The sequence below is a fragment of the Aquibacillus saliphilus genome, assembly GCF_020404745.1.
Lineage (GTDB): Bacteria > Bacillota > Bacilli > Bacillales > Amphibacillaceae > Aquibacillus > Aquibacillus saliphilus.
The window spans coordinates 115,343-346,028 of record NZ_JAIZAP010000001.1 but is presented as its reverse complement, the minus strand read 5'-3'; the positions used below and the strand labels follow the sequence as shown (position 1 = coordinate 346,028).

Genomic DNA, 230,686 nt, shown 5'->3' with positions numbered 1-230,686 from the left:
GAAAATGATGTTGTCATTAATTCAATTGCTTCCCACCACGGTGATGAAGAACCTACTTCGATAATAGCTGTTCTTGTTGCTGCTGCTGATGCATTGTCTGCAGCGCGACCTGGAGCTAGAAGTGAAACATTGGAAAATTATATTAAGCGTCTTGAGAAGTTAGAGGAAATCTCTGAATCTTATGAAGGCGTCGAGAAATCTTTTGCAATTCAAGCGGGTCGTGAAGTTCGAATCATGGTAAAACCTGATGAAATTGATGATCTTGAATCATTACGAATTGCTAGAGAAATCAGAAAAAGAATTGAAGATGAATTGGACTATCCAGGCCATATTAAAGTAACAGTTATTCGTGAAACGCGAGCAGTAGAATATGCGAAATAAAGCGACCATTTGGTCGCTTTATTTTTTTGCGAGGATACTATTTAGGTACTGCACCATTTTGACTTTTAAGATTATATATGTAAAACTGAACGTAATTTAACAGATGGGACTGTAAACAATGAAAATATTATTTATTGGAGATATCGTTGGATCTCCTGGACGAGATATGGTACAAAACTATTTACCGAAATTGAAACAAAAATATCAACCACATGTAACAATTGTAAACGGCGAAAACGCTGCCTCTGGTAAAGGAATAACTGAGAAAATTTATAAACAGTTGTTAGAATGGGGTGCACAAGCTATTACAATGGGAAATCACACATGGGACAAAAAAGAACTTTTTGAATTTATAGATAATGCACCATATATGGTGCGTCCCGCAAACTTCCCAGAAGGTACACCAGGAAAGGGTCTAGTATTCATTAAATCTAACGGACTTGAGCTTGCGGTGATTAATTTGCAAGGGAGAACATTTTTACCACCTCTAGATGATCCATTTCGTGTAGTAGATGAATTAATAGATGAGGCCAAAAAACGTACTAATCTTATTTTTGTAGATTTTCATGCAGAAGCTACTAGTGAGAAACAAGCAATGGGCTGGTATTTGGATGGCAGAGTCACTGCGGTCGTAGGAACACACACACATACACAAACAGCGGATGAAAGAATTTTACCAATGGGAACTGGATACATAACTGATGTCGGAATGACAGGTCCATATGATGGAATACTCGGTACCGATAGAGAAGCAGTTATAAAGAGATTCTTAACTAATCTTCCTGTTCGATTTGAAGTTAAGAAAGAAGGAAGAACTCAACTAAATGCTTTTTTAGTTGATGTTGATAATCAATCGGGAAGGACGAAAAAAGTCGAAAGAGTTCTAATTAATGATGATCATCCATTTTTTGGCTGAATAATTGAATTTTTCGAAAAATTAGTTCATAATAAAAGGGAATATCTATCAACTCCAAGAATATAGTAAAAGTGGAATAACTTTCATTTTAGTAAACTAAGGAGGTACTAGTAATGGATATATTAAAAGTTTCAGCCAAATCGAATCCTAACTCAGTAGCAGGAGCACTTGCAAACGTACTTAGAGAACGAGGCTCAGCGGAAATTCAGGCGATCGGTGCTGGTGCAATAAACCAGTCCGTAAAGGCAGTAGCTATCGCACGAGGATTTGTTGCCCCAAGTGGAGTTGACTTAATTTGTATTCCAGCTTTTACAGATATTATGATTGATAATGAAGAACGAACTGCAATTAAATTTATTATTGAACCAAGGTAATCAAAATATTCACTGTTTGCTCTAAGCAAACAGTTTTTTTTTTTGAAAAAATCTTAAGGGGGTATATTATAATGATAATTGATGGACATTGTGACGCGCTTTTAAAACTATGGTCAAAAAATATATTATTTCATTCTAGCGATGAATTACAAGTTAATTACATGAAATGGAAAAAAAGTTCTGTAAAAATACAATGTTTTGCCATTTTTGTACCGGACGATGTTCCTGATGAACTTCAGTTTCAAGTTGCACTTGAAATGGTTGATATTTTTTTCAAACAAATAATAGAGCCCTATGATGAAGTCAAATTTATTTCTTCAAAAAATGATATGTTGTCTTTAAAGGAAAACGAAAAAGGTGCGATGTTAACACTGGAGGGTTGTCATCCCATCGGTAAAGACCTAAACAAACTAAGAACGTTAATTCGTTTAGGAGTTAGGATAGTTGGTTTAACCTGGAATCAAGCCAATGCAGTGAGCGATGGTATTGGAGAAAAAAGGGGAGCAGGATTAAGTGAATTTGGCAAGGAAGTAGTGCTATTGCTTAATCAAGAACGTATATGGACAGATCTATCACATATTTCTTACCGAGGTTTTTTTGATGTAATCAAACTAGCAACCTATCCGATGGCTTCACATTCTAATGCCTATTCTATCAACGCACACCGAAGAAACCTTGATGATAAGCAAATTCGAGCATTGATTGAAAATGATGGCTGGATTGGAGTGACATTCGTGCCAAGTTTTCTAAATGACCAAAAAACCGCAAAGGTAAAAGATGTAATTCAACATCTTAATTACTTCTTGAAAAGTGGTGCTGAAAACTGTCTAGGTCTCGGTTCAGATTTCGATGGTACAGTAAGATTTGTTGACGGTCTTTATGACTATTTAGATTATGATATGTTTATAACTGAATGTCATAACAATTTTCCAACCGATACGATTGTAAAAATTAGTTATCAGAATTTTTTAAATAAATTTCCGCGCAACTAGTTAGTTTAGATATGACAATAGCAAATTTAGCATTTCTTTGTATTTGTTAGAAATCTGCCATATAATAAACAAGTAATGTCTTTATTTTACTATTAGTCTTTTGATATAATGTAAAATTGGAGAAGAGTTTCAATTAAAGTGCTGGTTAACTCTTTGATATAGTAACGTATCTCAGTTAGAATAGCTAGATTAGACCGAAAGGAGATTCCGTGTACATGAACGAAGAACAACGGAAACAAGCCAATCAAATCAAACAGGTAGATCCAACAGACATAAAATCTGATGCGGATTCAAACCTAGAACGAATTCAACATATAGACTCTGATGAACTGATAGGTAAGTATTTTCAAGCAACATATGAACCACCAAACTTAAAAAAAGCAAAAAAACGTAAACGAGAAGATGTTAAAGTACATTATGATTTTAGTATTCCTGAGGAAATGAAATCAATTGGAAAAGATAAAAAGTTCCTTATCCGTACTTATGGTTGCCAAATGAATGCTCACGATACCGAAGTTATGGCAGGGCTCTTGACTGACATGGGGTACGAATCAACAGATGATACGAACGAAGCTGATGTTATTCTATTAAATACATGTGCGATTCGTGAAAATGCTGAAAACAAAGTATTTGGTGAAATTGGACATTTGAAACCATTAAAATTAGAAAAGCCTGATTTAATTGTAGGCGTATGTGGATGTATGTCTCAAGAGGAATCAGTTGTTAACAAGATTCTAAAGAAACATCCATTTATCGATATGATTTTTGGTACACATAACATTCACCGTTTACCAAGTCTGTTAAAAGAGGCTATGTTTAGTAAAGCAATGGTAATGGAAGTTTGGTCAAAAGAAGGCGACATCATTGAAAACCTACCTAAAGTACGTAAAGGAAAGATAAAAGGTTGGGTTAACATTATGTACGGTTGCGATAAATTCTGTACGTATTGTATTGTACCGTACACTCGTGGAAAAGAGCGAAGCCGTATGCCTGAAGATATTATACAAGAAGTTCGTCAGTTAGCAGCAGCGGGATATAAAGAAATTACTTTGCTTGGCCAAAACGTTAATGCCTATGGAAAAGACTTAGACATGAAGTACGGTTTAGGTGATTTAATGGAAGAAATCAGTAAAATTGATATTCCAAGAGTTCGTTTTACAACATCACACCCTAGAGATTTTGATGATCGTTTAATTGAAGTGCTTTCTAAAGGTGGAAATTTACTAGATCATATCCATTTGCCAGTTCAATCTGGAAGTTCAGAAGTACTTAGAGTTATGGCCCGTAGATATACACGAGAAGAATATTTAAAGCTTGTTGATAAAATTAGAAAAGCAATGCCAAATACTACTCTAACTACTGATATTATCGTCGGTTTCCCTAACGAGTCTGATGAGCAATTCGAGGAAACGATGACATTAATGGAAGAGGTTGGATTCGAAAGTGCTTATACTTATATTTATTCCCCAAGAGAGGGCACTCCTTCTGCAAAATGGGAAGATAACATCCCGATGGAAGTAAAGAAAGAACGGCTCCAACGCTTAAATGCACTGGTTAATAAACAGTCTGCTGAAGCAATGCAAAAATATGAAGGACAAACGGTGAAAGTTCTTGTTGAAGGTGAAAGCAAGAAAAATCCTGATGTTCTGTCTGGTTATACTGAAAGAAATAAGATGGTTAATTTTAAAGCACCAAAGTCAGTGATTGGTAAAATTATAGATGTTAAAATAACAAAAGCGAAAACCTGGTCTCTTGATGGAGAATTGGTTAAAGAAGCTGTTGAGGTGAATTAATATGGCAGAATATACGCGTAAACAAGTTGTAGAGGAAGCAAATAAGTTAGCAAAAATGATGGCTAGTACCGATGAGATCGATCGATTCAAGCAAATAGAAGCCAAGTTAAATGAGAATCAAAAGATTCAAGCGTTGATTAAAAAGATGAAAGCTTTGCAAAAACAAGCAGTTAACTTTCAAGCGTATGGAAAACAAGAGGCATTGAAAAAAGTTGAAGCTGAAATTGATCGCATTCAAGATGAAATCGATGAAATCCCAATCGTACAAGAATTTAAAGACTCACAGGTTGTTATCAATGACATCCTTCAATTAGTATCAAATACAATCGCTAGAGAAGTAACAAACGAAGTAATTCGTTCGACTAACGGAGACATTCTAGCAGGAGAAACTGGATCTAAAGTAGGTCGCAGTTCTTGTGGACATTAAAGCGTTAATTTGAACCAAAGACTGACTTAAGGTGAATTTCAAACCAATAAGTCAGTCTTTTTTGTGGGAAAATCCAGTGTTCACTTGACAACAATAAAAGTCACTCATTTTTAAAAAACGAACTTGGTGTTTTGTAAAAAGCTGATTATTAGAAGTTTTTCCATAATATTCGTACATTTTTTTAGGCTTTCGCATAGGATGAACTAGAACCTTTGCTGGTCTACCCAAAAGAGAATTACAAAAAGTAGTATGCACTTTAGGTAGATGCCATGCATAAAATGACTATGAAAAAAGAGGAGGTTTTAGTTCTTATGTCTTTTCTTGATCAAGACTATCGAGAAATAATTACAAAAGCTGTCATTGGTAAAGGGCGTAAATTCACTCAGGATACAAATACAATCACACCATCACATAGACCTTCCAGCATTCTTGGTTGCTGGGTCATCAATCACCTATACAATGCCAAGAAAAAGGGAGACGACATTGTAGAAGTGAATGGTAGTTATGACGTGAATATTTGGTATTCTTACAACGACAATACTAAAACGGAGGTTGTTACTGAGCGAGTCAATTACACGGATCACATCAAGCTTTCTGTTAGAGATGAACAGACACTTGGTGATGAAGTAGAAGTTTACGCAAAAGTTATTCAACAACCGAATTGCTTAGAATGTAAGATTGCCAATCAAGATCATAAGATTGTTGTGGAAGTAGAAAGAGAGTTTCTTGTTGAGGTAATCGGTGAGACAAAAGTTACAGTTAGAGTTGATCCTAACGGAGTTGTAAGTGATGATGACGATTGGGATTTTGAGTTATCTGACGATGAGTTTGAAGATGTTGATCCTGATTTCTTAGCTAATGTAGAAGAAGAATAATGACAAAAGATATTATATGAGGTTTCGGGTGCAAATTAGCAATTCTGATTTGCGCTCTTTTTTATTATTTAGAGTACAATGTCAAATACTTTTTTTAAAGGAAATTATAAAATGGCCTGCTGTGGATAATTAATTTCTATGTTACCCACGTCCGGCTCCGGCGACCACCTCGTCTTTAGGTCTTAATACAATCCTCTATGTTGAAAAGAATGCATGCTGAAGCTTGTCTTATTGCCCTAAGGTGATTACAAAGGGAGGTAACTTAGAATAGTCTTCTAAATAATAAGCGCCCTTATTATTTCAATGGTAACCTCCTTCTTTATCTAAAATTTCTTGAATTTACATAATCGTATCAATCAAAATTGATAGCATTCGTATGCTATAATGATAGAAATAAATCTCGTACGTGCTGGAGGATATATTATGGCTACATATACACCAATGATACAACAATACTTAAAAGTCAAAGCCGATTACAAAGATTGTTTTCTTTTTTTTCGCTTAGGTGATTTTTATGAAATGTTTTTTGACGATGCTGTCTCTGCATCAAGAGAACTCGAAATAACACTTACAAGTAGAGATGGTGGAAGTGAGGACCGGATTCCTATGTGCGGAATTCCATACCATTCTGCTGCGAATTACATAAAAAATTTAGTTGAAAAGGGTTATAAAGTTGCAATATGTGAACAAGTTGAAGATCCTAAGACTGCAAAAGGTGTTGTCAAACGAGAGGTTGTTCAGCTAATAACACCTGGTACTGTAATGGAAGGTAACATGTTAGATGAGAAAGAAAATAATTACCTTGCAAGTATTACTAGTTTCAAAGATGAAACATATGTTATTTCTTATAACGATTTATCGACAGGAGAAAATAGCATAGCTACAATATCAAATGGATGGACTGCTGTTCTTAGCGAGTTATTTAATCGCCCAGTCAAGGAGATTGTTGTTTCGGTTGATCTCGCGAAGGAACTTCAAACTGAATTACGAGAGCGACTGCAGGTAACTCTTTCGTATCATGAGCAAACTGAAATTGATGATAATTTCAAACATTTGCTTTCTAATTTAGAGGATGAAAAAGAAATCAAAGCATTTGGGAGATTGTTTAACTATATTCAAAAAACACAAAAAAGAACACTTGACCATCTTAAGCCAGCTCAGTTGATCGAGCTAAAGCAATACATGTCACTAGATATGTATTCAAAACGTAATTTAGAGCTTACAGAAACAATTATGCGTAAAGGGAAACAAGGAAGCTTATTATGGGTAATTGACCAAACAGTAACAGCTATGGGATCTAGAATGTTAAAAAAATGGGTAGAGCGTCCATTATTAAACAAAACACTACTTGAAAAGCGGTTTAATATTGTCGATGGATTTTTGGAACAGTTTTTTGAACGAGAAACTATTCGTGAGTCATTAAAGTCGATATATGATTTAGAGCGACTTTCTGGACGAGTAGCATTTGGAAATGTAAATGCAAGAGATTTAAATCAATTGAAACTTTCTATAAGTAAAATACCTGATCTTAAAGAGCAATTAATTAATTTTACGAGCAAAAATGTACAAGAACTTAGTAAGAATATCAACCCCCTAGATGATTTATTCATCCTTCTTGACAATAGCCTGATAGAAGATCCACCGATAACTATTAAAGAGGGTGGAATTATCAAAGACGGCTATAACAGCAGATTAGATGATTACAGACATGCTTCTAGAAACGGCAAAAAGTGGATAGCAGAGTTAGAGCAAAAAGAAAAGAAAGAAACAAACATTAGGTCATTAAAAATTGGTTATAATCGTGTTTTTGGCTATTATATAGAAGTTACCAGAGCAAACCTTCATCTCTTGCCAGAAGGGAAATATGAACGTAAACAAACGCTTACCAATGCTGAAAGATACATTACACCTGAATTAAAAGAAAAAGAATCATTAATCCTTGAAGCGGAAGAAAAAAGTGTCGATTTGGAGCATCAGTTATTTATTGATTTACGTGAGCAAGTCAAAGCATATATTCCTAAATTACAGGAATTAGCTGACATTATTAGTGAAATAGATGTATTACAAGGTTTTGCAACTGTAAGTGAATTAAATAGGTATAATCGACCAGAATTTAATGATAAAAGAGATGTATCTATTAGACAGGGAAGACATCCCGTGATAGAAAAGGTAATGAAAAATGACTCTTTTGTTCCAAATGATGTTCAATTGCCTGAAGATACAAATATTTTGCTAATAACAGGGCCGAATATGTCTGGTAAAAGCACCTATATGAGACAATTAGCGCTTACGGGCATTATGGCTCAAATCGGTTGTTTTGTACCATGTGAATCTGCTGAATTACCGATTTTTGATCAAATTTTCACTAGGATTGGCGCTGCAGATGATTTAGTTTCTGGTCAAAGTACTTTTATGGTAGAAATGTTGGAAGCAAATCACGCTATAAGTCATGCAACACAGAATAGCTTAATCTTATTTGATGAAATAGGTCGTGGAACTAGTACATATGATGGGATGGCCTTAGCTCAAGCGATTATTGAATATTTACATGAAAATGTTCAGGCGAAAACGTTATTTTCAACCCATTATCATGAGTTAACTAGTATGGAGGAAACTCTAAATAAATTAAAAAATATTCATGTTCGTGCCGAGGAACACGAAGGAAATGTTGTTTTTCTACATCAGATTCAAGAAGGCGCAGCCGATCAAAGCTATGGTATCCATGTTGCTAAATTAGCTGAACTTCCATTACCACTAATCGATCGTGCTACGAAAATATTGAATCAATTTGAAAGTCAACCAACTAAAAAACAGGTTAGCATAGCAAAAGATGATGATGCACAGCTCTCTTTTTTTGCAACTCAAGATAAAGTATCCAAAAGTGGAATAACAAAATCAGAAAATAAACTTGTTCAAGAATTAAAGAATTTAAATATTATGGAAATGACACCAATGCAGGCGATGAATGAATTGTACGAGTTACAGAAGAAAGTTAAAGATAAGCAGGGAGGGGTCAAATAAGTGAAGATTTTTCAAATGCCTGATTCGCTAGCAAACAAAATTGCAGCAGGTGAGGTGGTTGAGCGCCCCGCATCTGTAGTAAAAGAATTAGTCGAAAATAGTATTGATGCGAACAGTACATGGGTGAAGGTAGAAGTATTAGAAGCTGGCTTGCAACAAATCAAGATTATTGATGATGGAGATGGCATGTCTGAGGAAGATTGTGAACGTGCTTTCTTTCGCCATGCTACTAGTAAAATAAAAAATGAAAATGACTTATTCCACGTCAAAACTTTAGGTTTTAGAGGTGAGGCTTTAGCAAGTATTGCAGCTGTTAGTAGGCTGACAATAAAAACATCGACTGGTGAACATGCAGGTACCTTGCTTGAATTAGAAGGTGGTAAGGTTACCCGTAGATCAAAAAGTGATGCAAGACAGGGTAGCGAAATTACCGTGGATGATATATTTTTCAACACTCCTGCCCGGTTAAAGTATATGAAAACTATCCATACAGAGTTGGGTCATATTACTGATATATTAAATCGGATGGCACTCTCACATCCTAATATACGTTTTGAAGTCAGTCACAATGGCAAACAATTATTTAAGTCCTCAGGTCGAGGAGACTTACTTCAAATTATTGCTCAAGTATATGGCATGGGAATCGCCAAGAAAATGATACCAGTTGAGCATAAAACCCTTGATTTTTCTATTGCTGGTTATATTGCTAAACCTGAAATTACACGTGCATCTAGAAACTACATATCTACCATTATTAATGGCAGGTATATTAGAAGTATCCCATTAAACAAAGCAATTTTAAGCGGGTATCACACTTTATTGCCAATCGGAAGAAGTCCACTTGTTGCATTAACTATTGAAATGGATCCTATATTAGTGGATGTTAACGTTCATCCTGCAAAGTTAGAAGTTCGTTTTAGTAAAGAGAGAGAATTATTTGAGGCTGTAGAAACAACCATTAAACAAGCTTTCAGAAAAGAAACATTAATACCCTCGGTCAAACAGCCAAAAAAACAAAAGGAACAGAGTTCACAGCATTCTTTTGATTTTTACGAAACAAATAAGAGAAATCCTGTATATAATAGCTTCTCTTATCAAAATCAGGTATTAGAAACAAGTGACGATAAGCAAATTGAGCAAGATGCATTTAAAACTACTCAAAATGCAATAATAAGTAACGAATACTCTGAATTTGATATCGAATCATTTCGTGAACAAGAGTCCGTAAAAACTGACAATCAAGACGATGAGAATGATCATCAAAATTCTACAGAACGGATTCCCGTAATGTACCCAATAGGGCAACATCATGGAACATATATCTTAGCGCAAAATGAGAATGGCTTATTCATTATTGATCAACACGCAGCACAAGAACGTATTAAATATGAATTTTTCAGGGATAGAATTGGAGAAGTTGCCAATGAAATACAAGAGCTATTACTTCCTATTACTTTTGATTTTTCAAAACAAGAAGCACTATTAGTAGAACAATATCAAGAAGAACTTAAAAAGGTAGGATTGTTTTTTGAAGCTTTCGGACAACAAAGCTATGCGATAAGGTCACATCCTCAGTGGTTCCCAAAGGGGTTTGAACAAGAAGTCATACACGAGATTGTTGAACAAGTAATTGCCTTAGAAAAAGTAGACATCTACAAAATAAGAGAAGAAGCTGCCATTTTAATGTCCTGTAAACGATCAATTAAGGCGAATCATTATCTTAATAACAATGATATGTTTCGCTTACTTGAAGATTTAAGAAACTCGACAGACCCATTCACTTGTCCGCACGGGCGTCCTATCATTATTCATTACTCCACATACGAAATGGAAAAGATGTTTAAGCGAATTATGTAAATCGGGGTAACGAGCTTGGTAATAATTACAAGTGAAAATTAGATCATCAGTAAATGTGCCCTCAAAAAGGGTATAAAATAAAGCACCTAGCTAAAGAATAGTACAAATGAATTAAGGAAAGGTTAGGTGCTTTATGCCAGAAAATCAAAAATTAGTTAATTTTCTAAACCAAGAATTATCAAACTTTGCAGTCTTATACATCAAACTTCATCGTTATCATTGGTTCGTTCAAGGTAGACATTTCTTTAAGTTACATGAAGTGTTTGAGGATTTATATAATGAAGCTGCTCAAGATTTAGATGAAGTAGCGGAGCGAATCCTAGCGATTGATGGCAAACCTCTTGCCACCATGCATAAATTCATCAAAGAAACTACCCTACAAGAGGCGCAAGCTGATGATAAAGAAAATGAAATTATTAACCAACTATCTGAAGATTATAGAACGATGATTAATGAAATAAAAGAGACAGGAATACCATTAGCTGAAGAGATTAATGATCAACCTACATCAGATTTATTAAATGATATTCGCGGGAGATTCGAAAAACATGTATGGATGCTAAGAGCGTATATTGCATTTGAATAACCTGTACAAGGCTGATAATTAATTATCAGCCTTGTTTTTTGGTTTAGATTGAATTGCGAAATAATATTAATGGTGTATAATGGAAAAACAATCAAATGAAATTAGTAATGTTTTATTGGATAATAATAAAAAACAGAGGATATCGTATGAAACAAACAGTTGTAGGAGTTGTAGGACCAACTGGAGTTGGCAAAACAGCTTTAAGTATTGAAATAGCAAAATCGTTTAATGGTGAAATAATTAGTGGCGACTCTATGCAAATCTATAAAGGGATGGACATTGGTACGGCTAAGGTTACTGAAGAGGAGAAAGAAGGAGTTCCTCACCACCTGCTTAATATAAAAAATCCCGATGAGTCTTTTTCAGTAGCGGATTTTCAAAAAAACGTTCGTCAAAAAATACAGCTAATAAGTAAAAACAACCATTTACCTATCATTGCAGGTGGAACAGGACTATACGTGCAAGCAGCATTGTTTGGTTATAATTTTGCTGAGGAAAAAAGAGACGAATCCTACCAAAATAAAATTGAAAAACAAATTGATGTCGATGGAATTGACGTTGTCTATCAACGATTGAAAAAAATTGATCCAGCCCAAGCTGATAAAATACATCCTAATAATGTTCGAAGGGTTATTAGAGCCTTAGAGGTGTACGATAGAACCGGCATGACCATGACAGAGTATCACCTGAGGCAACGGGTTGATAATCCATATCGTCCAATACTAATCGGGCTTGAAATGGATAGAGAGCTACTGTATAAGAGGATTAATAATCGTGTTGACATAATGCTAGAGCAAGGCCTATTAGAAGAAGTGAAATATTTCTATGAATTAGGCCTAGAAGATGCTCAATCCATGAAGGCAATCGGTTATAAAGAATTTATTCCTTATTTTAAAGGGGAACAGTCGTTTGAAATATGCGTTGAACTATTAAAACGTAACTCAAGAAGGTATGCCAAAAGACAGTACACGTGGTTTAAAAATAAAATGGATGTCGACTGGTATTCGATTACATTAGACACTAAAAATGAAAAATTTGAAATTATTTTAAACGATCTTGCAGGAAAGCTTGAAAAAAAATAGAAATAATAACTACAGATAGAAAAGGGAGGAAAGTAACATGTCTCAATCCGTTAATATCCAAGATCAATATCTAAATCAGCTACGAAAAGATCGAATACAGGTGACTGTGTTTTTGACAAATGGTTTTCAGTTAAGGGGAACGGTGAAAGCCTTTGATAATTTTACAGTTCTTTTTGACACTGATGGTAAACAGCAATTAATTTTCAAACACGCTATTTCGACTTTTGCTCCGGCAAAGAACGTTACATTAGAGAAGGAATAGTAAAAAAAGGACGCAAATTTTTGCGTCCTTTTTTCTATTTTTAATATAAAAAAACAATTAATGGGCATATGTCACAAACTTACTTGTTGATACGTATAATGAGATGAGTAAGGGGTGGTGACGTGGATTCTCAAGTATCATTCAAAAAAAATGGTCAAATTAATATTGTATTGCATGAAAGAGAAAACATTATTATTGAAAATGATGCACATGTAAAGGATGAAGGTAAGGACCCATTCTATAGGATTGATCAGGAATTTTCTTCTTTTATTGGAATGAACCGCCTAAAAGAAACGATTAAAGAAATATATGCGAACATAGAAATTAATCAAAAACGAGAGCAAGTTGGTTTGAAAACACAAAATCAAGTGCTCCACATGCTTTTTAAGGGTAATCCAGGTACAGGAAAAACAACAATAGCTAGAAAACTTGCTAAAGCATTCTATGAAATGAACGTAATCTCTAAGGGACACTTTATTGAAGCAGAACGGGCAGATCTCGTCGGGGAGTATATCGGCCATACAGCTCAAAAAACTAGAGAATTGGTCGAGAAAGCAATGGGGGGTGTGCTGTTTATTGATGAAGCCTACTCATTAGCAAGAGGTGGAGAGAAAGACTTCGGAAAAGAAGCGATAGATACCTTAGTGAAGCATATGGAAGACCACCACAGTGAATTTATCTTAATTCTTGCCGGCTATCCAGCGGAAATGGATCACTTCTTATCACTCAATCCTGGTTTAGCCTCCCGATTTCCAATCGTATTGGATTTTGATGATTATTCGGTTGAACAGTTAATGGAGATTGCCAAACAAATGATGCATGAACGAGAATATCTATTAACAAAGGAAGCCGAATGGAAGTTACGTGATTATCTAATAAAGCAGAAACAGGATTATTATTTGAGAAACTTCTCGAATGCACGATTTGTTCGAAATACAATAGAGAAGTCGGTTAGAAAGCATGCTGTTCGTTTATTGAAGAAAAATAAGTACACAACTGAAGAATTAATGTTAATTACCAAAAGCGATCTAACTTTAGATTAGATAGATATAAATCAAGGCCCTTATACAAAAAGTATGAGGGTCTTGATTTATCAAATAATACATCAGAATTATCTGTATGCTCTTGCACTAAGTTTTCGCTTATGATCTAACATTACATCCACTGATAAGTATTAAAATTATGTCTACATGTAAATTTATCTTACCAGTTTTTTTCATGCGTCATACAATTATTTCCTTGTCTATCAGATGAAGTTAAGCAAAAGCTAACAAGAAAAGGAGGAGTTATATGAAAAAAAGAAAAGGACAAAAGCGTGCGGCAATAACTAATAATAATACACCAAAGGAAAGTCTTCCAGAAGGTGAAGAAATATTTAATCGGAGTAATCACAACCGTCCAAAAGAAGGACCGGGTTCAAAAGGATAGAAAGTGAGGGGTTTTAATGGATGAAGAGAAAAAATCATATTTTTCAAATAAAAAAAATAATGCTGACGGGGATATTAAGAGTATAGAACACCTAATAACTTATCCTGGTCAAGAAGAGTTCAACTTACGGAATGTTAGTTATGCACCTGGGGAGAATAGTTATTTAAGTCAGGAGAATGACAATGAGGAATAGAAATAATGAGAAAGAAGAAAAAAGGGTCCTACAGAAAAAAATCAAAAGGTCAGAACATGAATTTTCTGAAGAATTATCGGATGGTGGAGAAAGAGATAAAATCATCAAAAGTCAATCACCTAAAAATTGTGGGGGACTATAGACAGTAGTTTATGTATTGTGGATTACAAGCAGTTGGACTTTAATTTAGGTTCTAACTGCTTGCTAGTTCGTTTTATCACAATCATTGATTTTGTCACTAGTTGTTGCGGATATTAGATATAATTAAGGAGTATTGATATAATAAGATTTATTAGAAATCAATCGAAGTGTGGTATTGAATTACCAAAATTCGATTGATGATTTTTTTCTAATCAATAGTATCTTTGTTTTACACATTAAAAAGAATAGAAAAACATTTATAATTTAATTGACTCCAAGATAAGAACCATCTTTAGGGAAAGAGGGTAAAGTATGCAGGAAAAAGTTTTAATTGTGGCAGTACATCATCAAAAGCAAGATGAAGAACGATTGCAGTATTCACTTGATGAACTAAAATCATTAACGGAGACAGCCAAAGGAACTGTAATTAAAAATATTACGCAGAAACGCGAACGAATCCATCCTGCTTTATATTTAGGAGAGGGTAAAATTGAAGAGATTAAAGCAGCGGTTGAAGAATTAGAGATCGACTTAGTAATTTCTAATGACGAATTATCAGCAGGACAATTAAGAAACCTAACCGAACGAATAGGTGTTCGTGTAATTGACAGAAGTCAATTAATCCTAGATATATTTGCTCTAAGAGCTAACACGAAGGAAGGAAAACTACAAGTTGAGTTAGCACAATACCAATACATGCTCCCTCGCTTACATGGGCAGGGTGTCGCTTTATCCCGACTTGGAGGAGGGATAGGTACACGTGGTCCTGGTGAAACAAAACTAGAATCAGATAAAAGACACATTCGTAGAAGAATAGATGAGATTAAAAGAAGATTAACAACTGTAGTGAATCAACGTGAACAATATCGTAAACGTAGAAGGGAAAACAGAGCCTTTCAAATAGCGATAGTAGGCTACACAAATGCGGGGAAATCAACCCTATTTAACCGGTTGACCAAAAGTGATTCTCTTGAAGAAAACCAACTTTTCGCGACTTTAGACCCAATGACAAGGCAATTACAACTGCCCTGTGGTTTAGACGCGATTATTACAGATACAGTTGGTTTTATACAAGATCTTCCTACTGCATTGGTTGCTGCTTTTCGTTCAACCTTAGAAGAGGTAACAGAGGCAGATTTTATTTTACATATAGTTGATGCTTCTCATTCTGACCAGGAGCAACATCAGCACACAGTAAATCATTTGCTTACTAGTTTAGAAGCAAACCATATACCAACATTAACAGTCTTTAATAAAAAAGATTTACTTAATGAAGATTTTATTCCTAGTTCTCATCCATCTATTACAATAAGTGCTTATGATTTAAGTGACTTAAACAAAGTAATGTTGAAGATGCAAGAATTGATTAAAGATGAATGGGAAACGTACAATTCATTTATTCCGGCGTCAGACGGGAAGCTATTGCAACAGTTAAATAGCAGTACTATTATTAATGAGCGATATTTTGATGAACCTCTTGAAGGTTATGTGATTCAGGGACATATCGATCCGAAACATCCATTAAGATATTTAGTGAAGGAGCAATAACTTAAATAATGATTGAACAATTAGTCGAAAAAGTAGAACAGGAAATCAATGAACAATTTCTAATAGTTAAACGAGTAGCTGAAACAAACCAAAAAAGAGTATTGAATGCTTTTCAAAACCAAAAAGTAAGCGATAGCCACTTCAATCCAACAACAGGATACGGGTATGACGATTTCGGAAGAGATACCTTAGAATCAGTCTATGCAGAAATTTTTGGTGGGGAAGATGCGTTAGTTAGACCTCAAATTGTGTCTGGTACTCACGCGATAACAACTGCTCTATTTGGAATTCTCAGACCTTTTGACGAGCTCCTTTACATTACAGGAAAACCATATGACACATTAGAAGGCGTAATTGGAAGTGAAAAGCATTCAAACGAAGGCTCACTAAGAGACTTTAATATCAGTTATCAAGCAATCCCTTTAACAAACACTTTGGAAGTTGATTGGGAGAATATTAAAAAAAATATATCAACAAAAACAAAGGTTGTAGCAATTCAGAGGTCAAAAGGTTATGCAAATCGACCATCTTTTACAGTAACGCAAATTAAAAATATGGTTGAGTTTGTTAAAGATATTAACCCTAACATTATTGTTTTTGTTGACAACTGTTATGGTGAATTTGTCGAAACAATTGAACCTCCTCATGTTGGCGCTGACCTAATTGCAGGGTCGTTAATTAAAAATCCTGGAGGAGGAATTGCACGTGCGGGGGGCTATATAGTCGGTAAGAAAGAACTTGTGAAGTTAGCAGCAAATAGATTAACAGCCCCTGGACTAGGAAAGGAAATAGGTGCAAGTATTGGTATGCTTCAGGAAATGTATCAAGGACTTTTTCTTGCACCTCATGTGGTGGAAGAAGCATTAAAAGGATCGATATTCACTTCACGCTTTCTTTCTGTACTTGGATTTAGTACCTCACCAGCTTTTGATGATCAAAGAACAGACTTAATTCAATCGGTTAATTTTGAAACAGCGGAGCAAATGATAGCATTCTGTCAAGCTATTCAAAAGGGTTCTCCGGTTAATTCTCATGTTATACCATATCCAGCATCAATGCCTGGATATGAGGATCAAGTAATTATGGCTGCAGGAACGTTTATACAAGGTGCAAGTTTGGAATTAACTGCCGATGGTCCGATTCGCCCACCCTATACAGCCTTTGTTCAGGGTGGATTAATCTATGCGCATGTCAAAATTGCTGTTACAGATGCAGTTATTGACTTAAGTAAACAAAATTTTTTGGAACTTAACGTAAAATTGAATGAAATACTGAGTAAATAGGGCTAAAACAGTATCCAGTTATATATATAACTAGAATATTTAGAAAATTTTGATGTAAACTAAGCTAACACGTCTTGACAATTATGTTTCCGCATGTATAATTAAATTATGGAAAAGTTAAGTAGGAAAGAGGTGCAATAACATGAGCGATATGGATAGACGTTCGATGCCCTTATTTTCCATAGGTATAGTCAAATCTTTGACTAACTTGACAGCTAGACAAATCCGTTATTACGAAGAGCACAATTTGATTCATCCAGCTAGAACAAATGGTAACCAACGATTATTTTCCTTTAATGATGTTGATCGACTACTTGAAATAAAAGAGTTGATAGAAAAGGGAATAAATCTAGCAGGTATTAAGCAAGTGCTTTCTATCAAAGATTTACCAATTACAAAGCAAATGGATGAAAATGAGAAGGCTCCGGAATTAACGGATAAACAATTAAGAAAAATGTTGCACAAAGAATTATTTGATACAGGACGACTTGGCAAAGCTTCATTACGCCAAGGGGAATTATCGAGATTTTTTCACTAAAAAAGATTTAAGGGAGAGGATAACATGGGTTTGACGAAAAAAGAGATTCTAAAACAAATTGAAGAGGAAAATGTAAGATTTATACGGTTGCAGTTCACAGATTTGCTTGGAACAATTAAAAACGTAGAAATTCCTCTTAGTCAATTAGACAAGGCATTAGATAATGAAATGGCATTTGATGGTTCATCCATTGAGGGATTTGTGCGCATCGAAGAATCTGACATGAAATTATATCCGGATCTTAACACTTTCTTAGTATTCCCTTGGACTTCAGAAAAAGGGAAAGTTGCTCGATTTATTTGTGATATATACAATCCAGATGGTACACCGTTTGAAGGTTGCCCTCGTTACAACTTAAAGCGTAACCTTAAGAAAATGGAAGAGATGGGATTCTCTGCATTTAATATTGGAACAGAGCCAGAGTTTTTCCTTTTCAGACTTGATGAAAAAGGTGAACCTACACTTGAATTAAATGATAAAGGTGGTTATTTTGATCTCGCTCCAACTGATCTTGGGGAAAACTGCCGTCGCGATATCGTATTAGAACTTGAAGAAATGGGATTTGAAGTAGAAGCGTCTCACCATGAGGTTGCACCTGGTCAGCACGAAATCGACTTTAAATATGCTGATGCAGTTAGACATGCTGATGATATCCAAACTTTCAAGTTGGTAGTTAAAACAATTGCTAGAAAACATGGTTTACATGCTACATTTATGCCAAAACCATTGTTTGGAGTTAACGGTTCTGGTATGCACTTTAATATGTCATTATTTAAAGGCAAAACGAATACATTTCTTGATGAGAGTGGAGAGCTACAGTTAAGCGAAACTGCTTATCAGTTTATTGCTGGTATTATTAAGCACGCACTAAACTTTACTGCTGTCACAAATCCAACTGTTAACTCTTATAAACGACTTGTACCAGGATATGAAGCGCCTTGTTATGTTGCTTGGTCTGGTTCAAACCGAAGTCCATTAATCCGTGTACCTTCTTCTAGAGGACTTAGTACTAGAATCGAAGTTCGTAGTGTAGACCCTGCAGCTAATCCATATCTTGCAATGTCTGTATTACTTGCGTCTGGTTTAGATGGTATCGAAAATAAACTAGCAGCCCCAGAAGCTGTTGACCGCAACATCTACGTTATGGATAAAGAAGAAAGAGAAGCTAACGGCGTTCAAGATTTACCGGCAACGTTATATGATGCAGTTCAAAGATTGAAATCTGATGAAATTATTGTTAATTCATTAGGCGATCATCTATTCGAACACTTTGTTGAAGCAAAAGAAATTGAATGGGACATGTTCCGCACTCAAGTACACCCTTGGGAAAGAGAACAATACTTATCAACATATTAATAAGGTTTAAAGAAGCATATCATCATTCAATGATGATATGCTTTTTTCTTACTAAATTACAATTAGATGAATGAAATACATTTAATTTCAATTTTAGAATAAGATTGATGAGTTGGAAAAAACTATCCCAAGTTATAAAGTTAGCTTAAAGATTGTTTGCAATTTGAAGTGTTTTTTTAAACACAAATTCGGAGGAATAATGTTGGCTAAACCTGGATATTACTCAAATATTTATTGGCATTTCACTGGTGGGCCTGTGTCAAAAGATGGCGATATCATTTGGCATAATTACCGTGGCCTTAAGGAAGTAAGGGATCATACTAAGTTAAGGAATCCTGAACTCGCTATGGACAATCTGAAAAATATTATTGAGAAAAAGGTATTAAAAGCAACAACAACTGAGAAGGTAGCTGAAGAAGTAGAAACCGAAAAATTTTGCTGTGTTTGCGATATTCCATTAAATGACTTAACTTATCATCGTGGATACTATGGTGATTATGCAATTGGTTTTAATTCTAAGAAAGTTCATGAAAACTTTCACCCTGTACTATATTTAGATCCTTATCACGCAAAAATCAACCATCAAAATATAGTAATAGATCCAAATAGTGTAGTTCAAAGTGATAACGAAGATCCATTGCTTTGGGATTTAGTAGGAATAAAAAAAGAAAATCCATTGTTAAATTTCTTGAAATTAACAAATTTCGCATCTGATTATGATGGGACCTTTTATGGAGAACGAGAATGGAGATGTCTCGAGGATTTCTTTTTTAATCAAGAAGAGGTAGAAGCAATAATTGTACCAAAAGAAGAAATAAAGCAAATTAATCGGCATTTAAATAAACATGGGTATAACAACGTTAGCATTATGAGCTGGGAGCTAATAGAAAACGTATAACATCTCGTAGAGGTAAGTAACTACACAGGGCATATAATAAATGCTTCTACGACTAATTGAGTCCAATCTTTTATAGAATTTCTGCAGAAACTGAGTATTAACTTCCAGACATATTTAATAAAAAGGCATAAGTTTAGCTAAAACTTATGCTTTTTTATTAGTTTACTTTAATGAATATTTCGGTAGAGTCCAACAACTTTCCCTAGTATTGATACGTTTTGATAGAAAAGGGGTTCCATAGTTGCGTTTTCTGGTTGTAACCTTACATGGTCAACTTCCTTAAAGAACCGTTTAACAGTAGCCTCATGCTCATCTGTCATTGCAACAACTATTTCTCCGTTTTGAGCAGTTTGTTGCTGTTTAACTATCACCATATCTCCGTCTAGAATACCAGCCTCTATCATACTTTCACCTTCGATTACCAATACATATAAACTGTCGTTAGGATTAGCGATTGTGTTTGGAAGGGGGACATACTCCTCTATATTTTCAATTGCAGTAATTGGTATCCCTGCGGTTACCTTTCCAATTACTGGCGCAAAGGTAGCTTCACCCTTCGGTATCGCATTTTCATCTTCTAAATGAAGCACTTCAATTGCTCGCGGCTTTGTAGGATCACGTCTAATATATCCCTTTTTTTCAAGTCTAGATAGGTGACCATGTACAGTTGAACTAGAAGCAAGTCCTACCGCTTCACCGATTTCTCTTACGGACGGTGGATAGCCTTTATCTATTACTTCTTCTTTTATAAATTGTAAGATTGCTTCCTGCCTTTTTGATAGTTTGTTCATAAAATAAACACCTCGTACATATTATTTATTAACAAGATTATACCATGGTTTCCAATCATATACAAACATTCGTTCGAAAAATCAGTTGACAAGAACTTTTGTTCGTATATAATAGAGTTACAAACCGAACAAAGGTTCTTAAAAATAAATTTGGAGGCGTTTATATGTTTACTAATCTATCAAAAATAGATTTATTTTATTTAGTTGCTTTTGTGTTAACATTAGGATTTATGTATTTCTCAATTGTTACAATCTAATATCTAACCAGTTCTTCTGCTGAAAGGAAGTAAACAATGAAAGCAATTATCTACTGTAGAGTAAGTACAGAAAAAGAAGAGCAATCTTCATCTCTTAAAAGACAAAAACAAGAATTAATAGAATTAGCGAATCAAACAAATATAGAAATAGTTGATATAATTGAAGAAAAATATAGTGGATATGAATTTGATCGTGAAGGTATTTTAAAAATGTTAGATTACTTTTCCTCACAACAAGCAAATTGTTTATTAATTCAAGATGAAACTCGTTTAGGTAGAGGGAACACTAAAATAGCTTTACTACATCAACTTAACAAACTACAAATCTCAATTTTTACTTTGTCGCATAATGGAGAATTACAGCTATCTGAATCGGATTCAATGGTACTTCAAATCGTTAGTATAGTAGAAGAATATCAAAGAAAAATTCATAATGCTAAAATTAAAAGAGGCATGAAAAAGGCAATTGAAAATGGATATAATCCAAGCGATAATTTATCTAATAGAAGACAAGCTTCAGGTAGAGAGCGGATTGAATTTCCGATTAAAGAAGTTGTTCGTTTAAAAAAGAATAATTTAACCTTCGCTGAAATAGCTAATACATTGAACGGAATGGGATACACTATTTCAAAGGCGACTGTACATAGAAGATATAAAGAGCACCTATTACTTGAATATAATGAAAAAAATGATATAGAATGAATGACAAGGATTGTTTTAAATAATTCTTGTTTTTTTATTTTCTGAACTTAGAATTGACATGAACTACAGACAACATAATTCTTAGTAAAAATTGTTTCTATCATCTTCTGCAAAAATCACATTACAAATAAAAGGAGAAATTCCTATGTTATCTAAAGAAAAAATAGATCGTATTAATGACCTTGCAAAAAAAAAGAAGGCTGAAGGATTATCGAACGAAGAAAAAGTGGAACAACAAGAGTTGCGAAATGAATACTTACTTAATGTAAGAAAATCATTTAAAAACCAATTTAAGGGTATGAAAGTAGTTGATCCTAAAGGAAATGATGTAACACCTGAAAAAGTAAAAAAACTTAGAAATGATGATAGCAAAAATCTTCATTAGTTTCTCTTTTCTAGTCAAATCATGACAAATTTATTAAATATTGTGTTATAAATAGTAATATGGATATGATAATACTTGTTTCTTATCGTTTTTCATTATAGGATAAGAAAGGTACGTACATATTTTTTGAAGATAAGAAAGGGGATACAATTTAATGTCAAAACAAATTGAACAAAAGTCTATTAACACGATAAGAACATTAGCGATAGACGCAATCGAAAATGCGAATTCTGGACACCCTGGGTTACCGATGGGTGCAGCACCAATGGCTTACACGCTATGGACAGATTTTATGAATCACAACCCTAAAAACCCAAAGTGGTTTAATAGAGATCGCTTTGTTTTATCAGCCGGACATGGTTCTATGTTACTTTACGGACTCTTACATTTGTCAGGCTACAAAGTAACAATGGAAGATTTAAAAGGATTCCGTCAGTGGGATTCCAAAACTCCAGGACACCCAGAGGTTCATCATACTGACGGTGTTGAAGCAACGACTGGTCCATTAGGACAAGGTCTTGCAATGTCAGTAGGTATGGCAATGGCCGAAAAGCACCTTGGTGGAAAATATAACAAAGATCAGTATCCTGTTGTTGATCACCACACTTTTGCACTAGTTAGTGACGGTGACTTGATGGAAGGTATTTCTCATGAATCTGCTTCTTTAGCAGGCCACTTAGGTCTAGGTAAGTTAATCGCATTATACGACTCTAATGATATATCTTTAGATGGTGACCTTAATCAGTCATTTTCAGAAAATGTAGAAGACCGTTTTAAAGCTTATGGTTGGCAGGTTATACGTGTAGAAGATGGAAACGATACTACTGACCTTCGTAAGGCATTAGAAGAAGCAAAAGCAAACACAGACCAACCAACATTAATTGAAGTTAAAACAGTTATTGGTTTCGGTTCACCTAACAAATCAGCTTCCTCTGCATCGCATGGTGCACCACTAGGAGCAGATGAAATTAAATTAACAAAAGAATTTTATGAGTGGGAGCATGAAGAATTCCATGTTCCGGATGAAGTTTATAATGACTTCAATGAAAAAATAGTTGATCGTGGTAATAAAACAGAAGCAAAATGGAACGAATTATTTGAAAAGTACCAATCAGCACACCCAGAATTGGCTAAAGAATTATCATTAGCTATTAATGGAGATCTTCCTGAGGATTGGGAAAGTAATTTGCCTGTTTATGAAGCCGGAAAAGACACTTTAGCTACGCGTGCTTCTTCTGGTGAGGTTTTAAATGGTATTGCTGAAGCAGTTCCTTATTTGTTCGGTGGAAGTGCAGATTTAGCAGGATCTAACAAAACCACTATAAAAAATGGTGATGACTTCTCTAGAACGAATTCTTCTGGTAGAAATATTTGGTTTGGTGTACGCGAATTTGCTATGGCTGCTGCTGTAAACGGAATGGCTCTTCACGGTGGCTTAAAAGTATTTGGTTCAACATTCTTTGTGTTCAGTGATTATCTACGCCCTGCAGTTCGATTATCTGCAATAATGGATCTACCGGTAACGTACGTTCTTACACACGATTCTATTGCTGTAGGTGAAGATGGACCTACTCACGAACCAGTAGAACAGTTAGCAGCATTTAGAGCAATGCCTAACTTATCAGTAATAAGACCAGCAGATGGCAATGAAACAAATGCTGCTTGGCGCTTGTCATTAGAATCTAAAAAAACACCTACTGCGCTTATTCTAACTAGGCAAAACCTGCCAACATTAGAAGGAACAGATAAAAATGCGTATGAAGGTGTTAAAAAAGGTGCTTATGTTGTTAGCCCTTCTGATAAAGAGACACCTGACGCACTATTACTTGCATCAGGTTCAGAAGTACAACTAGCAGTAAAAGCTCAAAAAGAACTAAAAGCTAAAGGTCGTGATGTCAGCGTAGTTAGTCTGCCATCTTGGGATCGTTTCAAGAATCAAGATAAAGCTTATAGAGACAGCGTGTTACCACCTGCTGTTAAAAAGCGTCTTGCAATTGAAATGGCTTCACCATTTGGTTGGGAACGTTTTACTGGTGATGAAGGTAAGATCCTAGCTATTGATACATTCGGTGCTTCAGCTGATGGCGATAAAGTTATGGCTGAATATGGATTTACCGTTGATAATGTAATAAAACAAGTTGAATCACTTTTTAATTAACTTCTAGTTGAACCCCTTAGCAATGAAGCTAAGGGGTTACATTTTTCAAGATTTATATAGTAAGACAAAACTTGATGATTTTCTCAACAAGATATGACATGATAATGATAGAATTTTATGTATAATGTTTGTCAAGGTAGGAGGGACAAGCATATGCATGAGTATTCGACGTTTTGGATTAAGGAAGAGTTTCATTATAATTACTTTTTTAAACCTGATATACTTTGCAGATTTTTAATTAATTACATAAGTAACTATGATCATAATGGTGGTATGCAATCTCAATTTAATTACATAACCCATAACATTCCATATAATCAACTAGTTACACATATTAAAAATTACCATAAATATGAAGTTGAAATGGTTATTAATAGAAATAAAATAGACTTAATAAAAGACGGGAAAACCCTAACTTTGTACATTAATAACAGAAATTTAATTATTCTTTCTAACTCACAAGAGGAAGTAGATGACTTAATATTTCAACCTTTAAAAGCATTTAATTCAAGCTTTTTTGTAATTGAGTTAGGAACTGATAACTCAGGGTGGATCACTCCTATGAAAAAAGAAATGCTACTTTAACTATCAGCTATTGTAATATTTTCTGTGTTTTACTATACTGTATAAGAGACAACACGAAGGAGGAAGGCTTGACATGAGCACGATTTGGATTGTATTAATTGCTATTATAGCTTTAATTGCTGGTGTCGCACTTGGATTCTTTATCGCAAGAAGATATATGATGAATTATTTGAAAAAGAACCCACCAATTAACGAACAAATGCTTCGGACACTAATGATGCAGATGGGACAAAAACCGTCGCAGAAAAAAATCAATCAGATGATGCGTGCAATGAATAATCAAAATAAGTAAATTTCAAATATGGACAACCATGATTCGTAAATTTATTAATTAAGCATTGCACATAAATCCCTTAGGCCAAATGGTTTAAGGGATTTATATTTTTTAACTAAAAATTTTCATTATGTTGTCATCTTTTTTAGTGCAATTGTTCTTTGTTCTTTGGTAAAATTATAATCAGTGCGAATTTAAGGAGAGTGAATGTATGTCTGAGATAAATATTTTCATCGCATTTGGTGCTGGTTTTTTATCTTTTATTTCCCCATGTGTATTACCGTTGTATCCAGCATTTCTCTCTTATATTACAGGGATGAGTGTTAATGATATAAAAGATGAGGGTGCAATGTTCAACAAAAAGAGTATTATTCATACTGTTATGTTTCTATTAGGGTTTTCTAGCATTTTTGTAATGTTAGGTTTTTCAACCTCATATATCTCTGAGTTTCTATCTAGTTGGAATGATGTTATTAGGCAACTCGGTGGAATTTTAATTATATTTTTCGGATTAGTAATTATTGGAGTATTAAATTTTGAGTTTTTAATGAAAGATAGAAGGATAAATTTTAAAAACAAACCTACAGGTTTCTTAGGCTCATTTATTGTAGGTATGGCCTTTTCGATGGGGTGGATGCCGTGTACCGGTCCAATACTTGCAACTGTATTTTTATTAGCTACAGAAAACCCTGATGTAGGAATGATAATGATGATTGCTTATTCTTTAGGATTTTCACTTCCATTTTTGGTCTTATCTTTTTTTGTAGGGAAACTTAGTTGGATAAAAAGAAATGGTCCTCGGTTGGTAAAAATTGGTGGGTACATCATGATCTTTATGGGTATCGCTTTATTCTTTGATTGGATGTATAAACTGACTGCATTTCTTGCTGGATGGTTTGGCTTTACAGGTTTTTAGACTGTAGAAATATGATGATATTTGTATTATCATTAAATAAGTACATAAAAAGGAGTTTTACATATGACTACGATAAACGATCTTATTCTAAGAACAACTACGATTTTAATTGCGTTTATTTTATTTGGATTCTCTATCTATTTATTTCTTGCAGGTCATAGTGCACCTGGAGGTGGATTTATCGGCGGTTTAATGGCTTCTGCTGCTATTGTTTTAATGTATATGGCTTATGGATACGAAACCGTTAGAAAAATAATACCTGTAGACTTCAGGTTTTTAATTCCGATTGGATTAGGAATTGCAGTTTTATCAAGTATTGGTTCTTTTTTATTTGGACAGCCTTTTCTTAGCCAAACTTTTGCATATTTTCATTTACCTATATTAGGTGAAAAGGAACTCGCAACTGCTTTGTTATTTGATTTAGGTGTTTTCCTAACTGTTATTGGTGTTACTATGACTATTATTTTGTCAATTGCAGATGATCGCTAACTATAGGGGGAGTAATTGTGGCTAAAATATTAATTGTAGATGATGCGAAATTTATGAGGATAACATTATCAAATATATTACAAAGTGAAGGTCATGATGTAATAGGAGAAGCTGAAAACGGGAAGCGTGCTATTGAATTATATGAAAAGTTACAACCAGATTTAGTTACAATGGATATTACTATGCCAGAAATGAATGGTTTAGCAGCATTGGAGGAAATCATTTCTAGGGATAATAATGCAAAAATTATTATGTGTTCCGCTATGGGACAGCAAAAACTTGTAGTTAAAGCTATTGAGTTGGGAGCAAAAGATTTTTTAGCAAAGCCTTTTGAAGAAAATCGTGTACTAGAGTCAGTAAATCGAATTCTTAAATAAAGGTGATTGATAAAGAGAGAGTTGATTTGTATGATTTGGATTGTACCGAGTACAGTAATTGGGATGATAATGGCTGTTTTAATGGTATTTATTCGTTTGAAGGCATCACAAAAACCTACAGGTGTTTTAAGAATAATTCTACCGCCGCTGTTTATGAGTACAGGGGCGTTAATGTTTTTATTTCCTTTTTTTCAAGTTTCACTAGAACAGGCACTAGAAGCTATCATAGTAGGAGTAATCTTTTCAATATTTTTAATAAAAACTTCGAATTTTGAAAAACGTCAAGGTCAAGTATATTTGATTCCATCAAAGATTTTTATTGTTATTTTAATTGGACTACTAATTTTCAGGATTATAATAAAACTAATAGTTAGTCAGTCAATACCGGTTGGAGAGACAAGTGGAATGTTCTATTTACTAGCTTTCGGAATGATTATTTCATGGAGAATAGCAATGCTAATAAAATTTTATAAAGTAAAAAAATCCTTGATAGAAGAAGGATGATCTCTATCAAGGATTTTAAGTTAATTTAGAATACTGAATTTTTATTCGACAATCAACCGCAACATCTAAGAGTTCTGTTTTGAATCACTAAGTTGAAATAGCTCTGAATAAGGAGTAACATCAATGTTTTTTTCATCCAATTTTTTGAGCAAAAATTTGTGATCTCTCTTTGGTGTTGCAATAATATATCCTTCAATTAGTATATCGCGGGTAATTATTTTCCTTTTCTTATTCAAGGCAATTTCACCAATTTTACCAGCAATTTTTTGTCTTGCAACATCTCTAAAAATTTCTGGTACTGGTGATACTAACTCTTCTAACAGTTTTTTTTCACTGTCTTTCCACATAGATTTAGTTTCTTCAACATAATATTCTTCCCAATCAAGGGTTGATTTCCCGTCCTCTTTAGGTAACTTTTTCAAAAATTTTCGAAACATAAAAAAACCACCTATTGCTAACAAACCAACAAGAATAAATGTCCAAGTGATAATAAATATTGCAAATCCGGTTGTCATAATACCACCTATTTCTGTCTAAAATGTATTAATAATTATTATTTCTGCGATAAAAATGATACAAAAGTTTTATTTTTGTGGTATTTATAGTAACATAACTAATAATTACTAGATTTTCATACTTTCTCCACATTTTACTATAGTTTACACAAAAACAATTCTGAAAAAATAAAATTTATATTATTTTCTGTGCAGTTCATTAACATAAATATTATAAAAGGAAGAAAATTAAATTACAAGAAATTGATAAACATACTTGTCGGAAAAAGCATAGGGGGGGTTTAGATTGATTTCTCAATTTAATGATCCAGAGGATAGGGGAGAACAAATCAAGGATATAAACTCGTATGTCTCATTGGAACAACAGACGAATCATTTAACACTGTCAGCATTTCCGACGCATTTGTTAAATTGGATAGAAGAAAATGGATCTGATTTAATCGTAGTAACTAATCTCTCAGGAATAGTTATCTATATTTCAAAAACAGTTAAAAAAATATTGGGTTATTATCCTGCAGAAATTATCGGTAAACAAGCTACCGACTACATCCTTCGTAATGATAAGAATCATCTAGTTAATATTTTCCAAGGAAGTAATAAATCCAGAAAATTTACCTTAAGTGTTTGTGGTAAAGATGGAAAATATACATGGGTAGAGGCAATGATTGCAAAACTTAATGATGAACGTGGACAGCCACAGATTATTGCATTAGCAAGGGATGTTACGGACAAGAGAGAAGCGGAGGAGATGTTAATTCGCTCCGAAAAAATGTCTGTTGCTGGTCAATTAGCAGCTGGTGTTGCCCATGAAATTAGAAATCCATTAACTTCTTTAAAAGGATTTGTTCAATTGTTGCAAGCTGGTATTGAAAGAAAAGATGAGTATTACAAAATTATGATCGATGAAATCGATAAAATTAATTCCATTACTTCAGAATTACTTTTCATATCAAAACCTATGACCGATAATAGAAAGTTTGAATCAATTTCAGAATTAATAGGTGACGTAATTACTTTGTTAACTTCACAGGCGAATCTGCATAATGTGAAGATTACTTTAGAAATTAAAGAAAATATGTCAATTTCATGTGATAAAACACAAATAAAACAAGTACTAATAAATTTACTAAAAAATGCCATTGAAGAGATGACAGATGGTGGAGACATCGATGTCATTGTCGAATCCAATAGCGATGAATGTCTGATATCAATCATAGATGAAGGCCCGGGTATTCCAGATGATATATTACATAAACTAAAAGAACCTTTCTTTACTACAAAAAAAGAGGGTACTGGTTTAGGATTGATGATTTCCGAAAAAATTGTAGAGAATCATGATGGCAAAATTGAAATTTCTCAGAATGATAAAAAAGGAAGCACATTCCGTGTATGTTTACCTCTTGATAAATAGTCCTGTGAAAAGTACTTCCAAGTGATAGGAAGTACTTTTTTAAGTTATTACATATCGTGAGACGCACCCTTTTTCTGTCTACTATGGTTATGATTTTTAACCTTTTTAGAACCACTCATAGGTTCGTTTGGTTGTTTACTTTTCTTACTCTGCTTATTGTCTGACATCATTATCCCTCCTATAATTTTATTATTTGTTCAAGCTTCTCTTTTATACAGTATTGATCCCGACTAACAGTAAACTATTGTTAGGAAGGAATGAGCCTTTGTCCTCGTACAAAAATAAGCAGCAGGTATTTCAATCTTTAAAACAAGCTAATAACATAATTCTTTGTTGAATTCAATTAGTAAAGCCGATTATGGTATTGAACTATCCCACTTAACTAATGAAATAAATGAAACATATTAACAAGTCAAAAAAGAATTGGCAGTAGCAAGTGAATACCAGTCAAATCGACTAAATAATTATAAAGAAACTCTCGAAAAGATTAAGCACGAAATAATTGAAGTGAGATAATATGTATAAGCCCTTTTTAAATAAAGGGTTTTTTATGAAAATTATGTCTAATCATTTTACTTATAAACCGATTTCATTTAAAATATATAGGGTGAGAGTCCATATGTAAAGCTTTAAACTGGGAATGGAGATACAGGAAAAGCACTTCGAAATTTATAAGGGGGAACGTTTATATGACAACAAATGATGCATTCAATGCACACAAACAATTTGAATTGAATGGCAAAAAGTACAATTATTATCAATTAAAAGCATTAGAAGATGCAGGATTAGGAAAAATATCTCGTTTACCGTTTTCTATTCGAGTCTTACTTGAGTCTTTATTGCGCCAATATGATGGCCATGTTATAAAAGATGAACATGTAAAAGGCCTTGCAAAATGGGGCGAAGTAGTAGGAAAAGATGTTCCTTTTAAACCTTCTCGAGTTATCTTACAGGATTTTACTGGTGTACCGGCAGTTGTTGATCTTGCTTCACTTAGAAAAGCAATGGTTGACTTGGGTGGTTCACCTGACAAAATCAATCCAGAAGTACCAGTTGATTTAGTAATTGATCACTCCGTTCAGGTTGACCGGTATGGAAGTGCAGACGCACTTAACTTTAATATGGGATTGGAATTTGAACGAAATGCAGAACGTTATGAATTTTTACACTGGGCTCAAAAAGCATTTGACAACTACCGTGCGGTTCCGCCTGCAACAGGAATTGTCCACCAGGTAAACTTAGAATATCTTGCAAATGTTGTACATGGAATCGAAAATGATAATGGTGAATATGATGCCTTTCCAGATACATTAGTAGGTACAGATTCACATACAACAATGATTAATGGTCTAGGTGTTTTAGGCTGGGGTGTTGGTGGTATCGAGGCTGAAGCTGGAATGCTAGGTCAACCATCGTATCTTCCTGCTCCTGAAGTAATCGGTGTTAAATTTATTGGAAGTTATCCACAGGGAACTACCGCTACAGACTTAGCTTTAAAAGTTACACAGGTATTGCGCGAAAAGAAAGTCGTAGGTAAATTTGTTGAGTACTTTGGACCAGGACTACAGGATATGCCTTTAGCTGATCGTGGTACTATTTCTAACATGGCTCCTGAATATGGTGCGACATGTGGTTTCTTCCCTGTTGATCAAGAATCAATTAATTATTTACGTTTAACTGGTCGAAGTGAAGAGCAAATCTCTTTAGTTGAAAAGTACTGTAAAGAGAACAATCTTTGGTATTCACCTGACCAAGAAGATCCTGATTTTACAGAGTTGGTCGAAATTGATTTATCCGATTTAGAACCAAACTTATCAGGCCCTAAGCGTCCACAGGATTTAATTCCTCTTTCAATGATGAAAACGGAATTCAATAAAGCTATTACTGCACCCGCTGGTCATCAAGGATTTGGACTTGATAAAAAAGAATTTGAAAAAGAAGTGAAAATTGATCACCCAAGTGGTAAATCGTCTGTTATGAAAACAGGTTCACTTGCAATTGCAGCAATTACTTCATGTACGAATACATCTAATCCATATGTTATGCTAGGGGCTGGTCTACTAGCTAAAAAAGCAGTGGAAAAGGGATTAGAAGTTCCTGCCTTTGTAAAAACTTCTTTAGCTCCAGGTTCAAAAGTTGTTACAAGATATCTTGAAGACGCTGGATTAATGACACACTTAAATAAACTTGGATTTAACCTTGTTGGTTATGGTTGTACGACATGTATCGGTAACTCTGGCCCATTATCTGAAGAAATCGAAGAGGCAATCGCAAAGAATGACTTAACCGTTTCTTCTGTACTATCAGGTAACCGTAACTTTGAAGGTAGGATACATCCATTAGTTAAAGCAAATTATCTTGCATCACCACCACTAGTTGTAGCATATGCACTTGCTGGTACTGTAGATGTAGACCTACAAGGGGAACCAATTGGTGAAGACCACGATGGTAAACCTGTTTATTTCAAAGATATTTGGCCAACAATGGAAGAAATTAAAACTGAGGTTGCAAAAGTTGTTACACCTGAAATCTTCCGTAAAGAATACGAAGAAGTTTTCGATTCCAATGAAAAGTGGAATGCAATCGAAACTACAGATGAACCTTTATATGAATGGGATAACGAATCAACTTATATACAAAATCCTCCATTCTTTGAAGGCTTATCTAAAGAGGCAGGCAAAGTTGTAGCACTTCCTGGACTTCGGGCTGTAGGTAAATTTGGAGATTCAGTTACAACTGATCACATTTCACCAGCAGGTGCTATTGCGAAAGACATGCCTGCAGGGAAGTACTTACAAGAGAAAGAGGTATCACCGCGTAACTTTAATTCATATGGCTCTAGACGTGGTAACCATGAAGTTATGATGCGTGGAACATTCGCAAATATTCGTATTAAAAACTTGCTAGCACCTGGAACAGAAGGTGGATACACTACTTATTGGCCTACAGAAGAAATCATGCCAATATACGACGCTGCTATGAAGTACCAAGAAGACGGTACAGGCCTAATTGTTATTGCTGGTAAAGATTACGGTATGGGTAGTTCCCGTGACTGGGCTGCTAAGGGTACTAGTCTACTAGGTATTAAAACTGTCATTGCAGAGAGCTATGAAAGAATACACCGTTCTAACTTAGTTATGATGGGTGTTCTACCACTTCAATTTGATAGTGGGGATAGTGCTGAATCACTTGGATTAACAGGAAAAGAAACTTTTAACGTTGAAATTGATGAATCTGTTAAACCACATGATTTAGTTAATGTAACTGCTACAGATCAAGAAGGAAATAAAAAGACATTCAAAGCTTTAGCACGTTTTGATAGTGATGTAGAGGTTGATTATTACCGTCACGGTGGAATTTTACAAATGGTTTTACGCAACAAATTAAAAGCATAATTCATTTAGAAAAAAGGTAGCTTGTTTAAAACAAGCTACCCTTTTTTTGAGTTTTATATTCTTTACTTCAGTTTAAAAAAACAATATTATTACTTAGAAGGCAGTTTTTCTATCCATTTACATATAATAAATATGTTACTGTAGTTCAACACATATATAAAGGAAGTGCACATATGTTCAAAAAAATCTTAGCTACAATCTTGTTGATACTATTAATCGGTATATTTATATTTAATAGTACATCTCAGGAATCTAATAAGACTAATTCTACAAATGAAATTGATGTATCGGGAGATTCATCTGTGAAAGGTACAACCATTCTATCGCCTGAAACTGAAGAAGGTTTAAAAGTGGGGGATAAAGCACCTGATTTCACATTAGAAACTCTGGATGGAGAAAAAATAACATTATCTGACTACAAGGGGAAAAAAGTATTCTTGAATTTTTGGGCAACGTGGTGTGGCCCTTGTCGAATAGAAATGCCTGATATGCATGAATTTTATAAGAAGTTTGGGGATGAAGTTGAGATAATTGCCGTTAATGCGACAGAAACAGAGAATAACGTAACTGATGTTGAAAAATACACAGACCAAGGAAATTTTTCTTTTACTACTGTAATTGATCCCAACTTATCTGTTGTAGAGGACAAATACAGTGTATTGACTATCCCAACAACTTACTTCATTGGAACAGATGGCACCATTGCGGCTGGAAAATTAATGGGCCCAATGACATTTGAATATATGGTTGAAATGATGAATAAAATTAAATAGCCACTTATATTTTTCAGAATAATGGTAATCCTTAAACTATACTAAACTTAAGGAGAGGGTTATCATTTCATTAAGAAAAAAACCAAACTTTGAAGAACTAGTGCAACAAAATAAAACTCAAATTCTCAAAGATCGACATTTAATGAATGAAATTGATGAAAAAATCGAGAAAAGGTTAAATGATTCATTTAAAAGGAATGCTTAGTAAAAATAAATAAAGCTAGGGACACATAAAATTGCTTTTATAGTAGTCCAAAATATTTTTGTTAACTAACGCATAAATTTCAACGTATGTTTTATTGGAAGAAACAGTGAGTAACTTGTTTGTGAATAATACAAATTTCCCAGGATTATTTCCAAATCTATACAAATATACCAGGATTTCACTCTCTTATATTGACGTATAAGTAGATCTAAAAATGCAAATGATAACTTAGACTTCCATTTGAAAGGGATGTGTTAAGCATTGGGTAATCCTAAAAAAGACTCCAAGCATTTTAGGCCAAGTCACCTTGGAACACAACCACTTGAAGCAGGTGGTAATAAGGGCAAACAAATGCAAATGCAAGGGGACGAAAAACCTAAAGTTATTAAAACCAAAGGTAAATAGGAGGAAGGCATATGAACCAGGATAACACAAAGCCAAATCCAGATAATAGAGGAGATAATGTTGAAAAACTCCAAAATATTGTTCAAGATACGATTGAAAATATAGAAGCTGCTCACGAAGCAATTGGGTTTTCTTCAGAGCAAGAGAAACAAACTATTAAAGAAAAAAATAAACGAAGACAAGAATCTATAGATGGTCTTCGTGAAGAAATTAAAGATGAATATCATTATCAACAAACCAAACAATAATACTAAAAAGCCTACTTAGTGGAACTAAGAAGGCTTTTTAGTATGAGCCAATAGTTTAAACTTACACATCTCGGTATGATATAGTGAAACTTCATTCAAGTAAAATGTCTAATTCAACTTTTATGCTATTTTTTGATTTTACGGACCCGATAAACTGGGATGAAAATGTAAAAAGAAGAAAGGAGAGCGGCAAGTTATGGACGATTTCGACATAAATGAATTAGAAGCAATCATAAATCAATGGACTTCTACTAGTGATAAACCGCCTCTTTATGAAGTAGAGGTTTTACGTAGGTTGGATTGGTTCTCATTCCAACAAAAACAAGCTATTTCTAAAGAAAGTTTAGCTAACTTATATTGTATGCTTGCTTTTTTTAGGTTGAAAAGGAATTTTGATGACGATCAAATTACAGAATTACTATTAAAAGAAGCTGAAAGCATCAATAAAACCCAGCCTGTCCTTTTAGAGATTAAGAACCTGAAATTATATTTCAACTTTTATTCTGATTTAGAATCAAGTGATTTTGGCGATTGGTCAATAAGAGAAACTGATTTTGATCCAGCAAAACTGAAGAAGTCTAAAGAGTTATTGAATGAAGTAGATAGACTTATTGATCATATAAAAAATGCTAAAGCTACAATAACAGATAACAAGAATAAGCTTAACGAAATATTTTTAAGTATAGAGGGTGAATTGTTATCCTTAAGCGATACTCTAAACAGTGTGATAAATTCAATTGAAAGCAGAAAATCAGATGTTAAGGTACAAGAGCTCAATCAACATGTTAAGAAAATCATTCTATTGAAAACCGATTTTTATGAACAGTTTCCTGATATTTTTAAAAAATCACTAAGAAAAGACCCTTTAGATGAACTTGATGAAATGATCGGTTTAAAAGAGATAAAAAATTATATTCATCAGTATTATCATTATTTGAAATATCAACAAGAAAGAAAAAGCCTAGGCTTTCATATGGTAGACGAACCTGGTCTTCATATGATTATCACAGGGAACCCAGGAACCGGTAAAACAACGATCGCAAGGTTATTAGCCTCAATATACTATGAGTTGGGTTTATTAGAGACAAGTGAGGTAACTGAGGTGAATCGTTCTCATCTAGTTGGCTCCTATGTTGGTCAAAGTGAAGAAAACACTTTGAATTTTGTTAGGGATTCAATTGGAGGTATATTATTTATAGATGAAGCTTATAGCTTAAAAAGAGAAGGACAGAGTGGCAATGACTATGGGCAAGCAGTTATAGACACTCTTGTTTCTAATATGACTAATAAAGACTATGCAAATCGTTTTGCCTTAATATTAGCAGGCTACCCTGAAGAAATGAGACAGTTCCTCTGGTCTAATCCTGGTCTTAGAAGCCGATTTCCAGAGCAAAACCATATATCTTTACCTGACTTTAAAATAGCTGAACTATTACAAATAGCTGAGAATACTGCCTTAAGTAATGATTACTTCTTTACTGAAGCAGCCTTACTTAAATTTGAAACTTTAGTTGAAAAATCACGAGTGGACGATACATTTGGAAATGCACGAACTGTACGAGATTTAGTTCTAAAAGCTATCTTTAAAAAAGGCGCATCAAAAACTTTATCTTCAAATGAAAATTGGTTAGAGCATATGAGAATTGACAAAAATGATTTAGATTTCATGGATAATGACAATAATGATACACAACCACTAAAACGTTTAGATCAGCTGATAGGACTTAATAATGTTAAGCAAGAAGTAATGAAACTTTCATCATTTGTTCGTGTACAGCAAAAACGTAAACAAAAAGGATTACCAGTAGTTCCGATCCAACTTCATGCAGTATTTTCGGGCAACCCGGGAACAGGAAAGACAACAATTGCAAAAATATATTCGCAAATATTAAAAGAATGTGGATTGCTGAAAAGAGGACACTTTGTTTTAGCATCTCGGAGTGACCTTGTTGCAGGATACGTTGGTCAAACAGCTATTAAAACTAAACAAAAAGTTAGAGAGTCACTTGGTGGTGTGCTATTTATTGATGAAGCATACTCACTTTATCGAGGAGAGAAAGACTTCGGTAAGGAGGCAATTGATACACTTGTTGATGAGATGACTAAACATAATGAAAACTTAGTGGTAATACTAGCCGGTTACAACGATGAAATGCAGCGATTTATCTCCAGTAATCCTGGACTTGAATCTAGATTCAAAAAATACTTTGAATTCCAAGATTATAATGAACAAGAATTATTAGAAATTACTAAATTGCATATTGAAAATTATCAGTATGAATTAGAAGATAAAGCTGGTAGTTATTTAACAAAAGTGTATAAGGAAAACAGTATTGAAGGAAATGCACGATTTGTTGTTAATTTAATTGACGAGGCTATTCAATTTCAAGCCTTGAGAATGGAGGAAACTGAATCTGATAATTTAGACTCCTATCAATTACTTAAAAAAGAAGACTTTCAAAATGCTTTGGCGAATGTAAGGGGGAATAGTACTTGAAAAAAAATAAAACACAAATAAAAGTTAGATATCAAGAAACAGATCAAATGGGAGTCGTCTATCATGCCAACTACTTAATATGGTTTGAAATAGGGAGAACAGCTTTTATCGAGGACTTAGGTTTTCAATATCATGAAATGGAGAGTGCTGGAATTGTTTCTCCTGTAGTTGATGCACATGTTTATTTTAAACAACCGATTAGATATGGTCAGAACGCTTACGTTGAAACATGGATTGAAAATTATGATGGATTAAGAACGACTTATGGTTATGAAATAACTAACGACCTAGGAAACATAGCAGTCACCGGTACAACTAAACATGTGATTGTTAAAAAAGATAGTTTTCGACCTGTTTCGTTAAGACGTTCCTTTCCCGATTGGCATCAAGCATACACGAATGCGTTAGGAGAGGATTAACATGGCTTTTGGAATTAAGAGATATGAGCTCAATTCTTGGAAACAGAGTGTCAAAAATGGTGAAATAGCTTTTTTAACACACTACTGGTTGGATTCTAGATTTCCGGATTGTACAACCGTAACAAAAGTTGGTTGTGCGGATATTGATAAACTCATTAAATGGGGAGAACAATATGGATTAAGCACTAGTTGGATCCATCAAGATAAAAACTTTCCGCATTATGATTTATTTGGAGATAGACAGAAGCAAATATTATTCAGTGAAAACCAAATCAATCAAATAAGGCGGTTTAACTTATAATTCTGGAAAATTACCTTAATAAATAAAGTTGTATAAAACATTCAGTAAGGATTATTGGGTCTTGCTGAACGAAAATTCAAATCAGCCACCTTCAAGTATTAGTGGAGGTGGCTGATTAGTGTAAATCGTTTACCACTTCTAAACAGTTAAAAAAAATCTAACCACTAGTAAATAATTGTGATCAGATCTCATAACGTTTTATAATTTATTTCTTTTTTCAGGAACTGGATCAAATCCTCCAGGATGGAATGGATGACATTTCATTATCCTTTTTATCGTTAGATAGATACCTTTGAAAAATCCAAACCGTGTAAATGATTCTAACCCATATTGAGAACAGGTGGGGTAGAACCTACATGTTGGAGGTTTAATAGGACTTATTATCTTCTGATAAAATTTTATAAGACCAATAAAAATATGTTTCATTAGTTTCTCACCTAGTCTTTTTCATTTGTTTTATCATAGGAAAGCGTTGCAATTGCATCATGTAAATGAATGGACTCTTCGTTACGGCATGACACACTAAATTTTCGAACAAAAGATAACTCATATAAGTCTGCACCAACTAGACGAACGATATCTTCTACAAATCTAGGATTTTCAAAAGCTTGCTCTGTTACCATTTTTTCATCTGGCCGCTTTAGAATAGGATGAATTCTGGCACTAGCATTACTTTCGGCAGCTTCTAATAATACTTGTTTCCAATCTATTGTACTTTCGTCAAATTCATCATCTAATTTTACGGTCATAGAAACCTGTCCACGTTGATTATGCGCGCTATACTCACTGATTTCTTTTGAACAAGGACATAATGTAGTAATAGTTCCAGATAAAGTAACTTCTATATCATATCCATTGTTCTTATCATAAGCAACTTTGAGAGTAACATCTGCGTGATTCATTCCCGCAAGTTCAGATGATGGACCTTTCCTTTCAAAGAACCAAGGAAATGAGACCTCAATTTCAGCATCATCTTGTTTTAATCGCTTCGCAAGTTCATTGGTAAACTTTTTTAACGTTTTAATGTTGATTACGAAACCAGATTGATGATAATGATGTAATTGTTCAGTAAATCGACTCATATTTGTCCCTTTACTATCTTTGTCTATGCGCGATGACAATCGGAAAGTTCCAATTGTCGTTTGTATAGTAGGTTTCAGGCTACTTTCTACTACTATTGGGTGTTTTACATTTGATATTCCAACTGCGTCTATATCAAACATAAAATCTTTCTTTGTATTCTGTAAATCCGCCATACCAGTCTTATCGATAGGCTTTACTCTTGGACCAGGCTCAACGGATCCAAACAATTTATGTCGGTCAACTTTATTTGGCAATGATTTTTTATTAGATTTAAATGTATCCATAATCTCGACTCCTTTTAGCCCTTTTTAACTATTTCAAAGTATACTCAACAAGATACTATTATTCAATTTATTTACCTCTAAATTGACGAAATAATAAATAATTTAAATTACCAGGGACCTAACGTTAGGTTAGGTCCCTGGTAATTACATCCATTTAATTTTAGGTTCAGTTTTGTCGATAATTCGTTTAATATTTGCTCTATGACGATAAAAAACAAAAACTGTTAAGATTAATCCTACGATTACCAAGCCCATTTCTTGCTGAATATATGCGACAATAACAGTTACAATTCCAGTTATCATTGACGATAGAGAAACATACTTAGTTAAGTAAAGCATAATAAAAAATGTAGCAAGTATAATAATAAACAAGAGTGGATTAACACCTAGAATAATACCACCTGAGGTTGCAACTGCTTTTCCTCCTTTGAATCTAGCAAAAATTGGATACATATGACCAACTACCGCAATTATTCCAATAATAAGTGGATTGACATTTTCTATGCCAAAGAGTAGTGGTAACTGAGTTGCTAGAGTTCCTTTTAAAATATCTGCAACTGTAACTATAAAACCTGCTTTGACCCCTAATACTCTAAAAGAATTTGTGCCTCCAAGATTACCACTGCCATGTTCTCTAATATCAATTTTGAATCCGACTTTTCCAACGATAAGTCCAAAAGGAACAGAACCAATTAAGTAAGCTATAATTGCTAATAAAAAATAATCCATATGATAACTCCTTTTATCTAAAAAAACTTGTATTGCTATTTTACCATGAAGTTTCCTTGTATTGTATAGATAACTTAAATAACTAATGGTTATGTTATATTTAAAATTAATTAAGACAGGATTAATTTTTCGAGAAACGGGTATCTAATTAATAGCTAGTAATTAAGTTAATACAAAAATATTATATATTAAATAAGTTAGTCAATTTCATGATACTGATTTTTGCCATTGTCCTCCACATGACAATGGCTGCATAAGGTATTTATGAAATCTTGCGTCAAAACTATGTCACATTATTAAAAGGAGTAATAAAAATGGCTTACGAAAATCCATCAAATCAAGAAATAAAAAGAGTATTAGAAGATGCAAAAACCATAGTTATTGTGGGGTTATCTGATCGCCCTGAGAGAACATCCTATCAAATTGCTCTAGCCCTCCAACAAGAAGGTTATAAAATTATTCCTGTTAATCCAAAGATAAACGAAACACTTGGTGAAAAAGCATATAACTCTATTTTAGATGTAAAAGAACCATTTGAAATTATAAATGTTTTCCGAAGATCGGAACATTTACCTGTGCTTGCTAAACAAGCAACAAAAACAAATGCAAAAGTTTTTTGGGCACAACAAGGTATTTTTGATAGAGACGCCCATAAACACTTAACAGAACATGATTTTACTGTGGTAATGGATATGTGCATTAAAGTTGCACATTCACTGACTATAGGTAAAATGAGGTAGTACTCACAATCCCTTTTTCGAAAGGGATTTTTTCTTTTTTAATAATTACATTTAGCGATCCGATTAGTTATTTTAAAATAAGAGGTTGCGATTTACTTGAAACAAGCTAAAATAGTAAGTATTGCTTAAACTATGACTTTACATCAACAAACGTCTGTTCTAGTATATAATATACCTATAAAACAATGACTATCCGAAAAACTTGGTGAAATCCAAGTTTTTCAACTACTATAGATAGTAAGTAATTGAATGGAAGGGGTAAACGTCGATTTGGTTAAACAAACAACAACACAGTATACTGATGACTCAATTCAAGTATTAGAAGGACTTGAAGCAGTTAGAAAAAGACCGGGGATGTATATTGGTAGTACCGACACCCGCGGGTTACATCATTTAGTATTTGAAATTGTAGATAATGCCGTAGATGAAGCGCTAGCAGGATTCGGCAATCTAATTAAAGTAACTATACATAAAGACAATAGTATATCCGTTGATGATATGGGAAGAGGTATGCCAACAGGTACACACAAAACTGGGCGGCCAACTCCCGAAGTTATTATGACAGTATTACACGCAGGAGGAAAGTTTGGACAGGGTGGCTACAAAACTAGTGGAGGTCTTCATGGTGTAGGCGCCTCAGTTGTTAATGCGTTATCAGAGTGGTTAGAAGTAACCATTCATAGAGATGGTTATAGTTATTATCTTCGCTTTGAAGAAGGTGGAGTACCTGTTACTTCCTTAGAGAAAAAAGGTCCAACAAAAAAAACTGGAACTACGATTCATTTCAAACCAGATAGTACTATATTTTCAACTACACATTATCAATTTGAAACAATAGCTGAGCGATTACGTGAAGCAGCATTCTTATTGAAGGGTTTACAAATAGACTTAATTGATAAACGCGATGATAATAAAGAATCTTATCAATATCCCGATGGTTTAAAATCATTTGTAGCTTATTTAAATGAAGAGAAGGATACCCTTCATCCAGTCGTCTCTTTTGAAGGAGAACACCAAGAAATAGAAGTGGATTTTGCTTTTCAGTTTAATGATGGATATGCTGAGAGTATGCTTTCCTTCGTTAATAACGTAAGAACAAAGGACGGTGGTACACATGAATCCGGTGCCAGAACTGCGATTACTCGTGTATTTAATGAGTACGCCCGCTCAACCAATGTACTAAAAGAAAAGGATAAAAACTTAGAAGGCAATGATATTCGGGAGGGATTCACTGCGATAGTTTCTGTTCGCATACCTGAAGAATCACTTCAATTTGAAGGACAAACAAAAGGAAAACTTGGTACTTCAGAAGCACGTTCAGCAGTTGACTCGACTGTGTCTGAAAAATTATCTTATTTCTTACAAGAAAATCCAGATGTAGCTGGAATGCTCACTAAAAAAGCAATTAGAGCTAAAGAAGCTCGTGAAGCGGCTAGAAAGGCGAGAGAAGACGCAAGATCTGGTAAAAAGAAAAAGCGTAAAGACGCCTTATTAAGTGGAAAATTAACGCCTGCTCAATCACGTAATGCAGAGAAAAACGAATTGTATTTAGTTGAGGGTGATTCAGCCGGAGGTTCTGCTAAACAAGGTCGCGATCGGAAATTTCAAGCTATTCTTCCATTGCGTGGTAAGGTAATTAATACGGAGAAAGCAAAACTTGCTGATGTATTAAAAAACGAGGAAATATCCACAATCATCCACACAATAGGTGCTGGTGTTGGTGGAGATTTCAATCTTGATGATGTCCAATATGACAAAATAATTATCATGACTGATGCTGACACTGATGGTGCACATATTCAGGTATTACTGCTAACTTTCTTTTACCGATACATGAGAGCGTTAGTAGAATCCGGAAAAGTTTATATAGCTTTACCTCCGTTATACAAAGTTTCTAAGGGAAAAGGGAAAAAAGAGAAAATTAAATATGCTTGGAATGAAGATGATATGAAAGTAGCAGTTAAAGAATTAAAAGGCGGTCATATCTTACAGAGATATAAAGGTCTCGGTGAGATGAACGCAGATCAGTTATGGGAAACAACGATGGACCCAACGACACGAACATTAATTCGAGTCAAAATTGATGATCTTGCCAGAGCTGAGCGAAGGATTACAACATTAATGGGTGATAAAGTTGAACCTCGAAGGAAATGGATTGAATCACACGTGCAATTTGGTTTAGAAGAAGAGACGAACATTATTGATAATGAAAATATTCAGAACTAAGGGGGGGAGTCTTTTTGTCACAAACAGAAAAATACTTAGACTTGCCTTTAGAAGATGTAATCGGAGATCGCTTTGGAAGGTATAGTAAATATATAATACAGGATCGTGCACTACCAGATGTAAGGGACGGACTTAAACCCGTACAAAGAAGAATAATTTACGCAATGCATGAAGAGAGAAATACGTTTGACAAACCATTTAGAAAATCTGCGAAAACAGTTGGTACAGTTATTGGTAATTATCACCCTCATGGTGACTCTTCTGTGTATGAAGCAATGGTACGATTAAGTCAAGATTGGAAAGTGCGAAATGCTTTAGTAGAAATGCATGGTAATAATGGTAGTGTTGATGGGGATCCGCCGGCTGCAATGCGGTATACAGAAGCACGACTTTCGAGTATTTCATCGGAGCTAATACGTGACATTGAAAAAGAAACAGTAGATTTCATACCAAACTTTGATGATACAATTAATGAACCGGTGGTCCTTCCTGCAAAATTTCCTAGTTTACTTGTCAATGGATCAACAGGAATTTCAGCAGGTTATGCAACAGAAATTCCTCCTCATAATTTAGCAGAGGTAATCGATGCAGTTATCAAAAAAATTGATAACCCTTCTGTAACAATAGATGAGCTTATGAGTGTGATGAAAGGTCCTGACTTTCCAACTGGTGGAACAATACAAGGTGTTGACGGGATAAAACAAGCCTACGAGACTGGCAAAGGGAAAATTGTTGTCAGGGGAAGAGCTGTAGTAGAAAAACTTCGAAGCACTAGAGAACAAATTGTAATTGATGAGATTCCGTTTGAAGTAAATAAAGCTAATTTAGTTAAGCGAATGGATGAACTGAGAATTGATCGTAAAGTTGAAGGAATCGCGGAAGTACGTGATGAAACAGATAGAACGGGATTGCGAATTGTTATTGAATTAAAAAAGGATGCCGACAGTACTGGAATCCTCAACTTTCTCTATAAAAACACAGATCTGCAAATAACTTATAATTTTAATATGGTTGCCATAAAAGACAAAACCCCAAAACTATTAAGCTTGTCTGCTATGCTTGAAGCATATATTGGTCATCAAAAAGAAGTAATTACTAGGGCTACAACTTTTGATTTAAGAAAAGCAAAAGAACGGTCACATATTTTAGAAGGTTTAATTAAAGCCATTTCCATTTTGGATGAACTAATTGCAACAATTCGCGCGTCTAAGGATAAACAAAACGCGAAACAAAGAATTAAACAAGAGTACGGGTTTACCGAAGAACAGGCGGAAGCAATTGTTAACTTACAATTATATCGTTTAACTAACACCGATATTACCTCTCTTCAAAAAGAGGCTGCTGAGTTAGAACAAAAAATTGAAGAATTAGAGTCCATTCTTAACAATGAAAGTAAATTACTAACAGTAATTAAGAATGATTTGAAAAGTTTAAAAAAGAAGTATCAAGATAAACGACGAACTATAATCGAGCAAGAAATAGAAGAATTAAAGATTAATTTAGAAGTAATGATAGCTAGTGAGGATGTACTCGTATCTGTTACTAGAGATGGATACATTAAACGAACTAGCTTAAGGTCTTATTCTGCTTCCAACGGAGAAGATTTAGCAATAAAAGAAAATGATCATCTAATTGCTTTACAAGAAATTAACACAACAGATAAGCTGTTGGTTTTCACAAATAAAGGACGGTATATTTTTGTTAATGTCCATCAGTTACCTGATATTCGCTGGAAGGACTTAGGTCAGCATATAACGAACATGGTAGCAATAGATAAAGATGAGAAAATTATCAAAGCCATCCCAATAAGAGATTTTAATACTGAAAATTATTTAGTGTTCTTCACTAAGAATGGTATGGTTAAACGGAGTGAACTTAAATTATATGAAGCCCAAAGGTATTCAAAAGCATTAGTAGCAGTTAATCTGAAAAAAGATGACTATGTTCAAAATGTTCATGTTACAGATGGTCATTCAGATATATTTATAGCCACGAATAAGGGATATGGACTATGGTATCACGAATCAGAAGTTAGTCCTGTAGGTCAACGGGCAGCAGGAGTCAAAGCCATACAGTTAAAAGACGAAGAATTTGTTGTTAATGGTGTCGTTTTCGATGATTTAACAAATAACCCAAGTCTTGTACTACTAACACAACGTGGTGCATGTAAACGGATGAAACTTAACGAGTTCGAAAAGTCATCTAGAGCCAAACGTGGCTCCGTCATGTTACGTGAATTAAAACGAAAGCCACATAGAATAGTTGGCTTTTCACTTGTCAATGAACAAGACACCTTGCAATTTGTAACAACATTAGGATCAGCGCATACAATTTATCCACTTGAACTTACTAAAAGTGATCGTTATAGTAATGGTTCATACGTGATTGATTCAGACGAGCAAGGGGAAATAAAAGAAGTATGGGAACAAGCAGTCTATACTAAGGTTTTTGGTAACGAAGATAGCTAATTTATTCAATGAATTCTTAACTCAAGTTATTAAAAACCAACAAGATAGTAGCTACTTGAATAACCTAGTGCATTAAGCTAGACCAAGGACTACAGCTACGCTTCGTATCAATAAGCATTAGGACTTGCCTAAAAGGTATCCATAAGAAACGAATTAGATAAGTTTATAACAAAAAAGTCACTTCAAATAGCTGTTGAAGTGACTTTTTTTGTTATATTGTTGATTGATAATTTATGGTGAGTAATCTCTGGACGACTCCCTATTCGAAGATTGACACCTGTTTGCCCTAATCCCTCACTAATATAAAACGGTTTATCATCATAGTAGTGCAAACCTTTAACCATATTCATCTTCATCATTTCCCTACCTAATTTAGCTAAATGATATGGTTTTGGCCAATGAATTTGACCACCATGAAAATGGCCAGCTAGTAAATAATCAAAATGATAGTTTTTCATTTTCATGACAATGTTAGGGTCATGTGTAATTACTAAATTATAACCCGTTTTTACGTTCTCGAATGACTTTACTAAGTCACTTCGTTTAGTACTCGAGTCATCAACACCAATAATATTTAGTATATCGCCATTTATATCTAAACTATCATGCTCATTCTGTAATACCTTACAACCATGTTGCTCTAATGTATGTTTCATAACAGCAAGGTCTTTTTCTCGTAAAACATAATCGTGATTTCCAAATACAACATATATTCCATGTTTTGGCTTTAATTGATTAAAAACTTTGAGATATGAAATTAACTTCGGAAAACTTCTTTTTCGGTCAAGTAAATCACCAGTAATTGTGATTAAATCTATAGAATTATCCTTTAATTGATTATATAGTTTGTCTGGTGAGATGGAGATGTTTTCAAGATGCATGTCGGAGATCTGTAACAAATTTATATGTGGTTCATTAGGTTCTATCAATTTATATTGAATATTGTTAATTATCACATCTTTAGTATTCGCATATGCTTTATAAACGAAAAAAATTAGTATAAAAATAAATAGCGATAAAATAACTGTAGTGTTCATAATATCCTCTCCCGTCGTTTATTATAATAAGTGGAAGAGGATATTGTAAGAGGTAAATTGTGGAGTATAAACCATCTCCTTTGCGCTTCCCTCTTTGATAAACTATGAGGCAGTTTTATTCAAAACACCCATTAAAAGTGATATTCTTTAATAAAAGAATTATTTAAAGGGGATATTTAAATGGATAATCGTTTGTTTCGAGATGCTATGGGCAAATTTGCAACTGGTATTACAGTTGTTACTACTGAATATAAAGGTGAAATCTATGGAATGACTGTTAATGCGTTTATGTCAATTTCACTTGATCCAAAATTAATTGCTATATCAATTGACGAAAAAGCCACCATGTACGAAAAACTTCAAGATACAAAAAACTTCGGATTAAGTATTCTTTCCGATAAACAAAAAGAATTATCAATGATTTTTGCAAGACAAAAAGAAACGGACAGTGAAATTAATTATACATTTCAAGATGGAAAGCCAGTATTAAAAAACAGTCTAGCAACTCTCTCTTGTACTGTTAAAGAAACTACTAAAGCTGGTGATCATTTAATTTTTATAGCTGAAGTTTCTGATGTTGAGTTGAACAGTGGTCAACCCATCGTATATTTTGGTGGTGAGTACCAAGAGATAAATAAAAAACTAGATTAGTTTTAATTTGTTTGAGTCACTGAATTGGACATGTTTTTTTAACGATATTAATCTCACTAATTCTTTAAGTTTGGTCCCAGATTGACGATTGATCTTTATGATAACTAGTCATTCTTCTAAGAAAAACGTATAATAGATGCTAACAATATGAAAAAAGGGGTAACTTGGTTAATGAATACATCAGTCTCAGATGCTATTAAAACAGAAAATATCGCTTCCATTTTTCAGGAGATTAAAAATGAAGACAATGAAGTATTCAAAGAAAAAACTTTAGACCTTTTTAATAAATTAGAAAAAAATGAGTTTGTGATTTGTTTTTCAGGTCACTTTTCGGCTGGAAAATCTTCATTAATAAATCGCTTATTAGGGGAGGATATTCTTCCTCAAAGTCCAATTCCAACAAGTGCTAATGTAGTAAAGTTAACTGCTGGCGAGGGCTTTGTTAGAGTTTTTTTTAATTACGAAGATCCAATAGAATACAGAGAACCTTATGATTTAGAAACAATTAAAGATTACTGTAAAGATGGAGATTCAATAAAAAGAATAGAAATCAGTAAAAAAGATACTGTTATTCCTACTAACGTATCGATACTTGATACACCAGGTATTGATTCTTCTAACGATGCCGATCGTATTATGACGGAATCATCTTTACATTTGGTTGATGCGCTTTTTTATGTAATGGATTATAATCATGTCCAATCTGAAGTGAACCTGAGTTTCCTGAAAAAAATGCAAGCTCAAAACAAACCTATATACATAGTTATTAATCAAATTGATAAACACCAAGAAGAGGAGATTGCATTTTCAGATTTTAAAACTAGTGTAACTGAAACATTACAAAACTGGGAAATATATCCTCAATCTGTATACTATACAAGTCTGATAGCTCCTCACATTCCATTAAACCAGTATGAAACGCTTCAAAAAGACCTAAGTGATTTGATGAATAGTAATCTTGATACAGTGGAACAAACTGTAGAAAATTCGATGCAGACGCTAATCAACCAACATATTGATTGGTTACAGGTATTGAACGAAGAAAAAAAAGAAATACTAAAAGAGCAGTTAGTCGATTTTAATCATAAACTAGTTGATAGTGATTCAACTCAGCAAAAGAAAGAATTAGCACGGTTAACAACTTTAGTGGCTACAGCAAAAAAAGATTTTCTTAACAGTTTAAATTCCACATTAAAAAATGCTTATATTATGCCATTTGAATTAAGAGAATTAGCTGATTCCTTTTTACGAACGCAACAACCTGGGTTTAAGTTGGGAATGTTTTCGACGAAGAAAAAGATAGAATTGGAGAAAATTAATCGATTAGATAATTTCTATAATTCTCTGATGGAGTCTGTCAAAACTAATATTGAATGGAAGCTTCGAGACAAACTGTTAGAATTAACAAAAAAATACAGTTTAAATGACTCGGAATATTCGAATCGGATTCATTCGTTATCAATAACCTACTCAAAGTGGCGTTTGAAAGAAATTATTAAAACGGGCGCCATATTTACTGGTGAATACCTTCTAATTTACACAGAGGATGTATCTAAGGATATAAAAAGTGAATTTAAACACGAATGTTTGTTGATATGGGATTCTGTACAGAGTAGCCTGGAAAGGGAAACCAACGATAACATCTCAGCTATAAACATAGATTTAGCTAATAGAGAAAAAGTAGAAAAAATAAAAAGCGAACTTCATCAAGTGGATAATGATCTAGAAACCAAAAAGAGAAATTTGCAAAACCTACTCATTTATAAGCAAAGCTCAGACAAAGTAAATGTTACAGATGTAAAAAAAGAGATAGAACTTAGAAAAGAATTAGTAAAGATAAACCATAAAAAGATGGAATATGCAGATCAACGGATAGAAACACCTGAGATAGTAAAGGAAAACGATAATTCTAAGAATAAAAACAGGAATGCACCTATGATGAATACAATTAATAACATTACCGATACCATAGCTACAATAAAAAATATTCCAGGATTTAAGGTTATTGAACAAGACCTTGCTCAAAAGAGAGAGAAGTTAGTGAATAAGGATTATACAATAGCACTTTTTGGGGCATTTAGTGCTGGAAAATCATCCTTTGCAAATGCCTTGATTGGTGAGAAAGTGTTACCTGTCTCACCAAACCCTACAACAGCTGCAATTAATAAGATTAGTCCTATTGATGAAGATCATAAACACGGAACAGTAATTGTCAAAGTTAAAAGTCAAGAAAGATTATTATTAGATATCTCTGCAATTGCTGATGAGACAATTACTAGTAAAAAAACACTTAATGAATATTTAGAAGGCTTTAAACAAGAAAAAGATCAGCAGCAATTAGACCATAAATATCACTCTTTTTTAAGTGCACTAGCCGATGGATACCAAAAAATGTCGAGTGATTTAGGTGGACAAATATCGATTCGTTTAGAACAATTTTCAGACTTCGTTGCCAAAGAACATCTTGCTTGTTATGTAGAATGGCTGGAACTCTTCTATGACTGTCCATTGACTATAAAAGGTATTACTTTAGTTGATACACCTGGAGCCGACTCAATCAATGCTAGACATACTGATGTCTCGTTTAATTACATTAAGAATGCTGATGCTATTTTATTTGTAACCTATTACAACCATGCTTTCTCGAAAGCAGATAGAGAATTTTTGGTGCAATTAGGAAGAGTAAAAGATGCTTTTAGTCTTGATAAAATGTTTTTTGTTGTCAATGCAGCAGATTTAGCTAAAGACAAGACCGAATTACAGATGGTAACGAATTATGTTACAAATCAGTTAAGTGATTTTGGTATTCGTCACCCAAGGATGTATCCAATCTCGAGTAAGCAAGCACTTATAGAGAAAAGTAATTCCAAACAGGATGTTAATTCGGGCTTAAAGCCGTTTGAAGATGATTTCTATCATTTTATTCGTGATGAGCTTATGGCATTACTAATCGCCTCAGCAGAAAATGATATGATAAGAGCTAAGAAACTCTTAAAAAGTTACTTGAAAGCTGCTTATTTAGATAATGACGAAAAGGAATTAATGTATAAAGAATATGAGAAGCAACAACTACATGTAATTGAAAAAATCGATAACTTAAATGACAAACCATATCAAAAGGAAGTTGAACAAAAAATTGATAAACAAGTGTTTTATGTTAATCATCGTTTATCAATCCAATTTTCTGATTACTACAAACATTCATTTAATCCGTCCACTATTAAAAACAAAACGGATTTAGAACATTGTTTGCAACAGCTAATTAAAGACGTTGGATATGAACTCGCTCAGGAATTACGAGCAGTATCACTTAGAATTGAACTATTTATTAATCAAAAAGCAACTGAGTTTAATCAAACTCTATCAACAAAATCTAGCGAAACAGACAAAGAGTTAACTTTATCTGAATTTCAGCAATATACATTTGAAACACCTATATTTGAATCTGCTTTTTTAAATCTCGATACATCTGTCTTCTACAAAGCCTTAGCAATATTCAAAAACACAAAATCTTTTTTTGAAAAAAATGAAAAAGAAGCAATGAAAGATGAAATTTTCAATATACTTTCACCATATGTCCAGTCATATTTATCCAGTCAAAAAGAGAAAATTATTCTGACATATAAACAACAATGGGAAAGATTAACTGACGATATTAGAACGAGTGCTAGACTAAGTATTAATCAGTACTACGATGGATTGACACATTCATTATCAAATAAAGTTAATATGGAAGAATTACAGGCAGCTGTTTCAAAGCTAGAGGATTTAAGCAGTGATTTAAATACCTAGTCTTGATTAAAGAACAAAAACGCAGGCGCCTTCGAAATAAGAAAGCACTTGTTCTTTCGAAAATTATTCTGAGTTGCCTTCGTTAGTGCTCACCCTGGGCAATAAGACAAACCTCTGCGCCCTAGGTTCTTTACAGGGCATAGAGGATTGACTAAAGACCTAAAGGCGGGAAGGGCGTCGGAGCTGGACACGGCTGACTTAGTAATTAATTACCTACAGCAGTCCATTTTGTGAATTCCTAACTCCAAAAAGGCACAAGTAGTCAACCTAACAGGATTGACTACTTGTGCCTTTTTATTTGAATAAATCTACACTGTGACCTTTTATCGTAGATGCCTAGGCAAACTACTACTAGTCAGTAGAAGGTTAAATCCTCTTGCGATGTGATTTGAAGCATGGCTATCTGAACCGAACACAAGTGGAATGCTAAGTTGGTTTGCAAGCATCATTATCTCTTGACTAGGGTAACTAGAACCACAATATTCTTTAAATAAACCAGCTGTGTTAGCATCTAACTCAAATTTATTGTCTTTGATTATATTTAGAATAGCGCTAATTTCATTTTCATAGACGGCATCTGGTTTATACTCTTTTGAAAATTTTTCAATTAATGTAATGTGTCCAATACGAATTGGTTTGTATTTCCCTAAATCGGAAGATAGTGCTTTTTCCAAGGTGCGATAATAACAATTATAAACAGCATCAACGGAACCAAAAAGGTTTATTATTCGCTCAAACTCTTCAACACTAAAATCGATACACACATATTCTCCATTTGGATCTTTTAACATGTGTACTGATAATATGGCATCATCTAATTGATCACCATACTGATTTAATAACTCCTTGGTATCTTGCTCGAATCCTTCGATATAATCTACTTCAAACCCGACATTAATTATTAATTTATTTTTATAAAGACTTTTTAGTCGATTAGCCTCACTAAGGTAATTATCAATATCTTCCCACCGCATTGCGCTATCTTTCTCTGGGGTAGGGTCGATAAAGTTTTTTGGTAGGGGTGCATGTTCTGTAAATGTTAAATACTCTAACCCCTTGTCAATAGCTGCTAATACATAGGATTCCATTGAATCAGTCGTTCCGTGGGGACAAAAATTTGTATGTACATGGAAATCTCCGATTGACTTCATTAGATATTCTCCTTTCTATATAATATGATAGTCTTAATCTAATTAAATAGAAAGTAAGATGTTGACTTAAAAGATAATTTTGTGTTAAATTTACTACATACATAAACGCTTTACCTAAGTAAAGTGGTAGCGCGATAAAGAAACTAATAGTCGGGAAGTGAAGAAATGTTTTTACCTACAGGAAGTCAAGATGAGATAGGAAAACCAATTGATAATCGCTCCAGAGCATTTGAATTATTTCAAAGAGTCACTTTTACAAGAAATTACAAACAAATTTCTACTCCAGTAGTTGAATATGCAAATACTTTCACAAATAAACATGCAGGAATGGAACTTAGCAATATGTTGAAATGGTTCAATCGTGAAGGAGAAATTGAGGTTCTTCGCCCTGACTGGACAACAGCAGTTGCCCGTGCATTGGTTAATCAACACCCATCTCAATTAAAATGGGCTTACCAAGGCTCCGTATTTAGAAGTGATAAGGACGGAATTGAAAGTAGGCAAGCTGGAATCGAAATCGTTCATACTCCGTCGTTCCTAGGAGAAAGCGAATGTCTCCTTACAGCAGTAAATTATTTAAACGAACTACAAATAAATAATTATTTATTTGAGTTGGGTCATACTGGGATATTTGATGAGCTAACAGCGCCACTCAAGTTAAATGAAGATCAACTAGAAAATTTGAGAAAAGCTATGCACGATAAGCGAAGAGATGAAGTATATCAAATTGCTTCTGATAATAAAGTTATTGCTGAACAACTATCCGACTTAGTCGATGCTTATGGTTCATTCGATGTTATAGAAACTTATGAAAGGCACTGGGAAAACAATAATCGACTTTTAAAAATTTTGAAGCACATAAAGCAACTAGCTACTTTATTAAAAGAATCAGGTGTAGAGGAAGTACTTGTTGATTTAGGAAGAGTTAAAAATCTACCTTATTACTGTGGAACGATGTTTAGAGGATTTCTTAAGGAAACAGGAGAAACGTTCTTTTCAGGGGGGCGTTATGATAAACTCTACGAACAATTTAATGAAAGTATTTCTGCAGTTGGTTTAGCATTTGATGTAGATGTATTGTCGGAAAATTTAGAAACACATGATAGTTCAAAAAGGATATGTATTCTTGCTTCAGAGGATTCTCATGTATATGCGGAAAAAATACGACAAAACTACTCCAACTCAGTTGTCGATATACAATACCAACTTAACGGTAGTGAACAGTTTGATAAAGTGTTACAGGTAGTGAAAGATGAAAATAATAATTACAAGGTGGTTGAAAAATGAAACCGTGCATTGCGTTAACAAAAGGTAGACTTGAAACACAATTTATAGAATTTTTTCAATCACTGTCGTATGATGTTGAACCCTTAATTAATAAAGGGAGAAAACTACGGGTTGAAACAGATGAATTTCAGTTTGTATTTGCTAAAGGAGTCGACGTTACTACTTATGTCGAACATGGTATAGCTGATTTAGGCATTGTGGGTGAAGATATTCTTTCAGAATTTCAACCCGATGTATATAGTCTTCTTCCATTACCATTCGGCAACTGTCGAATGGCACTAGCAACAGAGAAGGGAAAAGATTGGCCAGCCAGGAAACGACGGATAGCTAGTAAATATCCAAACATAACAAAAGAGTTTTTCCGTAAAAAGGGAGAGTCTGTTGATATATTTAAGTTGGAAGGATCCGTTGAACTTGCACCAATTTTAGGATTAGCTGACGGCATTGTAGATATAGTTGAAACCGGAAACACCTTAAAAGAAAATGGTTTGATAGTCAAAGAAGAGTTTTTCGAATTTAGTGCCCGTTGCATCGCGAACCGTTCTTCTTTAAAAATTAAACGAGAATTATTAGCGCCAGTTATCCGGTCGTTTCAGAAAGGGGAAGTAGTCCGATGATTGACAAATATTCAGCTGGTTCGTTCACAGAAAACTTCCTACCTAAAAAGAAGGATAACCAAGTCAACAATGAAATTCTCGAAATAGCTAAGAATGTAATAGCAGACATCCGCGCTAATGGTGAGGACGCATTAAAAAAGTATGTTAAAAAATATGATGGCCTTGTTCCTGACAACTGGGAAGTAACAAACGAGGAACGTTTAGAAGCTTGGAATCAAGTGCCTCGTGAAACAATTGATTCTTTAAAAAAAGCTGCCGACAACATTCGGAAGTTTCATAGTAAACAGCTGCAGTCCTCACGTTTTATGGATGTTAATGAACAAGTTGTCTCTGGACAAATATATCGACCAATTGAACACGTCGGTATTTATGTACCTGGTGGCACTGCAAGCTATCCATCTTCTGTTTTGATGAATGCAATACCAGCGGTGTTAGCTGGGGTTGAGCAAGTTATTATGGTAACTCCTGCTCGTAATGGACAGAACATTGCACCAATTTTATCTGTTGCAGCAGATATTGCTGGGGTAACAAAAATTTATAAACTAGGTGGAATCCAAGCAATCGCCGCTATTGCGTATGGTACTGAAACAATACCATCTGTCGATAAAATAGTCGGACCTGGTAATGCCTATGTTGCAGCAGCAAAATCGTTAGTATTTGGTGATGTTGGTATTGATATGATTGCCGGTCCATCTGAAGTGGCAATTATTGCCGATGAATCTGCCAAACCAGAATTTGTAGCAGCGGATTTAATTGCACAAGCGGAACATGACGAGAATGCAAGGGCATTTTTGTTTACTACCTCCGAAAAACTTATTAACCAAACAAGTGAAGAACTTGAAAAACAGTGTGCTGATCTGCCTAGAAGAAAAATAGCTGAAACTTCATTAAAAACAAATGGTGCAGCTGTATTAGTAAATAATACAGATATCGCTTTTGACCTTGTTAATAAATTAGCACCAGAGCATTTAGAGATACAATTAGAGAACGCAATTAGTTACTTAGGAAAAGTTAAAAATGCCGGTTCTGTATTTCTAGGTAATTACACTCCGGAGGCATTGGGTGATTATTTTGCAGGTCCCAATCATGTATTGCCAACATCTGGTACCGCCAGATTTTCTTCAGGATTGTCCGTTGATGATTTTTTGAAAAAGACGACATTCCTATACTACTCAGAGAACGCTCTAAAAGACGCTTCGTCTCATGTTGTTAACATTGCTACTGCAGAGCAATTAGATGGGCATGCAAGGGCTGTTCAAAAAAGAGTCATAAATAATAATTAAACTATCCTTTAATAAATGGAGTGAAAATAATGAGAAGTGCCAATAAGGTTAGAAAAACAAATGAAACATCAATTGAAGTCTCATGTAATTTAGACAATGGAGAGGAAGTTACCATCGATACTGGCGTTGGTTTTTTTGATCATATGTTAGAATTACTTGCTAGACACGGTAGAATTGGCCTAACTGTTAAAGCAGATGGTGACTTACACATTGATAGCCACCATACCGTTGAGGATGTTGGTATTGTTTTAGGGCAAGTTCTAAAAGAAGCATTAGGTGACAAGAATCAGATTACTAGATATGGCTCTGCATATGTACCGATGGATGAGACTTTAGGCTTTGTCGCCCTTGATATTAGCGGACGTCCATTTTTAGCATTTGATGCCACATTCACAAATCAAAAATTAGGGAACTTTGATACAGAACTTGTGAGGGAGTTCCTTCAAGCTTTTGCTTTTCAGTCAGGTATTACGTTACACGCAAGAGTACTGTATGGTGAAAATACACATCACAAAATTGAATCCTTATTCAAAGCACTTGGTCGCTCGCTAGCCGAAGCAATAAAGGTTAACTCTGATATTAAAGGGGTAAACTCAACAAAGGGGTTAATTGAATGATAGCAATCGTTGATTATGGAATGGGGAATGTTGCTAGTGTTTCAACTGCTTTTAAACGGTTAGGTCATGATGTTCTGTTAACAGATAATGCTGATGAATTAGAACAAGCTTCACATATCATCTTACCAGGAGTGGGCTCTTTTCAGGCAGCTGTTGAAGAAATAGATAAAAGATCTCTTAGAAACCCGTTACAACACTTAGCAAAAGAAAAGCCGTTTTTAGGTATATGTTTAGGTATGCAGTTGCTATTTACTGAAGGTTATGAAGGTGGAGTTTCAAGCGGATTAGATATCATTCCAGGTACTGTAGAAAAAATAGAAACTGACTATTTATTGCCGCATATCGGCTGGAATGCACTTAATATAAAAACAGGGAATAAAGCGTTTAAACCATTTCAAGATCAACACGTCTATTTTGTCCACTCATTCGAGGCTAGAACTGATTCGAGTAATCTGGTTGCTTCAGCAGAGTATGGAACAGAAATACCTGCAATCGTAAAAAGAGATAATGTACTCGGAATACAATTTCATCCGGAAAAGAGTGGTGAAGTTGGTGTAGAAATATTAAAAGCTTTCCTTCAATCTAATTAAAAGTTAGCTTCCTATCACCTAACATACCTTACTAACGACTAAATATACTTCTAAGCAAAAGAATTACCAGCATTCATGATACCGATTTATTCTGGGAGGAAAATATAATGAAAATATTACCTGCAATTGACTTAATCGATGGGAAGTGTGTCCGACTCTATCAAGGAGACTTCAATAAAACAACGCAAGTAGGCAGCGACCCTGAGACACAATTATCTACCTTTATAAAAGATGGAGCCGAAATTGTCCATATCGTAGATTTAGATGGTGCTCGCAACGGAGAAGCGAGACAATATGATCTGATTAGAAAGTTGTGCTCACAATCATCAATACCCATTCAAGTCGGTGGTGGTATTCGAAATTTAGAGACAATTAAAAATCTAGTGGAAGCTGGTGCTAGTCGGCTTGTCTTAGGCACAGCAGCAATCGAAGACGAAGATTTTCTAAAAGAAGCCTTAGCAAAATACTCCAACCACATTGTGATTGGTATCGATGCAAAAGATGGAAAAGTAGCAACACGTGGATGGGAAACCGTTTCTGAAGTTGATTATATAGAATTCGCCAAAAAGATGGAATCACTAGGAGTAGAAACAATTGTATTTACGGATATTTCAAGAGATGGAACAATGACTGGTCCGAATCTAGTCGCATTAGAAAATCTATTAAAAGCTGTCAACTGTAAGATTGTTGCCTCTGGCGGCATTAAAGATAACTCAGACTTAATCGCTCTTCGGGAAATAGGGATAAAAGAAGCAATAGTTGGTAAAGCAATTTACGAAGGTACAGTAACACTAAAGGGGGGACCTCAGTGATTGTTAAGCGGATTATCCCTTGCCTTGATGTAAAAGAAGGTAAAGTAGTTAAAGGTACAAACTTTGTCTCTTTACGTGAACTTGGAGACCCTGTAGCGATGGCGTCGGCTTATTCAAAAGATGGTGCTGATGAAATTATCTTCTTGGACATTTCCGCTACAAATGAAGGCAGACAAACGATGATAGATATCGTTAGAGAAACAGCGGTAAACGTATTTGTCCCATTTACCGTTGGAGGCGGAGTGAAAACCATTGATGATGTTACTCGCTTGTTAAGAGCAGGTGCTGATAAAGTTGGCATGAATTCAGCAGCAGTTGCTAATCCAGAGCTTATTAGTGAATCAGCTGCCAGATTTGGAGCTCAATGTATCGTTGTTGCAGTAGATGCCAAACGATTTGAGGATGGATGGCATGTAATGACCCACGGCGGTAGTAAGGATACTGGTATTGACGCAATTGAGTGGGTCAGAACAGCTGAACAAAAAGGTGCTGGCGAAATCCTTCTAACAAGTGTTGATACGGATGGAGTAAAGGATGGTTTTGATCTTGAACTAACTCAAGCTGTGGTAGATGCTGTTCGAATTCCAGTCATAGCTTCTGGAGGATGTGGGAAACCAGACCACTTTTCAGAAGTGTTCAGGAAAACAGATGTTTCAGCAGGGTTAGCTGCCTCCATTTTTCATGAGAATACATTTTCTATTAAAGAGGTAAAAGAAGACTGTAATAAAAAGGGAGTGAATATTCGTGAAGCCGGACTTCTCTAAAGGGTTAATTCCAGCAATTATCGTAGATGATAAGACGAGAGAAACACTGATGTTAGCATACATGAATGAAGAATCATTTCAAAAATCAATCGAAACAAAACAAACATGGTTTTATTCTCGTTCTCGTCAGGAGCTTTGGAATAAAGGAGCCACTTCAGGTAACTTCCAAACAATCACATCAATGAAATTAGATTGTGATAATGACACATTATTGATCCATGTTAGACCGGAAGGACCAGCCTGCCATACAGGAGAACGGACTTGTTTTTATCAATCAATTGACTTGAATAATGATTCTACTCTTGAAAGTGACAACTATACTAATAGTAGATTGGATATTTTCGATGTAGTAATGGATGAAGTGGAAGAGCGGAAGAGAGTCAAAGCGGAAAATTCTTATACAAATTATTTATTTGATAAAGGAATAGACAAAATTGGTAAAAAGGTAATTGAAGAAGCCGGAGAAGTCGTTATTGCTGCTAAAAATCAGGATAAACAAGAAATTGTAAATGAAGTAAGTGATTTGCTTTATCATAGTTTTGTGTTAATGGCTGACCAAAATGTGTCTTTAAATGATGTTAAAGACGAACTTAGTAATCGTTTCTCTAAAAAAGGCAATAGTAAAGGTGATCGTCCCGAAATAAAAGAGTGGTAGTGAACTAACGTTTGCTTCTCACCTAATATTTTACTCAAAAAAAATGAGGCTGGGACATAACTAGCCAAAAATAACTTAAAAATGGTTCCAATCATCGGTTTTTGATGATTGGAACCATTTTTCGTTGGATTACTTTCATGATCTGTTGGTTGATTTATCTTCATGGCGGTGTACTTCCTCAAGTTTACCGCCATGAATGCAAATCCTAATTCATTTTCTACTTTCTCTTCGCCCCTCACAGACATACGAGTGAAGCACAAATTAGCCTTCAGAAACCCGAAGACTGGTTCCACATCAATTTTTCGTTTGCCGTAGATTTCACCAGTTTCCTCTTCCGAAAGCAGCTGCCTAATATATTCTTTTTGGTGTTCCCATTTTTCGTTATAATAAATTTTTCGATTATTTCCTTCCTTCGCTTTGGTGCATTGAGAGCGCAAGGGACAACCTGAACAATCCTCACACTCATAGACTTTAAACGTTCGTGTCAGTCCATATTTGTCTGTTCGATTGGACACGTAGCTGAACATCAATTGTTTTCCATTTGGACAGGTAAACGTATCGTCTCCCTCATTATATTCCCAATTGGCTGTATGGAAAGCGTTATTCTTGTGTTTCTTTTTCTTCTCTTTTCGATACTGGTTATATGTAATCAAGGGGGTGCGTTTTCGATTCTCCATGACATCTTCGTAGTTTTGTTCACTTCCGTACCCTGCGTCAGCGACAATATGCTTCGGCAACTTAAAGAAGTTATCCTCTATGTTATCCAGAAATGGAATGAAGGTGCGTGTATCTGTCGGGTTCGGAAATACATCATAAGCGAGCACATATTGTCCTTCCGTCGCAGCCTGCACATTATAGCCTGATTTTAGTTGACCGTTCTTCATGTAATCATCTTTCATTCGCATAAAAGTTGCGTCATGGTCGGTCTTTGAGTAACTGTTGCGTTCTCCAAAGATTTCCATGTCGTTTTGGTACTTTTGTTTACGCACCACAAAATCCTTAAATTTTTTGTGGTATTGTTTGGGTGCTTTGTGCTCCGATCGAACTTGTTTCCGCTCGCTACCAACCTTACTAGCTTCTATCTTTTTGTCGTAGATCTTTACCTCGTCGTCCAGCTGTTTCACTACTTTTGTGAGTTCATCCGTGGAAAGTTCGTCCGAACTTTCGCGTTCAATGCCTGGAATAATTTCTTTTTCCAATAATTCATCATACATTTGGTTAGATTTTTCCACCAAATTAACGCTGTGCCTTTCAATCGATTTACGCCATACAAATGTAAACTTATTGGCATTCGCTTCAATCTTGGTTCCATCAATAAAAATCGCTTCTTCATCAATCTGTTCTTCTTCCACCAGCTGACAACGAAATTGCACGAAACACTGGCGCAGTATTTCTTTAACCTTTTGATGGACACGGAAACGATTGATGGTTCGATAACTTGGTTCATATCCTTGCGCTAACCACATCATACGCACACTGTCTTTGAGTAACCCTTAGATTTTTCTTCCTGAGAAAATCGACTGCGTGTAGGCACACAAGATTATTTTCATCATCATTTTTGGGTGGTAGGCTGGACATCCGTTTTCACGGGAAAAGGAAGCGAATGCTTCATCCGGAACCTGTGTTACAACATCATTTACCGCATAAGCAATATCATTTTCATCCAATTTTATTTCTAAATCTAGCGGCAAAACAACTTGATTTATGTTATAATTTTTAAACATAAGAATCCCTCCGATAGTTATTGTGTAGTGACTTTAATTCTATCAAAAGGGGTTCTTTTTGTTTAGTAAAAATAAACGAATATATAAAAAAGCGTGGTACGTCACCTACACGGTGATTACCACGCTTTTTTTATTTACTGAGTTTTGTCCCAGCCTCTATTATTATGCTTCCCAATGTTTTTTTATAAATTGATCCCTACCAGATTTTTGTCGATCAGCAAGATACTCTTTTTCATTTTTCCTATGGAAATGCTGATGATAGTCTTCAGCAGGGTAGAATGTACTAGCAGGTAGTACTTTTGTTACAATATCCTGTTTGAACTTACCGCTTTCGATCAAATTCTGTTTAGAGTGTACTGCTTTATCTTTTTGCTCATCCGTATGATAAAAAATTGCTGTCCGATATTGAGATCCTCGATCATGAAATTGTCCACCTTCGTCGGTGGGATCTATTTGCGGCCAATATAAGTCTAGGATTTGTTGATAATTTATTAACCTGGGATTAAAGGTTATTTGAACAGCCTCATAATGACCAGTTGTACCAGACTTTACCTGATCATAAGTTGGTGAATCAACCTGTCCACCTATATATCCGGATACGACTTGTTCAACACCGTCCCACTTGTCAAAGGGTTTGACCATACACCAAAAACAACCACCTGCGAATGTTGCGGTTTCTATTTTATTTGTCACTTTTGTTCACTCCATATTTAAATCTATAACCTCTAATATACCAGTTTGATTATTCATCTGACAACTCTTAAAATCCCAAACACAGTGAGTTTTACAATGTGTTAGAATCCCATTCAAAGGAACCACAAGTTTAATATAAATATATATGTTAATATATAACAAGCTAAAAACCTGAATAACATTGGTTAAAACTATCAATTTATGAGATTATAATATGGTAATACGAAAATTACTCAAAAGAAAGGTTTTGTTATGGAAACTAAAAAAACTGTTTTACTTGTAGATGGAATGGCATTATTGTTCAGAGGTTTTTATGCAACTGGCTATACAGGTAACTTTATGATTAATAGTAAAGGTGTACCGACAAATGCTATCTTTGGATTTCTTAATTATTTTATAAATGCTATTGAGACATTTTCACCGAGTCATGTTGTTTGTTGTTGGGACATGGGTAGTAAAACATTTCGCTCAGACCTATATGAAGAGTACAAATCCAATCGAGGAGAGCCACCAGTTGAATTGGTACCACAGTTTGATCTAATCAAAGAGGTTGTCGATGCATTTGAAGTTCCAAATGTAGGAATTGTTGGTTTTGAAGCCGATGACTGTATTGGTACTTTAGCGAATGAATACGGTCAAGAGAATAATGTAGTAGTCGTTACTGGTGATCAAGATATATTACAATTAGTAAAACCAAATATCTCTGTAGCTATCATGAAAAAAGGGCAAGGAAACTACGATGTTTTAAGAGACGACACCTTTTATGAACAGAGAGGAATTTCACCAAAACAAATGATTGATTTGAAAGGATTAATGGGCGACCCATCAGATAACTATCCTGGTGTCAAAGGAATTGGTGAAAAAACTGCATTAAAACTATTACAAGAGTATGGTTCAATTGACGATATACTAACCAACCTAGACTTTTTATCTAAGGGTATAAAAAAGAAAATTGAAGACAATGTCGAGATGCTACATTTATCACGTAAATTAGCTAAAATTCATTGCGAGGTACCTGTGTCTTGTTCATTAGATGATGCTGTTTGGAGCATTAATAGTGAAAGAGTAAATCTCAAATTGCAGGACCTGGAACTAAAAAATATCTCAAGATGGTTGAATAAAGTTGTTTAGTCCTTAACAACAATTAGTATTATAGTAAGCATAATAAGTGACTTGCTTGAAAACACTAGATTTGGAGGTGTTTTAAGTGAGTGAAAAAAAGAATAACAGAAGCGCCAATCGGTCTGAAACTAGTGTAAATCCACAAGGACTAACCGAAGATACAGCTAACCAACGACCTAAGTCACAATTAGAACAACGCGCGAAAAAAACGAATACAAAAAGATGAGTTATTAACAAAAGAGGCCTGACACAGTGGAAAATGTACCACTGTGTCAGGCCTCTTAGTTTAGAAAGAAATTTACATGAACATAAAATCCGGCTTCACGAATCGGTTATCCATTGGCTTGTATATTTTATTGAAACTGTTGAAGCCTGGCAAAAAATTCTTTAACAAATTGATAAAATACTTTTTCTGACGGTGCAAGTTCTCTGTTTTTCGGTGTGATAATACCTACAGACCGTCTTATTTGTGGCAAATCAATTGGTATTTTTTTTGTGAAGCGTGGGGTAGCATCATAAAAAGTACTTTCCGGTAAAAGCGTGACACCAATACCAGCGGAAACCAAACCCTTGATTGCATCTAAATCTTCTCCTTCTGAAGAAACTTTAGGTGAAAATCCAGCCCTTTTGCACCCGTCAACAACTAATTTATGAAGAATATATTGTTTAGGAAATAGTATAAAAGCATCTGTTCTTAGATCACTAAGGTTAATACTCGATCGATCAGCTAATGAGTGTGACGCTGGTAGCAATGCATATAGACTTTCTGTAAATAATATATGGGTATTAATCTCAGGTACATCGGTTGGAACTGGGCCTAGAAAAGCAATATCTAGCTCACGGTTTTTTACTGATTCAATTAGGAATTTGTATGAACCTTGTCGCAGTTGGAATGCGATATTTGGATATAATCCTTTGAATTCTGAGATTACCGTTGGAAGTAGATGACTCGCTAAACTAGTCGGAAATCCAATTTTAATTGATCCTTGTTCTGGATCTAGGTGCTCGTCTATTTGCTTTTTAGCATGATCTATTGCTTTCATTGCTGTTTTTGTATGAGTAAGAAATATTTTGCCTATTTGTGTTAATTTAATATTTCTACCTTCTCTTTCAAATAGAGAAACGCCAAGTTCTGCTTCTAAGTTTGCTATTTGTCTGCTAATAGCAGACTGGGCAACATGAAGATTCACCGCTGCTTCTGAGACATGTTCTCTTGCAGCAACCTCCATAAAATAACGTAATTGTCTTAATTCCATATAACATTTCTCCCCGATCATCTCAAAGTGAGATGGTTTCTATCTTTATTATATATTGTTTGGATGAATAATCAAACCTATAATAGTAATAAGACACCTTAAATGGATTAGAGTAAACGGGGGCGCATAATATGAGTTACAATCAAATGCCTAAAGCACAGGGTCTATATCGTCCTGAATTTGAACATGATGCATGTGGAATTGGTTTATATGCTCATATCAAAGGATTGGCTACACACGACATTGTCAAAAAAGGTTTAGAAATGCTTTGCCAATTAGATCACCGCGGTGGTCAAGGTAGTGATCCGAATACAGGAGACGGTGCGGGCTTAATGGTACAAATACCGGATAGTTACTTCCGTAAAGTTAGTCCTGAATTAAATTTACCAGAAAAAGGGCGCTATGGAGTAGGAATGGTATTCTTTTCTCAAGATGAAGATGAAAGAAATGAAATAGAAAACCATTTAAATTCACTTATAAAACAAGAGGGACAGAAGCTCCTTGGTTGGAGAACTGTACCTGTAGATATCAGAAAACTCGGAAAAAAGGCACAAGACACTTGTCCAGTTGTGCGTCAAGTATTTATTGGTGCTAGCGACAAGTTACAAGATGATTTAGCTTTTGAACGCAAATTATACGTAATTCGGAAGCAAGCAGAAAACTGGGCTGAGAAGCGAGAAATGCGTTTTTATTTTCCTAGCCTATCAAATCGTACGATAGTGTATAAGGGTTTATTAACTCCTAACCAAGTAGATGAATTTTATTTGGAATTACAAGATGAAGATTTCGTATCGGCTTTTTCATTAGTACATTCTCGTTTTAGTACAAATACATTTCCAAGTTGGGAAAGGGCACACCCGAATCGTTACCTCATCCATAATGGTGAGATAAACACAATGAGAGGTAACATTAATTGGATGAGAGCCCGAGAACAACAATTTATATCGGAAGCTTTTGGTGATGATCTACCGAAAATTCTTCCGATACTAAATGCAGACGGAAGTGACTCATCAGTGTTAGATAATTCACTAGAATTCTTTACATTAGCTGGACGTAAACCAGCACATGCAGCAATGATGTTAATTCCAGAACCATGGAAGAAAAATCCACATATATCAAAAGAAAAAAAAGCTTTCTATGAATACCATAGTTGTTTGATGGAACAGTGGGATGGTCCTACATCAATAACATTCACTGATGGCAAACAAATTGGAGCAATTTTGGATCGAAATGGTCTTCGTCCAGCTCGGTATTATGTTACAAAAGATGATTACCTTATTTATTCTTCCGAGGTTGGTGTAATTGATGTAGAGGAAGAAAATATATTATATAAAGACCGTTTAAGTCCTGGTAAAATGCTTCTCTTAGACCTAGAAGAAGGTCGTATTATCTCGGATAAAGAGATCAAGGATGAAGTAGCAAACGCACATCCATATCAGAAGTGGTTGGATGAAAAGTTAATTAAACTGGATCAGCCAGTTGATAATATAGAGGAAGAGAAAATAAGTGATCTTTTCACTCGACAAAAAGCATTTGGTTATACGTATGAAGATATTCATAAATACTTATTACCAATAGTTACAGAAGGAAAGGATCCGATCGGTGCGATGGGAAGTGACGTGCCGTTAGCAGTTCTGTCCAACCGTCCACAGTCACTATATAATTATTTCAAACAATTGTTTGCCCAGGTGACAAATCCGCCAATTGATGCTTATCGTGAACAAATAGTTACATCAACGATGACCTTATTAGGGCCAGAAGGAAATATTTTACACCCTAATAATGAGAGTTGTCATCGCATACAATTGGAATCACCTGTACTATCAAATCAGCAATTTAAAACTATTAAAGAAGATAACTATTCCGGTTTTAAAAGTAAGACAATAGATTCATTATTCTCGACTGATTTACAAGCAGGGATAGAAGAAGTGTTTGCTAAGGCTGAACAAGCTATTAATGAAGGTGCTAACATCCTTATTCTTTCAGACCGCAATATGAGTGAAAAAAGAGTTGCGATTCCCGCCTTGTTAGCTGTAAGTGGCTTGCATCAGTATCTTATTCGCAAAGGTAATCGAACGAAGGTTAGTATTTTAATTGAAACTGGTGAAACGAGAGAGGTTCATCATTTTGCAGCTTTAATCGGTTACGGGGCTTGTGCGATAGTTCCATATCTTGCATTCGAAACTTATAAAGATGAAATTGATCAAGGAAACCTTTCAGTTACTTATGATGAAGCTATTAACAAATACATCGATGGGGTAACAGAAGGTGTCATTAAAGTAATGTCTAAGATGGGGATATCAACTGTTCAAAGTTATCGTGGGGCACAAATCTTTGAAGCAGTGGGAATCAGTAAAGAAGTAATCGATAAGTATTTTACTGGTACAGCTTCCCAAATTGACGGTATTGGTTTAGATACAATTGCCAAAGAAGCTACATTGCTTCACCAAGACGGTTATGCTGATGCTGTTGATCAAACGCTTGAACCAGGCAGTGATTTTCAGTGGAGAAAAACCGGAGAACACCATGCGTTCAACCCTAAAACTATTCACACCCTTCAATGGGCATGCCGACGTGGTGACTATCATTTATTTAAGGAATTCTCTAAATCAGCCGACGAAGAACGTTTAGGTTTTCTACGTAACTTATTTTCATTTGAATCAAATCAATCTATTCCGATTGATGAAGTAGAAACTGTCGATTCAATTGTAAAAAGATTTAAAACAGGTGCGATGTCATTCGGTTCATTAAGTCAAGAAGCGCACGAATCACTTGCAATCGCAATGAACCGTTTAGGCGGAAAGAGTAATAGTGGTGAAGGCGGAGAAGATTCTAAACGTTATATTAATGACGAAAATGGTGATAGCCGAAAAAGTGCAATTAAACAAGTTGCATCTGGTCGTTTTGGAGTGAAAAGTCATTACCTTGTAAATGCTGATGAACTTCAAATAAAAATGGCTCAAGGAGCTAAACCTGGTGAGGGAGGTCAATTACCTGGTAAAAAAGTATATCCATGGGTAGCTGGTGTTCGTGGTTCAACTCCTGGTGTGGACCTAATATCCCCACCACCGCATCATGATATCTATTCGATTGAAGACTTATCTCAGCTCATTCATGATTTGAAAAATGCTAATCGCGATGCTCGTATAAGCGTTAAGTTGGTTGCAAAGGCTGGCGTTGGTACAATCGCTTCGGGTGTTGCAAAGGGTAACGCAGACGTCATTTCAGTTGTTGGTTATGACGGCGGTACAGGTGCATCACCTAAAACTAGTATTAAGCATACAGGACTTCCTTGGGAGCTTGGTTTAGCTGAAGCGCACCAAACTTTAATGTTAAATGGATTACGCGAAAGAGTAGTTTTGGAAACAGATGGTAAACTGCTAACAGGAAAAGACGTTGCTATGGCTGCACTATTAGGTGCAGAGGAATTTGGTTTTGCTACTGCTCCATTAGTTGTATTAGGTTGCGTTATGATGCGTGTCTGTCATATGGATACTTGTCCTGTTGGTGTGGCTACGCAAAACCCTGAGTTACGTAAAAAATTCACTGGTGACCCAGATCATGTTGTGAATTACATGCGTTTTGTAGCAGAAGAGTTACGTGAAATTATGGCACAACTAGGCTTTAAGTCTCTAGAAGAGATGGTAGGCCGCACTGATGTACTAGGTATAAGTGATAGAGCAAAAGCACATTGGAAAGCTAAAGACCTAGATTTATCGACATTATTATATCAACCTAGTGGAAAGCGTACGTTTACCACCCCGCAAGATCATAAAATTAATGAATCATTGGATATCACTAAGATATTACCAGCAGTAAGTTCTGCAATAGAAACAAAAGAGAAAGTAGATGTATCTTATTCGATAAGAAATATTAATCGTGTAACAGGTACAATTGTTGGTAGTGAAATTTCTAAGCGATACGGAGAAGAAGGTTTACCTGAAGATACAATCACCTTACGTTTCACTGGCTCAGCTGGTCAAAGCTTTGGCGCATTCGTTCCAAAAGGAATGTCGATGCTGTTAACTGGAGATGCTAACGACTATATAGGCAAGGGATTGTCTGGTGGTAAGCTAGTTGTATCATCACCCAAAGAATCAACAATTCACCCGAGTCAAAATGTTATTGTTGGTAACGTAGCTTTTTATGGCGCTACTAGCGGTGAAGCATATATCAACGGCTGTGCTGGCGAACGTTTTGCTGTTAGAAACAGTGGTGCAACAGTTGTCGTAGAGGGTATTGGAGACCATGGTTGTGAGTACATGACTGGTGGACGTGTAGTGATTCTCGGCGAAGTTGGCAAAAACTTTGCTGCCGGAATGTCTGGTGGTACTGCTTATGTCCTTGCTGAAGATAAAGATAAGTTTAAGTATTTAACTAATAAAGAAATGATTGATTTCGAAACATTAACTGATCTAAAGGAAATCAATGAATTGAAAGAAATGATTCAAAAACAATACCAATACACTAACAGTAGTAAAGCTGCTAGCATTTTGGAAAATTGGGATGAGTCTATTCAGAAATTCGTTAAAGTAATTCCTCAGGACTATAAACTAATGTTAAATCAGATTCAAACATTCATAGATTATGGTCAATCAGATGAAGAAGCAAAAATGAGTGCTTTTCAGGCTAAAAAGGAAAACAAAATTGTTTCAAAAAAGAAGCTTGAAAAAGCAATGATAAAATAGAAAGGAGATAAGAATATGGGAAAAGCAACAGGTTTTATGGAAATTAAGCGCGAAGAAGCAACTCAACGTGATCCTATTGAACGCTTAAATGACTGGAAAGAATATTCTGCTCCTTTCTCGGATGACGTAATGAGTGAACAAGGCGCACGTTGTATGGACTGCGGTACTCCTTTTTGTCATATCGGTATGGAAATTAATGGTGCGGCGTCAGGCTGTCCTGTATATAATCTAATACCTGAGTGGAATGATTTAGTTTACCGCGGTATGTGGAAAGAAGCACTAGAACGATTAATGAAGACGAATAACTTCCCTGAATTCACAGGAAGGGTTTGTCCAGCTCCGTGCGAAGGGTCATGTACTGTAGCAATTTCTGACCCGGCTGTAACAATTAAAAATATTGAGCAATCCATTATTGATAAAGGTTTCGAAAATGGTTGGATTACACCGAAAATACCTGAGAAAAGAACTGGTAAAAAAGTTGCTATTGTTGGATCAGGACCTGCTGGCATGGCAAGTGCTGATCAATTGAATCAAGCGGGACATTCAGTAACTGTTTTTGAGCGTGATGATCGCGCAGGTGGATTATTAATGTATGGTATTCCTAATATGAAACTTGAAAAAGATGTCGTAGAACGCCGTATTAATCTTTTAAAGCAAGAGGGCGTTGATTTTATAACCAATACCGAAGTAGGTAAGGATATAACGGCCGCAGAGTTAAAAGAACGTTTCGATTCTGTGATTTTATGTACAGGAGCTCAAAAGCAAAGGAATCTCGTAATCGATGGCCGAAAATCTAAAGGTGTTCATTTTGCAATGGATTATCTAGCCACTTCAACTAAGAGTCTTTTAGATTCTAACTTTGAAGATAATAATTACATTGAAGCAGAAGGAAAAGATGTTATCGTAATAGGTGGGGGAGATACTGGTGCAGACTGTATTGCTACTGCATTACGTCAAAATGCTAATAGTATCGTCCAATTTGGTAAACATCCACAACTTCCGTTAGCGCGTACATCTGAAAACGCTTGGCCTGAGTATCCTCATGTATTCAGTCTTGACTATGCGCATAAAGAAGCTAAAGCAAAATTTGGAGAAGACATTCGTCAGTATTCCATTCAAACAAAAAAGTTTGTTGCAGATAACGATGGCAACCTAAAAGAATTGCATACGATAGAAATGAAGAAAACTAGAGATGAAAATGGTATGTTTGTTTATGAGGAAGTTCCTGGAACCGAAAAAATATGGCCCGCCCAACTTGTATTAATTGCAATTGGTTTTGAAGGTCCAGAACAGCCTGTACTAAAAGAGTTTGGTGTTAACATAGTTAACCGCAAAGCAGAGGCTGAATATGGTGATTTCTCTACTAATATAGAAGGTGTATTTGCTGCCGGTGATACAAGAAGAGGTCAAAGTTTAATTGTTTGGGCTATCAATGAAGGTCGTGAGGTAGCCCATGCTGTCGATGAGTATTTAATGGGAGCATCAACACTTCCGACTTATGAAGCGATGTAAGAATAATAGTAAAACCCGATTCCCTAGTAGAGGGAATCGGGTTTTTTAGAGTGTTAACATTAATTATCTAATACGACCACCTTTGGATTTTCTTTGGCATTAATCCCTTTTTCTAATATTTCCATCACTGTTAATAATTCTTTATCTTTAACTATCTTATCTTTTCATTGATGATTGCATCGTAAAGGTTATCATAACTTTGCCGTAATCACCTAATGGAGTAACAATTGTTTCCACCTTATCATTCCCGTTATTGTCGATGAAGCTAACTTTAGCATAAGCATCTTCACTATCTACTCCAACACCACTTTCATTAGGTTTCATTCCCGCTTTAAGACATTCTTCTTGTTTATCTATGCCAAACTTAAGATAGCTACGATTTTTACCATGGACAGTGAATTTTGGATAAGGCAATTTAACTAAATGGTTTGTTTTTACAATAGCTTTCTCAGGCCTTCCAAACAGAGAAATCACCTGATCGAGTAAATGAACACCTAAACCATAAAAGGCGCCATCATAATAGAGAGCATTATTGTTAACCCTTTATCTAGTAGCTAAATCTAGCAATTCCTTTGTAGTATATTAGAAGATAAGCAAATACAACTTATTTCTAGATCAGTCGTAAACTCAATATTTTCGTGATGATACTAATTTTCTAATTCTGGTTTTCTAGTTCGGTTATAAATCTTACTAACTTCCATTCTTTCGTTTAGTAATACATATGGTAAGTGATAACGATTAGTGCTTTTACCAAAACCAATAAATCCCATTTTAAGCATGAGATTCCTCCTAATTGTCTAGTTAAAAGTTTGTACTAATATGCAATCTATTTGTTTTGATATTTATTTTTTATTTAGCACCTTTTTGATAATAAGAATTGTTAATGCTAGTATCACATAGACCAAGAAGAATACGATGAAACCCCATAATCCTATTACAGCATCAGCAAATTCCATATTCCCTCTGTTTGTAATGGCTTGTTGAATCTCTATTGCAAAAACTAATACGATCATTACTGTAAACGTATAAATAAAAGAAAATACAGTAGTACTTATTTTTAATTTATCTAGAAGCTTAAAAAAGGTATAAACAAAGAAAAATGTCACAATTCCGATAATTCCTATTATCCAAAAATGTAGTTGCTTATCATTCAAGTTGAATCCCAGCAGTTGGAACAGAACGATTAGAACATCATGACCCTCGTTAACTATATCTGCCATTAATTGAATAGCTTCTCTCATCATCTTTTCAACCTCTCTAGCATTCTAAAAATAATCATTTAACTCTATTAGGTAGTTAAACATGGCTAGCAATAGAAATGGTCGTATGATCAATTTTAACTAGATCCCACGAGGTAACGATACCAATCGGTTTTTGCTTTATAGAACCTGTTTCAGTAATGATTATAGCTTCTAATTTTAAGTTCTCATCAAAACTAGCCTCAAAAGTCCCTTCCAAATCGTAGATTGTACTTTCTCTATGTAAAAACCTAACATTGTGTTTCTTTTCATTTTTAAGTACGTCCAAAGCGGAAACCTTTTCAAAAGAAATTGTATTATTAATTAAATTACAGGCAATCCAGTTGGCAATTCCACCCTCAGTCAAGAGGCCTTGAAACCCACTGTCATCATATATAGGAAACTGCGAAAAACCTTTTTCTTTTATCTTATTTAAAATTTCTTTCAAGGGTGTAATAGTTAAGTATGTAGTTACTGGTTGAGATGCAACTGAAAGCGCCATAGGAGGTTTATATAATAATTCGCAAATTGTTTCAATCTCTTCAACAATTTCTTTATGTGGCTCAGCTATATAAAAGTCATTTTTAATTTTGCGGTGAACTAATGCGTTTCGCAAGTGTCCAAACTGACGAAGAATATCATAATTATACTTTACGACATTATGAAGTTTTTTTGCTTGGTGTAATACCTCGCCATAAGGAACATGCCTTCTTGATGAGAATACTAAATCTATTAATTTATTATGAATTCTGTTATATGCTGCTTCAAATCTATGCACATTTTCTCCATGTATAACCGGCTCCATGTGTTCAACTCCTTAACATGATAGTAATATATTAACATAATTATCTAAATGTTTAACTAGTCAATAAGAATCAGAGGTGGAAATAAACCAGTTCATTGAAAGAAGTCATTTTTGGGGTTGCTTTTTTTAAAAAACAAGAAAAACTCAAAATGTTTGAATTTTTCAATTACAATTTCTTGTTTTCTTGGTCGTTTTAATAATAGAATGGTTACATAGATTAATTTTTTATAAAATACATGGAAAATTTCTAAAATAATTTTTCGACAAGGAGACATAAGAAATGGTAGATAAAACAATCAATGTAACACTAACAAAAGATAAAAAAGAAAAGCCCGCTGCTGAGAAACTAGAATTTGGTAAGGTTTTTACAGACCATATGTTCATTATGGATTACATAGAAGGCAAAGGATGGCACGATTCAAGGATTGTACCATATCAATCGATTACTTTAGATCCAGCAAGCATCGTATTTCATTATGGTCAAACAGTATTTGAGGGACTAAAAGCATATGTTACAGAAGATGGAGAAGCACGTCTATTTAGACCTGATAAAAATATGCAACGTCTAAATCGTTCAAATGAACGCATGTGTATTCCACATATTGATGAGGATCTAGCTCTAAATGCGATTAATGAACTAGTAAGTATCGAGAAAGAGTGGATTCCAACAGCACCTGGTACATCCCTTTATATTCGACCCTTTATTATTTCTACCGAGGCTTATTTAGGAGTAGCACCATCTAAAAGTTATCAATTTTTGGTGATATTATCACCTGTTGGTGCTTACTATAAAGAAGGAATTAACCCAGTCAAAATTGCAGTCGAAGATAACTTCGTCCGGACGGTAAAAGGTGGTACAGGTGAGGCTAAAACAGCAGGTAATTATGCATCTAGCTTAAAAGCACAAGAACTTGTTGCTGATAAAGGATATGCCCAAGTCTTATGGTTGGATGGTGTAGATAAAAAGTACATCGAAGAAGTAGGTAGTATGAATGTATTTTTTAAGATAAACGGTGAAGTCGTAACACCAGCCTTGAATGGCAGTATTTTAGAGGGTGTGACAAGAAACTCAGTGATCAGACTTTTAAATCATTGGGATATTCCTGTTGCAGAACGCAAAATATCAATGGAAGAAGTGCATCAAGCATACAAGAACGGACTATTAGAAGAAGCTTTTGGTGCTGGTACTGCTGCTGTCATCTCTCCAATAGGTGAATTATCTTGGCAAGGTGAGCAATTAATTATTAATGACCGGAAAACTGGTAATGTATCTAAAAGACTGTATGATACACTTACAGGTATTCAATATGGCACAGTCGAAGATTCATTCGGATGGATTGACGTAGTAAAATAAATTACTTGAGTCATGGAAGGGCATTCTAAAAGGGATGCTCTTTCTTTTAATTTAAATAAATGAGAGGACGAATGGAATGAAACTTAGCATATTAGACCAATCACCTATAATAACAGGAAAGACTTCCAGGGAAGCTCTTCTTGCCTCTGTTGAACTTGTCAAAAGTGCAGAACAATTAGGATATACACGGTACTGGATTGCAGAGCATCATGGCACTTCTACCTTAGCCAGTTCTGTACCTGAGGTTATGTTAGGTTATATAGGTGCAAATACAAAAAAAATTAAAATCGGCTGTGGTGCTGTGTTATTACCTCATTACAAGCCTTACAGAGTAGCAGAAACCTATAATATGCTACAAACTTTATTTCCAAATCGAATCGACCTTGGAATAGGGAGGGCGCCAGGTGGATCTGCTGAAGCTTCGATAGCATTATCTGGTAACTTTCTTGAGAATGTGAAAAAAATGCCAGAATCCATTTCCGATTTAACACATTTTATCAACAATGATTTCCCTGAAAATCATTTTTACTCAAGTACAATAGCTGCACCATTACCTGAATATCCGCCAGACATATGGATTTTAGGGACAAGTATTAAAAGTGCAAAACTAGCGGCAGAAACAGGGGCTGCCTATGCATTTGGGTATTTTATGAGCGATAATGACGGTGTAGAAATTGTTCAGACTTATCAGCAAAACTTTAAATCAAGAAACGGAGATAGTGAACCTTACACTATCGTCACGGTTGCAGCTATTTGCGCTGAAACTAATGAAAAAGCTATGAAAATACGAGAGAAAACAAAATCAACTATTCAGCAAAACTCTGATGAAAAAAAGTTAGTCGAAAGAAGGAATGAAAAGGTAATTGTGGGCAATCCTAATTCGGTCAAAGAGCAACTTAAAGAAATAAAAGAAATTTATCAAGCAGATGAAATTATGATTGTAACTATTACCGATGATTATCAAGAACGGTTAACATCGTATGAATTAATAGCTAATCATGTATTAACTTAAAGGCCTCTCTTTCATATTTTAAAGCTTTTTTATTTTTCAAATTCTTAAATTAAGTGCGTCGGTGTATTTTTTTTTGACAAAAAACCATTCTATTTAAGGAATGATTTTTTAAGTGTTGCTTATATTAAGAATACAGCTAAGGTGGAGATGGATACATGGCCAAGAAACCAAAAGAAGGATTAGTGATATTAGCAATAGGATCTATACCTTTAATTATGACTTTAGGAAACTCAATGCTAATACCTATTTTGCCTAAAATGGAGTCAGAACTGAACCTTAGCTCATTTCAAGTAAGTTTAACAATCACCATTTTCTCTATTACTGCAGCAATATTCATTCCGATATTCGGCTATTTTTCCGACCGATTCACACGGAAAATCATTATTGTTCCAGCCTTAATTATTTACGGATTAGGAGGTCTGTTAGCTGGAGTAGCATCTGCTTGGTTTAGTAGTGCTTATTTATGGATAATGGTTGGAAGAGCATTGCAAGGTATTGGAGCAGCTGGTACTGCACCGATAGCCATGGCTCTTACAGGTGACTTGTTTAAAGGCGGGGATCAAAGTAAGGTATTAGGATTACTTGAAGCCTCAAATGGTTTTGGAAAAGTTTTATCTCCAATTGTTGGATCTCTTTTAGCATTAGTGGTTTGGTATGGGCCGTTTTGGGGATTTCCATTGTTTTGCTTATTGTCGGTATTATTAACTATCTTTTTTATTAAAGAAAAGAAAAAGAAAAAAGCTCCTCCACCAATAGGTAAATACATTAAAGGATTATTTTCTGTTTTTAAACAGGAGGGAAGATGGTTGTTTACTGCCTATTTGGCTGGAGCAACATGTTTATTTACTCTTTTTGGCATACTATTTTATATATCAGATGTCTTGGAAAAAGAACATGATATTGATGGTGTATTAAAAGGTGCTATATTAGCTATACCACTTTTATTCTTAATGATTACATCATTTATAACTGGAAGTAAAATCGGGAAAAATTTAAAAGTAATGAAAGCATTAATTATTATTGGATTATTACTTATGACAACTTCATTTGGCACCCTAGTATTTTTTGAAAATTTAATACCCTTTTTTGCTGTTCTAGTTTTTAGCAGCATAGGCACAGGATTGGTATTACCTTGCTTAAACAGTTTAATAACAGGTTCTGTCGGGAAGTCGAGAAGAGGTTTTGTTACATCACTGTATGGTTCAGTTCGATTCCTAGGAGTAGCCGCAGGCCCTCCTATATACGGCTGGTTAATGGGGTGGTCAAAAACTGGGATGTTTCTATCTACTGGAGGCTTGACACTAGTTGTTGCATTTTTATGTTTAATCATGATTCACGTTAAAGATAAATCAAATGATGATTCTAATGGTTCATCTGAATCGTTATTTAAAAAGGTACAACTAACTACTGAATAATAGGGAGGACTTGTTTTGCAAATTTATTTTTCTCCAGAATTCTTAAAAGAAGATGCACAAGTGTTAAATATTGTCGATGATAAAAATAAGGCAGTAGGTTATATGGCTTTTTTGATTGAGGAAAAAAAGATGTATGTTTATGGTCAATTAGAAGAGGAGGGTGTATATCAAGACTTTAAGGATCTTGTAAATCCTTATCTACAAGGCTTAACTAAGTTAAAGCCAGATCTGGACGTATATACATACTTGTCTGTAGGTGGAAAAAAAGTAGAACTGGACGAACAAGAAAGTAATCAATAAACATTCAGCACTACGACAACTTTAACAACAACAATTATTTCTTTCTCCAAATCATTGATGGAACGGTATAGAGATTCCGTTTTAAGTTATAAACAAAATCGACTATCCTTGTTGAAATCCATTGTGATAGGAGTGCCTGAATAACAATTTCCCATGCAATGATAGATGCAGTAAGTAAAAATATAAACCCATTTAATAATAAAAGGGGCTTTCCAGGAGGTATGCTCCGGTAATTAGAAATAATAAGCGCGATTACGCCCATTCCACCATTAGACACCTTTTGTCTTAGTAATATTCCTACTCCTGTTCCTAATATAATGGAACCGATAATTAAATCAACCCAGACATTTTCACGGTGAGTAAAGACATCCATACTAAAAACATGTAAACTGATTGAAGTAATAGTAATCGTAAACATTGTTCCTATTGTACTCGCGTTACCTAACCATTTAATTGCTAATACTAATAATGAAAAATTTACAAGCCACAGGGCAAAGCTCAATGGAATACTAAACCAGTAATTAAGTAATACTGCAATACCACCGGCACCGCCAGAAGGAATAGCATGTGGAAAAAGAAATAAAGCCATAGCCATTCCTTGAATAAAACTACCACATGTAATAATAAGATATGATCTAAGTATCTTTCTCATGTTAAACCCAAAGGTTGCAATTAGTTGATATTAAGTTAGGTCGCATAGACAGATTCTCCTCTTTACCCAATGTATAACTTGTCCTCACTCCATTGTATTTATATAAAACTAAAGTTATGTTAACCATTTTCTCACAACATTCGAATTAATTTCATAATTACCTTATGCGGATGAGAATTGCAAGAATCAGTAATATAAGATTGACTTATTAAAATAATAATTGAAAAATTCTAGTATTTCATTGACTTTATCGCTCAACTAAAGCATAATAATTTTTAATATAGCTACTTGCTTTGATAAGGGCCAGTAAATAGACTAGATACGGAAGAGAGTGGAATTCACCGGCTGTAAAATTCCATCGTTTATCTATCTATTGAACCTATCCTTTGAGCTGTCGGCAGAATACACCGACCGTTTCCCACGTTAACGGGAATAGAGCGGACATTTACTGTTTTTTAGTTATGTCAATTAAGGTGGTACCGCGGAATATAAACTCTTTTTCCGTCCTTTTACAATTAACTGTAGAAGGATGGAAAAAGAGTTTTTTTATTATGTTAGTAAATAAGGACGTGATAGTGTTGGCTAAAAAAAGAGTAGTAGTTAAAATTGGAAGTAGTTCTTTAACAAATGGTAATGGTCAGCTGAGTAAGACAAAAGTGATGGAGCATGCTGCATCAATTGCGAAGTTGAGAAATCTAGATTATGAAGTGATTTTGGTATCTTCTGGAGCAGTTGCAGCTGGATTTAGTGATCTAGGTTATCCAACAAGACCTGTCACCTTAGCCGGTAAACAAGCGGCAGCAGCAGTGGGGCAGGGATTATTAGTTCAAGCATACACAGAAGAATTTAAAACACATCAAATAGCCACCGCTCAATTACTGCTAACAAGGGATGTTTTTGTAAATGAGCAGCAGTACAGCAATGCTTATTCAACATTAAAAGAACTATTAAAAAGGGCCGTGTTACCTATCATTAATGAGAACGACTCAGTTGCTATTGATGAACTTACATTTGGTGATAATGATATGTTATCTGCCTTAGTGAGCGGATTAGTCCGTGCGGATTTCCTTATCATCTTAACCGACATTAATGGTTTTTATGACGAAAACCCACATGTTAATCCTTTAGCAAATAAATATGATTACTTAAAAGTTATAACAGAGGACTTGATTCAACAAGCGAATGTAGAATCAACTTCAGGTGTTGGTACCGGTGGGATGAAATCAAAACTTTTAGCTGCAAAAACAGCGTTATCTCTTGGTGTGAATACTTTTGTTGGGTCTGGAACTGATCATGATAAATTAATTGAAATTATGAACGGGAATGGTGATGGTACATATATTGGTGGAAAACTCACACATAAGTTTCGCAAACAAAAACAATGGATTGCTTTTCATTCATCAGTATGTGGCCAACTAATTGTTGATAGTGGAGCTGAACATGCAATAGTATTCGAAGGTAAAAGTTTATTGCCAGCAGGCATCAAGTCTGTTTTAGGAGATTTTAATGTAGGAGATGTAGTCGAACTAGTTAACTTAGATAGGGAAGTAATTGCAAAAGGCCAGGTTAACTATACCTCTCTTGAATTACAACAGATAAAAGGGCTGTTAAGTAAAGATGCGATGAATAAAACAAATCAATCAAAGCCAGAAGCTGTTCATCGTGATCGACTGGTCTTATCACTGAAGGAGGTTATTTTATAGTGATTTGATGTTGAAGGTTGAAATTCTAATTTAAGATACCGACCTAACAAACACAAAATTTTAGGTTATAACTAGCTGGCACTTCTTCTATTTAATCATACATGGTAGAATAGAAACCGGGTTACTATTAGCTTATACATAAACAATTAGCTGTTAAAATCAATATATGTAAGGAGAATTAAAATGGAAAAAACTTTAATCTTTGGACACAAAAACCCAGATACGGATACAATTTGTTCTGCAATAGCATACGCTCAACTAAAAAAAGAGCTAGGAGCTGATGTTGAGGCAGTACGTTTAGGCTCAATTAGTGGCGAAACTCAATTTGTATTAGATCATTTTAACATGGATGCACCAAGACTTGTTGAAACGGTATCTAATGAAGTGAATAAAGTTATTTTGGTTGATCATAACGAAAAACAACAAAGTGTAGACGATATTGACCAGGTTCAGATTATGGAAGTAATTGATCACCACCGAATTGCAAACTTTCAAACAAGTGACCCCTTATATTATCGTGCTGAACCAGTTGGTTGTACCGCAACCATACTAAACAAACTTTATAAAGAAAATAATGTAACAATTAAAAAAGAGGTAGCGGGATTAATGTTATCCGCTATTATTTCTGATTCTCTATTGTTTAAATCTCCAACTTGTACAGAAGAAGATGTTGCTGCAGCGCGCGAACTAGCAGAAATAGCGGATGTTGATACTCAAGATTATGGTTTAAATATGCTTAAAGCAGGAGCAGATCTAAGTGATAAAACCGTATATGAACTAATTTCATTAGATGCAAAAGAATTTTCTATGAAAGATAGTAAAGTAGAGGTTGCTCAAATAAATACAGTCGATACAAAAGAAGTATTAGAAAAACAACAAGAAATTGAAGTGGCTATTAATAAGGTAATTGATGAAAAAAGATTAGATTTATTTGTCTTTGTTGTTACAAACATCTTAACAAACGATTCTGATGTCTTAGCACTTGGTAAAAGTAGCAAGGTTGTTGAAAAGGCGTTTAATGTTACATTAGAGAATAACATTGCTACACTAAATGGTGTAGTATCACGAAAAAAACAAATTGTTCCTTATCTTACGGACGCATTTTAATAAAAAACCAGTACATTACGTATAGAAATATTAAGAAGACAACTGCCTAAGATAGGCAGTTGTCTTCTTAATTGTATAATTCAACATAAGAGGAAAGGTGATTTTGCACTGATCAAATGGCAATCTTCAATAACCTTATCCCATTCCGTATCGGTGTGGTTTCTATATCATTTCTGATATTGGCTAATTTTTCTAAAATTTTTGAAAATAACTAGTTTTATAATTATTCTGAGTATGATAACATTAGTCTAACTATTTCAATTTTCATGGGAAGGATACAATTATGAGTACAAAATTAAATCCAATTCAAATTAAGGATATTATTATTGCTAATCAAGTTTTAAAAGACGTTGTTGTAAAGACACCATTGCAAAAAGACACAATTCTTTCTGATCGTTATGATTGTAATGTCTATTTAAAACGAGAAGATTTACAAGTAGTAAGGTCGTTTAAAATTAGAGGGGCTTACAATTTCATGCAAAGTTTAACTAAAGAAGAACTTGCTAATGGTGTAGTCTGTGCAAGTGCCGGAAACCACGCTCAAGGCGTCGCATACTCCTGCAAAGCATTGGGAGTTAAAGGGCGAATATTCATGCCTAGTACGACACCACGCCAGAAAGTTTCAAGAGTGGAGTTTTTTGGCGGGCCTTTTGTAGAAATCGTTTTAACAGGGGACACATTTGATGATTCCTTTTATACTGCTAAAGAGTATTGCGATACAAATAGCATGGCCTTTATTCATCCATTTGATGATTACAGAACAATAAACGGTCAAGGGACAATCGGACTCGAGATTATTGATAGTATGGAAGAACCTATTTCTCATGTTTTCATGGGCATTGGGGGAGGAGGGCTAATTTCTGGAGTTGGCTCTTATGTTAAAAGTATTAGTCCGGATACAAAAATTGTTGGTGTTGAACCAGCTGGTGCACCAGGAATGCAGAAATCATTAGAACAAGATAAAGTAGTAACACTTGATTATATTGATAAATTTGTTGATGGTGCAAGTGTTAAGCAAGTCGGTAACCTTACTTTTGAAATTGCTAAAGAAGTCATTGATGATATTGTTGTAGTTCCAGAAGGGAAGGTATGTACAACAATTCTAGACTTGTATAATGAGAATGCAATCGTCGCTGAACCAGCAGGAGCTCTTCCTGTAGCAGCCCTTGATTATTATAAAGATCAAATAAAGGGGAAAAATATTGTTTGTATCATTAGTGGGGGAAATAATGACATAGATCGAATGCAAGATTTTAAGGAGCGCTCACTCATTTATGAGGGCTACAAGCATTATTTTATTGTTAATTTTCCTCAACGTGCAGGAGCTTTAAGAGAATTTATGGATGATGTGCTAAGTGAAACAGATGATATTACTCGCTTTGAATATACAAAAAAGAATAATCGAGATAAAGGCCCTGTACTAGTTGGTATTGAGCTTCAAGAAAAAAATGACTACCATCAACTCATAAATCGTATGGAGAATAAAGGATTTTCGTATATTGAAATAAACAAAGATGCTAATTTATTTAATCTTTTAATTTAACAATTGTAATAATTATATTAAAAAAAGGATCAGCAAGTCGCTGATCCTTTTTGGTTATCTTTTTCTATTCAACTACTAACTTCGCTTCCATGGATTCGTGACCTTCACCACATGGAATAGTACATTTAATAGTGTATTCACCAGGCTCAAGACTTGCAGTAGCTGAACCTTCACCGTCGATTGAAACATCAGCACCTTCTACTTCTATACCATGATGTCCTTCTTCATTTTTAAGATTTATTGTTACGTCACCTGCAGGTACAGTGTATGTGTCTTGATCGAATTCCCAATTTGTAGCTACAAGATCGACTGTGCTTGCAGTTCCGCTTCCTTCAGAGTTACCTTCACTTGCATTATCATCGCCGCCACAAGCTGCCAAAACTAAAATCAAAAGTGTGAACGATGCTGTTACTATAACCTTTTTCATTGTAAATTCCTCCTAGAGTTTTTAATTTAATGTTCCTTACAAGTATTAATATACATACTTTTTAAACCTTTAGGTTTGATATAAATCACACTTTGTGCGACTGTCATAAAATTGACACATAGATACTTTCGTAAGTTATCCTAACTAATCTTTTTGAACTTCATCAAACTCTGATTGATCAATAAAAATTAATTGCAACAAATAGATAATTATACAAGCTGCAATAGCCAAAGATCCGAAGCCTACTGTTTTTTGTTCCACTAATAAATAGTTGTTACATACCTGACTTTCTGAACCAATGTATATCCATCCCATTATAAGAAACATTAAAATGAAATATACAAAGGTAATGTCCTTTCCAACAGACGCGAGTTTTTTCCAGCTATCACGGAGAGGAACCCCAGCCAAAAGAGGCAAACTAATAAATTTGAAAATCTCGACAGCCTGGATAGTGATTGCTTCATCCATAGCTCTAGGAATCATCCAATAACTCCAGACTATAATGAAAAGAATTATCCCAGGAACACCGTTGCTATTCCATTTTTCGAAAAATCTCGGGAACTTCAATTGGAAGAAACGCCCCATTAAAAATCCTGATGCAATCAACAATGGCATCTGCATGTGCATATGCACAATCATAATTGACTCTAATAAGTTCGCAACCGGAGGAAGAGCTAGAAAAAGATACAAAACTAATCCATATTTTGCTAGTTTCATGACTATTCCTCCACCTTATTGTCTAAATAGGATAAGACAGTATTTGAGGATTTTTCAATCTCAGTAAAATCCATCATTTCAATTAAATGACCTTGCTGTCCAATCAGATAGAAGGCCGTATTATGTTGGAAATTACCATAACCGTCAGGAATAACAATGACACCCAGACGTTCTAAAAGTGCATCAAGTTCTGCTTGATCGTTTATTCGAGCCATCCGCCAGGTTTCACCGTCACTTCCAAAGTAACTTCTATATTTTGTCAATGTTTCCGGATCATCACGGGTTGGATCAAAACTAATACTTAAAAAAACAATATCTTCACCTATATATTTGCTTGGTATTAGATCATAGACTTCAGCCATATTTAACTCTAATTGTGGACAAACAGTGCCACAATTTGTGTACATAAATGTAATAAATACGTATTTACCTTCAGCAAATTCGTCAAACGTATACGTTCTATTGCTACTATCTTGTAAAGTTACTGATGGAAAATTCGGCTTATTTTGAATTAGCTCATATGTTCTAGCACTTTCTGCAGTAAAGGCCCGATATCCATCCGTTCCTAGAAAGAATAACACTATTCCAAATGATATGACAAGAATAATACTTACAACGGTGGGCTGGATTTTAATCATAATCTTCACATCCTAAATGCAATTTCCAAGACTAATTTACCATGTTCTGATTGGTGGTGACCCAGGAGGTGCATTTAAAATCATATCAACGATTGGTACAACATACGCCATCGCAACTACTGCGAGTAACAGTACAATCCAAAGCCCCCAACGTTCCGTCCACATAGGTGCTGGAGTTGCGTCATCTTCCGGTTCAGCAACTGGATATTCTGTGAGACCTTTTGGAGCGAAAAACATCATGTTAAATACTGCGTAAACCTGAATAATAACGCCAATTAACAGGAGTGTTGCTCCAACTGCAAATAACATTTCAAATGGTATCCAGCCTGCAGCCGCTTCATGACCTCCATATGTTGTATCGGAAGTACGTCTTGGGTCACCTAGTAGTCCAACGATATGCATCGACCCAGACATGATTATCATACCAACAGTCCAAATAACTGTCTGAATAATACCTAATTTATTCATTTTTGGAGTTAATTTACGTTTTGCTAAATATGGAATTAACCAATAACAAATGCCGAAGAATGTTAGAACTACTGAAACACCAACAGTAATATGAAAATGTCCAACAACCCACATAGTATTATGAATTACTTGGTTTAGTTGATTACTAGTGTTAACAATCCCACCAGCTCCACCAAAAATGAAACTAATCATAGCGATCATCGGTGCTAGGAATCGTACATCTCCCCATGGCAACTTTTTCAGCCAGCCGAGTAGACCTTTTCCACCTAGTTTTCTTCCTGTTCTTTCAAATACTGCAAACATAGCGAATGCAGTCATGAGTGAAGGTACTGCTATTGATAGACTCATGAATACATGTAAGAATTTAATCGACTGCGAGATAGCTGGATCAATAATTTGATGGTGAAAACCACCAGGAATGTTTAAAACAACTACTAATATAACAACAAGTCGAATTAATTTATCACTAAAGTGTCGACCACCAATAATTTTTGGTACAAACACGTACCATGCAGATATTGCTACAAGGTACCAAATATTAACTAATGTGTGTCCGAACCACCAAAACAACGTACGACCGACCATAACATTAGTTGTTTCTACCAGACCCATTGACCAAGGAATTAGAGTGAAAACCTCAATAGTCACACCTATAGTTGCAAAAAACCATAATACAAATACAGCCATTGTGAAATATGCTAATAACGGTGTTACTTGACCGGGATGATTTTTTCTCCAATGACGATAATTTATAAACACACCAGCACAACAAGCCCATATTCCTAGTACAACAAACACTAATCCTATATAGAAGATTGGGTGTGCTGCAAGTGGTGGATAAAACGTATATAAGACAGATGCTTCATTTAATACAATCATGGTAACTGCCATTGCTACACCTATTATCATTAAGACAAAGCCTACCCATGCGAATTTACGAACTTTAGGAAGTAGTCCACCTAAGGCATGGGAAAGATTGGCATATAGATAGCCGATTGAAAATGTAGCAGTAAATACAAGTAGTAATAAAAGTCCGTGTGCTGTTAACACTTGGTAATAATTTAACCATGATGGTAAATCAATAAGTCCTGCACGTTCTAGTCCTTGTACTAATCCTAGTATCCCACCGATTAATAATGACACGAATGCGACAGTCAGATAAGACAGTGACACTTTTGCATCTAGTGGATTAACACCCAATATTTTCTTAGGATCTTGACGAATTGTTTCTTTTAATGATTGTTCCATTATATTTCACTCCTTTACTTGACAGTAATTGTAGTACTCATTGCTTGGTGCCCGATACCACAATATTCATTACAGATAACTAAATAATTACCAGGCTCATCAAACGTGTGTGAAATTTTTTGAATATGTCCTGGCATAACCATTGCATTGATGTTTGTACCTGGGACTTGGAAACCATGTGTCACATCTTTTGAAGTCATTACAAATTCAACTTCCGCTCCTACTGGTACTTCAATATTGCTTGGAGTAAATCCAAAAGATTGTAATATCATAACTACTTCATATTTATTTTCACCTGTTTCAAAAACACCAGGCTCATCAAAAGGAGCTGTTTCTTCCACTTTTTGTGGATCAATGGTTTCAGAGTGACTTGGCGGTCCCATCCCCATTGCAAATGTTTGATAACCAATAATTATCATAAATACAACTAAAATACCGACACTTACTATCATCCACATTTCCTCTAACCGATGTTGCATATCCTTACCCCCTTTATACTCTTTCCATGTAGATCCAAAATACTGCTACCCACATGACTACGATTACTGCTGCAACAAAACCTACGGAAACCAGTGTACCTCTTAGTGATTTTTCATCATCATTATTCAACTGTTTTTCAGACTTAATAGCTTCTGTTGTTTTCATCTGGAATCACCCCCGTTTGTTAATCTCCTATCTTAGTTTCATGTGATTTTTCACAACTTCACTAAGAATGTAAGTTAAGTTTATCGATTATATGAAAGCTTAGTAGTGAGGTAGGTCACTATAGTTCAGGACTTATATCACTGTTGCATGTTCTTATGAGGAAAAAGGAAGGTTATAACCATTTACACGTGGATAAAAAGGTTTTCGAGTTACTGTCACAAAATCGTAAAAGTCGGGAAATTTCAACTTTATTTATAAAAAATAATAAAAGACGTCATGAATTCATTTACATTCATGCCGTCTTAAAAGTCTCATAATATAGCAGTTGGGAATATGAGGTGATTTAAATTAGGAGAGAATTTTAGAAAGAGGGAGGAAAAAGGTGAGTTATCACTATGTATGAAGGAAGACGATTGTCCTCACTTCAAATGGCAAGCTGTTTAATAGGTTTTACTATCTGATCACCAAGTATCATTGTTTTTGATGAACAGTCAAAATGTTCTTTATAGGTTAATAACAGCTCATCATAAAAATCTTTAAGAAGTTTAACCCTATCTATGATTTCGGAAGAAAATAAACCGGAACGATTTACTAGAATGTTATCATATTTGTTAACTAGCTGTTTTGTCTTTCTAATCATTTTTTGCGCTTGCCTGATTTTATATATGTCATCTAATTCTCGAAGAAACAATTCAATATCTTTATCTAGATATTCACGTACCTTTATATTTATTTCTGATTTATTATCAGTAACTTCTCCAAATATGAACTGATTAAGCATAATAAAATCAGACTTTTGTGGCTGATTTAAGAAACTTAAATAGATTCGAAGCGTATTATAAGCATCAAACATAGGGTTATGTTTTTGACCTATAAATCTTAGATCATATAAATCTAGAGCATTTTCTACAGAAAGGTTACTTTTTGATACCCTTTTAGATAAAATTGCTTGAAAATCAACATAGCGTTCTTCGATTTTACTAATTGTAGTTGAAGAAACATTATGTTTGTCTGCATCTAACTTTAGCCGTGTTAAATCGCTTTTTGACCAAGAAAAAAAACGTGATCGCTTGACTCCTCCCACCCACGATAGAAAATCAAAAAACACTTCCTCGAAGTTTCGTGCTCCAATTAAGTCTATATCTTCAATTCCAGTTAATCTTTTACAAAACGCACTAAGTGGCTTTAACTGAGTAGGGCGGATGAATTGATCAAAATAAGTGATATTTTCAGTTTCAATTTCAAACTTTACAGCACCAAGTCGAATAGCTTCCATATCTTCAAAAGGCATACCACGATTAGAACAGAGCATTTCAAAATCAAAAAAGACAAAGTACTTCATTTCAGCCATATAAACACCTCCTTACTTAACAAGCTATTATAAAGGATACATTAACTACTGTGAAGGAGTAATTGTTTCCAATAACCATCATTAATTTAAATTTATTCCGCCATGTCGCAAGGATAGAAACGATTGGAATTGTGATAAGAGATAGAAAGAATAATAGAATAAATTGTCGTCACAACAGCTTTTTCTTCGTCATTAGCATATCTAGAAAATAGAATAGTAGCTAACATAAACGTTGGCATTGCAGGCTGTATAATAATATTCATCATTAAATCATCAAGATATGTAAAAGAAATTATAGTAATAATTAATAACCGGAAAGACAGTGACAACCACATACCAGAATTTTCTTATAAGTGGTCGAATTAACATGCCAACTTAGATCATAGTTAAAGGGAGCAACGATACCAGATAACATTCCCGTTAGTTTCTTGAAAAATTCAGGTGGTTTAAAGCCAGTGAACGTAACGAAGAATGGTTTGTTTGATAAGGATATCTAGACAATCTATAGGGGTAATTTAATCCTAATAAAAGTTAAACAAACGTTTGATCAATTTTTAAAATAGATATTATTCCATTATTTGGTCATAATAAAAACACCCTTTTAATGGAGATGTTTATTATGACAATTTATCGTCTTGGCTACGTTGCAATGAGTGTACATGTGAAAAACAGCTCACCCTCTAAAACTATGACATATACAAGCTTTAGTCAACATGCTGATCGTGAAGCAGCTATTAGGAAGTTGGAAAATATCGCGAATACAAATATTGAAAATTCGCTTCGTTTACTAAAACATAATAAAGCATTCGGAATATCTTTATTCAGACTGAGTTCAAGACTAATTCCACTTGCTACACATAAAGATTTAGAAGACTGGGATTTTATAAATCCTACAAAAGAAATGTTGCAAGAACTTGGAAATTACGCAATTAGGAATGACATGCGAATAGATTTTCACCCTGATCATTTTGTTGTTCTAAACTCACCAAAATCAGAAGTAGTTAAAAGTTCGGTAAAGAACTTGAAATATCATTTTGATTTATTAAATGCAATGGGATTGAACCCTAGACACCGATGCGTGTTACACACAGGTGGTAGTTATGGAAATAAGGAAAATGCTTTAGAACGTTTTATTGAAAATTGGGGCCGTATGTCTCAAAGATTACAACAAATGATTATTCTAGAAAATGATGATAAAACATTTAATACTGAAGATGTTCTATACCTATCAGAAAAACTAGCAGTACCTCATGTATTTGATATTCATCACCATCAAGCGAATAACAATAATTTAGATTGGACGATTTACTGGGATCGGATTATTAAAACTTGGAGTGATTCTAAGTTTCCTGTGAAAATTCATTTATCAAGTCCAAAAAGTGAAAAGCAGTTTCGTCATCATGCTGATTATGTTGATCCTAAAATGTTTCTTTCATTTATCCATGAAGTAAAAGGAAGTGTTGACACGGTTGATTGTATGATTGAAGCCAAGAAAAAAGATGATGCACTATTTCAATTAGTTAGAGAGTTAAAGGAAGATAAATCGATAAAATGGATAAACGAAAGTACGTTTGAATTAAACTAAGAATATAAAGGTGAGTTATTTATAAATAAGTTTTTGACTCTCGAATCAAATTGTTTGGAAGGTATGATTAGTTGTTGTTATTATAAAGAGTATATATGGGGTTTACTTGGTTACGAAATCGCCTGATGTTTATCTGATTTCAAAATGAGAGCCACCATGAATGAATAAAATCTTAGAAGATTATAAGGTGAAATTTTAACTATTGTTGTCTTTTCTGAAGTGAAGAACTAGCTACGGAGTTTAATTCATGCATAACCGAATTAGGAAAGTAAAAAGATAATATGGAGGCTTAATTTTGATGAAGGTTGTTAATAACATGACTGAATTAATTGGAAATACTCCAATTGTAAAATTAAATAAACTTGTACCTGAAGATGCTGCAGATGTATTTGTAAAGCTAGAGATGTTTAATCCATCAAAAAGTGTAAAAGACCGTGCAGCTAACAACATGATTAAGGTTGCAGAAGAACAAGGATTGATTAAACCTGGGGATACAATTATTGAACCTACTAGCGGAAATACAGGAATTGGTTTAGCTATGGTAGCAGCTGCAAAAGGTTATAATGCCATCTTAGTGATGCCGGATAACATGACGAAAGAAAGAATCAATATATTAAAAGCATTCGGAGCTAAGGTAGTCTTAACTGATAGCGCTAAAAAAATGCCTGGCGCTATCAAAAAGGCAACTGAATTGCAAAAAGAAATCCCTGGAAGCTTTATACCCCAACAGTTTGAAAATAGGGCAAATCCTGATATTCATCGTACTACAACAGCAAAAGAAATCTTTCAACAAATGGATGGCGAGTTAGATGCTTTTGTTGCTACAGCTGGCACAGGAGGAACTGTGACAGGTACGGGAGAGACATTAAAGGAATTGATTCCAGGGTTATACATTGCTGTAGTTGAACCAAAGGGTTCTCCGGTGTTGTCAGGTGGTAAACCTGGTAAACATAAATTAGTGGGTACTAGTCCCGGATTTATTCCGGAAATTTTAAATACGTCTGTCTATGATGAGATAATTCAAATAGAGGATGACCAAGCAGTTTCAATGTTCAAAAAACTTGCTGCTACAGAAGGCATTTTTGCTGGACCTTCTGCTGGTGCTGCTGTATATGCTGCTATCGAAGTAGCCAAACGATTAGGAAAAGGGAAAAAAGTTGTTTGTATAGCTCCAGACACAGGTGAACGTTACCTTAGTATGAATCTTTTTGAGTAAAACTAACGAAAGAATAGATTGTTATTTTTACATTCTAAAATATAGTAAAAATGGAAATAATAATTGGAACGACACACCTTGAATAAAACTCATTAATGAGATACATTGAAAAGCATATAGAAGATTTTTTATATAGTCTTAAATAATTTTTGTACCTGAACCTGGTAGATAGAGAGAAAAGGGAGGGTTAAGACTATGAATAATTTGTTCGCTTATGGTCTAATTGTTTTAGGTGCGTCATTCTGGGGATTAACGGGGCTATTTGTCCAATATTTGTATAGCTTTGGATTTTCACCTATGGAAGTTGTTACAATTCGCTTAACTGTATCAAGTATTATTCTTTTAACGGTTCTTTATGTATTTTCGCCTAGCTATTTAAAGATAAACTTAAAACATCTTCCATATTTTTTTGGGTTAGGTGTTATTAGTATCGCTTTTTTTAATTGGGCTTATTTTGCAGTAATTGAGAAAGCGTCATTATCAATCGCAGTAATTATGGTATATACATCTCCAGTATTCGCGTCAATTATTGCAAGACTGCTTTTTAAAGAACTCGTTACGTATCAAAAAGCTATAGCTATTTTATTAACAATAGTTGGCTGTAGCTTTGTATTAGAATTATTACCAAGTGGTGTTCCAAGCGTTTCAATAACTACAATATTGTTAGGTGTATTGTCAGGACTTTTCTGTTCACTATATAGTATTATAGGAAAACATGTTAGTCACATTTATCATCCAATCACTATTACAATATATTCAATGATATGCGGAAGTATCTTTATGGTTCCTACCAGTAAAATATGGATGAAAAAGGAACTATTTCTAAATTGGGAAGTATGGGGACACATTTTGGGTATTTCTGTCATTTCCACTATATTTGCGTATATTCTTTATACGATAGGCTTAACTTATGTTGAGTCTAGCAAAGCCTCAATTTTATCTTCTGTAGAGCTCATCGTGTCAGTTATGCTAGGAATTCTATTATTTAACGATCCAGTCAATGGATGGCAGTTGTTAGGTTTCGTATTAGTATTTTTGTCTTTAATCCTGACTGTTTTATCAGTAGGGAAACGAAAAATAATGAAAGAATACTAAAGCCGTTAAACCAAAAGAGAAGGGTAAGTACAGACAATTGTCTTAAATACTTATCCTTCTCCTTTTTAAAACTGTATTTTCAGAAGATTCTCTGTAATTTGATGCAATTGTAACAATACTATTTAGTAAGTTAAGATGATTTTTATAAATATAACAATTAGATTAATCTTATACAAAGCGCAGGATTACTTCCTGGAAATTCAGTTTATTTCTGATATTTAGAAAGGACCTGGTCCAAATCCGCCGCCAACTCCTGGTCCATGGTATCCGTATCCGCCAGGTGCTGGCCCACCGAATCCAGAATATCCGTATCCACCATAGCCGTGTCCTGGTCCATGGTATCCGTAACCATAGCCAGGACCAGGTCCGGGGTAACCAAAACCTTGAGCTGGATATCCACCAAAATTGGGACCATACGTACCACCTAGATAACCTAAGCCTAAGCCAACTAGGCCTGCACCCAGTGGACTGATACCAGAATATCTATAATCATTTTCAACGATGCCATAGGGATGCACGTCAGGATTAAAGTTTTGATACATCAAGAATTTCTCCTTCCTACCCTGAAAACAGGGTATATGACGAATGGGTTATGCCTAATTATCATATGAAGAACAGCTAAATCTGTTATGGACAGGAGCCTATTTATTTCATATTAATTAAACACTGATTTAAAAATTCTAGAAAGGAGAATTCTAATGTTAAAAGTAAAAATGTTGGTACAAACAAGTTACAACGGAGATATCCTTAGAGAAGGTAAAGAATATCTAATCCCCAAAAAAACTGCTGAGCGTTGGCATGCTAGTAGGCTTGCTAAAATCTTGAATGAAGAATGAAATATTTATTTTAGTAAGGAGCTTGAGTTAGGAAATCATTTGAATATCATTTACAAACGAACATTCGAGTAAGAAGAGTAGGTTTAATAGGAGAAGTGAAACAACTTTCAATAGATATCAATATTCCTAGTTTTCTTCATTGCATGAAGTAAACACTGTTTAACTGTCTAATTTGAATATTTAGCTAATTCAGCTTCCGAAATTGGTTTAACCCCCATAGTACCGTTAGAACCCATTACAAGATTAGGTTTTCATGATTTGTTTTACAGAGCATATAAATCTCCAGTTGTTAATTGAAACATGCATTTACTATCCGCACTATTGGAGTTGGTTTGTTATCTTAGAAAAATTTAGGAATGGTAAAGTAATTATTACTGTAATTCTGTTGCTTATCTATTTACTGATTTTAGCCTATTTATTATTTTTTTCAAATTATCGTAATAGTGTCCATGGAATTATTGATTATAATATTATTCCACTCAAGTCTATTATTTCTTACTTTGTTAATTTCAATGGAATTACGATTCAGTTAGCAACAGATAACCTGTTCGGAAATATTTTTGCTTTCATACCTCTTGGTTTATTACTTCCTATGATTTCTAATTTGTTTCTCTCTTATCGAAAAATTTTAACGGTTGCCTGTTTAACTTCACTATTAATCGAAATTACTCAATTCATTAACCGGGTTGGCACGTTTGATATTGACGACATATTACTTAATACAACAGGTGCAATCATAGGGTATAGTATCGCTTTAGTTATTATCCAACTAGTATATAACAAGAAGAGACAGTCGTTTTAGTTTGGAAAAATTTACTATTGTAAGTAATCAACTTCTAGTGTATTATACAAATACAGGCTGCGATGTACGTAATGATAACTAAGTTTTAACCTTTATACGTTAATAGGGAGTTTTACATTGAACTGAAATATCAAGCCGTCGTTTGAGCGGAAGATAGGAAAGTTTCTGCAAACACCCACTTTGTGAAGTGGTGGTTTAAAACTTTATTATGTGACTTACGGCAATTGTGGCTGTTAACTTTACTATAACTAAACCAGTTCCTTTTAGGAGCTGGTTTTTTAGATTGAAATAAATTAATTTAAAATCTCGGAAAAAAGTTTTCTGAACTTTTCTTTATCCTCATTTGTCATAGCTCTAGGACCTTTTGTCTTTTGACCACTTCTTCGTGCTTTTGCATGAGCATGACGTGTGTGAAGTAAATCGTCAATATTTTGATTTGTGTACAAAAATCCTTTATGATGTATTACTGTACAGTCTTTTGCTAAAGCAAGCGAAGCTAATCCATAATCTTGAGTTATAATGATGTCCTTACTTTTTGCTAAATACATAATTCGATAATCAACCGAATCTGCACCAGTATCGACATAAACCGATTGCGCTCCTGGGGGATCATCTTGAGGTGAGAAGTGTGAATAACTTTTAACTAGGATAACTGGTAAGTTAACTTTTAAAGCTTCTGCAATTATGATTTCTTTAACTGGACAAGCATCAGCGTCAACATATATTTTCATGAAATTCTCCTTTTCCATTACATATGAAAGTAATAATAATGGTAGACTTAAAATTATGTTTAGTCAATTTTAGTTTTACTACACTGAATCAATTTCATAATTACCTTATCCAGCACTTGTCAGTCACATATAGTTTGGGCTGATAAGTGCAAAAAATCAGTAATATGAAATTGACTAACACTATTAATTTATTATTTCATGCGAATAAGTTATAAGTAATAAGTCAAAAATTAAACAAGAATCTCTTTTAAGGAAAGAAGGCAATCTTATGACAAAATTAAAAACAGGTACAATTGAAACGTTATCAGTCCTAAGAAAAATAGATACTGGCTATGTTTTAACTAATGGAGAAGATGAGGTACTTTTACATATTAGTGAATCCAACGACGATTTAAAAGAAAAAGATGATATAACTGTGTTCCTTTATCAAGATAAAAAAGGACAGCTTATTTCCACTATGACTATCCCAACCGTTCAATTTGATGCATATGATTGGGCGGAAGTGGTGGAAGTTGTAGATAAACTTGGCGTATTTGTTAATATCGGCATCAAAAAAGAAATATTAGTCTCAAATGACGATTTACCCTTATTTGAATCGGTTTGGCCACAAGTTGGGGATATGCTATATGTAGCCTTAGATAATGACCAAAAAGAACGACTTATCGCTAAGCCTGTTACGGAGGATGACTTCGGAGGTCAATGGGACCAAGCACCCGAATCTTTGGATAAATCTCCTATTAATGGTCGAGTTTTTCATACAAATAAAGAAGGTTCAGTTATTATAACCGAGGAAGGCTATCGAGGTTTTATCCATAATTCTGAACGAAAACAAGAACCCCGCCTTGGTGAATGGGTTAATGGCCGAGTTATTGAAGTAAAAGCTGATGGAACATTAAACGTTTCACTTCTACCACTCAAACAAGATAGTCTTGTTCAAGATTCACAGACTATCGTCAACTATCTAGAGAAAAATGAAGGAATGATGCACTTCAGTGATAAAAGTGATCCAACCGACATTAAAAACACATTTAATATTAGTAAAGCCGCTTTTAAACGTGCTTTAGGTAGGCTCATGAAAGAAAATAAAGTAGAACAGCAAGAAGGAAAAACTTATCTAAAATCACCGAATAATAACTAAAATAGATTTGTGTGTAAAGTAACCAACCTTATCAAAATAAAAAGGAGGTTACTTTTTTTATCAGTAAAGAAAACTAGATATTTTTTAAAAATATCGGAATAATTAATAAATGGACTTTAGATAATTAACTATAGTATTATTTTGTTAGATGAAAGTGGACCTAAGAAAAAGAACAGGGGAAAAACAATGATTAAATTCATAGAAAACGAACAACTAGAAATGATTAATTTAATTAAAAAATTGGTTAATATAGATAGTGGATCACACCTGAAATCGGGCGTAGATAAGGTTGGAGAAATTATAGCATTAGAGTTTTTTGAGCTTGGATTTATTATTCAGGAAGTTAAAAATGACGAATACGGAAACCATTTAATTATAAAACATAAGCAAGCAATTAATCCCTCAATCATTGTACTTGCACATCTAGATACTGTTTTTCCTGAAGGCACAGCAGGCGAACGTCAATTTCGGATTAAGGGAGACAGGGCATATGGTCCAGGTGTCATTGATATGAAATCAAGCCTAGTTGTTGTTTTATATGCAGTAAAAGCGCTTATACATGAGGGTGATCAAGGAGTTAAAAATATTCAACTAGTACTTAATAGTGATGAAGAAATTGGGTCTCTAACTTCTAGACTGCTTATTGAGCGGGAAGCTAAAGGAAAAAAATATGCATTAGTAATGGAACCAGCTAGAAAAAATGGCTCACTTGTTTCGTCGAGGCGCGGTAAAGGAAATTATACAATAAGTGTTAAAGGAAAAGCAGCACACTCTGGGATAGAACCTGAAAAAGGGAGGAGTGCTATCGAAGAATTAGCTTACAAAATTATTCAGTTACACGAATTATCTGATCTCGATAACGGTATAAGCGTTAATGTAGGATTAATTGAAGGAGGGTCTTCAGTTAATACAGTGTCGGATCATGCTGTAGCTCATATTGATATCAGAATTGCTGAAATGGACCAAGCAGAACCCTTAGAGGAAAAAATCGAAAAAATTTGTTCAACAACTGACGTAGCTGGGACAGTGGTCTCCTTAGAAGGTGAGATAAACCGGCCTCCTATGGAAAAAAACAAAAAAACTGAAAAACTTCTAGGTATTATTAGGGAAATAGGGGATAAAATCGGTATTGAGATTGAAGATACCGCTACAGGAGGAGGTTCTGACGCTTCTTTCACTTCTGCACTAGGTATCGCCACTATTGACGGTTTAGGTCCAATTGGTGGGAATGCCCACAGTGATAAAGAATATCTAGAACTATCGTCACTTATTCCAAGAACTCTATTACTAGCAACAATTATCCAAAGATTAAGTAGAAGTTAGTAATAAGAAAAAAAGTAAGTATTTTTCCTAAAGTTAAAAGTCGAATAGTTCTATATGAATAAGAAAGTTAATATTATACATCCTAAAATTGGCACGATCTTTAATTTTAAAGTTGACCAATAAAGGAGTGAAATCAATCGATGGATCAAAACTTAGCATACTTACACGAAGTACTTTCAAACTATACAGAAGACAATGAAGCTGCTCAGGATATTGATCGAAAGATAAGTAATCTTAATTTTTCATCAGAAGAAGAGTTTGTAAAAGAACTAAATCAGGAACAAATTCAGTTACTCAGCCAAATACTCAGTAAAGAGATGCATCACGCAAACGAATCAGGAGATCATGAACGTGGATTTCAATTAAATGAAGTAAACGAATTGTTATTTTAACTAAGAAAATGAGTAGTTACCGAATCCTTTTCAACAGAATTTAGAACGGAATTGTCAATTCAATTGTAAAGTAAAAGCCCTTATTTTAAAACTAATAAGGGCTTTTTAATGACTAGATATAATTTAACCGACATCGTAACTTCTTAAAAAATGAAGCGACTGCTCTAGAGATTGTTTTTCTTCAAAATTTAAGGGAATTAAAGGTAGACGAACAGAGCCTACATCTAAACCAGTTAAAGCAAGGGCTTCTTTTACAGCAGTTGGATTTGGTGCCATAAACAATGTTCTTATTATCGGAAGAATATGTTGATGAATGTCGGCAGCTCTTTGTTGATTGCCTGTTGAATAACTACGAATCATTTCTTGCATATCATTTCCGATAATATGTGATGCTACAGAGACGACTCCATTTCCTCCAATCGATAATACAGGTAATGTAAGTCCATCGTCACCGCTGTACAATGTAAAGAATTTATCTGTTTCTCTTATTATTTTTGTCATAGCATCAAGATCAGCACTAGCTTCTTTTACTGAAACAATATTTTCTATTTCGGAAAGACGTATAATAGTTTCAGGTGTCATATTCACAACACTTCTACCAGGAATATTATAAAGCATAACAGGTAGGATTGTAGACTTAGCGATAGCCTTGAAGTGTTGATACATTCCTTCTTGTGAAGGTTTGTTATAGTAAGGTGTTACAAGCATAATCCCATCTACCCCAACGTTTTCTGCTTGTTTTGTTAGTTCGATGGAGGCATAGGTATTATTAGAACCTGTACCTGCAATTACTGGAACTCGTTTTTTTACTTTCTTGACGACAAACTGCAGTAATGAAAGTTTTTCTTCATTAGAAAGCGTTGGTGACTCTCCAGTGGTTCCTGCTACAACTAAAGCATCCGAACCGTTTGCAATTAAATGATTGATTAAAGTTTCCGTTTTTACGTAATCGATGTTCCCAATTTGGTCAAATGGCGTAACCATTGCTGTTAATACACGACCAAAATTCATTACAATCACCTCTATTCATAGTTTTAAACAACTTTCAAAATAAACGACAACATTCATATGAATAGAGGGTATCTCATCACAACGAAAAAGATTTGAAAAAGAAAAAATGCAACAACAATAGCTGAAGCTATCGTTGTTGCATCATTATTATCTCCATTATGATGCACGAGATAGCCCTCCATATAGCGAATCATCTAGCTATATGACAGCACTGCATTTAATTCAATACAGAACCAGTGCAGTAGAATTATGAGTTTCTACTCACTTCGGCAAATTCCCCTTTCAGCTACCTTCTAGCGGAGCTCATTCTCCTCTTGTAACTTACTAATGGTCATTGCACCTCTATCCTCACTTCAATAATTTATTGAAGTAAAGCATATAAAATTGTACTTAAACTATATCAAACATTTTATTATGTTGCAATGAAATGCACTAAAATTTTTCAAAAAGAATTAGTAGGATTGTTTGGAGTGCTATCTATATTTAAACAGCAAATATACCATCCAAATTAACGTATATTTATACAACAAATAATAAAAATAGTTTGAATAGTAAAAATATTTTTGCTAACTTATTTAAAATAAAAGTGTAGATTTTTAAAGTAGGAAGAAGTGTTAGAGCGAATAATATAATTTTAAATTTATAAACTTTTGTATTAATAATTTATACATTAAAGCATACACTTTATAAATATGTTCTTTCTGAAGACAGACTTATATGTCTTAGATTTTGATTTATAAAACTAGAAATCTATCTAAGGAGTAAATTGGCGGTATTCACAAGAACCTATTTATAAAAACCAAATTCTATCACCATTTATATTATGGGTTTAAAAAGATAGAAAGTAAGTGACAAGATAAGGGGGAACAAGATGATTCGTAAAGAAATGGTGGCAATGTTATTAGCAGGTGGAGAAGGAAGTAGGTTGGGAAACTTAACTAAGTGGATTGCTAAACCAGCCGTACCGTTTGGGGGTAAGTATCGAATTATTGATTTCACACTGAGTAACTGTAACAATTCTGGAATAGACACTGTAGGGGTATTAACACAGTACCAGCCACTAATACTTAATTCTTATCTCGGAGTTGGAACTGATTGGGATTTAAACAGAAAGCGCGGAGGTCTCAAAATATTACCACCGTTTGTACAAAAGTCAGGCGGACGTTGGTATAAAGGAACCGCAAATGCTATCTACGAAAATATCCCTTTTATTGAACAATACGACCCAGAATTTGTTTTGGTTATTTCCGGTGATCACATTTACAATATGGATTATACGAAAATGCTTGACGCACATAAGCACTCTAATGCAGATGCTACTATATCAGTTATAGAGGTTCCTTGGGGAGAAGCAAATCGATTCGGAATAATGAATACTAGCAAAAACTATCAAATATCAGAGTTTGAAGAAAAACCTGATAACCCAAAGAACAACCTCGCTTCAATGGGTGTTTACATCTTTAATTGGCAAACACTTAAACGATACCTTATTGATAACGAACATACATCATCAAGCTACGACTTCGGCAAGGATATAATTCCAGCAATGTTAGCCGATAACCGTTCACTAGTTGCCTATCCATTTGAAGGATATTGGAAGGATGTAGGCACGATTGAGAGTCTTTGGCAAGCCAACTTAGACTTACTAGATAACGATGTTGCGCTGGATTTAAACAATCGTCATTGGCGAATCCGTTCTGCGGACCCAAATATGCCGCCACAGTATATTGGCCCGAACGCAAAAGTGACACGATCAATGGTTAATGAAGGCTGTGTTGTCATGGGTGATATTAACCATTCTGTTTTATTCTATGACTCTCATGTAGATGAAGGAAGCTTCATAAAAGATTCTATCATTATGCCGCATGCAAAGATTGGTAAAAATGTCACAATTCACCGTGCAATTATCAGTGAAGGAGTAATAATTCCAGATGGAGTTACTATTGGTAACCCACAAGGGCCCATTGAATTAATTGATCAATCTTCTAATTACAAACAGTTTTATCGTTCATCGGTAAATTAAAGGAGTGAAACATAAATGAACAATATTCTTGGTATCATTCATGTAGCAAATGACAATAAAAGATTACAGCCACTAACAAATCATCGATGTAAAGCTTCTATCCCTTTTGGTAGCAGATATAGAATGATTGATTTTATATTATCTAGTATGGTTAATTCAGATATTCAAAATATTGGTGTTTTCACACCATTAAATAATCGGTCACTGCTTGATCATTTAGGTGATGGTAAAGATTGGGATCTAGATCGCAAACAAGATGGTTTATTCATTTTTCCCTCTGATCGCTTGAAGGAAACTGGTAATCTCACAGCATTTTATTCAGCGAAAGATTACTTGGAGAAAAGTAGTCAAGATTATGTTTTACTATGCTTCGATACTTTTATCACTAATATTGATTTTCAACCTCTTTATAAACAGCATGTGAAGTCAAGAGCAGATATTACCATCATGTATAAAGATAAGCAAAAAAGCGACAACCATTTTATACCTATTGAAATTGACGATTTTCAGAACATCATAGGCGAACCAAATCAGAGTGAGATTGGTTCTCTAGACATAATGATATTAAGAAAAGAAAAATATCTAGACCTATTAAATGAGCATGTTCACAAAAATGATGATTTTCAAGATGTAATCCTTTATCACATACAAAATAATTCTTTAAACATAAAAGGATTTAAATATAATGGTTACGTGAAAAAAATCAGTACCACACAACAATACTTTGACAGTAATATTGGGCTACTAAACCTAGAGGAAATGAAACAATTATTCAAGGAAAATAATGAAATTTATACTAAATTAAAGGATGAACCACCAACAAAATATTCTGCTTCATCTAAAGTGAATAATTCTTTAATTGCAAATGGGTGTATCATTGAAGGGAATGTTGAAAATAGCATATTATTTCGCGGGGTTCATGTTAAAAGAGGTGCATTGATTAAAAATAGTATTATTATGCCAAATTGTAGAGTTGGCGAATATGCTAAATTAGATCGCATGATCTTGGATAAGGAAGTTATTGTCCTTCCCTATGATAATCTTCAGAGTAGTGAACAGGAACCAAAAGTTATTCCGAAAAAAGAAACTGCCCGGACAAATGTATGATTTAAGCTTTTAGTTTAAACGGGCATGAAGAATTAGCATACTTGTAAGTATTAGTATAAACTTAAACTTCTTTACCAGTTAGAGAATAGAAGATATAGAAGCGCATGTTCAAAAAGGTGCCAAAGTAGAACAAGAAGGCCCGAGAAGGCTTAGCTCTTTAGCAAGGGAACGTATGGAATAAGCGAGTAGCAAAAAGTAAGACAAAAAAAGATTTGAACTTCGACAAATAATAAAAATGATGAAGATCCGATGATTGCTTTAAATCGGATCTTCATATTAATTTATAATAATCACTAATGTGATAGTGCTGGCCTCTTAAAAAATTCTACCATTTACTACGATTTGAAGACTCACTCTATTTTACCTTAAAAATTTAACTATGTTTGTTAAATATACAAGACATCCGAAACCTTATGTTTTACAATAGGGATACAGAATGTTGAAAGCGCTTTAAAAAATATTATTAGTGAAGGAAGTATTTATTCAAACAAAACTAGTAATTTAGAGTTTGGAAAGTATATTAAAGTACTAAGGGGGAATCCATTTATGGGAAAGACAGTCATTGTCAGTGGAGCAAGAACACCTGTTGGTAAAATGGGAGGAGGGCTTTCAGGGTTTACAGCATCACAGCTAGGTGGAAAAGCAATTAAAGCAGCACTTGATCGATCAGGACTAAAAGGAAAAGACATTGAACATGTAATTTTGGGAAGTGTTCTTCAAGGTGGACAAGGTCAACTTCCATCACGTCAAGCGATGCATGAAGCAGGTATTCCATGGGAAACAGAGACCGAAACCATTAACAAAGTTTGTGCTTCAGGAATGAGAAGCGTGACATTAGCTGACATTCTTATCCAGGCAAACGAGCAGGATACAATTGTTGCAGGCGGCATGGAGTCGATGAGCCAAGCTCCTTTTTTTGTTAAAGGCGCACGATTTGGTTTTAAAATGGGCGAACAAAAATTCTATGACATGATGATCCATGATGGACTTACATGCACTTTTACTGGAGTACATATGGGGAATTACGGTAATGACGTAGCTAAAAAGTATAACATAACACGCCAAGCACAAGATGAATGGTCTTATCGAAGTCATCAATTGGCCTGTGAGGCAATTGATTCGGGGAAATTCGCTGAAGAAATTGTCGCTGTTGAAGTCCCACAACGGAAAGGGAATTCAGACGTTGTCACACACGATGAATCACCAAGAAAGGACACCTCACTCGAGCGTTTGAGGAAACTGAAGCCGGTATTTGGTTCAGATGGAACAATTACCGCCGGGAACGCACCTGGAGTCAATGATGGGGCAGCAGCACTCATACTGATGTCTGAAGAAAAGGCGAAACAAAGAGGACTAGATCCTTTAGCTACCATTTTAGCTCATACACAGCTAGCTGTTGAACCAAAAAAATTTCCAACAACTCCTGGTCTTGTTATTAATAAATTATTAGAAAAAACAGGAAAATCTATCGACGATATCGATTTATTTGAAGTAAATGAAGCATTCGCGGCTGTCTCGTTAGTCAGTGGACAAATCTCTGGTTTAATTCCAGAGAAGCTGAATGTAAACGGAGGGGCTGTTGCACTTGGGCACCCAATCGGAGCCAGTGGAACGAGAATTATTCTTACGCTCATCTATGAACTTAAACGACGCGGAGGCGGAATAGGTATTGCTGCCATATGTAGCGGTGGCGGTCAAGGTGACGCGATTATGATTGAAGTATAAACAAGCTTTTGATCAGATTGAATAACGGGTTAGCCATAAAGGAGCGTAGTGTGATATGGATATTCAGCAAGTTATGGTTGTTGGCGCAGGTCAAATGGGTGCAGGTATTGCCCAAGTATGCGCTACGTACGGTTACAATGTGACGTTGCACGATATAGAAGAAGAGCATGTGGAAAAAGGATTAAAAAGCATACGAAAACAGTTAGAGCGACAAGTCAACAAAAAACAAATCTCCCAATCAGACATGGATAGATTTTTGCAACGTATCCACTTATCTACGAAAATACGCAACTCAGAAAGCCAAGACATTATTATCGAAGCCGCAGTAGAAAACATAGAAATAAAAAAAAGCATCTTTGCTGATTTAGATAAATTTGCTCCAGATCATGCCATTCTGGCAACGAACACGTCTTCACTGTCAATCACAGAAATCGCCGCAGAAACAAAACGCCCGGAAAAAGTCATTGGTATGCACTTTATGAACCCCGTTCGGGTCATGAAACTCGTCGAAATCATTCGTGGATTAGCCACATCTGACGAGACGTTCCGAGTTGTTAAAAAAATGGCTGAATCATTGAATAAGTCTACAGTTGAAGTCAACGATTTTCCAGGATTCGTTTCTAACAGAATCTTAATGCCCATGATTAACGAAGCAATCTACACCGTTTTTGAAGGTGTAGCAACAGTAGAAGATATAGATGAAGTGATGAAATTAGGGATGAACCATCCAATGGGACCACTGACATTAGCTGATTTTATCGGTCTCGATACGTGTCTGTATATTATGGAAACACTGCAAGAAGGTATCGGAGATGATAAATACAGACCTTGTCCCTTATTAAGAAAATACGTTAAGGCGGGGTGGCTCGGTAAAAAAACAGGACGTGGTTTTTACAACTACAGTAATTAAAGGGGGTGCCATTATGAATCTGAACTGGTCAGATGAGCAACAGACGATGAGGCAAATGGTACACAAATTTGCTGTGGAGAAAGTTGCAAAAGCGGTAGAACATATGGAAAAAACCGATGAATTCCCGGCGAAACTCGTCAAAGAGATGGGGGAACTAGGTCTAATGGGCATTCCTATTCCACAAAAGTATGGAGGATTGGGAATGGATTACACTTCCTATATTCTTGCAATCCAGGAAATTTCCAGAGTCAGTGCAGCCGTTGGTGTAATTTTATCGGTACATACGTCTGTTGGCACGAATCCAATTCTATATTTTGGCACAGAGGAACAAAAACAAAGATACATTCCAAAGTTAGCATCTGGAAAGTATGTTGGGGCATTTGCATTGTCCGAACCTAGTGCCGGCAGTGACTCTGCTAGCATCAGAACCACAGCGAAACACGATGGAAATGACTATATATTAAATGGTTCAAAAGCATGGATTACCAGTGGTGGTGAGGCTGACACGTACATTGTTTTTGCAAAGACAAACCCTACTGCAGGAAAAAAAGGAATAAGTGCATTTATCGTTGAAAAAGGTACACCAGGTTTTACTGTTCTGTCAAAAGAAAGAAAAATGGGCCTTCACGGCTCGAACACGACAGCCCTCTCGTTTGAAGATTGTCGAATAGCGAAACAAAACTTATTAGGAAAAGAAGGTGAAGGATTTAAGATAGCCATGTCCAACTTAAACACAGGACGAATAGGGATCGCTGCTCAATCTCTTGGTGTTTGTCAGGGTGCACTAGAAGCAGCAATCGCCTATGCCAAAAAAAAGAAACAATTTGGTACACCTATTGATGAAATGCAAGGAGTTGCTTCTAAACTTGCAGATATGGTAACTAAATACGAAGCAGCTAAACTACTAACCTATCAAGCAGCAGACTTTGTTTCCAGAAATCTTCCAGTCGGTAATCAGGCTGCGATGGCGAAAATGTTTGCATCAGACTCTGCGATGAATATCACTACTGAGGCGATTCAAGTATTTGGTGAACACGGATACACAAAAGACTATCCGGTGGAACGATTTTTCCGTGATGCGAAGGTAACGCAAATCTACGAAGGAACAAATGAAATCCAGCGATTAGTTATTAGCAACAAACTACTGCGAGACTAAATTTGATTTCGTATTGCCTTTAATTATAGAGGCGCATCCATCCTTGAGAAGTCGTCTGTTAATGAAAATAGTAATCTAGCATTCACACAATTAAATGAACAAGAACTCAAGAATTAAAGGAGGAAACGAATATGAATTTCCAATTATCTGATGAACAACAAATGATTCGAAAAATGGTGCGAGACTTTGCAAAAAATGAGGTTGAGCCAACAGCTGCAGAACGAGACGAAGAAGAACGATTTGATCGATCAATATTTAATCAAATGGGTGAACTAGGCTTGACTGGGATCCCCTGGCCAGAAGAATACGGTGGTATCGGAGCAGACTATTTAAGCTACGTCATCGCTATCGAAGAACTTTCTCGGGTATGTGGATCCACAGGTGTCATGCTTTCTGCACATATTTCACTAGCGGGATGGCCAATTTACAAATTTGGTACAGAAGATCAAAAACAACAATTTTTGCGTCCAATGGCTGAAGGCAAGAAGCTAGGCGCATATGGATTAACTGAACCAAGCGCTGGAAGTGATGCCGCTAATATGAAGTCCACAGCGAAGCGAGATGGAGATAACTACATATTGAATGGATCCAAAATTTTTATTACGAACGGAGGAGAGGCCGATACGTACGTAGTATTTGCCTTAACCGATAAAGACAAAAAGCACAAAGGTTGCACGGCGTTCATATTGGAAAAAGGTATGAAAGGATTTTCGATGGGGAAAAAGGAGAAAAAACTAGGGATACGTTCATCTCCAACACTGGAAATCATCTTTGATAACGTCCACGTTCCAGCGTCTAATCGTCTCGGTAAAGAGGGCGAAGGTTTTAAGATCGCAATGATGACATTGGATGGTGGTCGTAATGGTATTGCTGCTCAAGCAGTGGGTATTGCGCAAGGAGCACTTGATGCAGCTGTCGACTATGCCAAAGAACGAAAACAATTTGGTAAACCGATTGGTGAGATGCAGGGCATTGGGTTTAAGCTTGCTGACATGGCGACAAAAGTAGAAGCATCTCGTCTACTTACTCACCAAGCCGCTTGGAAAGAATCGGCAAACCTCCCTTACGGAAAAGAATCGGCTATGTCGAAGCTTTTTGCAGGGGACTCAGCCATGGAAGTAACAACAGAAGCGGTGCAAGTGTTTGGTGGCTACGGTTATACAAAGGATTATCCAGTAGAGCGTTACATGCGAGATGCAAAAATCACACAAATCTATGAAGGTACAAACGAAGTACAACGACTCGTTATTGCAAAAATGTTATTGCAAGATTAACGTTGATGAATCAAGTAGCTCAGATGATATTGAGCAACTAAAACAATGTACTTACAACGCCAATGAGAAACGAGGGGAATCGTATGACCGAGTATAAACCAACACATCAGATTCGATTTGTAACAGCATCAAGTTTGTTTGACGGGCACGATGCGTCAATTAACATTATGCGAAGAATGCTACAAGCGTCTGGAGCAGAAGTAATCCATTTAGGACACAATCGCTCAGTAGACGAAATCGTTCAAGCTGCGATACAAGAAGACGTTCAAGGGATAGCAATTTCCTCGTATCAGGGTGGACACGTGGATTACTTCAAGTACTTATATGATCAATTACAACAACAAAAGGCAAGTCAGATAAAAATTTATGGCGGTGGTGGCGGTACAATTATTCCATCAGAAATTAAAGAATTACATAAATATGGGATCAAACATATCTTTTCACCGGAAGATGGTAGGAAAAAAGGGTTACAAGGCATGATCGATGAAATGATCCAAGAATGTGATTTCTCCACAAGTGCTACTAAAGACTTATCAACTGTTGACCTTTCAAAAAAGCAAGACGGAGCTATTGCCCATTTTATTACTCTTGCTGAAAAAAAAGTGTTTGAAGAGAAAATGACTATATCAGAGCAAGAGATGTTTCAACAAACGATTCATAATGGCGAACTTCCTCACACGCCTGTTCTTGGTATTACAGGAACGGGTGGTGCTGGAAAAAGCTCTCTAACCGATGAATTAGTACGTCGCTTTATGACAGCGTTCACCGACAAGAGCGTAGCAATCTTATCAGTCGATCCGACAAAAAAGAAAACGGGCGGAGCACTTCTTGGAGATCGTATCCGCATGAACGCTATTCACTCACCAAATGTTTATATGCGTTCACTTGCCACAAGAGATAGCAGACAAGAATTATCAAAAGCAATTTCAGAAGCAATCTTAGTAGTTAAACGAGCAGGATTTGATTTAGTTATCATTGAAACTAGTGGTATTGGTCAAGGCGATGCTGCCATTACGGACGTAGCAGACGTTTCTATGTATGTAATGACGAGCGAATTCGGAGCTCCATCCCAACTAGAAAAAATCGATATGATTGATTTCGCTGATTTAATAGCAATAAATAAGTTTGATCGAAAAGGATCTGAAGACGCTCTACGGGAAGTTCGTAAAGCTTTCCAGCGTAGTCATTTACGATTTGGTGAGCGACCAGAACAGATGCCAGTATACGGATCGATGGCAAGCCAGTTCAATGATCCAGGTACCAATCGACTTTTTTATGAGATGATACAAGTTATTAACCAAAAATGTGGCTCCAAATGGCAGACAGACTTGGGACGGCAAGACGAAATTCAGATTCGTAACGCGGTGATTCCCAAAGAGCAAATTCATTATTTGCGAGAAATCGCTCAAACAATAAAAGAGTATCACGAAGAAACGCTGGCCGAAGTAAAAAAAGCGCGTAGGTGGTTCCAAATACAAGGTACATTGGATGCTCTCAATGACCACGATGAGGTAAGTGTTGATCAAACAGGATTGTTTGAACTAAGAGACCATTACAAAAATTCACTAGCTTCAGACCTAAAACAAGCCCTCGATTCATGGGAAAAAAAGAAACAAACCTATAAACAAGCGAAACTCACCACAAAGATTAGGAACAAAGAAATCATCACCGACTTGCAATCTCGTAGCTTGTCAGGAATTAATATTCCAAAGGTATCACTGCCAACCTTTACTGACTATGGTGAAATTGTCCGCTGGATTCGTTCAGAGAACGTTCCTGGGGAGTTCCCTTATACGGCAGGGGTGTTTCCTTTTAAACGGCAAGGCGAAGATCCTAAACGGCAATTTGCAGGTGAAGGAGGACCTATTAGGACAAATCGTCGCTTCCATTATTTATCACAAGGAGATGATGCTAAGCGTTTAAGTACAGCTTTTGATTCAGTTACTCTTTACGGAGAAGATCCTGATCATCGCCCTGATGTGTATGGGAAAGTCGGAGAAAGCGGCGTTAACATTTGTTCAATAGACGACATGCGAACATTGTATGATGGCTTCAATCTAATCGACCCGTCCACTTCTGTATCAATGACAATCAATGGACCAGCACCTATTATACTCGCCATGTTTATGAACACGGTGATCGACCAGCAATTAGACATTTTCCAGGAAAAAGAAGGACGAGTACCATCAGAAAATGAAACAGCAGATATTCGCGCCAATGCATTAGCCGTCGTTCGCGGCACGGTGCAAGCAGATATTCTAAAAGAAGATCAAGGACAGAATACCTGTATCTTTTCAACGGAATTCGCGTTACGGATGATGGGGGACATTCAACAGTATTTCATTGATCATCATGTGCGTAACTATTACTCTGTTTCTATTAGTGGCTACCACATTGCCGAGGCTGGTGCGAATCCAATCAGTCAATTAGCATTTACATTGGCTAATGGATTCACTTATGTGGAATATTACCTGAGCCGTGGTATGAGCATCGACGATTTCGCTCCAAACTTATCGTTCTTTTTTAGTAATGGATTAGATCCTGAATATACGGTCATCGGTCGTGTAGCTCGCCGTATTTGGGCTGTCGCAATGAAAAATAAATACGGTGCTAATCAACGAAGTCAAAAACTCAAATACCATATACAAACATCCGGCAGATCGTTACATGCACAAGAAGTAGATTTTAATGATATTCGCACGACACTGAGCGCATTAATGGCTATCTATGACAATTGCAATTCACTGCATACGAATGCGTATGATGAAGCGGTCACAACACCAACAGAAGAAAGTGTTCGGCGAGCGATGGCAATTCAATTGATTATCACAAAAGAAATGGGATTGGCGAAAAATGAGAATTCTCAGCAAGGTTCGTTTATCATAGAAGAACTAACGGACTTGGTTGAGGAGGCAGTTCTGTTTGAATTAGAGCAAATGAATGATCGTGGTGGTGTTCTTGGTGCGATGGAAACCCAGTATCAACGTGGAAAAATTCAAGAAGAATCTTTATTATATGAAAGAAAAAAACATAGTGGTGAATTACCAATTGTAGGTGTAAATACGTATTTGAATCCTAACCCTCCATCAGATGAAGATTTCGATATGGAGTTGGCCCGAGCTTCGACAAAAGAAAAAGAAAAACAAATTAGTAATTTGGAAATTTTCCAGAAAAAATTTAACAAAGATTCAAGTAAAGCATTGAATCAATTGAAACAAGTCGCTCTCTCAGGAGGCAACTTGTTTGAAGAGCTAATGAAAACCGTTCGAGTAGCAAGTCTAGGTCAGATAACCACCGCCTTATATGAAGTAGGAGGGAAGTATAGACGAAATTTATAGAATGATTAACAACACTAAACTGGCCTTGGGTCAGTTTTTTTGTTAGTAAAATTATAATTTAACTCTTAACTGGCGAAAATTACTAGAATAAAACTAGTAATTTAAACCCTATTGTTAATTATCGAGAAGTAAAATCTAGTATAATTAAAAATAAGAATTAAATCGAAATCTTTTAAAGAAAGAGGAGGTCAATTTCATATGAAATTTTTTCACACCGCCGACTGGCATTTAGGCAAACTTGTTCAAGGTGTTTATATGACAGAAGATCAACGACTAATCTTAGATCAATTTATCGATGAAATAAAGAAGGAAAAGCCCGATGCAGTTATCATTGCAGGTGATTTGTATGATCGCGGTGTCCCTCCAACTGAAGCTGTCAATCTATTAGACGATATATTAGAAACTATTGTTGTCGAATTAAATACGCCTGTTCTTGCTACTGCTGGCAACCACGATAGTCCAGGTCGGTTAAATTTTGGAAGTAGAATAATGAAAAATAATGGTTTGCATATCATTGGGCAGCTCTCTGATCAAACAAAACCTGTAATTCTTACCGATGATTTCGGGGAAGTTCACTTTCATCTAGTTCCTTATACAGATCCAAGTATAGTTCGATATGTATTCGAAGAAGAAAATATTCATTCACATAACGATGCTATGAAAATAATCATAGATAATATAAAAAAGCATGATCAATCAAACGCAAGACACGTTTTTGTAGGACATGCCTTCGTTACTCCTCATGGAGAAGCGGAAGAAAATACGAGTGATTCCGAACGGCCCCTTTCAATCGGTGGGGCTGAACATGTAGATGCTAATTTATTTACTGACTTTAATTACACGGCACTTGGTCATTTACATCAGGCACATTACGTATTAAATGAAACAATCCAGTATTCAGGATCACCTTTAAAGTATTCTGTTTCAGAAGAAAATCACAAAAAAGGATTCCACATCGTTGATCTAGATCAAAACGGTAACGTATCAATTGAAAAAAGGTTACTAAATCCAATACGAGATATCAGAACCGTCGAAGCAACAATAGATGATTTATTATTACACCCTAACAATAACGATTACGTGTTTGTAAAGCTATTAGACGATGTACCTGTTCTTTCACCTATGGAAAAGGTACGATCTGTTTATCCGAATGCTCTTCATGTAGAACGGGAAGTAATTGTTTCCACAACAAAAAGCGAGCAAAAAGAAAGTACTATAGACCGGAATAAAATGGATGACCTAACCTTATTTAAAGCATTTTATAAAGAAGTAAAAGGAACTGATGTAGCAGAAGATACAGAAACTATATTCAAACAAGTTCTCAATGATTTATTAATAGAAGATGAACTACCATCCTTAACAAACAAAAAGAAAACTATCTCATCTAAATAAATGAGCAGGAAGGAGGAGTAGGACTTGAAACCATTAAAACTTAAACTTACAGCATTTGGTCCTTATAAAAATACAGAAACAATTGATTTTACCGAATTACACAACAACCGATTGTTTGTGGTGTCTGGAAATACAGGCGCTGGCAAAACAACTATATTTGATGGTATTTGCTTTGCATTATATGGATCAGCAAGTGGGGAAGATCGCAATGATTCTAGACTTTTAAGAAGTGATTTTGCTGACGATAATGTTCATACAGCCATAGAATTAGAGTTTGAACTACATGGACGTATTTTTCGTGTGCTTAGACAATTAGGACATGTTAAACAAGGTAATAAAGGTGCTACTGGGGAACGATATGAATTTTATGAAAAAAACGGTGATAAAGAAATCCCTTGCGTAGACAGACAAATAGTTACCGAAATAAATCAGAAAATAGAGGCTCTAATTGGATTGTCTCAAGACCAATTCAGTCAAATAGTTATGCTTCCTCAAGGCGAATTCCGAAAACTATTAACCTCACAAACAGAAAATAAAGAAGAAATATTAAGACGTATTTTTAAAACAGAGCCTTACAAACAAATTAGCGAAAAATTAAAACTCAAGAAAAAAACAGCAGAAGAAACCTATAATCAAAAATCACAACAAAGAGAGAACTTTATAGGAAATATTTCTGCTACATTACCTTCACGTGAGCAGTCTGAGCTATTTAACGTAATTTCACAGGAAAATTATAATGTTAATCAAGTGACTGATGGTTTAGCTAAAGAAGTGGCTTTTTACGAAGGGAAAACACAAGAAGATGACAAAAAATATAATAACGCTTATCAATTACACGACCAAAAACAAACTGATTTCCATAAGGCTAAATCATTAAATGAACAATTTAACGATCTAGATACGAAAGAAGTTAAATTAAAAAGTGCTCTGGATCAAGTGCCACTATTTAATTCAAAAGAGAGACAGCTACATTTAGCTGAACGTGCAAGCACCGTCCAAATTTATGAAAAACAACTAAAAGAATGGCAGGAAACAATCAAATTAAAAAATGAAGTGTTAAATAACGCAACCATTTCTATGAATAAAAGTATTGAGGAATTGGAGCATGCTCAGAAATTCTATCAGCAAGAAGAAAATCAAAAACAGGAACGAGAACATACAAGTAAAAAATTAGACCGTCTGAACGATATCTTGCCTCTTGTTAAAGACAACGATCTCAAAAAACAGCAGCTTTTAAAATTAGAAACAAATGTAAATCAATTAGAGGAACAACTTAAGTCACTAGAAAATCAAATTAAGCTGGAAAAGGACTCTAAAGTAAAACGAAATCAAATCATTAAATCACTCGAATCATCTGTTAACCAACTACCAACAAGTCAACAAAGACTAACAGACATGAGAGAGAAATATAAACAGGTAGACGAATATATTAAACTTAGGGATACACATTCTGAGATTGAGAAAGAGTTAACTACTAAGAAGGGTACGTTTAATTCTGCCAGAGACAAGTACACCAAAATAGAAGCTGCTTGGATAAATGGACAAGCTAGCATTCTCGCAACCCACTTGCATAACGGTCAACCTTGTCCCGTTTGTGGTAGTAAAGAACATCCAAATAAAGTTTCTAAACACGAAGGAACGCCTACAAAGGAAGACCTTGAACTTGCTAAAACCAAAATGAATGAAGTTGAAAGTGATTATCGAACGGTTTTAGCACGTCACGAAACCTCACTTTCAACAATGAAATCCAAACAAAACGATATGAATGAGTATTCTTATCCGTTGAATGAAATTGATTTAATTCGAACAAAGCTAATGGAAGAAGGTTTACAACTAAAGGTTGAAGTAGATCAGCTTAAATCAGCTCAGGAAAAGCTAACAGCTGAAAGGGATTCTTTTGAAAAGATCGAGAAGAAGTTAGACGAATTGGATCTAATAAAAGAACAAGCTACAAAGAGCTATAATGAACAAAAAAATAATTATGATTCACAAAAAGCTGTTTATCAAGAGAGGCTTGAATCTATTCCAGAGGATGTAAGGGACTTAACTACCTTAGAGAGACAAATAAAAGAAACTGAAGCGTTCAAAGCTAAGTTAGAAAAAGCATGGGACCAAGCACAGAAGAGACTTCAACAAACGAAAGAAAGCCACACAAAGGCGCAAACAGATTTGACTCATGCTAAGAGTCAATTACAAGAAACCTCTGATAAAACAGACGCTTCAGAAAAAACATTTAATCAGGCTCTACAAAAAGCAGGATTCACATCCGCCTTAGATTATACGGAAGCGATAATGACTTTAGATACACAAAGTACACTAAAAACAGAAATTGAAGAATTTAATAAAACTCTATCTTTATTGAAAGAACAGGTAAAAGTACTAAAGGACGCTTTAAAAGACAAAAAGAGAGTTGATTTAAGTGAGCTTTCTGAAGAATTAAACCAGTTACGAAAAGCATATGAATCTGCTCTAAATGAGTTGAACCAATCAAAAGAATATCGCAAAGAGGCTTTAGAACTGAAATTAAACATAATTGAAGCAAATGAAAATGTCCGACAAGAAGAACAACAGTTAAATAGAATAACTGATTTGTTTGATGTGATTAGAGGACAAAACAGTTCAAAGATTTCATTTGAACGTTATTTACAAATTGAGTACCTAGAACAAATTATTCAAGCTGCAAATGAACGTTTAAAACGAATATCTAATGGACAATTTTATTTAATGAGAAGTGATCGAATGGAAAGTAGAGGTCGACAGAGTGGATTAGGACTTGATGTATATGATGCATATACCGGTCAAACACGTGATGTAAAAACTCTATCCGGTGGGGAAAAGTTTAATGCCTCTCTTTGTTTGGCACTTGGGATGGCAGACGTTATTCAAAGTTTTCAGGGTGGAGTATCAATAGAGACTATGTTTATTGATGAAGGTTTTGGTTCACTTGATGAGGAATCATTGAACAAGGCTATTGATACATTAATCGACTTACAAAAATCCGGAAGAATGATTGGGGTCATATCCCATGTCCATGAACTAAAGACTGCAATTCCCGCAATTCTTCAAGTGGAAAAGACTAAAGAAGGATTCAGCCGCACAAAATTTATTGTTAGTTAAATATCATCTTGAGTCCACCAATCAATAATTAGCTGGTGGACTTTTATTTGTACTTTAAGTAACACCTATCAACAAAAGTGATATTAACTTTACTGCTTTCGTTCTGCTTGTTTAATAAATTGTTGTTCATCTTCGATTAGACCACATGAGCCACACTGAATTTTTCTGGAAGGACCTTTATATGCTACATGAAAGGGGTCTAAGTTGTCATTGGTGTATTCATTAGTAAGTGCACCTGACTGTGGGTCTAATTTAACAGGTTTTGCAACTTGTTCAATAATGTTAAACCTCGAGCGATTTGTTTTACAATTCGGACATAGATACGGACTCATCACTATTACACCTCCCAAAATTATTATCCCCAAACAAATAATTATTATTACTGGCATAGTAGCTAGTGACACTAGGTTAAAAAAACCCCTCTATATAAGAAGGGCGTATTAACTATTTAATTAACATTCGAATTCTTGTTAACCTTTTTTGTGCGATTACATAATTCATATCTGTTTTTGAAATAAAATGTAAAGTGGGATTGTTAGAATAATTCACTTTTAAAAGGTAATAAGTATTTGGTTTTTTATGTTTTATAACTGCCATTATTTCTGAAAGCGGCAACTTGTAAAATACAGTTCTTACAGTTACGAAATTTTCCAAGAAATGTTTATAAGGATATACTGCGCAATAATTATCATGATATTCGATTAACAGATTATCGAAATTATTAAGCGCTTCTTTTAATTCTGGTTCTCTATAAATCATAATAAAAAACCCCTTTCATACATTAAATGCCTAATAAAACACCTAAATGTTAAGGAGGTTTTTATAGGCAACTGGCTGGCATAGATATACTTTAGCCCCTATAGTTTTGCGTCCTTGCTTTTCAACAAGTTTGCCCTTTCTATTTATTATTATATCATATTTAAAATCTATTATTACTACACTAGATTCAAGTAGGCAACAAAAATTCAAGCTAATTCCAGGTTTTATTCGTACAACCACAATAAAATTTTATGTACATTATTTTCCTGTTAAGCCTATGTTTTTTAAAAAGGAGAGATGTAATGTTAATCAAAGTGCGTAAGTATTACAAATATTTAAAAAATGCACCAATTTCTTTAAGTAATTTCATCCAACAAAAATTCATATGGAAAAAAATTAAGATACCTGATTCTCAGCTTGAAAGAGTATATCATAAACTGAAAGGAACTCTCAAAAAATCAAAAAAACCCCTTACTCTTACAAAAGAAGATCGTATCTTGGTTGATCAGATTAAAACTAGAACAAAAGAATACAATCAAAATAATATAACAAGGACTTCAGCATATTATGATTTTTATATAAAATATCCTGAAATACACTGGACGTTGTTAGCACATATGGTCTCAAGAAACGGTGGATGGAATATGACTGATTTGAAGGGGGATTTAGTTTCTGATTTTCTTAGTGACCAACAAATTAAAAACTTTTTTTTGCTGCTTGAAAAATCTAATGCTCATATTTTTCAAGATGCCTTTCCACAGCTATTACTTTATCAAGCATGTAAAGTAAGAAACAAAAACCTATTTTATCTTCTTCCTGCTTTTAAGGTTTCGGATTTTATGATACCAGTCTGGAATGAATTTTATGAGAAACACAATTCACAGTTACTAACGATTGGGTTAATAATAAATGAACAAAACAATATAGAGGGAAGGGTGATACAAAATAAACAATTCCAAAAGCAAGTATTTAACAGCATTCCCTTTAAAGCTCAGCAACTCTTTCAATTAACAAAAGTCGTCCTACCATATTACTCTAAGAAAGACAAAGTTAAACTTGCTGGTGTAACTGTTTCTGATTTTCACAATTTGAAAGAGCGCATTACGATTGGGAAGACTTTGTACGCTATTTCATTCGGAATAGAGAGCGTTCATAAGGGCGTTGTTAAATTCGCAAACAGACAACGTCACACGGGTTCTAGATCAGATTATTGGCCAAATGTTTTCATGAATAATCCTTGTAATAGTGACAGAGTGTCAAAATCTAAAAAAGTTTGCTCCATCAATACATCACCATTAATTTACAGTCCCTTCCTGCAAGATGCTTGGCCAAATCAACATCATCAATTCGCTATTGTCGATGATTGGTTTACTGAATTAACTGTTTTGGCTGAATTCTCAGCAATCAAAACACCCCATAAATATGATATTACAAGTGAGTATTGTGCATCTCTTTCTAACCTAATGCAACTAAGTATTCTAAAAGAGGGGGGTGATACTAATGAAAAGTAAACACATCTATAAATTTGCAAGTTTTATCAAAAAAAGAAAACTTTATCCTTTTTACCTAAGTGTACCGATATCTAAAAAAATGATTTTGTATCTCTTAAATAAAAACAAACCCAATCTAGTAAATAACATAAGAATAAGTGTTGATGACCATCACCTTAGAATAATGGGGAATTTGAAAAAATCGAGTGTAATAATTCCTTTTTCAGTTGTGCTTAAGCCAACAATATCCAAGGGAAGGGAGATTCATTTTAAAATTGTAGAATTAAAACCAATCAACAATATATGGATCAATAGAATCATTTTAAATAAATCCTCCGTTATTCGTTTTCACGAAGTATTAATTCTAGACTTGAATAAAATAAAAAAAGTAAACATGATTCCATTCGGAAAAATTTATAAAATAAAAATTAAAAAGAAACAAATATGGTGTCAAATCATCGTTTAGATAAACTGTTTTATTAGATTGTTTTTTTAAAAAAATGATATACTATTGTGATTGAAATATACATAGGCTTTTTCAAGAAATCAGTTAGACCTAGAAATGGAGTTATAACATGACAAATATTGGATTAGTATTAGAAGGTGGTGGAATGAAGGGTTTATACACAGCTGGTGTACTGGAGTACTTCATGGAAAATGACTTGTATTTCCCTTATGTCATTGGAGTATCTTCGGGTGCGTGTATGGCTGCTTCATACCTTTCCAGGCAAAGAGGCCGCAACAAAAAAGTAAACATTGACCATATAAATGACCCCCGTTTTATCTCTTTTCGCAACTACGTAAAAAAGAGAGAATTATTTGGAATGGATTTCATATTTGATGAAATTCCAAATCAAATCGTTCCCTTTGATTACCAAACGTTTTTAGGAGGAGCCGAACAATTTGTAGTCGGAACTACGGATTGTCACACTGGTCAAGCTGTTTATTATAGTAAACAAGAAGACGGAGAGCAGATGTTAAAGATTATCCGTGCATCTAGTTCTTTACCTTTTGTATCATCTAGTGTCGAATATAAAGAAAAGTTCTTACTTGATGGTGGAATTATTGATCCTATCCCAATTAAGAAATCACAACATGATGGTAATAAAAAGAATATAATCATTATGACTAAACCAAATAGTTATAGAAAATATCCGAGTAAGTTCTCCAAGATAATGAAAATGATGAATAAAAAATATCCAGCAATTACTGAACCATTGCAACAAAGACATCAGATCTATAATAATACATTATCATTTATAGAAGAAGAAAAGAAAAAAGGGAGTACCTATGTAATTCAACCGAGCAAACCGATTGATGTCAGCAGGATTGAACGAAACAGGGAAAAGTTATTAAATTTGCATGAACTAGGATATCAAGACGCAAAAGCACATGCTGAAGAAATGAACGCTTTCTTAGCTAGTGAGTAGAACAATCACAATATTTAATCATACCGTAAATAAGGTTGGTATTATTTATCCTATTTATAAATTTCAAGATAGACAACGCTTGTGTTCACAGGCGTTGTCTATTTGAATATCAATCGTTGCTAACTTTCACGCTGCTTTTTTACCATCATCTTTAAATTTTTCTGAATGATTTCTTTTAACATCCCAATAATACATCTGAGGAAGACCAAAGTGAGTCCAAAAATCATGAACTAAAGAAGTACCAACAAAAATTATCATATACCAATCAAGTTGTCTCAAGGTAGCAACCCACCTTTCATGATATAACATTGTATTACGAGACAGGTTGTCTAAGTAACAATAGTAGGAAATAATTTCAAAAAATGATAAAGGCAAAACCAACTCAGTGGTTAAATTCCATCTAATTGGTTAAACCAATAGTAATTGATTATCAAATTCAAAATTTAAGGAAAGTGATCATGCTATGGAAGAAATACACGAAGAGAAGTTTTGTAAGAATTGCAATCAAGAAACACTTCATTTAATAACTGAAACAACTATGGAAATAGAATATCGATGTGAAAAATGTAACCATAATGAAAAAGTAGTCAAAACATTTTTTTGAAATTTGAATGACAACGTCCTTATGTCTATCTTCATTGTTAAATTACAAAATTAAAAAAGACTTAACGTATTAGCCAATGCATCATCAACATGTGTATGGCTAATTTTTTTAGACGTCTCTAATATTGACAACAATTTTCACTATATGTTACATTTATCTCGAATTAAAGATATTTTCATATTAATAATTTGTAAGAACTTTGATACTTCGAGTTAACCTTTAACAATTTACCAAAAGTGGAGGAATAAAAATGAATCAAATAAAAGGGATGCACCACGTAACAGCTATTACTAGTAGCGCGGAAAAAAACTATGAATTTTTCACATATGTTTTAGGGATGCGTTTAGTCAAGAAAACTGTTAATCAAGATGATATTCAAACCTATCATCTATTTTTCGCTGATGATACAGGTAGTCCTGGTACTGATATGACCTTCTTCGATTTCCCAGGTATTCCAAAAGGTGCCCACGGGACAAATGAAATCTCAAAAACCTCCTTCCGTGTACCAAGTGATGATGCGTTAGATTATTGGTTAAAACGCTTTGATCGCTTAGAAGTAAAACATACTGGTATAAAAGAACAATTCGGTAAAAAGACGTTATCTTTCGTTGATTTCGATGAACAAAACTATCAACTGATTTCAGACGAATTAAATAAAGGTGTTGAGTCAGGCAAAGCTTGGCAAAATGGACCAGTCCCACTTGAATATGCTATTACTGGTTTAGGACCACTATTTGTACGTATTGCCGACTTTGATTACTTTAAAGAAATGATGGAAAAAGTTCTATTATTCAAAGAAATAGATCAAGAAGAGTCCTTACATTTATTTGAGGTTAGCGAAGGTGGAAATGGTGCACAGGTTATTGTAGAACATAACGTCATTCTTCCCCGAGCACAACAAGGATTTGGTACAGTTCACCATGCCGCGTTTTGTGTTGACGACCGTGCAGCATTAGATGAATGGGATAAACGTTATCAAAGTTTTGGTTTCCAGACTTCTGGTTATGTTGATCGTTTCTTCTTCAAATCATTATACTCAAGAGTTGCACCACAAATTTTGTTTGAACTCGCAACTGAGGGTCCAGGATTTATGGGGGATGAACCATACGAAACACTAGGAGAGAAATTATCATTACCTCCATTCCTAGAAGATAAGCGTGAACAAATCGAAAAATCAGTTCGACCGATTGATACGGTAAGAAGCACAAAAGATTTTACTAAAGAATAATAAATAAGCTGGATGTGCTACTTGAATTCCATATAGCGCCTCCAGCTTTTTTTACTATTGTCAGAATTTCAAATGTTTCCCCCTGAAGATCTTTTAAGAAGGTTGTTAAAGAAAAATTATCCATTACGTAAGATTTCTTGTGTTACTATTAAAAGATATTGTTTTTTCAAAATCAATTGTAAACATTTGAAAGGAAGTTTCATAGATGGATATAAAAAGTCTTGCTCCTAAAAATGATCCATGGGAAGCGTATAGAGATGTTGAAAAAAACGGTGAGATGACTTTATCAAGTGTCGAATTCACTACAACAACACTTTGCAACATGCGCTGCAATCACTGTGCAGTTGGTTATGCTTTGCAAAACCGAGATCCAGATTCATTGCCAATGGACCTCATTCTTAAACGATTAGACGAAATTCCGTATCTGCGGACAATAAGCATTACTGGTGGAGAGCCGATGATGTCAAAGAAATCAATTAGAAACCATGTCTTGCCCCTTTTAGAATACGCTCACGGTAGAGGTATCAAAACACAAATTAATTCCAATTTAACTCTACCTTATGATCGATACAAACCTATTGTTCCTTATTTAGATGTCCTACATATCTCTCATAATTGGGGGACGATGGAAGAGTTTGTTGAGACAGGTTTTGCTCGAATGGACCGGAAACCATCGGTAGAGGCTAGAAAAAAATATTTTAATGTGATGGTTGAAAATGCTAAGAAACTCGCTAGTGAAGGAGTAATGGTTTCAGCAGAAACGATGTTAAACAGGCGAACTTATCCTTATTTAGAAAAAATTCATGACCATATTATTGAAATGGGTTGTACTCGTCACGAAATCCACCCAATGTATCCAGTTGATTTTGCCAGTAATCTAGAAACACTAACACTCGATGAAATTCGTTTAGCGATAAGCCGTCTACTTAATCATCGTGATGACGATATTTGGATGCTCTTTGGAACGTTACCTTTTTATGGCTGTAGCTCTTCTAAGGAGGATTTGGATTTGCTTCAACGTCTATATAAGGATAGAAATGTTAGCGTAAGGAACGATCCGGATGGAAGATCTCGTCTAAATGTTAATATTTTCACAGGAGAAATCATCGTTACTGATTTTGCTGATGAACCTGCTTTAGGTAACATTCAAGACACGCCTTTACAGAAGTCCTATTCTCAGTGGATGGAGACAAAAACGGCTAAAGGATTAAATTGTCATTGTCCAGCTGTTAAATGTTTAGGTCCCAATATTTTAGTTAAGAACACATACTATAAAAATATTGATTTTAAACAAAGAGAAACCAATATCAGTTTCTAGGTATTTGATTTATAAACTATAGAAAAGCTTTAGTGAATAGTTAATACATCAACAAATTTAAATTTGAAAACACATTTAAATCGTGAATATTTTACTCGTTAGAACCTATACTACATGCTGAGGTGAAGGATATGTATAAACTATTGTCTCATAATGATTTAGATGGAGTTGGATGTGGTATTTTAGCAAAGCTTGCTTTTGATAAGCAGGTGAATGTCCGCTATAACTCTATTGGAAGTCTTAACCGAGAAGTGGAATGGTTTTTGGAAAATGATAACAAAGACACATTTTTATTTATTACTGATTTGTCTGTAAATGAAGACAATGAAAAACGACTTGATGAGTTTTATCAATCAGGAGGGAAGGTACAACTACTAGATCATCATAAAACAGCTTTATCTTTTAATGATTATGAGTGGGGACATGTTTTGGTAGAGGATAATGAAGGAAAACAAACGTCCGCAACTTCATTACTATATGAATATCTCGTTACTAATCAATTAATAAAACCCTCCAGTACAATTACAGAATTTGTAGAACTCGTTAGGCAATATGACACATGGGAATGGGAAAGAAATGATAACTTAAAAGCTAAAAGACTTAATACACTCTTTTTTTTGGTATCCATTGATGAGTTTGAAGAAAATATGATTGAGCGCCTCAATAAAAGTGAGGAGTTTAATTTTGATGATTTCGAACAAAAGATACTCGAAATGGAAGAAAAGAAAATCGAAAGGTACATTCGCCGAAAGAGACGTGAACTGGTTCAAACAGAAGTGGATGGCCAATTTGCAGGTATTGTTTATGCGGAATCATACCACTCAGAACTCGGGAATGAACTAGGCAAAGAATACCCACACCTTGACTACATTGTTATTCTAAATATTGGTGGAAAACGAATGGGTTTTCGCACGATCCATGATGATGTTGACGTATCTGAAGTAGCTGGTGTCTATGGAGGGGGCGGCCATGAGAAAGCATCCGGCTCAATCATGAACGATCAAGCATACAAAAGATTCGTGACAGAAACCTTTCGTCTTAACCCATTAAAGGAAGATGCGAAACGGAATCGCTTTAATTTAAAACGCTCAACATTTGGTTCCTTGTATAAAAATCGAACAGGCGATATTTTTCTTCTATATCAGGTCAATGATAAAGAATGGTCGATTGAGAAAAATAATAATAATATGGAGCACACCTACACAAGTTATGAAGAAGCAGAAAAATTCCTAAAAAGAAATTATCAGGCTTGGCTTGAAAGAGATGAAGCGTTTGTAAATTACTTAATGGATCAAGTCAAAAAATAAAAAGCAATAGTAGATTTATTACATTTGAAAGCAAAAGAATAACCATCAAATTTCGTTGTTAGACGACGAAACTTGATGGTTATTCTAATTCTTAATTAATACAATAGTCTGCTGTTACAATATAAAACAGTATTTGACATGTTACTATTTTAATGGGAATGTAAAAGATCATATTTCGTATCGGAATGAACCTTGGGCATTTTAAATGTTGATACCTGAAATATACTCACTAGCACTTTTTTCTTTTTCTTCTTCTAAGTCATGTAAGTATTGTTGAGTGGTACGTATATCAGAGTGTCCAGCCATCCGTCTTACTTCATCTATACCCGCACCATCATCTAAAGCAAATGTGATCGCACTATGTCGGAACCAGTGAGGACTAACATTCTTATTTATTCCCGCTCTTTTCGCTGCACGATTAATCATGTACCGGACAACTCGGTCGTTTAATGATTTTCCTTTTGAATTTACAATAAGTGGCTCATCTACTTGGCTACCTATGATTATTGATAGATTGTTAGCAGCTCTATATTGGAGTATTAAACCAAATATGTCTGGTTTTAGCTTCAATCGACGTGGCTTTTCGCCCTTACCAAAGACCCTAATCATAGTTTGACCAGAAGTTCCCTCATAAATATCGTTCCAAGTGGCATTACATAATTCCGATACACGAAGGCCCATCATAATTAATAAACTACCAATCACCCTGTTTAACTGCTTTTGCTTCATTTCATCTAATAAAAGTTGAACCTCTTTACGATTTAATTTACGTTCTTGTTTTGTATTTTGAATCTGCGGCAGTTGGATATAATGAGTCATATCTCTTTCATAGAATTCAACTTTAAACCCAAAGCGAAGAAGGGACCGGATCATTTTTAATTTTCTATGAGCGGTCGAAGATGAAAACTCCTTATTTATTTCTTTTTCGTATGCGTCCAATTGCACAATTCCTACATCAGAGAGTGAAGTAGGTGATTCCAAATTATATAAAAACTTATTGAAATGCTTTAAATCTCTCAGATAAAGTTTTTCAGTACCATCAGATAGTTTTTTCTTACGGTACTTGTTACCATACACAAAAAACGACAAAAACAGAAAATCATCTTTTTCTTTCTTAAATGAAAGGTACTTCCCATCTTCCAACACTCTTTGAGTAACTTCTTCAATTTCGGTCCATTTCCCATTCTCAACTGCTTCAATTATATTTTCTGATGTGCGTATTGATAATTGATTAATAGTATCACCTTATTCTTAAATGTAATTATAAAATCTCGCTGTTCTCAGAAATCAACTCATTCAGATTGATACAAGAGATTTCTGTAACATCAGCAAACCGGTTATCCGTTGTAATAAAAGCATTAGAACCTGAGATAATTGCAGTTGAAAGAAATAACGCGTCCCTCACGTTAATATTATGTGTTACTTTTAAATGCGCAGCTCTTTCAGAAATTTCATTGTTAACTGGCGAAATTGTTAAGTTAGGAAAGTGCTTAAAGTATAACTTAATTGTTTTTTCTATATCATGTTTCCCTTCCTGAATTGGATCTATTAATACTTCTGACAAGGCCAGAGTAGAGGTGCAGGCAGTCAATTCTCCTTGTTCAATGAGTTCAAACATTTTTTTAATAGTCTGACCGTGCTCAGGATGTTTATTAAAAGCATACATAAAAATATCTGTATCCAAAGCCACACGCTTGTATGTAGATAGTACATCGATTAATCCCATTTTTCACTCTCCTTTTTCTTCATATTTATTTTCCCACAAACCTTCACCCAATCCCCAAATTGCATCTGAGAAGCTTTTCGGTTTTGGCATAACAACTATTTCATTCCGAATGTCATCATACATCCACAATAACGTGTCACCTATTTCCAAATTCACTTTATCTCTAATCTCCTGTGGAATTGTCGTTTGAAATCTCTGACGAATGTCACTCTCCGATTTAATTACGCGATCCATAATATCACATCCTTAATAACGTTCAACATATAATCATTTTATCACACAACAATAGTAAATTGTTTATTAAATGCAAACATAAAATTTAAATCATACATGAAACCATTTATAATAATTAGTTTATTTTCGCAATATTTAATCAGAATTTAAATAAATCAAAAAAAGTACAAAAATTACTTATATCCGGATACATACGGTATTCGGATATAAGTAAAAAATAGTAATAATTTGGATAAAATTACTATTTTCATTAGAAATTAGGAATAGGGGGAATTTCATAATAAAAAAGAGACTTACTATTGTTTTATCGAACAAACGTTTGTATAATGAAGATAGAAGGGAGAGGAGTAGCATGAATACTAATGTAGGCAAAAGAAAACGAACAATGGAGTACTCTGATATGATACAGATGTACCAAGATGGATACAGTACAACAGATATTGGTATGTTAGCAAATGTATCTGCAAGATATGTAAGTAGTGTTCTAACTAAAAATAATATCCAAAAAAGACCACATGGAAGTTGGAAGCGTCAGTATCAATTAAATGAGGATTATTTTAAAAAATGGACAAATAATATGGCATACATATTGGGATTTTTTGTAGCAGACGGAAACATTCCAAGAGACGCTCAAACAATCAGCATTTCACAAAAAGAAAAATACATTCTTGAAAATATCAAAAGGGAGATTGAATCTAATCATCCCATATATAAGAATAAGAAGACTGGAGTTCATTTATTAAACCTTAACAGTAAGATTATGAAGAATGATTTAATGCAACTACACGGTATCATGCCCAATAAATCAACTAGCATTGAATTTCCGTATGTTCCAGAAGAGTATATGAGTCACTTTATACGAGGTTATTTTGATGGAGATGGATATATAAATTACGACAAATTTAACGTTACTTTTGTAGGTGGTTCAATCAAATTTATGGTAAGTTTAATCCGTGTATTAGAAAATCTAGGATTAGTAGTTAATTTCAACACTAACAGCAAACATCACCGAGTACATATAAACGGTAGAAAATCGATTAAAACTTTCTCGGACTGGATATATCATAACAAAGATATTTACCTTATTAGAAAATTTGATAAATTCAACATGGAAACGTTAGATATTAATTTATTAAAGGATAGAAAGCTTAAAAACACTTCAATCGCAGTAATTAAAAGGAAGCAAAATTTTCTTAGACATTACGAGCAATATAATTCTCTGCAAATGGCATGTGATTACGTACAAATAAAAATACCTGCTTTTCAGACATGGTTGAAAACAGATAGTGAATTTCATGATCAATTTATTATTATACAAGATCAGATAAAAGAGTAGTTGGATGAATAATTGTATTTTTTTTAATTAATTTTAGTTAACATAATGGATAGGAATTATTCAGTATGTACTCAATTATAATTAGAAAACAGCTCTAACCACCAATTAACGATGTCAAAAACTGTTTGAATTGTCCTCTTGTTATTAGGTCACTTTCATAATCGGTTAATGTATCAAGCGCTTCATCACTCATTGTGAAAGTGTCTTCTATTATCAAATCACGATATAATGAATATGTATTCAAACGGTCTAATACTCCTTGAAAGTCAAGGCCAATGGTGTATCCTTCTTTAAAAATTTTTTCTTCTTCTTTTATAATATCTGCTAAGCGTAAAAGAATTTCTGTTTTTTCCATTTCCTGTACTCCTTTTTTCGCTATAATCTATATGTTTTCTAACCTAGTAAGTAGCTGTAATCTTATTTTGCCCAACTTTCAATATGATAACCTGGTAAATAATTGTATTGCTCTTACCAACTTTTTTAAAAAGGTAATAAGCGAAAAGGAATATATTAATACTCGTAAAGATTTATTTTTCAGTTCCACCAAAGTTAATGAAGAAAATAAAAAACACATCGAGTTTTATCAACTCGAACCGGAGGACCAGTTATTACAGAGAGCAAAAGGATTGGAGCTTCAAAATAAGCAACAATCGAATAACTGATCGAATCAATAGTGAACAGGGGGACAAACATGTCACACAACACGGTTCTCGTGGCATAATTGCCTATGACTTAGATTAGAACTAGGACATAGCACTACAAAGGATAATGATGTTATATTTACGTCGTGATAATCGTAAAATCCGTGCGTTATGCACTGAATTAACCAAGATTGAGGGGAAAATTTGCTAAGAGTCAGCAAATAGTCAAGCACGAGTTACGGATCACCAAGAAGAAATGATTAACTCGACAGGATACAAAGAGTTAGTTTATCCAGACCGGCCAGACATTACCAGGAAGGTAAAGATAGAAAGGATCCAGCTATTCAGATAATATTTTATAGAAAGTAAAGTGAATAGTTATTGTTCTGTAAACTTTAAATCTAGTTAACATAATATTTATTATCAGAAGTTATAAAATTAAAGCAATCTCACATCTCAATAGACAAGTATTCTCGAGATAGTGAGATATTTTATTTTTTTAACTTATTTCAGCATTATTGATTTCTAGTAATTCTTGATATATTTCTACTAGTTGTTCAGATGGTTTTATCCAACTGAATTTCTCAGCTTCTATACGTGCATTTTTTTTAAGTTGATCAAACAATTGGTTATTTTCTAATTTTGTAACTGCTTGTACCATACTAACTGTACTATTATTTTCATATAAAAACCCGTTTGTTCCATCAGATATTTGCTCCATTGTTGGACCACTGCTAGCAGCAATTACTGGCAATCCTGACGCCATTGCTTCTAGAATAACTAAACCTAATGTTTCCGTTACAGATGGAAAAATAAATGCATCTGCTGAAGCAAATGCTTCTGCTAATTCTTCACCATGCATGAAACCAGTAAAAACTGTCCTTGTTCCTGTAAAAATTTCTTCTAGTTCCTGGCGTGCTGGCCCATCACCAACAATAGCTAAAGATACGTCACTTCTTGCATCGAGTAATGACTTTATTTTATATATTTCCTTCTCTATCGCTAACCGCCCTACAAACACCAGAAGTTTTTGGTTTATTTTTCCATTAGACAACTTCATTCTCATTCTGTTGCTGTAATTTCTAGGGTGATATTTATCGGTATCCACTCCACGTTTCCAAACGTCTACATTAGAAAAATTCTTTGCTACTAATTCTTTTCTAATCGATTCAGATGTACATAAATTAATCAAAGCTTTATTATGTAAACTTCTAATATAATTCCAAACAAATGGTTTTAACGGTCGGTACATCTTGTAGTAATCAAGGTATTTAGGGATATGTGTGTGATAAGAAGCAATTAGAGGAATATTTAATTTGTTTGCATAATAAACCCCAGAAGCCCCTACTGACACCGGATTAACCACATGCACAAGATCGGGGCTATAATGTTTTATAATAGATTTCACTTGTTTTTGCGGTAATGAAAACGGCCGATAACGATAAAAAGGCATAGTGATTGCCCTTACCCCTTCGACTACCGCACCTTCAAATTCATTAACACCTAGATCTGGCGCGATCACTATAACTTCATGGTTAAGTTGCCTTAGATATTTAATTGCCTCTGTTAAACGAGTAACTACTCCATCCGTAGAAGGTAAAAAGGTTTCTGTAACAATTACAATTTTCAAAACTAGAGTCTTCCTCTCTTACTTCCAAGAAATTGTTGGCAGTACATTTTCTCTTATAACGTTAGTTTTATTGTCCAATGTAGCTTTTAATATTTCGTGCAGTACTTCATCAGTCAATAAATTAGGCTCTAGTCCTAAATCTCTAAGTTTTGTATTTACAGCATGGTAATAATGATCTTCAGCTTCTACACGAGGATTTTCTAAATTCTTGATTTGAACCCCTAATCCAATTTCATTGCCTACTTTTTGAACCTTTTCAGCCAACTCCCCAACCGAAAAATACTCCGTAAACTGGTTAAAAACACGAAATTCACCTTTATCTGCAGGTTTGTTTGCTGCAATTTCAATGCATCTAACAGTATCCTTTATATTTAAGAATGCTCTTGTTTGTCCGCCTGTTCCGTAAACAGTTAAATCATGTCCTATTGTAGCTTGAACTAAAAAACGATTCAGTGCTGTACCATAAACTCCGTCATAATCTAAGCGATTAGCTAGAACTGGATCCATTACTGTCTCATCGGTATGTAAACCATATACTACACCTTGATTTAAGTCAGTCGCTCGTATCCCCCATATTTTGCATGCAAACATTATATTATGACTGTCATGCACTTTAGATAAGTGATAAAAAGATCCCGGCTGTTTAGGATATGGTAATTTATCTTTTCTGCCATTGTGTTCAATTTCGATATATCCCTCTTCAATATCAATGTTTGGCGTTCCGTATTCACCCATTGTCCCTAACTTTATTAAGTGACAATCAGGCGCAAATTCTTTAATAGCATATAAAACATTTAAATTGCCAATAACATTATTAGATTGGGTGTAAACTGCATGTTCACGGTCCATCATAGAATACGGAGCAGATCTTTGTTCGGCAAAATGTACAAATGCTTCCGGTTGTGTTTGTTTAAAGACCTCGGAAAGAAAATCATAATGATTTAAATCTCCGATAAAAGTATTGATTTTTTTACCAGTAAGTTCTTTCCACCTATTTACTCTTTCCTCTAAAGAAAATATTGGTGTCAAACTATTAGATTTTAATTCATTATCAATTTTTCTTCTTACTAAGTTATCTACAATTGTTACTTCATGGCCTTGTTTTGATAAATATAACGCAGTTGGCCATCCACAAAATCCGTCTCCCCCTGCAATTACTATTCTCATATTTCTCCTCCTATGCCATTTCTTCTAACAACATATAAATGATACCATAAAAAACTGAATAATCGAATTAATTTCTCTTCTATTTCAAAGAAGAGAAATTAATTACTATATAACTTTAGTATTAATGAATTCGGATATGATTTGATTGAAAGGCTGCCAATGTTTCGTTGGCAATTGATGATATGCTTTATCAATATAAACAACATGATGATTTGCGCAACGTTCATAATAAATCTTATGTCTATTTATCCAAAAAGCATTTGCGCCATATATTAGCAATAATGGCATATCCAATGAATCTAAATCTGTAACTCCATTGTAGTGCAATGTTTGATCATAAAATTTATACCAATGTGCAAAATCACTTTTCAACATATGAGAATATAAAACTTTACGGTATTCTTTATCCTTCGTATGACTAATAGAAAGGAACCTCGCTAAAGTTTCCGGTGATTTCTTAAAGAGCCGCATTCCTAACTTATACTCTATTTTTAATCCAATTGTAGCAACTTTTGGATATCCACCCGATAGAATAAGCGCCTGCGTTTTAGTTGGATAGGCTTTCGCAAATTCTTGCGCAATTACTCCACCCGCTGAATAGCCACAAATGATAGCTTGTTCGAATTTTTCGTTATCTATTATTAGTTTCAATTCCTCTACATAGTTGTCTATGATCGAATACTCAATACTAGAAGAGGAAAGTCCATGTCCGCTAAAATCCGGAGTAACTATTAAGTATTTATCTGAAAGTTGCTGTTGTTTGTCAAAGACTCTTCTTCCCATACCTGGAGGATGAATGAATATAATCGGAACTCCGTTTCCATTTGTTTCATAGTACACTGTCCCATTTTCATATTGAATACTTTTCATAAATACTCCTTCCTTCAAAAAAGTCAAAGAGCAGTATAAAATTCATGTCATATTTTCATTAACTTTTTTTATTGGTTTTTTGGCAGGCCCTTCGATTACTTCCCCGGCTATTGAAAATCTAGATCCATGACAAGGACAATCCCAAGTTCGATCACCTTCGTTCCAATTCACTTCACATCCCATATGTGTACACGTCGTATCTACCAGATGTACTTCTCCCTCTTTATCCCGATATACTCCTGTTCGCTTTCCATTAACTCGAATAATTTTTCCTTCATCTTCTTTTATATCCTCTATCTTTGTTTTTGTGTATTCTAATTTCCCTTTAATAAGGTGTTTAGATACATCTGCATTTATTTGCGTGAACTTTTTCATATCAGGATCCGCGTGAAATCTTGATGGTGAAAATAACTCCTTATATGGATTATCTTTACCCGAAATGATATCAGCGATAATTAATGCAGCAGAAGTACCATTAGTCATCCCCCATTTTCTATATCCGGTAGCAATTAATACCTCTGGTTGATCTTCAGTAACAGGTCCAATATATGGTAGTTTATCAAGTGTTGTGAGATCTTGCGCTGACCAACGATAAAGATACTCTTTCATCCCTAATTTATCTTGAGCAAACTGCTGTAAAGCTTGATAATGATCCATCGTTGATTTTCCTTGACCCGTCTTATGGCTTTCTCCACCTATCAACCATAATTCTTCTCCATTGATTGAGGTCGAACGAATCGACCTTGTTGGTTGTTCCGCATTGATATACATTCCGCCTGGATAATCCTTTTCAGATTTAATACCAATAAGATACGATCTGTCAGGATACATTCTCGCAAAATAAAAGCCTTGACCTCCATAAAATGGGAAATGGGAGGCTGCCACAACATACTTACTAATTACTCTATAACCATCACTAGTTAGTATGTGGGGATGGTCGCCGTTTTCAACATCCGTTGCTGTTGTATGTTCATAAATCTGCCCACCATTTTTCGTGATGTATTCTACCATATACTTTAAATATTGGATTGGGTGAAATTGAGCTTGATTTTTCATAATAAGTGCAGATTTTACAGGTATATCGAATGGGATTGAATCCGTGATTTCCCCATCAATACCTAATTTTTCGTAAGCTTTCATTTCACTATTTATTTTCGAAATATATTTATCGGAATTTGTGTACACATAAGCATCCTGTGTGGAGAAATCACAGGGTATGTTTCCTTCATTAATTGTATCTTTAATAAATTGCATGGAAGTATAACTTGATTGATAATATAACTTAGCTTTTTCTTCACCAAAATGCTGAATTAATTCGTCATAAATTAAACCATGCTGAGCTGTTATTTTCGCCGTGGTATGTCCAGTCGTACCATTTAAAAGTTCTCCCGCTTCTAATAAAGCAACCTTGAACCCTTGCTTTATTAACAAATAGGCAGTGGTTATTCCTGTTATTCCACCACCAACAATACCTACATCTACATGAATATTTTCAGACAATTGATCATAATTAGGTAAATTAACTGATTCCCTCCAATATGGTTCTGGAAATTGTGGAATCTCAATTGGGTCTTTTTTATTATTAACCATTACGTTCCTCCTGCAGTTTATATATTTATATTATTATTCACAGGATGGCCAAAATAATGTATTTTTATAAAAATAAACCATAGGGTATTGAACAAAATAAAAGAACCACGTCTATTATATAGACGGAGTTCTGTTTGTAATTGGAACTACTTATTTTTACGCATCATATCAAGATAGCTAACAGGTTGATCCACTTTGATTTGGGTAATCATCATTGGGTGTCTAGCCATATCAATTGAATTACCATTTTCATCCCACATTTCTTGAATTGTTTGCTTAAATTGATAGAAATTCGGGCCAAAGAATTCAATTTCATCTCCAACCTTATATGAATTTCGTTGTTGGACATGTGCTATCTTACTGTGTTTATCATAAGCTAACACTAGGCCAGCGAAGTCATATTTAGGTATTTTATCAGGCGGACCGAATAACTGATCGTTTTCTGATGGTTCTCGATAATAGAAACCAGTAGTCAAAGAACGTTGTGCCGCTTTCCATATTTCATCAATCCATTTTTGATCCATATAAAAATTATGTGGATTTTCTATATAGCTATCAATAACTTTCCGGTAAACATTTACAACAGTTGCTACATAATGAATACTCTTCATTCTACCTTCAATTTTCAGACTATCTACACCTAAATCAATTAAATTCGGAAGATACTCGACCATACTTAGGTCTTTTGAGCTCATTGTATAAGCTTCATCAGCCTGTTCTGAAATATTACTTGAATCATCTGTGCCATCTTCATATAAGTCATATTTCCACCTACATGATTGTGCACAACCACCACGATTAGCATCTCTTGATGTCATATGGTTTGAAAGTACACAACGTCCGGAATATGAAATGCACATCGCACCGTGTATAAAAGCTTCAATCTCGATATCCACCTTTTCTTTCATTACACGCACTTCGTCTACAGATACCTCTCTAGCTAATACAACACGAGGGATGCCTTCATTTTTCCAAAACTGTATGGTCCTCCAATTCGCAATAGATGCTTGAGTACTTATATGAATATCTAGATTAGGAGCTGCTTCTTTACATGCTGTGATTAAAGCCGGGTCTGCAATAATCACGGCAGCAATTCCAATCTCATATAGCTTTGCAAAATATTCTTTCGCTCCATCCAAATTCTCATTATGAGCAATAATATTAGCAGCTACATAAATCTTTGCATCATACTTTTCGGCAAATTTAACACCTTCTTTCATATCCTCGAAAGTGAAATTACCAGCTTTTGACCTAAGTCCAAATTGTTTACCACCAATATAAACTGCGTCGGCTCCATAATGAATGGCAAACTTTAGTTTTTCTAAATTTCCTGCCGGTGCTAATAATTCTGGTTTTTTTACTACTGTTAAATTACTCATTATCCCATCTCCAACTCTAGTAAATCTGTTCTTTATAATAGAAACCTGTATCTAGTATTCTATATGCTGGTTGAATTTTCTCTATTTCATGTTTAAAAATTCCTTTATTACGATGGTACCCATCGGTAGAGTCACAACAAAGATTAATTGCTTTTCTATACAATTCAACGATTTTACTGTTATATTCCCTAGAATTCAGTATTCCATTAATACGTAATGAATCTACTCCACCTTTAATTAACGGCTCTAAATGTTCAATCATGCAAATGTCTTCATTGCTCATCACGTGTGTACCATTACAATCCTCAAATATTGGATAATTACTATCAGATTCCTTGATCTGCTTGATATATAACTTCTTATCATTAAGCTCTTCTACACCTATTAGTTCAGTCGGATTAATATAGTTATAATAATTCGTTACTAATTTTCTTTTAGACTGAAAAATACAAGTCATGCCGTGGACCTGCACTTCTACTGGTAGGGTTAACCTATCTTTTATCTCTAGGACTGCATCCATCCCTAGTTCATTTGATAATAATGCTCTATTGATTCCTTTTGATTGCCAAAAAGCTAATGTATCGTAGTTGGTTGATAAAGTTTCTGGATTCCAATGAATCGGCAAATTGATATTAGTTTCTGTTAAAATAGGAAAAATGGATGGATCACCACAAATTATCCCATCTACCTCTATATCAACTAAACAATCTAAATAGTTTGGTAGTTTGTCAACATTTGCATTATGGAAGATTGCATTTGTCACAATATATACCTTTTTATTTCTATCATGTGAGTACTTAACCGTTTTTTTTATATCGTTTAATTCAAAATCGCCACTAACCCTTAATCCATATTGCTGATGACCAATTCTAATTGCATCCGCTCCTGCTTCAATAAGTTGTTTTGCCTCTTCGACATCTCTTGCAGTTGCTACCAATTCTGGATACTTGAAAACCATCGTCTCACCTCTAACTTAAGTCTATCTTCAATTATGGATATTTTTAAAATATCATCAGTGATTTTTGTCACAAATATATATAATTTACTCAAACTTTTTTAATTGTTTCGTTTATAAGTATAAAAAGCTAGAATTTTCAAGACAGTTCAGTCATAATTGAAATTATAAAATTAAGTCAAGGTTTATATAGTCAAATTAATGAGGAGATGAAATAATTGGGAATTCTAGATGGATTGATGGGTAATGCTTCGGAGATTGATATTAGTAAAGCTGAAAAGGATCTAGAACCTATTCTAACGAATCAAGAACATGTCCAGACAGCTTATAAACTTATTAGAGACTTGATTGTCTTTACAGAAAAGCGTTTAATCTTAATAGATAAGCAAGGAATGACAGGAAAGAAAGTTGAATATCATTCCATTCCTTATCGATCTATCACTCACTTCAGTGTCGAAACTGCTGGCACCTTTGACCTTGATTCAGAACTTAAAATCTGGATTTCAGGAACTTCTGATCCATATACGAAAGAATTTAGAAAAGATGACAATATTTACAAAGTACATAAAGCATTATCAAGTTATGTATTATGAAAACAAAAGCTCAGGCAAACTGTCTGAGCTTTTGTCCTTTATTCTTCACATCGACGCATAACCAATGACAGCATCAAGTGTTTGTGCTTTTTTCACTCCATTTATAACTGCTGTTTCAATCACACTAGCAGCTAACATACCTACTATGTTAAGATCAGCCTCTACGTCTCCACACGACATTGCAAATATAGTATCTCCATCTACCATTGTATGTGAAGGTCGCATTGTTCTAGCAAACCCATCGTGCGCCATTGAAGCGACCTTGTTCGCTTGTGATTTTGTTAATTTCGCATTAGTAATAATTGTGCCAATAGCAGTATTACCCTGAAAACGATTGGTATTTGATTCATTTTCTATCTGGTTTAGTAGTTGTTTTTCTGAGTTTAAATATTGCTCCAATTGATAATCATAAACTCCTGCTATAATTTCATTGGAAGTAGGGTCAATTACATCTCCAAAACAATTAACTGCTACAATTGCTCCAATTTTTAAATCTCCAACTTGCACAGCATAAATACCAAGTCCGCCCTTCATGGCATGATCTGGACCTAGACACTTACCGACAGTAGCGCCAGTACCCGCACCGATATTACCCTCTACGAATTGATTTACAAGTTGTGCGTGTTGAGCGGCTCGATAACCCATTAGATAGTCTGGTCTAATTTCTGAACTACCTATTGCTAAATCAAATAGTACTGCACCAGTCACAATGGGAACTTTTGCAACCTGGACATCAAAACCTATTTGACGTTCTTCAAGAAATTTCATGATACCAGACCCAACATCTAATCCATAGGCACTTCCTCCAGATAGAAATACTCCATGCACTGCATCAACAAGGTTTCCAGATTGAAGCAAGTCTGTTTCTCTTGTTCCAGGTGCACCGCCTCTAACATCTACACCTGCAGTAGCTCCAGATTCACAAAGTATAACAGTGCAACCTGTAGCGGCTTGTATGTTTTCATCATGTCCAATAGAAAAACCTGCTATTTCTTTCAATGAAATCTGTTTCATATCAATACCTCCATAATTTATTATTACGTAATTTGTTTTAAACTAACAATATATGGTTATATACTAATAAGAACTATTCGTGAGGTGATAACGTGTTACGTGCTCATTTAATTGTTAGTGGAATGGTACAAGGAGTTGGCTTTCGTGCGACTACCCAGCAGAAAGCGAATCAGATTGGTGTCAATGGATGGGTTAGAAACCTACCCGATGGTAACGTTGAAATTGAAGTAGAAGGTGAATCAAACAAAGTAGAGGAATTTATTGATATTACCAAAAATGGTCCGAGACGATTTATAAAGGTAGATCATGTTGAAGTTACTACTTTTAATAAAATAAAAGGCTACCATTCTTTTGATGTGAAATCATAAAAATAATCTTAATACGATAAGAGCCACTAACTTTTAGTTAGCGGCTCTTTTATTTACTAAACTAACAAGTATAATGAAATCACCCATTAGTGCTTTATTCTTCCTCAAAAAACTTACGGTTAAGAGCAATATATTCATGTTCTTTATCTGGGACTTCCTCTTCCATAAAGATTGCTTCGACTGGGCATACTGCTTCGCATGCACCACAATCAATACAAATATCGGGATCTATATAGAACATATCTTTTCCTTCTTCTATACAATCAACAGGACAAACTTCAACACATTCTCCTGCTTTTTCTTGTTCACATGGTGATGTAATTACAAAAGCCAAGTAAAACTCCTCCTTCAAATAATAAACCTAACTATAGATAGTGTATCATATAAAATTTAATCAACTTACATTATAGCCTATTTATTCCATTAGTTAAAAGTATTTTTAACCATTCTTTAGTAAATTCCCATAAAAATATATTTTAACTACTTTATATTTTTAATCATATGTTAAATGTAAATACCTTAAAGGAGGCTTTTCATGCAAATCAATGTACGTCAAGGAGATTCATTTTGGTATTACAGTCAGCTTTTCCAAATACCAATACAATTAATCATTGATTCAAACCGGCAAATAAACCCAAGTAAATTAGCCGTTGGGCAATCAGTTCAAATTCCTGGTTTTGTATCTACAAGGCATCAAATTTCTAGTAACGAAACCATTTGGAAAATCGCAACTCAGAGGAGTCTAAATCAAGATGCAATTTTTTTACTTAATCAAACAATCAATCCAAATCAATTACAAATAGGCCAATTGATTCAGATACCAGTAAGAGTCACATGGAGAATAATTAACGATAATGAAGCTTATGATTACCAACAATTAATTGAAGACGTTAGAGAGCTAGCCTCCCTGTATCCTTTTATCATAACCCAAGTAATAGGAAACTCCATAATGGGTAAAGATATTTATGAATTACGTATTGGTAATGGTAGAAAAAGTGTCCATGTCAATAGTTCATTTCACGCAAATGAATGGATTACAACACCTATTATCTTAAGGTTTTTAAATGATTATCTTTTAGGATTAACAAACAATGGCGCAATTAGTAATATTGCATTAAATCCTTTGTACCAGAGTACTTTATTATCTATGGTTCCTATGGTTAATCCAGATGGCGTCAACCTCGTTATTCAAGGCCCTCCACAAGAAGAACCGTATCAAAGCGATGTAATTAATATGAATAATGGGAGTTTGGATTTTTCGAATTGGAAAGCAAATATTCGTGGAGTAGACCTTAACAATCAATATCCTGCAAAATGGGAAATAGAAAAAGAACGGAAAACCGATACTCCCGGACCTAGAGATTATCCTGGGCCTAATCCATTATCTGAGCCAGAAGCACAAGCAATTGCAGATTTAACACGAGCTAGTGATTTCAGAAGAGTAAACGCATTTCATACACAGGGTCAAGTTATTTATTGGGGTTTTGAAAACCTTGAACCACCCGAATCAGAAGTGATTGTAAATGAATATGCAAATGTAAGTGGATACCAGCCTATTAAAACAGTAGATAGTTATGCTGGTTATAAAGACTGGTTTATTCAAGAATGGAACAGACCAGGTTATACAATTGAACTTGGTCTTGGAACGAATCCTTTACCTTTAACGCAGTTCGATCAAATATATCGATCTGCTCGCGGAATTTTATTAGCAAATTTATATATGTAAAAACAAAATGGGCGCATCCTTACGCCCATTTCTTCCTATTTCCATAATCGTTCCACAATATATTCTCCGGCGTTCTTCTGTACAAGATACAAGTCTGGATTTGTAAAACCTTTCCAATGTGTAAAACCTATATCTACTTGAAACTCTTTAAGCAGTATCGCTAATAAGTTACCATGTGTAACAATAATAACATTTTCAGATGATTCATTATTCATAATATCTTCAATTAAGTGCAGTGATCTTTCTCTTGCATCATTGGAGGATTCCCCTCCAGGTAGAGTGAAATCCAAATCCGTGAATGATTGCTCTAATACATCAATCCAATCATCAACAGGTTCTTCACTTAGCACTCTCTCTTGTAACCGAGGATCTATCTCAATAGGAATATTATTTTTGTCAGCATAGGGTTTTATGCTTTCGACTGCACGAAGATAAGGACTAGATATAATCCGGTCTATTTCGTAGCTAGATTGTTCAAAGAAGGTCGCTAAGCCTTGTGCCTGATTAACGCCGCTTTTAGTTAAAGGTGAATCCTTGTGTTGACCTTCTGCATTACAATGACGAATCATAAATAGTCTATTCATGCAAATCATCTCCTCCAAGGGGCTTATCTACATTATCATCGATAATTATCATAAATACAAGTTAAATTGAGTATAGTATTTATATAAATACTTAAGTAGTATTGCCAGTATATTTTTATTTATGCAAATTTCACTTTAATTTGTAAGATTATTAAGAATTTTACACAAAAACTTAAAGTCAGATTACTGGGTACGCACTGAAACATGATGTCAATTTTAATGGGAGGAATTACTCTTTGGGAATACGTCTTATAAAGATTTCTGTAGTTTACTTTCTAATCGGAGTAACTATCGGCTATTTTATGTCAATTGTTCATGATTACACGCTAACTGGTGTCCACGTTCATATTAATTTACTTGGATGGACAGCGTTGACACTAGCGGGTCTTATTTACTATCTTTTCCCTAAATTAGCCGCAACAAAATTAGGAATTATTCATTTCTGGTTGCATAATATAGGATTGCCAATAATGATGATATCCCTAGCTTCTATGTTACTTACAGGAAACACCGTTTTCACAGCCGGTGTAGCTACAGGAGCTACATTTGTTCTAATTGGAGTACTACTTTTTGTGATTAATGTAATTACAAATTTAAATGATGAAGATACTTTAATTAATTCGACTGTACACAAAAACACTAACCGTGCCTCTTAGATGCAACGGTTAGTGTTTTATTAGATTTCTTTAAAATAATCTTTCTTGAATCCAGCAATCCGGTTCGAGTTATCGATAATAAAATAAAATTCTTCAGTTTCATTTTTCACATCATACACTTTTCCCGGTGTTAGCATCGTATCAACAACGAATTTATCTGCATCAGCATGCACGCATTCAATTTGTTTTATAGTTGTATTATTCTCCCAATTTGTATGAATCATTTTAATTACCTCTTTCTCTACTAGAATATAAATGAACTTAAATTAATTCCAAGAATTCTAATCGATTGCCAAATGGATCATTAACGTAAAAGCGCTGATATCCAGGTAATCGATCATCCGTTATAATATCTATGCTATGATGATTCAACCGTTCTTTTAGTTGATTTATATTAGTAACATAAATAGCTGGATGAGCTTTCCTTGCTGGCATGAAATTTTGTTCAATACCTATATGAAGTTCCTGATTTCCACATTGAAACCATACACCACCATTTTGCTTCAATAATTCTGGCTTTTCAATTTCCTCCATTCCTAATAAATGATAGAAGAAATTTCTAGCCTTTTGTTCAGAGTCCAAAGGTGCAGCCAATTGGATATGATCTAGACCTTTAATTTTAAAAGATGAATTGTCGTTTGATTTCATCTATATGCGCTCCTCGATATCTATTTTTAAGAATCACAGCACTATTATACCACTTTTTATTCTATTGAGAACTAATCTATGCTTTTTAAAAGTATAAATTAAGTTGACATAATAATTTTAGTCGAAAAGTCCCTGCTACCAGGAATGATAGCAAGAACTAATCAGTAAAACTATTTATTATCGTCGAATATATACGATAAATGCTCATACCCCTCGTCTTTCATTTTATCCTTAGGGATAAATCGCATTGCTGCGGAGTTCATGCAGTAACGTAATCCACCACGGTCTCTTGGTCCATCTTCAAAAACATGTCCTAAGTGTGAGTCAGCCTCAGTACTACGAACTTCAGTACGAGTCATACCGTGTGCGGTATCAACGTTTTCCTTTACAAAATATTTATCTATTGGCTCAGTAAAGCTTGGCCACCCACAGCCCGCGTCATACTTTTCATTAGAAGAAAACAGTGGTTCTCCTGAAACAATATCAACATAGATTCCATCTTCTTCATGATCCCAATACTCATTTTGATATGGTGTTTCGGTACCACTTTCCTGTGTTACTTTGTACTGGACTGGTGTTAGCTTTTTCTTTAATTCAGTCTTATCTTTATCGCTACTCCACTGATTTTTAATAAAATCCTCTCTTCCTGAGCCCTTTTTATAAAGTCTGTAGTGGAACGATTGTTTCTTATAATAATCTTGATGATTTTCCTCTGCACGGTAAAATGTACCAGATGGTACAATTTCAGTAACGATAGGCTTATTAAACTTTCCGCTTTCTTCAAGTTGTCTTTTGGATTTTTCAGCTATTTCTTTTTGTTCTTGATTGTGATAAAAAATAGCTGTTTGATAAGACTCTCCTCGATCATTAAATTGCCCATTAGGATCTGTTGGATCAATCTGTCTCCAAAACACATCTAATAATCTTTCATAAGAGAAAATATTAGGATCAAATGTAATTTCTACTGCTTCTACATGTCCTGTTGTATTAGAACACACTTCTTCATAGGTTGGATTTTCAGTGGTCCCACCAGTATAGCCCGAAACAACTCCGTGAATTCCAGGCCGTTCATCAAAAGGCTCAACCATACACCAGAAACAACCTCCAGCAAATGTAGCTTTCTCTAATTTATTATTAACCACAGAACATTCCTCCTACGTATTTAATAATTCCTAACTTTTCTCCTATTTTTGACCTTATAAGTTAAAAAATCAAGTAGTCTGCCTATACATTCTATCTATATAAATAGCTTGGGTGTAGAAATACCTGATGATATTTCTTTTTTCTTATCAACTACTCGTTTTCTTTTTGTATCAGTTTCTATTTTATTGATATTCTCCTTGTTAATTTCAACTTTATTATTTTTATCCTCTTCTGTTTGATCACTTTTAATAGTTTCAGCAGTATCATCTGACTCATCATCCTCATTAAAAGCTTTTAACATTTTAAACATCATCGGTAGATTTTTAGCCATTGGGCCGTATTGCTGGATAACAGGTCCTGCAGACTGGGCCATTTTCAACAACTGCTGAACGTTACCCAACATACCTGTTACACCTGAACCTGTAGTAGCCGTACTCGTAACTGCACCTGCACTTTGAGAAGTTCCTACCCCTCCTGTAAATTTCTGAAGTAGACCTTGAATACCACCCATACCGCCTTGTGTAGGGGCTGTTGGTCCCAAGTTTGGTGGTTGGGTAAAGTTTGAAGCAAAGGGAAATTGCCTCATCATACCTGCATTTGGATACTGACCAAAGGAAGAAGGCCCCCTCATTTGTGAAAACATAACAATCCCTCTCTTCTATAATCTTAAGATACTGTATTGTACGTTGAATAAATAAATAAGTGTAGGCACAAATCATCAAATAAAAAGAGTAGCTATTGGTGGATTAGCTACTCTTTTACGCAATTTTTAATTTTTAGTTTGTTATGACGTCAGCTGTTATTATTAACCCAATCGTCCCGGTTAAAATTAATCCAAATAAAATAGCAGAAAGCATGAATATCCACCTCTTTCATCTAGTTAGCGATATATTATACTGTCATTATAACCTTGTTTAAACAGGTATAACTAGAACAGATATGGCAAATTAATGAAAATTTTTAAGTACTATTTCCCGGGCAAGCGCAAGAAGTTACTTAAACTGATAATTTCGTAATATAAACCTTGTCATTAATTGACGTTATAAAGAGAAAGTAGTTGGTATTTGCAAATCGTTGAGCCATCTTTCCATGTTATCTCAATTATTCTTCCATTGCCGACCTGATCAGAGTTATGTTGCCTCCTAATCTCAATTACATCATTAATAGGAAAAAGTTTATAACCTTCAAATGTTATCTCAAACATATTTTCTTTTTCAGCTAATCGTTTCTCATTGCCGTGAGTAATGAGCTTCCACTCTATTAAAAGAGGCATAGACATTTTAAACCCTCCACTCCTTTTTAATTTCTTATATAATCAATTATATACCCTATTAGTATAATAGTTAACATATTAAAGAAAAAACGAATTTTCTTTCTCAGTTTAATTTTCCATCCTGAAAATCCACTAACTGAAATGGGAAATCAATCTGATATTTTGATAAGATTTCTGCATTCTTATTAAATGCGTAATTATAATCATCCAATGGCTTATTTGTTTCTACCATTTCTTTAAGAATACTAGAGATTGTTTGGATAGCTGCAGTCACTTCCATTATTTCTACTAAACTGAGTTCTTTTATATCAGGTATTTCCATTAAATTAAAATCGATCAATCGCTTTATGTAGTCCTGTGTAAAGTAATAAGGAAAAATATTATTGTACAGATCTCCTAATAGTTCCTGAACATATTCTTGTTGTTGTGGAGACGATGCTATTACTACTTTCATGTTTTTCCTCCTAAATATTTGAACAAAATAATAATAAATTTAATAACTCCTTAGCCTAAGTTACTAAAAAGAGATAATCTAAATATAGCACGTAATTGTTCACTTTATTAAGCAGTAATTATTGGCAATACTCCCAACTAATTTTAAGAATAAATAAATACACAGCCTAATAATCCTAGGTCTGTGTATTTATTCCCAAATTTACTGTCCATTAGCTAAATAGTCTTCCCAAAGTCGATCGAATACTTGAACTGCTTCTGTAAAAGGGATATTCCATTCCAAATAACGACTTACTTCATCGTAGCTAAACGAATGCTTAGGAAAATCATGATCAGAAAACATCCAATCGGCTAGGCGACTTTCACCAGTAGGTTGTTTTGCTCCTCGATAGCGCATCATATAATGATAAAAAGATCGCATCAAATCACCCCATTACTAAAATTATCACTCTTCCATAAATGATTCATGATTTCGTTGTTTTTTTCTGTAAACAATACTTGATAAGACGATACTTATTTCATATAAAATAATTAAAGGTATTGCGACAATAATTTGCAATACAAAATCCGGAGGAGAAATCATTGTACCAATAATAACTAAAATAAAATAAGCATATTTTCTAGTTCTCCTTAAAAATTTAGGAGTAACGATGCCCAGGCTCGTCAAAAACATCGTGATAATAGGAATTTCAAACAAGATTGCGAATGGTATTGTTACACGCATTAAAAATTTAAAGTATTTATCAACTGTAAACATTTCATTAAACATACCATCATTTAACGACAGTAGAAATGGCAGTATAAATTCTACAAACACATAATAGCCAAAGACTAGTCCACCAATAAATAAAAGAAAGATAGCTGGTATGTATGGTAACGTAACTTTACGTTCTTTTGTTGTTAATCCTGGCCGAACAAACAGCCATGCCTGAAAACTTAAAAAAGGAATAGTACCTGTAAATGCTACTAACAAAGCCATAGTAAAATATAACCAAATGATTTCTCCTGGACTAATAACATTCAAAGTAAAATCTAAGTTCCTAACAAAAAAACCATAGATATCTTTAACGAAAATAAATCCTAGAATGAAAAATGCAAAGAATACAATTGCAGTTAGAACTAGCCTTTTTCTTAGTTCAGAGAAATGGTCTAAAAAGTTCATTTCTCTTTCTTTCTCTGTCTGCTCTTCATATGACATTAACGTACCCCTTCCAAAACGAAGCATTAAAAAACACGACATTCGTTATAGCGATAGCAAATGTCGAACTACCTGTTTATACTTACCTATAAATTCTACTAATGAAGAAAAAAGATGTAAGGTTATAATCCCCTACACCTTTTCAATCAATTATTTTTTACTATCGAGTTTGTTTGTTTCATCATCTGACATAATGTCTTTTGTTGCTTTTTTAAATTCACGTAACGAGCTGCCAACAGCCTTACCTATTTCTGGAAGTTTTGCAGGCCCGAAAACAATTAAAGCAATAATCAAAATTAACATTAAACCTGGAAATCCGATATTTCCGATGCCCATTCTTTTCACTCCCGATGAATTTACTTATTGTTTTCGTTATCTTTTGAATCTGTTTCTTTCGTCTGAACATCAGAATCATCCGAAAGATCTCGTGCCGACTTCTTGAATTCACGTAGAGTTTGTCCAGTAGCCTTACCTATTTCTGGAAGCTTTTTAGGTCCAAAAACGATAAGTGCAATAACTAAAATTAGGATTAAACCCGGAATACCAATTGCAGATGGCATATTTTCACCTCTTATATTCAATATATAACTAGTTATCCTACATAAATCTCTTCTGTAACTTACTATCCTATGATTCACATTATATACGGATACATAGAACACGTCTATCTTAACACTTTCATCAGTGTTAGGCTACTCCTTGTAGAAAAAAATACCATATAGTATTACTGTTTACGATCGTACTGAATAAAGTAGTAGTCATATGGATTATTATCATCTTTTATTCCTTTTATCTTTTTCGTTATTTGCCAAACACTTTCATCAAAATCAGGAAAGTACGTGTCTCCTGGAAAAGATTCATCAATATACGTCATATACATTCGATCTGCATAGGGAAGAATTTGTTCAAAAATATTACCTCCACCTATTACAAAATATTCAACTTCTGGATTATCTGTACTCCAATCTATAACCTTATCGACCGAGTGAATTACCTCACAATCATTTTGTTGGTATGACTTGTCCCTGGTAACTATAACATTTTTACGATTGGGTAATGGACCATTCATAGAATCAAATGTTTTCCTGCCCATTATCACCATATTTGATGTGGTTAATTCTTTAAAAAACTTCAAATCCTTTGGTAATCTCCATGGTAATTCATTGTTATATCCAATTACGCGATTTTTATCCATCGCATATAGCAAAGAAATCATACCTTACCTCCTAATGTCAAACAGCGACTGGTGCTTTGATAGATGGATGCGGATTGTAATCTAATATCTCCATATCTTCCATTTCAAAGTCAAACACAGAGCCAACTGTATTATTTAATTTAAGTGTTGGAAAAGAACGAATTTCACGACTTAGTTGGGTTTTTACTTGCTCGATGTGATTAGAGTAAATATGCGCATCACCCAATGTATGAATAAATTCACCTACTTGCAGATTGCATTCATTCGCAATTAAATGTGTTAATAATGCATAACTAGCAATATTAAATGGGACACCTAGGAATATGTCACCACTTCTTTGATATAACTGACATGATAGTTTACCGTCTGCCACATAAAATTGATACATTATATGACAAGGTGGCAACGCCATATTACTCGGAACATCCTCTGGATTCCATGCAGTAACTAAATGTCTTCTAGAATCTGGATTCGTTTTAAGAGCTTGAATAACTTGTTTTAATTGGTCAATTGTTTCTCCGTTAGAAGTTTTCCACGCTCTCCATTGCTGACCATAAACAGAACCTAAATCGCCAAATTCACTTGCAAATGACTCATCTTCTAGAATCATTTGTTTAAACTGATCCATTTCTTGTTTGTATAATTCATTAAACTTTTCATCTTGCTGACTTCTAAGACCAAAATCAGTCATATCAGGGCCATTATATTTTTCGCTTTTCACCCATTTTTCAAATGCCCATTCGTTCCATATATTATTATTATGCTGCAATAGATAGCGAATATTTGTATCTCCCTTTATGAACCAAAGCAATTCACTTGCAATTAATCGAAATGGAACCCGCTTAGTTGTAAGCAAAGGAAAACCTTCGTTTAAATCAAAACGCATTTGATGTCCGAAAACAGACAAAGTTCCGGTATTTGTACGATCTTCTTTTTTGGCACCATTCCCAAGTACAGTCTTACATAAATCTAAATAGGCTTGTTCACCTTTAAACATCTTTCGTTCTCCCCTTTTGTAACAATTAACATACCGATTAATAATAGTTCAATGGAATGCTATTAACGTTCAATGTTTTTAGTTTTTCAAATTAGGTGTTTTTACTTTAAAAGTATTTGCTGATTCTTCACTATAATAGTAATGAGCAAACATATCGGTGAAGTACGTTTTTGAAACATTTATTCACGTTTTCTTTCCAAGTATTCTGAATATCTTTAAGATATTCAGAATTAGACATTAACAGTTCAAAAACAGTATGTCCAATTTTGTGTAATTCTAAATTTAATGAACCGTACCCGTTATCGGCATACTGAAACCAATTTCAGCTGGAAAATTTTTCCCGGTATATTTTTAAAATGTAAGTCACTAAAGAGTGAAAGACTTATCTTTCGCATCATTTTAATTATAAAAATGATAGTAATATTATTGTAACATATTACAATAATATTTCGTTTAACCAATTGCTACATAATCCTTTGTTTTCTACATACATCTTGATAAGAGTACAATTTAGGAAAGGGGATTTTGCATGCTTACTAATGGAAATGTTCAACATGTCGTTAAATATTCCATGGCCTATGGTTTTGTACTAAGTCAACCATTCTCCTTTTATGTCGATGCATATCCGATGATACAAAATGAAGTGATTACAGAGTCACGCACACTCTTCTATGGGGAGCATAATGATTCCGTTAGAATGCTTCAGCATAAATTAAATCAACTCTCATACTTTGATAAAAAAATTGATGGAGAATTTGGTGTTATGACAGAATATGCACTAAAGAAGTTACAATACGAGAATGATTTAAAAGTAACTGGTCAGGCAGATAATGGAACTGTAACCACACTACTAAGAATAGAAAGAGAAAAACACTTAAGACCAATTAAATCCATTTCTAAAACCTACTATCCAGGAGACAAAGGTGAAGATATTAAGTCAATTCAAGATGCTCTTCATTATTTTGGATATTATAAAGGAGAACTTGACGGAATTTACGGACCAATTACTGATCGGGCTCTAAAATCATTCCAACAGGACAAAGGTTTAGAGATCGAACAAGAGGTTAATGAAAAAACAGTAAACGCAATCTATACCGCAGATCCAATTGAAGAGACAGAAACGGAAGCTCCAGAAAAGAAAGAAGAAAGTTCAGAAGCTGAAAAAAAACCAGAAGATAAAAAAGAAGAGGAAGCACCAAAAGAGCCAAAAGTAGTTAAAAAGGCTTCAGAACAAGCTAGTTATGATGTCTCACAGCTTATTAGTAGTGCTAAACAACATATTGGAACTCCTTACGTATGGGGTGGGACTTCACCGAGTGGGTTTGATTGTAGTGGATTTATCCAATATGTGTACCAATCGTTAGGTATTAGTTTACCAAGGACTGTTTCGGATATTTGGAACTTTAGCAAACCCCTAGAAAATCTATCAATCGGAGATTTTGTCTTCTATGAAACATATAAACCAGGTCCATCTCACATGGGTATCTACTTAGGAAACGGTCAATTTGTCCATGCAGGTTCTTCGAATGGAGTAACGATTAGCGATATGAAAACGGACTATTGGCAATCAAGGTACTTAGGAGCTAAACGAGTTACTATAAACTAAAAAATTCGACCCTAGCTAGGGTCGAATTTTTTAGTTTATATTCCATTCAGAATAAAACTGTTCTAAGTATAGATTCATAAATTGATGTCTCTCTTCGGCCAGTTTTTTAGCTGTATCCGTATTTATTAAGTCCTTAAGCAACAAAAGTTTATCATAGAAATGCTGAATACTAGTGTTTTTTGATTCATCAGAATGAATCAACTGCTGATTAGAACCGCCGTAAGCAAACGTTCTCGCAATACCTAACGCTCCAATTGCATCGAGTCTATCGGCATCCTGAACTATTTCACCTTCCTTGCTTAGAGGCTTTTGACCTCCGCTAAATGAAACCCCACTAACAGCTTTTTCTATTTGAGATAGTTGTTCCACTGTTAAATTTAATCGTTCTAAAAATGAGTACATGTCTTTTTTTACTAATAGAGGTTCTTTAAATAGCTTTTTATCCCCTATATCGTGCAACCAGCCACCCACCTCAGCAATAAATTCATCAGCACTTTCCGACTCCGCAATATGTCTCGCCATGTAAGCGACACGTTTCATATGGTAGTAGTCGTGACCTGTGTCATCATTTTTAAAGAGATCATATACATATGATTCGACTTTTTCTACTATTTTTTGCTTATTCATTAGTCTCTCCTTACTAGTTAATGGATTTTTTGTTTGAATGGTCCCACCATCACCAATAACTTTATTATCATTTTTTCCGGGCAATTCGTTTGTAAAACCTGTGTCATCATTTTCATCTCTATTTTTACGAAAAAGGAACACTTACTCCTCTGTTATATCACTATTTTCTAGCAAAAAGGAAGTTAGATAATAAAATAATACAGTTTATATGCCCATAACTAAAGTCAACTTTTTACGCTGTTTCTTGATTAACAAATGCAAAATTGAATTATGCACGGTTCTACTATTATCACATAATAGGCAATCAAGATACACAAAATAGATGCTAATCGGATTGGTAGATATTTTGTGGTTTTAAGTGTTACTATTATTGTTATGATAAAATGGATAGTTTATAGTCGCGGTTCGCAAATTCCCGCGTTATCAAAACTAAGGAGGATTAGCTAATGATGAATGAGTGGTTATGGATATTATTTGCAGTAATGAATTTTGGAATGCTTATCCTAGTTTACCGTATTTTTGGAAAACCAGGTTTATTTGTGTGGATCGGCATGTCAACTGTTGTTGCAAATATTCAAGTAGTTAAGACGATTGAACTTTTTGGTTTAACAGCCACACTAGGAAATATTATTTATGGTACAGCATTTTTGGCAACAGATATTCTCAATGAAAAGTACGGAAAGTCTGATGCAAAAAAAGCTGTTTGGTTAGGTTTCTCTACGTTAATTGCAATGACTATAATGATGCAATTTGCATTGCAGTTTCAACCAGGGCCAGGTGATTTTGCACAGGATTCATTAACAACACTCTTTGGTCTTGTTCCTCGTATCGCTCTTGGTAGCCTAGTAGCTTATCTAATCAGCCAATATTTTGATGTCTTTATCTATACAAAAATTAAAGCAATGCTACCTGATCCTAAGTTTTTGTGGATTAGGAATAACGGAAGTACAATGATTAGTCAACTTTTGGATAGTGCCATATTTTGTTCGATAGCTTTTTTAGGTCAATACCCATTTCAAATTTGGTTAGAAATATTTATTACTACCTATATAATAAAATTTATTGTAGCGGCTATTGATACCCCGTTTTTGTATATGGCCAAAAAAATAAGAAAAACTGTTTAATAGGATAAATGTTTAATTAAAAGTATATCCTTTAAAGGAGAAACGGCATGATTGAAATATATACCGATGGAGCAGCTAATGGAGATCCAGGGTTAAGCGGAGCTGGTGTTTATATAAAAGAAGGAACAACAATTCATGAATATAGTTTTCATCTTGGAATGTTGTCAAATCACGAAGCGGAATTTTGGGCTGTTATTAAAGGAATTGAAATATGTAAACAGAAATTCCCTAATGAGATATTATCTTTTCGATCTGACTCGAAACTAGTCGTGGACCTTTTCGAGAAAGAACACACTAAGAATGTTAAGTTTATTCCTTTACTTGAACGAATAGTAAAAGATTCACAGCAGTTCCCCTTTTTCTTTATTAAATGGATACCAGAAAAAAAAAATCAGCATGCGGATCGTTTAGCAAGACAGGCAATCCATATGTAAACAACTAGACGAATCCCTTGTCTTTTAACGCGGTGTTTGCTTCTTTTTTAGTCTTAATTGTATCACTATTCAGTAACTCAAGTAGACTTAAAAAGAAGCTCGCATCAAATGACTTTTGAACACGCAAGGTTATTCTTAAGGCCAGCATTATTTTCCATTCAGGTGCATCTGTCGAGTTTTTTCCAAAGTAGATGAAACGTACTTCTTCATCAGTCAATTTGAATCCCTTTGTCCATAAATCTTCAATATAATATGCCAATCGATTACTTTTTTTCATGGTGGGCCACCTCTACTAATTAATTAAATGGACCTACTTCTTACTAGTTAGTATAAATTACGAACATCCGTTTGTCTATACGGTACACTCTTTATTTTTCTACATAAAGTTTGAGTAATGCTTTTTCTTCTGTTGGAATTCTAATTTTCATTAATACAAGATGTAGAATCGGGAATAATATTGAGGTAATATACGCCTCAAAAATCAAAGGGATGACAAATAACTCAACTCCAACAATTAAGTAGTTAGGGTGTTTTATAAATCTATAAGGTCCTCTAGTTACAATTTCCGCTTCTGGTAGGACAATAATTTTAGTGTTCCAGTATCGACCTAAAGAAGTAATACACCATACCCTAAACAACTGTGTAATTCCAAATACGAATAGTAAGGCAATTGGTGGAGTAATATCATCTGGATTATTAAACACTTCAAGTATCAGGGAGAGAAAAAACAGACAATGAACGATTACAAACCATTTATAATGTTTTTGACCTGTTTCAAACGCTCCTCTTTGTTTCATCCACTTCTCATTACTCTTAGCTATTACTAATTCTACAATCCGTTGACAAATCAAAAAAATTAAAATGAACCATAAGCCTGTTGTCATAATGACCATTTCAAACTCATTAACTCAGAGCTGAATCCCGGTCCTAGCGCTGACAAAATGCTTTCTTCTCCTTCAGCAATATCCTCTTTCATCCATTCTCCTAAAATATGAAGAATAGTTGCGGACGACATATTCCCATGTTGTTCCAACACCCGGTATGAATGACGTAGGGATTTGCTTGAAGTTTCAAGTACTTCTTCCATTGCGAGCAATACTTTTTGTCCACCTGGATGTGCCACGAAAAAAGGTAAATCAGCGCTAGTAATGTTTAGTTGTTCGATAAATGTATGGATATGATCTTTCCAGAAAGACTTAACCAATTGAGGAATGCTTTTAGCGAATACTACTTCAAAACCTTGACTTGAGATGTCCCATCCCATTACATTTAAACTATCTTTTTTCATTCTAGAACTTGTTTTTCCAATTTTCGGAGTTAATCCCTTTCTGTTTTTTAAATATTTGGATTCATCCCCTACCACTAAGGCTGCTGATATTCCATCCCCAAACAAGGCTGTACCAATAAAGTTACTCTTTTTTGAATCACCTTTTTGAAAAGTTAGGCTACACAGCTCAACACAAACAACCAGAGCGCAGCTATCCGGGTGTGAATTTAGCCAATCATTTGCTCTTGCTAACCCGCTTGCACCACCCGCACAGCCCAAACCCCATAAAGGAATTCGAACTACGTCATCTCTAAAGTTTTTTCTGTTTAATAAATGCGCATCGATCGAAGGTGTAGATATACCAGTGCTTGAAACAAATATAATAGCATCTACTGCCTCATAGGGAATAGGTGATGATAAAAAATCTGAGTTACATAAACAATTTTCTATTGCCTCTTCACCATGTTCAATAGATTTTTGTTGGTAAAGTCGATTGCGTTCTTCAAAAGGATGTTCTTGACTAAACCACGACTTCCCTACAACAAATTGACGATTAGAAATGTTAGCATTTTCAAAAATAGGTAGTAATCTTTCCATTTCCCTTTTGGGTCTAGGAAATATTGTTTTCACAAATTCCTTAACTTCACTTTGAGAGATGTTATACTCAGGAATACTTACCCCAATCGAAAATATATAAGCCATAAATATCACCTTTTTTACTATAGTGTGCACAAATAGTAAAATTTTTATTAAATTAATTATCGTTTTATCTAAAATAATCGTTTTCTAAAATCCGTAAATAGTCATTCCTCCATCAACAAATATCGTTTGCCCAGTAATATAATTACTTGCTTCAGATCCTAAAAATACTGCAGTCCCTGCCAGTTCTACTAGTTTTCCAATTCGATTAAGTGGCGTTCTTGAAAGAATATCGCTTAGATACTCTTCGTCTTCTAGTAGTTTTTCTGTCAGTTCTGTTTTAAAATACCAAGGACCAATAGCATTAACATTAATTCCATACTTACCCCACTCTAATGCCAAATTTTTGGTCATTTGAATAAGCGCACTTTTCGTCATTGCATAAACAACACCCGTCCTTAATGCGACATGTCCACCTACCGAAGAAATATTAATAATTTTCCCCTGTTGATGACGCTTCATTCTTTTGCCTGCAGCTTGTGCTAAGAAAAAAGAACTTTTCATGTTTGTGTCTACAATTCGGTCCCATTCTGCTTCAGTCACTTCAAGGGCTTCACTTCGTATGTTTATACCTACATTATTAACCCAAATATCGATTGGCGTTTGTCCGATTATTTGGTCTAACTGTTCGATAATATAAGTGTGACTGTTTATATCACTACAAATTATGTAAACTTTTTTTCCATAGGCTTCAGCCTCCGTTTTAACCTTTACTAACTCTGACTTTGTCCGAGCAATTAATACAACATTTGCTCCAGCCTCTGCATAAGCAAGTGCAACTACTCTTCCAATTCCCTTTGTTGCTCCAGTGACTACAGCTAGCTTTTCTTCTAAATCAAAACTAGGTAGGTACATTTTAATTCTCCTTTTTAAATTGAATAGTCATAAATTTCATACTATTATAACATTTTTTCTGAATGTTTACTTTTAAAATAGAGGGTATTAAAATACATAGTGAATTACAATTTTAGGAAGTAAAGGTGGAAACAAACATGAAACAATATTTACTCGTATTCGGTCTACTTATTACAATACTTGTAACAGGTTGTGCACAAACAGATGATGAATCAACAGATAATACAGGCGACGATCAACAAGAAACAAGTGCTGATGATCAAGCAGCTACGAAAGACAAAGAAATAAAAAGCGCTTTACTAAACGAACAGTTAAATCTGGCCGAAGTTGTTACTCCGTTCCAACAAAAAATAAATGATTTTCAAGCATCCGTTGAAAGTGAAGATACAACAGATGAAGAAGTCGATGCACTTGCTACTGAAGCTAAAACTGCTGCTGAAGAAGCACAAACAACTCTTGAAGATTACAAACTTGAAGCAGATATTCCAGAGGATTTAAAAGAACAATATGATTCTGCTATTGCTTCGTTAAGTGCTTATTATAGTGAAATTCAAACTGCTTTAGAGGCAGACGAGATTGATCTATCCACTGCTGAGTCAAAATGGGAAGAATTCCAAAACACAATAGCTTCTCTATACGAAGAGGTTGAATTAATTGTACCTGATATGGCTGCAGCGTTTAGTTAATTTCAGTTAATAAAGCTTCAAAGAAGCCCCTAAAAGATATTCTTTTGAGGGCTTCTTTTTTTTACTTTCAGTTCCAAAATATCCGAATATAAATGATGAAACAAAATAAATAATGGAATAATTTGTAATTGAAAGAGCAGTTTGTTCACAACTTTGTCACAAACTTTATAAACAAAAAGGTTTGTAAAATTTAATTAGTAGGTGGTTTCACCATTATTGAATAATTTGTGAATCGTCTAATTCACACCTCAATTAGCCTTTAATTTCATGTAAAATTATAAATGTATAATCAGAGTAAGTATGAAGGGGTGAAAGATCAATGTCTAATAGTCCATTGCAAAAACAGAATAAGGAAATTGCATCGGAAACTGAACCAGAATTAAAAGGTACATTGATTGCTGTGTTCGCTATCGGTGCTTTTATTGTTATTAGTTGGTTTATTGTCTTTGCTTTATTTGTTGCACGATAGATTTATAGTTTTTAAGGGGGAAAGTTCATGCATTTACACAAATACGAAAAAATCTGGCTCATATTTGGAGTTGCATCGTTAATTTTGTTTTTAACGGTACTCGGAATTGGTGCATTTTATAAAGGAATGCAACCACCAAGTCATTTAGCTACAATTGATCCACAAAACGTAGAAGCTCATGAGGCTTTCAGAGATGAAAATCTTGGTCTTCGCCAAGTTGGTGAGGATAAATATATTGTTAGTGTAATAGCATCTGCGTTTAACTATGATTTCGGGTTAGATGAAGAAGGATCTGCCGTGAAAAACATTCGAATTCCTGAAGGGTCTACGGTATTATTTCAAGTAACTACGACGGATGTTGTACATGGGTTCCATCTTGCAGGAACGAATGTAAACATGATGGTTGAACCTGGACATATTAGCTCATTGGAAACTGTATTAAAAACAGCTGGCACTTATACTCTAGTATGCAATGAATACTGCGGAACAGGTCATCACTACATGGCAGCTACTGTGGAGGTGTATAAACCATGATATCAGCAAAAACCGGTTTAACTAAGTATGATAATAAATTAGTAATGGCTCATATGTATGTTGCATTTATTTCGTTATTTATAGGTGGATTAATGGGGTTACTACAAACTCTAGTACGATCAGGAACACTGACATTACCTTTTGGAATTGGATATTACCAAATACTAACTATCCATGGTGTACTATTAGCTCTTGTTTTAACGACTTTCTTCATAATCGGCTTTCAGTTCGCACTTATGAATAAGACAGTTGGTATGACAGATAAACAACGAGAAAGCGCTTGGTTCGGTTATTGGATTATGCTATTTGGAACGACTACTACTGCCATCACAATATTACTTGGAAAAGCAAACGTACTTTACACATTCTATGCACCACTTAAAGCCTTTCCAACTTTTTATATTGGATTGGCGTTAGTTGTTATAGGAAGTTGGATTGCTTGTTTTACTAACTTCAGACAACTCTATGTATGGAAAAAGAAACATAAAGGAGAGAAATCCCCTCTTCTTGCATTCATGGTTGTTATTAACATGCTTTTATGGTTTATTGCTACTCTTGGAGTGGCAGCAACTGTCCTGCTTCAATTTATTCCATGGTCATTAGGCATGGTAGATACCATAAATGTATTGTTAAGTCGTACTCTATTCTGGTATTTTGGACATCCGTTAGTTTATTTTTGGTTATTACCGGCTTATATGGCTTGGTATGCAATTATTCCCAAAATTATTGGCGGAAAAATTTTCAGTGACTCATTAGCAAGGCTAGCATTTATACTATTCTTGATGTTTTCTATTCCAGTTGGCTTTCATCACCAATTGACAGAGCCTGGTATTGATCCGATGTGGAAATTCATTCAAGTAGTATTAACATTTATGGTTATTATTCCGTCCTTATTAACTGCTTTTTCCATGTTTGCTACCTTTGAAGTTACTGGCAGGAAAAAGGGTTACACAGGATTGTTTGGTTGGTTAAAAGGGCTACCATGGAAAGACGTTCGTTTTTTTGCACCAATGATCGGCATGCTCTTCTTTATACCTGCTGGAACAGGTGGAATAATAAATGCATCTAACCAGATGAATCAGGTTATTCACAATACCATTTGGGTAACAGGTCATTTCCACTTAACAGTTGGTTCAACCGTTATTCTTACTTTTTTCGGTATATCCTATTGGCTAATCCCTGCTTTAACTGGAAGAAAATTGACTGCTAAAATTAACACACTAGGTATCATTCAAACAATAGTGTGGACTGTGGGTATGACGATTATGTCAGGGTCTATGCATATAGCTGGCTTACTAGGCGCCCCACGTCGGTCATCTTATTCCACTTATGGTGGTACTGAACAAGCTAGTGAATGGATTAGCTATCAAATTGCACAAGCGGTAGGAGGATCCATATTATTCATTGGAATCATATTAATGGTTTACATTTTCATTAACATGGTTTGGTTTGCACCAAAAGGTGTCGAAGAATTTCCACTTGCTGAGGTGTCTGAGCATGCAGAACCAACACCAATGTTCTTAGAAAACTGGAAACTGTGGATTGGGATAACAATTGCTCTTATCTTGTTTGCTTATACGATTCCAGTTATAGATATAATACAACACGCGCCACCAGGGTCTCCTCCATTCGATACATTGATTCAATAGACATTAGAAAGAGCACACGCTAAATTTACGTGTGCTCTTTTTATTACCATTGATAAATTTTACTGTACTTGTTTGTTAAGTAATCAACTAAATACTGAGAATTTAAAGACTCACCTGTTACATCATTTAAAATTTCTAGTGGTTTTTTCATTTTTCCATACTGATGTATGTTCTCACTTAACCATTCCTTTACTTTAACAAAGTCTCCGTCTTTGACGACTTTATCAACATCAATCGTCTCAGCTAATGAATGATGCAACTGCGCTGCATACATGTACCCTAGCGCATAGGAAGGAAAATATCCAAAGTTACCTGCGGACCAGTGAATATCTTGTAAAACACCCTCTTTATCGGAACTTGGGCGTACACCTAAATAATCTTCTATTTTCTGATTCCAAAGCTCCGGTAAATCCTTTACTTCAATTTCCCCATTGATTAGAGCTTTTTCTAATTCATAGCGTACCATAATGTGTAAGCAGTAGGTCAATTCGTCAGCTTCAATTCTAATAAGTGAAGGTTTAACTTCATTAATAGAGCGATAAAAATCGGAAAAATCAACCTGATTGAACTCACTCGGTGCAAATGATTTGAATAACTTATAGTGGTTTTGCCAAAAAGCTTCACTACGCGCGATAAAGTTCTCCCAAAATAATGATTGAGACTCATGAATTCCCATCGATGTGCCTGATGCAAGCGGTGTTTGAGTTAGAGTATCGCTTATGTTCTGTTCATATAGTGCATGTCCACCTTCATGGATGGTACCAAAAACAGCCATTCTAAAATCATCTTCATCATAACGAGTAGTAACACGAACATCATTAGAATTAAGTGAAATGGCAAAAGGATGTATTGTTTCATCCAATCTACCAGCCTCAAAGTCATAGCCCATCTTCTTTAAAATTTCCAAGCTAAACTGCTCTTGTTTCTGTTTTGGAAAGTGATGCTGCAGAATGGCAGGATCGGGTTTATTTTTAGAGTTATTCACTTTTTCAACTAATCCAGTAAGTGATTTTCTTAATTTTGGAAACACCTGATCAAGTACTTCTGTCGTCACCCCTGGTTCATACATATGTAATAACGCATCATAGATATTTTTTTCGTAACCCCAATATTCAGCAAACTTTCTATTAAACGCAACTAATTGCTCTAAATATGGTTGTAAAATTTTAAAATCATTCTTTTCCCGTGCTTCTTGCCAAACAGTTTCCGATTTGGACTGAAGAATAATAAATTCTTTATACTCTTGTTCAGGAATTTTTTTATTTCGATTATATTCTTCTTCGCATTCTTCAACAGATCTCTGAATAATTTTATTGTCTGTATTATCTTTTAACTTATCTATAAAGTTTTTCATTTTATCAGAGGTTGATAAATGGTGCAGCTTTTGCGATAGAAAGCCAATAACCTCTGATCGCTGCTCGGTTCCTTTTTTTGGTGCTTTTGTTCTTAAATCCCATTGTATTAATGAAAGTGCTTCTTCATAAGAGCTCTGTTCTTTAAGAAGCTCGAGAAAGTCCTGTTCCAATTTATTACTAGCGTTCATATAAACATCCCCTTTTTACACACGTTTGCCAAAGTATTGGTAGTAAACTGTTTTAATAACCCCGTTAAATAGCTTGCGATTCTTCGTTGCCTTAGTCCATTCAAAGTTCTCATCAGAAGTTAAATTATAATCACTCCTATTGTAAGAGTTTAAAGGGAAATTAACATAATATTAAGTTGAAAATCACTAATCTTTTTAATTTTAATTATATAAATAATCTGTACTGCAGTAAAGTATAATGGATAATATTCTCAGATTATGCACATTCCGAAAAACAAATTAATGCTATTTACACAACCTCTTTATCATAATCTCTTAGTTCATTTCTTCTAATAATATCTCAATTTGTGTCTTATTTGATCTGTTCGCCTTTTGTTCGCATTCCTTAAATCTCATCTATTTATTAATCCAATCTTATAGTGGTGAATATTTTTGTAAGACAAGCGAGTACGAATTGATGTGATATTTATGGCGGAAAAAACTAATAAAACAGCTTTATCAATCAAACAAGATAGTACAAATGGAAAAGCTAAAAGAAGCAGCTAGATCCACACTTAGCAAAGGTTAAATATATCCGCTCCTAAGAAAGTAGGTGGTTATATATTAAGTTACCCCTCACTTATTTTATATCTTCTAAAAATTAATTTATAGCAAATCAACCAACAAAAAGACCACACCCCCTCCCAATATTTATGAGAATAGAATAGTGTGGTCAACTTTTAAATAGTATGTTTAAATCTAGAACCTATTATTATTCACGATTCAAACGATTGTGCATCAACATTTCACTTACACACGTTTACCAAAATATTGATAATAATCGGTCTTAATAAACCCATTAAAAAGCTTGCGTTTCTTCGTTGCTTTAAGACCATATAAAGCTTCGAAATTTTCATTAGAAGTTAAAATATAAACACTCCATGATGGGTAGTTTTGTAATGCATGGCCTAAGTCCTTATACATTTTCTCTACTTCTTTTTTGTCACCTAATCTTTCACCATAAGGTGGATTACCAATGATATAACCATTGTCTCTCTTATGATTAAAATCCCTTACTTGCATCTGCTTCCAACTTACTAAGTCACCTAGACCCGCCTCAATTGCATTATTATTCGCTATCTCTACCATACGATGGTCAATATCAGAGCCGGTAATATCTAAGGGTTGATCATAGTTTGCTAAATCTTCTGCTTCTTCGTGAGCTTTATCCCAGAGATTAACTGGAACTATCCCCCAATTCTCAGATGCAAACTCACGATTAAAGCCTGGTGCTATATTCTGTCCAATTAATGCTGCTTCAATTGGAATCGTACCAGATCCACAAAAAGGATCGACAAAGGGGTAATTCGGTTTCCAATTAGTCAATTTAATTAGTGCAGCTGCTAATGTTTCTTTTAGCGGTGCATCACCTTGACCTATTCGGTAGCCTCTTTTATGTAACCCAACTCCAGAAGTATCGATTGTAAGAGTTGCTACATCTTTAAGTAGTGCAACTTCCACTCGATAAAATGCTCCTGATTCCTCAAGCCAAGATGCAATTCCATATTTGTTTTTCATCCGATCAACGATCGCTTTTTTTACAATCGATTGACAATCAGGCACACTATACAACTGTGACTTAACTGACTTTCCAATCACAGGGAATTCCCCATCTTCAGGGATAAACTCTTCCCACGGCAATGCTTTTGTGTTTTCAAATAATTCATCAAAACTCGTCGCCTTGAACTGTCCAATCAATAATTTAACTCTATCGGCAGTCCTAAGCCATAAATTACAACGAGGAATTGCAGATACGTCAGCCGAGAAAGTTACACGACCGTTTTCAACATTAACCTCACTATATCCTAGAGCACGCACTTCATTTGCAACAACTGCCTCTAAACCCATAGCTGCGGTGGCAATTAATGTAACTTGTTTTTTTGTCATATGTATTTTCCTTTCTGACCAATAGTAAAAAACCCTTTCTAAAGCAAGTTGCATTTTAGAAAGGGTAGCTGTCTTCTATATTATAGACCAAATGAATGTTTTGTAAGCCATGTTTTGTACTATTGCACTGCAAACGGTGGTCAACCTCGTACGCAAGTAGTAATCATCTATCTACAAGACAATGCTTGTCCCTGTTTCGGTTCTAATTCCCTACTCCAGGATGCCCCTACCAATATTTGGGTTGCTCACTCGTGGGGTTTACCTCGTTCCATTCAAGCAGTTTCCTACTTGACTCCGTCACTGTGGCACTTTCAAGGTCGTAATACCATATCAATGAAGACTTAGGTATTTTCCCTGCCGTTAACCAAATTGGTTACCCTGACTTATGATTTCGTCAGGCACGAACACTACAAGCATCTCAGCCTGTGTGAGCATGGACTTTCCTCTACATCAAAAAGATGCAGCGATTACTCAAACATTCATTTAATTGCTAATTCATTGTAATAGTTAAATCAGTAACAGTCAATATAAATATCTTAACATATTATACAAAGACAATCACTGGTAATTAAAGGTTATTATGAATCTGCAAATTTTTTACCAAATACAGCTTTTTCTAAATTGGATAGTCGTTTTAGAACATCATAATTCACTTGGTTTGTTGATGTTGGCCTGCTTCTTGATGGTTCTGAAGTCTTTTTTAAACGTTCGTTCTCTTGCTTTAATCTCTCTATTTCTTGGTGTAACACTTCATAGTCCTGGATAACAGTATCCAAAAACTCGTCTACTTCTTCTTGATTGTATCCACGGATTCCCGTTTTAAAACTTTTTTCTAATATATCTTTACCATTCAATTGAACTCGTTCTAAGTTCATCCTATATCACCTCGTATTTTACAAAACTTACCCTCTATTTTTTCAAAATAATTGGGAAAAGTCAATCATTGTTCCAATAATCAGGATTATTTAGTTCAATTTCCTGAACTATATCCTCTAAATCATAGGGAGTAATTGTTAATATCGGGTACTCTTTCCTTACAGTTGATTTTTTAGCTTCCTCTAAAAAGAAACGTGTACTGCCTGGGAATTCTTCATCCAATAAGATTAGACAACCTTCACTTTTTTCGATTAGCCACTTATCTCTAGCTTTAAACTGATAGGGTCCTTTGTATTCATCTTTATAAAGTGGTTGGTAAAAATCAGCATGAATTCTCATTTCTTCATAAACGCTTTGATAATGCTCTGGCCATTTTGCTTCTTGATTTTCAAAAGGTGGGATAATTGCTAGTTTAATGTCATATTGATCTTTTAAATTAATAATTATTTGGCTTGTCCATTGTTCAACCCCCATTTGCCCCGACATAAGAACCCATTCTAAACCCTCTTCAATTAAAGAGATCAGTTTCTTTTTAATGGCTGCCTTAATAAATTCTATTTTATGATCATCTGGTTTAAATATGTTCATTTCTAGTGGCTTATAACCGGTAATTGTCACAACTTTCATTACTTAAAGCTCCTTCTATAAATAATTACGTTTCTTCTTATCCAAATATGTATTATAAATCAAAAAGAAAGAGCTAGTTATATTACCAGCTCTTCTTATAATTTATTAGCGACGAAAGTATGGGTTAGCACCTGGATATCCTACCGGTGGTCTAGGTCCGCCCATTGGTCCTTGTGGTGGTCTAGGTGGCCCACCTGCCATTGTTCCCCCTTGAGCAGTTGGTGCTGGTGGTCTAGGAACATTGTAAGCTCCACCATATACATCAACACTGTTAAACGTATTCTCTACAGAAGTAGAGTGTGGATATACATGTTTATTTTTCTGTAAATGATGGTTTACTACAGTTGTATGAGAAGGATGGACGTGCTTCACTTCATTCTCAAAGCAATTATTAACTACATTATACTTCGTTGGATATACCACTTCGTTAACTGGTTTCGGGCAACCAAAATGATGTCTCATAATGGATCTCCTTTCTTTTTATAGGTTCATTAATAACCTATGTAAAGAAATTGAGACCTGTCTAAGACAGCTACCTATTTTTAGATTTTTATTTATAAATTTATTCTTCGTTCCCTATTTTTAGATCTTCTTCGTTGAAAGAAAATGGTAAAAGCTCTTCCATTGCTATTGTTTTCACATCATTTATAAGATTACTCGTGTGGATTTTCATATTCTTATCAAAAAACTCACTCATTACTTGTCTACATGAACCACATGGCGGTACAGGTCTTTTCGTATCAGCAACTACCGCTAATTCTTCAAAGTTAGTTTCATCATCAGCTATTGCTGAAAAAATAGCGACTCTCTCTGCACAGCAAGTGACTGGATAAGCAGCATTCTCAATATTGCAACCTAAATAAACCTTACCAGATTGAGTTAATAAAGCAGCTCCTACTTTAAATTTCGAGTACGGGGTATATGCCTTCATTCTAATCTCTTTTGCTTTTTCAAGTAGCATGGTTGTATCCATTTTTTGGCATCCTTTCAACGACCTAAGTTGTATATGAGTGTGGATTAGTCGAAAATATTACATCCTCATGTCCCCAAATTAAAAAATTCAACTATTATAAAGGAAAAAGTGTACATATTGTAAAGTGTTACCAAATATTTAACAGCTTATCCAAACTTCAATTACTGTTTTCCAATTTAGCATTTATATCATTTAGTAATAGATCAAACACATAAAGGACTGAATGGTTTAATTCCATATATCTCTTTTTTTTAACATCAATATAATAACTATGCATCAATAGTAACTCCATATTTTCACTTGTAGAAACAACCTGTTGGGGATGCACTGAAACATCTCTTTGTTTTACAAAAGACGTCGCTTCCACTTCCCATTCTTGAATTAAATGATAAACAGGTGTTGTTTGTTGCTTAATAAATGTGAAAAGATCTCTATCCTTTTTATTCTCTGGCTTATCATTATTTAAATAATGTGACTTGAGTTTATCTAAGTGTTTTGTCAGTTCGATTGTTTTATTCTGTAACTCCATCTCTTTTTCCCGCCTTTCCTTTACACTGTACCATTATTTACGAGCTACATGCATTTTTTTAAACCAATTTCTAACTGGATTCCGGTCAATTACCCGACTACGATAATTTTGAGTTACTGATTGCGATTGGTGCTTTATCTTTTTTAGCTCCATAGTTAACTTTAACATTTCATCCTGCATCTCTTCTATTTCTTGTCTGTGTGCTAATGTAATTGTAAGTACAACATCATCCGCTTTTGTTGAAAGCTTCTGATCAATAAGTCTGATACGGTCCATTAAATCAATATATGATTTTTCAAATTCCTTTTTTGTTACCATTCTTTTTTCTTCCTTCATATTTTTTTGAATTGTAGGATTCATAGTTTTTTCCTCCTTTATTTAATCTCGTGTTGCCATAGTTATTCGCCATCCATCAAAGCTTCCCTGCATGACCGACAAAACTAGAATCAATAAAACATTTTTAGTGGAATTATGCAGTATTTTTTAACTCATTTGCTCCAAACTATTTAGTAAAGGAGGGTTTCCATGACTAAAAAAGCTAAAAGACATGAGAAAAAAAATAATGTAAAACAAAAAGAAGAGAAACGTGCAGGGTACGGTAACAAGAAATTAGAAGGTCCAGACCGTCCATCCGTTTAAATGTATAAAACCTTTGCTAATAGCAAAGGTTTTATCTTTCAAGAATTTTCTGAATGGAAAACAATAACTTTATTATTTTTCTTTTTCTATAGAATACATTCCAGGAGTTATCATCAATATCTACAACACAGTTATCCCACCATTTCTTTTTACAACCCCCACTCTTGAACCAATCTCGCCGAATTTTATCCTGATGGTCAATAATAGGATATACAGTTCTTAATATTGGCGTGGATTGCATTTTTTTTTGATAGTTAACTTTCAAATAATTTTCATAGTCATTACGTGAACCTGTGTGTTCTGTATGAATAGCAAAATCATAAAACAAACTATGTAATTTGTTATTAAACAATATACTAGCTAATTTCTTACCAAACGTTATACGTTTAGTAATATTAGCGAAGTCATGAACAGAATACGCGAACATATATCCCTGTCTACTTGGGAATACAATTGCATTCAAACAAAAAAAATCCTGTAATAAATATGGCCATCTTAAAAAGACGTGTTTTCGATAAAAAGGATGGGTTGTAACAGGTGATTCAATCACATTTTGTTCATTAATTATTAATGCTGTCATTAGCCTCTGTTCATCTTTATAGTGCCAAAAATGATACCACTCTTTAATCATAAATGATGAGACTGCAAAACATGCCAACTTATCAAACATCGGTTTGTTCAATTGCTTTGAAATTTGATATAACAATAGTTGAGGATATGCATCAGAAAAAATGAGCCAGTTAGCTCGTTCGTATGTAGAAAACAACTGTTTTCTAATTCTCTCAGTTAAAAAGCTTTTAAATATTGGAGTTTCAAGATCTGACATATTCCAACCAGCATTTCTTGATACCATGCTAGCCAAAAAAGCCCATTTAATTTCGGGAAACCGTTGAAAATAAGTTTGATATGCTTGTGTGCGGGAAATATTATCTATATTGAAACATTGTGTATTGTTGGTTACTTTTCTAATTAATTCCGTATCTACATTTTCCTTACTATCCAAATAAATTACCTCCTCAGAAAGGTAGTTTGCTCAATAAACATGGGATATATTTGTTATACTTCTAAATAAATACAATTATCTAATGAAAGAGATGTATGATTAAATTTTATTTTATTGAACTTTTTTGTTCTCAAAGGATACCTTTATTTGGTATGATACTTTCATGTATGGGGAGGAATATTTGCATGAACTATCCGAACGGGAAGAATCCATCTTTTGGTCCAAAAAATTCAAATAGGCAAAAGACAAGCTTTAGCAATAGAGGTATGTCGTTAGAAGAGGACATAAATGAAACGAATAATTATTACTTAAATTCAAATAAAGCGGTTATTCATAAAAAGCCAACACCTGTACAAATAGTAAAGGTAGATTACCCAAAAAGAAGTGCAGCCGTCATAAAGGAAGGCTATTTTAAACAAGCTTCAACTACCGATTACAATGGAGTTTACAGACAAAGACATATCGATTTTGAGGCTAAGGAAACGAAAAATAAAACATCATTTCCTTTGTCAAATATTCATGACCATCAAATAAACCATATGCGCGCGATTGATGATCATGGAGGTATTTGTTTTATGATTATTCGTTTTTCACTCTATGATGAGACATATTTTTTTCCTGCAGTGAAACTTTTTCCTTATTGGGAAAGTCAATATAATGGTGGGAGAAAATCAATACCTTATCAAAAAATAAAGGAAGCTGGTGTAATTATTCCCTTCCAGTATCAAGCTAGGGTTGACTATTTAGCAATAATTGACCATCTATATTTTTAGAACGGAGGAAGATGAGCATGGCAAATGAAGGCCAATCTCGTACAGCAAGAAGAAAACAAAAAAAGTCAGTAAAAAAACCAATATGGAAAAAAGTGATATTAATTATAGGTATAATATTTTTGGCCTCAGCAATAGGAGTTGGTGCATTATTCACCTATTATATTGCAACAGCACCGGACATAGATGAATCACTATTAACAGACCCTGCATCAACAAAAGTATTTGATAATTCAGGTGAGTTATTTGCCGACTTAGGTAATGAAAAAAGGACGAAAATAAAATATAACGAACTTCCTGATGTACTAATCGACGCTGTTATAGCTACAGAGGATGTTAGATTCTTTAGTCACATGGGTATTGACCTTAAGAGAATAGGTGGCGCAATCTTAGCTAACATAACAGAAGGTTACGGCTCAGAGGGAGCTAGTACAATTACACAACAGGTTGTAAAAGGCTCATTTCTAACTTTCGATAAAAATTTAAAGCGGAAAGTACAGGAGCAGTGGCTCGCTCTGAGAATTGATAGTAAATATTCAAAAGAAGAAATATTAGAAATGTATTTAAACAAAATCTTTTATGGTGCTAAGTCTTTTGGTGTAGCAAAGGCTGCTGAAACTTACTTTGGTAAGACTGATTTAAATGAACTAACATTAGCTGAGGCTGCACTACTAGCAGGTCTACCACAGCGCCCTACCGCATATAATCCATTTGTTAATCCGGATTTAGCAAAAGAACGAATGAACACTGTCTTAAATCTAATGGTTTTACATGAAAAAATAACAGAAGAACAAGCGAATGAAGCTAGAGAAGTATCCATTGAATCAATGTTAACCGCTTCTGGAGGTGATTCCTCTCCATATGAAGCATTTATACAAAAAGTAGCTGCCGAGGTTGAAGAAAAATTAGATATTGACATCTACAATGAAGGTGTAGAAGTATATACTACATTAGACCAAGAAGCACAAAAACGCGTGGAGTTACTTCTATCAAATAGTGATGACAATCCAATTACCTATCCAGATGATGAATTTCAAGCTGGGATAGCACTACTAGATACGAAAAGTGGAGCAATACGCGCTATTGGTGGTGGTCGCAATCGAGGTAACGGCGGGTGGAATTATGCCTTCCAAGGAAACGGTAGACAGCCAGGATCTGTCATTAAACCAATAACTGCATATGGCCCAGCGATAGAGACAGGTCAATGGTCCACGTATCATCAGCTTAATGATGACGCTCCTTTTGAAACTGGTTCTGGACCAATTCGAAACTGGAACCGTAAATATCAAGGTTGGATGACAATGCGATATGCCATGCAATGGTCTTTAAATGTACCGGCAGTTAAAACTCTAGAAGAGATTGGCACCGGAAATTCAAAGACTTTTGCTGAAAGTTTAGGGCTTAAATTTGATGACATGAGTTTGCGTGATGCTATTGGAGGAACGGGCAACAATGTCACACCATTAGAGTTAGCAGGAGCTTATCGAGCATTCGGTAATGAAGGTATTTATAATGAACCATACTCTGTTACTGAAGTAGTCTATAGTGACAACCGATCCGAAAATTTAAAACCAGAATCAAAGGCTGTAATGTCTGATTACACTGCTTATATGATTACTGATTTACTAAAAACTGTAGTTAGTAGTGGAACTGGTACACAAGCTAACGTCCCTGGGCTACAAATCGCAGGGAAAACAGGTACTACGAATACGAACGAGGGTGTACCCGACGTATGGTTTAGCGGCTATACAACGAACTATACGATGTCTATATGGACAGGATACGACGAAGTTACTACTTCCATACCTAGTGGTAACGCGCGTGATGTCGCAAAACAATTATTTAAGCACACGATGTCTGCTATTTCAGAAGGAAAAGATACTGCGGATTTTGTCAAACCAAATTCTGTTGTTAATGTAGCTGTTGAGAAAGGTTCTAATCCAGCCAAATTACCAACCAAATATACGCCGCAATCTGAAGTAATAACGGAATTATTCGTAAAAGGTACCGAACCAACGGCAACTTCTGAGAAATATGACCGAATTGAACCAATTACTGGACTAACAGCTGATTATGATGAAGAAAATAATCTGATTAATCTTAGCTGGGATTATCAAACGGATGAATCTAGGCCTGTTACTTTCGAAGTTTATGCTGGTACTGATTCAGGTTCAAAGAACAAGTTAACAGATACGAAAGAAACACAGTTGGAAATTGGTAATGTAGAAAGAGATACCAATTATACGATTGAAATTATAGTCGTAAGTGACCAAAATGAAGAAAATGTAAGTGAGACTACTTCTGTTCAAATTCAAATTCCTAAAGAAGAAATAGAAGAAGAACCCGAAGAAGAAGACGAGAATGAAAATGGAAATGGGAATGGAAACGGAAACGGAAATGGCAATGGGAATGGCAATGGGAATGGAAACGGAAATGACGGCAACGATGATGATGGTACTGACGATGGCACTGGTGGCGACGGTACAGATGACGGTACTGACGATGGCACTGGTGGCGATGGTACAGATGATGGTACTGACGACGGTACTGGTGACGATGGTACAGATGATGGTACTGACGACGGTACTGGTGGCGATGGTGATCCACAAGCAAGCACAAAGATTATCGGTCTAAGAAAAATAGCATAACTATAAAAAAGCCAACAGCTTAAGCTGTTGGCTTTCTTTACGTGGATTGTGTAACTAATTTTCTTTCAGTTTCAATTTTCATCCTATTAAACGTGTAACCCTTTCTCCTTCGCCTTCATCCTCTTTTGTCCTTCCCTACATAAATGCAGCAAAGAGCATTCGTTACAATTAGGATTTTTAGCTTTGCAATGATATCTGCCAAAAAATATCATTCGATGGTGAGTATCACTCCATTCGTCTCTTGGAACTTTTCTCATTAATGTTCTTTCTACTTCTAATACCGAATCCTTCCATTTACAAATTCCTAACCGCTTTGATATTCGTTCGACATGCGTATCGACAGCGATAGCTGGTTCGTTAAATGCTACAGATGCAACAACATTTGCAGTTTTTCTACCTACACCAGCTAGCTTTTCTAGCTCTACCTTAGATGACGGTACTTCTCCTTGGTAATTATCAATTAACGTCTGGCATAATTTTTGAATATTCTTTGCCTTATTACGATAAAGACCGATTGAGCGAATATCTTGTTGCAGCTCCTCGAGTGAGACAGCTAAATAATCATCTGGCGATTGATATTTTTCAAATAAATTCTTTGTAACCTTGTTTACCAATGAGTCCGTACACTGTGCTGATAACGCAACTGCAATTACTAGTTCAAAAGGATTTTTATGAACTAATTCACATTCAGCTTCCGGAAACATCTCTCCCATCACATCTAAACAGTACCTAATTTGCGACTTATTTAACATATACTTCCCCTACTCTTCCTCTAACCAATTATAGTACAAGGATACATCTCGTTTTGGCTCCTGATTACTTGGTTGATTATTAGCTTGATTTGCATGAAAAGGTTTGCTATGATTTCTTGCTTGTTCTACAGACCGAATACCTTTTCTCTTCCATTCTCGGAGAATACGATCAATATAACGAAAGTTTAATTTACCCATTAATACAGCTTCACGCAATGCTGCTTTTATAAGTGATGGGGGTTGTTCTTCTTGGTCAATCCAAATATTAACCGTCTCTATTTCAAGAGGTGACAAAGGTCGTCCAAATTCTTGTTCAAACAAAATAAAAATATTCATTTCCGGTTGTTGGGTTGGCTCATTTTCGGTTGGTTTGTCGGAATATAGTTTTTCCCATAGACTCTCCAAAGAATAAGATTCATTCAAAACATTTTTGTCACTATGTGCTTGATCAATTGAAAGTATATTCTTTTGAATTAATTTTCTTAAAATAGCTGCACATTCTTGATCCGTTAGTGTCATGTAATTTGCCAATTCGGTTGGAGTTGGAAAGCTATTTCCTGCCATTTGGAACCGGTGTATTTGGATAATCAGCATCACTTCTTGTTCATTCAAATTATACTTAGTATAATTTTGTAAAAGCATTGCCGGAATAACTAATTGATCTTTCATAAATGACTGAAAATCAAATTTATTTGTCATTTAGCACTTCACCTCAAATTCATTATATCATGAGAACAAAGCTAACATATTAATAAAAAGATAAATCCCTTACCACAAATTGTGGTAAGGGATTTATCTTTTTATTTTAGTATTATGGATATAGGCGATTAAGTAATCTAGGAAAAGGTATAGTTTCTCTTACATGGTCTACACCTGATATCCACGCAACTGTCCGTTCTAACCCTAAACCAAAGCCTGAATGTGGCACACTGCCATATTTTCTTAGTTCCAAGTACCATTGGTAAGCATCACTAGTCAAATTATGCTCTTTGTACCTTTTTTCCATTAACTCTAGATCATCAATTCGCTGTGAACCACCGATCATTTCCCCATATCCTTCTGGAGCGATTAAGTCAGCACATAAGACAACTTCTGGTCGATCCGGATCAGGCTTCATATAAAAAGCTTTAATATCAGCTGGATAATGTGTTATAAATACTGGTTTATCAAAACTTTTCGCTATTGCTGTTTCGTGAGGTGCTCCAAAATCTTCTCCCCATTCAACATCATCAAAACCATTTTCTTTTAATAGCTCAATTGCCTCATCATAAGTAATTCGAGGGAAAGGCGCCTGAATCTTTTCAAGTTTTTCTACATCCCTACCTAAAGTATCTAGCTCAATCTTACATTTTTCTAGAACAGATTTAACAATATAACTTACATATTGCTCTTGAACGACTAAACTATCTTCATGGTCCATAAAAGCCATTTCTGGTTCTATCATCCAAAATTCGATTAAATGTCTTCTTGTTTTTGATTTTTCCGCTCGGAAAGTAGGACCAAAAGAGAATACCTTCCCAAAAGCCATTGCAGCAGCTTCCATATAGAGTTGACCACTCTGAGACAAATAGGCTTCTTCATCAAAGTACTGCGTGTGGAATAGCTCTGTTGTCCCTTCAGCAGCAGACCCTGTAAGAATAGGCGGGTCTATTTTCACATATCCGTTATTATTAAAGAAATCATACGTTGAACGGATAATTTCATTGCGAATTTTCATAATTGCATGCTGTTTCTTAGAACGTAACCATAAATGACGATGATCCATTAAAAACTCCGTACCGTGTTCTTTAGGCGTGATAGGATAATCAACAGATTCACTAATAACCTCAATACTCTTAACTTGTAATTCGTAACCTAGTGGTGATCTGGTATCTTCTTTCACTACACCTGTTACATATAGGGATGTTTCTTGTGTCATGTTTTTCGCTAACTGAAATGTTTCTTCTGGTACTTCCGCTTTTACTACAACGCCTTGAATAAAACCAGATCCATCTCTTAGCTGAAGGAATGCTATTTTACCACTTGAGCGCTTGTTAGCAAGCCATACTCCGATTGTTACTTCTTGGTCAATATATTTAGAAACTTGATCTATTGTTGTTTTCAAAAAAATTACCTCCGAGTTACTATTGATGGTTTAATACGAACCGTTTTATACGCTTAGCCGCTTCTTCTAATTGATCAAGCGAAATAGCATAAGATAGTCTTACATTATTTGGTGCACCGAATCCAGATCCTGGAACAAGAGCTACCTTTTCTTCTTCAAGTAACGCTGTTACCCAATCATCTACATTATTAAAACCATTACTTTTTGCAGCTTCACTTACATTGGGGAATAAATAAAAAGCTCCTTTTGGTTTAACACATTCAATGCCTGGAATATCTATAATAAGTTGATAAAGGTTTTCTAGTCTTTCTTTGAATGCATCTCTCATCATGTCAACTTCATCCTGTGATGACGTGTAAGCTGATAATGCTGCATATTGTGAAATTGATGTTGGATTTGAAGTAGAATGCGAAGCTAAATTTGTCATAGCTTTTATTATCTCTTTTTTACCAACCGCATAACCTATTCTCCATCCAGTCATTGAATGAGATTTAGAAACGCCATTAATTATAACTGTTAATTGTTTTAACTCATCAGAAATCTCAGCAATTGAAACATGTGGTTCATCTGTATAGATTAATTTTTCATATATTTCGTCTGATACGATCAAAATGTTATGTTTTAGGCATACGTCTCCTAATTTTTTCAGTTCTTCTTTTGAATACATAACACCAGTTGGATTACTAGGTGAATTAATAATTACAGCTTTAGTTTTTGGTGTAATTACACCTTCTAATTGTTCTGGGGTTAATTTGAATTCATTTTCTTCTAACGCTTCTATTATAACTGGTTCACCCTGTGCAAGTTTGATTTGTTCCGGGTAACTAACCCAATATGGTGCTGGTACAATTACCTCATCACCTGGATTTAATAATACTTGAAATAAAGTATAAAGAGCATGTTTGGCACCAGTCGTAACAATTATCTCATCTGCTTGATAGGAAAGACCTTGATCACTAGTTAATTTATTAATAATTGCATTTCTAAGTTCAATAGTACCACCAGAAGGAGTATATTTCGTAAACCCTTCCTGCATCGCCTTAGTTGCAGCTTGGATGATGTGTTCAGGTGTATTAAAATCTGGTTCACCTGCCCCAAGTCCAATAACATCATGACCTTGTTGTTTTAATTCTTTTGCTTTCGCTGTTATTGCCAAAGTTGATGATGGTGTTAATGTTTTAACTCGATTTGCTAATTCCATGAGATCACCTTTCTAAAATAAAGATCGCTGCAAACGAAAATGCTCATAACTAGAGCCATCTTTTGCGGTATAATAGTCAAAAACCAATCGATCTTCACTATCTATGTATTTTATTTCCCATAAGGGTTGTTCCTTATCAATACCATAATTAATACCCGTTAAAGAACAGGCAGAGCAAGTTTTTCCCCATTCATTTAACATTTTCTCTTTTGTTAGAAATGTTTCACTATTGAAATATTGTACTTGTTCTTCCTCATTTATCGGGATATAAGCTATTCCTGAATCCCCATTTTCGGTTGTGCCTAATACGACGTGATAATACTCATTGCCATGAAACCTTCTCACTTCAGAAATTGAAACTAAGTCTGTGTCTGATAAAGCTATCTCTTTTGACTGTGAAAAACCAGAAACTTTATTATCCTGGACTTCATCGTAAGTATAAATTAAATAGGAAATTACCCCAAGTAAAATCACAAGGATAATTGAAACCGTCCACTTAATCCAATTAGGTACGGTAAATAGTGAATATTGCTTTTCCATCGTCATCCTCATCCAATGCTAATCCAAACATCAAATCATCCTCTTTTAAAGTGCGATTTAGACAATCGACAATTTTATACAAATCGTCAGCATGTGTTATTTTTAATGTTGAAAGAGTTTCTATTTTGTTGTTTTCCATAACTAAAGCCTCCAATAGTCAATTTCCTGAGTACTCTCAAATTTTGTTACACATAGCATTAATGTTTTGTTTAATAATAGAAGCAAAGTTGAAAACAAATACAATTTTATTATAACAGTTTATACCCATCATTTTGATGGACAATTGAATTTTTTTCAACTAATTCCCTAACCCTCATTTTTAACTGTGCGTGTAAGATTAACGCACAGTCTTTTTAATTGTTCTCATCAGTCTTATTTGAAAAGATTTTGCTATGATAAAATTTCATAATTCTGCAGATTGGCTCGAATTATTGTAGTTCCTACCTGTTCTAACTGATAAACATCAATCCAGGATTCACTCATTCTTTCAATTAAACCTTCATTTGTTACACACTTTTCACAATGAAAAACAATCCCTAAATGAGGATCTGTTTTATTTAGTAATTCAGAACTCGGTGAGTTTCCTTTGGCATAGTCCCCAACTTTTAATATCTCTGGTTTAAAAGTTGAGTTTATAAGTTGTTCCTCATCATCAATGTTACTACTGCTCAAGTACATTATCGAAGTTTTTCCAAAAGTTATGCCTAAAGACATTTCACCATTTGTTTGCGCTGTAAGTACCCTAAACTCCAAATGTTCTCCGAATTTTTGTTGTTTGTTAGAACTCCATTTTAATAATTTTGTTTCATTCACCTGTTCCATACATGGACTAGTTAATTCGCCTGTATATATAGCACTGTTAATAGTGTACCTTTCAATTAACCTTTTTGCATTACCACAATAATCAATTGTCTGGTTCGTTAAAATCAACGTATCAATCGAACTAACATTTAATTCCTCTAATTGAATTAATAAACTTTCTTCACTTTTGCCAGATCCCGTATTAATTAGCACTGTTTGATCATTTTCTGATTTTACTAACGTTGCTTCACCATCTGGTAAATTAAAGAATGCAACATACAATTCATTTTTTTCTATCTCAGGTATTGGCGCCCCGCTTTTCGATATAGGTATTAGGAATATCTGAATTAAGCTTAAAATTCCCACAATGTAGATAGCGGTTAGTTTTCTGTTTCTATACATGAGCTATCCATCCCCTTATTTAACTTGGTAGTTATAGGGTATGTAAAAAAACGAAACGTATCATAGCCATTCTGCTGTTTTTTGTATTAATTTTTGTGTACTATTGTAAGTTATTGGTATATTTGGTATCGAATCAGTGAAATATTTGCCATAACGAGCCTTAATAATTCTTTCGTCGCAAATAAAAACAACTCCCCGATCCGTGCTTGACCTAATTAGCCGCCCAAATCCTTGTTTGAACCTGATAACTGCATTTGGCAAGGATAGTTCCATGAACGGATTTTTTCCATTTTCTTTAATTTGGTTAGACTTTGCTTCATAAATTGGATGATTTGGTGGTTGAAATGGCAACCGAACAATCATTAAACAAGAGAGATCACTCCCTGGGATATCTACACCCTCCCAAAAAGAGCTAGTACCTAAAAGAATTGCTTTATCAAATGCTTGAAAATTCTTTTTTAATCTTGATCTACTCCCGCTTGAAATACCTTGAGCGATTATCATAAATTCATCATTTACCATAATCTCTTTTAGAATATTGTTCGATTTTTTTAACATATCATATGATGTGAATAACACCAGCATTCGTCCATTTGTTACCTCCGCCAGAGAATAGATTGCTTCACAGGTTGCATAAATAAAGTCTTCTTGATTGCCATGTTTGATATCTGGAAAATCATTAGGTACCATCAATTGAACATGGGTATCATATTGAAATGGAGACTCTATCTTCTTCTCTATTAGGTCATTCTCATTTAAACCTAATCTTTCTCTAATAAATTTAAATGATTGTTTCATGGTAAGAGTAGCGCTAGTTAGAATAACACTTTCTTTTTCGTCAAATAAACGTTCACGCAAAATCGTTGATATATCAACTGGTTCAGAGAATAGATAGACAGCATTCTTCGCACCATATGCTTCAATCTCAATCCATTTCACTAATGATTTATCGCTTCTAAGAAATAAGACTTCTAACTCATCAATAATAACTTGAAGACGATCAATGGTTGTTTTAATTTCTTCCAAATCATCGTGTTGACCATTTTTAAAGTGAGTACTTTCTGCCAATTCTCTTTGGATTGTAGATAAAATATGGATTAAATCTCTAAGGTCAAACGAAAGTCTCGTAGACATCTCCTTAATTGTATTCCACTTTTTAGTGTGCTCTTTTTCTTCATCCACTCGATATTGATAGCGTCCAGTATCATTTAACCGGATTTCTGTGCTATGTTGATCAATTACATAACTGAAAAGGAACCTAAAAAAATCATCCAACTCATTTTTTGTTTCTTGCCACCACTTATCCCAGTTGTTACCCTCCAAGATATTTTTGACTGCTGAATAGTTGTCATTTAACTTTTTAATCCAATCCCCATCTTGCAATGTTCCAATCTGGTTTAAGAGATATTGTATGTTCACATAATCCAATTTCAAACCAAAATGTTTTGCAGCTGTAGCCTCTAGATGATGGGCTTCGTCAATAATTAGTTTTTGATAAGATGGTAATAATGAATACTCACTAGTGATATCTGTACAAAGTAGAGAGTGATTCGTTATTATTAAATCTGCTTTTTGAGCTTTCATTCTAACTTTTTGATAAAACGATCTATTAAACCATGGCGATTTAGGGTCTATAAAACCCTCGGATTCTGTTGAAACTCTTCTGAAAAATTTCTGTCCACTTGAAGGAAGCTGTATTTCGTCAATATCACCAGTAATGGTTTCTGTTAACCAAATTAAAATAATAGCTTTAGTTAAGGTTATATCATAGTTATCTTGTTGCGTTGACAACAGTTCTTTTTCAAACCTTTTTAAACTTAAGTAGTGTTGTTTTCCTTTTATTAAAGCTATTTGCAGGTCAAATGGCAATAAACTTTTTAGAACTGGAATTTCTTTTTCTAATAGCTGCGTTTGTAATTGTGTTAAGTGGGTACTTATCACTACCCTCTCTTTATCCTTATGAGCTTGGTATGCAGCAGGAATCAGGTATGCTATTGACTTTCCTGTTCCGGTTTCTGCTTCAATTACTGCATTTTTTTTGGATTGAAATGAATCAAATATTGTCTCTGACATTTCTCTTTGTCCTGGTCTATCTTCATATTTATTCATTGCAGTAACTAAGCTGCCATTTGGTTGATAGATATCATCTAGTAATTCACCAAATGACATTAGATGACTCTCATCCACTTTGTTATCCTTGTTTTCTTTCTTTAGAGCAATCCCCCGATACACTTCGAGGTCATCTCTAACAGATGGTTGGAATGCAAGTTCATCTATCCTTTGTTCTAATACTGGATGGAGATCGCTCATTAGCCGATTTTCCATCTCTTGAAGTTGAAAAATAGTCTCATATGGTAATGTATGTATTTTTTCAAGCAAATGTATTAATAGCTTTCCAGTAACATTTGCGTCAGACAGAGCACGATGTGGATCATCATGATGTAAAGTTAAGTATTCAGAAAGTTGACCTAATTTAAATCCGGGCGCTTGTGGCAACAATATTCTTGAAAGTTCCACAGTATCAATGACTTTTTGATGTAAAGGTTTTAGACCGATCGCTTCTAATTCGTAGTTTAGAAAACCTAAATCAAATGGCACATTATGTGCAACGATAAATGCATCATCAAATAATGCTGCTACCTCTTCACCTACTTCTGCAAACGTAGGAGCAGAGGTAACATCCTCATCAGAAATACCCGTGAGATTTGTGATGAAAGTCGAGATTGAAATGTTAGGATTAATCAAGCTAGAATATTCTTTTATGACCTTACCTTCATATATTACAACAATTCCAATCTCAATAATTCGATCTCCTTTAGAAGGTGTATGGCCAGATGTTTCTAAATCAATTACTACAAACTTTCTCAAAAAAATTTCACCCCCATTAAATCTTAGAACTTACATTAGGTAAAGAAAACTCTTATCAAACCATGTTCGATAAGAGTTTTCTTCACGATTAGGGTTTATCCCTACTGTTAATACTATCTAACGGTAAACGGTGGTTCCTCGTCTATTAAGTCAGTAATTTCATTATTTTCATTCATGATTGCAACTTTTGGTTTAAAGGAGGCTAATTCTTCATTCGAAATCATTGCATAAGAAACGATTATTACAATATCTCCCTTTTGAACTAGACGTGCTGCCGCACCATTTAAACAAATAACTTTACTGCCTTTTTCGCCTGGGATTACATATGTTTCTAATCGTTGTCCGTTATTATTATTTACAATTTGCACTTTTTCGTGCGGTAGTATCCCAACTTGTTCTAAGATTTCAGAATCGATCGTAATACTACCCACATAATTTAAATTAGCTTCCGTTACCCGAGCACGATGAATTTTAGCTTTCATCATGGTTCGCAACATATTCTTTCCTCCTACTATATCCTCTTAGAAATTAACCCTTTGTCATCAAAAACAATATTATCTATTAGACGAGCATGTTCAAATTGAACAGCTACAGCAAGAATAACTCGCTCATTAATAGCAGCAACTTGGATTAATTCCGGATAACTTAATAGTTCAACATAATCTATTGTACCATGAGTGTTTTGGACAATAAAATCTTCAACCTCTTTTACAATAATATCAGGATTTTTCTCACCGTCAATAACTAATTCAAGGCCAATTTGCAATGCCTGATAAACATTTTTAGCTTCTTTTCTTTCAAGTTCAGTCAAGTAGATGTTTCTACTACTTTTTGCAAGACCATCATTCTCCCTAACAGTAGCAACTGGTACAATCTCAATTGGAAAATTAAGGTCATTAACTAAAGAGTCTACTACTGCTATTTGCTGTGCATCCTTCATACCAAAATAAACTTTATCTGGTAATGTAATATTAAATAACTTGGACAACACGGTTACAACACCCTCAAAATGACCTTCTCTTGTTCTGCCACACAGGACATTAGATCGTTTTGAAACATTCAATGACACTGATTGTTCGGACGGGTACATTTCCGTTAATTCTGGGATAAATAACACATCAACCAAATTTTTTTCGGCTGTATCTATATCACGTTGCTCATCCCTAGGATAACGTTCAAAGTCTTCATTTGGACCAAATTGAAGTGGATTGACAAAAACACTTACAACAACAATATCACTTTCTTCTCGAGCTGATTGCATTAAGCTCTGATGTCCTTCATGTAAAAAACCCATTGTAGGAACAAATCCTATTTTCTTATCTCTTTTTTTGAATTGTAGTGCAAGTTGCTGCATTTCGCTAACTTTTCGGATAACCTTCATCTTTATTCACCCAGCTCCCTATCAAGTACTCCAGGATTCATTGAAAAAGAATGATCATCACTTGGAAATTGACCTTCCTTTACTTCTTGAGCATACGATTGGATAGCCTCTGTGAAACTTTTGTTAGCATTATCATATGGTTTAACAAATTTAGGCAACCTATCAACGCCATATTGTAATAAATCATGTAAAACTAATACTTGCCCGTCACAATCAATACCTGCTCCAATTCCTATCGTAGGTATTGTAAGTTGTTCTGAAATTATTTTTGCTAATTGTTTTGGAATACACTCCAGTACAATTGAAATAGCACCACTTTGTTCCAAAGCCTTAGCATCTTCAACTAATTGTTCAGCTGCTTCCTTATCTTTACCTTGTACGCGGTAACCACCGAGCACATTGACAGACTGTGGTGTAAGCCCTAAATGTGCGACGACAGGAATACCCGCTTCTTTCAATCGTGAAGTTAATAACAATACTTCCCGAGACGCCCCTTCAACTTTTAATGCGTGTGCATTCGTTTCTTGATAAATTCTCTTTGCATTGGCTAGAGAGTCTTCGATTGAAATATGATAAGACATAAAAGGCATATCTACGACAACAAATGTATCTTTTGCTCCCCTTGTTACAGCTTTGCTATGATGAATCATGTCATCTATGGTGACTTGAATCGTCGAATCATAACCTAATACAACCATTCCTAAAGAATCACCTACTAAAATCATATCTATTTCTGCCTCTTCCGAAATTTTGGCAGATGGATAATCATACGCAGTTATCATTGAGATTTTCTCGCCTTTTTGTTTCATGTTTTGTAATTGCACTGAATTTTTCACAGCTTTGCCCCCTACCATTGTATTTCTGCTGAATATAATGTCTCTTTTTTGCCTGATTCATTTTCTATAATTAAAGCACCATCCGCCTTTATGCCAACTAACTTCGCTTGTGATTTTTTATGAAAAGTTTGAATTGTTACAGTTTGTCCAATTTTATAAGCATAGCTTTCCCAACTTTGCTTGACTGATGAGAACCCGTTATCTAGAAATAACTGATAAACTTGCTCAAATCGGACTAAAAAATGCTGAATAAAATCACGAATATTCCAGTCCTTCTCCGTTTCTATTTTTAAAGAAGTTGCTATCTCTTTTATGTCATCGGGTAAGTGATCAATAGTTTGATTAATATTAATCCCTATTCCAAGTATAATATATTGAATACAGTCTTGTTCTGCTTGCATCTCAGTTAAGATGCCAGAGATCTTTTTATCATTTATTAAAACATCGTTCGGCCACTTAATCGAGGGAACAATACCTGTTTGTTCTTTAATAACATCTGCTAACACTGTAGCGGCTAATAATGTTATTTGTGGTGCTTGGTGTGGTAGAAGTGTTGGTCTTAGTATCATACTCATCCAAATCCCCTGACCGTTGGTTGAATACCATTTTCGCTCCATTCTACCTTTACCTGCTGTTTGTGTATCTGCCACAATTACTGTCCCATGTTTAGAGCCCTCAATAGCCAATTGATGTCCTAATATCTGTGTAGATTCTATACTCTCTTTATGAACTAGGTTTTTACCTAACCACTTTGTGTTCAAACCCCATTGAATTGTATTCTCACTTACTTTAGATGGAAATCGTGTAATCTGATACCCTTTTTTCGGTACACCGATTATCTCATAGCCATCTTTTTCTAATTCCTTCATATGCTTCCAGATTGCACTTCGTGAAACACCTAATTTATTTGACATATGCTGCCCGGATATATAATTGTCCTTATTCTTTTCTAGTAATTCTATTAAGAGATTCCGGGTGGACTTCATCTTTAACCCACTTTCTTAATTCTGTTTGCTCGTTATTCAAGTGGCCTAAAACAACTTGATATTCCAAGTGACTTAAACATTGACCAATCCAAGGTCCTTTTTGTAGATTTGGAAAGATACTAGCAACATCTATACCATTAAGTGCAAGATTATTTCTGGTTTGAATCGGCAAGTTTGACCACATCCGCTCTAAAACTTCTGATTCAAGTTCAAATCCACGCGCAAAGATCGAAGTTAATCGAACTAACCCATTAAATAAATGCTTTGGTAACGTAAAAACAAGCCAATTATCCAAACCGTTTTTTTTGTAATAGTACATCGCAGTCACAAGTGCATTAGCATCTCGCTTTATTTGGTTAGAGAGTTTCCACTCGTTCACCCATTGTTCTAGGGAGATCGTTTGGTCATATAAGTGAAACATTGCTACTATCTCTGACATTGAACCTAAAGGAATGCTATGGTCTCTCAAGTTTTTAATAAACTTATAATTATCTCGAAATATTGGTAAATAGCGATCTACATTTGATTCAATAAGTAAAGGTGATGCTAGAGAAATATGGGTACCGATAAACATCTTTTCAAGCTCAATACCAATTCGTTCAATAGCAACTTTTTCAATCGATGCGATATTATCTACAATAGCCTTCTTAGTATTTTTATCAATAGAAAAACCTAACTGACTACAAAATCTTAAAGCTCTCATTATACGAAGTGGATCTTCTTGAAATCGATCGACTGGATTTCCTACTGTACTAATTTGTTTGTTTTCTATATCAGATTTTCCACCGTAAGGATCAATAAAGTTACCTTTTGTATCCATAGCGATTGCATTGATAGTAAAATCTCTTCTTGCTAAATCATCTTCAATTCTATCTACAAATTGAACATTGTCTGGATGTCTGAAATCCGAATAGCCCTCCTCAATGCGAAAGGTCGTTACCTCATAGGATTCTTTACCGTATCTCACAATTACAGTACCATGTTCAATACCTACTGGAATTACTTTTTCGAAAAATTGTTGAATTTCATTTGGACGGGCCGATGTGGTAATGTCAATATCTCCAATTTTTTTATCTAAAAATTGGTCACGAACCGCACCACCAACAAAATACGCTTTATGGCCATTTTTTTCGATTATGTCGATAATTTTTTTAGCAGGTAAAAAGGATTGATTAAGCATTTAATCACCGTCATTCAGGGTTTTTTCGTATAAGTCTTCATATTGATTAAGTATTTTTTTTGCATAAAAATTTTGTCGCACATGATTTAGTCCGTGATCAGAGAATTTTCTCCATAAGGTATCATTCGTTAACAGCTCTATCCCATTGTTAGCAATGGTGTCAATGTCGCCTACCTCAGTAATAAATCCATTTTCATGATTCACGATAACCTCAGGAATACCTCCAACATTTGTTCCAATGCATGGAACGCCACAAGCCATTGCCTCTAGTAAGACTAATCCAAAGCTTTCCTTTTCAGATAATAATAATTTCAAATCTGCAATGGATAACAACTCTGCTATATTTTTCTGCTTACCCAAAAATAACACGTAATCCTGAAGCCCTAATTGATGAACTAGTTGATGTATTTCCGAATACTCGGGACCATCTCCTATTAGTAGTAACTTAGATGGTATTTTTTTTACAATTTTTTCAAATGAATAAACGACATCATCAACACGTTTCACTTTTCTAAAATTTGATATATGAACGATAACTTTTTCATAACTTTTGATTTTATACTGTTCCTTCAAATCCGGATTATGACGGTAAGTATATTCATTTTCATCTACGAAATTATAGACGACCTCTATTTTCTTTTGAATAGCTAACATTTCTTTTGTTTGATTTACTAGGCTGTTTGAAACTGCAGTCACTGCATCCGATTTTTCAATCCCATGTTTAATCATTTTTTTCAGACTTTTATCTATGCCCATAACAGTAATGTCGGTGCCGTGTAAGGTTGTAATAATCTTTACATCGTGCTCAGCAATATCTTTGGCAAGAATCGCACAAACAGCATGAGGCATGGCATAATGCACATGTAAAATATCTAATTTTTCGGTATCAATCACTTCAGCCATTTTGTTTGCTAAAGCTAAATCATATGGTGGATATTGAAAAACAGGATAATGGCTCATTTCGACTTCATGGAAATAAACATTAGAATAAACACTATCTAGGCGAAATGGTAAGCTTGAAGTAATAAAATGTATTTCATGTCCCTCTTTTGCCAATAGTTTACCTAACTCGGTCGCAATAACACCAGATCCACCAACAGTTGGATAGCAGGTTATACCTATCTTCATTTTTTTGTTCCTTTTTGATTATCGTTTTCTTTAAGAATCTCTCTCCACTGAAAGAATCCTTTTTCAAGAGCTCTGATTAATATTTCAGCACCTCCCAGATTAGTTGCTAGGGGAACTTGATAAACGTCACATAACCGCATCAAAGCCATAATATCCGGTTCATGAGGTTGGGATGTCAACGGATCTCTGAAGAATAGAACTAAGTCCATTTCATTTTTAGCTATCATAGCACCAATCTGTTGGTCTCCACCTAATGGACCAGACTGAAACAGGTGTAAATCCATGTTTGTTGCTTCATTAATTTTTGTACCGGTTGTTCCAGTCGCAAACAAGTTATGTTGTTTTAATATGTGTGTATAGGCTAATGTGAAATTAATCATATCTGGTTTCTTTTTATCATGGGCCACTAAAGCAATATTCATTTCTATTCTCCCCTTAATCTAATAAATTTTCCAATCCGTACACAAGTAAATCTATTTTCACAACATGGTCGATAGCTAGTTTAACTCCTGACATAAATGACTCTCGATGGAATGAATCATGTTTGATTGTTAAATTCTGACCCGATGAACCAAAGACAACTTCTTGGTGAGCGATTAAACCTGGTAATCTTACACTATGTATTTTCATTCCATCTATATCAGCACCTCTTGCACCAGGTATTGTCTCCTTTTCATCCGGATGTCCTTGTTTTTTTTGCTCTCTTACCTCTTGGATAAGTTCTGCAGTTTTAATAGAAGTTCCTGATGGAGCATCTAACTTCTGATCATGGTGACGCTCAATGATCTCAACATCAGGAAAATATTTAGCAGCCCATTTAGAAAACTGCATCATCAAGACTGCTCCTACTGCGAAGTTTGGGGCAATGATGGCACCAATACCTTTTTCTTCTGCGAGGTTTGTTAATTCCTCTAATTGTTCCTTAGTAAAACCGGTTGTTCCTACTACTGGCCTTACCCCATAGTTAATCGCAGTCTTTGTATGTATATATCCCATTTTAGGTGTTGTCAAATCGACTAATACATCAGCCTCAACTGTTTGGAAGCATTCTTCTACATCATCATAAATATATGCATCAAAGTTAGGTAAGCCGTCAATTTCATATACTTGTTTTCCTTTATTTTGTCTGTCTAAACAGGCCACAAGTTCAAGTGAATCATCTTTTTCAATCATACGTAATGCTTCACTTCCCATCTTACCTCTAGGTCCTGCAACTACAACTTTAATTTTACTCATCTTTATTTGCCTCCGTATCTTTTTTAGTCCATCTATCTTTATCTCTTGTTTCAATTTTGCTCATTGCTCGGTCAAATGCCTCTGATAAATCAATATCTAGTGAATTAGCAAAAGAGATAGTAACAAATAGTAAGTCGCCTAACTCATCTTCAATTGTTTTTTCTTTTTCTGTTGATTTTTTAGGTTTCTCACCGTAGTAATGGTTCACTTCTCTTGCTAACTCTCCAACCTCTTCAGAAAAACGAGCGAGCATACTTAATGGTGAAAAATATCCCTCTTCATACTGTGAAATAAAATCATCGACTCTTTTTTGCATGTCTTTTGTATTGAATGATTTCTCATTACTCATAAGTGTGTACTCCTTTAATGCTCATTTATACTTATCATGTTAGCTAAAAGGTAGAATTTTGACAAATATTTTACCCCGAAATATAATATACGATGTTCCTTTAGACTAAATAAACGTAACTTAAAAAATTAAAATCGCTAATTATCAACAATAGTTAGCATCAATATAGTAAAACATACTATTGAATAACTTGGCGAGCAAACTATTCTTGATAAGAGGGTGTTTTAATGACTTTTTTTGATTTAAAAGTAAAGAATATTTTATTCATTTTAGTTGGATCAGCAATTTTCTCATTTGGAATTGTCCATTTTAATATGCAAAATAATCTTGGCGAAGGTGGATTTACGGGTATTACTTTATTGTTTTATTTTCTATGGCAATGGGATCCGGCAATTTCAAATATTGTACTTAACATTCCTATCTTTTTAATTGGTTGGAAGTTTCTTGGTAGAAACTCATTTATTTACACGATTATAGGAACGCTTGCAGTTTCATTATTTTTATTTTTATTTCAAATAGATCCCTATCAACTACACCTACAATCAGATATGACTCTTGTGGCTTTATTTGCAGGTGTATCGATTGGAGTTGGACTAGGTATTATCTTTCGATATGGTGGAACTACCGGAGGTGTAGATATAATAGCTCGTATTGTACACAAATATGTAGGATGGAGTATGGGGAAAACTATGTTTTTGTTCGACGGTATTGTAATTGCTACATCTATTATAACCTATTTAGAGCTAGTTGAAGGTATGTACACACTTGTAGCTGTCTATATAGGGGCAAGGGTTATCGATTTTATCCAGGAAGGTGCATATGCTGCAAAGGGAGCAACTATTATATCAGCTAATAGTGATGAGATATCCGCTAAAATAATGAGTGAAATGGATCGAGGTGTCACAGTTCTTCAAGGTAAAGGAAATTATACTGGTGAAAATCGTGATGTTTTGTATTGTGTAGTAGGTAGTAATGAAATTGTACGGTTAAAAAGCATCATAAATTCTATTGACCCTCATTCTTTTGTTGCGGTTACTTCAGTCCACGATGTATTAGGTGAAGGTTTTACTTTAGATGAAAACAAAAAACCATTTTCCGATTAATAATACTCTAAGAGAAAAAGCACAGGCGCCTTCGTCAAAAGAAAGACACTTATTCTTTAGAAGATTATTCTAAGTCGCCTTCCTTAGTAGCTCAGCCCAGAGCAATAAGACAAGCCTTGGCACCCTGCGTTCTTTGCAGGCAGAGAGAATTGCCTTAAAATTTGAGGCGGTGTAGGCGATGGAGCTTGGCGTGGCTAACTTAGTAATTAATTATCCATAGCAGGCCATTTATATTATCTAGACCACCACAAAAAGGTCGACTTCTTTTTTAAAGAAGTCGACCTTACTTACAAGATAAAATTAATGTCTAGCTACAGCGAAAGCACTTCACTGAATCTTTTTTGGGCTCTGGGTAATTTAAATCTCGATCTATCCTGCCTAAGGCCCCTGATTCAGCTTGTAAGGGTAGGATTCAATTTACTCTTCACCGACGAAAAACATTAAAACGAACCTTATAAGTTCAGCTAATGCTACCATCGCTGCCGCAACATACGTAAGTGCTGCAGCGTTCAGTACTTTTTTCGTATCTTTTTCTTCATTATTTCGAATAACCCCACTTGATACCAACTGTTCCATAGCTCGATTTGAGGCATTAAATTCTACTGGTAATGTAACTAATTGGAATAATACCGCAAATGACATAAATATTATACCAAGTAATACTAAGTTCATTGCTCCCATAAGAGCACCCGCAATAATCAATATAAATGATGCCTTCGAGCCAAGATTGGCTAGTGGAACTAATGAATGTCTAAAGCGTAGAAAAGCGTATGCGTTAGCATCTTGAATTGCGTGACCCACTTCATGAGCTGAAATTGCTGATGAAGCCATCGAATGACCATGGTAATTGTCACTTGATAAACGTACTACTTTTTTACTTGGATCATAATGATCAGATAGAGTTCCTTTTGTTTCCTCTATACTTACATTAAATAAACCATTATCGTCTAAAATTTTACGAGCTACTTGTGCACCAGTCATATAAGAAGAGGTGGCGATCTTAGAAAATTTTTGATAGGTTTTTTTTACTCTTGATTGTGCCCATAGCGGAACAATTAACAAAAGTGCGATGTAAATTAGATAACCGCCTAGTGATGAAAACATGCGCATATTCCTCCATTGTTATAAATCGTGTTAGTATAGGTCAATTTTAGTCAAAAATTAATTAGTAGTCAACTAATTAATTTAACGTTTGCTTTTGACGCTTTTTCTTATCGTATTTATATTTTTGCCAACCGACATAAGTTAATGTAAGAGTAATAAAACCTCCGACAATTAAAATCATCCAGCCAAATGTTAATCCATCTTTTTCATTTTCCTCATCGTTAATCACAGCATTGTTCATTTCGTTATATACTACTTCTAATTGCTCAAAATTATTTATACCATTAGATTCACTGTCTAAATCCATGTAGGATTGTTCAAGTTGGATATATTGTTCTTCGCTCAATACTACCTCCATCGCAAGACTCATAGTGTCCCAATTTGAAATAACTTGTATTATTTTTTCATCCGTAACTTGCTTATTTTCAAGCATCGCACTTATAGAGTCCTCTGTACTCTTTTTCCATTTCATCCAAATTGGAGAATTACTATTATTAACCGAATCAATTGCCAAAATTAGTGATAACGCTTGTTTTTTCTTAGTATTATTATCAACTGTTCCGTTACTTATATTATCATCTAACAACGATAGGAACTCCATTTGAAGTTCATCTGGAACATCATCAGTGATGAATTTCAAGATTTCTTCTTTATGATTAGCTAGCAATGAATTAGCAGTATCAAATCTTTCTTCTTGAAGAAACCGTTCATATTGATGAATCGTGTCACTTAAATTCGTATGATGAGCGAAAACTGTTTTCACTGAAAAGTGTTCCCCTAAAATAGATATAAAGCATATTATAATTGCTATTAAGGTTAGATTTATAATTTTTTTAAACATAATAATCTCCTCTCACATACACTCTCTTGTCAATGTATGATAGAGGAGACAAGTTTAGACCACTATCGATTGTTATACATGATATTATTCTTTTTAACTGATAAAAAGTAAGCAATACCTATAGAAACGACACTTAACCAAAAAGTGAAATATCCGATCTGGTTCATATATTCTGATAAAGTAGAATAGCGCGGCATCATCCCAAAAACATAATCAATCACATCATTATGTAACGTCCATATTCCTGCAACTACAAGATGTTTCATTTTTATCTTATAAAACTGGGAATAGAGTAATCCTTGAATTGCCATTGCACCATGCGAGGCAATTAGCATATATCCAGACCAAGATAAATCCCCACTAACAACTAATGTTAATATGTTCATGACAACTGCCCAAGTACCATATTTAAATAGGGTGACAATAGCTAATGCTTCAATATAAGGAACATTCTTACCCATAATAAAGAATAATAAAAATATCACAAAAAAAAGACTAGCTGTCGGACTATCAGGAACAAAAATCAAAAATTTTGCCGGCGTTATAACTAATTGTCCCTCATACCAAATATAACCATAGATCGTTCCAAAAGTATTGATTATCAATAACAAAATTAAGAATGTGCGATCAAGCAACAACTGTTTTATCATAAGATTTGTCCTTTCTGCTGGTAACACAAATATTATACAAAAAATTAACCCTCGTCAATATAGACGAGGGTTAATTTATTATTCTTCTTTTGCTTGTTCATTGGTAGATACTATGAAATCAGCAAGTTGTTGCAACTCTTCTTCTGTTCCATCAAACTGACCAGGAGGCATGTCACCAATACCTTCTACAGCTATTTCTTTTATTTCATCAGCACTGTACTCAATTCCAACTAATGAAGGTCCTGCTACACCTTCTAATTCACCGCCATGACAAGATAAACAACTTTGTTCATAGACGGCATACCCTGGATCTTCAGTATCAATTTCGACTGTTGAACCTGGTGGTACTGGTTTATTTTGTTCTGCTTTAGCGTCCCAATCTACATGATCTGCAGCTTGCCAAGTCAACCAAAAAACAGAGGCAATACCTAGTAGCATTAAACTAACTGTAATCGGTCTTTTTGTAGGTCTTCTGCCTTTTCCTTTATCGAGAAAAGGCGCTAACATGAGTCCTCCAAAAGCAAGACCAGGCATAACTAGAGCACCTACGATAAAAAAGGTACCACTTGCAAATTCATATTTTAAAAGTTGATATAAAAATAAGAAATACCAGTCTGGTAAAGGTAAATATGCAGCATCCGTTGGGTCCGCTGGTCCTTCAAGCGGCGCAGGGTGTGCTAAGACTAAGCATAAAAACCCAACAAGGAAGACAGAACCTGCTAACCATTCTTTTAGAAGAAAGTTAGGCCAAAAAGCTTCTGTTTTACCAGGGTACTCTGAATAGTCTTTAGGTATAAATCTTACTTTTTCGGCAGTTATACGGGAATCGCCAACAAACTTCATCCCTTTACCCTTTTTCACTGCTTTCCCTCCTTAATCGAAAAACTTGGCATGTCTCGTCCTAAATAATAGAGTGTACCGAAGTTTTTCTTATACTATTCCATCAAAGCCCTATTAGGCTCCTGGAGTTATTCTTTCAGATAGTATAAATGATAGTCTTACATTGGTCCTGAAATACCTTGTTTTCGTATTAAAATAAAATGAACTGCCATTAATGCAAACAAGGCTGCAGGTAAGAAAAATACATGAATAGCAAAGAATCTCGTTAATGTTTGCGCCCCTACTATTTCTGGATTACCAGCAAGTAACGTTTTAGTCATCTCACCAACAATCGGAATACCTTCAGCAATTTCAAGTGTAACTACTGTAGCAAAATATGCTTTGTTATCCCATGGAAGTAAGTATCCAGTTAATCCTAATCCAAGCATTATGAAAAAGATTAAAACACCAACAATCCAATTAAGTTCACGCGGCTTTTTATATGCACCTTGAAAAAATACACGCAATGTATGTAAAAATAACATTACTATTACCACACTTGCACCCCAGTGGTGCATGCCACGTACTATTTGTCCGTGAGCTACTTCTGTTTGTAAATAGTACACAGATTTCCAGGCATTCTCAATATCAGGAACATAATACATCGTCAAAAACATTCCAGATAATATTTGGATAACAGTTACGAAGAAAGTTAATCCTCCAAAACAGTAAACAAATGCTGAGAAATTATGTGCTGGATTTACGTGTTCTGGTACTTCATGGTCAGCAATGTCTCGCCACAAAGGCGTAATATCAACACGCTCATCTACCCAATCATAAATTTTTTGTAGCATTTCTTACGCTCCTCTCGGCTTTGCTTTTCCAAGATACAATGTTCCGTCCTCAGTTTTATACTCAAATTCATCCAAAGCTGCTGCAGGAGGTGTACCTGGAACATTTACACCATCTTTGTAATAACGTCCATCGTGACAAGGACAGTAAAATTGATCAGGATGCTCATCACTTCCTGCCCATGAAACAAAGCAACCAAGGTGCTTACATACAGGAGAAAGCGCTATAATTTCATCATTATCATCTTTATACACCCATGCACTTTTTGTTACTTCGGATTCATACCAGGCGTCAATCTGATCTATTGTCCAATCAAATCGTTGTGGTTCATTTGTAATATCTTCCAATTGTGCAACAGCTTGATAATCTCCTGTTGATGCCGGCTGTAGTACTGGGTCAATTGCAAATCTAACCATCGGTGCAAGCATTCCAGCCGCCATAAATCCCCCTACCCCCGTAAGTGTGTAGTTTAAAAATTGACGACGGGATACTTGTTGTTTCTTTTCACTCATCTTTTACCCCCCTCTGTGCTTTATACAACCTTCATGGTATTTTTTTCTCACAGTTTACTAGGACATTACCATGATAGCGCAAAGTAATTGTCCGGTCAATAAATTATCTCTACTATACAGACTATTTTGTTTACCAATAGCTACGAATCAATTCATTTATCTGCGTAATTTGATCCTTTAAAATTGGTTGGGTCTGTTTTGAATCAATTTCCTCTGTTTGAATAGCAGGAAACCACAACAAATTCCCATCTAAATTTCGTTCGTCTTTTTTCCAGTGATGATCAAATGTTAGAAAAAATACATGCTTAAAAGGATTTTTCGTTAATTGATTTACCCAATTATTAAGACGTTCTACTTCATTTTCACTTTCATTACTCTCATAATAACTGTACGTAGGAATTAAAAATATACGTCCTTTAAACTGTTTTTCAATTTCATTCGCAAAAAAGTTTAACAAATCTCCTTGGAATGCTAATTTTTTAATATCTTTTTTACTATTCATCGTTATAGGCATTAAAGGTATTAATAATGTATCTACAAATTCTTCCGCTCCCTGGTACTGGTCAATATCTTCTTTTTGCCATTTCATAACAGATCCACCTTTTTACTATTATTTATCTATTTTACTAAATTTATCAACAAAAAAAAACGAATTTCACTTAGAAAGTAAAATTCGTGCTTTTAGAACGACCTATTTATTTATTTTAGTTTTGTTAAATTGAAGCTCTAAATCATTTAATTGCTCCGTGTACTTCTTGAATTCTAATTCATCACGATTATCTAGTGCATTGTCAATCTTTGATTGAAGCAGTTCTCGCTGGTATTCAAACAACGATGTATCTAATAATTTCTTTGCTAAATTTTGATCCTTTTCAGTAATAAAATAATCATCTGGTAGAAAAGGATTTTCTTCTAATACTGCAGCATATGAAGCAGATTGAATTGAGTTCTTAAAGCTTAATTGAATATAAATAGCATCATTACGATTAAGCCGTATGTCATGGAATGACTTCTCTGCGTCTGTTGTAACGATATGATTTTTATAAAAACGAAATGGAACATCTTTTGAACAATGTGTTGAGATAACAATTCCTCTTGGACAATAACGTGCCTCTCTTATAAAATGAACATTTTTTAATAACGAATCATGATTTATTAAGTAGTTTAGTATCCAAACACTCTCTCTTCTTTTTAACTGATAATTACTTAAAAACCAACGGATAAACTCCTTCTTATCTTTTATCGAAACAGAAGTATTCAAATTTCTGTCCCCTCCTAGTTAAAAGACACTTATAATTACAAACTATCTTCATTTTGTTTTAGACGATCTACGTAATCAGCTATCTCATTGTCGGTTGGTTCTATTGTTAGATATTTTGAAAAAGCATTTATAGCGTCAGCTATCCTCCCTTCTTCAACAAGGAAATATCCATACTCTTGTAAAAAGTCAGTATCGTCTTTAAAGTTATTGTATGCGTCATTATACTGATTTAATGCATCATCATACGATTCTATTTCTTTATAGGCTTTCGCCAGTTCCCATTTATAGTTGGCGTCTTCTTCACCTAATTCAATTATATGGGTTAACAAATCAACAATTGCCTCATTATCTTGGTCTTCTTTATAATTTTCAATTAAGAATAACACTGCTTCATTATAACCTGGATCAATCGCTACCGCTTCTTTTACTAACTGGTAACTTTCTTCTCCATATCCGCATTTACGCGCTAAGACACCTGCTAAGTGATATAATTCTTTATTAAACTCATCAACTTTTAAGCCCTTTTTAGCAGTTTCAAACGCTTCTTCAACCATTCCCTCTGTTTCGTAACATTTCGCTAAGTATAGATAAACAGACTGATAACTCGGATCTTTTTCTACTAACTGCTCCCATACTTTTATTGAGATATCTAAACGATCTGCACGATATGCTATAAATCCATAACGAAATAGACTATCAGGGTCCTCATTTTGACTAGCTTTAAAGAACTCAATAGCTTTTTCGAACTCTCCAGTTCCAGCATATGCTTCTGCAAGTCTAACCCCAATTTCAACATCAGCAATAATTTGCTGCGTACTGTACACTTTTTCATAGTAAGGTATCGATTTAATGTATTCACCGTTTGAAAAAGCTAGTTCACCAAGTGCAAAGTCAATTAACGGTTCTAATGGATCGGTGCTTTTTGCCTCTAATAGTTTTTGTTCGGCGACTTCAAATAAACCTTGGGCTTGATATAAATCAGCTAATTGCAAAAGTGCTTCTAAATATTCTTCATCCTCAGGGGAAAATCGATTTAAAATATTAATCGCTTCTTCGTCCTCTTGTAGGTCAATATGAATATCTGATAGCATAATTTTAAGTTCAGGTTCATTCGGATATTGTTGAGAAAGTTCTATCAGTATAAATTTAGCTTCTTCTAACATACCCCATTCCATGTATAACTCAGCAATTGTGTACTTCTCTTCTTCATCTGCTCGCGGTAAGAATTGCTCTAACTTATTTATAGCATCCTCAGTTTTATTTTGTTCCATTAATTTTATTGCCTCATGTATTTCTTCCACGCCAATTTCATCCTTCCTACACTACTACGATTAACTATTTATCTTAGCAAACTTTTAATCTAAAAATGAAGTACCTGTTCACAAAAAGTGCTTAGGAATAGATACCTGTTTGAGCTCACCTTTACCCAGTACAGGTCGCACCAAATGATTAGCTTTAATCACTTCACCCTTTGATACAGTTACTACCGGGATAGCTTTATGATATCTTAATTTTGATCGTTCATCAATGGAAGGGATTTTGTCTAACTCAAATAAATTGTAGTCAGCACTACTTTGATGTAGAAATTCACCTTTTAGAGGTGAAATACCTGTTAATCGAAGCGTTTCTTTTGATAGAGGATAATCAGTTAATTTCTCTTTAATTACATCAATCCGATGCTCTTCACAAATATCGTTCCAAATGGTCGATAGCCCCTTACTTTTATTGGTTGGTTCATCATGAGAAAGCACTAAAGGGATTCCTGAAAAGTATTGAGCAGCTTGAATCCATTCCCATTTGACTTCTAATAATTCTTCTTTGTTTTTTGTGTCTATTAAAACAAATGGCATTTTATTTTTCCCGAAAAACTTTATTATACTAGGGCGTAATAAGCTTGCCTGAACTCGAGGAACAATCATGTAATCGATTGGTAATGAGGAAAGAGTGGCTTTAAATTGTTCAAATTCTTGCTTAAAAAATACATTACTAGTTATTGGTAATTGACAAATCAAGAGAGTGCATCCTCGATATATATACCTATTTACCGTACTCTCTAGATCTTCTCGTTGATGTAAGGGGTCTTCAAAATCGATGTACACTTTACCAGGACCGACCCAGTAATAATCAATATTCATTTGTTTAGTACGATGCTTATTAACCTGTGTGATAACTATTTTATCGTTCTCTACTTGAATACTTTTACTTAACCAATGTCCATCATCAAAAATGTAATTACTGTAAAAATAATAGACCCCCATACTTTATCCTCTCCTTCTGTTTAAGAAAAAGTATGAAGGTACTTTCAATACTATGATTAAGTTTTTATTATTTTTTCTAAATCACTAAAAAAGTTTGGATATGAAACTGCTATACATTCCGCATTTTGAAGAGTGACTTGACTGTTTGCTATTAACGACGCGACAGCAATCATCATACCGATGCGGTGATCTCCTAAGGAGTCAACACAAGCGCCCTTCAAAGTAGCACCGCCAGTTATAATCATACCATCATTGGTCCCTTCAATCTCTACTCCTAATGCTGTTAACGTTTTTACAACTGATGCAATTCTATCGGTCTCTTTATGTCTCAATTCTTCAGCGTCACGAATGATTGTTTGACCTTCTGCCTGAGACGCTAATAAAGCTACGATTGGAAGTTCATCAATAATACGGGGAATAATCTCACCTTCAATAACGGTTGCCTTCAAACTAGATGATTTAATCGAAATAGAACCGATTGCTTCGCCACCAACTGACTGACTCCAGACAACATCAAGATCTGCACCCATTTTTTTAAGTACATCAATAATCCCTGTTCGAGTTGGATTAAGACCAACATTGGTTATTGTTAAATCACTTCCACTTGATATCGCTGCAGCAACCAGAAAAAATGCTGCAGATGAAATGTCGCCAGGTACCTCGATAGACGTCCCTTTCAGCTGTTGACCACCTTCGATGCTAATTTTATCTTGCTGCTTTGTAATTTCTCCACCAAAAGCAAGCAACATGTTTTCTGTATGATCTCTCGTTGTTGTTCTTTCTGTCACCTCTGTTATTCCTTCTGCTAACAAACCAGCAAGCAGTACACCAGACTTCACTTGTGCACTTTTAACTGGTGTTTCAAAGACAATACTCTTTAATTTACCTCCCCTAACAGAGAGTGGTAATAATTTACCCCTTTGTCTTCCATCTATTTTTGCACCCATTTCTGTTAGCGGGATAGAGACGCGGTCCATAGGGCGTTTACTTAATGAATCATCACCATAGAGAGTGAAATGGTATGGAAGTCCCGCGAGAATCCCTAACAGCAATCTTGCAGTTGTACCCGAATTACCCAAATAAATGGGTTGATTCGGTTCTTTTAGTTCCTCAATACCTTTCCCTTCAATGGTAACAGTACGTCCTTTTTGCTCTATCGATACTCCCATCGCTTGGAATGCCGCTATCGTTCTTAGGCAATCCTCGCCGTCTAGGAAATGAGAAATAGTCGTCTTCCCTTTAGCTAAGGACCCAAATATGATTGCTCTGTGCGAAATTGATTTATCACCAGGAACTCGTAAAGAGCCCTGTAATGGCTTATGTACAGGGTGTAACACTTTCTCACTCATAAAGAACCCCCCCTTTTAATCTCCAATCATAGTTTCGTAACTATGGTCTATTAATATCTCATTACTAGCAAGTTGTGCTGTCTTATTTTGAAAGCTTAGTCTAAGAACTCCAGTAATACCTTCTCTTATTTCAAGTATTTCTATATTGATAATACTTATCTCTTTATTTGCCAACAATTCAATTACACTTAACAGAGCCCCAGGTTGATCATGGATATCTACATATAAATCGTAAAATGACGGGATTGCCCCTTTTTCTTTACCATCCAAACCATCTCGATATTCCTTAGCTTGTTCTAAATAATGATACATAGAGATTTTATCACCTGTCTCCAACAAACTCTTAAGCGAAGTCATCTCCGAAATCCAATCCTCTAATAAATTACTCATTCCTTGTCGATTATGAAAAAATATATCTTGCCACATAGCCGGATTACTCGATGCTATTCTGGTAATATCTCTAAATCCGCCTGCAGCAAGCTTTGGAATATATTCATGTGTCTTTTGCCAAGATTTAGCTTGGTGAACAAGTGAAGATGCGATTAAATGTGGAAAATGAGATATCACACTTGTCATTTCATCATGTTCTTTTGGTTCCAAAGTAAGGAAATTACTTTTCGTTCCTTTTAGAATATCTTTTAGTTGATCAATTTTTGCTAACGAACAATTATTATCTGGTGTTAAAATATAGATTGCATTCTCAAATAAATGTCCCTTTGCAGCTTGGATTCCTTTTTTATGAGAACCCGCCATTGGATGCCCGCCAATGAAGGTAATCAAATTAGATGTTAGTTTATTGGCTACTTCCATTATAGGAGCCTTTACTGAAGAGACGTCAGTAATCGTAACAGGTTTTTCAAAAGCGATACTGTTTAACTTATCTATCAATTCAACTGTTCTTGTGACAGGTGTTGCTAAAATAAGGTAGTCTGCTTTTTGTGCAGCTGTGTCAAAATCATTAATCGCTTCATCAATGATTCCGTTAAGCATACAATAATCAAGTGTTTTCTTACTAATATCATAGCCAATCAAATGATGGTCAGTAGTTTGCTTTATATTTGTTGCTAGCGAACCACCAATCAGTCCTAAACCAGCTATTACAATCGTTTGCGTCAATTTGTATTCTCCTCTTTATGAACAGCTAAGTACTCTGCGATTAAGCCTTGTAATTCCTCCATATCTTGCAGGTGACCAATCGTAATTCGTACACCGTTCGGATGTCCTAAAGCCTCTCCAGAACGAACAATAAATCCTTTGGTCAGAAGATGCTGAAACATCTCATCCCCACTTATTGGTAAATTCACAAAGACAAAATTAGTTTGGGAGTCATAATAAGTTAATCCTATTTTATCCAAAAACTCTATAAACCTGTGTTTAATCTCGATATTTTTGCTAACGGATTCTTGTAAAAATGTTTCATCTTTTAAGGCAATAAGCGCAGAACCCTGAGCAACACTTGTTGTATTGAACGGCCCCCTAGTAATATTTAACAAGCTAGTTATTTCTTCATTCGCTACTCCATAACCAATTCTTAACCCAGCTAGACCGTATGCTTTCGAAAAAGTCCGTAAAACAATCAAGTTTGGATAATCATTCAATGCTTGAATAGTATCAGGGGAGTCACTTGTTTCGATATACTCAAAATACGCTTCATCAATGACCACTAAAACATCAGAAGGGCACTTTTTCATGAATTGTTCAAACTTATCATTGCTGATTAAACAACCAGTCGGGTTATTAGGTGTACAAAGCCATACAATTTTAGTATCTTTATCAATTTCATCTAACATACCGTTAAGATCATGATAGCCATCAATTAAAGGAACCTCTTTAATCTTAGCACCTTGAATTAAAGCATTGTGTTGGTACTGAGGAAAGGTTGGTGTTGCCATTATTGTATTTAGGCCAGGTTCTAAGTATGTGCGACAGATAATATCAACCACTTCATCCGAACCACATCCAAAAACAAGCTGATCTTTTTTTACTCCTAATTTATTTGCAAGGCCGTTCCTGAGCTCTGTGGTGTATCCATCTGGATATATTTCTAAATTTTGGATTAGCTGTGGAATTGCCTTTTTAACTTCGTTGGAATATCCAAACGGATTCTCATTGGAAGCTAACTTAACAATCCTATCTAACCCATACTCTTTTTTTACATCCTCTATTTGTTTTCCTGGTTTATAGGGTGTCATGCTCCTAAATATTTCTTTACCTTGCATTCTACTTCTCTCCAATCTATTTCCGGGATAAATCTGGGCGTAGTTTTATCGCTTCATTATGATAAATATGAGTAACTTCTTTTTGATTCTTTTCGGTATTTACAGTCATCATAATCCTTATACATTTTTCTAGACTATTAGGTACATCAATTTCTTGCATACACATAACAGGAACGTATGTCCAACCATCTATTAGACGCAGTGCTTTTGCTGGAAAACCGTCATTAATATCTGAAGTAACCGAGATAAATACAGATGCAATATCCTCAGGAATTACTTTGTTAGTTTGAACCATTTCTTGTATTAGTATTTTTGTGTTCTTAATAATTGTGTTCTCACGATTCTCGTCAACCGTTGTCGCACCACGTATGCCTCTAATCAATGATTCACCAACTCTCTCATGAAATTATCTAGCTCTTGTTTTAATAGGTCATCATCCAGTTGTTCAACAGTTGGTTGTCCAACAGTTTTTAGTAATACCATTTGAACATGGTTATTTAACGACTTTTTATCCTTTTTCATACGGTTTATTAATGATTCAATATCTTGTGTAGGTAAAGTTAATGGATAATTATTTGAAATCAACCAGCTATACAGGGGTTGATAGGGAAGTTTAACTCCATATGTTTTTTCACTGACACGTAAAGCAAATAACATGCCAATAGCAACAGCTTCTCCATGAGTGATTTGTCCATAACCTAAGTTCGCTTCTAATGCGTGTCCTAGTGTATGTCCGAAATTTAAATATTTACGTACATTCGATTCTTTTTCGTCATTTTGAACAATTGTTGCTTTTACATTTATACCTTTTAACAAGTGCTCTGTAAGTATCTCGTTTGATAGCTTTGAGGTTAGGTCTGTATCTAACACCTGATGAAAAAATATTTCATCACTAATTAATCCATGCTTAACAACCTCTGCGTAACCTGACCGCACTTCTTTCTCAGGAAGTGAATGTAGCGTCTCTACATCATAAACAACAGCCTGTGGTGGATAAAAGCTTCCTATCAAATTCTTACCTTCTGAATGGTTAATAGCAACCTTACCTCCGACACTACTATCATGCGCTAGAATTGACGTTGGGACTTGAACATAATCAATCCCCCTCATATAAGTTGCAGCAGCGAATCCCGCAAGGTCCCCAACCATTCCACCGCCGAGTGCTATTATTAAGGACTGTCTATCCAGTCCGACCTCGATAGCTCTTGATATAAGGTTAAAGTATTGTTGTTGACTTTTTGATGATTCTCCCGCAGGAATAATTACCGAAAAAATATTTACTTTTGAATCAAATGAATTTTTAACATCTTCCAAATAATGGTTCGCAACTTGGTCGTCTGTAACTATTAATATCTTTTTATACTGTTTTTCAAGAAATGTAGCTATCTTAAAACGCAATTTAGTACCAACAAATACATTGTATTTGTTGGTACTTGTATTAATAGATAAAGAGTCCATTAAAAACACCTAATTTCTTCTCGGTACTCATCAATAGCCTTTTTCAACTTAGGAAATTGATCGTGCGGAAACTGTTCTAGTAATGCTTTTGCTAATTCAAAAGCTACAACGTGCTCCATCACAACAGCAGCAGCTGGTACAGCGCATGAATCAGATCTTTCTATACTAGCATTAAATGGCTCCTTCGATTCAATATCAACACTTTGCAATGGTTTATAAAGTGTTGGGATAGGTTTCATAACACCTTTAACAACAACAGGCATTCCCGTAGTCATTCCACCTTCGAAACCACCTAAACGGTTCGTTTTTCTATAATAACCACGGTCATCATCCCAAGCGATCTCATCATGTACTTGACTACCATTTTTTCTAGCAGCTTCAAAGCCAATCCCAAATTCAACACCCTTAAAAGCATTTATACTCGATACGGCACCGGCAATCCTACCATCTAATTTACGGTCATAATGGACATAAGATCCAACTCCTGCTGGCATGCCTTCGATATATACTTCACAAACCCCACCAATGGAGTCACCGTCTTTTTTTGCTTGATCGATAGCGTCCATCATTTGTTGTCCGGCTTCAGAATCTAGAGTACGAACTGGCGATTCTTCTGATACTTTAATTCTATCTGAGATACCCATATCTGGATATTCTTCAGCTTTAATTCCTGCTATTTCTCTTACATACCCTACTATATTGATATCTAACTCAGCTAGAAGTGTCTTAGCTACAGCTCCAGCTGCTACTCGTGCCGCCGTTTCTCGTGCAGATGATCGCTCTAAAATATTACGCATGTCACGGTGGCCATATTTAATTGCACCATTCAAATCAGCATGACCTGGACGAGGTCTAGTCACCCTTCTTCTTATATCCTGATCATCAGAAATAGGGTCATCTCCCATAATATCTTCCCAATGTTTGAAATCATCATTATGTATTACCATGGCTATTGGTGAGCCTAGTGTATAACCATGACGTACACCACCAGCAATATCAACCAAATCTTTTTCAATTTGCATTCGTTTCCCACGACCGTGGCCTTTTTGTCTTCTTAGCAATGAACTATTTATATTTTCTTTAGTTAGAGGCATTAAAGAAGGAATACCTTCTACTATTGTAGTTAATTGTTTACCATGTGATTCTCCTGCAGTTAAGTAGCGCATGTAGTTACCTCCATTTATTTTAATTTTGTACTACTATATCATACCTTATTTATCTTGTGTTCATTTAAATGATACATTTTTAGATTTTTTAGAAAATATAGATTAATAAAGGACCTATTCAATTAAAGAATTTATACTGAAAAATCAGATATATAAAACTAATTTTTGGTATAAAAAAATGTATCATACACACTTAATCCGTATCGATCGGGACTAAATATTTGTTCAGTACTACCAACAAAGAACACTCCTCCAGATACCAACGAGTTGCTGAATTTATCATAAACCATAGCTTTAGCTTCTTCGGTAAAGTATATTAGTACATTTCTACAAACAATTAAATCAAAACTAGTTGTATATGTATCTGACAACAAATTGTGTTTTTTGAACGTAACACATTTTTTAATTCTATCATCTACTTTATAAAAGGTTCCTTCTTGTTGAAAATATTTATTTTTTATAGTGATAGGCACCTCTTGTAAAGCACGTTCTGGATATACTCCCGTTCTCGCACGTTCAAGTACTTTTTCATCCAGATCAGTTGCCAATATCTCTATTGAACTCAAATCTACATATTTGCTTAATATCATAGCAATTGTATAGGGTTCTTCTCCTGTAGAACATGCAGCACTCCAAATTCTAAGTTTCTTTTTATTAGTTAATAACATAGGTAATACTTTTTGTTCAAGGGTAGCCCAACGACTATAGTTTCTATAAAACTCAGAAACATTAATTGTTACTCTATCTAGAAATTCCTCTAAAAATTCTTTATTTGACGATAGTCCATGAAAATACGAATCAAAACTAGTAAAACCTCTTTTTTCATAGAGAGAGGTTAGCCTTCTCTTCATTTGCATTTCTTTATATAACGATAAATCTATACCAGTTTTTCCTTTTATCAACGCAGAAAATTTTTGATAGTCGCTCATGTTTCTATTCCCCTTAACTATCTCTTTGTATTTATATACTTATAGATATTATTTATTATAATAAATAAAAGTGCAAGTTTCCTAGGAAAACATATGTGTTAAAAAACAAAAGCCCAGGCGCTTGCTCCCCCGACAAACTTAAGAAAAGCCTCGGCGCCTTAGTTTTTTTGCAGTCATAGAGACTTTTCTTAAGACTTCGAGGGGATAGGCGCCGAAGCCGGACATGGCTAACTTAGTAATTAATAATCCACAACAGTCCATTTTATAATTTCCTAGACAATTTAAAAAACCTCGTCTGAATTAGACGAGGAAAGAAAAACCGTAGTATTAATATGTCCATTTATCGCTATCTTTTTGATATTCGATTAACTCGGAACGATTAAAAAATAACCCTATTTCTCGTTCAGCACTCTCTGGAGAATCGGAACCGTGAATTATATTTTTGCCCACCGTGACACCAAAGTCACCTCTAATTGTACTTGTCGATGCCTCTTGAGGGTTCGTTTTACCCATCATTTGACGAGCTGTAGCTATCACGTTATCCCCTTCCCATACCATTGCAAATACAGGACCAGAGGTAATAAAAGCAACAAGATTATCATAGAAAGGTTTACCCTTATGCTCACCATAATGTTCAGATGCTAAATCGTTCGTAATAGTCATTAGTTTGGCTCCTGCTAGTTTGTACCCTTTCTTTTCAAAGCGTGTAACCACTTCTCCTATTAATCCTCTTTGTACCCCGTCCGGTTTAATCATTAAAAAAGTCTTTTCCATACTCCACCTCTTTAGCTATGTATAGTTATTATTGACTAACACCAACTGTGAACCCCGATTTAAATTTGAGGCTCAACTAATCTTATGTAAGCGCTAATAAATAGAACCTTTTTAAACTTTACCAAAAAAAACCTCTAAAGACAATTAATTATGATTTTCTTTTACCAATGTATGTAGCGATATCTTTTAAAGTATGCTTTGACTTAATATTCGGTAATTCATTTAGAGATTCATACGCTTTTTCTAAGTATTTATTACTTAATTTAAAAGACTGATTGATTGCATCTGAACCTTTTATCTGCTGCAAAAGTGGTTGAATAGCTTCTTGAGTTAGAGAAGAAGGATCGTTAAAAAAACTTTCGATTTGATTTTTAAACTGATTATCACTCATCGCGTACAATACCGGTAATGTCAAATTACCTTGCAACAAATCGCTTCCCGCAGGCTTACCTAATTGCGCCTCACTAGAAGTGAAATCAAGAATATCATCAATAATTTGATACGACATCCCAATGTAATAGCCATATCGATAAAGTGCTTTCTCTTGTTTCAAAGGAACATTTGCAGCAATTGCCCCTAATTGACAACTTGAAGAAATGAGCAAAGCAGTTTTTCTTCTAATTCTTCTAAGGTAATTTCTTACATTCTGATTTAAATCATATTTGTCTTTTATTTGCTCCATTTCACCGATAGTTAACTCCACCATTGTTTCAGCTAATATTTTATGCGCACGTGGATTTTCTAAAGAAGTTAGATATTCTAGGGATCTTGCAAATATGTAATCCCCCGTGTACATAGCTATTCGATTATCCCACTTAGCTTTTACAGTAGGTTCACCACGTCGTAATTCAGATTCATCGATAACATCGTCGTGAACTAAAGAGGCCATGTGAATTAGCTCTAGAGAAACAGCTACTGTCTTAATTCGATCTATATTATAATCACCAAACATACCGGATAACAAGGCAAAAACTGGACGAAGCCTTTTTCCACCAGCATTTAATAATTGTATAGAAGCTTCCCGCAAAACTGGGTGCTTTGCATGTATCGTTTGATTCAATGCCTCCTCAATTTTATCGAGGTCATTTTTTAAGTAAGAATAGGTCATTGCTAGTTTCATTTGGTTCACCTTTAATTTATGATTTTAAAGAGGCTTTTCGCCCATATGCATTGCTGCTACACCACCAGTATAGCTTTTGATGACTATATTGTTAAGTCCAACTTCTTCAAACATTTCTTTGAGTTCTTTTTTTCCCGGAAAATCTTTTGCCGATTCGTGTAACCAGGCGTACTCTTGATAACTTTTAGCCAAAACTCTTCCAAATAAAGGCATAATAAACTTAAAATAAAAATAATATAGCTGTCTAAATCCAATCATTGTCGGTTGTGACGTTTCAAGACAAACTACTTTACCACCTGGTTTCACAACACGTTTCATCTCTTGGAGCACTTGAACATAATCAGGGACATTTCTAAGACCAAAACCAATCGTGGCATAGTCAAAAGAATTATCCTCAAAAGGTAGCTCCATCGCATTACCATGTACAAATTTCAATTGATTTAAATCTAGCTCTTCTTGTTTTTGTTTACCGATAGAAAGCATATTTTGACTAAAATCCAACCCGACAACCCTACCAGTCTGTCCGACAACGTGAGCCAGTGAAATTGACCAATCACCAGTACCACAACAAACATCTAATGTTTTAGAACCAGTTGGTACATCCATACGTTTCATTACATCTTTTCGCCATGCCCGGTGTCTTTGAAAAGATATAACTGAATTCATAAAATCATATCTATCATAGATTTTTTCGAATACGTGATGTACTCGCTCCTCTTTAGAATTCTGCTCCATATTTTTAACCTTCTTCCACTACTATTGTGTTTTTACCTAAGTTGTCATCAAGGATGGCATTTGCATATAATTTAAGTGAATGGAATTGGACAGGTAAATGACTAATCGCATCTTCTACATGAGATACATGCTTTTGAATTGTGTCTTCAACCGTATAAACTATTTGATTACCGTTAACATTATACGCTAATCCTTCGGTCAACAAATCAAAAACAGGGGATCTACCTTTATTAAGGAAGGTCTTTTTTTCGCGAATCAACTTTCTCATTAACAACCAATCACCAGTAAGTTCAAGAATAGAAGTTCTTTGTATATGTTCTGCAACGCGTTGTATTAATAAGGATTCTAGTTTTTTTAATGAGTCCATCAAATCCTGCACAGAATTAAACTCTTTATAGTAAATTGACATTTTTAGCTCATTTATCTCTTTAATAGCCGAAGCTAGTGTGTGAATCATTGGAATATCACTTAATTCCGATAATATATAATAATAAAGTCCGCTATAGTAATCACCAGCTAGTACCGTTAGTTGGCGTGTTTTTCTACTTAAATCTGACTCATCTTTATCTGCAGTCTCTGTTACTAAATCATGAGTATCTAAAGCTATTTGGACAAGCATAGTAGTTACAATATAATTTTTCTTTTTATGTTCAGAGAAAGTTGTATTTTGTAAGAGAGAGGATAGTATAAGCAATTTGTCTTCATCAATAACGGGTTTTTGGATAAACTTCTCCAGGTAAGAATGATTTAGTTGTTTTTCGATAGCTATTTTTAATTCATTTACCGTTAAATCAGGGGTATTCAAGTTAATCACCTAAGCCCTTCTCTTTCGTATTCCTCTATAACCAAAAATTATTATAACATAATTTTGTGGTTTTCGCCGTTTTTCCCGATTATGTATAGTAACTTATTGGTCATCATTTCGGATTTCACCATAACTTGTTTGCATGATAGCCTTCCCTCTTAACTTAACTGCAGAAGTATGCTCCGTAAATTGTGCAACCATAATTTCACCTTTATCCAGTTTCTCTGAATGATGAAATCTAGTATCAGTTCCTCGAGTTAAGCCAATTACTTGAACACCATCTTCTAAAGCTTTAATTACAACATAGTCTCTAGGATTATTAGTATCGCTCATCTTTTATCCTCCATTCACTATTTATTTAATATTCTCTTATATAGCTATGTATGTCAACGTAAGAAAGATAAGTCCCGATTTTCCCCAAAAAGAAAAAGGGTGCAAATGCACCCTTTTTCTGCCCATATGTAAATTATTATTTTACAATATCTTTAAGGGCTTTACCTGGTTTGAAAGCTGGAACCTTGCTTGCAGGGATATCAATTTCATCACCTGTTTGAGGATTACGTCCTTTACGTGCAGCACGTTCACGTACCTCGAAGTTTCCAAAACCAATTAATTGGACTTTTTCTCCGTCTTTAAGTGAATCCATGATAGATTCAAAAACTGCGTCTACAGCTTTTGTTGCATCTTTTTTTGATAGCTCGCTTTTTTCTGCAACTGCATTAATTAGGTCTGTTTTGTTCATGACATTCACCTCCTCCCAAATTCATATATCCAGTACTTTCGAACAAAATGTATTTAATTCCATTTGTTCACAAATATTCTAGATTTTATACAATTTACCACCAATTAAATGATGACAAAGCTTATATTAAACGAGTTTTCGTGGAATTTCAACAAAAAAGAGCAAATTTTGTTTATTTTGTTGTTTCGTCCTATGAAAACTCGGCTTAATTTAAATGAATCGTAACATAGTTGGAAATCTTATGCAAGATGTTCGACCACCTGATATACAAGGGTTTATCAACTCTTTCGTCAAATTATCACTAGATCAATAACTCCACTTATAAGAATGAAAGCGAAAATTTGGGAACTGATCACACTAGATAATAAATCGAAAGCCCGCCATGGCGCTTTTTTCTATGTTAAATAGTTACTCTTTGAACCTCTTAGCAGGTAGCTGCAAATTTAGAATACTCGTTGCTAAACCACTTCGAAGTTATTTCACTTGATGTTATCGCGTTGGAGCTACCTCGACCTAACCTTGCCTAGAAACTATAACTGAAAAATAATTTTATAGTTTTCAGGAAATAGTTAAAAAGACGTTTAAAAAACCTGATGGGTTTTCTTAACGTCTTTTTAAGGTTGATGTTCATTTCATAACTTGTTACTAGTGAATTGCGCCAATTTTACTTTTATTGAAGAACAAAAGCGCAGGGCGCCTTGCTCACCTCCGACAAGCTTAAGACAAGCATCGACGAATGAGTTCTTTGCAGGCAAAGAGAATTGACTTAAGACCTCGAGGAAGTAGGCGCTGGAGCTAGACGTGGCTAACTTAGTAATTAATTATCCACAAAGCAGTCCAATTTATAGTTTCCAAGACAATGAAAAAACGGCCTGTAATACAAGCCGTTAAAGGATTATTGCTATTAAACCACCAGATCCTTCATTTATTATTCTTTCAAGTGTTTCTTTTAATTTATACCGTGCATTTTCAGGCATTAATGAAAGCTTAGCCTGTATCCCCTCACGAACAATCGAACTTAAGGATCTGCCAAAAATATCAGATTCCCAAATAGACAGTGGATCTTCCTCAAAATCTTGCATCAAATAGCGAACTAGTTCTTCACTTTGTTTTTCTGTACCAATTATAGGAGCAAATTCAGATTCGACTTCAACCTTAATCATATGGATTGATGGGGCTACTGCTTTTAATCTGACACCAAACCTTGATCCTTGGCGTATTATCTCAGGTTCATCTAAAATCATATCCTTCAAAGTTGGTGCAGCAATACCATAACCCGTTTGTTTAACCATCTTTAATGCATCAGAAACTTGATCATACTCTCTTTTTGCATTAGCAAAATCTTGCATTAATTCTAACAGATGATCTTTTCCTCTTATTTCTTCACCTACAATTTCTTTAAGTACTTGGTCATAAAGGTAGTCAGGTGCACGTAAATCAATTTCAGCTACACCATCTCCCATTTCCATCCCGGCTAGTTGTGCATGTTCTATATAATCATAAGCATCAAAGTTACCAACAACACGATCAACATCACGAAGGCGTTTAATATCTTTTACTGTTTCCTGTATTGCTAACTGGTAATTTTCTCTTAGCCAGTGATCTTCACTAAGCACCATAACCCAACTTGGAAGGTTAACATTAACTTCAAGTACAGGGAACTCATATAAAGCCTCACGTAATACGTTATAAACATCATGATCGCTCATGCTTTCAACACTCATTGCCAATACCGGAATATCGTATTTTTCGGAAAGCTCTTGCCTTAATAACTCTGTATCCTGGTTATAAGGTTGTACAGAGTTAACAACCATAATAAATGGTTTTCCAACTTCTTTTAATTCTTCTACTACTCTTTCCTCAGAATCAACATAGTCGCCTCTAGGTATTTCTCCAATTGAGCCATCAGTAGTTACAACAACACCCATCGTAGAATGCTCTTGAATAACTTTTCTTGTTCCTATTTCTGCTGCATCATGAAATGGAATAGGTTCTTCATACCATGGTGTGTTAATCATTCTTGGACCATTCTCATCTTCAAATCCCTGAGCGCTTTTTACTGCATACCCTACACAATCAACTAGTCTAACATTCACATCGAGACCTTCATCCACTTTTACCGATACAGCCTGATTTGGAACAAATTTCGGCTCTGTTGTCATTATCGTTTTCCCAGCAGCACTTTGTGGTAATTCATCCTGTGCTCTAGCTCTTTCACCTTCATCGGAAATATTCGGCAATACCACTAGTTCCATAAACTTCTTAATAAAAGTTGATTTACCAGTACGCACTGCTCCAACAACACCTAAATAAATATCTCCATTAGTCCGTTTCGAGATATCCTTAAAAATATCAACTCTTTCCAAATGATCCCCTCCCGATCTACTTCGCCATAGAGCTTTACGAATCTTTGACATTTTAAGTCTATGACGTTGTCCTACTAAATTATGACTTGTTTATGAAGAAAACATAAAAAAAGTCATAATCATCTAATAATTCCTTTACTCTCTGTGTCATTCATACAATTCGTAGAGGATTCAGTGCCCTCCGAAAAAAATACACACCTCGTTGTCAATCAACCTAAGTAAATTTGCTTTCGATAGTAGTATCATTCCAACAAGCTTTGTCTAGCTCCGTTGAACCTATTTCTTCAAGAAATTTTCGAGTTAAAGGCTCCTAGTGTCTTTGGGTAGCTTTTAGTTTTGTGAATACCGGTTCTGAAAACTTTTATAGATAAAAAGTGAATATGTCGCGCAACTTCAGAATTATGACAATAAAAAACCCTTGCCACATTATATGCGACAAGGTTAACGATATTCTTATAATATAAATAAATTATTCTATTCTTGTAAGAAAGCTGGTTCACCATCTTCGATCGTATAGGGTAATGAATAGGCAGGAACAAATGGATGATTCAAAGCTAAAATATAACGAATGTCATCCCCTTCGGAATATGTATGCTCAAAATTGTTTAGTGCTTCATATAAATCAGAACTATAATCTATATAAATATCACCGTAGCTATCCATGATAATCGGTAAGTTTTTCTGTGAATACGGACTCACTGCAAATGGTGGTGAGTCCAATCCAATTTTTTTATAGTTAATTTTATATATACCATCTTCTAATTCTTCACCAAACGGTGGATACGTGTGTTCACTCCGATAAACATTAATCTTATTATTTACTGATCTAACTGTTTCAGCGTTACGCAAATCAATTAGTTTTACGGTAGGACTTTCTTCAGGAGTTATTAAAACATATTGATAAATGCCTCCATTTTCAAAAGCTGTTCCTGGAATACTAGTGATTAAGTTTTGTTGCTTAAGTTTTGAGAAATCAATAATATATTTTTGGAAAATAGGTGTATCACTAGATTTAGTTTGTATAGGAACTAAACCTTGGTTATTCTCTGCATATTTCGTAATAGCATCTTGTACTAATTCTAATTGTAATTCATTAGCCACATTATTTTTTGATAAATTTTCACTAGGATATAGACATCCGCTTAATATCAACAGAATAACAGCTAATGGAATGAAAGCTACGTACTTCATATAATACCTCCTGTAGGTCTACGCAGTAGGACCACTAACTACGATATAAAAGATAATAATTCCTCCAACTACTAAAAAGAGATACGCAAGTATTGCTATAATAGTTGCTAATATTCCTCTTAACTTATAACGACTTAATAAAATTAATCCAATTGCCACAAACAAAAAAATGATACCAGCAAAAGAAATATACATATTTAACATCGATTCAGACATCTTAACACTCCTCTATCTATAACAGGCATGTCTATTAACTTTATGTATTATAACATATTTGTTTTTAACTAAGTTATAAAAATGCATCACTATCATAACTTAAACAGTATAACAAATCTAATATATATTTAAACACAAAAAAAACCGAGGTATAAGGGGCAATTCTACCTCGGTGCGACTAAATAATACCCAAAGCAACCCTAAAATGAATGCTTGTGCGATTTATTCTATGCGAGAAGATTCTTCTTTGTATCCTCATATGCCCAGTAATATCTATTTTTTGAAAAGTTTACTTAACGTGTTCATGTCTGTTGGCATGTTATTATTTGTAATTGATTTTACTATTTTATCCTCTTTCTCTTTCGAAACCGGTTTATCTGCCATTTGCGCTAGTTGTTTAACTAACTTTCTTACGGTTTTCTCATCAGAAAAATTAGCATTTTGTAAAGAATTAGCCACTTTTAAGATTTCATCAGGATTAATTTTTGAATTCTTCTGAATTTGGTCAAACATATTTTTTTGAAAATCGCTCACGTGCACTCCTCCTTGCCTTAATCATTCAATGTAGTATATGCAAGGAGAGAACACCGTGTTAACCCGAATACTTATCACTTAAGATATTAGATAAATCCTCCATCTCATGTCTTCTCATTCTAGTCATTAATTGATCAACAACGTCTTTTGGTTTCGCTTCTTCAAATAAAATTCTATAGATTCCATTCGTGATTGGCATCTCAATATTTTGTTCCTCAGCAAATTGATACGTGGCCTTTGTGGTTCTTACACCTTCAACAACCATCCCCATTTCATCTAATACATCATCCAAACTATTCCCTTTTCCTAGCAAATTTCCAGCTTTCCAATTTCTACTGTGAACACTGGTACAAGTAACGATAAGGTCACCAACCCCAGCGAGTCCTATGAAAGTTAATGGATTTGCACCCATAGAAGTTCCTAATCTAGAGATTTCCGCCAAACCTCGCGTCATTAATGCCGCTTTAGCATTATCGCCGTAGCCTAAACCATCTGAAATACCAGCGCCAAGGGCTATTATATTTTTTAGAGCTCCACCAAGTTCCACACCAATCATATCAGGGCTGGTGTAGACTCTGAAATTCTCATTGATAAATAAGTCTTGGGCTTTTTCAGCCTCTGCAATATTGTTGGATGAAACAGTAACAGTGGTTGGCTGTCTATTACCTACTTCTTCTGCATGACTCGGACCAGACAATATTACTACCTCATCATAATATTTTTTTGGAATTTCTTCTTCAATCATTTCAGAAACGCGTTTAAGCGTACCAGGTTCGAGCCCCTTTGTGCCATGAATAATTGTAACCTTATGGTCAAGAACCTCTACAAGTTGTCTACAAACCCCTCTAATCGCTTTTGTCGGTACAACTAATAAAATTGCAGACACTCCATCTACAGCCTGTTTTAAATCATGGTAAGCTTGAATTTCATTAGGTAGTTTTACTTCAGGCAAGTATTTACTATTTATATGGTTTTTATTTATTTCTATTGCTTGATCTTGTTTATGTGTCCATAATCTAACTTCGTGAGAATTGTCAGCTAAAACCATTGCTAATGCACTTCCCCAACTACCAGCGCCAATCACAGCAACTTTCCCCATATTTAGTTCCTCCTCTTTTAATTTCTCTTTCTAGCAAAAATCTTTATAGGAGTACCTTCGAACCCAAAAGCGTCCCTAATTCTATTTTCTAAAAAACGTTCATAAGAGAAATGAAGTAGTTCAGGATCATTTACAAATACAACAAAACTAGGTGGCTTCACCGCCACTTGAGTAGCATATAAAACCTTTAGCCTTTGACCTTTCATCGTTGGCGTTGGATTCATTGCAATAGCATCCATAATCACATCATTTAGTACATTCGTCTCCACGCGTTTAGCATGATTTTCACTTGCCTCTAATACTTGAGGAATTAATGTATGAATGCGTTTTTTAGTTTTAGCAGATAAGAATACAATAGGTGCATAATCTAAAAATTGAAAATGAGCTCTTATTTTTTGTTCGTACTCTTTGATTGCTTTCTCATGTGAATCAATTGTATCCCATTTGTTAACTACAATAACTACAGCTTTTCCAGCTTCATGGGCATATCCAGCAATTTTTTTATCTTGTTCTATAATGCCGGTCTCTGCATCAATTAAGGTTAAAACTACATCGGATCGTTCAATCGCTTTTAACGCACGAAGGATACTATACTTTTCAGTAGTTTCATAAATTTTACCCCTTTTTCTCATACCAGCTGTGTCTATAATTACAAAATCTTGATCATCTTTTGTGAACGGTGTATCTACTGCGTCTCTAGTAGTTCCAGCAATATCACTCACAATTACTCGTTCCTGATTTAAGATAGAATTAACTAGTGAGGATTTCCCAACATTCGGTCTACCAATTAAACTCATGTAAATAGTATCTTCGTCTTGATCATCTTGTTCTAACTCTGGAAAGTGTTTAACCACATCGTCTAAAAGATCACCTAATCCTAACCCATGGGTACCAGAAATAGGGAATGGCTCGCCAAAACCCAGAGAATAGAATTCGTATATTTGGTCTCTCATTTCTGGATTATCAACTTTATTTACCGCCAGAACAATAGGTTTATTTGATTTAAAAAGTAATTTTGCTACTTCTTCATCAGCAGCAGTAATTCCTTCTCGACCATTAACCATGAAAATAATTACGTCTGCTTCTTGAATTGCTACCTCTGCTTGTTCTCTCATTTGTACAAGTAGCGGTTCATCACCAATTTCGATGCCTCCAGTATCAATTAAATTGAATGAAGTTGTTAACCATTCTGCTTGTGAATAAATACGGTCACGAGTAATGCCTGGAATATCTTCTACAATAGAAATCCGTTCTCCAACGAGTCTATTAAAAATAGTCGATTTCCCAACATTCGGTCTGCCAACTATTGCAACTACTGATTTTCTCATGAAAGGTACATCCTTTCTTCCTTTTGCTTTTATTTATGCACTATTTTTCGGTGAAAGTTAACTGAATACTGATAAAGAGTATTCTATACTAACAGTACTATTATTACGTAAATCATTCATAATGTTCAAGTTAGACACTGTAGTATAAAGTCCTAAATACCGAAATAACGCATTTGTTCATTTTCCCTTAATTAAATAAATTAGAAAAGCTATAATAGTTAATAGTTTGAACTATTGCATTTTCAAGTCTTACTTAACCTTTACATTTTAGCAAACGAGGTAATTTTAAACAATTATTTCTTTTGCAAATACTTTTATTTAACTCTTGTAGAACTATTTTCCCTAAGAAAGTTTCTCATTCTAATGTTTAACAATTATATATAGTTCGTCACTAAGCGCATGACTAATACCATCTATTATCGCTTCCAAGTTAGCAGCCACCTTATCCATTTCCTCTTTTGTTTCACAAATAAAAATAGGAGCACCACCTGATACTTTCTGTTTATTTGTCGTGATTATTGATAAAACAACTTTTTCAATGTTCATTTATTCCGCCCCTCCTTCTTACTGACTTTAGATTCAGAAGGCATGCGAATCGCATTTTCTAACACTGGTACTGCACCAATAACTTGCTTCGCTTTTTCTACATCCTTATCCTGTGGTAGAACGAATACCCCTATCCTTCCATCATCCAAATCTCGCTTAATTAAAGGTGACAAAGCTGGAGTTCCGGAGTCTCTAAACACACCCATCGATACAGAAACATCGTGTAATATCGCTTGTCTTTGTCCAAGATTTGCAATTGTTGAACGAACGTCAAAATTTTTTGGAGTTAAGATAAATCCCATCCCGTATTTCAAAATTTCTTTCTGTCTCTCTGGCAAACCTATGTTCATAATGTATATATTATCAACATATAAACCGGCACCTTCAAAGTATAGTTCTTTAAATTCAATATCTACTATCTGCTTCATTGTAGATCCACTCATAAATTTTCTAATTACAAAATAACAACCCACTGTTGCGATAGCGGCTGCACCGATATTCCATACTAGGTAACATAAAGTTGTAACTAGAGATGTAAAAATAACTAAATAGTTTCTCCCTTCAAAAGCAATTGCTATTCCTTCAATGTAACTATTTCCCCTAGGAACAAGTTCATAACCATCTAATTCAGTTAATGTATTTCTTTCCATATTTCGTACTTCTCTAAACTGAGAAGCAGCTATTGTTAAGAATGTTACTGCAGTAAACTCTTTGTCCATAATTGCTGGTACAGCAACAGAACCTAGTCCAGCAGCAATAAATCCCAGTGCTAAATGAATTACTTTCCCGTGTAAATATGTTGGATATTGCCTGTAATCTGTTCGAAGCATTATAAATCGAGCTAAGGTACCTACTACAACTCCAAATAATATAGGGTAAGTGTATTCATTCATTATGTCCACCTCTTCTTTTGTTTTTCGATGGCTCCAATCATTTGATCTAGCCTAGACCTAACATCCTGTAAAAATGTCACCATTACTATTAAGCCAATAGCTGTAAATAATAGATCAAAATATGCCATATCACCTATATATTCATTGAAACCGTAGCTATTTAAAATAAGGCTATGTAATACTTCACCAGTTGTAATTCCTAAACACCATACAGCCAATTTATCTACATTTTCATTTGTTAAAAAAGATAAGAAAATAAACCCTATAACGGGAATCATGATTAACCTTGGTATCACAAGCCATACTGGACTTATTTGTTCCCAAAATAGTACACCTACATAACCAAAAACAAGACAAAGCGATCGTATGATATTTAGTATCCAATTAGATGTTTTTGACAATAAAATCAATGCACCAAAAAAGAGTATAAAAATAGCAGCATTTATTTTTGTCACACCGATTACTACTTCAGAATTTGATAATGCAATTAATGTTAAAAGCCATAACGCAAGATATGTACGGTAATTATCTTTCACCATAATAAAAGTAATAATTATCCATAATATCCAGCTAATCCAATAAAAAATATACCCATCCATCGCTCTCCACCTACCATTAGCATTATAGCTATACAGTAGAAAATTTAAACATGAATGATAAAAGTTAATTAACTAAACGTGCAACAAAATAACTGTTTTCTTTTCCTGAAAATCCAGACCATCCCCCTGTTGGTAATCGAAGCATCTTTAAAAAATAGTTTGCCACAAAAACATTTTTTTATTTTTTACATTGAAAAAGGCAAACTCCCTAAAGAGTTTGCCTTTTTCTACTATAAATTTGAATGTTATTTGTATTTATCTAGCTTATTTCCAATCATATCCCCAAGTTGAAAGCCGGAATAGTCTTCTTCTTTTTCATACTGCTTTAATTGAGCTTGATTTTGGTCATCCTCAATTTCTTTAATACTTAGTGACATTCTTTTTTCGTTTTGATTTACTTCTAACACTTTAGCTGAAACCTTTTGCCCAACTTGCAATACTTCCTGTGGTGTTCCAATGTGTTCATTTGAAATTTGAGAAATATGAACAAGTCCTTCTACACCAGGGAGCACTTCTACAAATGCACCAAAGTTCACTAATCGTCTTACTGTTCCCTCTAAGATATCACCTGCTTGTACACTGTCCTCAATAGTATCCCATGGGCCAGGTTGTGTTTCTTTTAAAGAGAGAGAGATACGTTCATTATCTCTATCAATTGATAAAACTTTCACCTTAATTACTTGCCCTTCCTCAACAACATCAGAAGCTTTCTCAACATGTTGATGTGATAGTTGTGAAATATGCACTAAACCATCAATACCACCAACATCCACAAAAGCACCAAAGTTTGTTATCCGTTGAACCTTACCTTCAATTGTTTGACCTTCATCAATCGATTGGATAACCTCTTGCTTTTTCGAAGCCTCATCTGCTTCGACAATCGCACGATGGGATAAGATAACTCTGTTTTGCTCTCGATCAAGTTCTACAACTTTCAAACTAATTGTTTTCCCTTTATAATCTCCAAAGTCTTCCACATAGTAAGTCTCTACAAGTGAGGCAGGTATGAAACCTCGAAGTCCAACATCTACAACCAGTCCACCCTTTACTACGTCATTTATTTCCGCATCAAAAATAGTTCCGTTTTCATATTTCTCTTGTAAATCGTCCCAAGCCTTATCTGCATCAACAGCACGTTTGGAGAGTATCACCTCATCATCTTCAACCTTTTTCACTTTAAGTATAAGTTCATCTCCTTCAGCTACTACATCTGATGTTTTTTCTATATGAAGGCTTGATAATTCACTAATTGGTACAATTCCATCAACTTTATAACCGATATCTACTAGTACTTGTTTTTCTTCTATCTTAACTACCTTTCCTGTTACCTGATCACCAACAGATATCCCCGCAAACTCTACATTTTCATTGTTCATTTCATCCATAAATAGAGACCTCCTTCGATTTCCGACACAACAATACGCGAAATGTCCTTTTTTCTAACTTCTAACATTTAAACTTATTTGTCAAGCAATAGATGTCATGTTTGATTATTTTCTATTAGTTTTTTTATATCTAGCATAATTGCGTCTGTCACTTCTTTTGCAGAAGTTTTATTTTCTCTAAAATAATCCATTTCGATTGGTTTCCCATAAACAACCTTTAATCGATGGAATTTTTTATATGAGCCAATGATAGCACATGGTACGATGGTTGCCTCCGAACGGGCAGCAAAAAAACCTGCACCAGCCAGACCTTGACCTAATTCTCCTGTTTTACTTCTAGTTCCCTCTGGAAATAATCCCAACGTGTTTCCCTTTTCTAAAATACTCAATCCCTTCCTTAGAGCATTTCTGTCTTTCATACCTCTCTTAATAGGAAAAACATGTATTCTAGTTAAAAAAGCACCAAAAATTTTATTTGAAAATAACTCTTCTTTTGCCATGAAATAAATGTTTCTAGGACAAGTTATCCCAACAACTGGGGGATCTAAATTAGAAATATGATTAGAACAAATTATTACCGGTCCATCTTTTGGAATATTTTCTTTACCATAGACATTAATTCTGTATAATGGGAAAAATATAAGAGCAACAATGCTTCTGGCAAACTTATAAAGACTCATCGTTTCATTCCCCTTCATTTTTGTTTGTATCAACTACTTGCAAAATCCGTTCAACTACTTCTTCAATTGACAGTGAAGTGGTATCTATTTCAACAGCATCTTCTGCTTTAATCAAAGGAGCAACCTCTCGCTCTGAGTCTAGCTTATCTCTATTCTCTATCTCTTTTTTTAATTGCTCTAAATTTGATTCAAACCCTTTCTCCAAATTTTCTTTGTGACGTCTATCTGCTCGTTCTTTAACAGACGCGATTAAAAAAATCTTTACTTCTGCATCAGGAATTACATGTGTACCAATGTCTCTTCCATCCATTACTACAGCTCTTTTTTCTGCCAAGACTTGTTGCCTTCTCACCATTTCTTGACGGATTAAAGGATGCTTTGCTACTATCGATACACTATTTGTGACCACTTGCGATCTTATCTGTCTACTAACTTCTTCATCATCTAAATAAACCTTTTGTCCTTCATTACTTTGTTGTAAATCTATGCTAGTATCATTGAGAAGTTTATTTATCTCGTCTTCATTTTCCAAATTGATACTAGTAGAGATAGCTTTATACGTTAAAGCCCGATACATTGCTCCTGTGTCTATGTAAATATAGGATAATTGTTTAGCAACCTGTTTGGCAACGGTACTTTTACCCGCTGCAGCAGGTCCATCGATAGCAATAGCCAGTTGTTTTGAAACCATAAAATTTACTCATTCCCCTCTAATCTACTTCACTAATATTTACTACTCAGAGACAAAATTTTTATATAAGTATATAAAATACATTTAAAAGGATAACACATTATCTAATGCTTGGCTTAATGTTTTTAGAATGTTTTCATCTTCATTAGTTAAGACACCGAGATACTTATAAACAGGATCAACATAAATATGGACATTTGAATAGTCAATTAGTATCTGTGCTAAAATAAGCAAGAAGCCATGAACAACAAGTAAAGTGAAAATCCATCTTTCAATTCGCTTCATAGTCCCCAACCTTTTTGGTGTTTATTGTCTCAAGGAATTGGGATATTTATACATGTAGCTACTTAAACTCTTTTCTTCTTACCTTAAGTTGTCTTTCAAAACAATATCGAATTATCGATTGGCGATCCTTATCCGATATATTGTCAAATTTCAATGATAATAGATCTTTTTTGCCTTTTGGGCGCTCAATGACACGGATAACTCTAGATTCTGCGTGCACATATTCATACCCTCCTGAATCCATTGGTAAAACCATCCATATATCAAGTGGGATTCCAGATTTGAACTCATATCCAGTTGCCAGTACTAAAGATAAGCCACCACCACTTATATCTTGAGTAATTGAAGTGAATGGCTCTATGTCACTAGCAGGATCATGGACAGCAATATCAATAGCTGTCTCAATTCGAACATGCTCTCTTCTTTGAATTCTTACTAAGTTGCTGTTTGAGTACTCTAGAACTAAGGTTGGAATGTTTATATTCTTTTTACCTAATATTTCAGTGTTGAATTGATAAACAGAGTTATCACTGCCTACAAAGCTAGCGTGAAATCTTGTCCCTTTAGGAAAGATATTTGTTCTTTTCGACAGTTCATTTATTGGATAATCAACCAACAAATTACTTTCTTCATGTTCAACAACCTTACATCGGTATCGAATTATATCCCCATCATTGCTCGACTCTAAGGTAAGCGGTGTACCGATTTTAATCAATGATTCCGCCTCTCTCCCAAATTATAATTTTTCTTTTAATTATTATCTCAAAAAAAAGAAAAAAGGGAAAGGTATACCCTCTCCCTAAATAGAATCTTCAAACTTAGATTCAGCATTCTTTAGCTTTTCAACTTTCGCTTCAACACCTGTGTTTGCATCAATAAATATTTTGTAGGTATCATCACCGAGAACACCTAAAAATACATAAGCCAGTACTTCTTCTCCTAAATCGTTTTCGATCACGGCTTTGTGCTGATCCTGAATTTCAACATTTGGATTCACTTTTTCTTTTGCGTCTTCTACTGATAATTCCGGATCTGGGATTTGTCGTTCTTGATGGTTTCTAAAAAAATCCTTCGAGGTGAATCCAAGAATCTCACCATCATCTAACGCTACCTTAATTTGGATTGAGTCGGGATAAATTTTTATATTGTTCAAATTGTAAAGAAAATTAAATACACCAACATTCTCATATTGACTACTCTGAAAAATTTCCATGTTTTCAAAACCATGATCTTTTAAATATTGCTTGGCTTTCTCCATGCCTTCATTCAAACTAATTTTCTGCTCTTTTATTTCCCTATTTACCATCAATGATAATGGATGTCCACCTTTTTGAGAAATATCTAGATAACCATGCCCGTTGTCATTATTGTAAGCGGCACTATATACTGCAATATTTGCTCCCTCACCTGACTCTGTAATCGTTACTTCTTTATCGTTATCTACTTGAAAGAGCTCTTTTGCTTTCTTTAAAGCCTCATCTTCATCGATTTTTTCTCCATTGATAAACTGATAGGGATGATTTTCTTTGGAAGTCCCAGTTTGACTTGGACCAAAACTACCTTCTGAATATCCTTTAACCGTTTTTTCTACTGTCTCAAAACCATCAACTATAGTATTATCTGCTTTTTCGTCATTCGTTGCTAGCGCTGTTTGTACATCCATCCAGCGAAGATTATTCTCTAATACTAAATTTTGAACTTTACGTAATTCCGTTTCAATAGTACCAGACTTCTCATATAAATCATTTAATCTCTCTACTTCCTTCTCAGACAGAGGATCTTTTTCTAAATCACGAACTGCCGTTCGATAAGTAAAGTCTCCTATGTTTGATAAAAACTCTTCTGTTTTGTTAAACGGCATCAAAGCTAATGGCAACTGACTTACATCATTTTGCGCTTCCGAAGTTAACCGCCAGATTTCAGCTAATTGTGGTGACAATTGTTTTCTTGTATTCATAGCTAACGTCGTCCCTAGCTTATCGTGGAGTAAATCCATGTGATAGGATAAGTCATGAAAAGAACGCTGGTAAGTATTTTCTGCTTGTACAAGTATTGCATTTTTCTCTTGATGCTCCTGATATCCCCAGATGCCTGTTCCTGCAACACCAATCACTAATACAGCTATCACTATCCATCTAACCATTTACACTCCATCCTTTCTACATACAAAATACATGTTTTCCGATTCGTTTAATCTGGGGCCTTCCCCATATCCAGCTAGAAGTAGCGGTATCTGGGTTAAAGTAATAGATAGCATCACCACTAGGATCCATACCATTAATTGCATCTAAAACGGCTACTTTGGCAGAATCGTCTGGAGTCAACCATATTTGTCCATCTGCTACGGCTGTAAATGCTCTAGGCTCAAAAATCACGCCAGATACAGTATTTGGAAACGTTGGACTTTCAACACGATTTAAAATAACAGCAGCAACAGCTACTTTTCCTTCATGCGGCTCACCTCGTGCCTCACCATAAACTGCATTTGCCATTAATTGAATATCATTTTGCGAATATCCATTTGGAACATTTACAGCAGTTGGCTGCGCTGAAGCTCCTTCCTCACTCTCTTGGCCTTGTTGTTCTGGCTGTGGTTGTTCTTGACCCTGCCCAGCTTGTCCTTGATTACCCTTTTGTTGATTTTTATTTTGCCCTTTTTTCACTTGATTTTCTTTCGGCGTTCCACCGTAATAGGTGAATTTATTACCCGCATCAAGCTGTTGTCTAATAAAATTTTTATCGTACTGGCTTGCTTTAGCTAGTTTTTGTTTAGTAGAGGTGCCTGCAAGCCCGTCAATTTCCATGCCAAATTCATATTGGAAGTTTCTAAGTGCCCAGTAGGTTCCCCAACCGAATACTCCATCTATTTTTCCGTTATAGAACCCTAGGTACTGAAGTCTTGCCTGAAGTTCTATAACGTCTTCTCCAACAGCACCCTGTTGAATAATTTGTTGACTAAATGCTTCAACGGGTTTACCTGTCTGTGTTGCAGTTACACCTGTAATTGTACCAATAGCTAATATTAATAATATGATTGTTTTCTTGGTGTTCATAAGGCTTGTTCCTCCTAAAAGCTATTTAAGATGAAAATTGTGTTTGTGGTCTCTATTTTTTGAACTTTCTCCTTTTTTATACATAGTTTCTATTTAACAAATGCTCATCTATCTCAAATAAAAAGCCATTACTACTAATAGTCAGTAGTTCATTTTTGATGGAGAAATTCAAATATAACAAGTGAAATAGCATACTAAATCACATAGAGATTGGTATCTATTTTTCATTGCTATATCAATGTTCAAAGATAAAAAACATCCCTATTAACATCCAAGACGGTACAAAAATTAGCACCCTACTAATAGACATTAGTAGGGTGCTAATTTAATGTGTTATTCTTGATGTTCATTCGAGGTCTAATAACTAGCTGGATAACTATGTGGAACAAATTATCCAAAAATGATCTTCATAAAGCAGATGAAAGTCAATGTGAGCGAGTAAATGAAGGGAATTGACCTTTATCAAAAACTTTAATCTTGTTCGTATAAGCTACCTATAGTTACTCAATCAAAATTTAGATACTTCAAATAGTTACACTAATAGTTAAGTGCTTTGTTGTTTTCTCAACGGTTCAGTGAACTACTTATACTAAAAGTAAAATGGTTTTTTATTTATTGCTGAACTTGTGATTGATCATCAGACAATACAATAATTTCTCTATGTTTATGTTGATTAGCAATTTTCACTTTTCTTAAACCTAATATCCATAAGACTATCATGAATGGAATAATAACTAGCATCCAGATACTTGTTACTGTCTCTAAGATATAATCATAAGAACCATGTAATGATACAGGTATGATTAAAGCAAGTGCCAAACTTAGACGAGGACGTAAGGTGTTAAATTTTGATTTACCTAAATAGTAACCCATAATCACACCAAATAATGCATGTGATGAAACAGGAAATAGTGCTCTACTAAAAGCATATTCAATTCCATGGCCAAATAAGTATAGTATATTTTCCATAGCCGCGAAACCTAAACTAATCGAAACCCCATACATAATGCCATCATAAAGAGAATTAAATTCAGTATATTTGTAAACAGTATATAGAAATATAAACCATTTAAAGAATTCCTCTATCAGTGCTGTCAGAATAAATGAACGGATAAAAGGCGTTTGCCCTATTCCCTCTTCCATAAATGCAAATTGAATAAACATAATTGGAAAGACAAGTAATGCACCGTATAAAAAAGTCCTAAATAAAGCACCAATTGGCTCTGTATTAAATTGGTCTTTAAGATAAAAAAAGGACATCAATGCAAGTGCCGGAGCAATCCCTGCGGAAAGGAGAGCTATCATGTCGACACCCTCTTTCAATATAATTAGTTTTATCGTATCATGAAGTGTGGATAATTAAAATACTGTAAATAAAGTTGGTGGATTTTCCTGAAAAATATACTTATCATTCATACTGGTGGAACAATTTCTATGCTAGAGGACAAAGAAACTGGTACTGTTTCTACAACTAATAACCATCCGCTCATTGATATGAGCCCAATCATTAAACAAATTGCTAATATTGAAGAAGTGAACTTATTTAATTTACCTTCGCCTCACATTACTCCCGTACATATGTTGGAACTTGGAGCGATGATAGATAAAAAGTTATCAACTAACCTTTATAACGGTGTTGTAATCACACACGGAACAGATACGTTGGAAGAAACAGCCTATTTTCTTGATTTATATTTACAAACAAGAAAACCGGTAGTCTTAACTGGTGCAATGAGATCCAGTAACGAAATTGGTTCTGACGGCTTATACAACTTACTAAGTTCTGTTAGAGTAGCAAGTAGTGATGAAGCAAACGATAAGGGTGTCTTAGTCGTAATGAATGATGAAATTCATACTGGGAGAAATGTCACCAAAACGTCAACTAGCAATGTAGCTACGTTCCAAAGTCCGCAGTTTGGTCCGATTGGAATTATTACAAAGGAGCTGGTGTACTTTCATCAGAAGCTTATCGCACATCAATCCTATCCAATCAAAAGTTTAAACAAGAAGGTAGCATTATTAAAAGCCTATGCAGGACTTGATGGTACTCTAATCGATGCTATTTATCACTCTAAATTTGATGGGTTGGTAATTGAAGGACTTGGTCAAGGAAATTTACCTAAAGAAGCGATTTTATCGTTACAACATTTAATCGCCGGTGGTATACCGATTGTTTTGGTATCAAGATGTTATCAAGGGACAGTGCAACCAACTTATTCTTACCAGGGTGGAGGTAAACATTTACACGAATTAGGTATTATATTTACTAACGGTCTGACAGGACCAAAAGCAAGAATTAAATTAATGATTGCTTTAGAAAAAACGAACAACTTTGCTAAGCTAACAGAAATGTTTGATACTTAAACCTTATTGAAATCAGCACAAATAAACCAACCTTCGTCTCTATCCGAGACAAAGGTTGGTTTATTAGTTCTGACTTATTACACTAGCAATACGCTCTCCATGATAACGTCCATTTTCAATAAATATTTCATTATTATTATATCCTGCTGCAATCACTCCAGCAATAAAGACACCTGGTATATTTGTCTCCATTGTTTGTTCGTCAAACTTTGGACGACCTGTTTCAATATCAATTTTAATTCCAATGTTTTCGAGAAAAACCTGGTCAGGCTGATAACCGATCATAGCAAAAACAAAATCATTATTCACAGCTTTCTTCTCGCCATTTACTGTATATATAACCGAATCATTGGTAATCTCGTCAACGTGAGCATTGAACTCCATCTTAATAAATTGATTTCTGACTAACGATTCAAATTCAGGTAATATCCAAGGCTTTACACTCTTCGAATAATCATCTCCTCGGTACAGTACAGTAATATTAGCCCCAGCTTTATGCAATTCGAGCGTTGCATCAACTGCCGAGTTTTTACCACCTATAACAACTACATTTTTATTAAAATATGGGTGGGATTCCTTAAAATAATGATTTACTTTACTTAGTTTCTCACCTTTAACACCTAATGAATTCGGTTGATCATAATAACCAGTAGCAACAACTACATGCTGAGCGTTATATTTTAAGGTTGTTCCATCTTGAGCTTCAGTTTCTAAAGTAAAACCATCATCCACTCGACGAACATCTATTACACGTTCATAGCTATTGATTCTTATGTTTTTTCGATCCGCAACAGAACGGTAATATGCTAAAGCCTGACTTCTAACTGGTTTTTTCATTTCTGTAATAAAAGGTATATTGCCTATTTCTAATTTCTCACTAGAACTAAAGAATGTTTGATGGGTAGGATAATTATAGATAGAATTAACTACATTTTCTTTTTCGATAATTAGCGGATTTATTCCCCGGTTTTGCAACTCAATAGCAGTCGATAATCCACAAGGACCCGCCCCGATAATAATTGTATTTTCTATTTTAACCATATGTACTCTCCTTTATTAAACCAAATAACAGTATATAACCAATTTTCATTGTTTTCCATCAACTTATAGTATATGAAATTAAATATGCATTAAAGTAATTTGCACAATTAACTTCGGATTTAAAATAACAAAAACTCAGGCGTGAGTCTGTACGTGGCTAACTTAGTAATTAATTACCAATATCAGTTTTCATAGACAACAATGAAAAGCACCTATTAACTAAATCAGCTAATAAGTGCCCAAAGGGAGATTATTCCATTAGACCTTAGGTTAAATCCAACCACGAAATCTAGAAGCTTCTGCCATTTTTCTAACTCCAACCATATAAGCAGCTAGCCTCATATCCACTCTTCTTGTTTCTGCTGCATTATATACTGAATTAAAGCCTTTCACCATAACTTTATGAAGCTTTTCTTCAACTTCTTCTTCAGACCAATAATAACCTTGATTATTTTGAACCCATTCAAAATAAGAAACAGTAACACCGCCAGCGGAAGCAAGAACATCTGGAACTAATAAGATTCCACGTTCAGACAAAATTTTTGTCGCGTCTAAAGTTGTAGGACCATTTGCTGCCTCCACAATAATCGAAGCTTTTATATTATACGCGTTTTCTTCAGTAATTTGATTTTCCACTGCTGCTGGCACAAGAATATCACAGTCTAATTCAAGTAATTCTTTATTTGTTATTGTATTAGAGAAAAGTTTGGTTACTGTCCCAAAGCTATCCCTGCGATCGAGTAGATAGTCAATATCCAGACCGTCTGGATCGTGTAAGCCTGCATAAGCATCGGAAATACCGATAACTTTAGCGCCGGAGTCGTGTAAGAACTTAGCTAGGAAACTTCCTGCATTACCAAACCCTTGAATAACTACTCGAGCTCCTTTTACTTCCATATTCTTTTTCTTTACAGCTTCATCTATACAAATAGTAACACCCTTAGCTGTGGCCGATTCTCTACCATGCGAACCACCAAGCACAATTGGCTTACCTGTTATAAAACCTGGATTATTAAACTCATCTATCCGGCTATATTCATCCATCATCCACGCCATAATCTGAGGATTAGTGAAAACGTCTGGAGCTGGTATGTCTTTAGTTGGTCCAACAATTTGGCTAATGGCCCGAACATAACCTCTACTAAGGCCTTCTAGCTCTCTAAAAGACATTTCCCTTGGATCACAAACAATTCCACCTTTTCCACCACCATATGGCAAATCAACTATCCCAGCTTTCAAGCTCATCCAAATAGATAATGCTTTAACTTCTTTCTCAGTTACTGCAGGATGAAAACGAACACCACCCTTAGTTGGTCCTACTGCATCATTATGCTGGGCACGATAACCAGTAAAGATTTTTATAGAGTCATCGTCCATTCGAACAGGGATTCTTACTGTCATCATACGAATAGGCTCTTTAAGTAACTCGAACACTTCTTCAGGATAACCCAGTTTTTCTAGCGCAATTTGGACGACAGTTTGGGTCGATTTTAGTACATCCAATTTATCGTTGTATTTATTTTGAGAATCAGGTGCTTTATCGGCCACCATGAACCTACCTCCCATAAAATTCAGTACATTCACCATATTTATTTTACCATTTATTTCACACATTAGTATACACGTTACATATGAATATGCAATAAATTAATTTAATCATTCTATTTACTTAAGTTACGATTGAAAGCTATTTTTATCCCTATGAAATCGATTAATTAATCAAACCTATTAGCGACAATTAACTACTATGAATACTAAATTAAAAGGCTGACTTATATAGCCAGCCTTTTAAAGGTTCAATTAAAATATTGTACTATTTGGTTAACAGCATTACCGTCTGCAATCACTTTTCCATACTCTTTGAGTCTATATGACGTAAGGATACTTGCAGTAGCAAATTCTGACATAATAGCAATAATATGTTCCCTATTATATCCTTCTACTTCTTCGTCATTTATTTGCATATAATACGTATCATTCAAATGGTACACGGAACCACCAAATATTCCTATGTCTTTGAGGTGAGAACAAACTTGAATAATGTCTTCAAAGTCAGAAAATGAAAAGATTAGTTCTCGACTTTCATCCAAAGTGACTTTCATCTCAACATACTCTTCATCTTCTAATTCTTCCCTTTGATTATTCTGTGTAACAATAACTAGCATTCCTTGAGCCTGAAGTAAATGGACTTGGACAAGGAGCACACCATCTAGTTCTATCCCAAGTTCATCACTAGCTTCATACATCATGTCATGGAATAACTGATGTACTCTTGGTAGGTCGTGCCAAAGGTCTTCTTTCGTTAATCCTCTTTCGATTAGATCATCAAAGGTTAAAAATATTTTAAATTGATTCGTTGAAAGACGTTCTAACCGCATTTGGTTACCCCCTTAGAAATGCCCTCTTGTTATTATTAATGTATGTAGAATTAGTGCTTAAGTTAACTACTTTTTGAGATTTAGGTTCGTTTAATGCAAAGTAATCACATGACACTCTGCATTTGTCCCTAACCTGAAAGGTAATTTAGTATAACCATATCCTTCACTTACCATTATAGGTGTGTTCAATAGCCTTGTACATCCTCCACTTGTGTAAAATCCAAAACCTAAAATACGAATTTGACCCCCATGAGTATGTCCCGCTAAAACAAGATCTAGTTTAGTAAATTGTGATTTGGTTAACTCGGATATGAAATGAGGATCATGGGTAAGTAAAATAGTGTAATTACCCCATGCATTGTCAAGTCCTTGTTGAATATTCGGATGACCCATGTGACAACAGTCTACTCCTATTAGATTAAATGTGGTCTTATCTTTTTCAATAGTTGCAGTTTCATTATTTAAAATAATAACTCCATTATCTAACAGAACTGTTCTAAGTTCCGAATGTTTTGTTTCATAATCATTGTTTCCCCAAATAAAATATATTGGAACATCGAATAACCTTAGGCGCACGATATTTTCCTCAACTCGTTTCATTGGTACACCTTTTTCCACTAAGTCACCGCCAATAATAACTACGTCAAAACTTTCTTTAATATTGTTCAGAGTTTTAATTTTAATTCTCCGCCTGTGAACATCAGAAATAAAAAAGATTTTTAGTGGTGAGGGTGCTTCATCTGTCGCATTTAACTTTATCGATCGGTAGTCAATAATATCATGGTGTGCCTTAAAAACCATATATATAATAATTAGACTGAGTAATGTTATCAGAATAGTGATATAAAATATCAACTAAGTTTCTCCCTTTCTCATGTCACTACTACTAAACGTTGTTTAATTAATTGTATTCAGTTCATAACATAAATGATTAACATCCAAAAAAAAATTATACTTCAGTTTAAATTATCAAGGAACAATAATCACATATGAATTTAAAAATGGACAACCATTTAATGCTCTTGGGTGTCCATTCACTTTTTAAACTTCTTTGATATCTAAGACTCTAAACCCTGAATTTTCAAGTTTTTTCGCGAGTTTTTCAACATTTTCACTTTTATCAATCTTGAGAACAATCCTCCGGGCGAGTTTATCCGTTTCATCAAACGTTGCTATTGATATAATATTTACATGCATTTGTTTAATAATATCGGAAAGTCGTGAAAACCGTCCTGCAGATTCTTCCGACGTAAATGCAATTCTAATTCCATTCTTTTTAGTACCAAAAGCGCTTTGAATCTGCTCTAATACATCAAACCTAGTTATAATTCCTAAGAATCTTTTATTGTCATCAGCAACAGCTAAAATTGGAAACTCTTTAAAGGCTATCAATGTTTTTTCAAAAACCTCATCCTCACCTATAAATAAATCATGATTCGATACAATTTCTTCTACCTTTTGATTTGCTAGAAATTCGTCTTTTGTCTTATTACTATGGAAAAAAGCTTTGTAAATGGTTTGTTTTGAAACCATTCCTTTAAAAAATCCATCTTCTACTACTGGCATTGCTTGTATGTCACGGTTAACCATTTCGTTTAGAACGACCTTTAATGAATCATTGGGTGCAGCTACATGACACCGATAATCTAACTTCATTATACTTCTAACAAACATATCCATCATCTCTCCCGTCATAAGTGAAACTTTCTGCAGATGCGAAAATTTATTTCTCACTGCAGAATAGCCTATCAGGTTGTTATCGTCCGCACAACACTTACTGAAACATTAATTTTCTAATGGTTCAGGGGTTGATTATCGACGATTATTCAACGCGATAAATATTATTTCTACATTTCATCAAACATTCCTGCAAGTAAAATAGAATGAGACAAGTTTAATTTACATACATTCGAATGTATGTTTATTTTATCATAGAAAGGAGAATCTTTAATGCACCCCACCTATACAAAATATTACTATCCATATGTCAGTCCCTTAGATCCTTGTCAACCAATAACAAAAAAAAGTTACTCGACACCCCCTAATCTATATATGGGATTTCAGCCTCCTAATTTACCGCAATTTAACACTGCAAAAGAAGCATTATATCGAGGAACACTATGGCCAGCCTTATATGATGATTATCCAAATAAAGATTACCGAGGTGATCAGAAATGAGCAAAACTAAAACAATGCCGCCGGAATATTACGAGTTACTAGAACAAATCCAGGCTGTTGATTTTGTGATTGTTGAATTAAATCTATATCTTGATACTCATCCCCAAGATTATGATGCAATTCAACAATTTAACCATCACACACAGGAAAGTAAACAAATGAAAAAGCAATTTGAAAAACAATTCGGTCCTTTGATGCACTTTGGCAGAAGCTATTCCAACTATCCATGGAATTGGGATGATCAACCATGGCCATGGCAAGTCTAGAAGGGAGGAACCTACTATGTGGTACTATGAGAAAAAACTGCAATACCCGGTAAAAGTAAGAGAGTGTAATCCTCGACTTGCTAAATATTTAATTGAACAATATGGTGGTGCAGATGGTGAACTATCTGCAGCACTACGATACCTCAATCAACGGTATACAATTCCAGGCAAAGTGATTGGATTATTAAATGATATTGGAACCGAAGAATTTGCTCATCTTGAAATGATAGCAACAATGATTTACAAACTAACAAAAGACGCAACACCAGAGATGCTAGAAGAAGCAGGATTGGCACCTCATTACGTCAATCATGACAGTGCTCTTTTTTATCACAATTCAGCAGGAAACCCATGGACGGCTGAATATATCCAAGCAAAGGGAGATCCAATTGCTGATATTTATGAAGACATAGCTGCTGAAGAAAAAGCAAGAGCAACATATCAATGGATTATTAATATGTCAGATGACCCGGAATTAAATGATAGTCTGAAATTTTTGAGAGAAAGAGAAATTGTTCACTCACAACGATTTAGAGAAGCCGCTGAAATACTAAAGGATGATCGTGATAAAAAGATTATCTTTTAAATTTTTTGGGTTATCAATTTCATAATACCTATTTAACGCCATCAAGGATTAAAGCTTTCCCAACTATTTGTTGTCTGGATATGATGATATTGTAATTATGAAATTGACTCGGGTTAGACTTCAATTTAGTCTAACCCTTCTCTAATTCAAGGTTAACTCATTGTTAGGAATGAGAATTTCCTGACCAGTTATGACCTCTCTATCTTGAAGGTTATTTGCTTCAATAATTACCTTTTCTCCTTCTTTGCTACCATAAAAACTGATTGCAATTTGGAATAATGTATCGCCCTGTTTAACCTGATAGTAGGTCACTTCCGTTTTTTCAGGCTGAATAGTTTCTTCAGTTCCGATAAATTCTGTGCTAGTTTGATTAACTTCATCACTTCCAATTTGAGGATTAATTTGAATCGCCTGCTCTTCAGTTACGGGGGGTGACTTTTTATCTGTATCTATTATTCTTACCATTTCACCAGCTGGATTAGGAGAGGTAGATTCTTTCGAGACAGATGATGGCAATAATTCTTCCCCCCATATATGGTAAGTTAAGACCATAAATACAATTAGGATAAAAAGAACAAATAAAAACCGAATAAGAGGAAAACTAATTTTCCATTTAACACTGGTTTTCTTATTAATATGTGTTTGGCTTCTTGGAGGTAAGTTTAGAATATCAACATCTTCTGAATCCTCTTCAATGGTATTTGGGTCATTATTTATTTCACTAACTTGATTAATTCTGTTTCTAAGCTGATAGGCTTGGTCTTTTAATTTTTCTTCATTAGTCACTTAACAAACCCTCCCCTCATTTTTGCAAACGAATAGTCAACGCTAGGAAAAAATCGATAATAAAATGAGCAATTATCGTCACTAATAAATTACTAGTTATTTCATACATATAACCCAGATAAAAGCTAACTAGCACTATAGAAATTAACAAAACAGGTTTGGTTAAATATCTAATATGAACGATTGCAAATAAAAAGCTAGCGATAAAATATCCAAAAACTGTATGAATTACACCTCGAAAAAGCATTTCCTCGGATAAGGCAACAATGAGTGAGATGACAAAAATATCAGGTACAGAACGATTTTTGAAAATCTTTTCATTTATACCCCCATCATCATACAATTTTTTTGGTAAACTATACATAAGTAGTAAATCAATTACTACCACAATAACCCCAGGTACTACTCCATAGTAAAATAGCTCAGTAAAACTCCATTCAACTAATGTAAACCAAACACTAAATTTTTCAAAAAGAAACAGACTTAATAACAAGCTTAGCGCAAATAAAAAAAATTGTGATAATAAAAGCTGTTGCTTTAATTGATAATCGGTTAATCTATGAATAAGATCAGCTTGTTTAGTCTTCACGATAATCACCTTGCAACATTAATTGTTTAAATGTTTCTTCCCATCCTTTAGGAGGAATAGAAATATTCCGTTCAACTATTGGCGGTTCCCACGTTAAAAACGAAAAGTCACAGACATCACAACAACCATATAATGGTTGACTCAATGTTTCTTGGAAAGAGGAAAACAAAAGTTTGCGACGACATACATGTTCGTTGTCTGCCCACTTTAGAAGCTCAGTCAACTTTTTTTGCTTGTATGTATTCCTAGTTACGATTAAGTTATATAGTTGATTTTTCAACATCTGCCAGTCGTTAAATTCTTCCATAATTCGACTCTCTTTTATCATACCATGTTTTTCAAATTGAAAAAGTAAAAATCTCCATTGTGTCTCGTTTAAATTAAAATAATCTAACATTTTTGTCTCACTTTTTATTGAGAAGTTATCATTTTCTTTTGCAGATAAAAAATCAATAATATCATTAACTGTTTGATAATCAGGTAGTTCATTTTCGATCAATCTTTTAGGCAATTGATCATCATTTGGCGCAACTAGTACTAAGCTAGCAGAGGCTTGGCCATCTCGTCCAGCTCGACCGACTTCTTGAATAAAGGATTCAACTTGTGTAGGCAAATGAAAGTGCACAACTAGACGAATATCCTTCTTATTTATACCCATTCCAAAGGCACTAGTACAGCAAATAACATCTAACTGATTATTCATAAACTGTTGTTGTATTAAAATCCGATCCTCTTGTTCCATTCCACCGTGGTAATATGCTATTCGATGGTTTGGAAGATTAACCGAAAGTTCTTCAGCTGCTTTTTCAGTAGTATTTCTACTAGAAAAATAGATCATTGTCGGAACGTTGAATTTTTTGAGAACATCAACTACATAAGCTATTTTTTCTTGATATTGTGTAAAACGTTGGACCATAAATGCAATATTATCTCGATCCATTGGGTGGATATGCTTTTTCACTTCTTTCAAGCCCAGTTGTTGCTCGATATCTATTTGTACCTCTGGTGTTGCAGTAGCACTAAGAGCAAGAACCGTTGGATTCCCTATTTGGTTAATTGCATGATTCAGCTTCAAATAATCAGGTCTAAATTCATGCCCCCACTGAGAAATACAATGTGCCTCGTCGACTACGAATAAAGAGACTTTCACTTTATCTAGATATCGCAAGAAAAATTTATTCTGTAACATTTCTGGAGATACATAAATTAATTTGTAGCTAGCTAAATTAGTAAGTGCATAATTTCTATTTGACATACTTAAAAAGCTATTTATTGCAATTACCTCTTTAAAACCAGTAGCTTTTAACTGTTTGACTTGATCTATCATTAATGAAATTAACGGTGAAACTACTAACACACTACCATCAAGCAAGTGTGCAGGAAGTTGATAGCAAAGCGATTTACCCGATCCAGTAGGTAAAATACCAATTACGCTACTTCCTTTTAATATGTCAGTGATAATTTCTTTTTGACCATTTCGAAATGTTGAAAAACCAAAAAAACGGCTTAGTTTACCTTCTAAATAATCCAAATCAATCTAACCCCCCTTTCCAAGTTTTGGTTTGGTCCACTGCAAGAACTAATCTAATCTGGAAAAAGCTATACTTGTTATTCAAATTTTCTTTTAATACTTTTAACTTTCGAGTTTTCAGCTTCCTAATACTTCGCAAAATTTCGACAACTTCTTCCTTTGCAACGATTTCTGTTATATCAAAATTATAATCTACATAGGCAATTTCTACTATATGGTCATGGATTGTATTCATTTTCAGGTGGCGAATACTAGAAATTTGCTCATTGTCATAACCTCGTCTCAATAATTGATACGTCTTTGCAGCTGAATCTGTAATAAATAACTGCTCGATTAAGTCTTCTATGAAAATTGATAAAAGAGGAGCCTCCTGCTTATTTGTTCTAATGAAAGTGATAAGTTTATGGCTGATTAATTCAATTTTAATCTCTACATCATGATGAGTTAAATTATATTTCTTTGCTATTTGCTCTTTGCTTAGGCCAATGTTCTTACTGCCAGTAAGCCTATCAACGAAGATTGTTGCATCAAGCTCATCTAGACCGTTTAAGAACATATAAAGCTCTGTATAAAGACCCTCTAACCATTTTTGTAAATCATTTTTGTTTTTTATAAATAAATTTTTGACCCAGGTTTGAATGTCTTTATTATCATTAATAGCAATAAATGAATAATTTTCAGTTTCTATATTAGTTATCGTTTGAATAAATAGTGTCAATCGTTGGTTACAGTAATAAGTCATCCTATTGTATTTTAATCCATTAAAATCTTTTAATTGACCCTTGTTCTTTTCGATATGTAACAATTCTATTCCTTTTCTAGTAAGACTTGCTTCCTCATCATCTCCTTCAAAAAGCCCTTTCTCTCGCATTTGATCAATATATCGATTAAACTTGATTCGATCAAGAGTCTTGTAGATACCAAAATAATTCGATATTCCATAGCTATATGCATCTTGTAAAGTTTGAGAAGAACGTTTTCCTGTTAGTAAATGATAGATTGCTGAAAGACTTCTTTCACATTTAAATTTATCAATACAATCGAGTATAAGTAATGTAAACACTTGCTAAACCCCTTTAGAAAAAATATGGACTAATTAAAAACTGCACAAACTTATTGAATTCTAACTATAACAGCATTACAATACAAGATAGACAATTATGTTTGAAATATATATTATTGTTTTAGATTCTAAACTGGGATTACCCAGGAGGTAATACATTTATGGGTAAACACACCATTGTTGATAAGGAAACATGTATAGCTTGTGGAGCATGCGGTGCATCTGCTCCCGACATCTTTGATTACGATGACGAAGGAATCGCCTATGTTGTATTAGATGATAACAAAGGTAATGCGGAGATTCCTGAAGTTTTAGAGGATGACATGCTAGACGCTTACGAAGGTTGTCCTACTGATTCAATTAAAATCTCTGATAAACCATTTAAAGGTGATCCTTTACGATTTGATTAAAAATTTCGCAAACCCTCTTAGCTAATAAGCGGGTTTGCTTTTTTATTTTATATACTACAATTCACTTAATTTTAACATGTTCTTAATTTCTTTCCTACTCAAATTAACTTGTATCCATAGTTGAAAACTAGGAGGATTCCTTTTGGGAATTTTTATCAAAACCGCTCTTCAAACCGCAGCGTCTATTCAGCGGTTTACTATCTCTCCAGTTCATTGCGGTATATAAACTAGTTTGTCTATTGCTGTACTTGTTTGACAGATTCCAAGCAAGGATGTAGCCATTATAGGTTTTAACTTACACAGCGATAAATGTCCAAACCTCACTTTATTTTCGACTATAAAGATTCCCCTGAAGTAAGAGGAATCTGCTAGTTAATATATATAGGATTGACTCCGATTGGTACAGGAATTGGCTCTGTTAAATCATATCCCCACGCCTCATCAAATGGTAGGTTAAATTGAACCGATGAATATCCAAAACTTCGGGCAGTCACTAGCACCGCTTCTAGCATGTTTATCGAGTCCTGGCTAGTCGGTTCTAGTTTATTGTTACTGGTGAAAATTAATTGATCTCCATTTCTATCAATAAGAAATTCCATATTTTGAGGTATGGAAGCTTGTAAGTTTAAATCCCGGTCGTTCGTTTTCATTTCCCACAATGCATCCTCAACATTATCATATTCATTCAACATTGACGGTACAAGCATGTCTTCACTTTCACTCTGATACAATCGATAACTTTGATTCTCCTGTTTAGTGACTGTAAAACCATCTATATTACCATACATTCCAAAGTCTTCATCATTACTATTATAGGGTACTAATAAAATATTACTAATTTGATATGGAGCAAACATCGTTGAAAGTAACTTATCAAACAAATTGGCATAAGTACTGCCTTCAGGGAATTGGTAGTTATCAGGAAAGTCTAAAATCACTAAATTTTCTTCAGTTTTGATATCAAAGCTAATATCATCAAATGGAAACTGGGTTACATTCCAAGCATTTTCGTCAATATATGTGTTAATTTTATTATAA

The 230,686-nt window shown here is 34.6% G+C and carries 241 protein-coding genes, 2 other RNA genes, 2 pseudogenes, 2 riboswitches and 1 other annotated feature (2 of these 248 cut by a window edge); of the genes and pseudogenes, 107 read left to right on the top strand and 138 right to left on the bottom strand.

The window, feature by feature from the left end:
* The 21 genes from rny to LD272_RS01760 form a co-directional block, all read left to right on the top strand.
* Positions 1-381 carry the 3' end of a ribonuclease Y gene (gene rny / locus LD272_RS01860; protein ID WP_226034877.1) on the top strand. 1,182 nt of this gene lie to the left of the window's left edge, so the window shows 381 of its 1,563 coding nt (coding positions 1,183-1,563); its start codon lies beyond the left edge, outside the window; its stop codon occupies positions 379-381.
* A 118-nt stretch (positions 382-499) separates the two neighbouring features.
* Positions 500-1,297, top strand: a complete 798-nt coding sequence (ymdB, locus tag LD272_RS01855; protein ID WP_226034876.1) for a 2',3'-cyclic-nucleotide 2'-phosphodiesterase — start codon at positions 500-502, stop codon at positions 1,295-1,297.
* A 113-nt stretch (positions 1,298-1,410) separates the two neighbouring features.
* Complete coding sequence (locus LD272_RS01850) at positions 1,411-1,671, top strand: stage V sporulation protein S (RefSeq protein ID WP_153736269.1); 261 nt, start codon at positions 1,411-1,413, stop codon at positions 1,669-1,671.
* Between the two features lie 71 nt (positions 1,672-1,742).
* Positions 1,743-2,663 (top strand): dipeptidase, encoded by a 921-nt coding sequence (locus tag LD272_RS01845; RefSeq protein WP_226034875.1) that lies wholly within the window; start codon positions 1,743-1,745, stop codon positions 2,661-2,663.
* Positions 2,664-2,878: 215 nt separating this feature from the next.
* On the top strand, positions 2,879-4,456 hold the full coding sequence (gene miaB / locus LD272_RS01840) for a tRNA (N6-isopentenyl adenosine(37)-C2)-methylthiotransferase MiaB (protein ID WP_226034874.1): 1,578 nt from the start codon (positions 2,879-2,881) through the stop codon (positions 4,454-4,456).
* 1 nt (position 4,457) lies between these two features.
* The gene (locus LD272_RS01835) at positions 4,458-4,883 is read left to right on the top strand and encodes a YlbF/YmcA family competence regulator (protein WP_226034873.1); all 426 of its coding nucleotides are present in this window, start codon (positions 4,458-4,460) and stop codon (positions 4,881-4,883) included.
* 311 nt (positions 4,884-5,194) lie between these two features.
* Complete coding sequence (gene cotE, locus LD272_RS01830; protein WP_226034872.1) at positions 5,195-5,758, top strand: outer spore coat protein CotE; 564 nt, start codon at positions 5,195-5,197, stop codon at positions 5,756-5,758.
* A gap of 423 nt (positions 5,759-6,181) precedes the next feature.
* On the top strand, positions 6,182-8,779 hold the full coding sequence (gene mutS, locus LD272_RS01825; RefSeq protein WP_226034871.1) for a DNA mismatch repair protein MutS: 2,598 nt from the start codon (positions 6,182-6,184) through the stop codon (positions 8,777-8,779).
* The gene (gene mutL, locus LD272_RS01820) at positions 8,780-10,636 is read left to right on the top strand and encodes a DNA mismatch repair endonuclease MutL (RefSeq protein WP_369413910.1); all 1,857 of its coding nucleotides are present in this window, start codon (positions 8,780-8,782) and stop codon (positions 10,634-10,636) included.
* A 133-nt stretch (positions 10,637-10,769) separates the two neighbouring features.
* Positions 10,770-11,222 (top strand): Dps family protein, encoded by a 453-nt coding sequence (locus LD272_RS01815; RefSeq protein WP_226034870.1) that lies wholly within the window; start codon positions 10,770-10,772, stop codon positions 11,220-11,222.
* A 146-nt stretch (positions 11,223-11,368) separates the two neighbouring features.
* Positions 11,369-12,304, top strand: a complete 936-nt coding sequence (gene miaA, locus LD272_RS01810; protein ID WP_226034869.1) for a tRNA (adenosine(37)-N6)-dimethylallyltransferase MiaA — start codon at positions 11,369-11,371, stop codon at positions 12,302-12,304.
* Between the two features lie 37 nt (positions 12,305-12,341).
* Complete coding sequence (gene hfq, locus LD272_RS01805; RefSeq protein ID WP_226034868.1) at positions 12,342-12,566, top strand: RNA chaperone Hfq; 225 nt, start codon at positions 12,342-12,344, stop codon at positions 12,564-12,566.
* Between the two features lie 122 nt (positions 12,567-12,688).
* Complete coding sequence (gene spoVK / locus LD272_RS01800) at positions 12,689-13,609, top strand: stage V sporulation protein K (protein ID WP_226034867.1); 921 nt, start codon at positions 12,689-12,691, stop codon at positions 13,607-13,609.
* A 247-nt stretch (positions 13,610-13,856) separates the two neighbouring features.
* Complete coding sequence (gene ykzP, locus LD272_RS01795) at positions 13,857-13,994, top strand: protein YkzP (RefSeq protein ID WP_226035024.1); 138 nt, start codon at positions 13,857-13,859, stop codon at positions 13,992-13,994.
* Positions 13,995-14,010: 16 nt separating this feature from the next.
* Positions 14,011-14,187 carry a hypothetical protein gene (locus tag LD272_RS01790; protein ID WP_226034866.1) on the top strand — a complete coding sequence of 59 codons (177 nt, stop codon included), beginning with the start codon at positions 14,011-14,013 and terminating at the stop codon, positions 14,185-14,187.
* Positions 14,177-14,329: a hypothetical protein gene (locus LD272_RS01785; RefSeq protein WP_226034865.1), complete on the top strand. Its 153-nt coding sequence runs from the start codon at positions 14,177-14,179 to the stop codon at positions 14,327-14,329. The genes LD272_RS01790 and LD272_RS01785 overlap by 11 nt, the downstream gene beginning before the upstream one ends.
* A 311-nt stretch (positions 14,330-14,640) precedes the next feature.
* The gene (gene hflX / locus LD272_RS01780; RefSeq protein ID WP_226034864.1) at positions 14,641-15,876 is read left to right on the top strand and encodes a GTPase HflX; all 1,236 of its coding nucleotides are present in this window, start codon (positions 14,641-14,643) and stop codon (positions 15,874-15,876) included.
* 8 nt (positions 15,877-15,884) lie between these two features.
* Entirely contained in the window at positions 15,885-17,159 is a 1,275-nt protein-coding gene (locus LD272_RS01775) for a methionine gamma-lyase family protein (RefSeq protein WP_226034863.1), read from the top strand.
* 142 nt (positions 17,160-17,301) lie between these two features.
* Positions 17,302-17,697: a MerR family transcriptional regulator gene (locus tag LD272_RS01770; protein ID WP_226034862.1), complete on the top strand. Its 396-nt coding sequence runs from the start codon at positions 17,302-17,304 to the stop codon at positions 17,695-17,697.
* Between the two features lie 24 nt (positions 17,698-17,721).
* Positions 17,722-19,053 (top strand): type I glutamate--ammonia ligase, encoded by a 1,332-nt coding sequence (gene glnA / locus LD272_RS01765; protein WP_226034861.1) that lies wholly within the window; start codon positions 17,722-17,724, stop codon positions 19,051-19,053.
* Positions 19,054-19,255: 202 nt separating this feature from the next.
* On the top strand, positions 19,256-19,951 hold the full coding sequence (locus tag LD272_RS01760) for an abortive infection system antitoxin AbiGi family protein (RefSeq protein WP_226034860.1): 696 nt from the start codon (positions 19,256-19,258) through the stop codon (positions 19,949-19,951).
* A gap of 167 nt (positions 19,952-20,118) precedes the next feature.
* On the opposite strand, the gene lexA is transcribed toward LD272_RS01760, so the two are convergent.
* Positions 20,119-20,742, bottom strand: a complete 624-nt coding sequence (gene lexA / locus LD272_RS01755) for a transcriptional repressor LexA (RefSeq protein ID WP_226034859.1) — start codon at positions 20,740-20,742, stop codon at positions 20,119-20,121.
* A gap of 293 nt (positions 20,743-21,035) precedes the next feature.
* Between lexA and LD272_RS01750 the strand changes: the two genes are divergently transcribed.
* From LD272_RS01750 to LD272_RS01710, 9 genes are all read left to right on the top strand, one after another.
* Complete coding sequence (locus LD272_RS01750; protein WP_226034858.1) at positions 21,036-21,701, top strand: YneB family resolvase-like protein; 666 nt, start codon at positions 21,036-21,038, stop codon at positions 21,699-21,701.
* Positions 21,702-21,846: 145 nt separating this feature from the next.
* Positions 21,847-22,086: a DUF896 domain-containing protein gene (locus tag LD272_RS01745; RefSeq protein WP_226034857.1), complete on the top strand. Its 240-nt coding sequence runs from the start codon at positions 21,847-21,849 to the stop codon at positions 22,084-22,086.
* Between the two features lie 154 nt (positions 22,087-22,240).
* Positions 22,241-24,244 (top strand): transketolase, encoded by a 2,004-nt coding sequence (tkt, locus tag LD272_RS01740; RefSeq protein ID WP_226034856.1) that lies wholly within the window; start codon positions 22,241-22,243, stop codon positions 24,242-24,244.
* Between the two features lie 153 nt (positions 24,245-24,397).
* The gene (gene sirA / locus LD272_RS01735; protein WP_226034855.1) at positions 24,398-24,829 is read left to right on the top strand and encodes a sporulation inhibitor of replication protein SirA; all 432 of its coding nucleotides are present in this window, start codon (positions 24,398-24,400) and stop codon (positions 24,827-24,829) included.
* A 73-nt stretch (positions 24,830-24,902) separates the two neighbouring features.
* The gene (locus LD272_RS01730; RefSeq protein WP_226034854.1) at positions 24,903-25,121 is read left to right on the top strand and encodes a YneF family protein; all 219 of its coding nucleotides are present in this window, start codon (positions 24,903-24,905) and stop codon (positions 25,119-25,121) included.
* 193 nt (positions 25,122-25,314) lie between these two features.
* Positions 25,315-26,019 (top strand): cytochrome c biogenesis CcdA family protein, encoded by a 705-nt coding sequence (locus LD272_RS01725; protein WP_226034853.1) that lies wholly within the window; start codon positions 25,315-25,317, stop codon positions 26,017-26,019.
* Between the two features lie 63 nt (positions 26,020-26,082).
* On the top strand, positions 26,083-26,508 hold the full coding sequence (locus LD272_RS01720) for a Na(+)/H(+) antiporter subunit B (protein WP_226034852.1): 426 nt from the start codon (positions 26,083-26,085) through the stop codon (positions 26,506-26,508).
* A gap of 17 nt (positions 26,509-26,525) precedes the next feature.
* On the top strand, positions 26,526-26,885 hold the full coding sequence (locus LD272_RS01715; RefSeq protein ID WP_369413909.1) for a response regulator: 360 nt from the start codon (positions 26,526-26,528) through the stop codon (positions 26,883-26,885).
* A gap of 30 nt (positions 26,886-26,915) precedes the next feature.
* Positions 26,916-27,389 carry a CcdC family protein gene (locus tag LD272_RS01710; protein ID WP_226034851.1) on the top strand — a complete coding sequence of 158 codons (474 nt, stop codon included), beginning with the start codon at positions 26,916-26,918 and terminating at the stop codon, positions 27,387-27,389.
* 65 nt (positions 27,390-27,454) lie between these two features.
* Here LD272_RS01710 and LD272_RS01705 read toward each other — a convergent pair whose 3' ends face one another.
* Positions 27,455-27,904 (bottom strand): DUF2621 family protein, encoded by a 450-nt coding sequence (locus LD272_RS01705; protein WP_226034850.1) that lies wholly within the window; start codon positions 27,902-27,904, stop codon positions 27,455-27,457.
* Between the two features lie 286 nt (positions 27,905-28,190).
* Here LD272_RS01705 and LD272_RS01700 point away from each other — a divergent pair, with 286 nt between their 5' ends.
* Positions 28,191-29,315 carry an ATP-binding protein gene (locus LD272_RS01700; RefSeq protein WP_226034849.1) on the top strand — a complete coding sequence of 375 codons (1,125 nt, stop codon included), beginning with the start codon at positions 28,191-28,193 and terminating at the stop codon, positions 29,313-29,315.
* Between the two features lie 47 nt (positions 29,316-29,362).
* On the opposite strand, the gene LD272_RS01695 is transcribed toward LD272_RS01700, so the two are convergent.
* Positions 29,363-29,482 carry a small acid-soluble spore protein P gene (locus LD272_RS01695; RefSeq protein ID WP_439647371.1) on the bottom strand — a complete coding sequence of 40 codons (120 nt, stop codon included), beginning with the start codon at positions 29,480-29,482 and terminating at the stop codon, positions 29,363-29,365.
* A 522-nt stretch (positions 29,483-30,004) separates the two neighbouring features.
* On the opposite strand from LD272_RS01695, the gene acnA reads away from it, so the two are divergent.
* From acnA to LD272_RS01655, 8 genes are all read left to right on the top strand, one after another.
* A complete protein-coding gene (acnA, locus tag LD272_RS01690) occupies positions 30,005-32,710 on the top strand; it encodes an aconitate hydratase AcnA (RefSeq protein WP_226034847.1) in 2,706 nt (901 codons plus the stop codon).
* A 173-nt stretch (positions 32,711-32,883) separates the two neighbouring features.
* Positions 32,884-33,483 (top strand): redoxin domain-containing protein, encoded by a 600-nt coding sequence (locus tag LD272_RS01685; RefSeq protein WP_226034846.1) that lies wholly within the window; start codon positions 32,884-32,886, stop codon positions 33,481-33,483.
* A 61-nt stretch (positions 33,484-33,544) separates the two neighbouring features.
* On the top strand, positions 33,545-33,688 hold the full coding sequence (locus LD272_RS01680) for an FbpB family small basic protein (RefSeq protein ID WP_369413911.1): 144 nt from the start codon (positions 33,545-33,547) through the stop codon (positions 33,686-33,688).
* A 261-nt stretch (positions 33,689-33,949) separates the two neighbouring features.
* Complete coding sequence (locus LD272_RS01675; protein ID WP_226034845.1) at positions 33,950-34,093, top strand: acid-soluble spore protein N; 144 nt, start codon at positions 33,950-33,952, stop codon at positions 34,091-34,093.
* A gap of 11 nt (positions 34,094-34,104) precedes the next feature.
* The gene (tlp, locus tag LD272_RS01670; RefSeq protein WP_226034844.1) at positions 34,105-34,341 is read left to right on the top strand and encodes a small acid-soluble spore protein Tlp; all 237 of its coding nucleotides are present in this window, start codon (positions 34,105-34,107) and stop codon (positions 34,339-34,341) included.
* A 196-nt stretch (positions 34,342-34,537) separates the two neighbouring features.
* A complete protein-coding gene (locus LD272_RS01665) occupies positions 34,538-36,838 on the top strand; it encodes an AAA family ATPase (RefSeq protein ID WP_226034843.1) in 2,301 nt (766 codons plus the stop codon).
* On the top strand, positions 36,835-37,257 hold the full coding sequence (locus LD272_RS01660; RefSeq protein ID WP_226034842.1) for an acyl-CoA thioesterase: 423 nt from the start codon (positions 36,835-36,837) through the stop codon (positions 37,255-37,257). Before LD272_RS01665 ends, LD272_RS01660 begins: the two co-directional genes overlap by 4 nt.
* A 1-nt stretch (position 37,258) precedes the next feature.
* On the top strand, positions 37,259-37,558 hold the full coding sequence (locus LD272_RS01655) for a hypothetical protein (RefSeq protein WP_226034841.1): 300 nt from the start codon (positions 37,259-37,261) through the stop codon (positions 37,556-37,558).
* Between the two features lie 198 nt (positions 37,559-37,756).
* Here LD272_RS01655 and yidD read toward each other — a convergent pair whose 3' ends face one another.
* The 3 genes from yidD to plsY form a co-directional block, all read right to left on the bottom strand.
* Entirely contained in the window at positions 37,757-37,984 is a 228-nt protein-coding gene (gene yidD / locus LD272_RS01650; RefSeq protein WP_226034840.1) for a membrane protein insertion efficiency factor YidD, read from the bottom strand.
* An 11-nt stretch (positions 37,985-37,995) separates the two neighbouring features.
* A complete protein-coding gene (gene folE2 / locus LD272_RS01645; protein WP_226034839.1) occupies positions 37,996-38,925 on the bottom strand; it encodes a GTP cyclohydrolase FolE2 in 930 nt (309 codons plus the stop codon).
* A 144-nt stretch (positions 38,926-39,069) separates the two neighbouring features.
* Complete coding sequence (gene plsY, locus LD272_RS01640; RefSeq protein WP_226034838.1) at positions 39,070-39,654, bottom strand: glycerol-3-phosphate 1-O-acyltransferase PlsY; 585 nt, start codon at positions 39,652-39,654, stop codon at positions 39,070-39,072.
* 314 nt (positions 39,655-39,968) lie between these two features.
* On the opposite strand from plsY, the gene LD272_RS01635 reads away from it, so the two are divergent.
* The 3 genes from LD272_RS01635 to parC all read left to right on the top strand — a co-directional run bounded on the left by LD272_RS01635 (position 39,969) and on the right by parC (position 45,088).
* Positions 39,969-40,394 carry a CoA-binding protein gene (locus tag LD272_RS01635; protein WP_226034837.1) on the top strand — a complete coding sequence of 142 codons (426 nt, stop codon included), beginning with the start codon at positions 39,969-39,971 and terminating at the stop codon, positions 40,392-40,394.
* A gap of 270 nt (positions 40,395-40,664) precedes the next feature.
* Entirely contained in the window at positions 40,665-42,620 is a 1,956-nt protein-coding gene (gene parE, locus LD272_RS01630; protein WP_226034836.1) for a DNA topoisomerase IV subunit B, read from the top strand.
* A 14-nt stretch (positions 42,621-42,634) separates the two neighbouring features.
* A complete protein-coding gene (gene parC / locus LD272_RS01625; protein ID WP_226034835.1) occupies positions 42,635-45,088 on the top strand; it encodes a DNA topoisomerase IV subunit A in 2,454 nt (817 codons plus the stop codon).
* A 182-nt stretch (positions 45,089-45,270) separates the two neighbouring features.
* Here parC and LD272_RS01620 read toward each other — a convergent pair whose 3' ends face one another.
* Entirely contained in the window at positions 45,271-46,125 is an 855-nt protein-coding gene (locus LD272_RS01620; RefSeq protein ID WP_226034834.1) for a metallophosphoesterase, read from the bottom strand.
* Positions 46,126-46,305: 180 nt separating this feature from the next.
* Between LD272_RS01620 and LD272_RS01615 the strand changes: the two genes are divergently transcribed.
* Both LD272_RS01615 and LD272_RS01610 read left to right on the top strand, forming a co-directional pair.
* Entirely contained in the window at positions 46,306-46,776 is a 471-nt protein-coding gene (locus LD272_RS01615) for a flavin reductase family protein (protein ID WP_226034833.1), read from the top strand.
* Positions 46,777-46,947: 171 nt separating this feature from the next.
* On the top strand, positions 46,948-50,568 hold the full coding sequence (locus tag LD272_RS01610) for a dynamin family protein (RefSeq protein WP_226034832.1): 3,621 nt from the start codon (positions 46,948-46,950) through the stop codon (positions 50,566-50,568).
* A gap of 323 nt (positions 50,569-50,891) precedes the next feature.
* Here the strand turns inward: LD272_RS01610 and hisJ are convergent, their stop codons facing one another.
* Entirely contained in the window at positions 50,892-51,719 is an 828-nt protein-coding gene (gene hisJ / locus LD272_RS01605) for a histidinol-phosphatase HisJ (protein ID WP_226034831.1), read from the bottom strand.
* A gap of 165 nt (positions 51,720-51,884) precedes the next feature.
* On the opposite strand from hisJ, the gene LD272_RS01600 reads away from it, so the two are divergent.
* From LD272_RS01600 to hisIE, 8 genes are all read left to right on the top strand, one after another.
* On the top strand, positions 51,885-53,006 hold the full coding sequence (locus tag LD272_RS01600) for an ATP phosphoribosyltransferase regulatory subunit (RefSeq protein WP_226034830.1): 1,122 nt from the start codon (positions 51,885-51,887) through the stop codon (positions 53,004-53,006).
* Positions 53,003-53,623, top strand: coding sequence for an ATP phosphoribosyltransferase (gene hisG, locus LD272_RS01595; RefSeq protein ID WP_226034829.1), 621 nt, complete (start codon positions 53,003-53,005; stop codon positions 53,621-53,623). Before LD272_RS01600 ends, hisG begins: the two co-directional genes overlap by 4 nt.
* A complete protein-coding gene (gene hisD / locus LD272_RS01590; protein WP_226034828.1) occupies positions 53,620-54,906 on the top strand; it encodes a histidinol dehydrogenase in 1,287 nt (428 codons plus the stop codon). The genes hisG and hisD overlap by 4 nt, the downstream gene beginning before the upstream one ends.
* Positions 54,907-54,935: 29 nt before the next feature.
* Positions 54,936-55,523 carry an imidazoleglycerol-phosphate dehydratase HisB gene (hisB, locus tag LD272_RS01585; protein ID WP_226034827.1) on the top strand — a complete coding sequence of 196 codons (588 nt, stop codon included), beginning with the start codon at positions 54,936-54,938 and terminating at the stop codon, positions 55,521-55,523.
* On the top strand, positions 55,520-56,113 hold the full coding sequence (gene hisH, locus LD272_RS01580; RefSeq protein WP_226034826.1) for an imidazole glycerol phosphate synthase subunit HisH: 594 nt from the start codon (positions 55,520-55,522) through the stop codon (positions 56,111-56,113). Before hisB ends, hisH begins: the two co-directional genes overlap by 4 nt.
* Positions 56,114-56,220: 107 nt before the next feature.
* The gene (gene hisA, locus LD272_RS01575; RefSeq protein WP_226034825.1) at positions 56,221-56,925 is read left to right on the top strand and encodes a 1-(5-phosphoribosyl)-5-[(5-phosphoribosylamino)methylideneamino]imidazole-4-carboxamide isomerase; all 705 of its coding nucleotides are present in this window, start codon (positions 56,221-56,223) and stop codon (positions 56,923-56,925) included.
* Complete coding sequence (gene hisF, locus LD272_RS01570) at positions 56,922-57,689, top strand: imidazole glycerol phosphate synthase subunit HisF (RefSeq protein ID WP_226034824.1); 768 nt, start codon at positions 56,922-56,924, stop codon at positions 57,687-57,689. The genes hisA and hisF overlap by 4 nt, the downstream gene beginning before the upstream one ends.
* Positions 57,670-58,344, top strand: coding sequence for a bifunctional phosphoribosyl-AMP cyclohydrolase/phosphoribosyl-ATP diphosphatase HisIE (gene hisIE, locus LD272_RS01565; RefSeq protein WP_226034823.1), 675 nt, complete (start codon positions 57,670-57,672; stop codon positions 58,342-58,344). The genes hisF and hisIE overlap by 20 nt, the downstream gene beginning before the upstream one ends.
* A 161-nt stretch (positions 58,345-58,505) precedes the next feature.
* Here the strand turns inward: hisIE and LD272_RS01560 are convergent.
* Both LD272_RS01560 and msrA read right to left on the bottom strand, forming a co-directional pair.
* Positions 58,506-60,068 (bottom strand): annotated as a pseudogene (locus LD272_RS01560) (IS1182 family transposase); the annotation flags it as partial.
* Between the two features lie 162 nt (positions 60,069-60,230).
* On the bottom strand, positions 60,231-60,761 hold the full coding sequence (msrA, locus tag LD272_RS01555; RefSeq protein ID WP_226034822.1) for a peptide-methionine (S)-S-oxide reductase MsrA: 531 nt from the start codon (positions 60,759-60,761) through the stop codon (positions 60,231-60,233).
* A gap of 252 nt (positions 60,762-61,013) precedes the next feature.
* On the opposite strand from msrA, the gene LD272_RS01550 reads away from it, so the two are divergent.
* Together LD272_RS01550 and sspL are read left to right on the top strand one after the other, a co-directional pair.
* Positions 61,014-61,892: a 5'-3' exonuclease gene (locus LD272_RS01550; RefSeq protein ID WP_226034821.1), complete on the top strand. Its 879-nt coding sequence runs from the start codon at positions 61,014-61,016 to the stop codon at positions 61,890-61,892.
* A gap of 76 nt (positions 61,893-61,968) precedes the next feature.
* Positions 61,969-62,109 carry a small, acid-soluble spore protein L gene (sspL, locus tag LD272_RS01545; protein ID WP_226034820.1) on the top strand — a complete coding sequence of 47 codons (141 nt, stop codon included), beginning with the start codon at positions 61,969-61,971 and terminating at the stop codon, positions 62,107-62,109.
* 127 nt (positions 62,110-62,236) lie between these two features.
* On the opposite strand, the gene gltC is transcribed toward sspL, so the two are convergent.
* Complete coding sequence (gene gltC, locus LD272_RS01540) at positions 62,237-63,139, bottom strand: glutamate biosynthesis transcriptional regulator GltC (RefSeq protein WP_226034819.1); 903 nt, start codon at positions 63,137-63,139, stop codon at positions 62,237-62,239.
* 131 nt (positions 63,140-63,270) lie between these two features.
* Here gltC and gltB point away from each other — a divergent pair, with 131 nt between their 5' ends.
* Positions 63,271-67,827, top strand: coding sequence for a glutamate synthase large subunit (gltB, locus tag LD272_RS01535; RefSeq protein ID WP_226034818.1), 4,557 nt, complete (start codon positions 63,271-63,273; stop codon positions 67,825-67,827).
* A 15-nt stretch (positions 67,828-67,842) separates the two neighbouring features.
* Positions 67,843-69,339, top strand: coding sequence for a glutamate synthase small subunit (gene gltD, locus LD272_RS01530; protein WP_226034817.1), 1,497 nt, complete (start codon positions 67,843-67,845; stop codon positions 69,337-69,339).
* A gap of 156 nt (positions 69,340-69,495) precedes the next feature.
* Here gltD and LD272_RS01525 read toward each other — a convergent pair whose 3' ends face one another.
* From LD272_RS01525 to LD272_RS01510, 4 genes are all read right to left on the bottom strand, one after another.
* Complete coding sequence (locus LD272_RS01525) at positions 69,496-69,663, bottom strand: hypothetical protein (protein ID WP_226034816.1); 168 nt, start codon at positions 69,661-69,663, stop codon at positions 69,496-69,498.
* 323 nt (positions 69,664-69,986) lie between these two features.
* A complete protein-coding gene (locus LD272_RS01520; protein WP_439647370.1) occupies positions 69,987-70,118 on the bottom strand; it encodes a hypothetical protein in 132 nt (43 codons plus the stop codon).
* Between the two features lie 63 nt (positions 70,119-70,181).
* Complete coding sequence (locus tag LD272_RS01515; RefSeq protein ID WP_226035011.1) at positions 70,182-70,580, bottom strand: hypothetical protein; 399 nt, start codon at positions 70,578-70,580, stop codon at positions 70,182-70,184.
* Positions 70,581-70,635: 55 nt separating this feature from the next.
* Positions 70,636-71,382: a CBS domain-containing protein gene (locus tag LD272_RS01510; RefSeq protein ID WP_226034815.1), complete on the bottom strand. Its 747-nt coding sequence runs from the start codon at positions 71,380-71,382 to the stop codon at positions 70,636-70,638.
* A gap of 280 nt (positions 71,383-71,662) precedes the next feature.
* Here LD272_RS01510 and LD272_RS01505 point away from each other — a divergent pair, with 280 nt between their 5' ends.
* From LD272_RS01505 to LD272_RS01490, 4 genes are all read left to right on the top strand, one after another.
* Positions 71,663-72,736 carry a branched-chain amino acid aminotransferase gene (locus tag LD272_RS01505; RefSeq protein WP_226034814.1) on the top strand — a complete coding sequence of 358 codons (1,074 nt, stop codon included), beginning with the start codon at positions 71,663-71,665 and terminating at the stop codon, positions 72,734-72,736.
* Between the two features lie 76 nt (positions 72,737-72,812).
* Positions 72,813-73,748, top strand: coding sequence for an LLM class flavin-dependent oxidoreductase (locus LD272_RS01500; protein WP_226034813.1), 936 nt, complete (start codon positions 72,813-72,815; stop codon positions 73,746-73,748).
* Positions 73,749-73,903: 155 nt separating this feature from the next.
* Positions 73,904-75,163: an MFS transporter gene (locus LD272_RS01495; RefSeq protein ID WP_226034812.1), complete on the top strand. Its 1,260-nt coding sequence runs from the start codon at positions 73,904-73,906 to the stop codon at positions 75,161-75,163.
* Between the two features lie 15 nt (positions 75,164-75,178).
* Complete coding sequence (locus LD272_RS01490) at positions 75,179-75,463, top strand: hypothetical protein (protein ID WP_226034811.1); 285 nt, start codon at positions 75,179-75,181, stop codon at positions 75,461-75,463.
* 34 nt (positions 75,464-75,497) lie between these two features.
* Here the strand turns inward: LD272_RS01490 and LD272_RS01485 are convergent, their stop codons facing one another.
* Positions 75,498-76,115, bottom strand: coding sequence for a YitT family protein (locus tag LD272_RS01485; RefSeq protein ID WP_226034810.1), 618 nt, complete (start codon positions 76,113-76,115; stop codon positions 75,498-75,500).
* 284 nt (positions 76,116-76,399) lie between these two features.
* Positions 76,400-76,627: a binding site (T-box leader), on the top strand.
* A 66-nt stretch (positions 76,628-76,693) separates the two neighbouring features.
* On the opposite strand from LD272_RS01485, the gene proB reads away from it, so the two are divergent.
* The 3 genes from proB to ilvA all read left to right on the top strand — a co-directional run bounded on the left by proB (position 76,694) and on the right by ilvA (position 80,468).
* A complete protein-coding gene (gene proB / locus LD272_RS01480; RefSeq protein ID WP_226035010.1) occupies positions 76,694-77,818 on the top strand; it encodes a glutamate 5-kinase in 1,125 nt (374 codons plus the stop codon).
* 183 nt (positions 77,819-78,001) lie between these two features.
* Entirely contained in the window at positions 78,002-78,925 is a 924-nt protein-coding gene (locus LD272_RS01475; protein WP_226034809.1) for a manganese-dependent inorganic pyrophosphatase, read from the top strand.
* 283 nt (positions 78,926-79,208) lie between these two features.
* Positions 79,209-80,468, top strand: coding sequence for a threonine ammonia-lyase IlvA (gene ilvA / locus LD272_RS01470; RefSeq protein WP_226034808.1), 1,260 nt, complete (start codon positions 79,209-79,211; stop codon positions 80,466-80,468).
* Between the two features lie 64 nt (positions 80,469-80,532).
* Here the strand turns inward: ilvA and LD272_RS01465 are convergent, their stop codons facing one another.
* The 8 genes from LD272_RS01465 to LD272_RS01430 all read right to left on the bottom strand — a co-directional run bounded on the left by LD272_RS01465 (position 80,533) and on the right by LD272_RS01430 (position 86,225).
* Entirely contained in the window at positions 80,533-80,895 is a 363-nt protein-coding gene (locus LD272_RS01465; RefSeq protein WP_226034807.1) for a cupredoxin domain-containing protein, read from the bottom strand.
* Between the two features lie 144 nt (positions 80,896-81,039).
* Complete coding sequence (locus tag LD272_RS01460; protein ID WP_226034806.1) at positions 81,040-81,612, bottom strand: hypothetical protein; 573 nt, start codon at positions 81,610-81,612, stop codon at positions 81,040-81,042.
* A gap of 2 nt (positions 81,613-81,614) precedes the next feature.
* The gene (locus LD272_RS01455) at positions 81,615-82,250 is read right to left on the bottom strand and encodes an SCO family protein (protein ID WP_226034805.1); all 636 of its coding nucleotides are present in this window, start codon (positions 82,248-82,250) and stop codon (positions 81,615-81,617) included.
* A gap of 36 nt (positions 82,251-82,286) precedes the next feature.
* Positions 82,287-83,966: a cbb3-type cytochrome c oxidase subunit I gene (locus LD272_RS01450; RefSeq protein ID WP_226034804.1), complete on the bottom strand. Its 1,680-nt coding sequence runs from the start codon at positions 83,964-83,966 to the stop codon at positions 82,287-82,289.
* Positions 83,967-83,980: 14 nt separating this feature from the next.
* Positions 83,981-84,445 carry a cytochrome c oxidase subunit II gene (locus LD272_RS01445; RefSeq protein WP_226034803.1) on the bottom strand — a complete coding sequence of 155 codons (465 nt, stop codon included), beginning with the start codon at positions 84,443-84,445 and terminating at the stop codon, positions 83,981-83,983.
* Positions 84,446-84,458: 13 nt separating this feature from the next.
* Complete coding sequence (locus LD272_RS01440) at positions 84,459-84,611, bottom strand: cytochrome c oxidase subunit 2A (RefSeq protein ID WP_226034802.1); 153 nt, start codon at positions 84,609-84,611, stop codon at positions 84,459-84,461.
* A gap of 424 nt (positions 84,612-85,035) precedes the next feature.
* On the bottom strand, positions 85,036-85,962 hold the full coding sequence (locus LD272_RS01435; protein WP_226034801.1) for a 3'-5' exonuclease: 927 nt from the start codon (positions 85,960-85,962) through the stop codon (positions 85,036-85,038).
* Between the two features lie 92 nt (positions 85,963-86,054).
* Entirely contained in the window at positions 86,055-86,225 is a 171-nt protein-coding gene (locus LD272_RS01430; protein ID WP_226034800.1) for a hypothetical protein, read from the bottom strand.
* A gap of 356 nt (positions 86,226-86,581) precedes the next feature.
* Here LD272_RS01430 and uvsE point away from each other — a divergent pair, with 356 nt between their 5' ends.
* The 3 genes from uvsE to LD272_RS01415 all read left to right on the top strand — a co-directional run bounded on the left by uvsE (position 86,582) and on the right by LD272_RS01415 (position 89,858).
* Entirely contained in the window at positions 86,582-87,547 is a 966-nt protein-coding gene (gene uvsE, locus LD272_RS01425) for a UV DNA damage repair endonuclease UvsE (protein WP_226034799.1), read from the top strand.
* A 298-nt stretch (positions 87,548-87,845) separates the two neighbouring features.
* A complete protein-coding gene (gene cysK / locus LD272_RS01420; RefSeq protein WP_226035009.1) occupies positions 87,846-88,763 on the top strand; it encodes a cysteine synthase A in 918 nt (305 codons plus the stop codon).
* A 195-nt stretch (positions 88,764-88,958) separates the two neighbouring features.
* Complete coding sequence (locus LD272_RS01415; RefSeq protein WP_226034798.1) at positions 88,959-89,858, top strand: DMT family transporter; 900 nt, start codon at positions 88,959-88,961, stop codon at positions 89,856-89,858.
* Positions 89,859-90,076: 218 nt separating this feature from the next.
* Here LD272_RS01415 and LD272_RS01410 read toward each other — a convergent pair whose 3' ends face one another.
* Positions 90,077-90,400 (bottom strand): hypothetical protein, encoded by a 324-nt coding sequence (locus LD272_RS01410; protein ID WP_226034797.1) that lies wholly within the window; start codon positions 90,398-90,400, stop codon positions 90,077-90,079.
* 156 nt (positions 90,401-90,556) lie between these two features.
* Between LD272_RS01410 and LD272_RS01405 the strand changes: the two genes are divergently transcribed.
* From LD272_RS01405 to ssrS, 3 genes are all read left to right on the top strand, one after another.
* Complete coding sequence (locus LD272_RS01405) at positions 90,557-90,694, top strand: hypothetical protein (protein ID WP_226034796.1); 138 nt, start codon at positions 90,557-90,559, stop codon at positions 90,692-90,694.
* Positions 90,695-90,947: 253 nt separating this feature from the next.
* Positions 90,948-91,496 carry a VanZ family protein gene (locus LD272_RS01400; RefSeq protein WP_226034795.1) on the top strand — a complete coding sequence of 183 codons (549 nt, stop codon included), beginning with the start codon at positions 90,948-90,950 and terminating at the stop codon, positions 91,494-91,496.
* Positions 91,497-91,547: 51 nt separating this feature from the next.
* A non-coding RNA gene (ssrS, locus tag LD272_RS01395) (6S RNA) lies at positions 91,548-91,733 on the top strand.
* Between the two features lie 56 nt (positions 91,734-91,789).
* Here ssrS and LD272_RS01390 read toward each other — a convergent pair.
* Positions 91,790-92,227, bottom strand: coding sequence for a YaiI/YqxD family protein (locus tag LD272_RS01390; protein ID WP_226034794.1), 438 nt, complete (start codon positions 92,225-92,227; stop codon positions 91,790-91,792).
* Between the two features lie 268 nt (positions 92,228-92,495).
* On the opposite strand from LD272_RS01390, the gene LD272_RS01385 reads away from it, so the two are divergent.
* The 3 genes from LD272_RS01385 to LD272_RS01375 all read left to right on the top strand — a co-directional run bounded on the left by LD272_RS01385 (position 92,496) and on the right by LD272_RS01375 (position 95,080).
* A complete protein-coding gene (locus tag LD272_RS01385; RefSeq protein ID WP_226034793.1) occupies positions 92,496-93,365 on the top strand; it encodes a CvfB family protein in 870 nt (289 codons plus the stop codon).
* Positions 93,366-93,551: 186 nt separating this feature from the next.
* On the top strand, positions 93,552-94,688 hold the full coding sequence (locus tag LD272_RS01380) for a M20 family metallopeptidase (RefSeq protein WP_226034792.1): 1,137 nt from the start codon (positions 93,552-93,554) through the stop codon (positions 94,686-94,688).
* A 140-nt stretch (positions 94,689-94,828) separates the two neighbouring features.
* Positions 94,829-95,080: a sigma-G-dependent sporulation-specific acid-soluble spore protein CsgA gene (locus tag LD272_RS01375; protein ID WP_226034791.1), complete on the top strand. Its 252-nt coding sequence runs from the start codon at positions 94,829-94,831 to the stop codon at positions 95,078-95,080.
* A 123-nt stretch (positions 95,081-95,203) separates the two neighbouring features.
* On the opposite strand, the gene dapA is transcribed toward LD272_RS01375, so the two are convergent.
* Positions 95,204-96,091, bottom strand: coding sequence for a 4-hydroxy-tetrahydrodipicolinate synthase (gene dapA, locus LD272_RS01370; RefSeq protein ID WP_226034790.1), 888 nt, complete (start codon positions 96,089-96,091; stop codon positions 95,204-95,206).
* 163 nt (positions 96,092-96,254) lie between these two features.
* Positions 96,255-96,444: riboswitch (Lysine riboswitch) on the bottom strand.
* A 518-nt stretch (positions 96,445-96,962) separates the two neighbouring features.
* On the opposite strand from dapA, the gene LD272_RS01365 reads away from it, so the two are divergent.
* From LD272_RS01365 to LD272_RS01325, 9 genes are all read left to right on the top strand, one after another.
* Positions 96,963-98,114: a glucose-1-phosphate adenylyltransferase gene (locus LD272_RS01365; protein WP_226034789.1), complete on the top strand. Its 1,152-nt coding sequence runs from the start codon at positions 96,963-96,965 to the stop codon at positions 98,112-98,114.
* A 15-nt stretch (positions 98,115-98,129) separates the two neighbouring features.
* The gene (glgD, locus tag LD272_RS01360; protein WP_226034788.1) at positions 98,130-99,221 is read left to right on the top strand and encodes a glucose-1-phosphate adenylyltransferase subunit GlgD; all 1,092 of its coding nucleotides are present in this window, start codon (positions 98,130-98,132) and stop codon (positions 99,219-99,221) included.
* A 546-nt stretch (positions 99,222-99,767) separates the two neighbouring features.
* Positions 99,768-100,946, top strand: coding sequence for an acetyl-CoA C-acetyltransferase (locus LD272_RS01355; RefSeq protein ID WP_226034787.1), 1,179 nt, complete (start codon positions 99,768-99,770; stop codon positions 100,944-100,946).
* A 55-nt stretch (positions 100,947-101,001) separates the two neighbouring features.
* Positions 101,002-101,856 (top strand): 3-hydroxybutyryl-CoA dehydrogenase, encoded by an 855-nt coding sequence (locus LD272_RS01350; protein WP_226034786.1) that lies wholly within the window; start codon positions 101,002-101,004, stop codon positions 101,854-101,856.
* Between the two features lie 13 nt (positions 101,857-101,869).
* Positions 101,870-103,012 carry an acyl-CoA dehydrogenase gene (locus LD272_RS01345; RefSeq protein ID WP_226034785.1) on the top strand — a complete coding sequence of 381 codons (1,143 nt, stop codon included), beginning with the start codon at positions 101,870-101,872 and terminating at the stop codon, positions 103,010-103,012.
* Between the two features lie 131 nt (positions 103,013-103,143).
* Positions 103,144-104,286 carry an acyl-CoA dehydrogenase gene (locus tag LD272_RS01340; protein ID WP_226034784.1) on the top strand — a complete coding sequence of 381 codons (1,143 nt, stop codon included), beginning with the start codon at positions 103,144-103,146 and terminating at the stop codon, positions 104,284-104,286.
* Between the two features lie 83 nt (positions 104,287-104,369).
* Positions 104,370-107,624 carry a fused isobutyryl-CoA mutase/GTPase IcmF gene (gene icmF / locus LD272_RS01335; RefSeq protein WP_226034783.1) on the top strand — a complete coding sequence of 1,085 codons (3,255 nt, stop codon included), beginning with the start codon at positions 104,370-104,372 and terminating at the stop codon, positions 107,622-107,624.
* Between the two features lie 198 nt (positions 107,625-107,822).
* Positions 107,823-109,016, top strand: a complete 1,194-nt coding sequence (locus LD272_RS01330) for an exonuclease SbcCD subunit D (RefSeq protein WP_226034782.1) — start codon at positions 107,823-107,825, stop codon at positions 109,014-109,016.
* A 24-nt stretch (positions 109,017-109,040) separates the two neighbouring features.
* Positions 109,041-112,133 carry an AAA family ATPase gene (locus LD272_RS01325; protein WP_226034781.1) on the top strand — a complete coding sequence of 1,031 codons (3,093 nt, stop codon included), beginning with the start codon at positions 109,041-109,043 and terminating at the stop codon, positions 112,131-112,133.
* 89 nt (positions 112,134-112,222) lie between these two features.
* Here the strand turns inward: LD272_RS01325 and LD272_RS01320 are convergent, their stop codons facing one another.
* Both LD272_RS01320 and LD272_RS01315 read right to left on the bottom strand, forming a co-directional pair.
* Positions 112,223-112,468: a DNA alkylation repair protein gene (locus tag LD272_RS01320; protein ID WP_226034780.1), complete on the bottom strand. Its 246-nt coding sequence runs from the start codon at positions 112,466-112,468 to the stop codon at positions 112,223-112,225.
* A 109-nt stretch (positions 112,469-112,577) separates the two neighbouring features.
* The gene (locus tag LD272_RS01315; protein WP_226034779.1) at positions 112,578-112,892 is read right to left on the bottom strand and encodes a hypothetical protein; all 315 of its coding nucleotides are present in this window, start codon (positions 112,890-112,892) and stop codon (positions 112,578-112,580) included.
* Positions 112,893-112,955: 63 nt separating this feature from the next.
* Positions 112,956-113,037: riboswitch (cyclic di-GMP riboswitch) on the bottom strand.
* A gap of 157 nt (positions 113,038-113,194) precedes the next feature.
* Between LD272_RS01315 and LD272_RS01310 the strand changes: the two genes are divergently transcribed.
* From LD272_RS01310 to LD272_RS01300, 3 genes are all read left to right on the top strand, one after another.
* Positions 113,195-114,403, top strand: a complete 1,209-nt coding sequence (locus LD272_RS01310) for a DUF2515 family protein (RefSeq protein ID WP_226034778.1) — start codon at positions 113,195-113,197, stop codon at positions 114,401-114,403.
* Positions 114,393-114,848, top strand: coding sequence for a hypothetical protein (locus tag LD272_RS01305; RefSeq protein WP_226034777.1), 456 nt, complete (start codon positions 114,393-114,395; stop codon positions 114,846-114,848). The genes LD272_RS01310 and LD272_RS01305 overlap by 11 nt, the downstream gene beginning before the upstream one ends.
* Positions 114,849-114,957: 109 nt before the next feature.
* Positions 114,958-115,812, top strand: a complete 855-nt coding sequence (locus LD272_RS01300) for a patatin-like phospholipase family protein (protein ID WP_226034776.1) — start codon at positions 114,958-114,960, stop codon at positions 115,810-115,812.
* Positions 115,813-115,938: 126 nt separating this feature from the next.
* Here LD272_RS01300 and LD272_RS01295 read toward each other — a convergent pair whose 3' ends face one another.
* On the bottom strand, positions 115,939-116,091 hold the full coding sequence (locus LD272_RS01295) for a hypothetical protein (protein ID WP_226034775.1): 153 nt from the start codon (positions 116,089-116,091) through the stop codon (positions 115,939-115,941).
* Positions 116,092-116,666: 575 nt separating this feature from the next.
* On the opposite strand from LD272_RS01295, the gene LD272_RS01290 reads away from it, so the two are divergent.
* The 3 genes from LD272_RS01290 to LD272_RS01280 all read left to right on the top strand — a co-directional run bounded on the left by LD272_RS01290 (position 116,667) and on the right by LD272_RS01280 (position 120,269).
* Positions 116,667-117,644: a ring-cleaving dioxygenase gene (locus LD272_RS01290; RefSeq protein ID WP_226034774.1), complete on the top strand. Its 978-nt coding sequence runs from the start codon at positions 116,667-116,669 to the stop codon at positions 117,642-117,644.
* 205 nt (positions 117,645-117,849) lie between these two features.
* On the top strand, positions 117,850-118,962 hold the full coding sequence (yfkAB, locus tag LD272_RS01285) for a radical SAM/CxCxxxxC motif protein YfkAB (protein WP_226034773.1): 1,113 nt from the start codon (positions 117,850-117,852) through the stop codon (positions 118,960-118,962).
* A 131-nt stretch (positions 118,963-119,093) separates the two neighbouring features.
* Positions 119,094-120,269, top strand: coding sequence for a DHH family phosphoesterase (locus LD272_RS01280; protein WP_226034772.1), 1,176 nt, complete (start codon positions 119,094-119,096; stop codon positions 120,267-120,269).
* A gap of 201 nt (positions 120,270-120,470) precedes the next feature.
* Here LD272_RS01280 and LD272_RS01275 read toward each other — a convergent pair whose 3' ends face one another.
* The 3 genes from LD272_RS01275 to LD272_RS01265 all read right to left on the bottom strand — a co-directional run bounded on the left by LD272_RS01275 (position 120,471) and on the right by LD272_RS01265 (position 122,229).
* On the bottom strand, positions 120,471-121,415 hold the full coding sequence (locus tag LD272_RS01275; RefSeq protein ID WP_226034771.1) for a tyrosine-type recombinase/integrase: 945 nt from the start codon (positions 121,413-121,415) through the stop codon (positions 120,471-120,473).
* Positions 121,416-121,530: 115 nt separating this feature from the next.
* Positions 121,531-121,995 carry a type II toxin-antitoxin system VapC family toxin gene (locus LD272_RS01270; protein WP_226034770.1) on the bottom strand — a complete coding sequence of 155 codons (465 nt, stop codon included), beginning with the start codon at positions 121,993-121,995 and terminating at the stop codon, positions 121,531-121,533.
* A gap of 3 nt (positions 121,996-121,998) precedes the next feature.
* Positions 121,999-122,229 carry an AbrB/MazE/SpoVT family DNA-binding domain-containing protein gene (locus tag LD272_RS01265; RefSeq protein WP_226034769.1) on the bottom strand — a complete coding sequence of 77 codons (231 nt, stop codon included), beginning with the start codon at positions 122,227-122,229 and terminating at the stop codon, positions 121,999-122,001.
* Between the two features lie 352 nt (positions 122,230-122,581).
* On the opposite strand from LD272_RS01265, the gene LD272_RS01260 reads away from it, so the two are divergent.
* Complete coding sequence (locus LD272_RS01260) at positions 122,582-123,565, top strand: LAGLIDADG family homing endonuclease (RefSeq protein ID WP_226034768.1); 984 nt, start codon at positions 122,582-122,584, stop codon at positions 123,563-123,565.
* Positions 123,566-123,659: 94 nt separating this feature from the next.
* Here LD272_RS01260 and LD272_RS01255 read toward each other — a convergent pair whose 3' ends face one another.
* From LD272_RS01255 to LD272_RS01225, 7 genes are all read right to left on the bottom strand, one after another.
* Positions 123,660-123,920 (bottom strand): hypothetical protein, encoded by a 261-nt coding sequence (locus tag LD272_RS01255; RefSeq protein WP_226034767.1) that lies wholly within the window; start codon positions 123,918-123,920, stop codon positions 123,660-123,662.
* A gap of 785 nt (positions 123,921-124,705) precedes the next feature.
* A complete protein-coding gene (locus LD272_RS01250) occupies positions 124,706-125,836 on the bottom strand; it encodes a glycosyltransferase family 4 protein (protein WP_226034766.1) in 1,131 nt (376 codons plus the stop codon).
* A gap of 18 nt (positions 125,837-125,854) precedes the next feature.
* Positions 125,855-127,003 carry an NAD-dependent epimerase/dehydratase family protein gene (locus LD272_RS01245; protein WP_226034765.1) on the bottom strand — a complete coding sequence of 383 codons (1,149 nt, stop codon included), beginning with the start codon at positions 127,001-127,003 and terminating at the stop codon, positions 125,855-125,857.
* A 105-nt stretch (positions 127,004-127,108) separates the two neighbouring features.
* A complete protein-coding gene (locus LD272_RS01240; protein ID WP_226034764.1) occupies positions 127,109-127,873 on the bottom strand; it encodes an alpha/beta fold hydrolase in 765 nt (254 codons plus the stop codon).
* Between the two features lie 42 nt (positions 127,874-127,915).
* The gene (locus tag LD272_RS01235) at positions 127,916-129,463 is read right to left on the bottom strand and encodes an FAD-dependent oxidoreductase (protein ID WP_226034763.1); all 1,548 of its coding nucleotides are present in this window, start codon (positions 129,461-129,463) and stop codon (positions 127,916-127,918) included.
* Positions 129,464-129,609: 146 nt separating this feature from the next.
* Positions 129,610-130,842 (bottom strand): peptidase U32 family protein, encoded by a 1,233-nt coding sequence (locus LD272_RS01230; RefSeq protein WP_226034762.1) that lies wholly within the window; start codon positions 130,840-130,842, stop codon positions 129,610-129,612.
* A 16-nt stretch (positions 130,843-130,858) separates the two neighbouring features.
* Positions 130,859-131,800: a peptidase U32 family protein gene (locus LD272_RS01225; protein ID WP_226034761.1), complete on the bottom strand. Its 942-nt coding sequence runs from the start codon at positions 131,798-131,800 to the stop codon at positions 130,859-130,861.
* A 215-nt stretch (positions 131,801-132,015) separates the two neighbouring features.
* On the opposite strand from LD272_RS01225, the gene LD272_RS01220 reads away from it, so the two are divergent.
* On the top strand, positions 132,016-132,390 hold the full coding sequence (locus tag LD272_RS01220; RefSeq protein WP_226034760.1) for a PH domain-containing protein: 375 nt from the start codon (positions 132,016-132,018) through the stop codon (positions 132,388-132,390).
* Between the two features lie 45 nt (positions 132,391-132,435).
* On the opposite strand, the gene LD272_RS01215 is transcribed toward LD272_RS01220, so the two are convergent.
* A complete protein-coding gene (locus tag LD272_RS01215; protein WP_226034759.1) occupies positions 132,436-133,404 on the bottom strand; it encodes a P1 family peptidase in 969 nt (322 codons plus the stop codon).
* A 92-nt stretch (positions 133,405-133,496) separates the two neighbouring features.
* On the opposite strand from LD272_RS01215, the gene LD272_RS01210 reads away from it, so the two are divergent.
* Positions 133,497-133,772: an acylphosphatase gene (locus LD272_RS01210; RefSeq protein ID WP_226034758.1), complete on the top strand. Its 276-nt coding sequence runs from the start codon at positions 133,497-133,499 to the stop codon at positions 133,770-133,772.
* 94 nt (positions 133,773-133,866) lie between these two features.
* Here the strand turns inward: LD272_RS01210 and LD272_RS01205 are convergent, their stop codons facing one another.
* On the bottom strand, positions 133,867-134,106 hold the full coding sequence (locus tag LD272_RS01205; protein WP_226034757.1) for a ferredoxin family protein: 240 nt from the start codon (positions 134,104-134,106) through the stop codon (positions 133,867-133,869).
* Positions 134,107-134,307: 201 nt separating this feature from the next.
* On the opposite strand from LD272_RS01205, the gene LD272_RS01200 reads away from it, so the two are divergent.
* Positions 134,308-135,498 carry a M14 family metallopeptidase gene (locus tag LD272_RS01200; RefSeq protein WP_226034756.1) on the top strand — a complete coding sequence of 397 codons (1,191 nt, stop codon included), beginning with the start codon at positions 134,308-134,310 and terminating at the stop codon, positions 135,496-135,498.
* Positions 135,499-135,533: 35 nt separating this feature from the next.
* On the opposite strand, the gene LD272_RS01195 is transcribed toward LD272_RS01200, so the two are convergent.
* A complete protein-coding gene (locus LD272_RS01195; RefSeq protein WP_226034755.1) occupies positions 135,534-136,082 on the bottom strand; it encodes a histidine phosphatase family protein in 549 nt (182 codons plus the stop codon).
* 236 nt (positions 136,083-136,318) lie between these two features.
* Between LD272_RS01195 and LD272_RS01190 the strand changes: the two genes are divergently transcribed.
* Entirely contained in the window at positions 136,319-136,738 is a 420-nt protein-coding gene (locus LD272_RS01190) for a cytochrome-c oxidase (RefSeq protein ID WP_226034754.1), read from the top strand.
* Between the two features lie 20 nt (positions 136,739-136,758).
* Here LD272_RS01190 and LD272_RS01185 read toward each other — a convergent pair whose 3' ends face one another.
* The 12 genes from LD272_RS01185 to LD272_RS01130 all read right to left on the bottom strand — a co-directional run bounded on the left by LD272_RS01185 (position 136,759) and on the right by LD272_RS01130 (position 143,645).
* Complete coding sequence (locus LD272_RS01185; RefSeq protein ID WP_226034753.1) at positions 136,759-136,962, bottom strand: DUF6501 family protein; 204 nt, start codon at positions 136,960-136,962, stop codon at positions 136,759-136,761.
* A 37-nt stretch (positions 136,963-136,999) separates the two neighbouring features.
* Positions 137,000-137,386 carry a VOC family protein gene (locus LD272_RS01180; RefSeq protein ID WP_226034752.1) on the bottom strand — a complete coding sequence of 129 codons (387 nt, stop codon included), beginning with the start codon at positions 137,384-137,386 and terminating at the stop codon, positions 137,000-137,002.
* Positions 137,387-137,556: 170 nt separating this feature from the next.
* Complete coding sequence (gene msrB / locus LD272_RS01175) at positions 137,557-138,528, bottom strand: peptide-methionine (R)-S-oxide reductase MsrB (protein WP_226034751.1); 972 nt, start codon at positions 138,526-138,528, stop codon at positions 137,557-137,559.
* Positions 138,529-138,623: 95 nt separating this feature from the next.
* Positions 138,624-139,172, bottom strand: a complete 549-nt coding sequence (gene vrrA / locus LD272_RS01170; protein WP_226034750.1) for a VrrA/YqfQ family protein — start codon at positions 139,170-139,172, stop codon at positions 138,624-138,626.
* A 387-nt stretch (positions 139,173-139,559) separates the two neighbouring features.
* A complete protein-coding gene (locus LD272_RS01165) occupies positions 139,560-139,808 on the bottom strand; it encodes a DUF2584 family protein (RefSeq protein WP_226034749.1) in 249 nt (82 codons plus the stop codon).
* A gap of 97 nt (positions 139,809-139,905) precedes the next feature.
* The gene (locus LD272_RS01160) at positions 139,906-140,256 is read right to left on the bottom strand and encodes a DUF5365 family protein (protein WP_226034748.1); all 351 of its coding nucleotides are present in this window, start codon (positions 140,254-140,256) and stop codon (positions 139,906-139,908) included.
* A 201-nt stretch (positions 140,257-140,457) separates the two neighbouring features.
* Positions 140,458-140,676, bottom strand: coding sequence for a YozE family protein (locus LD272_RS01155; RefSeq protein ID WP_226034747.1), 219 nt, complete (start codon positions 140,674-140,676; stop codon positions 140,458-140,460).
* Between the two features lie 24 nt (positions 140,677-140,700).
* Positions 140,701-141,453 carry a twin-arginine translocase subunit TatC gene (gene tatC / locus LD272_RS01150; protein WP_226034746.1) on the bottom strand — a complete coding sequence of 251 codons (753 nt, stop codon included), beginning with the start codon at positions 141,451-141,453 and terminating at the stop codon, positions 140,701-140,703.
* Positions 141,454-141,603: 150 nt separating this feature from the next.
* Positions 141,604-141,789, bottom strand: a complete 186-nt coding sequence (gene tatA / locus LD272_RS01145; protein WP_226034745.1) for a twin-arginine translocase TatA/TatE family subunit — start codon at positions 141,787-141,789, stop codon at positions 141,604-141,606.
* 20 nt (positions 141,790-141,809) lie between these two features.
* Positions 141,810-142,013, bottom strand: a complete 204-nt coding sequence (gene tatA, locus LD272_RS01140; protein WP_226034744.1) for a twin-arginine translocase TatA/TatE family subunit — start codon at positions 142,011-142,013, stop codon at positions 141,810-141,812.
* Between the two features lie 164 nt (positions 142,014-142,177).
* A complete protein-coding gene (locus LD272_RS01135; RefSeq protein WP_226034743.1) occupies positions 142,178-142,669 on the bottom strand; it encodes a dihydrofolate reductase in 492 nt (163 codons plus the stop codon).
* 16 nt (positions 142,670-142,685) lie between these two features.
* Positions 142,686-143,645, bottom strand: coding sequence for a thymidylate synthase (locus tag LD272_RS01130; RefSeq protein ID WP_226034742.1), 960 nt, complete (start codon positions 143,643-143,645; stop codon positions 142,686-142,688).
* A gap of 529 nt (positions 143,646-144,174) precedes the next feature.
* On the opposite strand from LD272_RS01130, the gene LD272_RS01125 reads away from it, so the two are divergent.
* Positions 144,175-145,251, top strand: a complete 1,077-nt coding sequence (locus LD272_RS01125) for a C40 family peptidase (protein WP_226034741.1) — start codon at positions 144,175-144,177, stop codon at positions 145,249-145,251.
* A 30-nt stretch (positions 145,252-145,281) separates the two neighbouring features.
* Here the strand turns inward: LD272_RS01125 and LD272_RS01120 are convergent, their stop codons facing one another.
* Complete coding sequence (locus tag LD272_RS01120) at positions 145,282-146,019, bottom strand: HD domain-containing protein (RefSeq protein ID WP_226034740.1); 738 nt, start codon at positions 146,017-146,019, stop codon at positions 145,282-145,284.
* Positions 146,020-146,324: 305 nt separating this feature from the next.
* On the opposite strand from LD272_RS01120, the gene LD272_RS01115 reads away from it, so the two are divergent.
* Both LD272_RS01115 and LD272_RS01110 read left to right on the top strand, forming a co-directional pair.
* Complete coding sequence (locus tag LD272_RS01115) at positions 146,325-147,002, top strand: queuosine precursor transporter (RefSeq protein ID WP_226034739.1); 678 nt, start codon at positions 146,325-146,327, stop codon at positions 147,000-147,002.
* A 47-nt stretch (positions 147,003-147,049) separates the two neighbouring features.
* Positions 147,050-147,436, top strand: coding sequence for a ribonuclease HI family protein (locus tag LD272_RS01110; protein WP_226034738.1), 387 nt, complete (start codon positions 147,050-147,052; stop codon positions 147,434-147,436).
* 4 nt (positions 147,437-147,440) lie between these two features.
* Here the strand turns inward: LD272_RS01110 and LD272_RS01105 are convergent, their stop codons facing one another.
* The 4 genes from LD272_RS01105 to LD272_RS01090 all read right to left on the bottom strand — a co-directional run bounded on the left by LD272_RS01105 (position 147,441) and on the right by LD272_RS01090 (position 150,257).
* Positions 147,441-147,713 carry a DUF6123 family protein gene (locus LD272_RS01105; protein WP_226034737.1) on the bottom strand — a complete coding sequence of 91 codons (273 nt, stop codon included), beginning with the start codon at positions 147,711-147,713 and terminating at the stop codon, positions 147,441-147,443.
* A 91-nt stretch (positions 147,714-147,804) separates the two neighbouring features.
* Complete coding sequence (locus LD272_RS01100; RefSeq protein ID WP_369413905.1) at positions 147,805-148,329, bottom strand: isoprenylcysteine carboxyl methyltransferase family protein; 525 nt, start codon at positions 148,327-148,329, stop codon at positions 147,805-147,807.
* Complete coding sequence (locus LD272_RS01095) at positions 148,317-149,405, bottom strand: type III polyketide synthase (RefSeq protein WP_226034736.1); 1,089 nt, start codon at positions 149,403-149,405, stop codon at positions 148,317-148,319. The genes LD272_RS01100 and LD272_RS01095 overlap by 13 nt, the downstream gene beginning before the upstream one ends.
* Positions 149,406-149,489: 84 nt before the next feature.
* Positions 149,490-150,257 (bottom strand): SDR family NAD(P)-dependent oxidoreductase, encoded by a 768-nt coding sequence (locus LD272_RS01090; RefSeq protein ID WP_226034735.1) that lies wholly within the window; start codon positions 150,255-150,257, stop codon positions 149,490-149,492.
* A 137-nt stretch (positions 150,258-150,394) separates the two neighbouring features.
* Here LD272_RS01090 and LD272_RS01085 point away from each other — a divergent pair, with 137 nt between their 5' ends.
* The 4 genes from LD272_RS01085 (at position 150,395) to LD272_RS01070 (ending at position 153,595) form a co-directional block, all read left to right on the top strand.
* Complete coding sequence (locus LD272_RS01085; RefSeq protein ID WP_226034734.1) at positions 150,395-150,943, top strand: hypothetical protein; 549 nt, start codon at positions 150,395-150,397, stop codon at positions 150,941-150,943.
* Between the two features lie 319 nt (positions 150,944-151,262).
* On the top strand, positions 151,263-151,412 hold the full coding sequence (locus LD272_RS01080) for a cytochrome c oxidase subunit 2A (protein WP_226034733.1): 150 nt from the start codon (positions 151,263-151,265) through the stop codon (positions 151,410-151,412).
* Between the two features lie 27 nt (positions 151,413-151,439).
* Positions 151,440-151,946: a cytochrome c oxidase subunit II gene (locus LD272_RS01075; RefSeq protein ID WP_226034732.1), complete on the top strand. Its 507-nt coding sequence runs from the start codon at positions 151,440-151,442 to the stop codon at positions 151,944-151,946.
* A complete protein-coding gene (locus LD272_RS01070) occupies positions 151,943-153,595 on the top strand; it encodes a b(o/a)3-type cytochrome-c oxidase subunit 1 (protein WP_226034731.1) in 1,653 nt (550 codons plus the stop codon). The genes LD272_RS01075 and LD272_RS01070 overlap by 4 nt, the downstream gene beginning before the upstream one ends.
* 43 nt (positions 153,596-153,638) lie before the next feature.
* Here LD272_RS01070 and LD272_RS01065 read toward each other — a convergent pair whose 3' ends face one another.
* The 11 genes and pseudogenes from LD272_RS01065 to LD272_RS01015 form a co-directional block, all read right to left on the bottom strand.
* Positions 153,639-155,138 carry a carboxypeptidase M32 gene (locus tag LD272_RS01065; RefSeq protein WP_226034730.1) on the bottom strand — a complete coding sequence of 500 codons (1,500 nt, stop codon included), beginning with the start codon at positions 155,136-155,138 and terminating at the stop codon, positions 153,639-153,641.
* Positions 155,139-155,153: 15 nt separating this feature from the next.
* Positions 155,154-155,273: pseudogene (locus LD272_RS01060) on the bottom strand (class I SAM-dependent RNA methyltransferase); the annotation flags it as partial.
* A 654-nt stretch (positions 155,274-155,927) separates the two neighbouring features.
* Complete coding sequence (locus tag LD272_RS01055; protein WP_226034729.1) at positions 155,928-157,064, bottom strand: THUMP domain-containing class I SAM-dependent RNA methyltransferase; 1,137 nt, start codon at positions 157,062-157,064, stop codon at positions 155,928-155,930.
* Between the two features lie 98 nt (positions 157,065-157,162).
* An RNA gene (gene rnpB, locus LD272_RS01050) (RNase P RNA component class B) lies at positions 157,163-157,543 on the bottom strand.
* Between the two features lie 99 nt (positions 157,544-157,642).
* Positions 157,643-157,939: a cell division regulator GpsB gene (gene gpsB / locus LD272_RS01045; RefSeq protein ID WP_226034728.1), complete on the bottom strand. Its 297-nt coding sequence runs from the start codon at positions 157,937-157,939 to the stop codon at positions 157,643-157,645.
* A 61-nt stretch (positions 157,940-158,000) separates the two neighbouring features.
* On the bottom strand, positions 158,001-158,567 hold the full coding sequence (locus tag LD272_RS01040) for an SLOG family protein (RefSeq protein ID WP_226034727.1): 567 nt from the start codon (positions 158,565-158,567) through the stop codon (positions 158,001-158,003).
* A gap of 105 nt (positions 158,568-158,672) precedes the next feature.
* Positions 158,673-159,029, bottom strand: a complete 357-nt coding sequence (locus LD272_RS01035) for a CotD family spore coat protein (protein ID WP_226034726.1) — start codon at positions 159,027-159,029, stop codon at positions 158,673-158,675.
* A 100-nt stretch (positions 159,030-159,129) separates the two neighbouring features.
* A complete protein-coding gene (locus LD272_RS01030) occupies positions 159,130-159,573 on the bottom strand; it encodes a cytidine deaminase (protein ID WP_439647372.1) in 444 nt (147 codons plus the stop codon).
* Positions 159,574-159,697: 124 nt separating this feature from the next.
* Positions 159,698-160,069, bottom strand: a complete 372-nt coding sequence (locus LD272_RS01025; RefSeq protein ID WP_226034724.1) for a DUF1798 family protein — start codon at positions 160,067-160,069, stop codon at positions 159,698-159,700.
* 33 nt (positions 160,070-160,102) lie between these two features.
* Positions 160,103-160,429, bottom strand: a complete 327-nt coding sequence (locus LD272_RS01020; protein ID WP_226034723.1) for a hypothetical protein — start codon at positions 160,427-160,429, stop codon at positions 160,103-160,105.
* A gap of 310 nt (positions 160,430-160,739) precedes the next feature.
* Positions 160,740-161,711 (bottom strand): DUF2515 family protein, encoded by a 972-nt coding sequence (locus tag LD272_RS01015; RefSeq protein WP_226034722.1) that lies wholly within the window; start codon positions 161,709-161,711, stop codon positions 160,740-160,742.
* A 185-nt stretch (positions 161,712-161,896) separates the two neighbouring features.
* Here LD272_RS01015 and recU point away from each other — a divergent pair, with 185 nt between their 5' ends.
* Complete coding sequence (recU, locus tag LD272_RS01010) at positions 161,897-162,484, top strand: Holliday junction resolvase RecU (protein ID WP_255639595.1); 588 nt, start codon at positions 161,897-161,899, stop codon at positions 162,482-162,484.
* A 17-nt stretch (positions 162,485-162,501) separates the two neighbouring features.
* Positions 162,502-165,129 carry a transglycosylase domain-containing protein gene (locus LD272_RS01005; protein ID WP_226034721.1) on the top strand — a complete coding sequence of 876 codons (2,628 nt, stop codon included), beginning with the start codon at positions 162,502-162,504 and terminating at the stop codon, positions 165,127-165,129.
* Positions 165,130-165,215: 86 nt separating this feature from the next.
* On the opposite strand, the gene nth is transcribed toward LD272_RS01005, so the two are convergent.
* The 17 genes from nth to LD272_RS00920 all read right to left on the bottom strand — a co-directional run bounded on the left by nth (position 165,216) and on the right by LD272_RS00920 (position 180,893).
* Positions 165,216-165,881 carry an endonuclease III gene (gene nth / locus LD272_RS01000; RefSeq protein WP_226034720.1) on the bottom strand — a complete coding sequence of 222 codons (666 nt, stop codon included), beginning with the start codon at positions 165,879-165,881 and terminating at the stop codon, positions 165,216-165,218.
* 9 nt (positions 165,882-165,890) lie between these two features.
* A complete protein-coding gene (locus LD272_RS00995) occupies positions 165,891-166,580 on the bottom strand; it encodes a DnaD domain-containing protein (RefSeq protein ID WP_226034719.1) in 690 nt (229 codons plus the stop codon).
* Between the two features lie 112 nt (positions 166,581-166,692).
* Positions 166,693-167,985 carry an asparagine--tRNA ligase gene (gene asnS, locus LD272_RS00990; protein ID WP_226034718.1) on the bottom strand — a complete coding sequence of 431 codons (1,293 nt, stop codon included), beginning with the start codon at positions 167,983-167,985 and terminating at the stop codon, positions 166,693-166,695.
* A 19-nt stretch (positions 167,986-168,004) separates the two neighbouring features.
* The gene (locus tag LD272_RS00985; RefSeq protein ID WP_226034717.1) at positions 168,005-169,186 is read right to left on the bottom strand and encodes a pyridoxal phosphate-dependent aminotransferase; all 1,182 of its coding nucleotides are present in this window, start codon (positions 169,184-169,186) and stop codon (positions 168,005-168,007) included.
* A gap of 12 nt (positions 169,187-169,198) precedes the next feature.
* Positions 169,199-169,726, bottom strand: a complete 528-nt coding sequence (locus LD272_RS00980) for a cell wall elongation regulator TseB-like domain-containing protein (RefSeq protein WP_226034716.1) — start codon at positions 169,724-169,726, stop codon at positions 169,199-169,201.
* Positions 169,692-169,865, bottom strand: a complete 174-nt coding sequence (locus LD272_RS00975; protein WP_226034715.1) for a YpmA family protein — start codon at positions 169,863-169,865, stop codon at positions 169,692-169,694. The genes LD272_RS00980 and LD272_RS00975 overlap by 35 nt, the downstream gene beginning before the upstream one ends.
* A gap of 251 nt (positions 169,866-170,116) precedes the next feature.
* Positions 170,117-170,929 (bottom strand): MBL fold metallo-hydrolase, encoded by an 813-nt coding sequence (locus LD272_RS00970; RefSeq protein ID WP_226034714.1) that lies wholly within the window; start codon positions 170,927-170,929, stop codon positions 170,117-170,119.
* A gap of 60 nt (positions 170,930-170,989) precedes the next feature.
* A complete protein-coding gene (gene dinG / locus LD272_RS00965; RefSeq protein ID WP_226034713.1) occupies positions 170,990-173,797 on the bottom strand; it encodes an ATP-dependent DNA helicase DinG in 2,808 nt (935 codons plus the stop codon).
* A 113-nt stretch (positions 173,798-173,910) separates the two neighbouring features.
* Positions 173,911-174,294, bottom strand: coding sequence for an aspartate 1-decarboxylase (panD, locus tag LD272_RS00960; protein ID WP_226034712.1), 384 nt, complete (start codon positions 174,292-174,294; stop codon positions 173,911-173,913).
* Positions 174,295-174,308: 14 nt separating this feature from the next.
* Entirely contained in the window at positions 174,309-175,178 is an 870-nt protein-coding gene (gene panC, locus LD272_RS00955; protein WP_226034711.1) for a pantoate--beta-alanine ligase, read from the bottom strand.
* Between the two features lie 2 nt (positions 175,179-175,180).
* Complete coding sequence (gene panB / locus LD272_RS00950; protein ID WP_226034710.1) at positions 175,181-176,014, bottom strand: 3-methyl-2-oxobutanoate hydroxymethyltransferase; 834 nt, start codon at positions 176,012-176,014, stop codon at positions 175,181-175,183.
* 11 nt (positions 176,015-176,025) lie between these two features.
* A complete protein-coding gene (locus LD272_RS00945) occupies positions 176,026-177,000 on the bottom strand; it encodes a biotin--[acetyl-CoA-carboxylase] ligase (RefSeq protein ID WP_226034709.1) in 975 nt (324 codons plus the stop codon).
* Positions 176,954-178,180: a CCA tRNA nucleotidyltransferase gene (locus LD272_RS00940; RefSeq protein ID WP_226034708.1), complete on the bottom strand. Its 1,227-nt coding sequence runs from the start codon at positions 178,178-178,180 to the stop codon at positions 176,954-176,956. Before LD272_RS00940 ends, LD272_RS00945 begins: the two co-directional genes overlap by 47 nt.
* On the bottom strand, positions 178,181-179,308 hold the full coding sequence (bshA, locus tag LD272_RS00935) for an N-acetyl-alpha-D-glucosaminyl L-malate synthase BshA (protein WP_226034707.1): 1,128 nt from the start codon (positions 179,306-179,308) through the stop codon (positions 178,181-178,183).
* The gene (mgsA, locus tag LD272_RS00930) at positions 179,305-179,730 is read right to left on the bottom strand and encodes a methylglyoxal synthase (protein ID WP_226034706.1); all 426 of its coding nucleotides are present in this window, start codon (positions 179,728-179,730) and stop codon (positions 179,305-179,307) included. Before mgsA ends, bshA begins: the two co-directional genes overlap by 4 nt.
* A 13-nt stretch (positions 179,731-179,743) precedes the next feature.
* Positions 179,744-180,544 (bottom strand): 4-hydroxy-tetrahydrodipicolinate reductase, encoded by an 801-nt coding sequence (dapB, locus tag LD272_RS00925; protein ID WP_226034705.1) that lies wholly within the window; start codon positions 180,542-180,544, stop codon positions 179,744-179,746.
* A complete protein-coding gene (locus LD272_RS00920) occupies positions 180,537-180,893 on the bottom strand; it encodes a nucleotide pyrophosphohydrolase (protein WP_226034704.1) in 357 nt (118 codons plus the stop codon). The genes dapB and LD272_RS00920 overlap by 8 nt, the downstream gene beginning before the upstream one ends.
* Before the next feature lie 227 nt (positions 180,894-181,120).
* Here LD272_RS00920 and LD272_RS00915 point away from each other — a divergent pair, with 227 nt between their 5' ends.
* Positions 181,121-181,996, top strand: coding sequence for a YitT family protein (locus LD272_RS00915; RefSeq protein ID WP_226034703.1), 876 nt, complete (start codon positions 181,121-181,123; stop codon positions 181,994-181,996).
* 417 nt (positions 181,997-182,413) lie between these two features.
* Here LD272_RS00915 and LD272_RS00910 read toward each other — a convergent pair whose 3' ends face one another.
* The 40 genes from LD272_RS00910 to prsW all read right to left on the bottom strand — a co-directional run bounded on the left by LD272_RS00910 (position 182,414) and on the right by prsW (position 217,761).
* Complete coding sequence (locus LD272_RS00910; RefSeq protein ID WP_226034702.1) at positions 182,414-183,100, bottom strand: zinc metallopeptidase; 687 nt, start codon at positions 183,098-183,100, stop codon at positions 182,414-182,416.
* Between the two features lie 76 nt (positions 183,101-183,176).
* The gene (locus LD272_RS00905) at positions 183,177-183,863 is read right to left on the bottom strand and encodes a sporulation protein YpjB (RefSeq protein WP_226034701.1); all 687 of its coding nucleotides are present in this window, start codon (positions 183,861-183,863) and stop codon (positions 183,177-183,179) included.
* Positions 183,864-184,003: 140 nt separating this feature from the next.
* Entirely contained in the window at positions 184,004-184,591 is a 588-nt protein-coding gene (gene lhaT / locus LD272_RS00900) for a lipoprotein heptaprenylglyceryl N-acetyltransferase LhaT (RefSeq protein ID WP_226034700.1), read from the bottom strand.
* Positions 184,592-184,669: 78 nt separating this feature from the next.
* A complete protein-coding gene (locus LD272_RS00895) occupies positions 184,670-185,452 on the bottom strand; it encodes a menaquinol-cytochrome c reductase cytochrome b/c subunit (RefSeq protein WP_226034699.1) in 783 nt (260 codons plus the stop codon).
* A gap of 137 nt (positions 185,453-185,589) precedes the next feature.
* Positions 185,590-186,264: a menaquinol-cytochrome c reductase cytochrome b subunit gene (gene qcrB, locus LD272_RS00890; RefSeq protein WP_226034698.1), complete on the bottom strand. Its 675-nt coding sequence runs from the start codon at positions 186,262-186,264 to the stop codon at positions 185,590-185,592.
* A 3-nt stretch (positions 186,265-186,267) separates the two neighbouring features.
* Positions 186,268-186,774, bottom strand: coding sequence for a Rieske (2Fe-2S) protein (locus LD272_RS00885; RefSeq protein ID WP_226034697.1), 507 nt, complete (start codon positions 186,772-186,774; stop codon positions 186,268-186,270).
* Between the two features lie 130 nt (positions 186,775-186,904).
* A complete protein-coding gene (locus LD272_RS00880) occupies positions 186,905-187,363 on the bottom strand; it encodes a YpiF family protein (protein WP_226034696.1) in 459 nt (152 codons plus the stop codon).
* A 102-nt stretch (positions 187,364-187,465) separates the two neighbouring features.
* The gene (locus LD272_RS00875) at positions 187,466-188,035 is read right to left on the bottom strand and encodes a ReoY family proteolytic degradation factor (RefSeq protein ID WP_226034695.1); all 570 of its coding nucleotides are present in this window, start codon (positions 188,033-188,035) and stop codon (positions 187,466-187,468) included.
* 35 nt (positions 188,036-188,070) lie between these two features.
* The gene (locus tag LD272_RS00870) at positions 188,071-189,336 is read right to left on the bottom strand and encodes a tetratricopeptide repeat protein (RefSeq protein ID WP_226034694.1); all 1,266 of its coding nucleotides are present in this window, start codon (positions 189,334-189,336) and stop codon (positions 188,071-188,073) included.
* A 78-nt stretch (positions 189,337-189,414) separates the two neighbouring features.
* On the bottom strand, positions 189,415-190,293 hold the full coding sequence (locus LD272_RS00865) for a hypothetical protein (RefSeq protein ID WP_226034693.1): 879 nt from the start codon (positions 190,291-190,293) through the stop codon (positions 189,415-189,417).
* 56 nt (positions 190,294-190,349) lie between these two features.
* Positions 190,350-191,642 carry a 3-phosphoshikimate 1-carboxyvinyltransferase gene (gene aroA, locus LD272_RS00860; RefSeq protein WP_226034692.1) on the bottom strand — a complete coding sequence of 431 codons (1,293 nt, stop codon included), beginning with the start codon at positions 191,640-191,642 and terminating at the stop codon, positions 190,350-190,352.
* 15 nt (positions 191,643-191,657) lie between these two features.
* Positions 191,658-192,758 (bottom strand): prephenate dehydrogenase, encoded by a 1,101-nt coding sequence (locus LD272_RS00855; RefSeq protein WP_226034691.1) that lies wholly within the window; start codon positions 192,756-192,758, stop codon positions 191,658-191,660.
* Positions 192,755-193,861 carry a histidinol-phosphate transaminase gene (hisC, locus tag LD272_RS00850; RefSeq protein WP_226034690.1) on the bottom strand — a complete coding sequence of 369 codons (1,107 nt, stop codon included), beginning with the start codon at positions 193,859-193,861 and terminating at the stop codon, positions 192,755-192,757. Before hisC ends, LD272_RS00855 begins: the two co-directional genes overlap by 4 nt.
* Positions 193,862-193,877: 16 nt before the next feature.
* Entirely contained in the window at positions 193,878-194,243 is a 366-nt protein-coding gene (aroH, locus tag LD272_RS00845) for a chorismate mutase (protein WP_226034689.1), read from the bottom strand.
* On the bottom strand, positions 194,240-195,319 hold the full coding sequence (gene aroB / locus LD272_RS00840; protein WP_226034688.1) for a 3-dehydroquinate synthase: 1,080 nt from the start codon (positions 195,317-195,319) through the stop codon (positions 194,240-194,242). The genes aroH and aroB overlap by 4 nt, the downstream gene beginning before the upstream one ends.
* Positions 195,319-196,485 carry a chorismate synthase gene (gene aroC / locus LD272_RS00835; protein WP_226034687.1) on the bottom strand — a complete coding sequence of 389 codons (1,167 nt, stop codon included), beginning with the start codon at positions 196,483-196,485 and terminating at the stop codon, positions 195,319-195,321. The genes aroB and aroC overlap by 1 nt, the downstream gene beginning before the upstream one ends.
* Before the next feature lie 158 nt (positions 196,486-196,643).
* Positions 196,644-197,414 carry a CheR family methyltransferase gene (locus LD272_RS00830; protein ID WP_226034686.1) on the bottom strand — a complete coding sequence of 257 codons (771 nt, stop codon included), beginning with the start codon at positions 197,412-197,414 and terminating at the stop codon, positions 196,644-196,646.
* A 327-nt stretch (positions 197,415-197,741) separates the two neighbouring features.
* Entirely contained in the window at positions 197,742-198,188 is a 447-nt protein-coding gene (ndk, locus tag LD272_RS00825; RefSeq protein WP_226034685.1) for a nucleoside-diphosphate kinase, read from the bottom strand.
* Between the two features lie 148 nt (positions 198,189-198,336).
* Positions 198,337-199,308, bottom strand: a complete 972-nt coding sequence (hepT, locus tag LD272_RS00820; protein WP_226034684.1) for a heptaprenyl diphosphate synthase component II — start codon at positions 199,306-199,308, stop codon at positions 198,337-198,339.
* A 24-nt stretch (positions 199,309-199,332) separates the two neighbouring features.
* Positions 199,333-200,043 (bottom strand): demethylmenaquinone methyltransferase, encoded by a 711-nt coding sequence (locus tag LD272_RS00815; protein ID WP_226034683.1) that lies wholly within the window; start codon positions 200,041-200,043, stop codon positions 199,333-199,335.
* Between the two features lie 4 nt (positions 200,044-200,047).
* Complete coding sequence (locus LD272_RS00810; RefSeq protein ID WP_226034682.1) at positions 200,048-200,857, bottom strand: heptaprenyl diphosphate synthase component 1; 810 nt, start codon at positions 200,855-200,857, stop codon at positions 200,048-200,050.
* Positions 200,858-200,950: 93 nt separating this feature from the next.
* Positions 200,951-201,181, bottom strand: a complete 231-nt coding sequence (gene mtrB, locus LD272_RS00805; protein ID WP_226034681.1) for a trp RNA-binding attenuation protein MtrB — start codon at positions 201,179-201,181, stop codon at positions 200,951-200,953.
* A 136-nt stretch (positions 201,182-201,317) separates the two neighbouring features.
* Positions 201,318-201,590, bottom strand: coding sequence for a non-specific DNA-binding protein Hbs (gene hbs / locus LD272_RS00800; protein ID WP_226034680.1), 273 nt, complete (start codon positions 201,588-201,590; stop codon positions 201,318-201,320).
* Positions 201,591-202,477: 887 nt separating this feature from the next.
* A complete protein-coding gene (gene spoIVA / locus LD272_RS00795; RefSeq protein ID WP_226034679.1) occupies positions 202,478-203,956 on the bottom strand; it encodes a stage IV sporulation protein A in 1,479 nt (492 codons plus the stop codon).
* A 474-nt stretch (positions 203,957-204,430) separates the two neighbouring features.
* A complete protein-coding gene (locus LD272_RS00790) occupies positions 204,431-205,147 on the bottom strand; it encodes a YphF family lipoprotein (RefSeq protein ID WP_226034678.1) in 717 nt (238 codons plus the stop codon).
* 18 nt (positions 205,148-205,165) lie between these two features.
* On the bottom strand, positions 205,166-205,363 hold the full coding sequence (locus LD272_RS00785; RefSeq protein WP_226034677.1) for a DUF2768 domain-containing protein: 198 nt from the start codon (positions 205,361-205,363) through the stop codon (positions 205,166-205,168).
* Positions 205,364-205,636: 273 nt separating this feature from the next.
* The gene (locus LD272_RS00780) at positions 205,637-205,897 is read right to left on the bottom strand and encodes a stage VI sporulation protein F (RefSeq protein WP_369413904.1); all 261 of its coding nucleotides are present in this window, start codon (positions 205,895-205,897) and stop codon (positions 205,637-205,639) included.
* Between the two features lie 58 nt (positions 205,898-205,955).
* Entirely contained in the window at positions 205,956-206,996 is a 1,041-nt protein-coding gene (locus LD272_RS00775) for an NAD(P)H-dependent glycerol-3-phosphate dehydrogenase (protein WP_226034676.1), read from the bottom strand.
* A gap of 17 nt (positions 206,997-207,013) precedes the next feature.
* Positions 207,014-208,324: a ribosome biogenesis GTPase Der gene (gene der, locus LD272_RS00770; RefSeq protein WP_226034675.1), complete on the bottom strand. Its 1,311-nt coding sequence runs from the start codon at positions 208,322-208,324 to the stop codon at positions 207,014-207,016.
* A gap of 360 nt (positions 208,325-208,684) precedes the next feature.
* Positions 208,685-208,870: a capping complex subunit for YIEGIA gene (locus tag LD272_RS00765; RefSeq protein ID WP_226034674.1), complete on the bottom strand. Its 186-nt coding sequence runs from the start codon at positions 208,868-208,870 to the stop codon at positions 208,685-208,687.
* On the bottom strand, positions 208,867-209,763 hold the full coding sequence (locus LD272_RS00760) for a YIEGIA family protein (protein WP_226034673.1): 897 nt from the start codon (positions 209,761-209,763) through the stop codon (positions 208,867-208,869). Before LD272_RS00760 ends, LD272_RS00765 begins: the two co-directional genes overlap by 4 nt.
* Positions 209,763-210,362: a YphA family membrane protein gene (locus LD272_RS00755; protein WP_226034672.1), complete on the bottom strand. Its 600-nt coding sequence runs from the start codon at positions 210,360-210,362 to the stop codon at positions 209,763-209,765. The genes LD272_RS00760 and LD272_RS00755 overlap by 1 nt, the downstream gene beginning before the upstream one ends.
* Positions 210,363-210,607: 245 nt before the next feature.
* On the bottom strand, positions 210,608-211,747 hold the full coding sequence (gene rpsA, locus LD272_RS00750) for a 30S ribosomal protein S1 (RefSeq protein WP_226034671.1): 1,140 nt from the start codon (positions 211,745-211,747) through the stop codon (positions 210,608-210,610).
* A 95-nt stretch (positions 211,748-211,842) separates the two neighbouring features.
* Positions 211,843-212,427, bottom strand: a complete 585-nt coding sequence (locus tag LD272_RS00745; RefSeq protein ID WP_226034670.1) for a lysophospholipid acyltransferase family protein — start codon at positions 212,425-212,427, stop codon at positions 211,843-211,845.
* 4 nt (positions 212,428-212,431) lie between these two features.
* Positions 212,432-213,118, bottom strand: a complete 687-nt coding sequence (gene cmk / locus LD272_RS00740) for a (d)CMP kinase (RefSeq protein WP_226034669.1) — start codon at positions 213,116-213,118, stop codon at positions 212,432-212,434.
* 84 nt (positions 213,119-213,202) lie between these two features.
* Positions 213,203-213,403, bottom strand: a complete 201-nt coding sequence (locus tag LD272_RS00735; protein ID WP_226034668.1) for a DUF5359 family protein — start codon at positions 213,401-213,403, stop codon at positions 213,203-213,205.
* Between the two features lie 58 nt (positions 213,404-213,461).
* The gene (locus LD272_RS00730) at positions 213,462-214,118 is read right to left on the bottom strand and encodes a flagellar brake protein (RefSeq protein ID WP_226034667.1); all 657 of its coding nucleotides are present in this window, start codon (positions 214,116-214,118) and stop codon (positions 213,462-213,464) included.
* Between the two features lie 84 nt (positions 214,119-214,202).
* Positions 214,203-215,546 (bottom strand): germination protein YpeB, encoded by a 1,344-nt coding sequence (gene ypeB, locus LD272_RS00725; RefSeq protein WP_226034666.1) that lies wholly within the window; start codon positions 215,544-215,546, stop codon positions 214,203-214,205.
* A gap of 16 nt (positions 215,547-215,562) precedes the next feature.
* Entirely contained in the window at positions 215,563-216,456 is an 894-nt protein-coding gene (gene sleB, locus LD272_RS00720) for a spore cortex-lytic enzyme (protein ID WP_226034665.1), read from the bottom strand.
* A gap of 612 nt (positions 216,457-217,068) precedes the next feature.
* Positions 217,069-217,761, bottom strand: coding sequence for a glutamic-type intramembrane protease PrsW (prsW, locus tag LD272_RS00715; protein ID WP_226034664.1), 693 nt, complete (start codon positions 217,759-217,761; stop codon positions 217,069-217,071).
* Positions 217,762-217,848: 87 nt separating this feature from the next.
* On the opposite strand from prsW, the gene LD272_RS00710 reads away from it, so the two are divergent.
* Entirely contained in the window at positions 217,849-218,820 is a 972-nt protein-coding gene (locus LD272_RS00710) for an asparaginase (protein ID WP_226035005.1), read from the top strand.
* 63 nt (positions 218,821-218,883) lie between these two features.
* Here LD272_RS00710 and LD272_RS00705 read toward each other — a convergent pair whose 3' ends face one another.
* The 5 genes from LD272_RS00705 to LD272_RS00685 all read right to left on the bottom strand — a co-directional run bounded on the left by LD272_RS00705 (position 218,884) and on the right by LD272_RS00685 (position 223,913).
* A complete protein-coding gene (locus LD272_RS00705) occupies positions 218,884-219,861 on the bottom strand; it encodes a YpdA family putative bacillithiol disulfide reductase (protein WP_226034663.1) in 978 nt (325 codons plus the stop codon).
* 270 nt (positions 219,862-220,131) lie between these two features.
* Positions 220,132-221,412: a Glu/Leu/Phe/Val family dehydrogenase gene (locus LD272_RS00700; RefSeq protein WP_226034662.1), complete on the bottom strand. Its 1,281-nt coding sequence runs from the start codon at positions 221,410-221,412 to the stop codon at positions 220,132-220,134.
* A 245-nt stretch (positions 221,413-221,657) separates the two neighbouring features.
* Entirely contained in the window at positions 221,658-222,239 is a 582-nt protein-coding gene (locus tag LD272_RS00695; protein WP_226034661.1) for a genetic competence negative regulator, read from the bottom strand.
* Between the two features lie 90 nt (positions 222,240-222,329).
* Entirely contained in the window at positions 222,330-223,094 is a 765-nt protein-coding gene (locus tag LD272_RS00690) for a metallophosphoesterase (protein ID WP_226034660.1), read from the bottom strand.
* Between the two features lie 186 nt (positions 223,095-223,280).
* A complete protein-coding gene (locus tag LD272_RS00685; protein WP_226034659.1) occupies positions 223,281-223,913 on the bottom strand; it encodes a CBS domain-containing protein in 633 nt (210 codons plus the stop codon).
* Positions 223,914-224,189: 276 nt separating this feature from the next.
* On the opposite strand from LD272_RS00685, the gene LD272_RS00680 reads away from it, so the two are divergent.
* From LD272_RS00680 to LD272_RS00670, 3 genes are read left to right on the top strand one after another with little or no spacing between them, the layout of a single operon-like run.
* Positions 224,190-224,417 carry a spore coat associated protein CotJA gene (locus tag LD272_RS00680; protein WP_226034658.1) on the top strand — a complete coding sequence of 76 codons (228 nt, stop codon included), beginning with the start codon at positions 224,190-224,192 and terminating at the stop codon, positions 224,415-224,417.
* Positions 224,414-224,683: a spore coat protein CotJB gene (locus tag LD272_RS00675; protein ID WP_226034657.1), complete on the top strand. Its 270-nt coding sequence runs from the start codon at positions 224,414-224,416 to the stop codon at positions 224,681-224,683. Before LD272_RS00680 ends, LD272_RS00675 begins: the two co-directional genes overlap by 4 nt.
* Positions 224,684-224,699: 16 nt before the next feature.
* Positions 224,700-225,269 carry a manganese catalase family protein gene (locus LD272_RS00670; protein WP_226034656.1) on the top strand — a complete coding sequence of 190 codons (570 nt, stop codon included), beginning with the start codon at positions 224,700-224,702 and terminating at the stop codon, positions 225,267-225,269.
* 141 nt (positions 225,270-225,410) lie between these two features.
* On the opposite strand, the gene LD272_RS21545 is transcribed toward LD272_RS00670, so the two are convergent.
* From LD272_RS21545 to LD272_RS21540, 4 genes are read right to left on the bottom strand one after another with little or no spacing between them, the layout of a single operon-like run.
* Positions 225,411-226,055 (bottom strand): LysM peptidoglycan-binding domain-containing protein, encoded by a 645-nt coding sequence (locus tag LD272_RS21545; RefSeq protein WP_226034655.1) that lies wholly within the window; start codon positions 226,053-226,055, stop codon positions 225,411-225,413.
* Positions 226,056-226,071: 16 nt separating this feature from the next.
* The gene (locus LD272_RS00660; RefSeq protein WP_369413903.1) at positions 226,072-226,644 is read right to left on the bottom strand and encodes a CPBP family intramembrane glutamic endopeptidase; all 573 of its coding nucleotides are present in this window, start codon (positions 226,642-226,644) and stop codon (positions 226,072-226,074) included.
* Positions 226,634-228,175, bottom strand: a complete 1,542-nt coding sequence (locus LD272_RS00655) for a RecQ family ATP-dependent DNA helicase (protein ID WP_226034654.1) — start codon at positions 228,173-228,175, stop codon at positions 226,634-226,636. Before LD272_RS00655 ends, LD272_RS00660 begins: the two co-directional genes overlap by 11 nt.
* Position 228,176: 1 nt before the next feature.
* A complete protein-coding gene (locus LD272_RS21540; protein ID WP_226034653.1) occupies positions 228,177-229,238 on the bottom strand; it encodes a YpbB family protein in 1,062 nt (353 codons plus the stop codon).
* A 161-nt stretch (positions 229,239-229,399) separates the two neighbouring features.
* Here LD272_RS21540 and LD272_RS00645 point away from each other — a divergent pair, with 161 nt between their 5' ends.
* Entirely contained in the window at positions 229,400-229,648 is a 249-nt protein-coding gene (locus tag LD272_RS00645) for a ferredoxin (protein WP_226034652.1), read from the top strand.
* A 368-nt stretch (positions 229,649-230,016) separates the two neighbouring features.
* Here the strand turns inward: LD272_RS00645 and LD272_RS00640 are convergent, their stop codons facing one another.
* Positions 230,017-230,686, bottom strand: partial view of an RsiX family anti-sigma factor gene (locus LD272_RS00640; RefSeq protein ID WP_226034651.1) — the 3' portion only. 545 nt of this gene lie beyond the right edge of the window; 670 of the gene's 1,215 nt are visible here — the last part of the coding sequence; the start codon falls outside the window, past its right edge — the gene reads right to left on this strand; its stop codon occupies positions 230,017-230,019.

Excerpts from the sequence above, each read along its gene's own strand:
- ymdB (WP_226034876.1), top strand. The coding sequence starts at position 500 with ATGAAAATATTATTTATTGGAGATATCGTTGGATCTCCTGGACGAGAT.
- LD272_RS01850 (WP_153736269.1), top strand. The coding sequence starts at position 1,411 with ATGGATATATTAAAAGTTTCAGCCAAATCGAATCCTAACTCAGTAGCA.
- LD272_RS01845 (WP_226034875.1), top strand. The coding sequence starts at position 1,743 with ATGATAATTGATGGACATTGTGACGCGCTTTTAAAACTATGGTCAAAA.
- miaB (WP_226034874.1), top strand. The coding sequence starts at position 2,879 with ATGAACGAAGAACAACGGAAACAAGCCAATCAAATCAAACAGGTAGAT.
- LD272_RS01835 (WP_226034873.1), top strand. The coding sequence starts at position 4,458 with ATGGCAGAATATACGCGTAAACAAGTTGTAGAGGAAGCAAATAAGTTA.
- cotE (WP_226034872.1), top strand. The coding sequence starts at position 5,195 with ATGTCTTTTCTTGATCAAGACTATCGAGAAATAATTACAAAAGCTGTC.
- mutS (WP_226034871.1), top strand. The coding sequence starts at position 6,182 with ATGGCTACATATACACCAATGATACAACAATACTTAAAAGTCAAAGCC.
- LD272_RS01815 (WP_226034870.1), top strand. The coding sequence starts at position 10,770 with ATGCCAGAAAATCAAAAATTAGTTAATTTTCTAAACCAAGAATTATCA.
- miaA (WP_226034869.1), top strand. The coding sequence starts at position 11,369 with ATGAAACAAACAGTTGTAGGAGTTGTAGGACCAACTGGAGTTGGCAAA.
- hfq (WP_226034868.1), top strand. The coding sequence starts at position 12,342 with ATGTCTCAATCCGTTAATATCCAAGATCAATATCTAAATCAGCTACGA.
- ykzP (WP_226035024.1), top strand. The coding sequence starts at position 13,857 with ATGAAAAAAAGAAAAGGACAAAAGCGTGCGGCAATAACTAATAATAAT.
- LD272_RS01790 (WP_226034866.1), top strand. The coding sequence starts at position 14,011 with ATGGATGAAGAGAAAAAATCATATTTTTCAAATAAAAAAAATAATGCT.
- LD272_RS01785 (WP_226034865.1), top strand. The coding sequence starts at position 14,177 with ATGAGGAATAGAAATAATGAGAAAGAAGAAAAAAGGGTCCTACAGAAA.
- hflX (WP_226034864.1), top strand. The coding sequence starts at position 14,641 with ATGCAGGAAAAAGTTTTAATTGTGGCAGTACATCATCAAAAGCAAGAT.
- LD272_RS01775 (WP_226034863.1), top strand. The coding sequence starts at position 15,885 with ATGATTGAACAATTAGTCGAAAAAGTAGAACAGGAAATCAATGAACAA.
- LD272_RS01770 (WP_226034862.1), top strand. The coding sequence starts at position 17,302 with ATGAGCGATATGGATAGACGTTCGATGCCCTTATTTTCCATAGGTATA.
- glnA (WP_226034861.1), top strand. The coding sequence starts at position 17,722 with ATGGGTTTGACGAAAAAAGAGATTCTAAAACAAATTGAAGAGGAAAAT.
- lexA (WP_226034859.1), bottom strand. The coding sequence starts at position 20,742 with ATGAACAAACTATCAAAAAGGCAGGAAGCAATCTTACAATTTATAAAA.
- LD272_RS01750 (WP_226034858.1), top strand. The coding sequence starts at position 21,036 with ATGAAAGCAATTATCTACTGTAGAGTAAGTACAGAAAAAGAAGAGCAA.
- LD272_RS01745 (WP_226034857.1), top strand. The coding sequence starts at position 21,847 with ATGTTATCTAAAGAAAAAATAGATCGTATTAATGACCTTGCAAAAAAA.
- tkt (WP_226034856.1), top strand. The coding sequence starts at position 22,241 with ATGTCAAAACAAATTGAACAAAAGTCTATTAACACGATAAGAACATTA.
- sirA (WP_226034855.1), top strand. The coding sequence starts at position 24,398 with ATGCATGAGTATTCGACGTTTTGGATTAAGGAAGAGTTTCATTATAAT.
- LD272_RS01730 (WP_226034854.1), top strand. The coding sequence starts at position 24,903 with ATGAGCACGATTTGGATTGTATTAATTGCTATTATAGCTTTAATTGCT.
- LD272_RS01725 (WP_226034853.1), top strand. The coding sequence starts at position 25,315 with ATGTCTGAGATAAATATTTTCATCGCATTTGGTGCTGGTTTTTTATCT.
- LD272_RS01720 (WP_226034852.1), top strand. The coding sequence starts at position 26,083 with ATGACTACGATAAACGATCTTATTCTAAGAACAACTACGATTTTAATT.
- LD272_RS01710 (WP_226034851.1), top strand. The coding sequence starts at position 26,916 with ATGATTTGGATTGTACCGAGTACAGTAATTGGGATGATAATGGCTGTT.
- LD272_RS01705 (WP_226034850.1), bottom strand. The coding sequence starts at position 27,904 with ATGACAACCGGATTTGCAATATTTATTATCACTTGGACATTTATTCTT.
- LD272_RS01695 (WP_439647371.1), bottom strand. The coding sequence starts at position 29,482 with ATGTCAGACAATAAGCAGAGTAAGAAAAGTAAACAACCAAACGAACCT.
- acnA (WP_226034847.1), top strand. The coding sequence starts at position 30,005 with ATGACAACAAATGATGCATTCAATGCACACAAACAATTTGAATTGAAT.
- LD272_RS01685 (WP_226034846.1), top strand. The coding sequence starts at position 32,884 with ATGTTCAAAAAAATCTTAGCTACAATCTTGTTGATACTATTAATCGGT.
- tlp (WP_226034844.1), top strand. The coding sequence starts at position 34,105 with ATGAACCAGGATAACACAAAGCCAAATCCAGATAATAGAGGAGATAAT.
- LD272_RS01665 (WP_226034843.1), top strand. The coding sequence starts at position 34,538 with ATGGACGATTTCGACATAAATGAATTAGAAGCAATCATAAATCAATGG.
- LD272_RS01655 (WP_226034841.1), top strand. The coding sequence starts at position 37,259 with ATGGCTTTTGGAATTAAGAGATATGAGCTCAATTCTTGGAAACAGAGT.
- yidD (WP_226034840.1), bottom strand. The coding sequence starts at position 37,984 with ATGAAACATATTTTTATTGGTCTTATAAAATTTTATCAGAAGATAATA.
- folE2 (WP_226034839.1), bottom strand. The coding sequence starts at position 38,925 with ATGGATACATTTAAATCTAATAAAAAATCATTGCCAAATAAAGTTGAC.
- plsY (WP_226034838.1), bottom strand. The coding sequence starts at position 39,654 with ATGGATTATTTTTTATTAGCAATTATAGCTTACTTAATTGGTTCTGTT.
- LD272_RS01635 (WP_226034837.1), top strand. The coding sequence starts at position 39,969 with ATGGCTTACGAAAATCCATCAAATCAAGAAATAAAAAGAGTATTAGAA.
- LD272_RS01620 (WP_226034834.1), bottom strand. The coding sequence starts at position 46,125 with ATGAACACTACAGTTATTTTATCGCTATTTATTTTTATACTAATTTTT.
- LD272_RS01615 (WP_226034833.1), top strand. The coding sequence starts at position 46,306 with ATGGATAATCGTTTGTTTCGAGATGCTATGGGCAAATTTGCAACTGGT.
- LD272_RS01610 (WP_226034832.1), top strand. The coding sequence starts at position 46,948 with ATGAATACATCAGTCTCAGATGCTATTAAAACAGAAAATATCGCTTCC.
- hisJ (WP_226034831.1), bottom strand. The coding sequence starts at position 51,719 with ATGAAGTCAATCGGAGATTTCCATGTACATACAAATTTTTGTCCCCAC.
- LD272_RS01600 (WP_226034830.1), top strand. The coding sequence starts at position 51,885 with ATGTTTTTACCTACAGGAAGTCAAGATGAGATAGGAAAACCAATTGAT.
- hisG (WP_226034829.1), top strand. The coding sequence starts at position 53,003 with ATGAAACCGTGCATTGCGTTAACAAAAGGTAGACTTGAAACACAATTT.
- hisD (WP_226034828.1), top strand. The coding sequence starts at position 53,620 with ATGATTGACAAATATTCAGCTGGTTCGTTCACAGAAAACTTCCTACCT.
- hisB (WP_226034827.1), top strand. The coding sequence starts at position 54,936 with ATGAGAAGTGCCAATAAGGTTAGAAAAACAAATGAAACATCAATTGAA.
- hisH (WP_226034826.1), top strand. The coding sequence starts at position 55,520 with ATGATAGCAATCGTTGATTATGGAATGGGGAATGTTGCTAGTGTTTCA.
- hisA (WP_226034825.1), top strand. The coding sequence starts at position 56,221 with ATGAAAATATTACCTGCAATTGACTTAATCGATGGGAAGTGTGTCCGA.
- LD272_RS01550 (WP_226034821.1), top strand. The coding sequence starts at position 61,014 with ATGGAAACTAAAAAAACTGTTTTACTTGTAGATGGAATGGCATTATTG.
- gltC (WP_226034819.1), bottom strand. The coding sequence starts at position 63,139 with ATGGAATTAAGACAATTACGTTATTTTATGGAGGTTGCTGCAAGAGAA.
- gltB (WP_226034818.1), top strand. The coding sequence starts at position 63,271 with ATGAGTTACAATCAAATGCCTAAAGCACAGGGTCTATATCGTCCTGAA.
- gltD (WP_226034817.1), top strand. The coding sequence starts at position 67,843 with ATGGGAAAAGCAACAGGTTTTATGGAAATTAAGCGCGAAGAAGCAACT.
- LD272_RS01525 (WP_226034816.1), bottom strand. The coding sequence starts at position 69,663 with ATGAAACCTAATGAAAGTGGTGTTGGAGTAGATAGTGAAGATGCTTAT.
- LD272_RS01520 (WP_439647370.1), bottom strand. The coding sequence starts at position 70,118 with ATGCTTAAAATGGGATTTATTGGTTTTGGTAAAAGCACTAATCGTTAT.
- LD272_RS01515 (WP_226035011.1), bottom strand. The coding sequence starts at position 70,580 with ATGAGAGAAGCTATTCAATTAATGGCAGATATAGTTAACGAGGGTCAT.
- LD272_RS01510 (WP_226034815.1), bottom strand. The coding sequence starts at position 71,382 with ATGGAGCCGGTTATACATGGAGAAAATGTGCATAGATTTGAAGCAGCA.
- LD272_RS01505 (WP_226034814.1), top strand. The coding sequence starts at position 71,663 with ATGGTAGATAAAACAATCAATGTAACACTAACAAAAGATAAAAAAGAA.
- LD272_RS01500 (WP_226034813.1), top strand. The coding sequence starts at position 72,813 with ATGAAACTTAGCATATTAGACCAATCACCTATAATAACAGGAAAGACT.
- LD272_RS01495 (WP_226034812.1), top strand. The coding sequence starts at position 73,904 with ATGGCCAAGAAACCAAAAGAAGGATTAGTGATATTAGCAATAGGATCT.
- LD272_RS01485 (WP_226034810.1), bottom strand. The coding sequence starts at position 76,115 with ATGAGAAAGATACTTAGATCATATCTTATTATTACATGTGGTAGTTTT.
- LD272_RS01475 (WP_226034809.1), top strand. The coding sequence starts at position 78,002 with ATGGAAAAAACTTTAATCTTTGGACACAAAAACCCAGATACGGATACA.
- ilvA (WP_226034808.1), top strand. The coding sequence starts at position 79,209 with ATGAGTACAAAATTAAATCCAATTCAAATTAAGGATATTATTATTGCT.
- LD272_RS01465 (WP_226034807.1), bottom strand. The coding sequence starts at position 80,895 with ATGAAAAAGGTTATAGTAACAGCATCGTTCACACTTTTGATTTTAGTT.
- LD272_RS01460 (WP_226034806.1), bottom strand. The coding sequence starts at position 81,612 with ATGAAACTAGCAAAATATGGATTAGTTTTGTATCTTTTTCTAGCTCTT.
- LD272_RS01455 (WP_226034805.1), bottom strand. The coding sequence starts at position 82,250 with ATGATTAAAATCCAGCCCACCGTTGTAAGTATTATTCTTGTCATATCA.
- LD272_RS01450 (WP_226034804.1), bottom strand. The coding sequence starts at position 83,966 with ATGGAACAATCATTAAAAGAAACAATTCGTCAAGATCCTAAGAAAATA.
- LD272_RS01445 (WP_226034803.1), bottom strand. The coding sequence starts at position 84,445 with ATGCAACATCGGTTAGAGGAAATGTGGATGATAGTAAGTGTCGGTATT.
- LD272_RS01440 (WP_226034802.1), bottom strand. The coding sequence starts at position 84,611 with ATGAAAACAACAGAAGCTATTAAGTCTGAAAAACAGTTGAATAATGAT.
- LD272_RS01435 (WP_226034801.1), bottom strand. The coding sequence starts at position 85,962 with ATGGCTGAAATGAAGTACTTTGTCTTTTTTGATTTTGAAATGCTCTGT.
- LD272_RS01430 (WP_226034800.1), bottom strand. The coding sequence starts at position 86,225 with ATGAATATTATTATACAGCCTGCAATGCCAACGTTTATGTTAGCTACT.
- uvsE (WP_226034799.1), top strand. The coding sequence starts at position 86,582 with ATGACAATTTATCGTCTTGGCTACGTTGCAATGAGTGTACATGTGAAA.
- cysK (WP_226035009.1), top strand. The coding sequence starts at position 87,846 with ATGAAGGTTGTTAATAACATGACTGAATTAATTGGAAATACTCCAATT.
- LD272_RS01415 (WP_226034798.1), top strand. The coding sequence starts at position 88,959 with ATGAATAATTTGTTCGCTTATGGTCTAATTGTTTTAGGTGCGTCATTC.
- LD272_RS01410 (WP_226034797.1), bottom strand. The coding sequence starts at position 90,400 with ATGTATCAAAACTTTAATCCTGACGTGCATCCCTATGGCATCGTTGAA.
- LD272_RS01405 (WP_226034796.1), top strand. The coding sequence starts at position 90,557 with ATGTTAAAAGTAAAAATGTTGGTACAAACAAGTTACAACGGAGATATC.
- LD272_RS01400 (WP_226034795.1), top strand. The coding sequence starts at position 90,948 with ATGATTTGTTTTACAGAGCATATAAATCTCCAGTTGTTAATTGAAACA.
- LD272_RS01390 (WP_226034794.1), bottom strand. The coding sequence starts at position 92,227 with ATGAAAATATATGTTGACGCTGATGCTTGTCCAGTTAAAGAAATCATA.
- LD272_RS01385 (WP_226034793.1), top strand. The coding sequence starts at position 92,496 with ATGACAAAATTAAAAACAGGTACAATTGAAACGTTATCAGTCCTAAGA.
- LD272_RS01380 (WP_226034792.1), top strand. The coding sequence starts at position 93,552 with ATGATTAAATTCATAGAAAACGAACAACTAGAAATGATTAATTTAATT.
- LD272_RS01375 (WP_226034791.1), top strand. The coding sequence starts at position 94,829 with ATGGATCAAAACTTAGCATACTTACACGAAGTACTTTCAAACTATACA.
- dapA (WP_226034790.1), bottom strand. The coding sequence starts at position 96,091 with ATGAATTTTGGTCGTGTATTAACAGCAATGGTTACGCCATTTGACCAA.
- LD272_RS01365 (WP_226034789.1), top strand. The coding sequence starts at position 96,963 with ATGATTCGTAAAGAAATGGTGGCAATGTTATTAGCAGGTGGAGAAGGA.
- glgD (WP_226034788.1), top strand. The coding sequence starts at position 98,130 with ATGAACAATATTCTTGGTATCATTCATGTAGCAAATGACAATAAAAGA.
- LD272_RS01355 (WP_226034787.1), top strand. The coding sequence starts at position 99,768 with ATGGGAAAGACAGTCATTGTCAGTGGAGCAAGAACACCTGTTGGTAAA.
- LD272_RS01350 (WP_226034786.1), top strand. The coding sequence starts at position 101,002 with ATGGATATTCAGCAAGTTATGGTTGTTGGCGCAGGTCAAATGGGTGCA.
- LD272_RS01345 (WP_226034785.1), top strand. The coding sequence starts at position 101,870 with ATGAATCTGAACTGGTCAGATGAGCAACAGACGATGAGGCAAATGGTA.
- LD272_RS01340 (WP_226034784.1), top strand. The coding sequence starts at position 103,144 with ATGAATTTCCAATTATCTGATGAACAACAAATGATTCGAAAAATGGTG.
- icmF (WP_226034783.1), top strand. The coding sequence starts at position 104,370 with ATGACCGAGTATAAACCAACACATCAGATTCGATTTGTAACAGCATCA.
- LD272_RS01330 (WP_226034782.1), top strand. The coding sequence starts at position 107,823 with ATGAAATTTTTTCACACCGCCGACTGGCATTTAGGCAAACTTGTTCAA.
- LD272_RS01315 (WP_226034779.1), bottom strand. The coding sequence starts at position 112,892 with ATGATTTATAGAGAACCAGAATTAAAAGAAGCGCTTAATAATTTCGAT.
- LD272_RS01310 (WP_226034778.1), top strand. The coding sequence starts at position 113,195 with ATGTTAATCAAAGTGCGTAAGTATTACAAATATTTAAAAAATGCACCA.
- LD272_RS01305 (WP_226034777.1), top strand. The coding sequence starts at position 114,393 with ATGAAAAGTAAACACATCTATAAATTTGCAAGTTTTATCAAAAAAAGA.
- LD272_RS01300 (WP_226034776.1), top strand. The coding sequence starts at position 114,958 with ATGACAAATATTGGATTAGTATTAGAAGGTGGTGGAATGAAGGGTTTA.
- LD272_RS01290 (WP_226034774.1), top strand. The coding sequence starts at position 116,667 with ATGAATCAAATAAAAGGGATGCACCACGTAACAGCTATTACTAGTAGC.
- yfkAB (WP_226034773.1), top strand. The coding sequence starts at position 117,850 with ATGGATATAAAAAGTCTTGCTCCTAAAAATGATCCATGGGAAGCGTAT.
- LD272_RS01280 (WP_226034772.1), top strand. The coding sequence starts at position 119,094 with ATGTATAAACTATTGTCTCATAATGATTTAGATGGAGTTGGATGTGGT.
- LD272_RS01270 (WP_226034770.1), bottom strand. The coding sequence starts at position 121,995 with ATGGGATTAATCGATGTACTATCTACATACAAGCGTGTGGCTTTGGAT.
- LD272_RS01265 (WP_226034769.1), bottom strand. The coding sequence starts at position 122,229 with ATGGATCGCGTAATTAAATCGGAGAGTGACATTCGTCAGAGATTTCAA.
- LD272_RS01260 (WP_226034768.1), top strand. The coding sequence starts at position 122,582 with ATGAATACTAATGTAGGCAAAAGAAAACGAACAATGGAGTACTCTGAT.
- LD272_RS01255 (WP_226034767.1), bottom strand. The coding sequence starts at position 123,920 with ATGGAAAAAACAGAAATTCTTTTACGCTTAGCAGATATTATAAAAGAA.
- LD272_RS01245 (WP_226034765.1), bottom strand. The coding sequence starts at position 127,003 with ATGAGAATAGTAATTGCAGGGGGAGACGGATTTTGTGGATGGCCAACT.
- LD272_RS01240 (WP_226034764.1), bottom strand. The coding sequence starts at position 127,873 with ATGAAAAGTATTCAATATGAAAATGGGACAGTGTACTATGAAACAAAT.
- LD272_RS01235 (WP_226034763.1), bottom strand. The coding sequence starts at position 129,463 with ATGGTTAATAATAAAAAAGACCCAATTGAGATTCCACAATTTCCAGAA.
- LD272_RS01230 (WP_226034762.1), bottom strand. The coding sequence starts at position 130,842 with ATGAGTAATTTAACAGTAGTAAAAAAACCAGAATTATTAGCACCGGCA.
- LD272_RS01225 (WP_226034761.1), bottom strand. The coding sequence starts at position 131,800 with ATGGTTTTCAAGTATCCAGAATTGGTAGCAACTGCAAGAGATGTCGAA.
- LD272_RS01215 (WP_226034759.1), bottom strand. The coding sequence starts at position 133,404 with ATGAAACAGATTTCATTGAAAGAAATAGCAGGTTTTTCTATTGGACAT.
- LD272_RS01200 (WP_226034756.1), top strand. The coding sequence starts at position 134,308 with ATGCAAATCAATGTACGTCAAGGAGATTCATTTTGGTATTACAGTCAG.
- LD272_RS01195 (WP_226034755.1), bottom strand. The coding sequence starts at position 136,082 with ATGAATAGACTATTTATGATTCGTCATTGTAATGCAGAAGGTCAACAC.
- LD272_RS01185 (WP_226034753.1), bottom strand. The coding sequence starts at position 136,962 with ATGATTCATACAAATTGGGAGAATAATACAACTATAAAACAAATTGAA.
- LD272_RS01180 (WP_226034752.1), bottom strand. The coding sequence starts at position 137,386 with ATGAAATCAAACGACAATTCATCTTTTAAAATTAAAGGTCTAGATCAT.
- vrrA (WP_226034750.1), bottom strand. The coding sequence starts at position 139,172 with ATGTTTTCACAAATGAGGGGGCCTTCTTCCTTTGGTCAGTATCCAAAT.
- LD272_RS01165 (WP_226034749.1), bottom strand. The coding sequence starts at position 139,808 with ATGTCTATGCCTCTTTTAATAGAGTGGAAGCTCATTACTCACGGCAAT.
- LD272_RS01160 (WP_226034748.1), bottom strand. The coding sequence starts at position 140,256 with ATGAAAGTAGTAATAGCATCGTCTCCACAACAACAAGAATATGTTCAG.
- LD272_RS01155 (WP_226034747.1), bottom strand. The coding sequence starts at position 140,676 with ATGCGATCTTTTTATCATTATATGATGCGCTATCGAGGAGCAAAACAA.
- tatC (WP_226034746.1), bottom strand. The coding sequence starts at position 141,453 with ATGTCATATGAAGAGCAGACAGAGAAAGAAAGAGAAATGAACTTTTTA.
- tatA (WP_226034745.1), bottom strand. The coding sequence starts at position 141,789 with ATGGGCATCGGAAATATCGGATTTCCAGGTTTAATGTTAATTTTGATT.
- tatA (WP_226034744.1), bottom strand. The coding sequence starts at position 142,013 with ATGCCATCTGCAATTGGTATTCCGGGTTTAATCCTAATTTTAGTTATT.
- LD272_RS01135 (WP_226034743.1), bottom strand. The coding sequence starts at position 142,669 with ATGATTTCTTTGCTATATGCGATGGATAAAAATCGCGTAATTGGATAT.
- LD272_RS01130 (WP_226034742.1), bottom strand. The coding sequence starts at position 143,645 with ATGTTTAAAGGTGAACAAGCCTATTTAGATTTATGTAAGACTGTACTT.
- LD272_RS01125 (WP_226034741.1), top strand. The coding sequence starts at position 144,175 with ATGCTTACTAATGGAAATGTTCAACATGTCGTTAAATATTCCATGGCC.
- LD272_RS01115 (WP_226034739.1), top strand. The coding sequence starts at position 146,325 with ATGATGAATGAGTGGTTATGGATATTATTTGCAGTAATGAATTTTGGA.
- LD272_RS01110 (WP_226034738.1), top strand. The coding sequence starts at position 147,050 with ATGATTGAAATATATACCGATGGAGCAGCTAATGGAGATCCAGGGTTA.
- LD272_RS01105 (WP_226034737.1), bottom strand. The coding sequence starts at position 147,713 with ATGAAAAAAAGTAATCGATTGGCATATTATATTGAAGATTTATGGACA.
- LD272_RS01100 (WP_369413905.1), bottom strand. The coding sequence starts at position 148,329 with ATGGTCATTATGACAACAGGCTTATGGTTCATTTTAATTTTTTTGATT.
- LD272_RS01095 (WP_226034736.1), bottom strand. The coding sequence starts at position 149,405 with ATGGCTTATATATTTTCGATTGGGGTAAGTATTCCTGAGTATAACATC.
- LD272_RS01090 (WP_226034735.1), bottom strand. The coding sequence starts at position 150,257 with ATGTACCTACCTAGTTTTGATTTAGAAGAAAAGCTAGCTGTAGTCACT.
- LD272_RS01085 (WP_226034734.1), top strand. The coding sequence starts at position 150,395 with ATGAAACAATATTTACTCGTATTCGGTCTACTTATTACAATACTTGTA.
- LD272_RS01080 (WP_226034733.1), top strand. The coding sequence starts at position 151,263 with ATGTCTAATAGTCCATTGCAAAAACAGAATAAGGAAATTGCATCGGAA.
- LD272_RS01075 (WP_226034732.1), top strand. The coding sequence starts at position 151,440 with ATGCATTTACACAAATACGAAAAAATCTGGCTCATATTTGGAGTTGCA.
- LD272_RS01070 (WP_226034731.1), top strand. The coding sequence starts at position 151,943 with ATGATATCAGCAAAAACCGGTTTAACTAAGTATGATAATAAATTAGTA.
- LD272_RS01065 (WP_226034730.1), bottom strand. The coding sequence starts at position 155,138 with ATGAACGCTAGTAATAAATTGGAACAGGACTTTCTCGAGCTTCTTAAA.
- LD272_RS01055 (WP_226034729.1), bottom strand. The coding sequence starts at position 157,064 with ATGACAAAAAAACAAGTTACATTAATTGCCACCGCAGCTATGGGTTTA.
- gpsB (WP_226034728.1), bottom strand. The coding sequence starts at position 157,939 with ATGAACTTAGAACGAGTTCAATTGAATGGTAAAGATATATTAGAAAAA.
- LD272_RS01040 (WP_226034727.1), bottom strand. The coding sequence starts at position 158,567 with ATGAAAGTTGTGACAATTACCGGTTATAAGCCACTAGAAATGAACATA.
- LD272_RS01035 (WP_226034726.1), bottom strand. The coding sequence starts at position 159,029 with ATGAGACATCATTTTGGTTGCCCGAAACCAGTTAACGAAGTGGTATAT.
- LD272_RS01025 (WP_226034724.1), bottom strand. The coding sequence starts at position 160,069 with ATGGAGTTACAGAATAAAACAATCGAACTGACAAAACACTTAGATAAA.
- LD272_RS01020 (WP_226034723.1), bottom strand. The coding sequence starts at position 160,429 with ATGAATCCTACAATTCAAAAAAATATGAAGGAAGAAAAAAGAATGGTA.
- recU (WP_255639595.1), top strand. The coding sequence starts at position 161,897 with ATGAACTATCCGAACGGGAAGAATCCATCTTTTGGTCCAAAAAATTCA.
- LD272_RS01005 (WP_226034721.1), top strand. The coding sequence starts at position 162,502 with ATGGCAAATGAAGGCCAATCTCGTACAGCAAGAAGAAAACAAAAAAAG.
- nth (WP_226034720.1), bottom strand. The coding sequence starts at position 165,881 with ATGTTAAATAAGTCGCAAATTAGGTACTGTTTAGATGTGATGGGAGAG.
- LD272_RS00995 (WP_226034719.1), bottom strand. The coding sequence starts at position 166,580 with ATGACAAATAAATTTGATTTTCAGTCATTTATGAAAGATCAATTAGTT.
- LD272_RS00985 (WP_226034717.1), bottom strand. The coding sequence starts at position 169,186 with ATGGAATTAGCAAATCGAGTTAAAACATTAACACCATCATCAACTTTG.
- LD272_RS00980 (WP_226034716.1), bottom strand. The coding sequence starts at position 169,726 with ATGGAAAAGCAATATTCACTATTTACCGTACCTAATTGGATTAAGTGG.
- LD272_RS00975 (WP_226034715.1), bottom strand. The coding sequence starts at position 169,865 with ATGGAAAACAACAAAATAGAAACTCTTTCAACATTAAAAATAACACAT.
- LD272_RS00970 (WP_226034714.1), bottom strand. The coding sequence starts at position 170,929 with ATGTATAGAAACAGAAAACTAACCGCTATCTACATTGTGGGAATTTTA.
- panD (WP_226034712.1), bottom strand. The coding sequence starts at position 174,294 with ATGTTGCGAACCATGATGAAAGCTAAAATTCATCGTGCTCGGGTAACG.
- panC (WP_226034711.1), bottom strand. The coding sequence starts at position 175,178 with ATGAAGGTTATCCGAAAAGTTAGCGAAATGCAGCAACTTGCACTACAA.
- LD272_RS00945 (WP_226034709.1), bottom strand. The coding sequence starts at position 177,000 with ATGAAGTCCACCCGGAATCTCTTAATAGAATTACTAGAAAAGAATAAG.
- LD272_RS00940 (WP_226034708.1), bottom strand. The coding sequence starts at position 178,180 with ATGCTTAATCAATCCTTTTTACCTGCTAAAAAAATTATCGACATAATC.
- bshA (WP_226034707.1), bottom strand. The coding sequence starts at position 179,308 with ATGAAGATAGGTATAACCTGCTATCCAACTGTTGGTGGATCTGGTGTT.
- mgsA (WP_226034706.1), bottom strand. The coding sequence starts at position 179,730 with ATGAATATTGCTTTAGTGGCCCATGATAAAAAGAAACCAGATATGATT.
- dapB (WP_226034705.1), bottom strand. The coding sequence starts at position 180,544 with ATGAGTAAAATTAAAGTTGTAGTTGCAGGACCTAGAGGTAAGATGGGA.
- LD272_RS00920 (WP_226034704.1), bottom strand. The coding sequence starts at position 180,893 with ATGAGTAATGAGAAATCATTCAATACAAAAGACATGCAAAAAAGAGTC.
- LD272_RS00915 (WP_226034703.1), top strand. The coding sequence starts at position 181,121 with ATGACTTTTTTTGATTTAAAAGTAAAGAATATTTTATTCATTTTAGTT.
- LD272_RS00910 (WP_226034702.1), bottom strand. The coding sequence starts at position 183,100 with ATGTTTTCATCACTAGGCGGTTATCTAATTTACATCGCACTTTTGTTA.
- lhaT (WP_226034700.1), bottom strand. The coding sequence starts at position 184,591 with ATGATAAAACAGTTGTTGCTTGATCGCACATTCTTAATTTTGTTATTG.
- qcrB (WP_226034698.1), bottom strand. The coding sequence starts at position 186,264 with ATGCTACAAAAAATTTATGATTGGGTAGATGAGCGTGTTGATATTACG.
- LD272_RS00885 (WP_226034697.1), bottom strand. The coding sequence starts at position 186,774 with ATGAGTGAAAAGAAACAACAAGTATCCCGTCGTCAATTTTTAAACTAC.
- LD272_RS00880 (WP_226034696.1), bottom strand. The coding sequence starts at position 187,363 with ATGAAATGGCAAAAAGAAGATATTGACCAGTACCAGGGAGCGGAAGAA.
- LD272_RS00865 (WP_226034693.1), bottom strand. The coding sequence starts at position 190,293 with ATGGGGGTCTATTATTTTTACAGTAATTACATTTTTGATGATGGACAT.
- aroA (WP_226034692.1), bottom strand. The coding sequence starts at position 191,642 with ATGAGTGAGAAAGTGTTACACCCTGTACATAAGCCATTACAGGGCTCT.
- hisC (WP_226034690.1), bottom strand. The coding sequence starts at position 193,861 with ATGCAAGGTAAAGAAATATTTAGGAGCATGACACCCTATAAACCAGGA.
- aroB (WP_226034688.1), bottom strand. The coding sequence starts at position 195,319 with ATGGACTCTTTATCTATTAATACAAGTACCAACAAATACAATGTATTT.
- aroC (WP_226034687.1), bottom strand. The coding sequence starts at position 196,485 with ATGCGCTACTTAACTGCAGGAGAATCACATGGTAAACAATTAACTACA.
- LD272_RS00830 (WP_226034686.1), bottom strand. The coding sequence starts at position 197,414 with ATGAGCGACTATCAAAAATTTTCTGCGTTGATAAAAGGAAAAACTGGT.
- ndk (WP_226034685.1), bottom strand. The coding sequence starts at position 198,188 with ATGGAAAAGACTTTTTTAATGATTAAACCGGACGGGGTACAAAGAGGA.
- hepT (WP_226034684.1), bottom strand. The coding sequence starts at position 199,308 with ATGAAACTAGCAATGACCTATTCTTACTTAAAAAATGACCTCGATAAA.
- LD272_RS00815 (WP_226034683.1), bottom strand. The coding sequence starts at position 200,043 with ATGGAGCAGAATTCTAAAGAGGAGCGAGTACATCACGTATTCGAAAAA.
- mtrB (WP_226034681.1), bottom strand. The coding sequence starts at position 201,181 with ATGAGCGATACTAATAATCCTAGAGACTATGTTGTAATTAAAGCTTTA.
- hbs (WP_226034680.1), bottom strand. The coding sequence starts at position 201,590 with ATGAACAAAACAGACCTAATTAATGCAGTTGCAGAAAAAAGCGAGCTA.
- LD272_RS00790 (WP_226034678.1), bottom strand. The coding sequence starts at position 205,147 with ATGAAGTACGTAGCTTTCATTCCATTAGCTGTTATTCTGTTGATATTA.
- LD272_RS00785 (WP_226034677.1), bottom strand. The coding sequence starts at position 205,363 with ATGTCTGAATCGATGTTAAATATGTATATTTCTTTTGCTGGTATCATT.
- LD272_RS00775 (WP_226034676.1), bottom strand. The coding sequence starts at position 206,996 with ATGGGGAAAGTTGCTGTGATTGGCGCTGGTAGTTGGGGAAGTGCATTA.
- der (WP_226034675.1), bottom strand. The coding sequence starts at position 208,324 with ATGAGAAAATCAGTAGTTGCAATAGTTGGCAGACCGAATGTTGGGAAA.
- LD272_RS00765 (WP_226034674.1), bottom strand. The coding sequence starts at position 208,870 with ATGAACATTGAAAAAGTTGTTTTATCAATAATCACGACAAATAAACAG.
- LD272_RS00760 (WP_226034673.1), bottom strand. The coding sequence starts at position 209,763 with ATGAATGAATACACTTACCCTATATTATTTGGAGTTGTAGTAGGTACC.
- LD272_RS00755 (WP_226034672.1), bottom strand. The coding sequence starts at position 210,362 with ATGGATGGGTATATTTTTTATTGGATTAGCTGGATATTATGGATAATT.
- rpsA (WP_226034671.1), bottom strand. The coding sequence starts at position 211,747 with ATGGATGAAATGAACAATGAAAATGTAGAGTTTGCGGGGATATCTGTT.
- LD272_RS00745 (WP_226034670.1), bottom strand. The coding sequence starts at position 212,427 with ATGAGTCTTTATAAGTTTGCCAGAAGCATTGTTGCTCTTATATTTTTC.
- cmk (WP_226034669.1), bottom strand. The coding sequence starts at position 213,118 with ATGGTTTCAAAACAACTGGCTATTGCTATCGATGGACCTGCTGCAGCG.
- LD272_RS00735 (WP_226034668.1), bottom strand. The coding sequence starts at position 213,403 with ATGAAGCGAATTGAAAGATGGATTTTCACTTTACTTGTTGTTCATGGC.
- ypeB (WP_226034666.1), bottom strand. The coding sequence starts at position 215,546 with ATGGTTAGATGGATAGTGATAGCTGTATTAGTGATTGGTGTTGCAGGA.
- sleB (WP_226034665.1), bottom strand. The coding sequence starts at position 216,456 with ATGAACACCAAGAAAACAATCATATTATTAATATTAGCTATTGGTACA.
- prsW (WP_226034664.1), bottom strand. The coding sequence starts at position 217,761 with ATGATAGCTCTCCTTTCCGCAGGGATTGCTCCGGCACTTGCATTGATG.
- LD272_RS00705 (WP_226034663.1), bottom strand. The coding sequence starts at position 219,861 with ATGGTTAAAATAGAAAATACAATTATTATCGGGGCGGGTCCTTGTGGA.
- LD272_RS00700 (WP_226034662.1), bottom strand. The coding sequence starts at position 221,412 with ATGGTGGCCGATAAAGCACCTGATTCTCAAAATAAATACAACGATAAA.
- LD272_RS00695 (WP_226034661.1), bottom strand. The coding sequence starts at position 222,239 with ATGCGGTTAGAACGTCTTTCAACGAATCAATTTAAAATATTTTTAACC.
- LD272_RS00685 (WP_226034659.1), bottom strand. The coding sequence starts at position 223,913 with ATGTTTGTTAGAAGTATAATGAAGTTAGATTATCGGTGTCATGTAGCT.
- LD272_RS00680 (WP_226034658.1), top strand. The coding sequence starts at position 224,190 with ATGCACCCCACCTATACAAAATATTACTATCCATATGTCAGTCCCTTA.
- LD272_RS00675 (WP_226034657.1), top strand. The coding sequence starts at position 224,414 with ATGAGCAAAACTAAAACAATGCCGCCGGAATATTACGAGTTACTAGAA.
- LD272_RS00670 (WP_226034656.1), top strand. The coding sequence starts at position 224,700 with ATGTGGTACTATGAGAAAAAACTGCAATACCCGGTAAAAGTAAGAGAG.
- LD272_RS00645 (WP_226034652.1), top strand. The coding sequence starts at position 229,400 with ATGGGTAAACACACCATTGTTGATAAGGAAACATGTATAGCTTGTGGA.